Annotated in this window: 225 protein-coding genes, 4 tRNA genes, 3 pseudogenes and 1 riboswitch; of the genes and pseudogenes, 104 read left to right on the forward strand and 128 right to left on the reverse strand. The window is 58.7% G+C overall.

Features of this window, described 5'->3' with window-relative positions; genetic code table 11:
* Positions 1 to 134, reverse strand: a pseudogene (glyA, locus tag AC2FEE_RS00005) (serine hydroxymethyltransferase); the annotation flags it as partial.
* A 167-nt stretch (positions 135 to 301) separates the two neighbouring features.
* Between glyA and AC2FEE_RS00010 the strand changes: the two are divergent.
* Positions 302 to 1,063, forward strand: a complete 762-nt coding sequence (locus AC2FEE_RS00010; RefSeq protein WP_496862257.1) for an NAD kinase — start codon at positions 302 to 304, stop codon at positions 1,061 to 1,063.
* A 255-nt stretch (positions 1,064 to 1,318) separates the two neighbouring features.
* Here AC2FEE_RS00010 and AC2FEE_RS00015 read toward each other — a convergent pair whose 3' ends face one another.
* The 3 genes from AC2FEE_RS00015 to AC2FEE_RS00025 form a co-directional block, all read right to left on the reverse strand.
* A complete protein-coding gene (locus AC2FEE_RS00015; RefSeq protein WP_496862258.1) occupies positions 1,319 to 2,758 on the reverse strand; it encodes an amidase family protein in 1,440 nt (479 codons plus the stop codon).
* A 96-nt stretch (positions 2,759 to 2,854) separates the two neighbouring features.
* A complete protein-coding gene (gene prpE, locus AC2FEE_RS00020; protein WP_496862259.1) occupies positions 2,855 to 4,744 on the reverse strand; it encodes a propionate-CoA ligase PrpE in 1,890 nt (629 codons plus the stop codon).
* 272 nt (positions 4,745 to 5,016) lie between these two features.
* Positions 5,017 to 7,290: an NADP-dependent malic enzyme gene (locus tag AC2FEE_RS00025; protein ID WP_496862260.1), complete on the reverse strand. Its 2,274-nt coding sequence runs from the start codon at positions 7,288 to 7,290 to the stop codon at positions 5,017 to 5,019.
* A gap of 180 nt (positions 7,291 to 7,470) precedes the next feature.
* On the opposite strand from AC2FEE_RS00025, the gene AC2FEE_RS00030 reads away from it, so the two are divergent.
* The 7 genes from AC2FEE_RS00030 to upp all read left to right on the forward strand — a co-directional run bounded on the left by AC2FEE_RS00030 (position 7,471) and on the right by upp (position 13,840).
* Complete coding sequence (locus AC2FEE_RS00030; RefSeq protein ID WP_496862261.1) at positions 7,471 to 8,160, forward strand: hypothetical protein; 690 nt, start codon at positions 7,471 to 7,473, stop codon at positions 8,158 to 8,160.
* Positions 8,129 to 9,226 (forward strand): cupin domain-containing protein, encoded by a 1,098-nt coding sequence (locus tag AC2FEE_RS00035; protein ID WP_496862262.1) that lies wholly within the window; start codon positions 8,129 to 8,131, stop codon positions 9,224 to 9,226. Before AC2FEE_RS00030 ends, AC2FEE_RS00035 begins: the two co-directional genes overlap by 32 nt.
* An 89-nt stretch (positions 9,227 to 9,315) precedes the next feature.
* Entirely contained in the window at positions 9,316 to 9,708 is a 393-nt protein-coding gene (locus AC2FEE_RS00040) for a cytidine deaminase (protein WP_496862263.1), read from the forward strand.
* A gap of 4 nt (positions 9,709 to 9,712) precedes the next feature.
* Positions 9,713 to 11,020, forward strand: coding sequence for a thymidine phosphorylase (locus tag AC2FEE_RS00045; RefSeq protein ID WP_496862264.1), 1,308 nt, complete (start codon positions 9,713 to 9,715; stop codon positions 11,018 to 11,020).
* Entirely contained in the window at positions 11,017 to 12,228 is a 1,212-nt protein-coding gene (locus tag AC2FEE_RS00050; protein ID WP_496862265.1) for a phosphopentomutase, read from the forward strand. Before AC2FEE_RS00045 ends, AC2FEE_RS00050 begins: the two co-directional genes overlap by 4 nt.
* Entirely contained in the window at positions 12,225 to 13,211 is a 987-nt protein-coding gene (locus AC2FEE_RS00055) for an adenosine deaminase (protein WP_496862266.1), read from the forward strand. The genes AC2FEE_RS00050 and AC2FEE_RS00055 overlap by 4 nt, the downstream gene beginning before the upstream one ends.
* A complete protein-coding gene (upp, locus tag AC2FEE_RS00060; RefSeq protein ID WP_058274218.1) occupies positions 13,208 to 13,840 on the forward strand; it encodes a uracil phosphoribosyltransferase in 633 nt (210 codons plus the stop codon). Before AC2FEE_RS00055 ends, upp begins: the two co-directional genes overlap by 4 nt.
* A gap of 6 nt (positions 13,841 to 13,846) precedes the next feature.
* On the opposite strand, the gene AC2FEE_RS00065 is transcribed toward upp, so the two are convergent.
* The gene (locus tag AC2FEE_RS00065; RefSeq protein ID WP_496862267.1) at positions 13,847 to 14,863 is read right to left on the reverse strand and encodes a hypothetical protein; all 1,017 of its coding nucleotides are present in this window, start codon (positions 14,861 to 14,863) and stop codon (positions 13,847 to 13,849) included.
* Between the two features lie 150 nt (positions 14,864 to 15,013).
* Here AC2FEE_RS00065 and AC2FEE_RS00070 point away from each other — a divergent pair, with 150 nt between their 5' ends.
* The 3 genes from AC2FEE_RS00070 to AC2FEE_RS00080 all read left to right on the forward strand — a co-directional run bounded on the left by AC2FEE_RS00070 (position 15,014) and on the right by AC2FEE_RS00080 (position 17,530).
* Positions 15,014 to 15,940 (forward strand): DMT family transporter, encoded by a 927-nt coding sequence (locus AC2FEE_RS00070; protein WP_496862268.1) that lies wholly within the window; start codon positions 15,014 to 15,016, stop codon positions 15,938 to 15,940.
* Entirely contained in the window at positions 15,937 to 16,599 is a 663-nt protein-coding gene (locus tag AC2FEE_RS00075; RefSeq protein ID WP_496862269.1) for a sulfotransferase family 2 domain-containing protein, read from the forward strand. The genes AC2FEE_RS00070 and AC2FEE_RS00075 overlap by 4 nt, the downstream gene beginning before the upstream one ends.
* A gap of 172 nt (positions 16,600 to 16,771) precedes the next feature.
* Positions 16,772 to 17,530 carry a Hint domain-containing protein gene (locus tag AC2FEE_RS00080; RefSeq protein WP_496862270.1) on the forward strand — a complete coding sequence of 253 codons (759 nt, stop codon included), beginning with the start codon at positions 16,772 to 16,774 and terminating at the stop codon, positions 17,528 to 17,530.
* Positions 17,531 to 17,594: 64 nt separating this feature from the next.
* On the opposite strand, the gene AC2FEE_RS00085 is transcribed toward AC2FEE_RS00080, so the two are convergent.
* The 8 genes from AC2FEE_RS00085 to AC2FEE_RS00120 all read right to left on the reverse strand — a co-directional run bounded on the left by AC2FEE_RS00085 (position 17,595) and on the right by AC2FEE_RS00120 (position 25,424).
* Positions 17,595 to 19,796: a 3-hydroxyacyl-CoA dehydrogenase NAD-binding domain-containing protein gene (locus AC2FEE_RS00085; RefSeq protein ID WP_496862271.1), complete on the reverse strand. Its 2,202-nt coding sequence runs from the start codon at positions 19,794 to 19,796 to the stop codon at positions 17,595 to 17,597.
* Positions 19,789 to 20,277, reverse strand: coding sequence for a cupin domain-containing protein (locus AC2FEE_RS00090; RefSeq protein WP_496862272.1), 489 nt, complete (start codon positions 20,275 to 20,277; stop codon positions 19,789 to 19,791). Before AC2FEE_RS00090 ends, AC2FEE_RS00085 begins: the two co-directional genes overlap by 8 nt.
* Positions 20,277 to 21,488, reverse strand: a complete 1,212-nt coding sequence (locus tag AC2FEE_RS00095) for an acetyl-CoA C-acetyltransferase (protein ID WP_496862273.1) — start codon at positions 21,486 to 21,488, stop codon at positions 20,277 to 20,279. The genes AC2FEE_RS00090 and AC2FEE_RS00095 overlap by 1 nt, the downstream gene beginning before the upstream one ends.
* Positions 21,489 to 21,499: 11 nt before the next feature.
* A complete protein-coding gene (locus AC2FEE_RS00100) occupies positions 21,500 to 22,138 on the reverse strand; it encodes a glutathione S-transferase family protein (RefSeq protein ID WP_496862274.1) in 639 nt (212 codons plus the stop codon).
* Positions 22,139 to 22,273: 135 nt separating this feature from the next.
* Positions 22,274 to 22,486 carry a hypothetical protein gene (locus AC2FEE_RS00105; protein ID WP_496862275.1) on the reverse strand — a complete coding sequence of 71 codons (213 nt, stop codon included), beginning with the start codon at positions 22,484 to 22,486 and terminating at the stop codon, positions 22,274 to 22,276.
* A gap of 54 nt (positions 22,487 to 22,540) precedes the next feature.
* Positions 22,541 to 24,322 carry an acyl-CoA dehydrogenase C-terminal domain-containing protein gene (locus AC2FEE_RS00110; RefSeq protein ID WP_496862276.1) on the reverse strand — a complete coding sequence of 594 codons (1,782 nt, stop codon included), beginning with the start codon at positions 24,320 to 24,322 and terminating at the stop codon, positions 22,541 to 22,543.
* A 46-nt stretch (positions 24,323 to 24,368) separates the two neighbouring features.
* Positions 24,369 to 24,770 (reverse strand): MerR family transcriptional regulator, encoded by a 402-nt coding sequence (locus AC2FEE_RS00115; RefSeq protein WP_496862277.1) that lies wholly within the window; start codon positions 24,768 to 24,770, stop codon positions 24,369 to 24,371.
* Positions 24,771 to 25,055: 285 nt separating this feature from the next.
* A complete protein-coding gene (locus AC2FEE_RS00120) occupies positions 25,056 to 25,424 on the reverse strand; it encodes a MerR family transcriptional regulator (protein ID WP_170325474.1) in 369 nt (122 codons plus the stop codon).
* A gap of 112 nt (positions 25,425 to 25,536) precedes the next feature.
* Here AC2FEE_RS00120 and AC2FEE_RS00125 point away from each other — a divergent pair, with 112 nt between their 5' ends.
* From AC2FEE_RS00125 to AC2FEE_RS00135, 3 genes are read left to right on the forward strand one after another with little or no spacing between them, the layout of a single operon-like run.
* Positions 25,537 to 25,956: a PaaI family thioesterase gene (locus AC2FEE_RS00125; RefSeq protein ID WP_496862278.1), complete on the forward strand. Its 420-nt coding sequence runs from the start codon at positions 25,537 to 25,539 to the stop codon at positions 25,954 to 25,956.
* Positions 25,956 to 26,474: a PaaI family thioesterase gene (locus AC2FEE_RS00130; protein ID WP_496862279.1), complete on the forward strand. Its 519-nt coding sequence runs from the start codon at positions 25,956 to 25,958 to the stop codon at positions 26,472 to 26,474. Before AC2FEE_RS00125 ends, AC2FEE_RS00130 begins: the two co-directional genes overlap by 1 nt.
* Positions 26,475 to 26,480: 6 nt before the next feature.
* Positions 26,481 to 27,797 carry an MATE family efflux transporter gene (locus tag AC2FEE_RS00135; protein ID WP_496862280.1) on the forward strand — a complete coding sequence of 439 codons (1,317 nt, stop codon included), beginning with the start codon at positions 26,481 to 26,483 and terminating at the stop codon, positions 27,795 to 27,797.
* Here AC2FEE_RS00135 and arsC read toward each other — a convergent pair.
* Genes arsC through AC2FEE_RS00155 form a run of 4 tightly spaced genes read right to left on the reverse strand, consistent with a single transcriptional unit; the run spans position 27,794 to position 29,953 of the window.
* Positions 27,794 to 28,135, reverse strand: coding sequence for an arsenate reductase (glutaredoxin) (gene arsC, locus AC2FEE_RS00140; RefSeq protein WP_496862281.1), 342 nt, complete (start codon positions 28,133 to 28,135; stop codon positions 27,794 to 27,796). The genes AC2FEE_RS00135 and arsC overlap by 4 nt on opposite strands.
* Positions 28,132 to 29,190, reverse strand: a complete 1,059-nt coding sequence (locus AC2FEE_RS00145; RefSeq protein ID WP_496862282.1) for a quinone-dependent dihydroorotate dehydrogenase — start codon at positions 29,188 to 29,190, stop codon at positions 28,132 to 28,134. The genes arsC and AC2FEE_RS00145 overlap by 4 nt, the downstream gene beginning before the upstream one ends.
* Complete coding sequence (locus tag AC2FEE_RS00150) at positions 29,187 to 29,618, reverse strand: DUF1330 domain-containing protein (RefSeq protein ID WP_496862283.1); 432 nt, start codon at positions 29,616 to 29,618, stop codon at positions 29,187 to 29,189. Before AC2FEE_RS00150 ends, AC2FEE_RS00145 begins: the two co-directional genes overlap by 4 nt.
* Positions 29,615 to 29,953, reverse strand: a complete 339-nt coding sequence (locus AC2FEE_RS00155) for a DUF952 domain-containing protein (protein ID WP_496862284.1) — start codon at positions 29,951 to 29,953, stop codon at positions 29,615 to 29,617. Before AC2FEE_RS00155 ends, AC2FEE_RS00150 begins: the two co-directional genes overlap by 4 nt.
* 108 nt (positions 29,954 to 30,061) lie before the next feature.
* On the opposite strand from AC2FEE_RS00155, the gene AC2FEE_RS00160 reads away from it, so the two are divergent.
* A complete protein-coding gene (locus tag AC2FEE_RS00160; protein WP_496862285.1) occupies positions 30,062 to 31,639 on the forward strand; it encodes a bifunctional metallophosphatase/5'-nucleotidase in 1,578 nt (525 codons plus the stop codon).
* 64 nt (positions 31,640 to 31,703) lie between these two features.
* On the opposite strand, the gene AC2FEE_RS00165 is transcribed toward AC2FEE_RS00160, so the two are convergent.
* Positions 31,704 to 33,356, reverse strand: coding sequence for a tetratricopeptide repeat-containing sulfotransferase family protein (locus AC2FEE_RS00165; protein WP_496862286.1), 1,653 nt, complete (start codon positions 33,354 to 33,356; stop codon positions 31,704 to 31,706).
* A gap of 55 nt (positions 33,357 to 33,411) precedes the next feature.
* Between AC2FEE_RS00165 and AC2FEE_RS00170 the strand changes: the two genes are divergently transcribed.
* Complete coding sequence (locus AC2FEE_RS00170) at positions 33,412 to 34,077, forward strand: SOS response-associated peptidase (protein WP_496862618.1); 666 nt, start codon at positions 33,412 to 33,414, stop codon at positions 34,075 to 34,077.
* A gap of 44 nt (positions 34,078 to 34,121) precedes the next feature.
* Positions 34,122 to 35,174: a tRNA 2-selenouridine(34) synthase MnmH gene (gene mnmH / locus AC2FEE_RS00175; protein ID WP_496862287.1), complete on the forward strand. Its 1,053-nt coding sequence runs from the start codon at positions 34,122 to 34,124 to the stop codon at positions 35,172 to 35,174.
* Here mnmH and selD read toward each other — a convergent pair.
* From selD to AC2FEE_RS00210, 7 genes are read right to left on the reverse strand one after another with little or no spacing between them, the layout of a single operon-like run.
* Positions 35,165 to 37,324 (reverse strand): selenide, water dikinase SelD, encoded by a 2,160-nt coding sequence (gene selD, locus AC2FEE_RS00180; protein ID WP_496862288.1) that lies wholly within the window; start codon positions 37,322 to 37,324, stop codon positions 35,165 to 35,167. The two genes, mnmH and selD, sit on opposite strands and share 10 nt — an antisense overlap.
* Before the next feature lie 5 nt (positions 37,325 to 37,329).
* Positions 37,330 to 37,716 carry a Na+/H+ antiporter subunit G gene (locus AC2FEE_RS00185; protein ID WP_496862289.1) on the reverse strand — a complete coding sequence of 129 codons (387 nt, stop codon included), beginning with the start codon at positions 37,714 to 37,716 and terminating at the stop codon, positions 37,330 to 37,332.
* Positions 37,717 to 37,723: 7 nt separating this feature from the next.
* Positions 37,724 to 37,993 (reverse strand): K+/H+ antiporter subunit F, encoded by a 270-nt coding sequence (locus AC2FEE_RS00190; RefSeq protein ID WP_496862290.1) that lies wholly within the window; start codon positions 37,991 to 37,993, stop codon positions 37,724 to 37,726.
* Entirely contained in the window at positions 37,990 to 38,487 is a 498-nt protein-coding gene (locus AC2FEE_RS00195) for a Na+/H+ antiporter subunit E (protein WP_480640765.1), read from the reverse strand. Before AC2FEE_RS00195 ends, AC2FEE_RS00190 begins: the two co-directional genes overlap by 4 nt.
* Entirely contained in the window at positions 38,487 to 40,028 is a 1,542-nt protein-coding gene (locus tag AC2FEE_RS00200; protein WP_496862291.1) for a monovalent cation/H+ antiporter subunit D, read from the reverse strand. The genes AC2FEE_RS00195 and AC2FEE_RS00200 overlap by 1 nt, the downstream gene beginning before the upstream one ends.
* Positions 40,025 to 40,384 carry a Na+/H+ antiporter subunit C gene (locus AC2FEE_RS00205; protein WP_170329401.1) on the reverse strand — a complete coding sequence of 120 codons (360 nt, stop codon included), beginning with the start codon at positions 40,382 to 40,384 and terminating at the stop codon, positions 40,025 to 40,027. Before AC2FEE_RS00205 ends, AC2FEE_RS00200 begins: the two co-directional genes overlap by 4 nt.
* Complete coding sequence (locus tag AC2FEE_RS00210) at positions 40,384 to 43,254, reverse strand: monovalent cation/H+ antiporter subunit A (protein ID WP_496862292.1); 2,871 nt, start codon at positions 43,252 to 43,254, stop codon at positions 40,384 to 40,386. Before AC2FEE_RS00210 ends, AC2FEE_RS00205 begins: the two co-directional genes overlap by 1 nt.
* A gap of 225 nt (positions 43,255 to 43,479) precedes the next feature.
* Here AC2FEE_RS00210 and AC2FEE_RS00215 point away from each other — a divergent pair, with 225 nt between their 5' ends.
* The gene (locus AC2FEE_RS00215) at positions 43,480 to 43,953 is read left to right on the forward strand and encodes a rhodanese-like domain-containing protein (protein ID WP_496862293.1); all 474 of its coding nucleotides are present in this window, start codon (positions 43,480 to 43,482) and stop codon (positions 43,951 to 43,953) included.
* Complete coding sequence (locus AC2FEE_RS00220) at positions 43,950 to 44,765, forward strand: CE1 family esterase (protein WP_496862294.1); 816 nt, start codon at positions 43,950 to 43,952, stop codon at positions 44,763 to 44,765. Before AC2FEE_RS00215 ends, AC2FEE_RS00220 begins: the two co-directional genes overlap by 4 nt.
* A gap of 99 nt (positions 44,766 to 44,864) precedes the next feature.
* Here AC2FEE_RS00220 and mdoH read toward each other — a convergent pair whose 3' ends face one another.
* The 13 genes from mdoH to cbiE form a co-directional block, all read right to left on the reverse strand.
* Complete coding sequence (gene mdoH / locus AC2FEE_RS00225) at positions 44,865 to 46,733, reverse strand: glucans biosynthesis glucosyltransferase MdoH (protein WP_496862295.1); 1,869 nt, start codon at positions 46,731 to 46,733, stop codon at positions 44,865 to 44,867.
* The gene (locus tag AC2FEE_RS00230) at positions 46,730 to 48,229 is read right to left on the reverse strand and encodes an OpgD/OpgG family glucan biosynthesis protein (RefSeq protein ID WP_496862296.1); all 1,500 of its coding nucleotides are present in this window, start codon (positions 48,227 to 48,229) and stop codon (positions 46,730 to 46,732) included. The genes mdoH and AC2FEE_RS00230 overlap by 4 nt, the downstream gene beginning before the upstream one ends.
* The gene (locus AC2FEE_RS00235; RefSeq protein WP_496862297.1) at positions 48,226 to 49,443 is read right to left on the reverse strand and encodes an OpgC family protein; all 1,218 of its coding nucleotides are present in this window, start codon (positions 49,441 to 49,443) and stop codon (positions 48,226 to 48,228) included. Before AC2FEE_RS00235 ends, AC2FEE_RS00230 begins: the two co-directional genes overlap by 4 nt.
* Positions 49,444 to 49,478: 35 nt before the next feature.
* Positions 49,479 to 50,849 carry a tetratricopeptide repeat protein gene (locus tag AC2FEE_RS00240; protein WP_496862298.1) on the reverse strand — a complete coding sequence of 457 codons (1,371 nt, stop codon included), beginning with the start codon at positions 50,847 to 50,849 and terminating at the stop codon, positions 49,479 to 49,481.
* Positions 50,850 to 51,029: 180 nt separating this feature from the next.
* Entirely contained in the window at positions 51,030 to 52,214 is a 1,185-nt protein-coding gene (locus AC2FEE_RS00245) for a CaiB/BaiF CoA transferase family protein (RefSeq protein WP_496862299.1), read from the reverse strand.
* Positions 52,201 to 53,820 carry a thiamine pyrophosphate-binding protein gene (locus AC2FEE_RS00250; protein WP_496862300.1) on the reverse strand — a complete coding sequence of 540 codons (1,620 nt, stop codon included), beginning with the start codon at positions 53,818 to 53,820 and terminating at the stop codon, positions 52,201 to 52,203. The genes AC2FEE_RS00245 and AC2FEE_RS00250 overlap by 14 nt, the downstream gene beginning before the upstream one ends.
* Before the next feature lie 79 nt (positions 53,821 to 53,899).
* Positions 53,900 to 54,358 carry a DUF302 domain-containing protein gene (locus tag AC2FEE_RS00255; protein WP_496862301.1) on the reverse strand — a complete coding sequence of 153 codons (459 nt, stop codon included), beginning with the start codon at positions 54,356 to 54,358 and terminating at the stop codon, positions 53,900 to 53,902.
* A gap of 61 nt (positions 54,359 to 54,419) precedes the next feature.
* Positions 54,420 to 55,166: a precorrin-6A synthase (deacetylating) gene (gene cobF / locus AC2FEE_RS00260; protein ID WP_496862619.1), complete on the reverse strand. Its 747-nt coding sequence runs from the start codon at positions 55,164 to 55,166 to the stop codon at positions 54,420 to 54,422.
* Positions 55,159 to 55,887 carry a uroporphyrinogen-III C-methyltransferase gene (cobA, locus tag AC2FEE_RS00265; protein ID WP_496862302.1) on the reverse strand — a complete coding sequence of 243 codons (729 nt, stop codon included), beginning with the start codon at positions 55,885 to 55,887 and terminating at the stop codon, positions 55,159 to 55,161. Before cobA ends, cobF begins: the two co-directional genes overlap by 8 nt.
* Positions 55,884 to 57,206: a cobyrinic acid a,c-diamide synthase CobB gene (locus AC2FEE_RS00270; protein WP_496862303.1), complete on the reverse strand. Its 1,323-nt coding sequence runs from the start codon at positions 57,204 to 57,206 to the stop codon at positions 55,884 to 55,886. The genes cobA and AC2FEE_RS00270 overlap by 4 nt, the downstream gene beginning before the upstream one ends.
* Complete coding sequence (gene cobM, locus AC2FEE_RS00275) at positions 57,193 to 57,987, reverse strand: precorrin-4 C(11)-methyltransferase (protein WP_496862304.1); 795 nt, start codon at positions 57,985 to 57,987, stop codon at positions 57,193 to 57,195. The genes AC2FEE_RS00270 and cobM overlap by 14 nt, the downstream gene beginning before the upstream one ends.
* Positions 57,984 to 58,352, reverse strand: coding sequence for a cobalamin biosynthesis protein (locus tag AC2FEE_RS00280; protein WP_496862620.1), 369 nt, complete (start codon positions 58,350 to 58,352; stop codon positions 57,984 to 57,986). Before AC2FEE_RS00280 ends, cobM begins: the two co-directional genes overlap by 4 nt.
* Complete coding sequence (gene cbiE, locus AC2FEE_RS00285) at positions 58,349 to 59,548, reverse strand: precorrin-6y C5,15-methyltransferase (decarboxylating) subunit CbiE (RefSeq protein WP_496862305.1); 1,200 nt, start codon at positions 59,546 to 59,548, stop codon at positions 58,349 to 58,351. The genes AC2FEE_RS00280 and cbiE overlap by 4 nt, the downstream gene beginning before the upstream one ends.
* Here cbiE and AC2FEE_RS00290 point away from each other — a divergent pair.
* Entirely contained in the window at positions 59,547 to 60,296 is a 750-nt protein-coding gene (locus tag AC2FEE_RS00290) for a cobalt-precorrin-6A reductase (protein ID WP_496862306.1), read from the forward strand. The genes cbiE and AC2FEE_RS00290 overlap by 2 nt on opposite strands.
* Here the strand turns inward: AC2FEE_RS00290 and cobJ are convergent.
* From cobJ to AC2FEE_RS00330, 8 genes are all read right to left on the reverse strand, one after another.
* The gene (gene cobJ, locus AC2FEE_RS00295; RefSeq protein WP_496862307.1) at positions 60,269 to 61,021 is read right to left on the reverse strand and encodes a precorrin-3B C(17)-methyltransferase; all 753 of its coding nucleotides are present in this window, start codon (positions 61,019 to 61,021) and stop codon (positions 60,269 to 60,271) included. The genes AC2FEE_RS00290 and cobJ overlap by 28 nt on opposite strands.
* Entirely contained in the window at positions 61,018 to 61,746 is a 729-nt protein-coding gene (locus AC2FEE_RS00300) for a precorrin-2 C(20)-methyltransferase (RefSeq protein WP_496862308.1), read from the reverse strand. Before AC2FEE_RS00300 ends, cobJ begins: the two co-directional genes overlap by 4 nt.
* The gene (locus tag AC2FEE_RS00305) at positions 61,743 to 62,372 is read right to left on the reverse strand and encodes a precorrin-8X methylmutase (protein ID WP_496862309.1); all 630 of its coding nucleotides are present in this window, start codon (positions 62,370 to 62,372) and stop codon (positions 61,743 to 61,745) included. Before AC2FEE_RS00305 ends, AC2FEE_RS00300 begins: the two co-directional genes overlap by 4 nt.
* Complete coding sequence (locus AC2FEE_RS00310) at positions 62,372 to 63,499, reverse strand: ferredoxin-like domain-containing protein (protein WP_496862310.1); 1,128 nt, start codon at positions 63,497 to 63,499, stop codon at positions 62,372 to 62,374. The genes AC2FEE_RS00305 and AC2FEE_RS00310 overlap by 1 nt, the downstream gene beginning before the upstream one ends.
* Positions 63,496 to 66,789, reverse strand: coding sequence for a cobaltochelatase subunit CobN (gene cobN / locus AC2FEE_RS00315; protein ID WP_496862311.1), 3,294 nt, complete (start codon positions 66,787 to 66,789; stop codon positions 63,496 to 63,498). Before cobN ends, AC2FEE_RS00310 begins: the two co-directional genes overlap by 4 nt.
* Before the next feature lie 6 nt (positions 66,790 to 66,795).
* Positions 66,796 to 67,851: a cobalamin biosynthesis protein CobW gene (cobW, locus tag AC2FEE_RS00320; RefSeq protein ID WP_496862312.1), complete on the reverse strand. Its 1,056-nt coding sequence runs from the start codon at positions 67,849 to 67,851 to the stop codon at positions 66,796 to 66,798.
* The gene (locus tag AC2FEE_RS00325; protein WP_496862313.1) at positions 67,848 to 68,228 is read right to left on the reverse strand and encodes a DUF1636 family protein; all 381 of its coding nucleotides are present in this window, start codon (positions 68,226 to 68,228) and stop codon (positions 67,848 to 67,850) included. Before AC2FEE_RS00325 ends, cobW begins: the two co-directional genes overlap by 4 nt.
* 94 nt (positions 68,229 to 68,322) lie before the next feature.
* A riboswitch (cobalamin riboswitch) is annotated at positions 68,323 to 68,531 on the reverse strand.
* 72 nt (positions 68,532 to 68,603) lie between these two features.
* Complete coding sequence (locus AC2FEE_RS00330) at positions 68,604 to 69,488, reverse strand: LysR substrate-binding domain-containing protein (RefSeq protein ID WP_496862314.1); 885 nt, start codon at positions 69,486 to 69,488, stop codon at positions 68,604 to 68,606.
* Between the two features lie 103 nt (positions 69,489 to 69,591).
* On the opposite strand from AC2FEE_RS00330, the gene AC2FEE_RS00335 reads away from it, so the two are divergent.
* Positions 69,592 to 70,548: an NAD(P)-dependent oxidoreductase gene (locus tag AC2FEE_RS00335; RefSeq protein ID WP_496862315.1), complete on the forward strand. Its 957-nt coding sequence runs from the start codon at positions 69,592 to 69,594 to the stop codon at positions 70,546 to 70,548.
* 43 nt (positions 70,549 to 70,591) lie between these two features.
* Here AC2FEE_RS00335 and AC2FEE_RS00340 read toward each other — a convergent pair.
* A tRNA-Cys gene (locus AC2FEE_RS00340) sits at positions 70,592 to 70,665 on the reverse strand.
* A 228-nt stretch (positions 70,666 to 70,893) separates the two neighbouring features.
* On the opposite strand from AC2FEE_RS00340, the gene AC2FEE_RS00345 reads away from it, so the two are divergent.
* The 3 genes from AC2FEE_RS00345 (at position 70,894) to AC2FEE_RS00355 (ending at position 73,868) form a co-directional block, all read left to right on the forward strand.
* Positions 70,894 to 71,547: a protein-L-isoaspartate O-methyltransferase family protein gene (locus tag AC2FEE_RS00345; protein WP_496862316.1), complete on the forward strand. Its 654-nt coding sequence runs from the start codon at positions 70,894 to 70,896 to the stop codon at positions 71,545 to 71,547.
* Positions 71,548 to 71,643: 96 nt separating this feature from the next.
* Complete coding sequence (locus tag AC2FEE_RS00350) at positions 71,644 to 73,062, forward strand: TolC family outer membrane protein (RefSeq protein ID WP_496862317.1); 1,419 nt, start codon at positions 71,644 to 71,646, stop codon at positions 73,060 to 73,062.
* Positions 73,063 to 73,136: 74 nt separating this feature from the next.
* Positions 73,137 to 73,868, forward strand: a complete 732-nt coding sequence (locus tag AC2FEE_RS00355) for a hypothetical protein (protein WP_496862318.1) — start codon at positions 73,137 to 73,139, stop codon at positions 73,866 to 73,868.
* Positions 73,869 to 73,871: 3 nt separating this feature from the next.
* Here the strand turns inward: AC2FEE_RS00355 and AC2FEE_RS00360 are convergent, their stop codons facing one another.
* Complete coding sequence (locus AC2FEE_RS00360) at positions 73,872 to 75,329, reverse strand: cobyric acid synthase (protein WP_496862319.1); 1,458 nt, start codon at positions 75,327 to 75,329, stop codon at positions 73,872 to 73,874.
* A gap of 60 nt (positions 75,330 to 75,389) precedes the next feature.
* On the opposite strand from AC2FEE_RS00360, the gene AC2FEE_RS00365 reads away from it, so the two are divergent.
* A complete protein-coding gene (locus tag AC2FEE_RS00365; protein WP_496862320.1) occupies positions 75,390 to 75,953 on the forward strand; it encodes a cobalamin biosynthesis protein CobQ in 564 nt (187 codons plus the stop codon).
* A gap of 65 nt (positions 75,954 to 76,018) precedes the next feature.
* On the opposite strand, the gene AC2FEE_RS00370 is transcribed toward AC2FEE_RS00365, so the two are convergent.
* On the reverse strand, positions 76,019 to 76,339 hold the full coding sequence (locus AC2FEE_RS00370) for a DUF6280 family protein (RefSeq protein ID WP_037310273.1): 321 nt from the start codon (positions 76,337 to 76,339) through the stop codon (positions 76,019 to 76,021).
* 218 nt (positions 76,340 to 76,557) lie between these two features.
* Here AC2FEE_RS00370 and efp point away from each other — a divergent pair, with 218 nt between their 5' ends.
* The gene (gene efp, locus AC2FEE_RS00375; RefSeq protein WP_496862321.1) at positions 76,558 to 77,121 is read left to right on the forward strand and encodes an elongation factor P; all 564 of its coding nucleotides are present in this window, start codon (positions 76,558 to 76,560) and stop codon (positions 77,119 to 77,121) included.
* Between the two features lie 59 nt (positions 77,122 to 77,180).
* Here the strand turns inward: efp and AC2FEE_RS00380 are convergent, their stop codons facing one another.
* Both AC2FEE_RS00380 and ygfZ read right to left on the reverse strand, forming a co-directional pair.
* Positions 77,181 to 78,125 (reverse strand): ABC transporter transmembrane domain-containing protein, encoded by a 945-nt coding sequence (locus AC2FEE_RS00380; RefSeq protein ID WP_496862322.1) that lies wholly within the window; start codon positions 78,123 to 78,125, stop codon positions 77,181 to 77,183.
* Between the two features lie 106 nt (positions 78,126 to 78,231).
* The gene (gene ygfZ / locus AC2FEE_RS00385) at positions 78,232 to 78,969 is read right to left on the reverse strand and encodes a CAF17-like 4Fe-4S cluster assembly/insertion protein YgfZ (protein ID WP_496862621.1); all 738 of its coding nucleotides are present in this window, start codon (positions 78,967 to 78,969) and stop codon (positions 78,232 to 78,234) included.
* Positions 78,970 to 79,042: 73 nt separating this feature from the next.
* On the opposite strand from ygfZ, the gene AC2FEE_RS00390 reads away from it, so the two are divergent.
* On the forward strand, positions 79,043 to 79,717 hold the full coding sequence (locus AC2FEE_RS00390) for a TIGR04283 family arsenosugar biosynthesis glycosyltransferase (protein ID WP_496862323.1): 675 nt from the start codon (positions 79,043 to 79,045) through the stop codon (positions 79,715 to 79,717).
* Between the two features lie 7 nt (positions 79,718 to 79,724).
* Here AC2FEE_RS00390 and AC2FEE_RS00395 read toward each other — a convergent pair.
* Positions 79,725 to 80,471: pseudogene (locus AC2FEE_RS00395) on the reverse strand (hypothetical protein); the annotation flags it as partial.
* 66 nt (positions 80,472 to 80,537) lie between these two features.
* Positions 80,538 to 81,407: a MurR/RpiR family transcriptional regulator gene (locus AC2FEE_RS00400; RefSeq protein WP_496862324.1), complete on the reverse strand. Its 870-nt coding sequence runs from the start codon at positions 81,405 to 81,407 to the stop codon at positions 80,538 to 80,540.
* Positions 81,408 to 81,504: 97 nt separating this feature from the next.
* On the opposite strand from AC2FEE_RS00400, the gene AC2FEE_RS00405 reads away from it, so the two are divergent.
* From AC2FEE_RS00405 to AC2FEE_RS00445, 9 genes are all read left to right on the forward strand, one after another.
* Entirely contained in the window at positions 81,505 to 82,317 is an 813-nt protein-coding gene (locus AC2FEE_RS00405; RefSeq protein ID WP_496862325.1) for an N-formylglutamate amidohydrolase, read from the forward strand.
* An 8-nt stretch (positions 82,318 to 82,325) separates the two neighbouring features.
* Positions 82,326 to 82,898, forward strand: a complete 573-nt coding sequence (locus AC2FEE_RS00410; RefSeq protein ID WP_496862326.1) for a TRAP transporter small permease subunit — start codon at positions 82,326 to 82,328, stop codon at positions 82,896 to 82,898.
* The gene (locus tag AC2FEE_RS00415) at positions 82,895 to 84,214 is read left to right on the forward strand and encodes a TRAP transporter large permease (RefSeq protein WP_496862327.1); all 1,320 of its coding nucleotides are present in this window, start codon (positions 82,895 to 82,897) and stop codon (positions 84,212 to 84,214) included. The genes AC2FEE_RS00410 and AC2FEE_RS00415 overlap by 4 nt, the downstream gene beginning before the upstream one ends.
* 51 nt (positions 84,215 to 84,265) lie before the next feature.
* Complete coding sequence (locus AC2FEE_RS00420) at positions 84,266 to 85,300, forward strand: TRAP transporter substrate-binding protein (RefSeq protein ID WP_480593256.1); 1,035 nt, start codon at positions 84,266 to 84,268, stop codon at positions 85,298 to 85,300.
* Positions 85,301 to 85,446: 146 nt separating this feature from the next.
* Complete coding sequence (locus tag AC2FEE_RS00425) at positions 85,447 to 87,132, forward strand: Na/Pi cotransporter family protein (protein ID WP_496862328.1); 1,686 nt, start codon at positions 85,447 to 85,449, stop codon at positions 87,130 to 87,132.
* 57 nt (positions 87,133 to 87,189) lie between these two features.
* The gene (locus AC2FEE_RS00430; RefSeq protein WP_496862329.1) at positions 87,190 to 88,551 is read left to right on the forward strand and encodes a glutamine synthetase family protein; all 1,362 of its coding nucleotides are present in this window, start codon (positions 87,190 to 87,192) and stop codon (positions 88,549 to 88,551) included.
* Positions 88,552 to 88,638: 87 nt separating this feature from the next.
* Positions 88,639 to 90,021 (forward strand): aldehyde dehydrogenase family protein, encoded by a 1,383-nt coding sequence (locus AC2FEE_RS00435; RefSeq protein WP_496862330.1) that lies wholly within the window; start codon positions 88,639 to 88,641, stop codon positions 90,019 to 90,021.
* Positions 90,018 to 91,163 carry an iron-containing alcohol dehydrogenase gene (locus AC2FEE_RS00440; protein WP_496862331.1) on the forward strand — a complete coding sequence of 382 codons (1,146 nt, stop codon included), beginning with the start codon at positions 90,018 to 90,020 and terminating at the stop codon, positions 91,161 to 91,163. The genes AC2FEE_RS00435 and AC2FEE_RS00440 overlap by 4 nt, the downstream gene beginning before the upstream one ends.
* A 58-nt stretch (positions 91,164 to 91,221) precedes the next feature.
* The gene (locus AC2FEE_RS00445) at positions 91,222 to 91,992 is read left to right on the forward strand and encodes an alpha/beta hydrolase (protein ID WP_496862332.1); all 771 of its coding nucleotides are present in this window, start codon (positions 91,222 to 91,224) and stop codon (positions 91,990 to 91,992) included.
* An 18-nt stretch (positions 91,993 to 92,010) separates the two neighbouring features.
* Here AC2FEE_RS00445 and AC2FEE_RS00450 read toward each other — a convergent pair whose 3' ends face one another.
* The 5 genes from AC2FEE_RS00450 to AC2FEE_RS00470 form a co-directional block, all read right to left on the reverse strand.
* The gene (locus AC2FEE_RS00450) at positions 92,011 to 92,292 is read right to left on the reverse strand and encodes a hypothetical protein (protein WP_480681106.1); all 282 of its coding nucleotides are present in this window, start codon (positions 92,290 to 92,292) and stop codon (positions 92,011 to 92,013) included.
* A 229-nt stretch (positions 92,293 to 92,521) separates the two neighbouring features.
* Positions 92,522 to 93,166: a hypothetical protein gene (locus AC2FEE_RS00455; RefSeq protein ID WP_496862333.1), complete on the reverse strand. Its 645-nt coding sequence runs from the start codon at positions 93,164 to 93,166 to the stop codon at positions 92,522 to 92,524.
* Positions 93,163 to 93,564, reverse strand: a complete 402-nt coding sequence (locus tag AC2FEE_RS00460; RefSeq protein WP_496862334.1) for a RusA family crossover junction endodeoxyribonuclease — start codon at positions 93,562 to 93,564, stop codon at positions 93,163 to 93,165. Before AC2FEE_RS00460 ends, AC2FEE_RS00455 begins: the two co-directional genes overlap by 4 nt.
* 27 nt (positions 93,565 to 93,591) lie before the next feature.
* Positions 93,592 to 95,550 (reverse strand): DNA topoisomerase IV subunit B, encoded by a 1,959-nt coding sequence (gene parE, locus AC2FEE_RS00465; protein ID WP_496862335.1) that lies wholly within the window; start codon positions 95,548 to 95,550, stop codon positions 93,592 to 93,594.
* Positions 95,551 to 95,711: 161 nt separating this feature from the next.
* Entirely contained in the window at positions 95,712 to 96,551 is an 840-nt protein-coding gene (locus tag AC2FEE_RS00470; RefSeq protein ID WP_496862336.1) for a class I SAM-dependent methyltransferase, read from the reverse strand.
* A gap of 122 nt (positions 96,552 to 96,673) precedes the next feature.
* Here AC2FEE_RS00470 and AC2FEE_RS00475 point away from each other — a divergent pair, with 122 nt between their 5' ends.
* Positions 96,674 to 97,282 (forward strand): carboxymuconolactone decarboxylase family protein, encoded by a 609-nt coding sequence (locus AC2FEE_RS00475; protein WP_496862337.1) that lies wholly within the window; start codon positions 96,674 to 96,676, stop codon positions 97,280 to 97,282.
* A gap of 4 nt (positions 97,283 to 97,286) precedes the next feature.
* On the opposite strand, the gene AC2FEE_RS00480 is transcribed toward AC2FEE_RS00475, so the two are convergent.
* A complete protein-coding gene (locus AC2FEE_RS00480) occupies positions 97,287 to 98,162 on the reverse strand; it encodes an alpha/beta fold hydrolase (protein WP_496862338.1) in 876 nt (291 codons plus the stop codon).
* A 123-nt stretch (positions 98,163 to 98,285) separates the two neighbouring features.
* Between AC2FEE_RS00480 and ppk2 the strand changes: the two genes are divergently transcribed.
* Together ppk2 and AC2FEE_RS00490 are read left to right on the forward strand one after the other, a co-directional pair.
* The gene (gene ppk2 / locus AC2FEE_RS00485; protein WP_496862339.1) at positions 98,286 to 99,209 is read left to right on the forward strand and encodes a polyphosphate kinase 2; all 924 of its coding nucleotides are present in this window, start codon (positions 98,286 to 98,288) and stop codon (positions 99,207 to 99,209) included.
* Positions 99,210 to 99,317: 108 nt separating this feature from the next.
* Positions 99,318 to 100,670, forward strand: coding sequence for an MATE family efflux transporter (locus AC2FEE_RS00490; protein ID WP_496862340.1), 1,353 nt, complete (start codon positions 99,318 to 99,320; stop codon positions 100,668 to 100,670).
* Positions 100,671 to 100,678: 8 nt separating this feature from the next.
* Here the strand turns inward: AC2FEE_RS00490 and AC2FEE_RS00495 are convergent, their stop codons facing one another.
* Both AC2FEE_RS00495 and AC2FEE_RS00500 read right to left on the reverse strand, forming a co-directional pair.
* The gene (locus AC2FEE_RS00495; protein ID WP_496862341.1) at positions 100,679 to 101,080 is read right to left on the reverse strand and encodes a hypothetical protein; all 402 of its coding nucleotides are present in this window, start codon (positions 101,078 to 101,080) and stop codon (positions 100,679 to 100,681) included.
* Between the two features lie 13 nt (positions 101,081 to 101,093).
* On the reverse strand, positions 101,094 to 102,296 hold the full coding sequence (locus AC2FEE_RS00500; RefSeq protein WP_496862342.1) for a pyridoxal phosphate-dependent aminotransferase: 1,203 nt from the start codon (positions 102,294 to 102,296) through the stop codon (positions 101,094 to 101,096).
* A 91-nt stretch (positions 102,297 to 102,387) separates the two neighbouring features.
* Between AC2FEE_RS00500 and AC2FEE_RS00505 the strand changes: the two genes are divergently transcribed.
* The 3 genes from AC2FEE_RS00505 to AC2FEE_RS00515 all read left to right on the forward strand — a co-directional run bounded on the left by AC2FEE_RS00505 (position 102,388) and on the right by AC2FEE_RS00515 (position 103,609).
* The gene (locus AC2FEE_RS00505) at positions 102,388 to 102,780 is read left to right on the forward strand and encodes a helix-turn-helix domain-containing protein (protein WP_496862343.1); all 393 of its coding nucleotides are present in this window, start codon (positions 102,388 to 102,390) and stop codon (positions 102,778 to 102,780) included.
* Positions 102,777 to 103,034, forward strand: coding sequence for a succinate dehydrogenase assembly factor 2 (locus AC2FEE_RS00510; RefSeq protein WP_480595575.1), 258 nt, complete (start codon positions 102,777 to 102,779; stop codon positions 103,032 to 103,034). The genes AC2FEE_RS00505 and AC2FEE_RS00510 overlap by 4 nt, the downstream gene beginning before the upstream one ends.
* A gap of 77 nt (positions 103,035 to 103,111) precedes the next feature.
* Positions 103,112 to 103,609, forward strand: coding sequence for a MarR family winged helix-turn-helix transcriptional regulator (locus tag AC2FEE_RS00515; RefSeq protein ID WP_496862344.1), 498 nt, complete (start codon positions 103,112 to 103,114; stop codon positions 103,607 to 103,609).
* On the opposite strand, the gene AC2FEE_RS00520 is transcribed toward AC2FEE_RS00515, so the two are convergent.
* Both AC2FEE_RS00520 and AC2FEE_RS00525 read right to left on the reverse strand, forming a co-directional pair.
* Positions 103,610 to 104,359, reverse strand: a complete 750-nt coding sequence (locus AC2FEE_RS00520; protein WP_496862345.1) for a DUF1194 domain-containing protein — start codon at positions 104,357 to 104,359, stop codon at positions 103,610 to 103,612.
* Positions 104,356 to 104,784 carry a VOC family protein gene (locus AC2FEE_RS00525; RefSeq protein ID WP_496862346.1) on the reverse strand — a complete coding sequence of 143 codons (429 nt, stop codon included), beginning with the start codon at positions 104,782 to 104,784 and terminating at the stop codon, positions 104,356 to 104,358. Before AC2FEE_RS00525 ends, AC2FEE_RS00520 begins: the two co-directional genes overlap by 4 nt.
* Positions 104,785 to 104,960: 176 nt before the next feature.
* Between AC2FEE_RS00525 and thyX the strand changes: the two genes are divergently transcribed.
* Positions 104,961 to 105,872 (forward strand): FAD-dependent thymidylate synthase, encoded by a 912-nt coding sequence (gene thyX / locus AC2FEE_RS00530; RefSeq protein ID WP_496862347.1) that lies wholly within the window; start codon positions 104,961 to 104,963, stop codon positions 105,870 to 105,872.
* A gap of 442 nt (positions 105,873 to 106,314) precedes the next feature.
* Here the strand turns inward: thyX and AC2FEE_RS00535 are convergent, their stop codons facing one another.
* Positions 106,315 to 106,521 carry a cold-shock protein gene (locus tag AC2FEE_RS00535; RefSeq protein ID WP_496862348.1) on the reverse strand — a complete coding sequence of 69 codons (207 nt, stop codon included), beginning with the start codon at positions 106,519 to 106,521 and terminating at the stop codon, positions 106,315 to 106,317.
* A 51-nt stretch (positions 106,522 to 106,572) separates the two neighbouring features.
* On the opposite strand from AC2FEE_RS00535, the gene AC2FEE_RS00540 reads away from it, so the two are divergent.
* The 3 genes from AC2FEE_RS00540 to AC2FEE_RS00550 are packed head-to-tail and all read left to right on the forward strand — an operon-like array spanning position 106,573 to position 107,465.
* A complete protein-coding gene (locus AC2FEE_RS00540; protein ID WP_496862349.1) occupies positions 106,573 to 106,713 on the forward strand; it encodes a hypothetical protein in 141 nt (46 codons plus the stop codon).
* Between the two features lie 24 nt (positions 106,714 to 106,737).
* The gene (locus AC2FEE_RS00545; RefSeq protein WP_496862350.1) at positions 106,738 to 107,055 is read left to right on the forward strand and encodes an ArsC/Spx/MgsR family protein; all 318 of its coding nucleotides are present in this window, start codon (positions 106,738 to 106,740) and stop codon (positions 107,053 to 107,055) included.
* A 41-nt stretch (positions 107,056 to 107,096) separates the two neighbouring features.
* A complete protein-coding gene (locus AC2FEE_RS00550; RefSeq protein ID WP_496862351.1) occupies positions 107,097 to 107,465 on the forward strand; it encodes a hypothetical protein in 369 nt (122 codons plus the stop codon).
* A 1-nt stretch (position 107,466) separates the two neighbouring features.
* Here the strand turns inward: AC2FEE_RS00550 and AC2FEE_RS00555 are convergent, their stop codons facing one another.
* The 5 genes from AC2FEE_RS00555 to thrS form a co-directional block, all read right to left on the reverse strand.
* Positions 107,467 to 107,994 (reverse strand): DoxX family protein, encoded by a 528-nt coding sequence (locus AC2FEE_RS00555; protein WP_496862352.1) that lies wholly within the window; start codon positions 107,992 to 107,994, stop codon positions 107,467 to 107,469.
* Positions 107,991 to 108,752 carry an HvfC/BufC family peptide modification chaperone gene (locus AC2FEE_RS00560; protein ID WP_496862353.1) on the reverse strand — a complete coding sequence of 254 codons (762 nt, stop codon included), beginning with the start codon at positions 108,750 to 108,752 and terminating at the stop codon, positions 107,991 to 107,993. Before AC2FEE_RS00560 ends, AC2FEE_RS00555 begins: the two co-directional genes overlap by 4 nt.
* Positions 108,749 to 109,606 (reverse strand): MNIO family bufferin maturase, encoded by an 858-nt coding sequence (gene bufB / locus AC2FEE_RS00565; RefSeq protein WP_496862354.1) that lies wholly within the window; start codon positions 109,604 to 109,606, stop codon positions 108,749 to 108,751. The genes AC2FEE_RS00560 and bufB overlap by 4 nt, the downstream gene beginning before the upstream one ends.
* A 71-nt stretch (positions 109,607 to 109,677) precedes the next feature.
* A complete protein-coding gene (locus AC2FEE_RS00570) occupies positions 109,678 to 109,965 on the reverse strand; it encodes a BufA1 family periplasmic bufferin-type metallophore (RefSeq protein ID WP_170325388.1) in 288 nt (95 codons plus the stop codon).
* Positions 109,966 to 110,187: 222 nt separating this feature from the next.
* A complete protein-coding gene (gene thrS / locus AC2FEE_RS00575) occupies positions 110,188 to 112,146 on the reverse strand; it encodes a threonine--tRNA ligase (RefSeq protein WP_496862355.1) in 1,959 nt (652 codons plus the stop codon).
* Between the two features lie 194 nt (positions 112,147 to 112,340).
* On the opposite strand from thrS, the gene AC2FEE_RS00580 reads away from it, so the two are divergent.
* The 4 genes from AC2FEE_RS00580 to AC2FEE_RS00595 all read left to right on the forward strand — a co-directional run bounded on the left by AC2FEE_RS00580 (position 112,341) and on the right by AC2FEE_RS00595 (position 115,519).
* Positions 112,341 to 113,090: an alpha/beta fold hydrolase gene (locus AC2FEE_RS00580; RefSeq protein ID WP_496862622.1), complete on the forward strand. Its 750-nt coding sequence runs from the start codon at positions 112,341 to 112,343 to the stop codon at positions 113,088 to 113,090.
* The gene (locus AC2FEE_RS00585) at positions 113,090 to 114,082 is read left to right on the forward strand and encodes an alpha/beta hydrolase (RefSeq protein WP_496862356.1); all 993 of its coding nucleotides are present in this window, start codon (positions 113,090 to 113,092) and stop codon (positions 114,080 to 114,082) included. The genes AC2FEE_RS00580 and AC2FEE_RS00585 overlap by 1 nt, the downstream gene beginning before the upstream one ends.
* Positions 114,083 to 114,102: 20 nt before the next feature.
* Positions 114,103 to 114,717, forward strand: a complete 615-nt coding sequence (locus tag AC2FEE_RS00590; protein ID WP_496862624.1) for a hypothetical protein — start codon at positions 114,103 to 114,105, stop codon at positions 114,715 to 114,717.
* An 85-nt stretch (positions 114,718 to 114,802) separates the two neighbouring features.
* Positions 114,803 to 115,519, forward strand: a complete 717-nt coding sequence (locus AC2FEE_RS00595; protein WP_496862357.1) for an alpha/beta fold hydrolase — start codon at positions 114,803 to 114,805, stop codon at positions 115,517 to 115,519.
* Here the strand turns inward: AC2FEE_RS00595 and AC2FEE_RS00600 are convergent.
* Positions 115,510 to 116,094 (reverse strand): DUF6151 family protein, encoded by a 585-nt coding sequence (locus tag AC2FEE_RS00600; protein ID WP_496862358.1) that lies wholly within the window; start codon positions 116,092 to 116,094, stop codon positions 115,510 to 115,512. The genes AC2FEE_RS00595 and AC2FEE_RS00600 overlap by 10 nt on opposite strands.
* Before the next feature lie 5 nt (positions 116,095 to 116,099).
* Complete coding sequence (phaZ, locus tag AC2FEE_RS00605; protein ID WP_496862359.1) at positions 116,100 to 117,371, reverse strand: polyhydroxyalkanoate depolymerase; 1,272 nt, start codon at positions 117,369 to 117,371, stop codon at positions 116,100 to 116,102.
* Positions 117,372 to 117,485: 114 nt separating this feature from the next.
* Between phaZ and AC2FEE_RS00610 the strand changes: the two genes are divergently transcribed.
* The 4 genes from AC2FEE_RS00610 to AC2FEE_RS00625 all read left to right on the forward strand — a co-directional run bounded on the left by AC2FEE_RS00610 (position 117,486) and on the right by AC2FEE_RS00625 (position 121,328).
* A complete protein-coding gene (locus tag AC2FEE_RS00610) occupies positions 117,486 to 119,288 on the forward strand; it encodes a PHA/PHB synthase family protein (protein ID WP_496862360.1) in 1,803 nt (600 codons plus the stop codon).
* A 131-nt stretch (positions 119,289 to 119,419) separates the two neighbouring features.
* Positions 119,420 to 119,866 carry a phasin family protein gene (locus AC2FEE_RS00615; RefSeq protein WP_480557286.1) on the forward strand — a complete coding sequence of 149 codons (447 nt, stop codon included), beginning with the start codon at positions 119,420 to 119,422 and terminating at the stop codon, positions 119,864 to 119,866.
* Positions 119,867 to 120,000: 134 nt separating this feature from the next.
* Positions 120,001 to 120,555 carry a polyhydroxyalkanoate synthesis repressor PhaR gene (gene phaR, locus AC2FEE_RS00620; protein WP_496862361.1) on the forward strand — a complete coding sequence of 185 codons (555 nt, stop codon included), beginning with the start codon at positions 120,001 to 120,003 and terminating at the stop codon, positions 120,553 to 120,555.
* 11 nt (positions 120,556 to 120,566) lie between these two features.
* Complete coding sequence (locus tag AC2FEE_RS00625; RefSeq protein WP_496862362.1) at positions 120,567 to 121,328, forward strand: trypsin-like serine peptidase; 762 nt, start codon at positions 120,567 to 120,569, stop codon at positions 121,326 to 121,328.
* Positions 121,329 to 121,331: 3 nt separating this feature from the next.
* On the opposite strand, the gene AC2FEE_RS00630 is transcribed toward AC2FEE_RS00625, so the two are convergent.
* The 7 genes from AC2FEE_RS00630 to AC2FEE_RS00660 all read right to left on the reverse strand — a co-directional run bounded on the left by AC2FEE_RS00630 (position 121,332) and on the right by AC2FEE_RS00660 (position 130,182).
* Positions 121,332 to 122,546, reverse strand: coding sequence for a DegT/DnrJ/EryC1/StrS family aminotransferase (locus AC2FEE_RS00630; protein ID WP_496862363.1), 1,215 nt, complete (start codon positions 122,544 to 122,546; stop codon positions 121,332 to 121,334).
* Between the two features lie 113 nt (positions 122,547 to 122,659).
* Complete coding sequence (locus AC2FEE_RS00635; protein ID WP_496862364.1) at positions 122,660 to 123,964, reverse strand: NAD(P)/FAD-dependent oxidoreductase; 1,305 nt, start codon at positions 123,962 to 123,964, stop codon at positions 122,660 to 122,662.
* 9 nt (positions 123,965 to 123,973) lie between these two features.
* Positions 123,974 to 125,332, reverse strand: a complete 1,359-nt coding sequence (locus AC2FEE_RS00640) for a glutamine synthetase family protein (protein WP_496862366.1) — start codon at positions 125,330 to 125,332, stop codon at positions 123,974 to 123,976.
* The gene (locus tag AC2FEE_RS00645; RefSeq protein ID WP_496862367.1) at positions 125,332 to 126,012 is read right to left on the reverse strand and encodes a type 1 glutamine amidotransferase; all 681 of its coding nucleotides are present in this window, start codon (positions 126,010 to 126,012) and stop codon (positions 125,332 to 125,334) included. Before AC2FEE_RS00645 ends, AC2FEE_RS00640 begins: the two co-directional genes overlap by 1 nt.
* 58 nt (positions 126,013 to 126,070) lie before the next feature.
* Positions 126,071 to 127,390 carry a glutamine synthetase family protein gene (locus tag AC2FEE_RS00650; RefSeq protein ID WP_496862369.1) on the reverse strand — a complete coding sequence of 440 codons (1,320 nt, stop codon included), beginning with the start codon at positions 127,388 to 127,390 and terminating at the stop codon, positions 126,071 to 126,073.
* Between the two features lie 137 nt (positions 127,391 to 127,527).
* Complete coding sequence (locus tag AC2FEE_RS00655) at positions 127,528 to 129,714, reverse strand: xanthine dehydrogenase family protein molybdopterin-binding subunit (protein ID WP_496862370.1); 2,187 nt, start codon at positions 129,712 to 129,714, stop codon at positions 127,528 to 127,530.
* A gap of 3 nt (positions 129,715 to 129,717) precedes the next feature.
* Positions 129,718 to 130,182, reverse strand: a complete 465-nt coding sequence (locus AC2FEE_RS00660) for a (2Fe-2S)-binding protein (RefSeq protein ID WP_496862372.1) — start codon at positions 130,180 to 130,182, stop codon at positions 129,718 to 129,720.
* A gap of 140 nt (positions 130,183 to 130,322) precedes the next feature.
* On the opposite strand from AC2FEE_RS00660, the gene AC2FEE_RS00665 reads away from it, so the two are divergent.
* The 3 genes from AC2FEE_RS00665 to AC2FEE_RS00675 all read left to right on the forward strand — a co-directional run bounded on the left by AC2FEE_RS00665 (position 130,323) and on the right by AC2FEE_RS00675 (position 131,766).
* Entirely contained in the window at positions 130,323 to 130,937 is a 615-nt protein-coding gene (locus AC2FEE_RS00665; protein ID WP_496862373.1) for a TetR/AcrR family transcriptional regulator, read from the forward strand.
* Positions 130,938 to 131,212: 275 nt separating this feature from the next.
* Positions 131,213 to 131,431: a hypothetical protein gene (locus AC2FEE_RS00670; RefSeq protein ID WP_496862374.1), complete on the forward strand. Its 219-nt coding sequence runs from the start codon at positions 131,213 to 131,215 to the stop codon at positions 131,429 to 131,431.
* Positions 131,432 to 131,535: 104 nt separating this feature from the next.
* Positions 131,536 to 131,766: a hypothetical protein gene (locus tag AC2FEE_RS00675; protein WP_496862375.1), complete on the forward strand. Its 231-nt coding sequence runs from the start codon at positions 131,536 to 131,538 to the stop codon at positions 131,764 to 131,766.
* Positions 131,767 to 131,873: 107 nt separating this feature from the next.
* On the opposite strand, the gene AC2FEE_RS00680 is transcribed toward AC2FEE_RS00675, so the two are convergent.
* The 10 genes from AC2FEE_RS00680 to AC2FEE_RS00725 form a co-directional block, all read right to left on the reverse strand.
* The gene (locus tag AC2FEE_RS00680) at positions 131,874 to 132,146 is read right to left on the reverse strand and encodes a hypothetical protein (RefSeq protein WP_496862377.1); all 273 of its coding nucleotides are present in this window, start codon (positions 132,144 to 132,146) and stop codon (positions 131,874 to 131,876) included.
* A 205-nt stretch (positions 132,147 to 132,351) separates the two neighbouring features.
* Entirely contained in the window at positions 132,352 to 132,489 is a 138-nt protein-coding gene (locus AC2FEE_RS00685) for a hypothetical protein (protein ID WP_496862378.1), read from the reverse strand.
* Positions 132,490 to 132,912 carry a hypothetical protein gene (locus tag AC2FEE_RS00690; protein ID WP_496862379.1) on the reverse strand — a complete coding sequence of 141 codons (423 nt, stop codon included), beginning with the start codon at positions 132,910 to 132,912 and terminating at the stop codon, positions 132,490 to 132,492.
* Positions 132,909 to 133,304 (reverse strand): hypothetical protein, encoded by a 396-nt coding sequence (locus AC2FEE_RS00695; protein ID WP_496862380.1) that lies wholly within the window; start codon positions 133,302 to 133,304, stop codon positions 132,909 to 132,911. Before AC2FEE_RS00695 ends, AC2FEE_RS00690 begins: the two co-directional genes overlap by 4 nt.
* Positions 133,301 to 134,746 (reverse strand): COG3904 family protein, encoded by a 1,446-nt coding sequence (locus AC2FEE_RS00700; RefSeq protein ID WP_496862381.1) that lies wholly within the window; start codon positions 134,744 to 134,746, stop codon positions 133,301 to 133,303. The genes AC2FEE_RS00695 and AC2FEE_RS00700 overlap by 4 nt, the downstream gene beginning before the upstream one ends.
* A gap of 715 nt (positions 134,747 to 135,461) precedes the next feature.
* The gene (locus tag AC2FEE_RS00705) at positions 135,462 to 136,979 is read right to left on the reverse strand and encodes a class I adenylate-forming enzyme family protein (protein ID WP_496862382.1); all 1,518 of its coding nucleotides are present in this window, start codon (positions 136,977 to 136,979) and stop codon (positions 135,462 to 135,464) included.
* Entirely contained in the window at positions 136,976 to 138,397 is a 1,422-nt protein-coding gene (gene sauS, locus AC2FEE_RS00710) for an acylating sulfoacetaldehyde dehydrogenase (protein WP_496862384.1), read from the reverse strand. The genes AC2FEE_RS00705 and sauS overlap by 4 nt, the downstream gene beginning before the upstream one ends.
* A gap of 57 nt (positions 138,398 to 138,454) precedes the next feature.
* Positions 138,455 to 139,414, reverse strand: coding sequence for a Bug family tripartite tricarboxylate transporter substrate binding protein (locus tag AC2FEE_RS00715; protein ID WP_496862386.1), 960 nt, complete (start codon positions 139,412 to 139,414; stop codon positions 138,455 to 138,457).
* 42 nt (positions 139,415 to 139,456) lie between these two features.
* Positions 139,457 to 139,912: a tripartite tricarboxylate transporter TctB family protein gene (locus AC2FEE_RS00720; RefSeq protein WP_496862387.1), complete on the reverse strand. Its 456-nt coding sequence runs from the start codon at positions 139,910 to 139,912 to the stop codon at positions 139,457 to 139,459.
* Complete coding sequence (locus AC2FEE_RS00725) at positions 139,909 to 141,420, reverse strand: tripartite tricarboxylate transporter permease (protein ID WP_496862388.1); 1,512 nt, start codon at positions 141,418 to 141,420, stop codon at positions 139,909 to 139,911. Before AC2FEE_RS00725 ends, AC2FEE_RS00720 begins: the two co-directional genes overlap by 4 nt.
* Before the next feature lie 113 nt (positions 141,421 to 141,533).
* On the opposite strand from AC2FEE_RS00725, the gene AC2FEE_RS00730 reads away from it, so the two are divergent.
* The 3 genes and pseudogenes from AC2FEE_RS00730 (at position 141,534) to AC2FEE_RS00740 (ending at position 144,987) form a co-directional block, all read left to right on the forward strand.
* Positions 141,534 to 142,565, forward strand: coding sequence for a LacI family DNA-binding transcriptional regulator (locus AC2FEE_RS00730; RefSeq protein WP_496862389.1), 1,032 nt, complete (start codon positions 141,534 to 141,536; stop codon positions 142,563 to 142,565).
* 522 nt (positions 142,566 to 143,087) lie between these two features.
* Positions 143,088 to 143,264 (forward strand): annotated as a pseudogene (locus AC2FEE_RS00735) (IS3 family transposase); the annotation flags it as partial.
* A 310-nt stretch (positions 143,265 to 143,574) separates the two neighbouring features.
* On the forward strand, positions 143,575 to 144,987 hold the full coding sequence (locus AC2FEE_RS00740) for a radical SAM/SPASM domain-containing protein (protein WP_496862391.1): 1,413 nt from the start codon (positions 143,575 to 143,577) through the stop codon (positions 144,985 to 144,987).
* A 286-nt stretch (positions 144,988 to 145,273) separates the two neighbouring features.
* Here AC2FEE_RS00740 and AC2FEE_RS00745 read toward each other — a convergent pair whose 3' ends face one another.
* Both AC2FEE_RS00745 and AC2FEE_RS00750 read right to left on the reverse strand, forming a co-directional pair.
* On the reverse strand, positions 145,274 to 145,513 hold the full coding sequence (locus tag AC2FEE_RS00745) for a hypothetical protein (protein ID WP_496862392.1): 240 nt from the start codon (positions 145,511 to 145,513) through the stop codon (positions 145,274 to 145,276).
* A gap of 77 nt (positions 145,514 to 145,590) precedes the next feature.
* Entirely contained in the window at positions 145,591 to 145,764 is a 174-nt protein-coding gene (locus AC2FEE_RS00750; RefSeq protein WP_496862394.1) for a hypothetical protein, read from the reverse strand.
* Positions 145,765 to 146,288: 524 nt separating this feature from the next.
* On the opposite strand from AC2FEE_RS00750, the gene AC2FEE_RS00755 reads away from it, so the two are divergent.
* From AC2FEE_RS00755 to AC2FEE_RS00780, 6 genes are all read left to right on the forward strand, one after another.
* On the forward strand, positions 146,289 to 148,106 hold the full coding sequence (locus tag AC2FEE_RS00755) for a hypothetical protein (RefSeq protein WP_496862396.1): 1,818 nt from the start codon (positions 146,289 to 146,291) through the stop codon (positions 148,104 to 148,106).
* A gap of 81 nt (positions 148,107 to 148,187) precedes the next feature.
* Complete coding sequence (locus AC2FEE_RS00760; RefSeq protein ID WP_496862398.1) at positions 148,188 to 148,511, forward strand: hypothetical protein; 324 nt, start codon at positions 148,188 to 148,190, stop codon at positions 148,509 to 148,511.
* 5 nt (positions 148,512 to 148,516) lie between these two features.
* On the forward strand, positions 148,517 to 149,599 hold the full coding sequence (locus tag AC2FEE_RS00765) for a glycosyltransferase (protein WP_496862399.1): 1,083 nt from the start codon (positions 148,517 to 148,519) through the stop codon (positions 149,597 to 149,599).
* Positions 149,596 to 151,659: a glycosyltransferase gene (locus AC2FEE_RS00770; RefSeq protein WP_496862401.1), complete on the forward strand. Its 2,064-nt coding sequence runs from the start codon at positions 149,596 to 149,598 to the stop codon at positions 151,657 to 151,659. Before AC2FEE_RS00765 ends, AC2FEE_RS00770 begins: the two co-directional genes overlap by 4 nt.
* Positions 151,656 to 152,108, forward strand: coding sequence for a hypothetical protein (locus tag AC2FEE_RS00775; RefSeq protein WP_496862402.1), 453 nt, complete (start codon positions 151,656 to 151,658; stop codon positions 152,106 to 152,108). The genes AC2FEE_RS00770 and AC2FEE_RS00775 overlap by 4 nt, the downstream gene beginning before the upstream one ends.
* 238 nt (positions 152,109 to 152,346) lie before the next feature.
* Complete coding sequence (locus AC2FEE_RS00780; protein ID WP_496862403.1) at positions 152,347 to 152,790, forward strand: hypothetical protein; 444 nt, start codon at positions 152,347 to 152,349, stop codon at positions 152,788 to 152,790.
* Between the two features lie 147 nt (positions 152,791 to 152,937).
* Here the strand turns inward: AC2FEE_RS00780 and AC2FEE_RS00785 are convergent, their stop codons facing one another.
* On the reverse strand, positions 152,938 to 153,408 hold the full coding sequence (locus AC2FEE_RS00785; RefSeq protein WP_496862404.1) for a putative molybdenum carrier protein: 471 nt from the start codon (positions 153,406 to 153,408) through the stop codon (positions 152,938 to 152,940).
* A gap of 248 nt (positions 153,409 to 153,656) precedes the next feature.
* Here AC2FEE_RS00785 and AC2FEE_RS00790 point away from each other — a divergent pair, with 248 nt between their 5' ends.
* Genes AC2FEE_RS00790 through AC2FEE_RS00810 form a run of 5 tightly spaced genes read left to right on the forward strand, consistent with a single transcriptional unit; the run spans position 153,657 to position 158,710 of the window.
* Positions 153,657 to 154,580: a hypothetical protein gene (locus AC2FEE_RS00790; protein ID WP_496862406.1), complete on the forward strand. Its 924-nt coding sequence runs from the start codon at positions 153,657 to 153,659 to the stop codon at positions 154,578 to 154,580.
* Positions 154,577 to 155,452: a HesA/MoeB/ThiF family protein gene (locus AC2FEE_RS00795; RefSeq protein WP_496862408.1), complete on the forward strand. Its 876-nt coding sequence runs from the start codon at positions 154,577 to 154,579 to the stop codon at positions 155,450 to 155,452. The genes AC2FEE_RS00790 and AC2FEE_RS00795 overlap by 4 nt, the downstream gene beginning before the upstream one ends.
* Positions 155,437 to 156,633: a hypothetical protein gene (locus tag AC2FEE_RS00800; protein WP_496862410.1), complete on the forward strand. Its 1,197-nt coding sequence runs from the start codon at positions 155,437 to 155,439 to the stop codon at positions 156,631 to 156,633. Before AC2FEE_RS00795 ends, AC2FEE_RS00800 begins: the two co-directional genes overlap by 16 nt.
* On the forward strand, positions 156,630 to 157,736 hold the full coding sequence (locus tag AC2FEE_RS00805) for a hypothetical protein (RefSeq protein ID WP_496862411.1): 1,107 nt from the start codon (positions 156,630 to 156,632) through the stop codon (positions 157,734 to 157,736). The genes AC2FEE_RS00800 and AC2FEE_RS00805 overlap by 4 nt, the downstream gene beginning before the upstream one ends.
* Positions 157,736 to 158,710: a hypothetical protein gene (locus AC2FEE_RS00810; RefSeq protein ID WP_496862413.1), complete on the forward strand. Its 975-nt coding sequence runs from the start codon at positions 157,736 to 157,738 to the stop codon at positions 158,708 to 158,710. The genes AC2FEE_RS00805 and AC2FEE_RS00810 overlap by 1 nt, the downstream gene beginning before the upstream one ends.
* Here the strand turns inward: AC2FEE_RS00810 and AC2FEE_RS00815 are convergent.
* Both AC2FEE_RS00815 and AC2FEE_RS00820 read right to left on the reverse strand, forming a co-directional pair.
* A complete protein-coding gene (locus tag AC2FEE_RS00815) occupies positions 158,707 to 158,997 on the reverse strand; it encodes a YiaA/YiaB family inner membrane protein (protein ID WP_496862414.1) in 291 nt (96 codons plus the stop codon). The genes AC2FEE_RS00810 and AC2FEE_RS00815 overlap by 4 nt on opposite strands.
* Before the next feature lie 48 nt (positions 158,998 to 159,045).
* Positions 159,046 to 159,747, reverse strand: coding sequence for a PspA/IM30 family protein (locus tag AC2FEE_RS00820; RefSeq protein ID WP_496862415.1), 702 nt, complete (start codon positions 159,745 to 159,747; stop codon positions 159,046 to 159,048).
* A 114-nt stretch (positions 159,748 to 159,861) separates the two neighbouring features.
* On the opposite strand from AC2FEE_RS00820, the gene AC2FEE_RS00825 reads away from it, so the two are divergent.
* Both AC2FEE_RS00825 and AC2FEE_RS00830 read left to right on the forward strand, forming a co-directional pair.
* Positions 159,862 to 160,464 carry a TetR/AcrR family transcriptional regulator gene (locus AC2FEE_RS00825; RefSeq protein ID WP_496862417.1) on the forward strand — a complete coding sequence of 201 codons (603 nt, stop codon included), beginning with the start codon at positions 159,862 to 159,864 and terminating at the stop codon, positions 160,462 to 160,464.
* 97 nt (positions 160,465 to 160,561) lie between these two features.
* Positions 160,562 to 161,965: an MATE family efflux transporter gene (locus tag AC2FEE_RS00830; protein ID WP_496862418.1), complete on the forward strand. Its 1,404-nt coding sequence runs from the start codon at positions 160,562 to 160,564 to the stop codon at positions 161,963 to 161,965.
* Between the two features lie 3 nt (positions 161,966 to 161,968).
* On the opposite strand, the gene AC2FEE_RS00835 is transcribed toward AC2FEE_RS00830, so the two are convergent.
* The 8 genes from AC2FEE_RS00835 to AC2FEE_RS00870 all read right to left on the reverse strand — a co-directional run bounded on the left by AC2FEE_RS00835 (position 161,969) and on the right by AC2FEE_RS00870 (position 169,532).
* Entirely contained in the window at positions 161,969 to 163,066 is a 1,098-nt protein-coding gene (locus AC2FEE_RS00835; protein ID WP_496862419.1) for a M56 family metallopeptidase, read from the reverse strand.
* Positions 163,053 to 163,448: a BlaI/MecI/CopY family transcriptional regulator gene (locus AC2FEE_RS00840; protein ID WP_496862420.1), complete on the reverse strand. Its 396-nt coding sequence runs from the start codon at positions 163,446 to 163,448 to the stop codon at positions 163,053 to 163,055. Before AC2FEE_RS00840 ends, AC2FEE_RS00835 begins: the two co-directional genes overlap by 14 nt.
* Before the next feature lie 66 nt (positions 163,449 to 163,514).
* On the reverse strand, positions 163,515 to 163,919 hold the full coding sequence (locus AC2FEE_RS00845) for a DUF2160 domain-containing protein (RefSeq protein WP_496862422.1): 405 nt from the start codon (positions 163,917 to 163,919) through the stop codon (positions 163,515 to 163,517).
* Between the two features lie 8 nt (positions 163,920 to 163,927).
* Positions 163,928 to 164,725 carry a carbohydrate ABC transporter permease gene (locus AC2FEE_RS00850; protein WP_058280831.1) on the reverse strand — a complete coding sequence of 266 codons (798 nt, stop codon included), beginning with the start codon at positions 164,723 to 164,725 and terminating at the stop codon, positions 163,928 to 163,930.
* Positions 164,722 to 165,585, reverse strand: coding sequence for a carbohydrate ABC transporter permease (locus tag AC2FEE_RS00855; protein ID WP_496862423.1), 864 nt, complete (start codon positions 165,583 to 165,585; stop codon positions 164,722 to 164,724). Before AC2FEE_RS00855 ends, AC2FEE_RS00850 begins: the two co-directional genes overlap by 4 nt.
* Positions 165,582 to 166,658, reverse strand: coding sequence for an ABC transporter ATP-binding protein (locus AC2FEE_RS00860; RefSeq protein WP_496862424.1), 1,077 nt, complete (start codon positions 166,656 to 166,658; stop codon positions 165,582 to 165,584). Before AC2FEE_RS00860 ends, AC2FEE_RS00855 begins: the two co-directional genes overlap by 4 nt.
* Position 166,659: 1 nt before the next feature.
* Complete coding sequence (locus AC2FEE_RS00865) at positions 166,660 to 167,709, reverse strand: ABC transporter ATP-binding protein (protein WP_496862425.1); 1,050 nt, start codon at positions 167,707 to 167,709, stop codon at positions 166,660 to 166,662.
* An 83-nt stretch (positions 167,710 to 167,792) separates the two neighbouring features.
* The gene (locus tag AC2FEE_RS00870) at positions 167,793 to 169,532 is read right to left on the reverse strand and encodes an ABC transporter substrate-binding protein (protein WP_496862426.1); all 1,740 of its coding nucleotides are present in this window, start codon (positions 169,530 to 169,532) and stop codon (positions 167,793 to 167,795) included.
* Between the two features lie 243 nt (positions 169,533 to 169,775).
* Between AC2FEE_RS00870 and AC2FEE_RS00875 the strand changes: the two genes are divergently transcribed.
* The 7 genes from AC2FEE_RS00875 to AC2FEE_RS00905 are packed head-to-tail and all read left to right on the forward strand — an operon-like array spanning position 169,776 to position 177,162.
* The gene (locus AC2FEE_RS00875; RefSeq protein WP_496862427.1) at positions 169,776 to 171,137 is read left to right on the forward strand and encodes a V-type ATP synthase subunit B; all 1,362 of its coding nucleotides are present in this window, start codon (positions 169,776 to 169,778) and stop codon (positions 171,135 to 171,137) included.
* Positions 171,115 to 171,720: a V-type ATP synthase subunit D gene (locus tag AC2FEE_RS00880; RefSeq protein ID WP_496862429.1), complete on the forward strand. Its 606-nt coding sequence runs from the start codon at positions 171,115 to 171,117 to the stop codon at positions 171,718 to 171,720. The genes AC2FEE_RS00875 and AC2FEE_RS00880 overlap by 23 nt, the downstream gene beginning before the upstream one ends.
* Complete coding sequence (locus AC2FEE_RS00885) at positions 171,717 to 173,513, forward strand: V-type ATP synthase subunit I (protein ID WP_496862431.1); 1,797 nt, start codon at positions 171,717 to 171,719, stop codon at positions 173,511 to 173,513. The genes AC2FEE_RS00880 and AC2FEE_RS00885 overlap by 4 nt, the downstream gene beginning before the upstream one ends.
* Positions 173,510 to 173,953, forward strand: a complete 444-nt coding sequence (locus AC2FEE_RS00890) for an ATP synthase subunit C (RefSeq protein ID WP_170441555.1) — start codon at positions 173,510 to 173,512, stop codon at positions 173,951 to 173,953. Before AC2FEE_RS00885 ends, AC2FEE_RS00890 begins: the two co-directional genes overlap by 4 nt.
* Positions 173,953 to 174,630: a hypothetical protein gene (locus AC2FEE_RS00895; protein ID WP_496862432.1), complete on the forward strand. Its 678-nt coding sequence runs from the start codon at positions 173,953 to 173,955 to the stop codon at positions 174,628 to 174,630. Before AC2FEE_RS00890 ends, AC2FEE_RS00895 begins: the two co-directional genes overlap by 1 nt.
* Before the next feature lies 1 nt (position 174,631).
* Positions 174,632 to 175,324, forward strand: a complete 693-nt coding sequence (locus AC2FEE_RS00900; protein WP_496862433.1) for a hypothetical protein — start codon at positions 174,632 to 174,634, stop codon at positions 175,322 to 175,324.
* Positions 175,321 to 177,162, forward strand: coding sequence for a V-type ATP synthase subunit A (locus AC2FEE_RS00905; RefSeq protein ID WP_496862434.1), 1,842 nt, complete (start codon positions 175,321 to 175,323; stop codon positions 177,160 to 177,162). Before AC2FEE_RS00900 ends, AC2FEE_RS00905 begins: the two co-directional genes overlap by 4 nt.
* 894 nt (positions 177,163 to 178,056) lie before the next feature.
* Here AC2FEE_RS00905 and AC2FEE_RS00910 read toward each other — a convergent pair.
* The 6 genes from AC2FEE_RS00910 to AC2FEE_RS00935 form a co-directional block, all read right to left on the reverse strand.
* Positions 178,057 to 178,131, reverse strand: a tRNA-Glu gene (locus tag AC2FEE_RS00910).
* 24 nt (positions 178,132 to 178,155) lie between these two features.
* Positions 178,156 to 178,230 (reverse strand) — tRNA-Glu (locus AC2FEE_RS00915).
* A 98-nt stretch (positions 178,231 to 178,328) separates the two neighbouring features.
* On the reverse strand, positions 178,329 to 180,071 hold the full coding sequence (recJ, locus tag AC2FEE_RS00920; protein WP_496862435.1) for a single-stranded-DNA-specific exonuclease RecJ: 1,743 nt from the start codon (positions 180,069 to 180,071) through the stop codon (positions 178,329 to 178,331).
* A gap of 91 nt (positions 180,072 to 180,162) precedes the next feature.
* A complete protein-coding gene (gene glpX / locus AC2FEE_RS00925) occupies positions 180,163 to 181,146 on the reverse strand; it encodes a class II fructose-bisphosphatase (RefSeq protein ID WP_496862437.1) in 984 nt (327 codons plus the stop codon).
* 69 nt (positions 181,147 to 181,215) lie between these two features.
* Complete coding sequence (locus AC2FEE_RS00930) at positions 181,216 to 182,502, reverse strand: homoserine dehydrogenase (RefSeq protein WP_496862438.1); 1,287 nt, start codon at positions 182,500 to 182,502, stop codon at positions 181,216 to 181,218.
* Between the two features lie 128 nt (positions 182,503 to 182,630).
* Positions 182,631 to 182,879 carry a hypothetical protein gene (locus tag AC2FEE_RS00935; protein WP_496862439.1) on the reverse strand — a complete coding sequence of 83 codons (249 nt, stop codon included), beginning with the start codon at positions 182,877 to 182,879 and terminating at the stop codon, positions 182,631 to 182,633.
* 99 nt (positions 182,880 to 182,978) lie between these two features.
* Between AC2FEE_RS00935 and AC2FEE_RS00940 the strand changes: the two genes are divergently transcribed.
* Complete coding sequence (locus AC2FEE_RS00940) at positions 182,979 to 183,566, forward strand: TetR/AcrR family transcriptional regulator (RefSeq protein ID WP_496862441.1); 588 nt, start codon at positions 182,979 to 182,981, stop codon at positions 183,564 to 183,566.
* A gap of 5 nt (positions 183,567 to 183,571) precedes the next feature.
* Here the strand turns inward: AC2FEE_RS00940 and AC2FEE_RS00945 are convergent, their stop codons facing one another.
* Entirely contained in the window at positions 183,572 to 184,483 is a 912-nt protein-coding gene (locus AC2FEE_RS00945) for a pirin family protein (RefSeq protein WP_496862442.1), read from the reverse strand.
* A 156-nt stretch (positions 184,484 to 184,639) separates the two neighbouring features.
* Here AC2FEE_RS00945 and AC2FEE_RS00950 point away from each other — a divergent pair, with 156 nt between their 5' ends.
* Positions 184,640 to 185,164, forward strand: coding sequence for a hypothetical protein (locus AC2FEE_RS00950; RefSeq protein ID WP_496862444.1), 525 nt, complete (start codon positions 184,640 to 184,642; stop codon positions 185,162 to 185,164).
* On the opposite strand, the gene AC2FEE_RS00955 is transcribed toward AC2FEE_RS00950, so the two are convergent.
* Genes AC2FEE_RS00955 through AC2FEE_RS00965 form a run of 3 tightly spaced genes read right to left on the reverse strand, consistent with a single transcriptional unit; the run spans position 185,082 to position 187,961 of the window.
* Positions 185,082 to 185,711, reverse strand: a complete 630-nt coding sequence (locus AC2FEE_RS00955; protein ID WP_496862446.1) for a TadE/TadG family type IV pilus assembly protein — start codon at positions 185,709 to 185,711, stop codon at positions 185,082 to 185,084. The two genes, AC2FEE_RS00950 and AC2FEE_RS00955, sit on opposite strands and share 83 nt — an antisense overlap.
* A 1-nt stretch (position 185,712) precedes the next feature.
* On the reverse strand, positions 185,713 to 186,243 hold the full coding sequence (locus AC2FEE_RS00960) for a TadE/TadG family type IV pilus assembly protein (protein ID WP_496862448.1): 531 nt from the start codon (positions 186,241 to 186,243) through the stop codon (positions 185,713 to 185,715).
* A complete protein-coding gene (locus tag AC2FEE_RS00965) occupies positions 186,240 to 187,961 on the reverse strand; it encodes a Tad domain-containing protein (RefSeq protein ID WP_496862450.1) in 1,722 nt (573 codons plus the stop codon). The genes AC2FEE_RS00960 and AC2FEE_RS00965 overlap by 4 nt, the downstream gene beginning before the upstream one ends.
* 331 nt (positions 187,962 to 188,292) lie before the next feature.
* Between AC2FEE_RS00965 and AC2FEE_RS00970 the strand changes: the two genes are divergently transcribed.
* The 4 genes from AC2FEE_RS00970 (at position 188,293) to rpoD (ending at position 194,285) form a co-directional block, all read left to right on the forward strand.
* A complete protein-coding gene (locus tag AC2FEE_RS00970) occupies positions 188,293 to 189,723 on the forward strand; it encodes a Glu/Leu/Phe/Val family dehydrogenase (protein WP_496862451.1) in 1,431 nt (476 codons plus the stop codon).
* A 132-nt stretch (positions 189,724 to 189,855) separates the two neighbouring features.
* The gene (locus AC2FEE_RS00975) at positions 189,856 to 190,152 is read left to right on the forward strand and encodes a hypothetical protein (protein ID WP_496862453.1); all 297 of its coding nucleotides are present in this window, start codon (positions 189,856 to 189,858) and stop codon (positions 190,150 to 190,152) included.
* Positions 190,153 to 190,232: 80 nt separating this feature from the next.
* A complete protein-coding gene (dnaG, locus tag AC2FEE_RS00980) occupies positions 190,233 to 192,182 on the forward strand; it encodes a DNA primase (RefSeq protein ID WP_496862454.1) in 1,950 nt (649 codons plus the stop codon).
* A 114-nt stretch (positions 192,183 to 192,296) separates the two neighbouring features.
* Complete coding sequence (gene rpoD / locus AC2FEE_RS00985) at positions 192,297 to 194,285, forward strand: RNA polymerase sigma factor RpoD (RefSeq protein WP_496862455.1); 1,989 nt, start codon at positions 192,297 to 192,299, stop codon at positions 194,283 to 194,285.
* A 185-nt stretch (positions 194,286 to 194,470) separates the two neighbouring features.
* Here the strand turns inward: rpoD and AC2FEE_RS00990 are convergent, their stop codons facing one another.
* A complete protein-coding gene (locus tag AC2FEE_RS00990) occupies positions 194,471 to 195,490 on the reverse strand; it encodes a helix-turn-helix domain-containing protein (RefSeq protein ID WP_496862456.1) in 1,020 nt (339 codons plus the stop codon).
* 322 nt (positions 195,491 to 195,812) lie between these two features.
* On the opposite strand from AC2FEE_RS00990, the gene AC2FEE_RS00995 reads away from it, so the two are divergent.
* The 6 genes from AC2FEE_RS00995 (at position 195,813) to ribD (ending at position 199,400) form a co-directional block, all read left to right on the forward strand.
* Positions 195,813 to 196,250, forward strand: coding sequence for a thiol-disulfide oxidoreductase DCC family protein (locus AC2FEE_RS00995; RefSeq protein ID WP_496862457.1), 438 nt, complete (start codon positions 195,813 to 195,815; stop codon positions 196,248 to 196,250).
* Positions 196,251 to 196,295: 45 nt separating this feature from the next.
* Positions 196,296 to 196,799 carry a DUF4166 domain-containing protein gene (locus AC2FEE_RS01000; protein ID WP_496862458.1) on the forward strand — a complete coding sequence of 168 codons (504 nt, stop codon included), beginning with the start codon at positions 196,296 to 196,298 and terminating at the stop codon, positions 196,797 to 196,799.
* A gap of 78 nt (positions 196,800 to 196,877) precedes the next feature.
* Positions 196,878 to 197,279: a hypothetical protein gene (locus AC2FEE_RS01005; RefSeq protein WP_496862460.1), complete on the forward strand. Its 402-nt coding sequence runs from the start codon at positions 196,878 to 196,880 to the stop codon at positions 197,277 to 197,279.
* Between the two features lie 18 nt (positions 197,280 to 197,297).
* Positions 197,298 to 197,711 (forward strand): secondary thiamine-phosphate synthase enzyme YjbQ, encoded by a 414-nt coding sequence (locus AC2FEE_RS01010; RefSeq protein ID WP_496862461.1) that lies wholly within the window; start codon positions 197,298 to 197,300, stop codon positions 197,709 to 197,711.
* A 121-nt stretch (positions 197,712 to 197,832) separates the two neighbouring features.
* Positions 197,833 to 198,303 (forward strand): transcriptional regulator NrdR, encoded by a 471-nt coding sequence (gene nrdR / locus AC2FEE_RS01015; RefSeq protein WP_170324479.1) that lies wholly within the window; start codon positions 197,833 to 197,835, stop codon positions 198,301 to 198,303.
* Complete coding sequence (ribD, locus tag AC2FEE_RS01020) at positions 198,300 to 199,400, forward strand: bifunctional diaminohydroxyphosphoribosylaminopyrimidine deaminase/5-amino-6-(5-phosphoribosylamino)uracil reductase RibD (RefSeq protein ID WP_496862462.1); 1,101 nt, start codon at positions 198,300 to 198,302, stop codon at positions 199,398 to 199,400. Before nrdR ends, ribD begins: the two co-directional genes overlap by 4 nt.
* Here ribD and AC2FEE_RS01025 read toward each other — a convergent pair.
* The 3 genes from AC2FEE_RS01025 to AC2FEE_RS01035 all read right to left on the reverse strand — a co-directional run bounded on the left by AC2FEE_RS01025 (position 199,397) and on the right by AC2FEE_RS01035 (position 203,917).
* Positions 199,397 to 201,397, reverse strand: a complete 2,001-nt coding sequence (locus AC2FEE_RS01025; RefSeq protein WP_496862464.1) for a capsule polysaccharide biogenesis protein — start codon at positions 201,395 to 201,397, stop codon at positions 199,397 to 199,399. The genes ribD and AC2FEE_RS01025 overlap by 4 nt on opposite strands.
* Complete coding sequence (locus AC2FEE_RS01030) at positions 201,397 to 202,494, reverse strand: polysaccharide biosynthesis/export family protein (protein ID WP_496862465.1); 1,098 nt, start codon at positions 202,492 to 202,494, stop codon at positions 201,397 to 201,399. Before AC2FEE_RS01030 ends, AC2FEE_RS01025 begins: the two co-directional genes overlap by 1 nt.
* Before the next feature lie 124 nt (positions 202,495 to 202,618).
* A complete protein-coding gene (locus tag AC2FEE_RS01035) occupies positions 202,619 to 203,917 on the reverse strand; it encodes a capsule polysaccharide biogenesis protein (protein ID WP_496862466.1) in 1,299 nt (432 codons plus the stop codon).
* Between the two features lie 137 nt (positions 203,918 to 204,054).
* On the opposite strand from AC2FEE_RS01035, the gene AC2FEE_RS01040 reads away from it, so the two are divergent.
* The 6 genes from AC2FEE_RS01040 (at position 204,055) to AC2FEE_RS01065 (ending at position 208,790) form a co-directional block, all read left to right on the forward strand.
* Positions 204,055 to 204,642: a riboflavin synthase gene (locus tag AC2FEE_RS01040; RefSeq protein WP_496862467.1), complete on the forward strand. Its 588-nt coding sequence runs from the start codon at positions 204,055 to 204,057 to the stop codon at positions 204,640 to 204,642.
* 109 nt (positions 204,643 to 204,751) lie between these two features.
* Entirely contained in the window at positions 204,752 to 205,873 is a 1,122-nt protein-coding gene (gene ribB, locus AC2FEE_RS01045; RefSeq protein ID WP_496862468.1) for a 3,4-dihydroxy-2-butanone-4-phosphate synthase, read from the forward strand.
* Between the two features lie 2 nt (positions 205,874 to 205,875).
* Entirely contained in the window at positions 205,876 to 206,427 is a 552-nt protein-coding gene (locus AC2FEE_RS01050; RefSeq protein ID WP_496862469.1) for a 6,7-dimethyl-8-ribityllumazine synthase, read from the forward strand.
* On the forward strand, positions 206,424 to 206,906 hold the full coding sequence (gene nusB / locus AC2FEE_RS01055) for a transcription antitermination factor NusB (protein WP_496862471.1): 483 nt from the start codon (positions 206,424 to 206,426) through the stop codon (positions 206,904 to 206,906). The genes AC2FEE_RS01050 and nusB overlap by 4 nt, the downstream gene beginning before the upstream one ends.
* Before the next feature lie 59 nt (positions 206,907 to 206,965).
* The gene (locus AC2FEE_RS01060) at positions 206,966 to 207,262 is read left to right on the forward strand and encodes a hypothetical protein (protein WP_496862472.1); all 297 of its coding nucleotides are present in this window, start codon (positions 206,966 to 206,968) and stop codon (positions 207,260 to 207,262) included.
* Between the two features lie 145 nt (positions 207,263 to 207,407).
* Entirely contained in the window at positions 207,408 to 208,790 is a 1,383-nt protein-coding gene (locus AC2FEE_RS01065; protein WP_496862473.1) for a PIG-L family deacetylase, read from the forward strand.
* A gap of 207 nt (positions 208,791 to 208,997) precedes the next feature.
* Here the strand turns inward: AC2FEE_RS01065 and AC2FEE_RS01070 are convergent, their stop codons facing one another.
* Positions 208,998 to 209,423, reverse strand: a complete 426-nt coding sequence (locus tag AC2FEE_RS01070) for an SRPBCC family protein (RefSeq protein WP_496862475.1) — start codon at positions 209,421 to 209,423, stop codon at positions 208,998 to 209,000.
* Positions 209,420 to 209,740 carry an ArsR/SmtB family transcription factor gene (locus AC2FEE_RS01075; RefSeq protein ID WP_170397647.1) on the reverse strand — a complete coding sequence of 107 codons (321 nt, stop codon included), beginning with the start codon at positions 209,738 to 209,740 and terminating at the stop codon, positions 209,420 to 209,422. The genes AC2FEE_RS01070 and AC2FEE_RS01075 overlap by 4 nt, the downstream gene beginning before the upstream one ends.
* 114 nt (positions 209,741 to 209,854) lie before the next feature.
* Between AC2FEE_RS01075 and AC2FEE_RS01080 the strand changes: the two genes are divergently transcribed.
* Positions 209,855 to 210,286 (forward strand): MmcB family DNA repair protein, encoded by a 432-nt coding sequence (locus AC2FEE_RS01080; RefSeq protein ID WP_496862476.1) that lies wholly within the window; start codon positions 209,855 to 209,857, stop codon positions 210,284 to 210,286.
* A gap of 4 nt (positions 210,287 to 210,290) precedes the next feature.
* On the opposite strand, the gene AC2FEE_RS01085 is transcribed toward AC2FEE_RS01080, so the two are convergent.
* On the reverse strand, positions 210,291 to 210,479 hold the full coding sequence (locus AC2FEE_RS01085) for a DUF6324 family protein (protein ID WP_496862477.1): 189 nt from the start codon (positions 210,477 to 210,479) through the stop codon (positions 210,291 to 210,293).
* 77 nt (positions 210,480 to 210,556) lie between these two features.
* On the opposite strand from AC2FEE_RS01085, the gene AC2FEE_RS01090 reads away from it, so the two are divergent.
* A complete protein-coding gene (locus AC2FEE_RS01090) occupies positions 210,557 to 211,039 on the forward strand; it encodes a GNAT family N-acetyltransferase (protein WP_496862478.1) in 483 nt (160 codons plus the stop codon).
* A 47-nt stretch (positions 211,040 to 211,086) separates the two neighbouring features.
* Positions 211,087 to 211,163 (forward strand) — tRNA-His (locus tag AC2FEE_RS01095).
* Positions 211,164 to 211,264: 101 nt separating this feature from the next.
* Here the strand turns inward: AC2FEE_RS01095 and AC2FEE_RS01100 are convergent.
* From AC2FEE_RS01100 to secG, 10 genes are all read right to left on the reverse strand, one after another.
* Entirely contained in the window at positions 211,265 to 212,071 is an 807-nt protein-coding gene (locus tag AC2FEE_RS01100; protein WP_496862479.1) for an ABC transporter permease, read from the reverse strand.
* A complete protein-coding gene (locus tag AC2FEE_RS01105; RefSeq protein WP_496862625.1) occupies positions 212,068 to 212,955 on the reverse strand; it encodes an ABC transporter permease in 888 nt (295 codons plus the stop codon). Before AC2FEE_RS01105 ends, AC2FEE_RS01100 begins: the two co-directional genes overlap by 4 nt.
* Before the next feature lie 68 nt (positions 212,956 to 213,023).
* Complete coding sequence (locus AC2FEE_RS01110) at positions 213,024 to 213,737, reverse strand: transporter substrate-binding domain-containing protein (protein ID WP_496862480.1); 714 nt, start codon at positions 213,735 to 213,737, stop codon at positions 213,024 to 213,026.
* 33 nt (positions 213,738 to 213,770) lie between these two features.
* Positions 213,771 to 214,547, reverse strand: coding sequence for an ABC transporter ATP-binding protein (locus AC2FEE_RS01115; RefSeq protein WP_496862481.1), 777 nt, complete (start codon positions 214,545 to 214,547; stop codon positions 213,771 to 213,773).
* A 146-nt stretch (positions 214,548 to 214,693) separates the two neighbouring features.
* A complete protein-coding gene (locus AC2FEE_RS01120) occupies positions 214,694 to 215,416 on the reverse strand; it encodes a phosphate/phosphite/phosphonate ABC transporter substrate-binding protein (RefSeq protein WP_496862626.1) in 723 nt (240 codons plus the stop codon).
* 5 nt (positions 215,417 to 215,421) lie between these two features.
* Positions 215,422 to 215,859, reverse strand: coding sequence for a tellurite resistance TerB family protein (locus tag AC2FEE_RS01125; protein WP_496862483.1), 438 nt, complete (start codon positions 215,857 to 215,859; stop codon positions 215,422 to 215,424).
* Positions 215,860 to 215,879: 20 nt separating this feature from the next.
* Positions 215,880 to 216,329 carry a tellurite resistance TerB family protein gene (locus tag AC2FEE_RS01130; protein WP_496862484.1) on the reverse strand — a complete coding sequence of 150 codons (450 nt, stop codon included), beginning with the start codon at positions 216,327 to 216,329 and terminating at the stop codon, positions 215,880 to 215,882.
* A 122-nt stretch (positions 216,330 to 216,451) separates the two neighbouring features.
* Positions 216,452 to 217,225 carry an isocitrate lyase/PEP mutase family protein gene (locus AC2FEE_RS01135; protein WP_496862486.1) on the reverse strand — a complete coding sequence of 258 codons (774 nt, stop codon included), beginning with the start codon at positions 217,223 to 217,225 and terminating at the stop codon, positions 216,452 to 216,454.
* 103 nt (positions 217,226 to 217,328) lie between these two features.
* Entirely contained in the window at positions 217,329 to 218,972 is a 1,644-nt protein-coding gene (pyrG, locus tag AC2FEE_RS01140) for a CTP synthase (RefSeq protein ID WP_496862487.1), read from the reverse strand.
* A gap of 159 nt (positions 218,973 to 219,131) precedes the next feature.
* A complete protein-coding gene (gene secG, locus AC2FEE_RS01145) occupies positions 219,132 to 219,497 on the reverse strand; it encodes a preprotein translocase subunit SecG (RefSeq protein WP_496862488.1) in 366 nt (121 codons plus the stop codon).
* A gap of 151 nt (positions 219,498 to 219,648) precedes the next feature.
* Between secG and nthA the strand changes: the two genes are divergently transcribed.
* Genes nthA through AC2FEE_RS01160 form a run of 3 tightly spaced genes read left to right on the forward strand, consistent with a single transcriptional unit; the run spans position 219,649 to position 221,272 of the window.
* A complete protein-coding gene (nthA, locus tag AC2FEE_RS01150; RefSeq protein WP_496862490.1) occupies positions 219,649 to 220,263 on the forward strand; it encodes a nitrile hydratase subunit alpha in 615 nt (204 codons plus the stop codon).
* A complete protein-coding gene (gene nthB / locus AC2FEE_RS01155; RefSeq protein ID WP_496862491.1) occupies positions 220,260 to 220,937 on the forward strand; it encodes a nitrile hydratase subunit beta in 678 nt (225 codons plus the stop codon). The genes nthA and nthB overlap by 4 nt, the downstream gene beginning before the upstream one ends.
* The gene (locus tag AC2FEE_RS01160) at positions 220,934 to 221,272 is read left to right on the forward strand and encodes a nitrile hydratase accessory protein (RefSeq protein ID WP_496862493.1); all 339 of its coding nucleotides are present in this window, start codon (positions 220,934 to 220,936) and stop codon (positions 221,270 to 221,272) included. Before nthB ends, AC2FEE_RS01160 begins: the two co-directional genes overlap by 4 nt.
* The last annotated feature ends 70 nt before the right edge of the window (positions 221,273 to 221,342 follow it).

Consider the following 221,342-nt stretch of genomic DNA (forward strand, 5'->3'; position numbering starts at 1 on the left):
ATGTTCTCGGACGCGATCAGCTCGATCTCGTCGCGCTGACGGCCAAGCTCGGATGTGATCGAGCCAAACAGCTCAGGGTCACGGTCGGCGAGGGACTGGGTGAAAAAACCGGTATCACGAAGATTGGCGTTCATGGGGGCTCCAGATTGCTGGGGTAAATCTTGCGGATTTCCTATCGGAAACGGTGCATATCCAAAAGCTGTAAAGCGACGATTTGGCCCGCTGTGGCGTCAAGACTGGCCTATCGGGGAAAGGTATGTTTGTTTCGGAACCAAATGTGTAAGACCGGAAACCGGAAAAGATGACAAAGAGAATCGCCTTTCTCGCCAGTGACGCCAAAGTGGCGCAAACCGCGCGGGACGGCCTTGTGAAACTGTATGGCAATGCGGCCCCCCGGGATGCGGATGTGGTCGTTGCCTTGGGTGGCGACGGGTTCATGTTGCACACGCTGCACAACATGCAGCATCTTGATACGCCCGTATATGGTATGAACCGGGGCACCATCGGGTTCCTGATGAATGAATTCCACGAAGCCGACCTGATGGAGCGCCTGGCTGATGCGGAAGAAGAGGTCATCAACCCTCTGGCAATGCGAGCCATGGATCAGTCCGGCAAACTGCATGAGGCGTTGGCCATCAACGAGGTGTCGCTGCTGCGGGCTGGCCCTCAAGCTGCGCGGCTGAAGATCAGCGTCGATGGGCGGGTGCGGATGTCTGAGCTTGTCTGTGACGGTGCTTTGCTGTCTACGCCTGCCGGATCAACGGCTTATAACTATTCGGCACACGGGCCGATTCTGCCAATCGGGTCCGATGTGCTGGCTTTGACAGCGATTGCCGCGTTCCGTCCCCGACGGTGGCGCGGGGCGCTTTTACCCAAAATCGCAAAGGTTCGATTTGACGTGCTGGATGCCGACAAGCGCCCGGTCATGGCTGATGCGGATTCGGTTTCATTCGCAGATATCGATTGGGTTGAGATTCGTTCAGAACCCTCTATCCAGCATCGCATCTTGTTCGACCCGGGGCATGGGCTGGAAGAGCGCCTGATCTCGGAACAGTTCACCTGACCTGTCGGAATCTGGGCTTTTAGCGGCTTATGTGACCCAGTTCACAGGCGTTTGATTCATCTTTTGCTAACCTAAACATGCCCAGAGAACACGCCTAGGTGGGAGTGAGTGGCCACCAAGCGGCGTTGTCGAATGATTGCGCAGTTTTCGCGCCGGCGAGGGTAGGTGGTGCTACGCTCGTTGACCGATCTCTGGGTTTATTTAAGCAAGAGGACCCCGGGCACAAAAACCCGGGGTCTATTTTGTTGGTTCGGCCTATTTGGCCGCTTCCATCTTATCCCACAGCGGCAGGCACATTTGACCCACGCGCGCCTCGATCGCAGCGGCGGCGTCCACTGCCATGTCCTCGCGCCAGCGTTGGGCGGCGATTTGGACGTTAATCGGCTGAGGTCCTTGCGGCAGATCGGCCAGGCGTGCGGGAACGCTGGCGGCCGGCAAGCCCAGAAAGTTCATCGCATAGGAATACACGGCGCAGCCCAGAACCTCGTGTACGCCTTCGACGCCTTCGGTATCTCGGTCGGGTTTGAAAAATGGTTGCGGCAGGAAAGGAGACAGGATCAAAGGATAGTCCTGCATGAATAGAGACCACTCCCGCGCATAGTGTGTGCGTTTAGCCAGCATCCGAACCAGATCGGTGCCGATGATAGGCGGGAATTCCTGGAAATAGACGTCGAAGATATCGCGAATGGTCTGGGAGCCCGCAGCCTCGATATCGCCTTTCAACATGGACAGAACCTCGCCCATCAGCGTGCGGTATCCCGTTCGGCCACAATCGAACACATCGGGTGCGCTGATCTCTTCGACTTGATAGCCCGCATCGATCAGAGCATCGCGCGCCATGTCCAATGCCTTGTCGACCTCGGGGTGCAAGACATAGCCAAAGGTCTCCTTGGTAAAGGCGACCTTGATGGGGCCGTCCGGCATTTCTCCGCGCCAAGGCATCGGCACGTGGAACGGATCGCGCGGGTCGGCTGCGATCAGGCTGGGCATCGACAGGTGAAGATCGGCGGCGCAGCGTGTGATTAGTCCTTGCACGGACATAGATTGCGCCAGAATTCCGCGCTCGGCCTGTTGGCTGGGATTCCAAGCTGGTACGCGACCAAGACCGGGCTTTACCGTGACTGCACCGTTGGCGGCCGCCGGAAAGCGCAGGCTGCCACCAATATCATTGCCATGCGCCAGTGCGCCAATCCCGGCCATTACGGCTGCACCGGCACCGCCCGAAGAGCCGCCGGGTGAGATATGCCGCCCCCACGGATTGTGCGTGCGCCCGTGCAGCGGGTTGTCGGTGTCGGCGCGAAACGAAAACTCGGGCGTATTGGTTCGCCCGATCACCACCGCCCCGGCGTTTTGCAAGTTTCGCACGACCGGAGCGTCATCGGGGGCAATCACGTCTTTCAAGGCCACGACACCGTTCGACGTTGCATGCCCCTTTTGATCGACGTTGATCTTTATAGTCACCGGCACGCCATGCAGCGGTCCGGTTGGTGTTCCCTTCGCCCGTGCCTGATCAAGCCCGCGCGCCCGCTCCAGCGCCTCTGTGCTCAGATCGTCGACCACTGCGTTCAGGTCCGGGTTGAACTGATGCATTCGATCAATGGACGCGCGCACTGCGTCTTCGGCGCTCAGGTCACCGTTGCGGGTGAGGGTGCTCAGCTCGGTGGCACTCAATCGCCAGATATCGGAATGTGTCATGCGGCCTCATTGTCTTGGTCAGACAGTAGAGGCCTAGGTCCCGGTTGCAAGGGAAAGGCGCGAGGCGCGGGCGGCCAGAGACCGCCCGCAGCATGTTTACTGGGCGTAACCGATGGATTTCAGCGCTACGGTGATTTCATCCAGAATGGCCGGATCGTCGATGGTGGCGGGCATCTTGTAGTCCTGATTGTCCGCAATCGATACCATCGTCCCGCGCAGGATTTTGCCCGACCGGGTCTTGGGCAGGCGGTCCACCACGACGGCCTTCTTGAAAGCTGCAACCGGGCCGATCTTATCGCGGACCAGCTTGACCACGTCCTGCACGACCTCACCATGTTCGCGATCGCAGCCCGCGTTCAGGCACAGGAAGCCAACGGGCATCTGCCCTTTGAGCTGATCGGTCACGCCGATCACCGCACATTCGGCCACGTCGGGGTGGGCGGCCAGAACTTCTTCCATCCCGCCAGTGGACAGGCGATGGCCCGCGACGTTGATCACGTCATCGGTGCGCGCCATGATGTAGAGGTATCCGTCCTCGTCAATCATCCCCGCATCGCCGGTTTCGTAGTAACCGGGGAAGTGGTTCAGGTACGAGCTCTGGAATCGCTCTTCCGCATTCCACAGCGTAGGCAGGGTACCCGGCGGCAGCGGCAGTTTGACCGCGATCGCACCCAGCTCACCGGGCTTCATCGGGTGGCCGCCTTCGTCGAGGATCTGCACATCATAACCCGGCATCGGCTTGGCCGGAGAGCCCAGCTTGATCGGCAGTTCCTCGATCCCCAGCGGGTTGCCCGCAATGGCCCAGCCGGTTTCGGTCTGCCACCAGTGGTCGATCACCGGCACATTCAGCGCGTCTTGGGCCCATTCGATTGTATCAGGGTCGGCACGTTCGCCCGCCAGGAACAGGGCACGCAGGCTGGACAGATCGTATTTTGCCAGCATCTCGCCCTTCGGATCTTCGCGCTTTACGGCGCGGATGGCGGTGGGGGCGGTGAAGAAGCTTTTGACCTTGTGTTCGGAAATCACCCGCCAGAACGTGCCCGCATCGGGGGTGCCGACCGGCTTGCCTTCAAAGACAATGGTGGTGTTGCCGTGGATCAGCGGGGCATAGCAGATGTAGGAATGCCCCACGACCCAGCCCACATCCGACGCCGCCCAGAACACATCGCCGGGATCGACATCATAGATGTTCTTCATCGTCCAGTTCAGCGCCACCAGATGGCCCGCGGTCGGACGCACGACACCCTTAGGCGCGCCAGTGGTGCCCGAGGTGTACAGGATGTAAGCTGGATCATTGCCGTCTACCGGGACACATTCTGCCGGTTCAACACCGTATTGGAAACCGTGCCAGTTATAGTCACGCCCCTCGACCAGATGCGCCACTTCCTGTTCACGCTGGAAGATCACGCAGAAATCGGGCTTGTGGCTGGCCATCTCGATGGCACCGTCCAGCAGGGGCTTGTAATGCACCACGCGGCCCGGTTCCATCCCGCACGATGCGGCGATGATCGCCTTGGGCTTGGCGTCGTCAATGCGGACGGCCAGTTCGTTACTGGCAAACCCGCCGAATACAACCGAATGAACGGCACCAAGACGGGCGCAGGCCAGCATCGCCTCAAGCGCTTCGGGGATCATCGGCATATAGATGATGACCCGATCACCCTTTTCTATGCCCTTGGCCCGTAGCGCCCCTGCCAGATTTGCGACACGGTTGCGCAGTTCGACATAGGAAATCTCGCGCTTGGTGTGGGTGATTGGGCTGTCATAGATGATGGCCGTCTGCTCTCCGCGGCCGTTTTCGACGTGGCGGTCCACCGCGTTCCAGCAGGTGTTGACCTTGGCGTCGCAGAACCATTCATACAGCGGGGCGTTGTCGTCAAACAGTGCCCTGGTCGGAGGTTGAACCCAATCTATCCCTTTTGCGGCCTCCATCCAGAATGCCTCTGGATCGGAATTCCAGCTTTCGTAAACGTCCTGATATGCCACGATGGTCTCCTCCTTAAATCCCTTGTGCAGTGTGTAAGGTGGGCAGGGGTACGCGCACAAGCGAGGGGGGTAACGGGGCGTCACTTTACCGCAAAATATTTGCAGAATGCTCTAAAAACGCCTGCAAAGTTTTGCAAAGTAATTTGATAGAGCAAAGTTGCGCGTAACAAGTGAGGGTTTTTGCAAACCTGCAAATCTATACGTGCAAAGAATCACTGGCACTCAGCTTGTGCTCGGATGCCGCCGCGGGCACCCGAGCATCTGTTCGGGCGTTAGCCGTAATGTGCCACCGGGGTTCCGGCAATGGCGGCCATGTTCAGCAATCCGCGGGCCGTGATAGATGGTGTCACGATATGTGCCTTGTTGCCCATCCCCATCAGGATCGGCCCAACCTCCAGACCGTCGGCCTTCATCTTCAGGATATTGCGTACGCCGCTGGCCGCATCCGCATGGGCAAAGATCAGAACATTCGCTGTGCCGGTCAGGCGCGAGTTCGGGAAAATCCGCGACCGTAGTTCCGGGTCCAATGCCAGATCGAGGTTCATCTCACCTTCATAAACAAAGTCGCGCAGTTCGGAATCGAGTATCTCCAGCGCAGCGCGCAGACGTTTGCCCGACCCTTCGGCCTGATTGCCGAATTGCGATTGCGAGCAGAACGCTATCTTGGGTTCGATCCCGAAACGGCGCACGTGGCGCGCGGCTCCGATTGTGGATTCGGCCAGTTCTTCGGGCGTCGGCAATTGCCGCACGTGGGTGTCGGCGATGAACAGGGGGCCATCTTCCAGGATCATCAGGGACAGCGCGCCATGGGGGCGCAGGTCGCCATCGGCCAGAACCTGTTGCACGTAGTTCAGATGCCAACGGTACTCACCGAATGTGCCGCAGATCATACTGTCCGCCTCTCCCCGATGCACCATGATGGCGGCAATCGCGGTATTGTTCGTGCGCATGATCGCCTTGGCCAGATCGGGCGTCACGCCTCGGCGCTGCATGATCTCGTGGTACGAGTTCCAATAGTCATAATACCGGGGGTCGTCCTGCGGGTTCACGATCTGAAAATCCTCGCCAGGGCGGACCGTCAGGCCCAGCCGCTCGCAGCGAGCGTTGATGACATCAGGACGGCCGATCAGGATGGGCGTTTCCGTGGTTTCCTCCAGAATAGCCTGGGCGGCGCGAAGGACACGTTCATCTTCGCCCTCGGCAAAGACGATCCGGCGCGAGGCGACTGCAGCGGCCTCGAATACCGGGCGCATCAGCAGAGCGGATTTGAACACAGTCTGATTCAGGCGTTCCTTGTAAGCCTCGATATCGTCGATCGGGCGCTTGGCGACGCCGCTATCCATCGCCGCCTTGGCTACGGAAGAGGACACGACGCCCACCAGCCGCGGGTCAAAGGGTTTCGGGATCAGGTAATCCGGACCGAAGGTCAGTTGTTCGCCTTTGTAGGCCGCGGCGGCTTCGGCGCTGGTGGTGGCGCGGGCCATCTCGGCGATGCCGTCCACACAAGCGATCTGCATTTCGTCGTTGATTTCGGTCGCCCCCACATCCAGTGCACCCCGGAAGATAAAGGGGAAGCACAGCACGTTGTTGACCTGATTGGGAAAGTCGCTGCGTCCAGTGGCGATGATCGCGTCCGGCGCAACCTCACGCGCCGCATCCGGCATGATTTCAGGCGACGGGTTGGCCAGCGCGAAAATGATCGGGCGCTTGGCCATTTTCTCGACCATCTCGGGTTTGAGCACATTAGGACCGCTGAGGCCAAGGAACAGGTCGGCATCGCCAATCACGTCATCCAGTGTCCTCAGGTCGGATTTCTGCGCGAACTGATCCTTGTGCGGGTTCATATCCTCGGCGCGACCCTCGTAGACCAGCCCGTGAATGTCGCACAGCCAGATGTTCTCGCGCTTGACGCCCAGTTTTACCAGCATGCTCAAGCAGGCGATTCCCGCCGCGCCGCCACCAGTTGAGACGACCTTGATGTCCTCAAACTTCTTTCCGGCCACGTGCAGCGCGTTCTTGGCGGCCGCGCCCACCACGATGGCGGTACCGTGCTGATCATCGTGAAAGACCGGAATATTCATCCGCTCTCGACACAGCTTTTCGACGATAAAGCAGTCGGGGGCCTTGATGTCTTCCAGGTTGATCGCGCCAAAGGTCGGTTCCAGCGCGCAGACGATATCGGCCAGCTTTTCCGGATCGGGCTGATCGACCTCGATATCGAAACAGTCGATGCCAGCGAATTTCTTGAACAGAACCGCCTTGCCCTCCATCACCGGTTTCGAGGCAAGTGCGCCAATGTCGCCCAGCCCCAGAACCGCCGTCCCGTTCGAAACAACCGCCACCAAATTGCCGCGCGCGGTATAGCGTTCCGCATTTGATGCATCCGCTTTGATCTCAAGGCTGGCCTCGGCGACACCCGGTGAATAAGCACGCGCCAGATCACGACCGTTTGCCATCGGCTTGGTCGCCTTGATTTCCAGCTTCCCGGGCTTCGGATGGGCGTGATATTCAAGTGAGGCCTGCCGCAAATTGGGTGTATCCGACATCGAGATTCAACTCCCTTTTGAAATTTGATTTAGCCTTAAACTAATTTTTCCGGATTGGCTACGCTGCGTCACTTAAGAACTCGGAGCGGGCTGTTTTGCCGCTGTGCTTGATTTCTGCTGCAAAACATTTAAGTTCCCGCAACTTTCGAACCCACCCCCAATTGCATCGAGAAAACCGGCATGAGCTATCAGAAAGACGTCGAGACGGCTGTGGCCCTCTCGTCGAAAAAAGGCAGATTTGGTACTACGTTCAGCGCAGCCATTGTACTGGGTATTGTGATCCTGTGTGCCATCTCGCTGTGGCCGATGCAGGCGGCGGTGTTCAACCAAGAGGGCGGTCTGATCGAAACCGGCTCGGCTGCGGCTTTGCTTGCCGCCGGATTGATAGCGCTCTACCGGTATCGCGGGATAAGCCGCCTGTATATCGGCGTGGTTTTGCTGTTGCTGGCGGAACGAGAGCTTGAGGCCGATATTTACGCCGTGGACAGCACGCCCTATTTTATTCTGCACGGTCTGGATGTCCTGCTGGATATAACGGTGGTGCGAGTGGTGCTGGCGGTAATCGTGCTGGGCGGGGTCGTCTGGCATGGGGTGCCGAACGCTTGGCGGGCGTTGAAGGAACGGGCGCCGTTTCTACTGGTGTTCTTTCTGGCCGGTATGTGTGCCGTTATTGCGCAGGGGTTGGAAGAGGTCAGCAGTGCCATCGGCACCGAAATGACGACCGTCATGGCGACCCGTCTGTTCGTGCTGGAAGAAACGCTTGAGATGTTCTTTTCGATTGGCATTTTGGCTGCTGTTCTGATCGGATGGCCGAAAGCCAAGGCCGATGAGACCACAAATGACCAAACCGCACAGTCAGACCCAAGCTGAAATCCGCCTGTCAACGCAGGAATTGCGCGACGATATCCCGTTTTATACCAGGGTTCTGGGGATGCGGATGGATATGATCTATCCCGCTGATGATCCGCGGATTGCTGTGTTCTCTGGTCACGGTTTGCGCCTGCGGGTCGAGAAGGATGCGCCCGAACCACCCGGAACGCTGCGTATTCTGACGGACAGCCCCGACGACTTCGCCGGTGGTCAGCGCAGTCTTGTGGCCCCTAACGGTACCCGAGTAGAGATTGACGATTTGAACCCGCCTCTGATCATGCCGGAAACGGTCCATTCTTTCGTAGTGCGCAGGCTCAAGGATCAGGCGCCTTGGATCATTGGTCGGGCCGGGATGCACTACCGCGATCTGGTGCCGGATCGGCTGGGTGGGTCGATCATCGCCAGCCATATTCGTATTCCCGACGGTGGCCCTGTTCCCGATATGGTGCATTTCCACAAAGTCGGGTTTCAGCTGATCTTCTGCATCCATGGCTGGGTCGACGTGGTTTACGAAGACCAGGGCGAAAAGATGCGCCTGATGGCGGGCGACTGCTTTATCCAGCCGCCGGAGATCCGCCACCGTGTGCTCGAAGCATCCGACAATGTGCAGGTGATTGAGATCGGCGTTCCGGCCGAACATGTCACCGAGATCGATCATGAGATGGAACTTCCCACACCTCAGTACCGCCCCGATCGGGAGTGGCAGGGCCAGCGGTTCGTTTTCAATCAGGCCGAAGGGGCCGAGTGGGTTCCGTTCCGCTTGCCGGGCTATAAGTGCCGCGACACGACGATTGCAGAGAATACCAAGGGCGTTGCAGGGGTGCAGGTCGTGCGCAAAGGGCAGGGCGATCCGGTCTGGGCTACCCATGACACGGATATCCACTTTACGTTCGTCATGAATGGGGAAGTCACGCTGGAAGGCGAAGGCCGCGATCCCTTTCGGCTTGAACAGGGGGATGCTTTTGTCATCCCGCCCGGTATGCCAACTCGGTTGGCTGCCCCCTCGGACGATATTGAACTGCTCGAGGTCACGCTGCCGGGTCAGTTCAATACCGCTTTGGGATAAGGAATCTTCTATCCGGGGCTTCAACTCCCCGGGCGGTTTCATTTAGGGTATGCCTTTCTGACCAGATGATCAAAAATTGGGGAATCGCCATGACTTTGAAAGACGCCGCACTGTCCGTCCGGGAAAAGGCATACGCACCCTATTCCAACTTCAAAGTCGGCGCGGCGATCCGGTCGACTTCAGGCGCTGTTTATTTCGGCTGCAACGTTGAAAACGTGGCCTATCCTGAAGGCACCTGCGCGGAGGCCGGGGCCATCGCCGCCATGGTTGCCGCAGGAGAGCAGACATTGACCGAAGTTTACGTGGTCGCGTCTTCCCAGCAACCAGTGCCGCCCTGCGGAGGATGCCGTCAGAAACTGGCTGAATTTGGCAAGCGTGACGTCAAGGTGACGTTGGCCACCGTCGGCGGGGCTGAGCTCGAAACCACGATTGGAGACCTTCTACCGGGGGCGTTCGACGCTTCGCATATGGAGGACGTCTGAGGCCATGGACGCCCGTTCGATCATCGCAAAGCTGCGCCGGGGGCAGGTGCCCACCGGTGAGGAGCTGATATGGTTCGCGCAAGGTCTGGCCGATGGCGGCGTCAGCGATGCGCAGGCCGGGGCCTTTGCCATGGCCGTTTGTATGGGCGGGCTGGGTGCGCGGGGGCGTGCTGACCTGACGGTGGCCATGCGCGACAGCGGCGATGTACTCAGTTGGGATTTTGATGGCCCGGTGATCGACAAACACTCGACCGGAGGCGTCGGTGACAGCGTTTCACTGGTACTGGCTCCCGCGTTGGCTGAACTAGGTGCCTATGTTCCGATGATCTCGGGCCGTGGGTTGGGTCACACCGGCGGCACGCTGGACAAACTGGAATCCATTCCGGGCGTCAGTACTCAGATTGGGCGGGAACGTCTGACCCAGATATTGCGCGACACTGGAGCGGCTATTGTCGGCGCGACAGGACAGATTGCCCCCGCGGACAAGCGGCTTTATGCGATCCGCGATGTGACGGCGACGGTGGAAAGCCTGGATCTGATCACCGCGTCGATCTTGTCCAAGAAACTGGCCGCCAGCCCCGATGCGCTGGTGCTGGACGTCAAGGTTGGCTCTGGCGCGTTCATGAAGACCTTGGAGGATGCCCGAAGTTTGGCGCAGGCCCTGACGGAAACGGCCAACGCAGCGGGGTGCCGAACATCGGCGGTGATCACCGATATGCATCAACCTCTTGCCCCGGCGTTGGGCAACGCGCTGGAAGTGGCCGAGGTGATGAACGTTCTGACCAAGGCGCATTACGAACCACTGGCCGAAATCTCGGCCGAATTGGGCGGGATGCTGCTGGCCGATGCGGGTATGTTCGCAACCGCTGATGAAGGGCGTGACAAGATCACCGACATCATCCGCGATGGCCGCGCGGCCGAGCGGTTTGGCCGCATGATGGCTGCCGTGGGCGGGCCGTTGCAGTTTGTTGATAATTGGTCTCGCTATCTACCCGAAGCCAGTGTGATCCTTGAGGTTCCCGCCGAAACCAGCGGCTATATCACTGCAATGGATGGCGAGGCGCTGGGCCTGGCTGTGGTCGCGCTGGGCGGTGGTCGGCAGGTCGAGGATGACGTGATCGACCCGGCGGTTGGCCTGTCGGGCATTGTCCGGTTGGGTGACCGGATCGAAAAGGGCGCGCCATTGGCGGTGGTCCACGCTTCCCGTGAAGACGCCGCCCGGCAAGCGGCTGATGCAGTGAGAAACGCCATAACGATAGGCCCGGACGCAGGGGCGATGTTGACGCTTGTTCACGAAAGGATCACACCGTGACCCGCGCTTTTCTTGTGGTGATGGATTCTGTCGGCATCGGCGGTGCGCCGGATGCGGGCAGTTTCTTTAATGGCGAAACGCCCGATACCGGCGCCAATACTCTGGCCCATATAGCGCAGGCCTGCGCTGAGGGGCGCGCCGAGGATGGGCGTTCGGGGCTATTGCATTTGCCCTATCTGGATGCGCTGGGTCTGGGCGCTGCCACACGTTTGGCCTCGGGCGCGAAAACACCGGGGTTGAAGGCCGCGCCAACGGGCATCTGGGGTTGCGCGCGCGAGCATTCGCGGGGCAAGGACACGCCTTCGGGCCATTGGGAACTGGCGGGTTTGCCGGTGCCGTGGGACTGGCACTATTTCCCGGACACCACGCCATCTTTTCCCCCTGACCTAAGCCGAGCTGCCGCTGAGGCTGCCGGGACCGAGGGTATTCTGGGCGACTGCCACGCCTCGGGCACCGCCATCATCGCCGAACTGGGGGCCGAACATATGCGGACCGATTGGCCGATTTGCTACACCTCGGCTGACAGCGTGTTCCAGATCGCCGCGCATGAAGAGAGCTTTGGTCTCGCCCGTCTACTGGACATGTGCAAGGCGCTGGCGCCGCGTCTGCATGAGATGAAGGTGGGGCGGGTCATTGCGCGGCCCTTTGTGGGCTCGCCAGAACAGGGCTTCACCCGCACCACTAATCGCAAGGACTTTGCCATCTTGCCGCCTGCGCCGGTCCTGACCAACTGGGTGCAGGATGCCGGACGGCGTGTTCATGCGGTAGGCAAGATTGGCGACATCTTCTCGATGCAGGGGATCGATACGCTGCGCAAGGGTTCGGATGCCGAACTGATGGGTCACCTGTCCGATCTGGTGGATGAGGCCGAAGAGGGCAGCCTGACCTTCGCCAATTTCGTCGAGTTCGACAGCCTCTACGGCCATCGCCGTGACATCAGCGGATACGCCCGCGCGCTGGAGTGGTTCGACCATGAGATCGGTGCGATCCTGTCGCGCTTGCGTCCCGGTGACCTGATGCTGCTGACTGCCGATCACGGCAATGATCCCAGCTGGATCGGCACCGACCACACGCGCGAACAAGTGCCGGTGCTGATCGCCGGACGCGGCACTGGGCAGATCGGCGCGGTCGAATTCGCCGACGTCGCCGCCAGCATCGCGCACTATCTGGACATTCCGGCGCAAGGACCGGGGAAGAGCTTTCTATGACCGTCGCTGACCTGCCTAAAATCGAGTTGCACCTGCACCACGAAGGCGCGGCCCCGCCCGCCTTTATCCGTCAGTTGGCGCACGAAAAGCGCATCGACCTGAGCGGGATTTTCAAGCCAGACGGTAGCTATGACTTCCGCGATTTTGCCCATTTCCTAAGCGTCTACGAGGCCGCCTGCGAGGTGCTGAAATCGCCCGAGGATTTCCGTCGCCTGACGTTAGCGATCCTCGAGGAAAGCGCCGCCAATGGTGTGGTTTACTCTGAGACTTTCCTAAGCCCTGATTTCTGTGGCGGCGGAGACCTGCAAGCCTGGCGCGACTATCTGAACGCCATTCAGGACGCGGCGGATGAGGCCGAGCGCAAGTTTGATATCACCCTTCGCGGCGTTGTGACCTGTGTCCGCCATTTCGGACCGGAACGGGCAAAACACAGCGCCCATTGTGCCGCCGAGACGGCCGGAGACTGGATCACCGGCTTCGGTATGGGGGGCAACGAATCCGTCGGAGTGCAAGGTGACTACAAATGGGCCTTCGACTGCGCCCGCGAGGCCGGGTTGTGCCTGACCACCCATGCCGGTGAATTCGGCGGGCCGGAAAGCGTGCGCGACGCGGTGCGCGATCTGGGTGTGGAACGTGTGGGCCATGGCGTCCGCGCCATCGAAGATCCTGACCTGGTCCGCGAACTGGTCGATCGTGAAATCACGCTCGAGGTGTGTCCGGGCTCTAATGTGGTTCTGGGTCTGTTTCCCGATTTCGCGGCGCACCCGATTGCACGGTTGCGCGACCACAGGGTCGCCGTCACAATCTCAACCGACGACCCGCCGTTTTTCCACACCACCATGCGGCGCGAATATGAAATGTTGAGTCAAGCCTTCGGCTGGGATGTCGAAGATTTTGCTGCTCTGAACGATACGGCCCTGAACGCGGCCTTCTGCGATGAAAATACCCGAGCGCGGGTCAAGAAAAGACTGGAGAGAACATGAGCGAACACCTGACCGTCGTTGACCATCCGCTGGTCCAGCACAAACTGACGCTCATGCGGGACAAGGGCACCTCGACCGCTGTCTTTCGGCAGTTGCTGCGTGAAATCACGTTGCTGCTGGCATATGAGGTCACGCGTGAATTGAAGCTGACAACCCGCCACATCGAAACCCCGATGGAGGAGATGGACGCCCCCATTCTGGCTGGCAAGAAATTGGCGCTGGTGTCGATCTTACGTGCTGGAAACGGCATGCTGGACGGAGTGCTGGAGTTGGTCCCATCCGCACGCGTTGGGTTTGTTGGCTTGTATCGCGATGAAGAGACCCTGAAGCCGGTGCAGTACTACTTTAAAGCGCCTGAGGGGCTGAAGGACCGCCTGGTCATTGCTGTCGATCCGATGTTGGCCACCGGCAACAGCTCGGCTGCGGCAATCGATCTGCTGAAAGAGGCCGGAGCCACCGATATCCGTTTCCTCTGCCTGCTGGCCGCGCCCGAAGGTGTCGCGCGTATGAAAGAAGCACATCCGGATGTGAATATCGTCACCGCGTCACTGGACCGCGAGCTGAATTCGAAGGGCTACATCATGCCCGGTCTGGGCGACGCGGGCGACCGGATGTTCGGCACCAAGTAAGGTCACTTATTCTCCGCAGATATTCTGAAGCCGGACCCAATCACGGTCCGGCAGAACCTGTTGCAGGGGGCGACCCGCCATCGGGTCGGCCTCGATCAGGCCCAGCACCGTCTCACCGGTGACGTCAATCGCATAGGCATAAGGTGTCGACGGAAGCGCGGCCTGCGCGAACACGGCCAGAAGATCGTCATCCGGCAGGGTCGGACGAGGATCGGCCAGCACCTGTTCGGTGTAATCGTCGACGATCTCGGGCGTCAGTTCACCGCTCGTCAGCAGGCGAAAGGCGGTTGTAACACCGGTACGGTCCAGCAACTCGTCCAGAGGGTCGTGAGCTTGGCCCCGGGCGCGTTCCGCTATGATATAGCCTGCAGCGACCGATGGGTCTTCGTGGTCCTCGACCAGAGCCCGGTTCAGCAGAATGATGCCGCCCGGCAGGCTGAGGCTGGTTTGCACCCCGGCGGGCAGAATGATGACCTTTCGAACCCCGGTTCGCGCGGCCAACTGATCCAGCGCAGCCTCTGCGTCCTCAGACGTGCAGGCCCGCCCTGACACCCGCTCGATCCGTTGTAGAATCGCGTTGCCGATATCCTGACGTTTGATCTCGGGCACGACCGCGACGACGTGGTTTTGCAAAGCCGACGGCATCCACAACAGCAACAGCGCAGTCACGGCGGCCAGCACTCCCGCCACGCTAAGCCAGCGCAAGCGTCCCGGATGGGGTCGCGCCCGGTCGATGGCCCGTTGCAAGCGATCAATGGCCTCGATCATCGTGGTTTCGGATTCTGCCAGTTCCAGCGTTTCGTCCCGGTCGCCATCGGGGTTGAATATCGCGGGGAACACACCCGGATTCTGCCGTTCCAACGCGGCCAGAGACCAATGCGTCAGAGCTTGTTCATTGAAATCCGAGATGGTCAGCGTGGCCTCACCCAGTGACACCACAACCTCTCGCCGTTGCACATCGGGCGAGGGACGCCACAGACCGGTGGCTTCGATCCGCTGGTACTGTTTTAGTGCCGTCTTCAAGGTGAGATATGCTCGTGATTATTTTGACTTAGCTTAGCATGATAAAATCCAGGGGCGCAAACCTGTTGCGCGCGGATTGTGAAATGTGCTGGATAGCATGATGCACGGCAAACCACGCCGCTGCACAACACTTTGTAACCGGGGCTATGAATGCAGGCGGACAGTCAGACCTCACCAGTTTTGGCCTCGGCCCTGATGGTTGGCGCCATGTCGATCATCGGAGTGATCGACAACGTGGTGATCCTGTTGGCTGAAACGATTGGCCTGTGGCAGTTCCACCTGAGCCGCGCCCTTCTGATGTTGCCGCTGATCGGTGGACTGTCGCTGTTAGGATTGGGCAGTCTGCGCCCGCGACGGCTGGGGCCGGTTATCTTGCGCAGCGTTCTGATTACGCTGGCGATGTTGTTTTATTTTGCATCGCTGGCGCTGATGCCGATAGCGCAGGCGTTGGCTGGGTTGTTCACCTCGCCGATTTTCGTGCTGCTGATTACGGCACTTGCGATGGGGCAGAGGATAGGCCCGTGGCGCATTCTGGCTGTTGTAATCGGGTTTGCCGGCATCTTGTGTGTGCTGCAGCCCAACCCCTATGAGTTTGACGCGCAAACCCTGTTGCCGGTGGCCGGAGGGTTTTTCTATGCACTCAGCTCCATAATCACGCGCAGCCATTGCGCGCAGGAAAGTACTGTGGCGCTGCTGGCAGCGATGATCGCCACCCTTGGGCTAGCCGGGGCGATTGGGCTGACCGTGTTCTCGACCCTGCCACATTCCTTTGCTGACGGTTTCGTGACGCGGGGCATGGTGTGGGAGATGCAACCGGCGCTGCCGTGGATCGCCGTGCAGGCGGTTGGGTCCACGATTGCAGTCTTCATGCTGATCAAATCCTATCAGATTGGTGAGACCTCCTATGTCGCGGTGTTCGAATACTCGGTGATGATCTTCGGCCCTTTATTCGCCTGGGTCGCGCTGGGTCAGGTGATCGGCGTCATGCAGATCGCCGGAATCGGGTTGATCGCGCTTGCTGGGGCACTGCTGGGTTGGCGGTCACGGCGTGCCGCCGCGTTGGGAGAGACGGCATGATCATCTCACGCGGGCGCCGCTATGTATTCGTTCACATCCCAAAAACAGGCGGTACATCACTGGCGCAAACGTTAGAGCAGCGGGCGATGAAGGATGACATCCTGTTCGGAGACACGCCCAAGGCCATCAAGCGCCGCAGACGCACCAAGGCTCTGACGGGCGGTGGGCGTTTGTGGAAACATTCCACGCTGGCGGATATCGACGGGGTTCTGTCGATTGAAGAACTGCAGGCGCTGACTGTGTTCACTCTGGTGCGCAATCCGTGGGACCGGATCGTCAGTTACTATCATTGGCTACGCGAGCAGAGTTTTGATCACGCAGCGGTCTCGCTGGCAAAGTCGTTGTCCTTCGATGGGTTTGTGCAACATCCCGATATTGGGCAATCTTTCCGTCTGAACCCTGCCCGCCGTTACATGACTCGCGCCGATGGGGTCGAGCAGTGCCGTTTTTTTATCCGACTGGAGCATTTCGAACAGGACTCGGCCGCCTTGGTTGACCATCTTGGATTCCATGTGACGTTGCCCCGTCTCAACCGGTCAGGGCGGCGCGCAGATTACCGCAGCTACTATACTGACCATACGGCCGCGGCGGTTGCCGAAGCCTGTGCCGAGGACATCGCCAGATTCGGGTATGCATTTGATCCGGCCAATGGCAGATAGTTTCCAGATTGATTCCAATAACATCCGAATTTTATTTGTTGTTTATTCTTAAATTGCTTGATGGGCCTGAAATGACCCAAATTGGGCCACAATATGTCAAAAATAAGTCACGCCACCTAATCCTGTGGTACTCATAATACTTAGTTTTTGTGTGTAATAGGTGGGTGGGTTCTTGTTGAAGGTACAGAGTGTAATAGATTTTGTTGAAGGGTCCGAATACCAGGGGAGCGCTGAGCCGCAAGTTGCGCTGAACGCGCGCCGGGGTGGGCTGGTACACGGTACAAAGGTTGCGACAAAGGGTGGGTGGAAGCTGGTCGAAGAGTTGCGGGCCGGTGACTTTGTTCGAACTTTGGATAATGGGTTCCAGCCGATAAGTCGCGTTGCGTCGGATTGCATCACGGTGCCACCCGGAGAAGCCAACGCGGAAAACATGCCGGTCAGAGTGCCGTCAAACGCGGCCTATAATGGGCGACCGGTCTGGCTGATGCCCGAACAGGGCGTCGCATTGGACAACACCAAGCTGGGTCATGATCCGATAACACTGCCCATTAGCCTGCCGGTCGTTTCAGCCAGACTGCTGAGCGGCATGTTCCGGATAACCTCGGATGTGCCTGCGACTTATTTCGACATCAGCACCCTGTTCTTCGATCGGGATGAAGTGATCTATATCGAAGGTGGATTTCGGGCTTTTTGTCCCGCGGGTCGCTTTGGATCGATCAACCTTGCCGGTGGTGCTTCGTATGAGGTCGTCGCGGGCGAGGCCGCTGCGGATTTGATTTATCTGACGACAAGACGTGGTGACATTAGCGTTCTGGCAAATTCTCTGGGCTCGGTTCCCGCGCCGGTTTTTGATCATCCGATTGTGCCGGTGAGGCCGGCCAGGGGGGCGCGTCGGCCCGGGCGGCCGGGTCGGCCTGTGATGATGATCTGAACGGGAAGCTATCTGAGACGGAAAAGTGACGCTGGCGCATTGGGGGATGCGCCAGCGTTTTAGTTTAGGCGGCTTCGGCTTCCGGGGCGAACCGACCATAGAAGCTTTGGCCCTTTTGGGCCATCTCACGCAGCAGCGGCGGGCAAGCAAAGCGTTCGCCATAAGCCTCGGTAAGCTGATCGCAGCGCTCGGCCGCGTAGGGCGTACCGATGATGTCCAGCCAGCTGAGCGGGCCGCCCGACCAAGGCGCAAAGCCCCAGCCAAGGATCGCGCCAACGTCGCCTTCGCGGATGTCTTCCAGAACGCCTTCTTCCAGCGCGCGGACCGCTTCCAGAACCTGTGCGAACATCAGACGTTCCTGCACTTCGATCAGGTCGGGCTGGTCCTCGGAATGCGGGTATTTCTCCTGCAGGCCTTTCCAGTATTCGGTACGCTTGCCCTTATCGTCATAGTCGAAGAAGCCGGCATTTGCCTTGCGGCCCAGACGGCCCTGTTCCTCCATCCAGAAGATCAGATCGTCCGAGGGGCTTTCAGGGTAAGCATCGCCCATAGCCGCTTTGGTCGCGCGGGCAATCTTGGCCCCCAGATCAATCGAGGTTTCATCGGTCAACTGGATCGGACCGACGGGGAAGCCCAGTTGACGTGCGGCATTGTCGATCAGAACGGGGTTCACACCCTCGGCGATCATCCGCACACCTTCATTGATATAGGGGATGATGCAGCGATTGGCGTAGAAGAACCGTGCATCGTTGACCACGATTGGCGTCTTCTTGATCTGGCGGACATAGTCCAGCGCCTTGGCGACCGCGCGATCCCCGGTTTCCTTGCCCTTGATGATCTCGACCAGGAACATCTTCTCCACCGGCGAGAAAAAGTGGATGCCGATGAACTGTTCGGGCCGAGCCGAGGCTTTGGCCAGATCGGTGATTGGCAAGGTCGAGGTGTTCGAGGCAAAGATGCAGTCCTCGGGGATGATCGCCTCGACCTTTTGGGTCATCTCTGCCTTCACGCCCGGATCTTCGAACACGGCTTCGATGATCAGATCGCAGCCCTTCAGATGGTCCAGGTCCGGGGTTGCGGTGATGCGGGCCAGCATGGCCTCTTTCTTCTCGGCCGTGACCTTGCCGCGCTTCATACCCTTGTCCAGATAGGTTTCGGTATAGGCTTTGCCTTTGTCAGCGGCTTCCTGATCACGGTCGACCAGAACCACTTCCATTCCGGCCTGCGCCGAAACCAGCGCGATACCGGCCCCCATCATGCCTGCACCCAGTACGCCAACCTTTTTGACGCGCTGATCGGGCACATCCTTGGGACGGACAGCACCTTTTTCCAGCGCTTCTTTGTTCAGGAACAACGAGCGGATCATCGCCGACGAAGAAGGATTCATCAGAATATTGGTGAACCAGCGCGCTTCGATCCGCAGGGCGGTGTCGAAATCGACCAATGCACCTTCGTAAATCGAGCTTAGCAGGGCTTTGGCCGCCGGGAAGGCACCTTGGGTTTTGCCGTTTACCATCGCGTTGGCGCCAACAAAAGTCATGAAGCCAGCGGGGTGGTAGGGTGCGCCGCCGGGCATCTTATAGCCTTTGGCATCCCAAGGCTTGACCAGATCGGCATCCTTGGCGTTCAGAACCCACTCTTTCGCTGCAGCCACCGGATCATCCGCGACGGCGTCGATCAGTTGCGTGCCTTTGGCCTTGGCCGGGTCCATCATCTTGCCTTCCAGCAGGACAGGGGCTGCCGCCATTGCGCCCACCATACGGCTAAACCGGGTGGTGCCGCCGCCGCCGGGGAAGATGCCCAGCATGATCTCGGGCAGGCCGATCTTGGCCTTAGGGTTCGAGGTCATGACGCGGTGGTGACAGGCCAGCGCAATCTCGGTCCCGATCCCAGCGCAAGTGCCGTTGATGGCGCAGGCCACCGGCTTACCGCCTTTCTTGGTTTTGGGGTCCATGCCCGCCAATTCCAGCTTACGCAGGATGTGGTGCCCACCCATGACGAAGTCGAACAGCGCCTGTGCTGGCTCATCACCTGCTTCTTGCCGAATGGTGGCCAGTGTGTTCAGGTCCATGCCGCCAGCGAAGGAGCCTTCCTTGCCACTGGTGATGACGACACCCTTGATCTCGTCATCTTCCAACGCCTGGTCGACCAGCGCACTGACCAGTTCGAACGCTTCGCGGGTCATTACGTTCATGGATTTGCCCTGGGCGTCCCAGGTAACGAAGGCGACGCCGTCCGCGTCTTTGCTCAGAGTGAAATCAGTCATTGTCATCTCCAATCTGGTCAGCCGTCAGCGGGCTGCCGTCTTTCCGGGTGAAGGAGAATCCGCTCTCATCGTCCTTCACCATCATGTCTATGTCGCTGTAATAGCCGGTCTCGGTCGGGGTCCGCGTGCCCACCACCAAAAAGGTCGCAGGCGCATCGGTTTTGTTCACAAGGTGATGGCCATTGGCTTCACCTGCAGGCCAAGCGGCGCAATCGCCGGGCTGCATCTCATGTTCTCCATCGTCATCGATCAACGTACAGGTGCCGCTGAGCATGATGGCAAATTCGTCCTGTTCCATGTGATAGTGGCGCAGCGAAGACATGCCCTGCGGTTCAAGCCGTACGATGTTGACCCCGTATTGGGTCAGCCCGCCCGCATCGCCCACGCGCTGAACGAAACGACCCACGGTCGCCTCGGCCAATTTGCCGGGATAGGCCGAGCCCCCCTTGAACGGGATCTGAGAGAGATCCAGCTTGGGCATCAGACCCGCTCGATAATGGTCGCCGCACCCATACCGGATGCAATGCAGAGCGTGGCCAGACCGGTTTCCTTGTCCTGACGCTCAAGCTCATCCAGCAGCGTTCCGATGATCATCGCACCGGTTGCGCCCAGTGGGTGACCCATCGCGATCGAGCCGCCGTTGGGATTGACCAGTGCCGGATCGACATCGAACGCCTGCTGGAAGCGCAGAACGACCGAGGCGAAAGCTTCGTTCACTTCGAACAGGTCTAGATCGCTGATCTTCATGCCGTTGTCGGCGAGGATCTTCTCGGTCACCGGAACCGGACCGGTCAGCATGATAGTCGGGTCAGTGCCGATCTTGGCGGTCGCCTTGATGCGCGCGCGCGGCTTCAGGCCATGTTTTTCACCGAATTCCTTATTACCGATCAACACAGCCGCGGCCCCATCCACGATGCCCGAGCTGTTGCCCGCATGGTGGATGTGGTTGATCCGCTCAAGATGCGGGTATTTCAGCATCGCCACCTTGTCGAAGCCGGGCATCTGCTCACCCATCATCGCGAAGGACGGGTTCAGCGAGCCGAGGCTTTGCATATCGGTACCGGGGCGCATGTATTCGTCACGGTCCAGAATGGTCAGATCGTTCTGGTCCTTGATGGTGATGACCGATTTTTTGAACCGGTTGTCTTCCCAAGCCTCCGCTGCGCGTCTCTGGGATTCCACCGCCAGTGCGTCGGCGTCATCCCGGCTGAAGCCATACTCGGTTGCGATAATGTCGGCCGAGATGCCCTGCGGCACGAAATAGGTGTCCATCGCAAGCGTGGGATCGACGGCAATCGCTGCACCGTCGCTGCCCATGGCCACGCGGCCCATCATTTCGACACCACCGGCGATATAGGCTTCGCCTGCGCCGCCTTTGACCTGGTTCGCCGCCAGGTTCACGGCTTCCATGCCCGAGGCACAGAACCGGTTGATCGCCAGGCCAGGGATCGACTGGTCGAGGTCGGAGGCTAGAACAGCCGAGCGTGCCAGACAGCCGCCTTGCTCCATCACCTGCGTAACGTTGCCCCAGATCACGTCCTCGACGGCGTGGCCTTCGAGGTTGTTGCGCTCTTTCATCGCGTTCAGGGTCAGGGCGGACAGGCGCACCGAGGTTACCTCGTGCAGGCTGCCATCCTTGCGGCCCTTTCCGCGCGGGGTGCGCACGGCATCATAAATGTAAGCTTCGGTCATGGGTCTTCTCCTTAAGCTCGATCCGACGGTTTGCCGGGCATCAGGTCATATGGGTGTTTCCAGCCGGACTGTTCGCTGAGGCGAGACAGCCAAGCGTCGATATGGGGCCAGTCGGCGCGGTCAAAGCCGAATGGTTCTGGGTAGTAGAGGTAGCCGCAGCAGCTGAGATCGGCGTTAGTCACGCCGTCTCCGATGATCCAATCGCGGCCTTCAAGGTGGTTGTTCAGAGTTTCATAGGCCGCCTTCAATCGCCCTTGATTGAAGGCGATGACATCCGGGTTGCGGTGCTTTTCGGGCAAGAAATTGATCAGGAACCGGGTCAACCCTGCCACCGAGCTGAGCTTGTGATTGTCCCACAGCACCCAGCGGAAAATATCGTAATTCTCGTCCCGGTCCTTGCCGCCGAACTTGCCCGATTTCTCGGTTACATAGGCTTGGATCGCCCCGGATTGTGTGGTGCGAAAATCGCCGTCGATCATGACAGGGGCTTCACCCATCTCGTTGACCTCGGCGCGGTATTCGGGCGTGCGGGTTTCACCGTTGAAGAAATCGACAAAAACGGGCTCCCAATCCAGCCCGGACATCTCCAGCGCCAGTGCGGCTTTGTACGAGTTCCCGCTCTCTCCGAAACAGTGAAGTTTTATGGTCATGCGATCGCCCCTCCCAAGGCGCATGTTGCAGTGCCGCAATCAGCGTATTTCGAGAAAGCCGAACCGATCTGGTCGACATGCGGTTCGTCTTTCTGAAAACACGCACGCCCAAAAAAGCATGTGCGAATGAAGCAGTCAGCGCTTGCGCGCCTCAAGCTCGGTATTGAATTCTCGTAGATGGCGCGTCAGGTTCTCCTCATTTATGACGCTGTTGAAGTTCTCGAACAGAAACGACAGTGCTTCACCTTCGTCCAGCCCGGCGTCGCGGGCAAAAGCCCTGAGCCTGCGGTAACCGTCCTCGGTCATGGCGACCGGAATGCGACGGGTCAGGCGAAAGCGTTTTGGCATAGTGTCTCCTCCGAAAAGCCGGCTCCGGGGCGGGGTCCCGGAGCCGGAGATTGATCAGAAGTTCGCGGCCTCCAGAGCCATGACCGTGTCCGCTCCGGTCTGGATGCGGGCCAGGTGCATTGCCGTGGCGGGCAGGCGGCGTGCCATGTAGAATCGGCCAGTATTGATCTTGGTTTCGTAGAACTCTTTGTCCGACGCACCACCGTCCAGCGAGTCCTGCGCGGCCTTGGCCATCTGTGCCCACATCAGGCCAAGGCAGACGTGGCCGAACATGTGCATGAAGTCATAAGAGCCGGACAGTGCGTTGTTCGGGTTCTTCATACCTTCCTGCATGAAGTACATTCCAGCTGCCTGCAGATCCTTGGACGCGGCTTTCAGCGGTTCGATGAAGGCCTTGTCATAGGCTTCGTCCTTGCCGCTGTTTTCCTTGCAGAACGTTTTGACCATGTCGAAGAAGGCCATGACGTGTTTGCCGCCATCCTGTGCCAGTTTCCGGCCCACGAGGTCCAGCGCCTGCACTCCATTCGCCCCTTCGTAGATCATCGCGATACGGGCGTCGCGGGTGTATTGCGACATGCCCCATTCCTCGATGTAGCCGTGGCCGCCGTAGATCTGTTGCGCCTGAACGGTCATGTCATAACCCTGATCAGTCAGGAAGCCCTTGATGACCGGGGTCAGCAGCGAGATCAGCCCGTCTGCGTCCTTGTCACCCGAGCGGTGTGCCTTGTCGATCATGGTCGCGCCCCACAGGATGAACGCACGTGCGCCTTCGGTGAAGCTTTTCTGGTCCATCAGATTGCGGCGGATGTCCGGGTGCACGATGAGCGGATCGGCAGGGCCGTCGGGGTTCTTCACACCTGTTACATCACGGCCCTGCAGACGGTCCTTGGCGTATTCCAGAGCGTTCTGGAATGCGGCCTCGGCCTGCGACAAGCCCTGCATCCCTACACCCAGACGCGCTTCGTTCATCATGGTGAACATGGCGCGCATGCCTTTGTGCTCTTCGCCCAACAGCCAGCCGGTGGCCTCGTCATAGTTCATGACGCAGGTCGAGTTGCCGTGAATGCCCATCTTCTCTTCGATCTTGCCGACCGAAACGCCGTTGCGTTCGCCAAGCGAGCCGTCTTCGTTCACGATAAACTTGGGTACGATGAACAGTGACACGCCTTTGATGCCCTCGGGGCCGCCGGGAATTTTGGCCAGAACCAGATGGATGATGTTGTCGGCCATGTCGTGGTCGCCGGACGAGATAAAGATCTTCTGACCGGAAATCTTGAAGCTGCCGTCTCCCTGGGGTTCCGCCTTGGTGCGCATCAGGCCCAGATCGGTGCCGCAATGCGGTTCCGTCAGATTCATGGTGCCGGTCCATTCACAGCTGACCATGTTAGGCAGATAGGTGTTCTTCTGCTCTTCGGTGCCATGTGCCAGAATGGCCGAGGCCGCGCCGTGGGTCAGGCCCTGATACATTACAAACGCCTGGTTCGCGCCCGAGAACATCTCGCCTACGGCGGTGCCCAGCACGTACGGCATGTTCTGGCCGCCATACTCTTCCGGCATGTCGAGGCCAGTCCAGCCGCCTTCCTTCATCTGCTCGAAGGCATCCTTGAACCCAGTGGGGGTGTAGACGATGCCGTTTTCCAGCCGGCATCCTTCGGTGTCGCCGACCGCGTTCAGCGGATGCAGTACGTTTGTGGCAACCTTGCCGGCTTCTTCCAGAACCGCGCCGGTAAACTCGGCCTCCAGTTCGCTATAGCCTGGAATATCGGATTCCGAGACTTTCAGTACATTGTGCAGAATGAACTGAGTGTCTTTGGTAGGCGCGTTGTAGACGGGCATTTGAAGCTCCCTTAAATTCAGATGTCCGGGGATTGAGCCGCAGGGGTTACTCGGCGGCTTTTTTCTCGTTGTTTATCGAGGCGATGACTTTCTCGCCCCAGCGCAGCTGTTCTTTCAGATCGTCAATGGCTTGTGTCAGCTCTTCGCGGCGGGCCTCCATGTCCGACAGACGTTCACGTGCGATTTCAATCGTACGGATCATCTGGGTCATTTGTTGATCACCCACATGGTACAGATCCAGCAATTGCCGGATCTCTTCCAGGCTGAAGCCGAAACGCTTGCCGCGCAGGATTAGTTTCAGGCGCGCCCGGTCCCGTTTGGTGAACAGGCGTTTCTGGCCCTCGCGGATCGGGAACAAAAGTTCCTTTGCCTCGTAAAAACGCAATGTGCGCGGCGTGACATCGTAGGTCTCGCACATTTCACGGATGGTCATCAGGTCTTCGGTCATGGTTTCAGCACTCTCGTCACTGGCGTCTATTAAAGTCAGGTGCGCAGTCGATGCGCACGTTACAACACGTAGATGACGTTCACGTAATGCAAACGCTACGTCACATTGAAAGTTGACGTAGCATCCTTTCGCGTCAAGGTGCCTGATGCGCGGGTTTTTGAAATTGACGTAACGGAATTTCAACTGGAAGAGGGCGTTGGGTATCTGATGCGAAACCACAACCGATCTGCCCAAGGCTACAATGCTCAAGCTTCATGTGTCAGCTAAGGAGCAGGGGGAGTAAGCTCAGCGCAGGGACTTGGCGGTCTGGTCGCGCAGGCGCTGGAGTTCATCCATCGCCTCATCCAGTTGCTGCCGTTGTTTTTGCAGCTCCGGCATCTGCCGGTCTGCCAGCTTCACGAACTCGGCCATCTGGGCCTGGTTTCCCTGATCTTCGTAGATCAGCAACCACTGGCGAATCTCTTCCAGTGAGAATCCAAACAGGCGACCGCGCATGATCAGCTTCATCCGGGCGCATTCGCGGGGACCGTAATACCGGCTGCGGCCTTCGCGTTCCGGTTGCAAAAGCTCAATATACTCGTAGTAACGCAAGGTGCGCTTGGTTACGTCGAACTCTTCGCACATCTCGTTTAATGACAAACGGTTGTCGGTCATTTTCGATCTCCTTGGCTGCAAACTAGGCCGTCGTGGCGGCAAGCGCAACAGGCGGTCTTGCTCTTTTGCAAGGCACAGGCTCATAAAGAAAGAAATCAAGGGGGCACCACGCATGGTCGACAAAGTAGAAATTGCGCGCCGGTTCATCGAGGCGATTCCGCACGCCAAAGCGCTTGGGCTCAAGCTGACCACAATCAGCGATGGTGAGGCCGCGATTTCCATGCCGTATAACGCCGATCTGGTCGGAGACCCGAGAACCGGCGTCATCCATGGTGGCGCAGTGTTTGCCGCGTTGGATACCTGCTGCGGTGCGGCCGTCATGTGTCACCCATCGGCCCCCGGCGGAACCGCGACAATTGATTTGAGGATCGACTACATGCGCGCCGCCACGCCGGGACAGAGCATCACGGCTCATGCCACTTGCTATCACATCACTCGCAACGTTGCCTTTGTCCGGGCTACGGCGATGGACGAGAATCCGGACTTGCCGGTCGCAACCGCCGCCGGTTCCTTTACAGTGGAGGGTCTGTGATGGCGCGTCCTCGTCCCGAACCCATGCAGGTGGTCAAGCAACGCCGCGACGCAGCCTTGAACGCAATTGTTGAAGGGGTGCCGTATATCCGCTTTCTGAACATCACCTTCGACCGGCGCGGCGACGAACTGACCGGAGTGCTGAATTTCGACGACAAGCTGATCGGCAACCCTCTGCTGCCCGCGCTGCATGGCGGGGTCACGGCTGCATTCCTTGAAGTTACGGCCGTTATCACGCTGAGTTGGGAGTTTTTCTTTCCCAAGATCGAAAGTGGTGAGATCGAAGCGGAAGAGCTGTTCAAGGCCGACTCGGTGCGTTTTCCCAAGACCGTTGATTTCACGGTGGACTACCTGCGATCGGGCCTGCCGCGCGATGCCTATGCACGCGCCTTTGTCAGCCGCTCTGGTCGTCGTTACGCCTCGGTTCGGGTCGAGGCATGGCAGGATAACCACGCGCGTCCGATTGCGCAGGCGACGGGGCATTTCCTGATGCCACAATCCAAACCGGTCGCCGGATAGATCACCGTGCAAACCGCCTCGCCGCCACTCACCCATAAACGGGTGTTGAAGATCGCGGTTCCGATCGTGCTGTCCAATGCCACGGTGCCCATTCTGGGTGCTGTCGATACCGGTGTGGTTGGACAGATGGGGCAGGCGGCCCCCATCGGCGCTGTTGGCATGGGTGCGGTTATTCTGGCGACAATCTACTGGATATTCGGCTTCCTGCGCATGGGCACCACCGGCCTTGCCGCGCAGGCGCGCGGGGCCGGGGACACTGCTGAGACCGGCGCCTTGCTGATGCGCGGTCTGCTGCTGGGCGGTGCGGCGGGGCTATTTTTCATAGTCACGCAGATTTGGGTGTTCTGGGGCGCATTCGCCCTGTCACCCGCCAGCCCCGAGGTCGAGGCGTTAACGCAGGACTACTTGCAAATACGCATCTGGGGCGCACCGGCGACAATTGCCCTCTATGCGGTGACAGGCTGGTTGATCGCGGTCGAGCGAACGCGCGGTGTGTTCATCCTGCAGGTCTGGATGAATGGGCTGAACATCTTGCTGGATCTGTGGTTCGTGCTTGGTCTTGGCTGGGGCGTTGAAGGTGTCGCCATCGCCACTTTGATCGCCGAATGGACCGGGTTGGCTCTGGGTCTGTGGCTATGCCGTGATGCGTTTCAGGGCAACCAGTGGCGCGACTGGCCGCGGATATTCGATGCAGCCCGGCTACGGCGGATGATGCGGGTGAACACGGACATCATGATCCGCTCGGTCCTGCTGACCGGAGCGTTCACCACCTTTCTGTTTGTCGGCTCCGATCTGGGCGATGTGAACCTTGCGGCCAATCAGGTGTTGTTGCAGTTTCTTGAAATCACGGCCTTTGCTTTGGACGGCTTTGCATTCTCGGCCGAGGCTCTGGTCGGCAGCGCCGTGGGCGCGCGCGACCGGTATCAGGTCCGCCGTGCGTCGATCATGGCGTCGCAATGGGGCGTTGGCGGAGCTTTTGCTCTGGGTACTGTATTCTACCTGACCGGACCGACTCTGATCGACCTGATGACTACTTCGCCCGAAGTGCGTGACGCCGCACGGGATTACCTGATCTGGGCCGCTCTGGCCCCGGCGATCGGAGTGGCGAGCTGGATGTTCGACGGCATCTATATCGGGGCCACATGGACCCGCGCCATGCGCAACGCGATGCTTCAGTCGGTCGTGATCTATGTCGGCGCGCTGTTCATTCTTGTGCCGACGCTGGGCAATCATGGGCTTTGGGCCGCGTTGATGGTTCTGAATATCGCGCGCGGCATCACGCTGGGCTGGCGCTATCCTCGGTTGGAGGCGCAGGTGGCTTAAAGCAGCGTAAGCAGGTTCTCGGGCGGGCGCCCGATGGCCGCCTTGTCGCCTGCAATGGCCAGAGGGCGTTCGATCAGGATCGGGTTTTCGGCCATGGCGGTGATCAGGTCATCTGCAGGCGTGCCCTTGGTCAAACCCAGCTCTTTGAACCGCTTTTCGCCCGTCCGCATCATGTCGATGGCATCAATGCCCAACTGATCCAGCACGACGCGAAGCTCGCCCGCCGAAGGCGCGTCCTCAAGGTATTTGCGAATCTCGACTTGTGCGCCGTTCTCTTCCAACAACGCCAGCCCGGCGCGGGATTTCGAACAGCGCGGGTTGTGCCAATATGAGATCACAGCCAGTCCTCTCGTTTGCTTCCAACGGCTTGCGTGACAGAGTTGAACCCGTCACGCGCCAACAATTCGTCCAACCCCTGCGCAATCTCAGCGGCCAGAGATATCCCGCCATAGACAAGCGCCGTATAAAACTGCACGGCCGAGGCCCCGGCGCAAATCTTGGCGTAGGCCTGTTCCGCATTGCTGATGCCGCCCACGCCGATCAAAGGGATATTCCCCTCGGTCAGTTGGCTGAGCCGGGCCAGAACCCGCGTCGATTTCTCGAACAAGGGTGCGCCTGACAACCCGCCAGCTTCCCCCTTGTGGCCGCTGCGCAACCCGTCGCGGGACAAGGTGGTGTTGGTTGCGATCACCGCGTCCACGCCGGTTTCCGAGGCGACTTCCGCGATGTCCCGCAATTCCGCTTCGGTCAGGTCGGGCGCGATCTTCAGGAAAATCGGGATCGGGCGCGGCAGTGTATTGCGCGTTTGGATCACGCCGCCCAGCAGCGCGCCAAGCGCCGCCTTGCCCTGCAAATCCCGCAGCTTTTCGGTGTTGGGCGACGAGACATTGACCGTGGCAAAATCCAGATGCGCCGCGCAATGGGCCAGAACCTTGGCAAAGTCGCCGGGCCGGTCGTCACTGTCCTTGTTCGCGCCAAGGTTCAGCCCGATCACTGCGTCCTTGGGGCGTTTCGCTAGACGGCTTGCCATGACCTCCATGCCTTCGTTGTTGAAGCCAAAGCGGTTGATGGCAGCCTTGTCTTCGGACAGGCGGAACAGACGGGGCTTCGGGTTGCCGGGCTGCGGGCGCGGTGTGACTGCGCCGACTTCAATGAAACCAAAACCAGTGCGAGAGAGAGCGGTTAGAACCTCTCCGTTCTTGTCAAAGCCGGCGGCCAGACCAACCGGGTTGGGCAGTTCAAGGCCGACCACCTGGGTTTTCAGCCGGGGCGAGGTCACCGGTCCCGGCATTGGGGCCAGACCGGCCCGCAAAGCCTTGATCGACATGCCATGGGCGGCTTCTGGATCCAACTTGTGCAGGACGGCAAGCCCCAGTTTCTCTGTCAGTTTCATCCGAAAGTCTCTCCGCCTTTTGCCGGTGCGCATCGGATCAGGCGCGAGGTTTCAACCGCCGCTTGTCGATGTATGACCGCCGCTTGGTAAACCGGGTCCGTCACCATTTTAAGGAACGCGTGTGCCGTTGGATATCGGGCGATGAACACTTCATCCCATATCTCATCTTGCGGACCGATCAGAGTGGTCTGATACGCGCCGCGCCACAGGATCGACGCACCTATCCGTGCAATGATCGGAGCGGTCTCGGCCCCATAGTTGCGATAGGCCTGCGCACCGGTCAGCCCGGCCTCTGCCAGTTCGTGCCCGGCGGGGTAGGTCGCCTGCGCGCGGAATTTCACAAGGTTCAACATCTCGATCGGATGATTGCGGTCCAATGCCTTGAACGCCTCGAACTGGGCCCGGTCGGGGTCGATGAACGCGGTCATACCATCTCTGCCGGGAACTGGTGCGCCTGCCCGTCAAAGGGTAGGGCGCGCGACCAGACCACATCCGTCATGCGAATCTGGCGGTAGAGATGCGGAAATAGGGCACCGCCGCGCGACACCTCCCATTTCAGGTCTTCGCCCATCGCATCCGCGTCGCAGGCTAGCAAAGTCAGACCCTCGTCATTGGTAAAATGTTTGGCTGCGGTCTCGGCGGCTTGTTCGGCGGTCGAGAAATGGACGTACCCATCGGACGCATCAATTGGCGCACCGTCCGAGGCCCCCTGATCCTGTAAATTGGCCCATTCATCGGCCCTGAATATCTTGTAAATCAGCATGAGGTGGTGATGCCCCGCGTGACGGGTAGAATCAAGCCGGTTTTCCCCCTTTGACTCTTCCACTCGGCGCGCGCACCATCACGTCAATGAAATACAAGGAGTATGAAGATGTTCACTCGCTTTTTGGCATCTGCTGCGGTTCTGGGCCTGACTGCAGGCATGGCCGTCGCCGATTATAAACTGACGATTCTGCATACTAACGATTTCCACGCGCGTTTTGAGCCGATCAACAAATATGACAGCGCCTGCGACAAGGAAGATCAGGCAGAAGGCAAGTGTTTCGGCGGCTCGGCCCGGTTGGTAACTGCAGTGAATGATGCGCGCGCGCGGGCCGAAAACTCGATTCTTGTCGATGGCGGGGACCAATTTCAGGGTTCGTTGTTCTACACCTATTACAAGGGCAAAGTCGCGGCCGAGTTCATGAACAAGCTGGGTTATAACGCGATGACTGTGGGCAACCACGAATTCGACGACGGCCCCGAAGTTCTGCGTGGTTTCATTGATACAGTGGGTTTTCCGGTATTGATGTCGAACGCGGATATTGCAGACGAAGAGCTGCTGACCGGCAAGATCAAGAAATCCACCATCATCGAAGTAGGCGGGGAAAAGATCGGCCTGATTGGCCTGACGCCGGAAGACACACATGATCTCGCCTCGCCGGGTCCCAACATCACCTTTTCCGACCCGGTTCCAGCCGTGCAGGCCGAGGTAGACAGGTTGACCAGCGAAGGCGTGAACAAGATCGTCGTGCTTAGCCATTCGGGTTTTGGTGTGGATCAACGCGTTGCACAGGAAACCACAGGAGTGGACGTGATCGTGGGCGGCCATTCGAATACCTATCTGTCGAACGTGTCCGACAAGGCTGCAGGCCCATACCCGACCGTGGTCAATGGCGTTCAGATCGTACAGGCCTATGCCTACGGTAAATTCCTGGGCGAGCTGAACGTAACTTTCGACGATGACGGTAAAGTGGTCGAAGCGGTAGGCGAGCCGCTGATCATGGACAACACAGTAACCGAGGACCAAGCGTCACTGGACCGTATCGCTGAACTGGCCGTGCCGCTGGACGAAATCCGCAACAAAGTGGTGGCAAATGCGTCAGACGCCATCGAGGGCGACCGAGCGGTCTGCCGCGTGCAGGAATGTGAGATGGGCAATCTGGTCGCCGACGCCATGTTGGCACGGGTTGCCGATCAGGGCGCGCAGATCGCAATTGCAAATTCGGGCGGGTTGCGGTCCTCGATCGACCCCGGCGAGGTGACCATGGGTGAGGTGCTGACTGTTCTGCCCTTCCAGAACACGCTTTCAACCTTTGAGATCAGTGGTCAGACGGTCATCGACGCGCTGGAAAACGGCGTCAGTCAAGTCGAAGAGGTCAAGGGTCGCTTCCCGCAGGTTGCAGGCCTGACCTTTACCTGGGACCCGTCGGTTGCGCCGAACGAAGGGCGGATCACCGAGGTGATGGTCGCCGAGGGGGATGGTTTCGTTCCGATTGATCCCGCCGCCACCTATCTGGTGGTCACTAACAACTATGTCCGCAACGGCGGTGACGGCTATTCAATGTTCGAAGGTAATGACAAGAACGCCTATGACTATGGGCCTGACCTGGCAGATGTGACGGCGGAATACCTGGCCGAAAACGCGCCGTATCAGCCTTATCTGGATGGCCGTATCAAGCAGAAGTAAACCTGTGCCTCAGCAATGAAAAAAGGCCGCATCATCCGATGCGGCCTTTGTTTTTCCTGCTGGCTCAGCCGAGGTCATATTCCGGCCAGAGCGCAGCGTCGATACCATCCAGCATCGGGCTCAGATGCTTGGACACGCTTTGCCAGCCGCCAACCGATTTGGTCGAGATCTTGCTGCGGACCTGATCGATACTGGCCGTTCTGACCTGCTTGGTGTTTTCCTCGGGGCGCATCATGGTCTCGTTCCACTCAATTTCACAGAATGCAGCGACCTGCTGGCTGTAGTCTTTCGGGTCGGTCACCAGTTTTTCGTAAGGAACGGTCAGAATGCGGTCTCCGAACACGGCATCCCAATGGGCCATATATCGGCGGTACAGATTCGCCGAATGCGCAATGGCTGCAAGATTTGAGGCATAGCGCATTCCACCTGCCGGGAATCGCCTGATCCATTTGGACAGCCCGACGTCGCGGGGGTCTCGCAGCATGTTGATGATTTTTGCTTTGGGGAAAGCGGACAACAGGAACCCAACATTCTGATAGTTGTGTGGTAACTTGTCGACAAAGGCGACAGTTTCGTCAGGGATCGGCGGCATCAGTTGACGGAACTGACGGGCTATTTCGACAGCGTTTGTTGTGTCAAGACTCTGACCGCTTTTCTCGAATTCACGCGAAAGATCGGCTCCAAGCGTCAGTTCCCCGCACCCTGCGATATCGGGGGCCGAACTCAGCATCATTTCCATCAATGTGGTGCCCGAACGGGGTTGCCCTACTACAAAGATCGGAATTGGCGTCTCGCTCATCCCAGAGTCAGGTATCTCGACGCCGACGGGGAACAGGTCGGTGATCCGCTCCAGTTTTTTCTCTTCCGCGGCCGCGTCATAGGGATTGCTGTCATGCTGTATCGCGTTGGCCCTCAGAAACTGCGGCATGGCCGCGTCCAGCCCATCGATCTTTGAGATCAGGTGCGCCTTGGCGAATTCAAGCTCCAAATGTTCACTGTCGCTGTTGCTGATGGCGGTTTCGACGGCCCCAAGCAATTCCGGAGCCTCCTCTTTGGTGGCCATTGTGGAAAGCTGCAACAACGCCGAAATATGTTCTGGGTTCGTGTCCAGAATGCACAGCAGGATGTCGCGGGCCCCCTTTTTGTCACCGCTCTGGTGCAGGTTCACGGATTTGTCGAATGCAATTCTGGCGTTGTTCGGATCCAGCTCGTAGGCACGGGAAATGTCACGCGAGTTGTCATCGACAAACCCGATCTTCGCGTAGGCCCGGGCCCTCTTGGCCAGCAGCTTTACATCGTCAGGCTCGCTTGCCAGCTTCTTGCTCGCATGTTCGATGATCATGCGCCAGTTGCTGCCCTTGAGGTGGATCTCATCGAGGACGCGGTTCAGCTCTTTGTTGTTCGGGAACTGTTCCAGTTTTTGCTCTGTATATTCCAGCGCCTTGGGGATCTGACCCGTCTGCATCAGAGCATTGGCCAGATTTTCCACGAATTGCGGATCGTCCGGTTTCATTCGGGACGCTTCAACGAAATGCGGGATGGATTTCTTGTACTGTTCCATCTCGGTCAACACAAAGCCAGAGATGGCGTGGAAATCCGAATCCCTCGGAAATTTTTTGACGCCCAACTGAGCTTTTTTCAGCGCCTGTTGCAGCTTGCCTGCCTCCAGTGCGGCCACTGCCTTGCCTTTGAGGGTTTTCGCTGTTTGATTTTGCATGAGACCCCGGGACACCCTGTGCCTGTATGAAACGACTAATGATGGTTCATTACCCATGTGCGGACGGTTTGCAATAACCCTTCCCAATGACGCAATGGCGCAGCTGTTTTCTGCACGGCCGGCGAACACGCTGCCAGCGGTGCCGAATTTCAACGTCTGTCCGACCAATCAGGTACACGTAGTCCGTGCCGGAGAGAGCGGGCGCAGGCTGGACCCGCTGCGCTGGGGGTTTCTGCCACATTGGTACAAGACCGAAACCGCCGGTCCCTTGCTGATCAATGCGCGGGCCGAGACGTTGGCAGAAAAACCCGCGTTTCGTGCGGCTTGCCGCGAACGGCGGTGCCTGATCGTGGCGACCGGGTTCTACGAATGGACAAAGACCGAGCAGGGCACGCGCCTGCCTTGGTATATTCACCGCAAGGATGGCGCGCCGATCGCCTTTGCCGGGGTCTGGCAGGACTGGGGACAGGAAGAGAACCAGCAAGGCACCTGTGCCATCGTGACGACACCCGCCAACAACCATCTCAGTGCCATCCACCACCGGATGCCATTGATCCTTGAGCCCGACGGCTGGCCGCTCTGGCTGGGTGAGGCCGGGAAGGGGGCCGCGCGTCTGATGCGCCCCGGTGCCGAGGACGTTTTGGACTATTACCGCGTTGATCCAGCGGTTAATTCGAACCGCGCCAGCGGGTCCGAACTGATTGAACGGGTCCCGGCATGACGGCGCGCCTTTTCAATGCGGCCTTTGCGGGATAGATCCTTGATATGGCTTTGAGCTTCATTGACTTGCCCAACCTTTATACGCACGGCTTCGATACGGTGATCGATGTGCGCAGCCCGGCGGAATTTGCCGAGGATCATCTGCCCGGTGCCATTAACTTGCCGGTTCTGGACGATGAAGAACGCGCGCAAGTGGGCACGATCTATGTACAGGAAAGCCCCTTTCTAGCCCGCAAACTGGGCGCGGCGCTGGTGTTCCGCAACGCGGCCAACCACATCGAACACAGCCTGTCACACCACGAAGGTGGCTGGAAACCTCTGGTCTATTGCTGGCGGGGCGGGCAGCGGTCGGGTTCTTTCACCTGGATGCTGCAACAGATCGGCTGGCGGGCCGAGGTGGTCGAGGGCGGGTATCGCACCTATCGGCGTCTGGTGAACCGGTTTCTGTATCAGGACCCCTTACCCCATCGTCTGATCGCTTTGGACGGTTACACGGGCACGGCCAAGACCAGCCTTCTGGCGCGTCTGAAAGCACGCGGTGTTCAGGTTCTGGACCTTGAAGGGCTGGCCAATCATCGCGGCTCTTTGCTTGGCGAGATGCCCGGCGGGCAACCCAGTCAAAAGGCCTTCGAATCCGCTCTGGCCGCAGCGCTGTGCGGGCTCGATACAGCGCGCCCGGTTGTGGTTGAAGCAGAGTCGTCCAAGATCGGAACCCTGATCCTGCCGCCCAGCCTGTGGACCGCTTTGCGCAACGCATCACGTATTCAGGTCCGGGCCTCGATCGAGGCCCGCACAACCTATCTGGTCAGCGCCTATGACGACATTCTGTCGGACGCGGACCGGTTGCGCGACCGGCTCTCTCCGTTGCGGTTCCACCGGGGGCACGACGTTGTGGATGGCTGGTTCGCCCTGATCGACGCCGATGACAAACAGGCACTGACACGGGCGTTGATGGAGCAGCACTATGACCCGTCCTACGCCAAATCCAGCCGCGCCCGCAGGGCCGAGATTGTCGCCCGGGTTGACGCCGCCGCACTTGACGATGCGGGTTTGAACGGTACGGCCGCGCGGATCGAACGGATTCTGGATCAGCTTTGAAGGCGCAGGCCTGGTGTGTCGGACATGTGCCCGATGATGACCGCCGGATATCCAGCGTGCCTCAGCTTTTCGCACAGCCCTTGCGCCTGATCGGCCGCGACGGCGGCCAGCAACCCTCCGGCGGTTTGCGGGTCGAACAACAAGTCGGCTTTGCCGCCAAACGGCAAATCCGGAGCGATGGACCGATTGTCATTGAAAATCGTTGACCGGATGCCGTGCGCGCTCAACTCCAGTGCGCCAGTCATCAACGGAATTGCGTCCAGATCGAGTGTCGCGCCGCAGTTCGAGGCCTCGCACATGCCCAACAAATGCCCGGCCAGACCAAAGCCTGTCACGTCGGTCATAGCTTTGGCACCTGCCAGAATGCGTGAAGCTTCGCCCTGCGGCTGAATCATTTGCCGGAAAGCATCAACGATCCATTCGCCCCGGGCCTTGCCGGCCATTTCAGCGGCCATTAGCACGCCGCTGCCCAGCGGTTTGGTCAGGATCAACGCGTTACCGGCCCCGGCCCCTGACAACACAATCGGGTCATTCTCACACAAGCCAGTCAGAGTGAAACCTATGGTCAGTTCATCCCCCATCGAGCTGTGGCCGCCCACGATCTCGGCCCCGGCGTCGCGTATGACCTCGGTGGCGGTGGTCATGATCTCGGCCATGGTTCGGTGCTGCAATTCGGGGGACATGCGGGGCAAGATGATCGTAGCGGTTGCCGCTTGCGGGTTGGCGCCCATTGCCCAGATATCCCCAAGCGCGTGAACGGCGGCGATGCGGGTCATCAGCGCCGGGTCATTGGTGAAACCGCGCAAATGGTCCGAGGTCATCACCTGCCGCGCCCCACCAATCGTCAGCAATGCGGCGTCGTCCCCGGGCAGCGGGATAACATCGGCGCGCTCTGGCGCGGGCAGATTGCGCAGTGCAGCCTGTAGCGCGCCGCGCCCAACTTTAGCGCCGCAACCGCCGCACATGGGTTTTTCACCCAGTGCCTCTTGCAGACCAGCTGTGTGAAGACGCGGCATTGAAGGGCGCGGCATTTCGGGCAGATCGCGGAATCTGTTCATGAAGGTCTGGTCGATATGGTTCTTCCAGCGCCACATCAATGGCCCGCTGAATGAGGTGCCCAGCCGCTCGGCCAGTGCGGATTTTCCGCCCAGTGAGATCAGCTTCAGGTAATCTCTCTGTGGCGTGTACCGCCGCATCCGTCCCGCGCCCAATGCTGCGTGCAGATTAGTGAACAGGACCGGAGCCTCTCGCACCGCATACACTCCTGCCTTTGGGCGCGGGTTTTCCGACAAGTGAGCGCAATCTCCGGCGGCAAAGATCACTGGGTCGCTGGATTGCAGGTAACCGTTCACACGGATGTAGCCGTCCTGCAGATCAAGACCCGTTTGGGCGATCCATTCGTAGGGACGGGCACCGGCGGCACCGGTCACGAAAGCTGCCGGAATTTCACGACCATCATCCAGAATTAAATGATCGGCTTCGATGCGAGAAATGGTCGTATTCTCAATCAGGTCAACGTCCAGAGCAGCCATTGCCTTGCGAATTGTTGCACCCGCCTTTGGTACAGTCGCGGTCAGAGCTTGGGCGCTGTCGATCAGTGTCACTCGTGCCGCGCGACCTTTGGCGCGCAGGGCGTGGGCCATGGCCATTGTCAGCTCAACCCCCGCGACCCCGCCTCCAATCACCGCGACCGAGGCAGGGCCGGTGCCCTGCAGATACGTGGCCCACTGGGCCGCGAAAGGCCCCAGAGGTTTGGCCGGGACCGCGTGGGCGGAAAATCCGGGCAGGGCGGGCATGTCCGAGGTGATCCCCACATTGATCGAAGCCACATCGAACGCCACCGGAGGGCGGCCGGGTGCATGGACCAGACCCCGATCAATGTCGATCCCTTCGACCGGGGCAAGGACGACGCGCGCACCGGCGAAACGAGCCAGGCGCACCAGATCTATATCCAGTTCCCGGCGGTCATAGTGTCCGGCGACATAGCCGGGCAGCATACCGGAATAAGGCGCAGTGGGACCGGGGTTAATTACCGTTACCCGCGCGCCGGGCAGCGGGTTCATCCCCCATTTGCGCAGCACCAGCGCATGGGTATGCCCGCCGCCAATCAGAACCAGATCACGGGTCAGGGGCAGCGGAGGGTGATGCATGAGATTTAATTCGCAGTGTGGTCAGGGACGTCCTCGACCTGCTCGACCGCGTGGGTGGCCCATAGCTCATCCTCGCCCGCGTCCGGCAGATCGTTAGGCTTTTCATGGCGGTGAATGTGCCATTTGGCAATGAACAGTGCCGTGATCGGCGCGGTCAGAAACAGGAAAAGTGTGATCAGCAGTTCGTGCAGCGACAGGTGCTGCTCGATCAGGACTGAGTGGCAAATCGACGCCAGCAACACACCGCCCACGCCCAGCGTCGTTGCCTTGGTGGGCGCGTGCAGGCGAGACATCGGGTCTTTCAGCTTGATCATCCCGAACGATCCGACAAAGCCGAAGATGCCCGAGATGACCAGAAAGAACGCGATCAGAACTTCGAAAAGGAACTCCATATCGCCCTCACTCGATGATATTGCCGCGCAGCATGAAGCGCGCATAGGCCACGGTCGAAACAAAGCCGAGCATGGCGATGATCATGGCGGCCTCGAAGAAAATCTCGGTTCCCAGCTTCAGACCGTAAAGGATCATCAACGCGATGGTGTTGATCACCATCGTATCCAGCGCCAGAACCCGGGTGCCAACGCCCTCGGCCGAGATGATCCGATACAGGCACAGCATTATGGCCGTTCCAAAACAGGCGAAGGCAAACCAGATCGCAACCTCGATCATTCGAAAATCTCCTTCAGTCGACGTTCATAGCGCTGTTTAATCTGATCCCGCACAGCATCCGGGTCGGGTGCATCCAGGCAGTGAACCAGCAGGTTATGCCCTTGTGCCGACAGGTCCGAGCTGACCGTGCCCGGAGTCATGGTGATGGTTCCCGCCAAAACCGTGATCGCCTCGGGCGTGCGCAGTTCCAGCGGGACGCAAATCCAGTTGGGTTGTCGGTCGGCATCGCGTTTGAACAGGATGATCTTTGCCACCGTGATATTGGCAATCACGATATCCCACAGCACCACCAGCATATATTCCACCACCATCGGCCAGTTGCGCAGCTTGGGGCGGTCAGGCCAATAGGGCTGGGTTACGAACGGGATGATAATCCCAAGGATCAGGCCGAAGACAAGCGAGTTTAGCGAGGGTTTGTTGGCCAGCAGAACCCACACAATCGTCAGCAGAAAGGTCAGGTGGGGGTGCGGGAAAATCCGGTGCAGAAGCCTCATCATTCCTCTCCTCCCAGTACGGCCGAGATGTAGTGTTCGGGTGTAAACAGCTGTTCGGCTGTTTTACCAGCGTAGGTCAAGGCAGGGCCCGCGAACAGGGTTAGCATGACGAGACCCAGAACCAGCCCAAAGACGGCGGTGAAGGCCAGTCCGGCGTTTGGTTCGGGCGCAGGCAGGGCGGGGGCTTCTTCGTCTTCCTCCTGCAACGCCGAGTTGCGCTGAACGTCGTGGCTCTTCCAGAAAATCAGTGAACCCGCGCGCGCCAGCCCCACAATGGTGACGAAGGACCCGATCAGGACCACGGCCCAGATCGCGTTGGCATCAGGCGCATCCCGGGATGCGTCCAACACCAGCAGTTTGCCGATGAAGCCCGACAAAGGCGGCATCCCGGCCAGCGCGATGGCACCGACAAAAAACAGGGCCGAGATCAAACCGTTTTGCGGCATCGGTGCCTTGGGTTCGATGGACCCGCCCCTGCGCTCCATCACCAGATCGGCCACAAGGAACAGCAGCGCTGTGGCAAGGGTCGAGTGATAGATGTAGTACAGCGCAGCAGCCGCGGCAGTTTCGGTGAACAGCGAGATCGCAATCAACAGCGTTCCCATCGACGCGATAGCGCAAAAGGCGACCATCCTCGCGATGTGCTGCGTGCCGAGAATGCCGACGGTGCCAACGGCCAGCGTCACCAAGGCTGCGGGTTGCAGCCATGCGCCGACCAGTCCCTGTGTTGCCTCAACCTCGGGGCCGAAGCCCAGCGTGTACATACGCAGGATCGAATAAGCCCCGACCTTGGTCATGATCGCAAAAAGGGCGGCCACAGGCAGGGGCGCATTGGCATAGCTGGCGGGCAGCCAGAAATGCAGCGGCAGAACGGCGGCCTTGATACAGAACACCAGCAGCAACAGAACGGCCCCGACACGCAGCAGCGCCGTGTCATCAGCCGGAAGCTCGGCCACGCGCAGCGCCATGTCCGCCATATTCAGCGTGCCGGTCACGCCATAAAGCGTCCCCAGCGCAAACAGGAACAGGGTCGAGCCCAGCAGGTTATAGGCCACATATTGCACACCTGCTTTTAGGCGCACCGCACCACCACCGTGTGTCATCAGACCGTAGGACGCGATCAGCAGGACCTCGAAGAACACGAACAGGTTGAACGCGTCACCGGTCAGGAACGCACCGCAGACACCCATGAGCTGGAAATGAAACAGCGCGTGGAAGTGTTTACCCCTGTCATCCCAACCTGATGCGATGGCATAAAGCACGATGGGCAAGGCCAGCAGGGCGGTCAGCAGAACCATCATGGCGGACAGCCGATCCAGTACCATCACGATACCGAACGGCGCAGGCCAGTCACCTAGTTCATAGACCTGAATATCGCCGCCAGACGCCTGAGCGGTGATCGTCAGGGCGATCCCTAGCAAGGCGACAACACCAGCGACCGAGAAGATGCGCTGCAGGTCCAGGTGATATCGCAGGACCATGATGATGAACGGGGCCAGAATCGCGGGCAGGACGATCGGCGCTACGATCCAGTGGTTCATGCGTCTTCCCCCGGCGCGTCCACGCTGTCCTGCGCGGTCATGTCGATATGGTCATCTTTCGAGGACAGATAGGCAGACAGCGCGATCATCACGATCACCGCTGTCATCCCGAACGAAATCACGATGGCCGTCAGCACCAGCGCCTGTGGCAAAGGATCGGTATAAGGGACGTCTTCATATTTGTTCAGAACGGCAGGTGCATCCAGCGCAAGCCTTCCGGTTGCGAACAGAAACACGTTCACCGCATATGTGATAAGGGAAAGGCCCAGGATCACGGGGAAAGTACGGCGGCGCAGGATCAGGAATATCCCGGCAGCGGTCATGATGCCTACGGCAGAGGCTACGAGCGCTTCCATCAGGCCGGCTCCTTCTCTTGTTCTTCTTCCGGCGGATCGTCCCGCAGCGGGTTGATATCCATCGGGAATTCCTGCGCCATCCCCGGCTGCCACGCGAAACGCGACAGGCTGTCCAGCGCCAGCATCACCGCGCCCAGAACCGCGAGGAACACGCCGGTGTCAAACAGGATGGCGGTGGCCCATTCGAACTCTTCCAGCGGCGGCCAGTGGATGTAACCGAAATCGCTGGTCAGGAAGGGGCGGTCGTTGAACCACGCACCCAGTCCGGTCGCGGCGGCGATCAGAACACCCCAGCCGATTGTGCCGTGGTAATAAAAGCGCTGCCGCTCGATGGCCCATGTATAACCACTGGCCATGTATTGCATCAGGTACGCAATGGCCACGATCAGACCGGCGATGAACCCGCCGCCTGGCTGGTTATGTCCCCGGAAAAAGATATAGGCACCAACCATCAGCGCGATGGGCATCATCACGCGGGTCGCCACCACCATCATCAGCGGATGGGAATCCCCCGATTGTGGCCAATGCGGTTTGCGATTCAGCAGATAGGCGCGGACGTTCGAGCCCAGAACGGCCTCGGTAAGGGCAAAGATGATCAGAGCTGCAATGCCCAGAACGATGATCTCGCCAAAGGTATCAAAGCCCCGGAAGTCCACCAGGATCACGTTGACCACGTTGGTGCCGCCACCGCCTTTGTATGAGTTTGCCAAATGGAACTCAGAGATCGTCGGGAAGGCAAAGTCCCGCAGCATCAGCGCGTAGATCAAGCCGCCGGTGCCAAGACCTGCCACGACCGAGATCGCCGCATCACGCCAGCGCCGTGCGGCGCTGCTGTCCCACGGTGTATCTGTGGGCAGGAAGTTCAGCGACAGCAGCAACAGGATCATCGTCACCACCTCGACCGAGATCTGCGTCAGCGCCAGATCCGGGGCCGAGAGATAGTTGAAGGCCATCGAAACGATCAGGCCGACCACACCGATCAGCACCAGCGACAGCAAGCGATTGCGGTGGAACCACATGATAGCCAGCGTTGCACCAACCAAACAGATCCAGCCGATGAAGGGAATGATCTGTATCGGCAAGGGCTCGCGCGTTTCCGGGCCAATCACACCGGTCGTGTAGGCGTAATAGCCAAGCCCGACAGTAAAGGCGATTAGGATGATCGCATAGCGGCTGATGACGCCGTTATGCAGCGTGTCGGTGATCCATCGGCTGAGCGCCGTCAGGGCACCGATCACGGCGTCAAAGATCGTCTTGGCCTCGGGACGGGGCAGGGAATTCCACAGCGCTTCTCCCCGCCGGTACAGCGCCAGCAGGAACAGACCGCCCAGTGTGGCCACGGCCGACATGTAAAGCGCAGGCGTGAATCCATGCCACAGCTTCAGCGAATAGTAGGGCAGTTTCTCTCCGCCAATCACGGCGCTGGACACAACCGCAACCAAAGGCCCGACGATAGCCGCCGAATACAGCCCGATCAGAACGACAAGCACTACGAGGAATGCCGGGGCCAGCCACAGCCCGACAGGCGGGTCGTGGGGATGATGCGGATAGTCAGTGCGCTGCGGGCCAAGGAAGACATGGCTGACAAAGCGGAAGGAATAGGCTGCCGAGAACAGTGCCGCCAGCAGCGCCAGCCCCGGCACCAGATAGTGCGAGTGCAGCCATGTGGTGTGGACTGTCTCCTCAAGCATCATTTCCTTGGACAGGAAGCCATTCAGCGGCGGCAAACCGGCCATCGACAGAGCAGCAATCGTGCCGATGGTAAAGGTGATCGGCATTAGCTGACGCAACCCGCCCAATCGCTTGATATCCCGCGTTCCGGTTTCGTGATCCACAATCCCGGCGGTCATGAACAGCGCACATTTGAAAGTCGCGTGATTGATGATGTGGAAGATAGCAGCCACGGCGGCAATCTTGGTGCCGAACCCCAGTAGCATCGTCACCAGACCCAGATGCGATACTGTCGAAAACGCCAACAGCGCCTTTAGGTCGTCCTTGAACAGCGCAATGCAGGCGCCAATCAGCATCGTGACCAGCCCCGTGGTTGCGACGATATAGAACCACGCATCGGTGCCCGCCAAAACCGGCCACATCCGCGCCATCAGGAACAGCCCGGCCTTCACCATCGTGGCCGAGTGCAGATAGGCCGAAACGGGGGTCGGCGCCGCCATCGCGTGCGGCAGCCAGAAGTGGAACGGGAATTGCGCCGATTTGGTGAAACAGCCTAGCAGGATCAGGATCAGCGCGGGCAGGTAATAGGGGGAGGCCTGGATCAGCTCTTTGTTTTGTAGGATAACGCTGAGGTCATAAGAACCGACAATGTTGCCCAGAATCAGCATCCCCGCGATCATCGCCAGCCCGCCGGATCCGGTCACGGCCAGCGCCATCCTCGCACCCTGTCGACCCTCGGGCAGGTGTTTCCAATACCCGATCAACAGGAAGGAACTAAGCGATGTAAGCTCCCAGAATATAAGCAGAAGAAGGACGTTGTCAGACAGGACAATCCCGACCATCGCGCCCTGAAACAGCAGCAGATAGGTATAGAACTGCCCCATCGGATCCTCGCGCGACAGATAGAATCGCGCATAGAGGATGATCAGCAACCCGATCCCCAGGATCAGCAGGGCAAACAGGAACCCCAGACCGTCCAGCATGAAATTCGCATTCAGACCCAGCGCCGGTATCCAGTCGAACCGTGCTGTCACAACGTCTCCGCGCATGACCGAGGGGATGTGGATCAACAGGCCCATAAGTGCCAGAAAAGTGGTCAAGCCCGCCGCCGAAGCTGCTGCGTTTCGTCCTGCCCGGATCAGAAGGGCTGGAAATACAGCTCCGAGGAAGGGAAGGGCCGCGATGAGGAATAGGGACAAGTGCGATACTCCGGTCTGAGCGGTCAAAAGTAATCCTGATTTTGTAAGGATAATTTTCTGACTGTCCAGCTATTGCAGGTTTTTAGCTGCATTCTAGGGGCGCGGAACTGATAGTGTTTTAAAAGGCGCGATAATGACGCGAACTTGATCTGCGGCCCGAATTTCACCACAGCGCCAACCCGGCGATTGTGATAAAACCGGCCTGTCTGCGCAGGAGGGGGCTGTATGGCAGAAATGGTGAACAGGACCCGAAGATGGGTGTTACTGGGCGGAGGCGCGACCCTTGCCGCCGGATTCGCCATCCGGCAATACCGCCTGATCCCCCCGGATTATGCGGGTGATAAACTGAGCGTTGCAGACGCGTATGAGCAGGCGTTGTCGGGAGAAGTCCTGTTGGTGGATATCCGAACCCCCCGCGAGTGGAAGGCCACGGGCATTGCTGAAGGCGCGTACCCGCTGGATATGCGCCGGGATGATTTTGAGCGGGCGCTGGCGCAGCTCACAGGTGGAGACCGCAATACTCGGGTCGCGCTGATTTGCGCCCGCGGGGTGCGGTCTGCCCGTCTGAGCAACCGGTTGACTGAGGCCGGGTTCACAAATGTCATGGATGTCCCAGAGGGCATGTTGGGGTCGGCTGCAGGGCCGGGATGGGTGCGCGTCGGGTTACCCGTGCAGCGCAATACAGGAGAGACAGGATGATCCGGGAAATGACGCTGGCAATTGGGCTGGTGCTGGCAGGTCAGACAGGCCTTGCCGCTTGTGCCGATCAGGAAGGCATGTGTGAAACCGCATCGGGCGGCTATCACATCGAACTGCCCGAGGCGGAAAATCCGCCGCTGTTGGTGTTTCTGCACGGCTATGGCGGTACCGCCACGGGAACCCTGAAGAATCGCAGCATGGTCGAGCCTCTGCTGGACCGGGGGTATGCGGTGATGGCGCCGGAAGGGTCCCAGCGGAATGGCCGCCAAAGCTGGAACTTCTTTCCCGGATGGGAGGGGCGCGATGAAACGGCTTTTCTGACCGAGGCTGTTCAGGATGCCGCGGACAGGTTCGGGGTGGATGCTGACCGGGTGGTGCTGGGTGGATTCTCTGCGGGCGCCTTCATGGTCTATTACCTTGCCTGCGCCGCGCCGGATACGTTTTCGGCCTATGTGCCTGTCTCGGGCGGTTTCTGGCGCCCACAACCCTTAGCCTGCGACGGCCCGGCGCGCTTGTTTCACACTCACGGCTGGACCGACAACGTCGTGCCGCTGGAGGGGCGACTATTGAGTGGTGGCCGGTTCCATCAGGGCGACATATTTGCCGGTCTGGAAATCTGGCGCGTAGCAAACGAATGCACCGACACCAAACCCAGCGGGTTTTCCACCACCGGCCAATTCATGCGCCGCTATTGGACCGGATGCGCCGAGGGCAGCGCGTTGGAATTCGCGCTGTTCCCCGGCGGTCACGGAGTGCCCAAGGGATGGGCGGACATTATGGTCGATTGGTACGAAGGTCTGCCGGGTGGTTGATCCAGGCGCTTTGCGTTCAGTTGGAAACAACACGCGCTGCCTCTCCTGTTGAACGAACGCGCTTTTTGTTGCTGATGCTCGCGTGAAACGCAAAGCGCTTTACTCGGCAGGGGCCATGACGCCTTTGCCCTCGATCAGACGCTTCAGTTCGTTCCGGTGACGTCGCGCCGAGCGGGTGATCGCAGGTTCACGGAAATCCTCCCTCATCCCGACCATACGCCGCGCGGCCCCGGCCGAGACACCGCTGAGCGCGGACAGAGGAACCGCCAGCGCAAGGCTGATCGCGATCGGCGCCAGCCAGACCGATACAAGACCGGACAGGATGCCAACGCTTAGCGCGACGCCGCTGATGGTTTCCAGCGTGTGGCACAGGATCAGAGTGCGCAGGCTGTAAGTGCCACCATCGCGTGCCTGCGGCGACCAACCCTTTTGAAGGCCAAGCGCTGTGCGGAAGACCGCGATCATCTGCTGCACCATCAGGATCGGGGCATAGAGGATCGACAGGATCACCTCAGCCAGGAAGGATGTCAGGAACTTGGACCCGCCGCCGAATTCCGCATAGCGCACCCCGCTCAGGGGCAAGGCCAGAACGCCCAGCACCTTAGGGGCCAGCAACATGGCATACATCACCAGAATGATCAGCACGTGGCGGGTTTCAGACATCTCGGGCCATTGCGGGAACATCGGGTTGTCGGGGCTGAAATAATGCAGGACCGAGGCATCCTCACCCTGCCCAATCAGCGCCCACATCACCAACAGGGCAAACCACAGCGGCGACATCAGATAGCCGACCGCGCCGTGGAACATATGGAAGCGGGACACGGCTCGGAACCCGGTTGAGCCCAACAGTTTCAGGTGCTGCAGGTTGCCCTGGCACCAGCGACGATCCCGCAGGGCGTGGTCGATCAGCGTGGGCGGGGTTTCCTCATACGAGCCCCGTATGCGCGGCAGGAACCGCACCCCCCAACCAGCGCGGCGCAGCAAACCGGCTTCGACGAAGTCGTGGCTCATGATCAGCTTTTCCTGACCATTATAGGCCCGCAATTTCGGGAGGCCTGCGCTTGTGGCAAAAGCCTGAGTACGGATGATGGCGTTGTGGCCCCAATAGTTACCTTCTTGCCCGCACCAGCGTGCCAGACCTTCGGCAAAGGCGATGCCGTAGACACCATTGGCGAACTGCTGCATCCGGGCAAAGACCGACTGAGCGCCGATCAGCTGCGGATAGCTCTGGACCAGACCCGCACCCGGGTCACGCGCCAGCGAGTCCGTCAGCCGCAGTATGGCACGTCCGGTCATCAGGCTGTCTGCGTCCAGTACCAGCATCGCATCCCAATCGGCACCCCAGCGGCTGACCCAATCGGCGATGTTGCCGACCTTGCGGTCGGTGTTTTGTTCACGACGCCGGTAGTAGAGCTCCAGACCGGGGGCGAGGGTGGTGCGCAGCGCCTCGACACTGGCCTGCTCCTGCGCCGCGATCTCGGGGTCGCGGGTGTCGGACAGGATGAACATGGCATAGTGGTGCTGACCACCCCGCGCGCGCAGGTCCTCCAGCATCGTGCGGGCGTTCCCAAGCACGTTCCACGGCACTTCGTTGTAGACGGGCGTCAGAAGCGCGACGCGGAGGGGCTGCGAACGGGTCTCGCGTTTCGGTGGTTCCTGCCGCGACAGGGACACCATGCCCAGCAGCACGGTGCAGACCGTAAAGGAAATCCAAAAGAAGTTGAACGAAATCAGCGCCAGCAAGACGCCTTCGATCAGATTGATGCCTTCAGCCCCGAACCAATCACTCATGACCCACAGCAGGCCCATCGTGGCTGCCATGGCCGGAGAGAACGCCAATGCGCGCCAGAACCCGGCTGAGGGGCGCTGGCCCCCGGGTACCTGCGCATCCCGGAAGTCCACGCTGAAGTCCTGCGCGGGCATGGCCAGAGGCGCCTCGGGGGGCATGATGTGCAGATCCTGGGTCATGCGGTCCAACGATAAAGCCAGACCTCAGAGGCCGGTTGTTTGTCTTTCAGCAACTGCGCGCGCAGTTCCACGTGGCTGCGGTCGCCCGGCTGAAACGAAAATGCCAGCCGCAGGCCGCCGGTATCGGGGTTGCGTTGCAGCACGCCTTCGGAGGTCTCGGCATGGGGCGAGTCGACAAAGATCGTCATCGCCTCGGGATCGCCGAACAAATCGCTTTCCTCAAAGTCGATGACGGCCAGACGCCCTTCGCCAAAGGTGTTTTCACCCATCGCGGTATTGATTACGCGCGGCATCGGCGTGCGCTGCGGTTCCTCTCCCCAGATCAGGCGATAGGACAGATCGATCTGACTACCCGCCGCATAGGGCTCCATCGGGCGCCAATAGGCAACGATGTTGTCATAGATTTCCTGATCGGCCGGAATTTCGACCAACGTGACAGCCCCTTTGCCCCAATCGCCATTGGGTTCGACCCACAAGCCCGGACGTTTGTGGTAATTCGCCTCAAGGTCCGCGTAATCCGAGAACTTACGCTTGCGCTGCATCAGGCCAAACCCGCGCGGGTTCATATCGACAAAGGACGAAAACTGCAGGCGCGTGGGGTTGGACAGCGGCCGCCACAGCACCTCTCCGGCCCCATTGCGAATCAGCAGCCCGTCGCTGTCATGGACAGCGGGGCGGAAATCGTCGAACCGACTGTGGTTGGTCTGGTCGAACAGGAACATCGAGGTGCCGGGCGCAATGCCGACATGGGTCAGCTCTTCGCGGGGGAACAGGGTGGCCTCAATATCCATGATGCAATCTGCGCCAGCGGAGACGTTGAACCGATAGGCTCCGGTCACGCTGGGGCTGTCCATCAGCGCATGTACAACCATGTCACGTTGGCCGGGTTTGGGGCGTTCCAGCCAGAAACGGATGAACTCGGGGAATTCTTCGCCGTCCGGATCGCCTGTTTTCAACGCCAGTCCACGGGCCGACAGCCCATAGACTTCATGCAGTCCGATGGCACGGAAATAGCTGGCGCCCTGCCAGACGCAGAACTCATCGGTTTTGCCAGGGCGGTGCATTTCGGTGCGCAGGCGCAGACCCGAGAACCCCAGCGTGTCGTCGATCGGCAACTCCGGCACGTCCTCGGACTTGTCGAACATGCTCAGATCGAAGGCGACCGGAGTGGCCATTCCACCCTCGACCGTCGACACCTTAACGGTGCGCGGGAAGTACAGCCCGGGCGTAAAGAAATCGACGTTGAAGGGTGTCTCGGTTTCATACCACAGCGCGCGATCCAGGCGGAACCGGATCGAGCGGTATTGCTGATACGTCAGGTCCTGCCATTCCTGCGGCACCATCTCGCGTTCAGCATAGGGGCGGCTGGCCAGATCCCGGGCCATCGCGATGACGTCATTGCGGTCAAAGGGGGTTTCCCCGCCGGTGGCAAATGTGGCCGGCGCGAAGGCAAGCGCCGAAGTCGAGGCCAGAAATGCGCGACGTGTAAAATTCATTTCTTTGACTTCCAGGGTTGTGATTTGAACCAAGCGGCCATGTAAGCCACGCCGATGATCATCGCAAAGCCAATCATGTTAGCGATGAACACACTGGCAGAATCCCGCCCACTCAGGTCGAGTCCGACGCCGATAAGTCGTGCTGCCGCCATGGAAAAAACGAATACTGCCAACGATTGCTGCCCGACCTTGGAGATCACGGTCAGCAGAAATTGCCAGACTTTGGCAGCGGCTCCGTGCCCGGTTGCGATCAGGCGGTGACCGTGCTCACCGGCTACAACCCAGCCCAGATAGGCCAACGACAGGAAGTGCAGGTACCGGAACAGGCCAAAGTCTGTCTTGTCGCGTAATTCCTTGGTGACCGGCCAGACCTTGCGGATTTCGTCAGCCAGATCAGGGGCCGCCGCGTTGATCCATGTGAAAACCTTCCACGAGCCAAAAGGCATCGAGAAAACAAGGAACAGGGCTGCCGCCCAGATCAGTGTTTTCGACACCGGAGGGGCCGGCAGCCAACCGCGCATAAAGGCGAAGCCGGTGAAGAACAGCAACTGCCAACCGAATGGATTGAAGAACCACTGACGGTCGGACCACGGTTCGGCCGGCAGGTCCAGAACGTCGGTCTGGGCGATCAGCCACAGCGTGACCGAGGCCAAGGCAACCGCCCAGAATCCGATCCGAGACAGGCCCATGACCAGCGGCATCATCGCCAGAACCACCAGATACATCGGCAGGATGTCGAAATAGTTCGGCACATAGGTCAGGGTGAACATCCCGACAATCTGCGGCGCCGGGTCGTTGAAGAAATGCTGCAGGTTCAGCGACGAGATATAGTCTTTCTCGAACAGCCCGCTCTGATTCAACGCCGCCATGGTCATGGCGACAAAGAAGAACAGCGCGATATGCGCCCAGTAGACCTGCCAGATGCGGAAAGCCACACGGGCCGTGCCCATCCACCAGCCTTTGCGCAGGAACGCCCCGCCGAACGCAATGGCCGAGGCCATGCCCGAACAGAACACGAAAATTTCAGTCGCGTCCGAGAACCCAAACCGGGCTGGAATCCAGTTGGCCCATGGGTCATTGGGAACATGCGCGATCAGGATGATGAACATCGCGATGCCGCGATAGAAATCCAGCCGCGGGTCGCGCGTGCGTGCAGGTGCGGCCGTTGAGGCCACCACGGGCGCGAAATCAGAAGCGGGCGATGCTGTCGCCATACGTATTCTGTCCTTCTTAGTCTTTTTTTGTTTTGTTATTCAGCCGGGACGCTCTGTGCGTCTTGGTCATCGCGGGCCGCGTCGATCAATGCGCGGCGCGCCAGGGCGTAATTGTCTTCCCCTCCGGCGCGTTTGGCGCGGCGATCGTCCAGGATGCGCTCGACTGCATCCAGACGGCCCGCGCGCAGACCGGAATCGATTGCGATGCGCTCGAATACATCACGTTGGGCGTGGCTACCCCCTGCCAGTTGCATACCACTGCGCGCGCTTGATAAAAAGTCGAATGCGGCACCGTAAAGGCCATCGCCGAAGGCCTCAAGGCCTTTGGCGGCTGCAATACCTGGATCGGACATGCGGATCGGGGTGTCGCCCTGATTGCGCTGCGCGTCCTTCTGAATGCGCTGCAACATCTTGTTCGTCGCATCGCTGCGGTTGTCGCCGGTCAAGGCCAGAAGATAGTGCAAATCGGCAAAGATCAGGCAGCCATCCTCGGTCCGGGCGGCGCTCAGATCAGCCAGCTCTTCCCAGCGGTTGCCGACATCGATGCCCTCCAACTCCATTCGCGACAGCAGCGATGTTGCGTTCGAAATATCGCGGTAATCGTCGGTTTTGTCCTGACGGATATAGTTGTCATACAACTCCATCACCTGATCAACCTGACCCAGGTCCAGATGCATCAGCGCCTTGTGCCACCAGACGTGATAGCGGAAGTTGTTGCAGTGCGTCCACGCATCCTCGCGCCCGGCCAGCCAATCCAGACCCAACTGCGCGTTACCTGTCATTTCATGCACATGGGCCACCGCGTGCAGCCCCCAGGCGTCGTCGGATACCATCCACAGCGCCTGACGTCCTGCGATCTCGGCCTTTTCATAGGCGCCCGTTTCTTCCAGCGCGAAGGAATGACAGCCCAGCAGATAGCCACGTCCGGCATGGTCGGGTTCATAGGCGGGCATTACCCGTTCAATCGAACGGCGCATTCCGGCCGAGTCGCCCAGAACAAACCGCGTTGCGTGGCTGAGCTTCATCGCCAGCGTATCCTGGGGATGGGCGCATAGAATCTCTTCGAACTTCTTTACGGCCTGTGAGGGCAGGTCGGCCAGGTACAGACCCAGCGCCTCGATATACAACCGCTCGCGCGCGGAGACCGGCTGCCGTTCCATCGCCGCATTCGCAGCTGTCAGAGCCTCAACCGCGACCGCCGTCATCTCACGCCGACCCAGCAAAACCATGAACAGACCTTTGATCGCGTGACCCAAGGCAAAGTCGGGCTCAAGCTCAAGCACTTTGCCCAGATGTAGCGGCGTGCTGGCCGAATGCGCCATGAAGCCAAGCAGAACACCATTCCACGCCTCGACGCTTGCGGGCTGGCTCAGGGTGTTCATCTGTCCGAAAACATCTTGTTTCATGCGTGTGATCCGATCCAATTATAAATTTCTACATATTCGATGTAGCAGAGACTTCGGCGGCGTCGTATCAGTATCGCCGCTGCTCTCGAATTGGTGAAATGCCGTGTGTGGAAAACGTGAAAAAAACCGCCGATTCAACGGCATGTTTCAGCAACATGCCGCCGAAATGGGCGCTGTGTTTCAATCTTCGAATGGATTTTCGGCGTTCAATACAGCCTGAGTGTCTGCCCCAAACACGGGCGGAGCACTGCGATATGTTACAGGCGTGCGAGACAGTTTCAGCGGGTTCCCGATCAATTTCACCTCGCCCGGGGCGGCCTGCATGGCGATCTGCATCTCCCGTGCAGCGACCTGTTTTGTGGCAAATACCTGATCCAGCGTCTGCACCGGGCCAACGGGCACTTTTCGCGTTTCAAGCTCGGCAATGACGGTGGCGGTGTCGTGGCCCTGCACCGCCGGGCGCAGCACCGAATTCAGGGCGTCACGGTTTTCCAGCCGCGCCGGGTTGGTGGCAAAGCGCGGGTCTTCCGCCAGTTCCGGATGGTCGATGAACTCGCAAAAGCGGCGGAACTGGCCATCATTCCCTACCGCCAGAATGACGTGACCATCGGCGGTTTCATAGACGTCGTACGGCACGATATTGGGATGCCCATTGCCACGCCGTTGGGGCACATCACCCGAAGTCAGATAGTTCACGCCCTCATTGATCAACCAGGAAACCTGCGTATCGACTAGCGCTAAGTCCACCTGCTGGCCTTCACCGGTCTGATCGCGGTGGCGTAGCGCGGCCAGAATACCGACAGTGGCGTACATTCCGCACATCACGTCGGAGATGCCCACGCCAACCTTCATGGGGGCGCCTTCGGGATCACCGGTCAGCGACATGATCCCGCCATAGCCCTGCGCCATCAGGTCGTAGCCGGGTTTGGATGCGTTCGGCCCGGTCTGGCCGTAGCCCGAGATCGAACAATAAACGAGGCTGGGAAACTCTCCCGACAGGCACGCGTAGTCCAGCCCGTATTTTGCAAGCCCGCCGGGTTTGAAATTCTCGATCAGGATATCCGCGTGCGAGGCCAGCCGTTTGATCTGCGCCTGACCCTCAGCCGTGGTGATGTCGATCGCAACTGACTTTTTGTTGCGGTTGGTCGACATGAAATATGCACTCAGGTCCGAGCGGTTGCCGTCTGCATCCACGACATACGGAGGGCCCCATTGCCGCGTGTCGTCGCCACCTGTCGCCGGGTTTTCGATCTTGATAACGCTGGCGCCCAAATCGCCCAGCAATTGCGTGCAGGTCGGCCCGGCCAGAATGCGGGATAGGTCCAGTACTTTAACGCCCTTCAGCGGTCCCTCAGATACGGCCATCATACCCTCCACGGTCAATCTCGGCGGCGATCACGGTGAAAGTGTCGGCCTTGACGGCCGCGATCAGCGCGGCGCGCAGTTCCGCCCTATTGCGGACGGTATGGCCGTTGCCACCAAAGGCCCGACCTAGGGCGGCAAAGTCGTGGCGATCGAAATCGACGCCCATGTTGCCCATCTGGCGCTGCCGCTGTTTCAATTCGATCAGCGCAAGGCTGGCATCGACAAAGACCAGAAAGATCGGGTTGCCGCCCATTTCGGCGGCGGTCGACAGCTCTCCGGCCACCATCAGGAACCCGGCGTCGCCCGAAAAGCTGATGACCGGACGATCCGGTTCGGCCAGTTTCAGGCCAATCGCCATCGGCACCGCGCAGCCCATGGTGCACAACGCCGAGGATTGGATCAGCCCGCGTTCTTCGTGGCAGTCCCACATCTGGCTCAGCAGGATGCGATGAGCGCCGCTATCGGCGGTTGCCAGTGTTTCGGGGGGCAGAGTGGCACGGGTCTCGGCGATCACCGCGGCAGGCCCCCAGTTGTCATCAGTGGGGAAGGCCCGCGCCAAGGCGGCTTTGACCTGCGCGGGCTCACCACCGGGCCATGTCGCGCGGGCAGGGTTGCCTTTGGCGATGGCCTCCAGCGTGGCGCCGGTATGGGCCACCAGATTCAATTCGGCATGATGCATGTAGTGGTCATTGACCACGGCAGAGATATCGATGACCCGCTTTTCGTCGGGGTCCCAGATCTCGCGCCAGCCCGGTCGCATTTCGATGGGGTCGTAGCCAAGACACAGAACCAGATCGGACTGTTCAACAAGCGGCACCAGATGTTTGTCGGCCAACGGTGACAGGCCCACGCCACCGAGACAAAGAGGATGATCCTCGGGGACCACACCCTTGGCCTTGTAGGTGGTAACGAAGGGAATGCTGAAATGCTCGAGAAACGCCTGCACCACGTTGCGTGAGTCGTCATAGAGCACGTCCAGACCCACAATAGCGATGGGTCGTGCAGCTTCGGCCAGCCAGCGGCGGGCCTTTTCAACACAGTTTCCTTCGGGCGCGACGGCGGCGTGTTTTGTGAGGCGCCGACGTTTAATGCCGGACACACGCGTATCCGCAACCGAGATCGGCACATCGATATGAACGGGGCCGGGGCGTGGTTGGTTAGCCAATGACACGGCCTTATCGGCCACAATGTCCGCGCCTTGCGCGGTCAGGGTAAATGTCCCTTTGGTGATCGAACGATAGACCTGCGCATGATCCATGACCTGATGTGTATAGGTCAGCGCCTCATCCGCATCAACACAGCCGGTCAGAACGATCATCGGCACCCGATCCTGCAGCGCGTTAGCCACCACGTTGATCCCGTTCATCGCGCCGGGACCGAGGGTGGCCACCAGAATCGCAGGCGCACCGTCGCGGTGATGCACGGCCTCTGCCATGAACCCGGCAGCGTTTTCGTGCTTGGCTAGGTGAAAGGTGATCCCCGCTTGCTCCAGCGCATCCACCAGCGTCAGAACTTCTCCACCGGGCATGCCAAAGGCGTGGCGGCACCCGGCCTCGTAAAGACGTTGGGCTAAAAGGTCAGCTGCGCGGGGGGATACGTCCTGCATCAGTAAAGCTCCGAAGATCGTGTTTCACAGGAGATTGCGGAGGACGCGCCCGGACGCAAGCAGGTTCACGTCAGTGTGACTATTTGACTGCGGCTCCCGCCACTGCCTGAAATTTTGTGTCAAGCTCGGCGGCAATGTTGCTCAAGGGCTCACCACCCTCATAGACATAGGGCGCAAACACAAAGCTGGGCGTTTTGTAAGACAGGGTGGCGGTACCATCCTCGTTTTCGGTGACGTAGAACCGGATCGGGGCTTCGATCATCGCCTGGACCGAGGTCTCCAGAACACGCACCGCGTAGTCGTTGTTGAAAGCCCCGATCACCAGATTGCCGGGAATGACGATGCCGCGCGCGGCCGCAGCCTTGGTCGGCCCGGCCTGAGTGACCACGATCAGCCCGTTTTCTTTCACCGCAGCCTTTGTGTCGGCCACGAGTTCCTCATAACTCTTGTCAGTCGGGTAAACCGCCCAGCCGGACAGGGGTTCTTCGGCCCAGGCAGGCATGACCAGACAGCAAAGCGAAGCCCAAAGAACGCGCATTCGTGACACCTCCAGCACCATGACTGGCTCTATTGATGACAGAGAACAGGGGGCGGCGCACTCACAATCCCGTGCGATCTTGCAGCAGATAGATATCCATGATCCAGCCATGATCGGCGCGTGCGCGTGCGCGAGTTTCCAGAATCTGTTGTGCCACGTCGACCAGAGGCCCCTTGATCAGGAGTTCTTCTTTCATGCCTACATAGGCGCCCCACCAGATGTCATAATCCTGCATCTCAAGGCTCTGGAACGAGCATTCGCCGTCCAGCATAACCGCCACTTTCGAGGTATTTACAGGCCAGCCTTCATCCCGGATGCGCCGGCCGGTGGTGACAACATAAGGCGCGCCCAGATCGTTGATAGGAATCGCATGGGCTGCCGTCAACGCTTGCAGCGCCGTAATGCCCGGTATCACTCGTGTCTCCGGCTGTGGATCCAGCCGTGAAGCGATCCGCAACGAACTGTCATAGAGCGACGGGTCGCCCCAAATCAGCAAGGCCACATGTTGCGCCTCTGGGTGCACTGAGATCGCCTCATGCCAGCACAGGGCAATCGCGTCATGCCATTCGTCCACGCCGCGTAGGTAGCCGTCGTCCGAGCGACGTTTGGGGATGTCGAAATAAGCGATCTGAGGCGGCGTGTCGGTCACAGCTGCGATGATATCTTCGCGCAACCCCGCTAGATCGGCCTTGTTATCACCTTTGCGAGGGATCAGGATCAGGTCTGCATCGCGGATGGCCTGCGCGCCCTGAAAGGTCACGTGATGCGGGTTGCCGGTGCCGATGCCAATCAGGGTCAGGTCATACATCGTCAAGCTCTGCCAGCGGCCCATAAAGGATCAATGCCGGGGCGCTGCCAATCTCGTTTGCCAGTTGTGCCGACAACGCGCCGATGGTCGCCCGCTGCAATTTCTGATCTGGCGTCGAAACCGACTCGGCCATCAAGGCAGGTGTGTCCAGCGGCAGGCCGTGGTCGTGGAGTGTTTTGACCAGCAAGGGAAAGGTTCGCTTGCCCATGAACACAACGGTTGTGGCGTCCGGGTCCGCCAGTGCGGGCAGATTCAAGTCCTCGGGCAATTGGCCGCTGACATCATGGCCGGTGACGAATTGCACCCGACGGGCGGTCAGTCGCCGCGTCAACGGAATACCGGCTGCCGCTGCGGCAGCCACCGCCGAGGGAATGCCGGGGATGATCTCGTATTCAATTCCGGCTTCACGCAGGGCGACCAGTTCTTCCTCGAGCCGTCCGAACAACCCACCATCGCCTGATTTCAACCGCACCACGCGGGCACCGGTCTTGGCATAATCCACCAGCAGGCGGCTGACATGATCTTGTTTTGGCGACGGCCGCCCGGCGCGTTTGCCAACGCCAACCAAATCAGCGCCCTCGTGCGCGTGGCTCAGAATCGGACCGCTGCTCAGGTCGTCAAACAGCACCGCGTTGGCCTTCTGCATCCGGTCGACCGCTTTCAGCGTCAGAAGTTCCGGGTCGCCGGGACCAGAGCCGATAAAGGAAACGAAGCCGCTCATGCCGTAGCCTCCGCAATCAGGTGAAAGAATGTGCCGGTCACGTTGCCTCGCACCGATCCGGTCTGCGGACCCTCGGCCCCCTCAGCGTCGAAAACCCGTGCCAGCGGCGCATCCGGTTGCTCGACAATTGACGAGTAGTGGAACTCATGCCCGCGCAAAGCAGTGCCGGATGCATAGCCTGGCATCGGCGCCAAGAGTTCCGCTTTGCGATAGCCCAGATTGAACTTGCGCTTCTCATACGAGGTCACCAGCCCCAGCAGACCGGCCATCTTGTGCTGAACACCTTCCTTGTCGATCAGCGCCTGACCCAACGCCATGTACCCACCGCATTCCCCGTGAACGGGTTTGGTTTCGGCGTGTTTGCGCAACCCGGTCAGGAAAGTCTCTGCCGCGGCCAGCGTTCCGGCGTGCAATTCGGGGTATCCGCCGGGCAGCCAAACCAGATCGGCATCCGCTGCAGGGGCTTCATCTGCCAGTGGCGAAAACGACAGAATTTCGGCCCCTGCTGCTCGCCAGCCTTCCAACAGATGCGGATAGGTAAAGGAAAACGCGGCATCCCTGGCCAGCGCAATCCGTTGCGCTGGAGGGCGCGGCAGCGCGGCTGACGATGGCCCATCCGGGCCTGAGGAAGCCGCCGCCTTGATGGCCTCCAGATCCACGTGCTCGCGCAGAAACGCCGCATAACCGGCGATCGCGCTTTCCAGATCGGGGTGCTCGACGGCCTGGATCAGGCCCAGATGGCGTTCGGGCAGGGTCAGGTCTCCGCGACGCGGCAACACGCCAAGAACCGGCAGGCCCGCGCGCTCCATCCCCAATCGCGTTAGCCGCTCATGTCGAGGGCTGGCGCAGCGGTTAAGGATCACACCTGCAAACGGCAAGTCAGGGTTATACATACGGAACCCCAGAGCGGTGGCCGCGGCCGACTGCGCCTGACCTCCGACATCCAGTACCAGCACTACAGGCCAGCCCATCCGCAGTGCGGTTTCAGCGCTGGACCCATGCCCCAGTTCGCCCGGTTTCGCTACGCCGTCAAACAGTCCCATCGAGCCTTCGGCGACCACGATATCAGCCCCCTCGGCCTGCGCCGAGATGGCGCTCAGCAGCGGATCGCCCATCGCCCAGCTATCCAAGTTGAACGAGGCTCGCCCCGCCGCCGCCTGATGGAAGGCCGGGTCAATGTAGTCCGGGCCGCTCTTGAACGGCTGAACATTCAACCCATCCTCTGCCAATGCTCGCAACAGTCCCAGCATGACGGTGGTCTTGCCGGTCCCCGAGGACGGCGCGGAAATCAGAAGACCCGGAGGGTTAGTCATCGCCATGGCTCCAGCTCGACCACGGGCTGTCGGCGCTCTGCGGGCGGTAACGGCGGTCGTAGTCCTTGGAATAAAGGCAGCTTTCGTCAAAGCCTTCACCGGCCAGCGCAGGCCCGACCATGATCAAAGCGGTACGCGAAATGTTCTCGTCCAGCGCTTCTTTCAGCGTGGCCAAAGTGGCGCGGATGATCCGCTCATCCGGCCAGCTGGCGCGGTACACGACGGCGACCGGGCAGTCGGCCCCGTAGGCCGGAGTCAGGTCGGCGATCACCTTGTCCAGATTGCCGATCGACAGGTGAATGGCAAGGGTTGCCCCGGTACGGGCGAAGTTTTCCAGCGTCTCACCCTCTGGCATCGACGACGCGCGTCCGGGCGTCCGCGTCAGAACCACCGACTGCGCCAATCCGGGGAGGGTCAACTCAGTGCCCAGTGACGCCGCTGCTGCAGCGAATGACGGTACGCCGGGGGTCACGCTGACCGGGATTCCCATCTCCTTCAGGCGGCGGATTTGTTCTCCCATCGCCGACCAGACCGACAGGTCGCCGGAATGCAGCCGCGCCACATCCTGCCCGGCTTTATGGGCCGCCTCGATCTCGGCCATGATCTGATCCAGATCCATCGGCGCCGTGTTGATGATCTTTGCGTCCTCGGGGCAGTGGCCCAGGATTTCCTCGGGCACCAGCGATCCGGCATAAAGGCACACTTGGCATGAGGCGATGATATCGCGCCCACGCAGGGTCAGCAGGTCGGCAGCGCCCGGTCCGGCGCCGATGAAATGAACGGTCATGTTTGTCCTCCGATGGCGACGGCGCAGGTGGCAAGCCGGTCGTCCGAGATGTGTCTGGGTGAGGTCAGTCGCGCACCGGGGCCGGCGGCGGCAAGGGCGGATGCTTCGGCCACGCTGCCGGTACCATAGCTGGCGCGGCTGCGGTTCGAGCAGGTAAGGGTGCGCTGCCCGGCCAGATCGGCGGGCGCGATGAAATGCAGCGGCAGGGAAGTGGATGCCGCAAATTCGGTCAGCGCGGCATGACCTTCTTTGTCGACCACTGTGGCAAGTGCTTCGACCTGCCAGTCGGCACTGGCCCGGTCGAAGGCCGCGCGCAAGCTGTCCACCGAAGCCGTCGATGAAAATCCCAAACCCGCGACGATCATAGGGTAACGCTCCATTGCACTACGGGGTAAGCGGATTTCCAGCCGCGCCGGGGGCCAAGGGCCGAGGCCTGCGCCAACTCGACCCGCAACAATTCACCGCCCAGTTCCTCGTGCCATTGCGCCAACAACGCCTCGCTTTCCAGTGTCACCGCATTGGCGACCAGCCGGGTGCCCGCGGGTAGGGCATCATGTATCCACTGCAGCAATTCGCTGCTCAACCCGCCGCCAATGAATACGACATCGGGCGGAGTAAGCTCGGTCAACGCATCCGGTGCAATACCGTGCACCACATTCAGACGATCCTGTCCCAGCGCATCGGCATTGCGCCGGATACGTTCTGCGCGATCTGCACGCGGTTCGATCGTGGTGGCTGTCAGAGTCGGGTCGCACATCAGCCATTCAATGCTGATCGAACCGGTGCCGCCGCCGATATCCCACAAATGCTCGTTCCGCTGCGGTGCCAGTGCCGACAGCGTCAGCGCGCGCACCGGGCGTTTGGTGATCTGGCCATCGGTTTCGAAAATCTCGTCCGGCTTGCCCGAGGCCTTCGGGAAAGCGCGCCCTTCGCCCGCGACCTCAAGCCCGACACAGACGGGGTGGTCAAAGCTGCCGAGCAGAGCCTCGGTCAGCGACACGGTCCGCGCACGTTCGCGGGGGCCACCGAGGGCCTCCATCACGTGCAAGGCGCTGTCTGCAAATCCGGTCTCGGTCAGATAGGTCGCCAGCTCCGCCACTGCCGCGCCGTTGCGTAGCAACAGGATGGCGCGCAGGCCGGGGGACAGATGCGGTCGAAGCCGGGTCAGCGGGGCCGCGTGCAGGCCAAAGGTCAGCGTGTTTTCCAACGGCCAGCCCAGCCGTGCCGCGGCAAGAGAAAAGGTTGATTGGCCGGGTAGGGCTGCCCATTCCCCGGCCTCGAAATTACGCGCGATGACCGAGCCTGCGCCGAACCAGAACGGATCGCCAGAGGCCAGAACAACGGTTGGCCGCCCCCGAAATTTGGTCAGGATCGGCAGACCATCTGCGAACGGTACAGGCCATTCGATCCGTTGCGCCGAGGTTTCGGGAACCAGCGACAGATGGCGTGGCGGGCCCATGATGATTTCGGCGCGTTCCAACACTTGACGACTTGCGGGCGGCAGGCCATCCAGTCCATCTTCGCCCAAGCCCAGAACGGTCAGCCACGGAGCTTCATGCATGACACATCTCCTGATCCTTGGTGGCACGACCGAGGCCAACGCACTGGCTAAATCCGTGGCAGAGCAGGGCATTCCTGCAACCTATTCCTACGCTGGGCGCGTTGAAAACCCGCGTCCGCAAGCTTTGCCGGTGCGTGTTGGCGGGTTTGGCGGCAGTGTCGGCTTGGCGGGTTACCTGCGGGACCACGCGGTTACCCATGTGATCGACGCCACCCATCCCTTTGCCGCGCAGATGAGCGGCAACGCTGTCGCGGCGTGTCATGAGACCGGAGCACCTCTGGTCGCGCTGACCCGCCCAGCATGGGAGGCGCAGGAGGGCGACCGGTGGCACCACGTCGCGGATATCGATGACGCAGTCGCCGCGCTGTCCGGTACGCCGCAACGCGTCTTTCTGGCCGTCGGTCGGATGCATCTTGAGGATTTCGCCGTTCAGCCCCAGCACCACTACCTGCTGCGGTTGGTTGATGAACCGGGTAAGCTGCCCCTGCCGAGCTGCGACGTGGTTGTCTCGCGCGGGCCGTTCACCGTTGAGGATGATCGGGTGCTTATGCAGCAGCATGGCACTGAATTGGTGGTGTCCAAGAACGCGGGCGGCACCGGCGCGCGCGCCAAGCTGGACGCCGCGCGGGCGCTGGGCGTGCCGGTGCTGATGATTGACCGTCCGGTCCTGCCGCAGCGGACCGAATTGTCGAATGTCGCACAGGTTCTGGACTGGCTGGCTCATTCCGGCGTGAACCTCGGGGTGTAGACGATCGGGGTGCTGCCCCGTTCTATCACACGCGTCAGCGAGGAGCCGACAATGACCACCGTCTGCATGTCGGCCATATCCGGCGTCGCCTCGGCAAGGGTCGAAATCCGGATGGCTTCATCCGGGCGTGATACGGCGCGGGCGAACAGGATCAGACGCTCGGGCTCACATTCCTGACGCAGGATTTCCAGCGTCTTCACAAAGCCTTCGGGGCGGGATTTGGAGCGCGGGTTATAGAACGCCATCGCGAAATCACCCTGCGCGGCAAGACGCAGGCGTTTTTCGATCAAGGACCACGGTTTCAGGTTGTCGCTGAGATTTATGGTACAAAAGTCATGCCCTAACGGCGCGCCAGCACGGGCTGAGGCCGCCAGCATTGCGGTAATCCCGGGAAGCACATCGATCGGAATGTCGCGCCACTCGGCGGGACCATTCTCCAATGCCTCGAACACTGCGGCTGCCATCGCAAACACGCCAGGATCGCCCGAGGAGACGACGACTACGCGCTTGCCTTCGGAGGCCATCTGTAATGCGTGCTGCGAGCGGTCAATCTCGACCCGATTGTCGCTGGCGTGCAGCGTTAGGCCCGGGCGCTCGGCTAGGCGTGCGACGTAGGGGATATAGCCAACAATATCCGTGGCCTCGGCCAGCGCGGCGGACACTTCGGGTGTCACCAATTCTTCGTTACCCGGCCCAAGGCCCGCAATCTTGACCCAGCCGCTCATGGACGCCGCCCCTGGCCATGCACGATGATGATCGAGAAATAAGGGGTGACCTTGTCACAGGCCTCGGACAGTTTCGTCACTGTCTGGTTCGGCATCTGGGCGAATTCGACGATCCATGCGCGGTCATACAACCCGGCGGTCTTCAGCGCCCGTATCACCTTGTCGATATTGCGCCCGATCTTCATCACGACCAGCGCGTCAGTCTGCGCCATACGCTGCGCCAGATCGTCCTCGGGCAGGGTGCCGACCAGTATGGTCAGCACGTCGTCGCCCCAAGTGATCGGGTCTCCGGTTGCCGTCCATGCGCCGGACATGCCGGTGATGGCGGGCACGACTTCGACATCAGTCTCGTCTCGCAAGCGGCTGTAAAGATGCATGAAAGAGCCGTAAAAGAACGGATCGCCCTCACAAAGAACCACGACGTCTTCACCCTGATCCGACAGGGTTTTCAGATGCGCGGCGCAGTCTTTGTAAAAGGCCGAAAGCAATTCGTTATAGCGTGGGTCGGTCACGGGGATTTCGGTGGTGACCGGGTACTCCATCGGAAACTCCACCGCGTCGCCGGGGATCATGCCATTGACGATCTTGCGCGCCTGACCGCTGCGGCCCGGTTTGCGAAAGAATGCCACGTGGCGCGCATTGCGCAGCAGGCGGTCGGCCCGGACGCTCATCAGGTCAGGATCGCCGGGGCCGAGGCCCACGCCGTATATCTTGCCCGCGTTCATTCGGCGCGGCTCGCGATGGCGTTGACGGCGGCCACTGTGATGGCGCTGCCGCCCAAACGGCCTTTGACGATGCAGGACGGCACTGGTTGCGCTTCCCACAGGGCGTCTTTGGACTCAACCGCGCCGACAAAGCCCACAGGGCAGCCGATGATGGCGGCGGGGCGCGGGCAATTAGGATCTTCCAGCATATTCAGCAGGTGGAACAGGGCGGTGGGTGCGTTACCGATGGCAACCAGAGCGCCTTCCAGATGCGGGCGCCACAACTCCAGTGCGGCGGCGGAGCGGGTGTTGCTCATCTCGGCGGCCAGAGGGCGTACACGTTCGTCATGCAACGTACAGATCACCTCGTTATCGGCGGGCAGGCGAAAACGGGTCACACCTTCGCTGACCATGCGCGCGTCGCACAGGATCGACGCGCCGTTTTCCAATGCGGCGCGAGCGGTCGAGACAAAACCCGGCGAGAAATGAACGAACTTTTCCAGCCCGACCATCCCGGCGGCGTGGATCATGCGAACGGCAACCGGCTCTTCGTCGGCGTCGAAGCGGGCCAAGTCGGCCTCGGACCGGATGGTGGCGAAGCTTTCCTTATAGATCGCCGCGCCGTCGGTTTCGTATTCATAGGGCATCAGGTGAAGTCCATGGTCATAAGTGTTTCTTCGGTCAGGCCGTGCTGGCAGGGCTCATCCCCCGCGCGGCCTTGTTTGACAAGATCAAATCGTCCGTTGTGGCCGACTAAAGTGACATCCGCCGCGCCCATCCGGGCGCACCCCTTGGAGCAGCCCGAGACATGCAGGCTACCGCTGACACGCGGCGCCAATGCGCGGGCGATGTCACGTGTTTCAGCCTGCGCCTGCGGGCAGAACGGCGCGCCGGGGCAGGCGTCGGTGGTCATCAGCGGGTCGGCGCCATCTGTTACAAAGGCCGATGCGGGAATAACCGTCCCGCCTTCCAGCAGGATCAGCCGCCACGGGGTGACCCGAAGAGCGGATGCGCCGGTGTCTTCAATCAGGTTGAACAGGCGTCGCGCGGGCAGTTGACCAAAGGCCGCGCCATAGAGCGCGCCCAAAGCACAGGCACCGGGTTGCAATGGCGCGCAGATGGTCGCTGGTGCGCTACCCTGCCAGTCCTGCGGCAAACCCTGCGCCGCAACCACCCGCGCCATGCGGCGTGTGTCTGGTGTGAAACGCTCGGCGAACCACTCGGCCAGAGCGATCACTCGGTCGATGGCGTCCGCTTCCGACACGCAGCACCCGGTTTCACACCCGTCGGCACGCAGGATCAAACCCTCGGCACTGGTCTCAAGTCGGACATCCGCCGAGTCACCGGCAAGCAGGCGTTCAGGACCGGTATCAATGGCGAAGCCGAATTTCGCGGGCAGGGCAGGAAGTTCCGCCAGCCGGTTGATCAGTTCTTGGGTCAGTCGCGCGGTCAGATCACCTGTGTCATACAAGGGTGACACGAGGATATTGCGACGTACTTCGATGCCAGGTTCGGAATCCAGCAGGTCCAGCGCTGCAAGCTTCGCAAGCAGCGGCTGATGGTCGGACTCTTTCACCCCTCGCAACTGGAGGTTGGCGCGATTGGTCAGGTCAATGGTACCATTGCCGAACCGTTCCGCCAGTTCGCATAGCCCAAGCGCCTGCACGACGCTCAACCGGGCCAGCCGGGGCCGTACCCGTATAACCAGCCCATCGCCGGACATCATCGGGCGATGGGCGCCGGGACACCAGCCTTGGACGATTGGCGCGCTCATTCCAGGCCCTCCAGGTTGGCCCGGATAGAATTCCGGCGAGTGTTCCAAAGCCCTGCCTCCAGCAGCGCAAGGAACCTGTCTTTCATGGCCTGATGTGCCTGCGGGTTGGCCTCTTGCAGGAAGGAATCGACCTCGGCATCACCCAACGTGGCATCGTGGTAGAGGTCGAACAGATGTGGCGCGACTGTGTCCGACAGGTGCGCAAACGAGGCCATGTGATCCAGCGTTGCTGCGATCTCGGCAGCGCCCCGAAACCCGTGACGTTGCATTCCCGAAATCCAGCCAGGATTGGCGGCGCGGGCGTGGATGACGCGGCTGATCTCTTCGGGCAGGGTCCGCGCACGCGGGTTTTCCGGATTGGTATTGTCCAGATGGTAAAGCTGCGCAGTGCCGCCGGTGATCTTCTTAGCGGCGGCAAATCCGGCCTCGTGCGTGGCATAGTCATTGGCCAGCAGCAGGTCGGTTTCGGTCAGGTCCTGCAGGTGCACGAAGCTGTCAGCATTGGCGACACGCTGGGTGATGCCGTCTTTGTCCGGCGCGATATGCTCACCTTCCAGCGCGAAGGAACTGGCCTCCAGCCACGCTTCGCCCGCTTTGGCGCGAGCTTCGTCCGTATAGGTCTCGGACAGGTGGGTCATGTTCAGGCCATAGCTGCCGGGGGCCGGACCATAGACGCGGGCTGCGGGTTCCTGACCGGCATACGGATTCCAGTCCGAGGCCTCATCGCGTTCTGACAGCGCCCTTACAGCCTGACCGAACAGCGCCGAGAGCGTTGGGAACACATCGCGAAACAGACCCGAGACGCGCAATGTCACGTCCAGACGCGGGCGGCTGAGGTCGGTGATCGGCAGCACCTCGATGCCCGAGACCCGCTCGGAACCCTTATCCCAGACCGGCTTCACGCCCAGCAGGTGCAGCGCCATGGCGAATTCCTCGCCCGCCGTGCGCATGGTGGCCGAGCCCCATAGATCGACGATCAGGCCTCGCGGATAATCGCCTTCCTCCTGTAGGTGTCGCCGGACGAGTTCTTCGGCCAGTTTCACGCCTTGGGCATAGGCGGCGCGGGTGGGCACCGAGCGCGGGTCGGTGGTATAGAGGTTTCGCCCAGTAGGCAGCACGTCTGACCGCCCCCGATAAGGAGAGCCTGACGGGCCAGCCTCGATCCGTTTGCCGGCCAGTGCGTCGATCAGAGCGCTGCGCTCGGCATGGGCCGAGGGCGCGGGGTCGAAATTGCTGGTCACCTCGGGCACGCGGCCAAAGATGTGCAGACCGTCGCCAAACTGGCTTTCCTTGATGTCACAGACAAAACGATCGATGCGGGTGATTGCCTCGGCGGTGCAGGTGGCCTGGTCAAGGCCGAGGTCATTTTCCAGCCCGATGGCTTGTGCTTCGTTGCGGATGTGCTCCTGCAGGCGATCACGGCGCTTGGGGTCCAGACCGTCGGCATTCGAGAATTCATCCAGCAGCGATTCAAGCCGCACCATCCGATCCGGCGTGCCGCTTTCTTTCATTGGGGGCGGGATGTGGCCCAGCGTGACCGCTCCGATCCGGCGTTTGGCCTGTGCGGCCTCGCCGGGGTCGTTAACGATGAAAGGATAGATCACCGGCAGATCGCGGATCAGAACCTCGGGCCAGCAGTCGGCGGACAAGGCGACCGATTTGCCCGGCAGCCATTCCAGTGTTCCATGGGCGCCGATATGAATCAGAGCATCTGCGCGCAGGCCTTTGCGGAGCCACAGGTAGAAGGCCACATAGCTGTGGCGTGGAGTGCGTGAGAGGTCATGATAGTCATCATCGCGCAATTCGGGCGTGCCACGTTCCGGTTGCAGCGCGACCAGCGCCTTGCCTCGGTGCAGAGCAGTGAAGTGGAACGCACCATCCGCGAAGGTCGGGTCGTCCTCGGGGTTCCCCCAGACCGTTTTCAGGTCTGTGCGCAGTTGTTCCGGTAGGTCCGCGAGTGCGGTTTGGTAGTCGTCCAGTGGCCACGAAATACGAGCGTCCAGCAAGGTCTCGGCAATCGGCTCCGCCGGTCCGGTATCATAACCTTCTCCCTGCAGGTCGGACAGCATTGCCTCGGCCGAAGCCAATGCGTCAAGGCCAACCGCATGGGCCATCTGCCAGTCCTTGCCGGGGTAGGTGGACAGCACCAGCGCCGGGGTCTGATCCGCCTTGAGTTTGTCGCGCAGGTTCAACCAGCCGGTAACCCGGTCGATAATTGCTTCGATCCGCTCAGGTTCAGCCCGGTGGGCGAAACGGGAATACTCAAGATACGGGTCGCGCCTGCCCGGTTCCTTGAAAGACGCAATGCCCGCCGAAATGCGACCGTCCACCTCGGGCAGTACCACATGCATGGCAAGGTCAGCGGGGGAAAGGCCTCGCTCCGCTTCGGACCATGCCTTGCGGCGTGAGGTGGCAAGGGCGACTTGAAACACGGGCACATTCGTTTCGTCCAGTGGTGAGGTGCCTGACGCACCTTTGCCCGAGAACGAGGTAGCGTTGATGATTGCCGACGGCGATAGCGCCACGACCTGTTCACGCAGCCACCCGGCTGCGGCAGGGGCCTTCAGCGAAGGAGCGAACAGGCCAACCGCATCCAGTCCCCGGTCTCGCAGGCTGCGGATCAGGGCGGTGATCGGCGCTGTGTCGGCCGAAGTCAAATAAGCGCGGTAGAAGGTGACGAGGATACGTCTCGCATCGATTGTGAACGCTGTATCCACCGGGATCACGCCGCGGTCCGGGCACCAGACGCCGCAGTCGGGTAAGGTCTTTGCGCCCATCACCGGGCCGGCATAGAGACCTGCCGCCAGCGCCATCTGCGCCAGCGCAGCCTGTGCTGCAACCTCGCCGCCAGTGTCACACAGATGCGCCAAGCGGCGCAGGGTCGAGACCGGTAGGGTGGAGAAATCATCCAGCCGCGTGTCCTCACGCCCATCCGCAGGCAGAACGGCCAGCGCGATGCCTTTGGCCTGCGCCAGCGCCAGAACCTGCTGCAAGCCGTAAGACCAGTAAGGCACGCCGCCGATCAAACGGATCAGGATGCCTTTCGCACCCTCCAATGTCTGTTCGACATAGGTATCGACGGAAAGGGGGTGCTTCAGCGCCGCCAAGTTGGCCAGACGCATCGTCGGCATCCGCCCCTCGGGGCCTCCACCACGATGCCAGCCCGCCGCGAAAGCGCCTAGGTCGCTGTCCGAAAAGGACAGCACCACCAGATCCGCCGGGCTCTGGCCCAGATCGGTCGCGGTCTCGGTTTCCTCTAACCCGTGACTTTCGCGGAAGACGACGTGCATGTGTGGTTACTCGGCGGGCTCAGAAACACCGACGAGGATATCGCGGATCGCGGCCTCGTTGATGTCGTCATGCTCGGCAATCACCACCAGACGCGAGCGGCGCTCTTCACCCGGTTCCCATGGGCGGTCGAATTGGTGACGGACGCGCGTGCCGACGGCCTGCACCAACAGGCGCATGGGTTTACCTGATACTGCTGCATAGCCTTTGACCCGCAGGATGTTCAGTTCCGTGGCCAGACGTTCGATCTTGGCAACCAGATCAACAGCATCGCTCTGTTCCGGCAACTCAACGATGATGCTTTCGAAGTCGTCATGCTCGTGATCGTGGTGGCCGTCGTGATGCGATGGACGGGCTTCCATGTCATCCTCGGCTGCTGCTTCCAGACCCAGCACAACGCGGACATCCACTACACCTTCGGCTACTTCGACGACGGGCAGGGGGCGTGGAGCCTCGGTCGCGATCACCTCTTTGGCCTTGGCTACGCCTTCGGGGCCAGCCAGATCAGGCTTGGTCAGCAAGATGATGTCAGCGCAGGAGACCTGATCCTCGAACACTTCGGACAGGGGCGTTTCGTGATCGATCGAGTCATCGGCCAGGCGCTGGGCATCCACGGCCTCGACATTCGGGGCAAAACGACCGGCGGCAACAGCCTCGGCATCGGCCAGAGCGATCACCCCGTCGACGGTGATCTTCGACCGGATATCCGGCCAGTCGAACGCCTTCAACAGCGGCTTGGGCAGGGCCAGACCGCTGGTTTCGATCAGGATGTGATCGGGGCGCGGCTCCAGCGCCATCAGGGCCTCGATGGTCGGAATGAAATCATCAGCCACGGTGCAGCAGATGCAACCGTTCGCCAGTTCCATGATGTTCTCTGCCGGGCAATCCGGGATGGCGCAGGATTTCAGAATATCGCCATCTACGCCCACATCACCAAACTCGTTGACCACAACGGCCAGACGCTTGCCCTGCGGGTTCTGCATCAGGTGCTTGACCAGCGTAGTCTTGCCCGAGCCCAAAAAGCCGGTGATCACAGTGACGGGAAGTTTTTCGAGGTTGCTCATTTCAGGGCTCCAATCGGGGGAATACGGGCCGCACAGTTTTTGCGGAAATGTTCAGGGCGTTCGCGCCATTTGACCAAACCATCTTCGGCGGCAAGGTACTTGGTGGCACCATCGACGATGACATCAACATGGTCGGTTTCGTTCAAATGCTCATACACAAAGGTCCAGCGATCCGGCCCGCCGCGCAGCACGATGGAGCAGCCCTGATCGCAATTTGACAGGCATTCGACGGCTTTCAGGGTCACGCCCTCAGGCAGTTCGGCCTCTTCCAGTGCTTTGTGAAGCAAGGCGCCGGGTCGTTGCGCGTCGTCCTCAACGGGCAAGCCGCGGCGGCACGTGGTACAGACCAGCAGCTCGACTGGTGCGGTCTCGGTCATGTCTCTCATCCCCCCAAATCCTCATTGCGGGGGACGGGGTTTCATGCGGGCCACGTGTCGCAACATGGACCCGACACCGGAACACCCCGCCCGGTTTCATCTTCGCGTGCTGGCAGGTCTCCCGGCTTGCGGATGTCAGAGGCGGGCCTCTGTCGGATGTCCCGCCTTCCCGGCCAATTCGGCCAGTGGCTTTGGGCACCCTCTCCGGTCACGGTCGCGGGGGCGGCTGCGTTTGACGGATCACCGTTGACGCATTCCCTTTTCATCCATCCGTGGATGGACACCAACGCAAGCGACATGCGGCACGGGCAGGGGCCTTGTCAAGCGCGAGACAGGGGTAGAAACCCCATAGAACAGAAAAGCGACCAGCTTGTGTCAATCCGCGGCATCCGCCACCAGCCGTTCCTGCAACCACGCGCAAAACAAACCCGCCGCTGCCGTGGATTGCACGGCCCGTTGAGCGCTGACCAGATAATGCGACTGGGCAAAGGGAATCGCCGGACCCGCAATCGCAATCGGTGCGCCTTGCCGAATTGCGTTGTTTGCGAACCGTTCCAGGATCGTGGCATATCCTGCACCAGCCATCACTAGTTGCAGCGCCGCCACCGTGGTGTCCACAGAATGCCGGGGCGGCTGGTGGGGCGGCGCTATGCCGTTGGCCTGAAGATACCGCGCCCAGTTGTCCTCGTATCCAAGGATGTGAATCAGCGGCCCGTGCGGCAGGGAGATCAGCTTTGCTGAGTCGTCCCCAGCCCGACAGACCGGGACCAGCTTTTCGTCGGTGAGTTTTTCGGATCGCACCCCCGGCCAGTCACCGTAACCCAAGCGGATTTCCACATCCACATCGCCGGGTGTCCCGCTGTCATTCCAGATATGCGACACCAGACGGACAGGGATGTCCGGATGCCGTTCGGTGAAGTCGGGCAGTTCGGCGGCGATCCAGTAGGTGGCAGTCGATATAGCGGCGCGGATCGTAAGTGTCTGACGCGAGGCCGGGCCAAACAGGCTGTTGGTGGACAGTGTGATATCGGCCAGAGCGCGCCGCACTGTCAGCGAATAAGACTGCCCAAGCTCGGTCAGTTCCAGCCGCCGCGCATTTCGTGTGAACAGCTTTTGACCCAGCTCGGCTTCGAGGGACCGAATGTGCAGTGAAACGGCTGTTTGCGTCAGGCCAAGTTCCCGCGCGGTTGTGGTGAAATTCAGATGGCGCGCGGCGGATTCGAAGCTGCGCAGCCAAGCGGGATTTGGAAGGCGATCCATCTATCACCAAAAATTTTTACCTATATCACGTGTTATTATTCATTTTTGTTTCCGGCAGGCAATAGGGATACTCAGCACAAACGACGACCTTCGGGAGGGTGAAATGAAAGTCGGATTCATCGGTTTGGGTAATGTCGGCGGCAAGCTGTCCGGCTCGCTGCTGCGCAACGGAATTGACTTGACGGTCCATGACCTCGCCCCCGATCTGGTGGCCGAATACGTGGCCAAAGGCGCCAAAGCTGCCGAAAGTCCGGCGCAGATGATGCGGGATTGTGATGCAGTCATCACTTGTCTGCCGTCCCCGGCCGCCTCGGACGCCGTGATGAAAGAGATGCTGCCCGAGGTCGCTCCGGGCAAAATCTGGATGGAGATGTCGACCACCGATGAGACTGAGGTTATGCGTCTCGGCGCGATGGTGGTCGAACGCGGAGGCGCCGCGGTCGATTGCCCGGTGTCCGGCGGGTGCCACCGGGCGGCGACCGGCAACATTTCGATCTTCGCAGGGTGCGACCGCGAAACATTCGAGCGGATTTTGCCGTTTCTAACCACGATGGGACGGCGAGTTCTGCACACCGGAGATTTAGGTTCGGCCTCGGTCCTGAAGGTGCTGACGAACTATCTGGCCACCGCCAACCTGATCACCTGTGCCGAGGCGCTGGTGACTGCCAAGGCTGCCGGGATGGACCTCAACACCACCTATGAGGCGATCAAGATTTCCTCCGGTACTTCCTTCGTGCATGAAACCGAAAGCCAGGTCATCCTGAACGGATCGCGTGATATCTCTTTCACGATGGACCTTGTTAAAAAGGATATCGGGTTGTTCCAGGACGTGGCCGACCGGGCCGGAGTGCCGCTGGAAATCAACCCGGTGATGATCCGCATCTTCGAAGATGGCATCGCCCGTTACGGCGACCGTGAACTGTCTCCGAACATTATCAAGCGGTTAGAAGAGGCCACCGGCCTGGACATCACAGCCCCCGGCTTTCCGCCCGAAATGCTGGATGACGAACCGGAAGAACCGGGCTACGAAGTCATCCCGCAGGGCCGAAGGGCGGAATGACGCACCACGCGGCGCAATACGGCCAGTTGTCAATGTAGAGAAGTGGAGGCGAGTACCGGAATCGAACCGGTGTACACGGATTTGCAATCCGCTGCGTCACCACTCCGCCAACTCGCCTTTTCAAGCAAAATCAAATACTTGCTGTGGTGTGGCAGGCGTTTTAACACCTTTCGTCAGGGGCGTCCAGTGGGTTGATTGTAAAAATCCGTTCCCATGTGCCGCGACTTGGCGCAGTGCGACACCAAGTTCCTGTGATCCGGCCAAACTTTCAACGCGACAGCCGTTGCCGGTTTCGTCTGGATATGGCACAAGCCGGGAATACCTGGGACTAACATGAGCGATCCAATGACAGATTTCGCAACTCGGCGCCGTACGATGGTTGATACACAAGTCCGACCCTCTGATGTCACGAAATTCCCTATCATTGACGCCATGTTGACCGTCCAGAGAGAGAACTTTGTACCGGATGCCCAGCGCGAGGCCGCCTATGCCGAAGGTGTGATCGATCTGGGGAACGGGCGTTGCCTGCTGGAGCCGCGGACGCTGGCCAAGATGCTGGACGTGCTGAACATTGCGAATGACGAGGTCGTTTTGGATATCGCCCCCGCAATGGGATATTCCACCGCCGTCGCTTCGCGCATGTCGCAACTGGTCGTGGCCGTGGAAGAGGACGAAGCCCTCGCCGCAGAGACGCAGACGATCCTGATGGAGGCGGAGGCCGACAACGCGATCGTACATGTCGGCCCGCTGGAGCAGGGCGCGACCGAGCATGGCCCGTATGACGTGATTATGATCCAGGGTGGCGTCGAGCAGGTGCCCGAAACGCTGATCGCACAACTCAAGGATCACGGGCGTATTGCTTGCCTGTTCGTGGACGGAGAGCTTGGCACCGTTCGGATCGGGCACAAATCCGGTGGGCGAGTGACCTGGCGTCATGCCTTCAATGCCAACGCCCCAGTTTTACAGGCCTTTTGCGCGGAGTGTGCATTTTCGCTATAATTCCTTCCCATATTTTTCTGTTGCCTTGATTAGTTGAAAACAAACGCGCAAACTACGCTCAGGGCAGCGTAATTTTGATTTGAGAAGGATTTCGTTATGCGTGCAAGGACGGGGACGAAGTTTGTGAAGGCTTTGGCATTAACGGCGGGTATAGCGCTGAGTGTCATTCCAGGACGTGCGGTTTGGGCGGATAATTTGACCGACGCCTTTATCGGGGCTTATAACACCAGCGGTTTGCTGGAGCAGAACCGCGCGTTGTTGCGTGCGGCCGATGAAGATGTCGCTATCGCACTGTCGGCGCTGCGCCCGATCATCAACTGGGCAGTGGAAGTCAGTCAGGACTATACGCGCAATTCTACAGATCTGGGCGTGGTCAGGAATGAACCGGCTAACTTTTTTACCGGACTCACGCTGAGCCAATTGATCTATGATGGCGGCTTCTCAATCTTGGGTAAGCAATCGGCGCAGGAAACGGTTTTGGCAACACGTCAGACTCTGTTGGACGTCGAACAGCAGGTCCTGTTCCGCGGTGTGAACGCCTATTTGGGCGTGTTGCTGCAGGAAGAAACCGTGCAAATCCGTCTGAACAACGTCGATGTGTCGGCCGAGGAATTGCGGGCCTCGCAGGACCGCTTTGATGTGGGTGAGGTGACCCGTACGGACGTCGCGCTGTCCCAGGCGCAGCTGGCCAGCTCGCAAGCGGACCTTGCGGTCGCGCGTGGTAACCTGAGCATTGCGCAGGCGGAATATGTCAACGCGGTAGGTAAAGCTCCCGGGCGCACAGCCGGTCAGCCGAGCTTGCCTAATCTGCCGCGATCCGAGGGTGAAGCTGTCAGCCTAGCGCAGCGTAATCATCCGGCCATTCAGGCAGCTCAGCACCAGGTGCGTGCTCTTGACCTGGTCGTGCAGCAGCAGCGTGCCAATCTTGGTCCGAATGTCAGGCTGAACGCCGATGCGGGTATTCGCGAAAGCTATGACAACGATGACAGCCTCGAAGATGCAACTATCGCGCTGCGCCTCGAACAGCCGATCTATGCTGGTGGCCGACTGGCTGCCACGGTCCGCCGGGCAATGGCGACACGGGACGCTTCGCGCGCCAACCTTCTGAACGTGCAAAAGGACATCACTCAAGGGGTTGCTGACGCCTATGCTGCTTTTCAGGCCGCGACTGCCAGCCTGAGAGCATCGACCGAACGGGTCCGCGCCTCGCAGGTTGCGTTTGACGGTATCCGGGAAGAGGCGACATTGGGTGCGCGGACAACTCTTGACGTGCTGAACGCTCAGCAGGATCTGCTGGATGCACAATTGGCCGAGGTCGCATCGCGCACCGAACGGTCCCGTGCGGCGTACCAGTTGCTGCAGGCGCAGGGTCTACTGACGGCGGAACGTCTGGGTCTGGCTGTGCAAATTTATGATCCGACACTCTATTACAACCTGGTGAAGAAGGCTCCGGCGCAGGTCAGCCGGCAGAGCAGGGATCTGGATCGGGTCCTCAAAGCGTTGCGTCGCGACTAAGGGCCAATACTACCTGTTGTGAGGTCCGGTTTGTTTAGCTACACTCGATCCTGAGGATAGAGCGGTAGAGAACAATGACGGATAAAGTCGTAAAAGCGGGAATCGAGGACGTCCTGTCCTCGATTAAGCGTCTGGTCACCGAAGAAGACCGAAAAACGCCGGGAGTACTGGCGTCGTCCCTTTCCAGAAAACCTGGAAGACTGGTTTTGACCGACGCGTTGCGGGTCAATGAACCGATGACGATTGAGCAGCCACAACCCGAACAAAAGGAATCGGCCTACAAGGCGGAAGATTCCGTTAAGCCGATGCTTCTGCGGGCGTGCGATATTGTCAAACACGCCGAACCTGCCGTCGAACAGCAAGCAAACACCGAGGTCGAGGATGGCCTTGCCGGCAGTCTGAGTGCGAAGATCGAAGCGCTGGAAGCCGCGATTGCCCGGACCGAGGATCAGTGGGAGCCGGACGGCGAAAGCGACGACGCCTATTCCGGCACACCAAACAAGCCGCTTGCCTGGAGCGCCCGGGCTGAGACCAATGAGGCTGGGAATGGCGGTGCCAAAGCTGAGGAGGTCGCGCCGACGGCAACCTTTATCCGAGATCCGAAAACTGCAGCCTCTGCCAAGCCGCAAGCACCCGAGGTGCAGCCGGACTCATTGACGATGGACGCAGATGCGCTTCGGGCGCTGATTGCTCAGGTTGTTCGGGAAGAGCTGCAAGGCGTTCTGGGTCAGCGCATCACCCGAAATGTCCGCAAGATGGTGCGGCGCGAGATTTACCGGGCGCTGGCCGAGCGGGAACTGGACTAGGCTTCAGGGCCTTTTGGGAGCCTGGGCCATGTCCAGCAGACGGTCCAGATCCATGTGACGCTCCAGATGGTCCGCCAGCGCATTCAGCGTATCCTCGACCCCATCCTCATATAACAAGTCCGAGGTCGCGCCCAACTGTTGAAGAAAACGGGCGCGAAACGGGTCGGACGAGAAAATACCGTGCAGATAGCTGCCCCGAATGCGGCCGGTCTTGTCGACGGCGCCCTCTGGCCGGCTATCGATCTCAAGCCAGGCGCGGTCGCAATCGGGTCCTTCGGTCCGTCCCATGTGAATCTCGTAGCCGGTGACCGGTTCGTTCTCTGGAACGGTACGCGCGGTGCGCAGGGTGACCTGTTTTTCACCTGCCATGGTGGTTGCCACATCCAACAGCCCCAGCCCCTCGACAGTGCCCGGGCGGCCGTCCACGCCATCGGGATCGGCGATGGTCTTGCCCAGCATCTGATAGCCGCCACACAGGCCCAACACCTGGCCGCCCCGGCGGACATGGGCATAGAGGTCGATATCCCAGCCTTGCGTCCGGAAATAGGTTAGATCGCCTATGGTGGACTTGCTGCCCGGCAGCAGCACAAGATCGGCATCGCCGGGCAAGGGGCGTCCGGCCGGGATGATTTCGACCGTGACGCCAGGTTCGGCTGACAGCGGATCGAGATCGTCGAAATTGGCCATCCTCTCCATTTGCGGAACCACGACCTTGCAGGCGCCGCCGCTGTGGGACCGGATGTCCATCATGTCCTCGGCGGGCAGTTTCCAGGCGTCATGAAACCAGGGCACAACGCCCAGACACGGCCAGCCTGTGCGCGTGGCAATGTCATCGCGCCCTTCGTCGAACAACGAGACATCGCCCTTGAACCGGTTGACGGCAAAGCCGCGGATCATTTCCAGATCGCCTGTGTCCAGAACCGCTTGCGTGCCCACGATCTGAGCGATCACACCGCCGCGGTGGATATCTCCCACCAGAACAACCGGCACCTCTGCGGCACAGGCAAAGCCCATGTTGGCGATGTCGCCCTTGCGCAAGTTGGTCTCGGCCGGGCTGCCCGCGCCCTCGATCAGCACCAGATCGGCGTCGTCGCACAGCCGGTCAAAGCTCTCCAGCGCGGCACCTAGCAGTTTGGACTTGTCCTTGCGATAGTCCCCCGCTTTCATTGTGCCGGAGCGCTGGCCCTGAACGATGATCTGGGCACCAGTATCGGTTTCCGGCTTTAGCAGGATTGGGTTCATGTCAGTGTGGGTCGGTCGCATCGCGGCGCGTGCCTGCAGGGCCTGCGCACGGCCAATCTCGCCCCCGTTTTCCGTCACAGCGGCATTATTTGACATGTTCTGCGGCTTGAATGGAGCTACTTTCAGCCCCCGCCGCGTATAGGCGCGCGCCAGCCCGGCAACCAAAACCGATTTTCCGACATTGCTGCCGGTACCCTGAATCATGATGGCGCGAACCATAGCTGTCTCCTATACGTTGGCGCGCAGATGACCTGATTTGAGCCCAAAGGGAAAGCCCGGATGAACACGCCCGCGCATCTTTTGATCGGTGCCGCCGCGTTCGCGCGACCTGCGCGGGGACGCATCCTTTGGGCTGCGGTGTTGGGGTCCTTACTGCCTGATCTGTCGCTCTATGTAATGGCGAGCGTGTCATTGTTCGTTCTGGGTATTCCCGAGCAGGTGGTGTTCGATCAGCTTTACTTTTCACCTGCCTGGCAGACGGTATTTGCCGTCGACAACTCGTTTTTCCTATGGGGGCTGGTGCTTGGTCTTTGGCGCGGTTGGTGGGTTTTGACTGTGGACGCGTCTGCTGGTCTTTTGCACCTGGCGATGGATTTCCTGCTGCACGCAGGTGACGGGCGGCCTCAGTTCTGGCCGCTGAGCGATTGGGTCTTTAACAGCCCGGTCAGCTATTGGGACAGCACCCACCATGCCCTTTGGGTTGCACCGGTCTCGGTGATGGTTTGCGCAGGGGCCTATGCTGTGCTGTGGAACAGGGGGCTGTCCCTGTCCGCGAACCTGTTTTTTGCCGCCCTGTTGGCGGTCGAAATCTGGGTGGCCCGCCAGTGGCTGCTGTTCTTTTGACTGGGAAAAGAAAAACGCGCCCCGGAAGTCCGGAAGCGCGTTTTTTCCCTCAGAAGTCGCCTGATTTATGCGGCTTCTGCCTGCTGAGCGGCGTTACGGCGCTCGCTTTCTTCACGCGACAGTGCGACCGAGGTGCGCACGCCACGACCAACGAACTCCATCAGTCCGCTGACAACCCGTTCGTTCGGGTCAATACCCGCGCAGGACAGCACTTCGCGACCATCGCGCGAGCGCGCCCAGCGGGCGATTTGTTCCGGGCCATTGCCGTATTTCTTGTCATCGGCGATAGCGTCATCAAGTGCAGCCAACACAACGGCCGCGAAAAGTTTGCGTGCACGATTGCCTTGCTCATTGTTAAAGGCAGTGCCGTCAACGAAATCTCTCATCTCGTTTTCCTTGTTGTTCTTGCTCTTGCATTTTCGGCGTGACGGTTCTTATGACCTATTCGGCGTGATTCGGATACAGCTAAAATGCATAGTTGCGTTGCGTCATGTGCATGGCTCGCTGCAAGTGCAGCACTAGGTCTCGTTGTCTTGTCAGGTGGTGTCCTGCCAGATATAGGGACGGGAACTGACGCATCAACCGTTTGTGAAGGAATTATGTAATGCCCAAGATAAATGGGAACGAAATTCGCCCCGGCAATGTGCTTGAGCATAACGACGGGCTGTGGGCCGCAGTTAAAGTTGACCATGTAAAGCCCGGCAAAGGCGGCGCTTTTGCGCAGGTCGAACTGCGTAACCTGCGCAACGGCTCGAAGCTGAACGAACGCTTCCGCTCGGCGGACAAGGTCGAACGAGTGCGCCTTGAGCAGAAGGATCAGCAGTTCCTGTACGAATCTGACGGCATGCTGGTGTTCATGGATTCCGAGACCTATGAACAGATCGAACTGCCCGCCGAACTGCTGGGCGAACGCCGCCCGTTTCTGCAGGACGGCATGACTATTGTGGTCGAGTTTTATGAAAGTGAGGCGCTGAACGCCACGTTGCCGCAAAAAGTGACCTGCAAAATCGTCGAGACCGAGCCGGTCGTCAAAGGCCAGACCGCTGCGAACTCGTTCAAACCGGCCGTTCTGGACAACGGCGTCAAAGTAATGGTGCCGCCGTTCATCGGTCAGGACGAGATGATCATAGTAAATACCGAGACCATGGAATATTCGGAGCGCGCGTAACTCCGCGTCTGTTCGAAACAGGAAGAGACCGCGCAGGCGCCGGCCGCGTGGTCTTTTTTTTAATGCAGTCTCCTGGGGCGGCGATAGCGCTCCGGGTGGGGTCCGAAGAGTTCTAACATCAACTCATATTTTATGCGGTTGGCGCTGACCTGCCGGTAGAAGGCGATCAAAAAGGCGGTGGGCCCCTGAATGCGGCTGAGGCCGCTGGTGGCCGCAACCACAGTACCGACATCCGTTCGCCCCTGCAGAACTAAATAGCCACCCAGTATCAGGACACCGACCGTGCCCGCACCGTTGATGACACTCAGCAGGAATTTGGCCGACAGTTTCCACAGGAACATGCGGCGGCGGGTTTCAAATATGTCGTCGAACTGGGCATCGATATCGCGCGCAACATCGTTGATATCTTCGATCGTCAGCTTGTCGGTGGCTTTGCGCAGAATGCGGACACGCTCGGCCACGAAGATGTTCACCTTACGTTGTGAGATCAGCACGATGACGATCTGCGGCACGATCATGGAAAAGGCGATCATGCCCAGTCCGGGCTGGGTTGATGAGATATAGCCGATCACGCTGATCAGCGTGCCGATCTGCACTACCGGGTCCGAGAACGCGCCTCCGGCGAACTTGCCCAGTTCTTCGGCCTCGGCCGAGATGGCAGTGGTCATCGTGCCCTTGCGCACTGTCTCGCCGCTTTCGCCCAAGTCCGAGGCTCGCACCAGGAGCCGCTGGCGGATCATGCGGATCATATCCTCGCCGAGCGTACCGGCGCGATAGCCCAGCAACCATTTCAGGGCGAGGCTCAGCAGGATGACCGACATCATGCCGGTGCCCAGATAGATCAACCGTTCGGTAGCGATATCGTCTGTCGTAAGGTGGTTGATAATGTCACGCTGAAATTCCAGCGGGACCGCCGCCAGACCCGCGATGGCGACGGACAGGATAATAAGGATAATCTGCCGCCCGGCGCTGGCGCGCCAGATCGCTCGGTACAACTTGAACATATGCGCATCCGGATCTTTGAACTCGCACCAGTGTGGCAGCGCCAATGGCCTTGTTCAAACTGTGCCGAGCCGCTTGGCAGTTCAGCCGTGCCGGTTTGGCAACATGTTACGTCGTCAAAGTGACCGTGGCCCCGTCGGCCTGCATGTCTCCGGTCGCGCGATCAAAGCGCAGATATGCGATCCCATGACCATTCGATTGGGTGAACAATGTGCCCGCCGGTTTGCCGCCGGACGTGATATCCGTCCCAACAGGGGCCGAGCCCTCAACCCGGACACGACGCAGCCCTTTGCGCAGTTCGGTCTTGTGCTTCATCCGGGCAGTAACTTCCTGCCCGACATAGCAGCCCTTTTTGAAATCCACTCCGTTAAGGGCATCGAACCCGGACTCGAGGATATAGCTGTCGGGGGTCAGTTCAATGCCCGTTTCCGGAATGCAGTGCCGCACGCGGATTGCATCCCAATCGGTGTCGTCATCGCTTTCTGCGTCTGCCGTGTAGGCCCGCCAACCCATATCCGGGTTGCGCGGGTCGGGCAGGGCACTTTCAGGCGCGGGACCGGTTCCGCGCTGCAGCTTCAGGCCGCTGCTCTCAATCGCAACATCGGCGCGCAGCTTGTACATGCTCAGGCGTTTGACAAAGCCATCGGCGATGCCTTCAGAGACGTCCAACAACACCCCATCTCCGTCGCGTTTCAGAAAGAAATCGGCCAGATACTTGCCCTGAGGGGTCAGCAACGCCGCATAGACCAGCCCAGCGTCCAGTCCGGCAATGTCATTGGTTACCAACCCTTGCAGGAAGCTGTCGGTGTCCGAACCGCTAAGGCGCAGAATACGGCGATTGGGCATCAGGTGGTCCTCGTCATTTCCCTCGGCCCCGTGATATAGGAGTTCCCGCCGCCATGACCAGAGGATATCCGCCTTGCCAGCACCGATCAGCATCGTCATCCCGACCCTGAACGCGGGTGAGGCACTGTCGGACGCCTTACCGGCGCTGATGGAGGGCCTGCACACCGGTCTGATCCGCGAGTTGATCGTCACCGATGGTGGATCGACCGACCCGACCATTGAAATCGCTGATGAGGCCGGGGCCGAAATTGTCACCGGTGCTCCGTCACGCGGCGGGCAATTGCGGCGAGGCTGCGCGGCGGCCAAGGGGGATTGGCTGTTGGTTCTGCACGCCGACACAGTGCTGCAGGAGGGGTGGAGTACAGAGGTGGGCGAACACCTTGCCAGCGGTAAACCGGCGGCTTTTCGTTTGGCCTTCGGAGCAAAAGGGTTTTGGCCCGCATGGGTCGCGGGTTGGGCCAATCTGCGCAGCCAGGTGTTTGGTCTGCCGTATGGCGATCAGGGGCTTCTGCTGCCGCGTCGTATGTACGAGAAGGCCGGAGGCTACCCCGATCAGCCGCTAATGGAGGACGTGGCATTGGTGCGCGCCGCGCCCCGCATTACTTTGTTGACGACACGCGCGGTTACGAGTGCGGACCGCTATGCACAGGTGGGGTGGCTGCGTCGGGGGGCGCGGAATCTGTGGACTCTGACCCGGTATTTTCTTGGGGCCGATCCGGAGCAACTGGCTCAGGCGTATCGGCGGTAAGGGTCGTGCGAAGCTCGACAATAGATTTGCCCAAGCGGAAGGGTGCGGCAAAGCTGACCAGACATAGCGCGATGATCTGCAACACCAGAATATGCGCGTTGGCCTGCAGGTACTCCCATTCGTCCTTTAGCTTGCCGACCTGTTCGACCAGATCATCATAACTTTGGGCCAGGATCAGGTAGTCCCCGGCAATCGCGGGCACCTTGCGGCGCATATTGTCGATGGCGGTCTGAGTTTTGTCGTCCAGCGTGCTGAAGACCAAAAACTGGTCGATATTGAACGCGTCTGCCTTGGCTGCCATCTGGTCCATCTCGTCCTTTTCCTGTCGCCCGAACAGGAAATGCAGCCCTTGCAACGGGGCGACTTCATTGGTCACGGCGATGAACAGGGGCAGGTCGGCATTGCTGGCGGTTGAGGCGGACAGGAACTCGACCCTGTCACACAGTACGGCGGTGTCCGGATCATAGGCCGGGTCGCAGAACCGCAACCTGAAACGCGCAGCGTCGCGGTCAAAAGCCAGCGTGGCCGCATAGGCCACGTCGATCTGCCGGTCCAATCGCGAGCTGTCCGAGGTATAAAGCCCGGCCAGAACCGCCACCAGCGCCCCGATACCACCCAGAACGACCCAGACCAGATCCGCCAGTTTCCACGCCCGGTGCCCTGCCGGTTTGCGAAACAGACATGCGGTGCCAATCGATCCGACCAGAAAGAACAGGATCAGCAGCGGCAACTGGTTTTCGGTTACAAAAGTCATGACCCCAAAGTGACCACCTGCCAGCGTGCTGGCAACACTCCTCACGCGCAGTTGTTCCGTTTCTGCTTAAGAGCCTGAGCTTTGACCGAATTTCCGGAACAGCTTGGTGCGGTCAAAGGCTTGTTCAAGCTCGGCGGTGCGGTCCTTAACCGAATTCCACAGGCGTTCCTGTACCTCGGCGATCACGCATTCCATCAGGACCATGAGCGCCGCCATCGAATCCCACGCCGAGGGAACTGCGATGCGTGCGGCAAAGGTATGCTTGGCCAGTCTGTGAATGGGGGAACGCCATTGATCGGTGAACAGAACGATCTCGGCCTCACGCTCCTGACAGAGTTGCCCGATCAGCATAGTCGAGTTCTCATAGCGCCGCACATCCAGCGCGATCAGTACGTCATCCTTGCGAACATCCAGCAAGTCATGGGTCCACGATGCCGCAAAGGGCAGCATCCGGACATCGGGGCGGATCATCTGCATGTGCAGATAGAGGTACTGGGCCAGCGCGCCGGTGATGCGGCCTCCGGTAATGAAAATACGCCGTTTGGGATCACAGAGCAGAGTACAGAAGCTGTCGAACTCTGCCGGGTCGACCTCATCAATAGTGCGTTTCTGGTTGGCCAACGCCTGCTGAGAATAGCGGTTCAGGATATGCTCCTCGGGCAGATCGTTCTGCCAGACATCGCGCTTGGCTGCGGGTCCCGAGATCATCTCCTTGACCTCACCCCGCAGGGCTGCCTGAAACTGTGGATAGCCACCAAATCCGGTCTTTTGCAGCATCCGAGCGACGGTTGTGGTCGAGACCGAGGCTGCGCTGGCCAGTTCGGTAATGCTGCCAAGACCTGCCATAGGGTAGTCATCCAGCAGGACGCTGATCAGTTGCCTTTCAGACGGGGTCATCTTGTCTCGATGGGCCAGAAGCCTGTCTGTTACCCGCACCTGTGGGTCCTCCTGCGTCAGATATGGCGGTTCGTGCAGAATTTTTCAGCACAATCTGCTCTGTTCAAATTTGTACAGGAAAAATATTGACAGGTGAATGCATCGTGTGGAAATTTTTCCACAAACTACTTTCACGGAATCGCAGGGCAGCACATTGGACTTCGGAACAGTTGTTCATACAGACGCAGCGGATGACGCACCTTCGGTGTTGCTGGTGTGCGAGCACGCCTCGAACCGTATACCAGCGTTTCTGGGGGACATGGGTCTGACGGCTGAGGCACGGGAAAGCCACATCGCTTGGGACCCCGGCGCTTTGGCTGTCGCGAAGCAGATGGCGGGTTTGATGTCCGCGCCGTTGGTTCGCGGCGGCGTCTCCCGTCTGGTCTACGACTGTAACCGCCCGCCCGAAGCCGTGGGTGCCATGCCGGTTAAAAGTGAACAATATGACATTCCCGCAAATGCCCGGATGACGCCGAAGGAACGTCAGGCACGGGTCGAGAATGTCTATATTCCCTTCACGCAGGCTGTGTCGGGTCAAATCGCGCAACACCACCCGTCGTTGAAGCTGATGGTGACGGTGCACAGTTTCACCCCCGTCTACCATGGCCTCCAACGTTCGGTTGAGCTGGGCATCCTGCATGGCCGCGACGACCGCTTTGCCTTGGCGATGATGGGGGCGGTTCCCGCGCAGCCATCCTTTGAGACGCGTCTGAACGAACCGTATTCCGCCGTTGACGGGGTGGCGCACACGCTGGATGTGCAGGCTTATCCAAATGGATTGCTGAACGTCATGATCGAGATCCGAAACGATCTGATCGCTGCGCCACAGCAGCAGCAGGCCATGGCTGAACATCTGGTGCCGTGGATCGAACGCACCCTTGCCGGCTTTGGCGAAGGGGGTGCTGTGTGATCAGGGCGATGGCGTCATATGTACGGGTGGTTGATGCAATCAACTACCGGATTGGCCGGGTGATGATGTGGGGGCTATTCGTGATGATGGGGATTCTGTTGTGGTCCTCAATCTCGAAAACGTTCTTTTTGCCATCGCGTTGGACGCTGGAAATGGCACAGTTTGCGATGGTGACCTATTACATCGTGGGCGGGCCATATTCGATTCAGCTGGGCTCGAACGTGCGGATGGACCTGTTCTATCACAACTGGAGCCCGCTTAAGAAAGCCTGGTTCGATGCCTTCACTGTTCTTTTACTGATCCTGTATCTGGGTGTGCTGCTCTACGGTGGGCTGGGCTCGACAGCTTATAGCCTTGGCTATTGGGGAGATGAGCCGGTCTCGTACTTCGCAGGTCTTGTGACCGGCAGCGAGGAGATCGGACGGCTGGAACGTTCGTCCACTGCTTGGCGCCCCTATATCTGGCCGGTCAAAGCGATCATGGTTTTCGGGTTTTTCCTGATGCTGCTGCAGGCAGTTTCGGAATTCTTCAAAGACATAGCCCGGATCAACGGGCAGGAAATCGGGGTGCCGCGGGCATGAGCCAGGAATTTATCGCCATCTTCATGTTTGCGCTGATGATGCTGATGCTGTTCACCGGTCAGCGCGTCTTTGGCGCGATCGGTGCGGTTGCCACTATAGCTGCGCTGGCGCTGTGGGGTACCGGCGGGCAGGACATCACTTTTTCCGCTGCGATGAAGCTGATGAAGTGGTACCCGCTGCTGACGCTGCCGATGTTCATCTTCATGGGTTATGTACTGTCCGAGAGCCGTCTGGCGGATGACCTTTATCGCATGTTCCACGTGTGGATGGGACCGGTGAATGGTGGCTTGGCGATTGGAACCATCGGGTTGATGGTGCTGGTCTCTGCCATGAACGGCCTGAGCGTTGCCGGGATGGCCATCGGTGCAACCATCGCGCTGCCGGAACTTCTGCGGCGTGGTTATGACAAGACGATGGTGACCGGGGTCATTCAGGCGGGATCAAGTCTCGGCATTCTCGTGCCCCCGTCTGTGGTGCTTGTGCTTTATGCGATGATCGCGCGGCAGCCGGTCGGGCAGTTGTGGTTGGCAGGTATCTTGCCGGGTCTGCTGATGGCAGGTCTCTTTATCCTTTATATCTGGATTCGCTGTCGTATTCAGCCGGAACTCGGCCCTGCAATGGAAGACGCCCATGAAGTGCCGTGGTCCGAGAAAATCCGGTTGCTGGGGGCCGGGGCGCTGCCGCTGATCATCTTTGCTGCCATGATGGTGCCGTTTGTGAACGGTTGGACCTCGTTAGTGGAAAGCTCGGCCATCGGGGCGCTGACCGCATTGGTCGTCTCAGTGCTCAAACGCCGGATGACGTGGAAGATATTCGAGGATTGCACCAAGCAGACGCTGGCGATCTCCTGCATGTTCATGTGGATCATCCTCGCTGCTTTGGGCTTTGGGGCGGTGTTCGACGGGCTGGGCGCGGTGAAGGCCATCGAGAACCTGTTCACCGAACAACTTGGCCTGTCGCCCTGGATGATCCTGGTCCTGATGCAGCTCAGCTTTATCGTCATGGGCACGTTTCTGGATGACACCGCGATGCTGGTGATCGTGGCGCCGCTTTATGTACCGCTGGTGGGTGCGCTGGGTTTTGACCTGATCTGGTACGGGGTGCTGTATACGATCACCACGCAGATCGCCTATATGACGCCGCCTTTCGGTTATAACCTGTTCCTGATGCGCGCGATGGCGCCGCCCGAGATCGGGCTGAAGGACATCTACCGGTCGATCATTCCGTTTGTCGGTGTGATGGTGCTGGCCCTGATTATTATAATGGCATTCCCGGAAATCGCGTTGTGGCTGCCCGGTTATGTCTATGGGAATTAACAAGAATGCCCTGCGAATGGGCACGCAAACTTCAACGGAGAGGAAATTGACATGACGACAAGACGTAAGTTTCTGAAGACCGCCGGGGTGGGCGTTGCCGCCGCACCGCTGGCCACGCCCGCGCTGGCGCAAGGCACGATAACATGGCGGATGCAGACCTATGCAGGGCCCGCGCTGGCCGAACACGTAATCGATCCGGCGATCAAGATGTTCAACCAGATCGCTGGCGACCGGATGCAGATCGAGCTGTTCTATTCCGACCAGCTGGTCCCGACCGGAGAGCTCTTCCGCGCCATGCAGAAAGGCACCATTGATGCTGTACAGTCGGACGATGACTCGATGGCCTCGCCCACCGAAGTTACCGTGTTCGGTGGTTACTTCCCCTTTGCCTCGCGCTATTCGCTGGACGTGCCGGTCCTGTTCAATCAGTGGGGCCTGAACGAGATCTGGGACGAGGAATACTCGAAGGTCGGCGTGAAACACATCAGCGCCGGTGCTTGGGACCCATGCCACTTTGCCACCAAGGACCCGATCAACAGCCTCGCGGACCTGCAGGGTAAGCGCGTCTTTACCTTCCCGACGGCGGGCCGGTTCCTGTCGCAATTCGGCGTTGTGCCAGTCACCCTGCCGTGGGAAGACATCGAGGTCGCGGTGCAAACGGGCGAGTTGGACGGTATCGCATGGTCGGGCATCACCGAGGATTACACCGTTGGGTGGGCCGATGTGACAAATTATTTCCTGACCAACAACATCTCGGGTGCCTGGGCAGGTCACTTCTTTGCCAATATGGACCGCTGGAACGAGTTGCCCGAGGACCTGCAGACCCTGTTCAAGGTATGCTGTGATCAGTCGCACTACTATCGTCAGTGGTGGTATTGGGGCGGAGAAGCCAATCTGCGTGTGAACGGTACCAAAATGCAGTTGACCACCATCCCGGACGAGGAATGGGCAACGGTCGAGGAAGCAGCGGTCAAGTTCTGGGATGAAATCGCCGCCGAGTCCGAAACTAAGGCGAAGGTTGTGGATATCTTCAAGCGCTATAATGCCGAAATGCTCAAGGCCGGACGGCCCTATCGCTATAGCTAAATGACGCAATTCCGGCGCGTTAGCGGTACCACGCGCCGGAATTGGACCACAGGAAACAATACTGCAAATGTTAGCATCCGTTCAGAAGCAGAAAATAAAACTCCGGGCGCCCGACTGTGCGACCCGGGCCAGCGGAGTGTGAACAGATGGCTATCGCAGGGTTCTTGATCGAGATTTTCGCAGCAACGATGTTGCTGCTGTTTGCCGTGCGATTGGTGCGCACGGGGATCGAGCGGCGTTTTGGTGCGCTGTTTCAGTCGATCTTGACGCGCCACTCGAACACTTTTGTTGCAGGCGGGGCCGGTATGGTCCTGGCCACGATCCTGCAAAGCTCGGCCGCAGTAACGGTTCTGTTGACCGGATTTGCCGCGGCGGGGATGGTGAGCTTTGGCCTTGCGCTGGCCGGGGTGCTGGGCGCCGATCTGGGTGCGGCTCTTGTCATTCAGGTGCTGTCCTACGATCTGGGGTGGCTGCAACCGGTGTTGCTGGCGCTGGGCGGGTGGCTCTACCTCAAGTCCGACCGGGCCAATGTGCGGCTGATCGGGCGGATCGTTCTGGGCATCGCCTTCATTCTGGTTTCACTGCAGTTTCTGCGCGATGCGGTCGATCCGATCCGGGAAAGCGCCTTTTTGCCAGCCATCGCAGGGTATCTGGAAAGCGATTATTTCAGCGCCTTCATCGTGGGTGCGGTCCTGGCTTTTGTCATGCACAGCTCGGTCGCGACGATCCTGATGTGCGTGACGTTGGTCCAGATCGGGGCCATCCCTTTTGCCGCCGGGCTCTCGCTGGTGCTGGGCGCTAACCTGGGTTCGGCCTTTATTCCGATCTGGCTGACGCGTGACATGACCATCACGGCTCGGCGCATCCCGTGGGCCAACCTGCTTCTGCGGGGCAGCGCGGCGTTGCTGATGCTGATAGCGGTCAATGTCAGCGGCGCGCATGAGGCGTTGATGGTTGCCGGGGCAGGGCAGTCGCTGATCCTGGCTCATATCGGGTTCAACCTGACTGTATTTGTGCTGGCCACCGGTTTTGTGAACTGGATGGAGCGCCCGATGGCCTTGCTGCTGCCGGAACCGACGGTTGAGGCAAACGCGTTGGATCAGTTTACGGACGCGCTCAGCCCGCTGGGTGATCCCAGCGCATCCCGTGCGAGTGTCGCCATGTCTTCGGTCCGGCACGAACTGTTGCAGATGGTCACGCAGGTCGAACGTATGTTTCGCCCAGTGTTGGATATCTATGAACAGGACGACAGCGACGCCATCTCGGCCCTGTGGCAGCAGGATGAGAGGGTGAACGCGCAACTCACCGAAATCCGCCGCTTTGTCGCGCGCATGCCGCGCCAGAACATGAGCAAGGCGCAGATCAAGGCGGCGCGCGGTCTGGTGGAATACGCGATCCGGCTTGAAGCGGCAGGTGATGTGGTTTCGAACCGCATGACCCGCACGGCTCAAATTAAACACACCGAGCGTACCGAGTTTTCGACGCAGGGCTGGAAGGAACTTAAGGATCTGCACGCGGCCATTCTGGAGAGCTTCTCTCTGGCCCGTCACGTGCTGCTGGTCGATGACATGGACTGCGCCCGCCGGTTGGTACTGGACAAGGCCGAGATCAAGCGGATGTCGCGCCAAAGCCGCAAGGCACATCTGAAACGGCTGGAACGGGGGCAGACCGAGAGCTTCCAGTCCAGCGATCTGCATCTTGAGACGCTGCGCGCCATGCGCGAGCTGCACGGCCATGTTGCCGCGGTCGCCTATCCGATCCTCTACAAGAGCGGGCAGGTTCTGGAGACGCGCCTGGTGATGGAAATGGAAAAGGACGCGGCCGACGATTAAGGGCCGCGAAAGGGAGCACGAGACCGAGGTCTCGGAGGGTGACAAAGGATGAACGGGATGGGCAATGAAGGGCGTTTGGACGACCTGAAAGTCAAGGTTGACGCGGGCGAAGTGGATACCGTGCTGGTCTGCATGGTCGACATGCAGGGACGTTTGATGGGCAAACGGTTCCATGCCGGACATTTCGTGGCGGGCGCTTGGCAGGAAACCCATTGCTGCAACTACCTGCTGGCCACCGATCTTGAGATGGCAACCCCTGATGGCTATGCAGCCACAAGCTGGGAACGGGGCTATGGCGACTATGTGATGAAGCCGGACCTCAGCACTCTGCGCCCGGTGCCTTGGCTGGAAGGCACCGTAATGGTGATGTGTGATGTGCTGGACCACCACACGCACGAGGAAGTGCCCCATGCGCCGCGCTCGATCCTGAAGAAGCAAGTCAGCCGCCTGAAATCCATGGGCTATGACGCTATGTGCGCCACCGAGCTGGAGTTCTTTCTGTTCGAAAAAAGCTTTGACCAGATCCGCAAGGAAGGCTTCCGCGATCTGGAGCCGATCTCGGGCTACAACGAAGATTATCACATCCTCCAGACCACCAAGGAAGAGTATGTGATGCGCCCGATCCGCAATCATCTTTGGAATGCGGGTATTCCGGTTGAGAATTCAAAGGGTGAGGCCGAAACCGGGCAGGAAGAGCTAAACATAAAATACGCCGGTGCGATGGAGACGGCCGAGTATCACTCGATCGCCAAGAATGCCGTGAAAGAGATCGCCTGGCAGCACGGCCATGCCGCGACCTTCCTGCCGAAATGGCATCACGACAAGGTTGGCAGCTCTTCGCATGTGCATCAGTCGCTCTGGGCTGATGGCAAGCCTGCCTTCTATGATGCGGCGGATGAACTGGGCATGTCGGCGCTGATGAAAAGCTACATGGCGGGTCTGCTGAAATACGCCCCCGATTATACCTATTTCATGGCGCCCTACATCAACAGCTACAAGCGCTTCATGAAGGGCACCTTTGCACCAACACGGATTATCTGGTCGGTGGATAACCGCACTGCCGGGTTCCGTCTGTGCGGCGACGGTACCAAATCGGTGCGGGTCGAGTGCCGGATTCCCGGATCGGACATGAACCCCTATTTGGCGATGGCCGGGATGCTGGCTGCAGGGATTGCCGGTATGGAAGAGGGGCTGGATTTGCAGCCACCAACCACGGGTGATGTCTATCAGGGCGACACGGGCATGATCCCCGGCAATCTGCGCGAAGCGCGGGAGGCATTGCGTGGCTCGGTCATGCTGCGCGCGGCATTGGGGGACGAGGTGGTCGATCACTACGCACGGGCGGCTGAAGTTGAGATCGAGGAGTTCGAGCGCGTGGTAACTGACTGGGAAGTCGCCCGCGGGTTTGAGCGGGCTTGACCAACGGCGTGATGGGCATTTCTTAACTCGCGGGAAACAATGAAAGAGGAAGCAGGGCGCAAACGCCCTCTATGTGGAGTTGATGGCATGGGCCAGACACTGAAATGCATCTCACCGATTGATGGGTCGGTTTATGCGGAGCGCGAAACACTGTCGCGGGACGCGGCCTTCGAGGCCGCGCGTCGGGCCCGGACGGCTCAGGCAGATTGGGCAGCTAAACCGCTGCAAGAACGTATCGATCTTGTGATGGCTGGTGTCGCTGCGGTCGGTGCCATGAATAATGAGATCGTGCCGGAACTGGCGCATATGATGGGCCGCCCGATACGCTATGGTGGTGAGTTTGGCGGGTTCACCGAACGCGCCAGCCATATGGCCGGGATTGCCGAGACGTCTCTGGCTGAAATCGCAGTGGGTGAGGATGAGACGTTCAAACGCTATATCAAGCGTATTCCGCATGGTGTGGTTTTCGTGGTGGCGCCTTGGAATTACCCATACATGACTGCAATCAACACAGTTGCCCCGGCGCTGATTGCAGGGAACACCGTGATTTTAAAACACGCCACGCAAACCCTGTTGGTAGGTGAGCGGATGGCGCAGGCCTTCCATTCAGCAGGTGTACCCGAAGATGTGTTCCAGAATGTGTTCCTGAGCCATGACGTGACCAATGACCTGATCGCAGGCAATGTGTTCGACTTCGTTAATTTCACCGGTTCGGTCGGTGGCGGTCAGGCGATGGAGCGCGCCGCGGCAGGTACATTTACTGGCGTCGGAACCGAACTGGGCGGCAAGGACCCGGGTTATGTCATGGACGACGCCGATCTGGACGCTGCCGTGGATACGTTGATCGACGGTGCCATGTTCAACGCAGGCCAGTGCTGCTGCGGAATCGAGCGGATTTATGTGCACGAAAACCTTTATGACGATTTCGTCGCGAAGGCGGTTGAGATCTTGAAAGGTTATAAGCTGGGTGATCCACTGGATGCCGAAACGACAATTGGCCCGATGGCCAATGTGCGGTTCGCCGACGAAGTTCGCGTACAGATTGCCGAGGCTGTCGCAGCCGGGGCTGTCGCTCATATCGACACCATGGCGCAGGACGATGGCGGGGCCTATCTGACACCGCAGATCCTGACAAATGTCACACACGACATGCGCGTCATGCGGGACGAAAGCTTTGGTCCTGTGGTGGGCATCATGAAAGTGTCCTCGGATGAAGAGGCCATCGCGCTGATGAATGACAGCGAGTTTGGCCTTACCGCCAGCCTTTGGACCCGCGATGTGGATCGTGCGGCACGGGTCGGCGACCAGATCGAAACCGGCACCGTGTTCATGAACAGGGCCGACTACCTGGACCCGGGCCTGTGCTGGACCGGCTGCAAGAATACCGGGCGTGGGGGTGGTCTATCGGTCATCGGCTATCACAATCTAACCCGCCCTAAATCCTACCATCTGAAAAAGGTGACATCATGAGCCTTGTTGGAAACTGGTCCTACCCGACCGCGATCAAGTTCGGCGCTGGCCGTATCAAGGAATTGCCCGAGGCCTGCGCCGCAGCCGGGATGAAGCGCCCACTGCTGGTGACTGACAAAGGCTTGGCTGATCTGCCGATCACCACGGCAACGCTTGATATCATGGAAGCCGCAGGTCTGGGGCGCGGTTTGTTCAGCGATGTGGACCCGAACCCGAATGAAAAGAACCTTGATGCGGGTGTAGCGGCCTACAAGGCAGGCGGCCACGATGGGGTGATCGCGTTTGGTGGCGGCTCGGGTCTGGATTTGGGCAAGATGGTCGCCTTCATGGCCGGTCAGACGCGCCCGATATGGGAATTTGAAGACATCGGCGACTGGTGGACGCGCGCCGACGCAGATGCCATCGCGCCGATCATCGCGGTGCCAACCACCGCTGGAACCGGGTCCGAGGTTGGCCGCGCCAGTGTCATCACCAATTCCGAAACGCATGCAAAGAAGATCATATTCCACCCCAAGGTGTTGCCGACCGTGGTGATTTGCGATCCGGAACTGACGGTGGGGATGCCCAAATTCATTACCGCGGGTACTGGTCTGGATGCGTTCGCGCACTGTGTCGAGGCGTTCTCCAGCCCGCATTACCACCCGATGAGCCAGGGTATTGCGCTCGAGGGGATGCGGCTGGTCATGGAGTACCTGCCGCGCGCTTATGCAGACGGTTCCGATATCGAAGCGCGCGCCCAGATGATGAGCGCGGCAGCGATGGGGGCCACCGCCTTCCAGAAGGGTCTCGGCGCCATCCATGCCATGAGCCATCCCGTTGGCGCGGTTTTCAACACCCATCACGGCACAACGAACGCGGTCTGTATGCCCGCAGTGCTGGATTTCAACGCCCCTGCCATCGCCGACCGGTTTCAGTCCGCGGCCGCATATCTGAACATCAACGGAGGCTTCGACGGCTTCCGCGCCTTTGTGCAGGAGTTCAACGACACGCTGGGTATCCCGCGCAAACTGTCCGATCTGGGCGTGACCGAGGCGTCGATTCCCGAACTGGTCAAAGGTGCGATCATCGACCCGTCCTGCGGCGGCAATCCGATTGAACTGACCGAGGGCAACCTGACCACGCTGTTCAAGGCTGCGCTGTAGCAGGCTTGCCGAACGCCTCCCTCACCTCTCATACTGATCAGAGGTGAGGGAGATTTTGATGATCAAAGAGATTGTTCTGATCCACGGAGCCTTCGCCGGCCCGTGGTGCATGGAAGATTACGCGGGCTTCTTCCGCGACCGGGGCTGGACGGTGCACACACCGGCGCTGCGCTATCATGGCGGAGATCCCATGGCCGAACCCGATCCCGGCCTGACCGATACCAGCGTCATGGATTACGCCAATGACATTGCCGAGTTCGTACGGGGACTGGAAAGTAAACCGGTGCTGCTGGGCCACGCGATCGCGGGGGTGGTGGCGCAACAGGTGGCCTCACGTGGGCTGGCCAGCGCCATTGTTCTCATCAATCCGAACGCTCCGTGGGGCACCTTGCCCGAAACCGACGACGAACGCGCCATCCCACGCGCGTTAATGGAGGGTGGGGCGTTCTGGAAACAGCCTATGCGGGTCGAGTTCGACCTGATGGCCCCCTTCGCGCTCAACAAGATGCCCGAGGCGCAGCAGCACGCGGTGTTCGACCAATTGGGCGCCGAAAGCGGGCGGGTGATGTTCGAGATGTTCTTCTGGATGTTCGACGACCACCACGCGATGAAGGTGGATATCGACAAGGTCGACTGCCCGGTATTGGTAGTCTCAGGAACTGAGGACCGCGCCGTGAACCCCAACACCTGCCGCGCACTGGCCGACCTGTACGGAGATCGCGCGACATTCATGTCCGTCGCAGACCACGCGCATTTCCTGTTCATGGAACCCGGCTGGGAAAAACCCGCCGCGCAGATCGCGGACTGGCTGGAGGATAAGATGGGCTAGACCGCCCACCCCAAGCGATCAGTTGTTGGTCGAAAACGTGCTCTGCGGTTTCCATTTCAGGGTGCCGTCACTGTCGCGATGACAGCGCAGCAGGCGTTCTTGCACCGTGCTGACCGTGCTGGTGACGGTGTTGTCGCCGACCAGCAGAACAAAGGCGTCCTCGGAATAGGTCAGGCCCTTGTAGTAACAGAACCGGGACTCGGCACCGTCAGGTATCGGTGATGCAAGGCTGAGCGTCTGCTGCGCAGGGGCTTGCGTGGCCAGCAGGGCAAAGGCCAGCCCGAGGGTTAGTGTTTTCATGTCGTCCTCCCGTTCGAATATCTGTTTTTCAAATTGGGTCTTGGACGCCCGGAACCTCAAATGTCGTTCTTGAATGACGGTTTGAGAGTAAGTGTGAACGAGATCAACGGGTTAGGCAAGGGGCGTGTTTGGGGGCAACCTGTGGGCAAATTCGATTCCAGCTAGTACGTATATAATGATTGTAAGAGCTACTTAGTCTAATTGGTTTACTAAAATCGCCGTTTATTGCTTACGCCGGATCGTTTAGGCCCAGCGTTTCTTTTATTGACGATACCAACAAGGCAATGTCATTTTGGCTGACTTCGGCATCGAGTCCACCGTGAATTAACCAATTGCGTTTAGTCACCAAGTTTCGAAGTTGGTTGGCTTGACTAATGGAAAGCGGTCCTCGTTCGGCGAGAACGGTAATGATTCTGCCGGGAGATTGAGGTTTGGAAAATATCTTGCTGTGTCGGTAGCGCGCAGCGGCCTCGAAAGCGGCCCATAGCCCTAGAAGCGCTTCGCGTTTAAATCCTTCTTTTGCCAGCTTTTGGCCATTTTCTACAGCAAGTAGAATATCCCGCTTATTTTGCACTTTTGGACCGGATGATAACTTTTGTTCGTCACCGTAAATTACTTCGAGTTTCCAATGGTCATTTAAATCAAATAAGCGCTTTAGTTTTAACAACTGGCTATGAATTGAAGGGTGACGAGAGCTTTTGACTTCGAAAGCAATATACTCATCTCCCTTTTTTGCAACAAAATCAGGAATGTATCCCTTGATGTTTTTTGGCAAAATTGAAGGAGAAACATCTAGGAATATTTCATATCCACTTCGTTCCAATTCTGGACGCAGTTGGTCTAATACGGCTTTCTCAAGTTCTGAAGCGATCATTGTGCTTCTTCCATCGGTTTGTCTGAGATTGAAAGATATACAAAGGGTGGATCGTTAACCAATGCCTCAGCCACAAGGTTTGGTAGCGGTTCCAAATTTTGGTAGTCTTTGGGTAGAAACCTTTGAGCTGTGACCCTCTTAACTTGCTTGTCATCTTCGTAAACGATGCCATTCATGGCATCTTGAATCCGTTTTATTATGTTGTCTACGTCGCCTTGTGGTTCTTCCTGAGGAAAGTCGTAAATTGTCAAGGAAAGCTCGCATTTTGTTGGTTTCCAGTCTTCTGGCAGGACATGATGTGCCGCAGCTTGCACTGCTTCAACCCAAGGTTTCCTGGCCTTTGTTGATTTTGGGCCAACCGGGGTGCCATGAACTGCAAAATTAATTGGAAAGGGCAAAAGTTAGCTTCTCACTTTTGGGGATAGTCAAACATCCAACTCTTCCACAAACCGCGCGTTCTCCTGAATGTATTGGAACCGCAGTTCGGGTTTTTTGCCCATCAGACGCTCGACCAGGTCGCCGGTCTCGCCGGGTTCGTCCTCGTCGATGGTGACGCGGATCAATTTCCGGGATGCCGGGTCCATCGTGGTCTCTTTCAGGTCCTTGGCGTCCATCTCACCCAGACCCTTGAAGCGCGAGACGTCGATCTTGCCCTTGCCGCCCAGACCTTTCTCAAGCCACTCGTCGCGCTCGGCCTCGTCCAGGCAATAGACGCGTTTGGCACCTTGGGTCAGGCGGTATAGCGGCGGGCAGGCGAGGTAGAGGTGGCCCGCGTCGATCATCGGGCGCATCTGGGTAAAGAAGAACGTCATTAGCAGCGAGGCGATATGCGCCCCGTCCACATCCGCGTCGGTCATGATGATGATCTTGTCATAGCGCAGGTCGTCGACATTGAACTTGGTGCCAAGGCCCACGCCCAGAGCTTGGGTCAGGTCGTTGATTTCGGCATTGGTGCCCAGTTTCGAACTGGCCGCGCCCAGCACGTTCAGGATCTTGCCGCGCAGGGGCAGCAGGGCCTGCGTTTTGCGGTCGCGGCCCATTTTGGCGGAGCCGCCGGCCGAGTCGCCCTCGACGATGAATAACTCGGTGCCGTCGCGTGTTGAACTAGAGCAGTCCACCAGCTTGCCGGGGAGACGAAGTTTCTTAGTGGCGGACTTGCGTTGTGTTTCCTTCTCGGCCCGCCGGCGCAGGCGTTCCTCGGACCTCAGGATGAGGAAGTCGAGGATCGCACCGGCGGATTTCGTGTCCGCGGCCAGCCAGTTGTCAAAATGGTCTCGGACCGAGTTTTCCACCAACCGTTGGGCCTCGACCGTGGCCAGACGGTCCTTGGTTTGACCGACGAATTCCGGTTCGCTGATAAAACAGCTGACCAGTGCGCAGCCTCCGGTGATCAGGTCGTCACGGGTGATCTGACCGGCCTTTTTGTTGTTGATCAGTTCTCCGTACGCTTTGATCCCCTTGAGGACCGCGGCCCAGAAGCCCGCCACATGAGTGCCGCCTTCGGGCGTGGGGACGGTGTTACAGTAGGACTGGATGAACCCGTCGCGCGATGGAGTCCAGTTGATCGCCCATTCGACCTTGCCGGGTGTGCCGAACTTTTCCCGAAAGTCCACGGTGCCAGCGAATGGTTGCTCGGCATAGGTGGAAGAGCCGTTCATCGTCTCTTTCAGGTAGTCGGACAGGCCGCCGGGGAAGTGGAAGCTAGCTTCGGTCGGCGTCTCACCGTCGTCGATGTGGGACTTCCAGCGGATTTCTACACCCGAGAACAGGTAAGCCTTGGAGCGGATAGACTTGAACAGCCGCGCCGGTTTGAAACGGTGATGGCCAAAGATCTCCTCATCCGCGTGGAAAGTAACAGTGGTGCCGCGCCGGTTGGGCGCCGCGCCGACCTTTTCCACCGGACCCAGCGGGATACCACGCGAGAATCGTTGTTCGAACAGCTGCTTGTCGCGTGCCACCTGCACGACCATCGAATCTGACAGAGCATTCACAACGGATGCACCGACGCCGTGCAGACCGCCCGAAGTCTGGTAGGCTTTGCCCGAGAATTTGCCGCCCGCGTGCAGGGTGCACAGGATGACCTCAAGCGCGGATTTGTCAGGGAACTTCGGATGGGGGTCGATCGGAATGCCGCGCCCGTTGTCGCGCACGGTCAGCGCGTAGTCGGCGTGCAGCTCAACCTCGATCCGGTTGGCATGGCCTGCGACGGCCTCGTCCATCGAGTTGTCGAGGATTTCGGCCACCATATGGTGCAGCGCACGCTCATCGGTGCCGCCGATGTACATACCGGGGCGTTTTCGGACCGGTTCCAGCCCTTCAAGCACCTCAATCGAGGAGGCGTCATAGGTGGAGGTCGCGCTGGGCGTCAACAGATCGTCGGGCATCGGTGCTGCTCTTGTTTTTAGGTTGGAGCCCATTATGGCAGGTGATGTGGTCCGGGGGAAGAGGGGCGCGAGGTGTTGTGGGCATTTGGCCGTGCTGAACGCGTGATACATACCGTCCCGTGTCTGTGATCACGGGAGCAATGGTGCTGATCTGCGTGGGCTTATTGAGGTTTTTCAGCGGTCAGGCGCACGCCGCCGATGCGCCGCTGCTGCACGTCGGTGACAAATTTCGCGTACATCATCAGGAACTCCCCCCCCTTAGAAGGGTTGCCCGCGCGTTCGGCCTCGGCATCCAGAGTTTGATACATGCTGAGCCGCCGCGCCAGAATATCTCCCCACGGCCCGGTAATGTCGTCGGCTGACACAATCTCGAATCCAGCCTGCCGGAGCTGGGATTCGTATTCGGGAATGCTCAGCAGCGACTGGCAAGCAAAGCGCTGGCGGTATTGTTCCATCTCATCTTCCGGCAAAGGCGTATGCATCACCCAATCGGTAAAGGCAAAACGGCCGCCGGGGCGCAGAACACGAAACACCTCGTGTAGGGCTTTTTGTTTGTCGGGGATGTGCAAGAAAGATTCCTGACTGACTGCAGCGTCGAACTGCGCATCGTCAAAGGGCATATCCATCGCACTGGCCAGAACAGGGTGAATCCGATCCTGCAGCCCGACCAGCGTATTCAGCTCTTGCGCGCCTTCGACACGGTTAGGGCTGATGTCGACACCAGTCACCTGAACGCCGCGCTCGGACGTGTACCAGCGCGCGGGGCCGCACAGCCCGGCGCAGACATCCAGAACACTGTCCCCGGCGTTCATCCGGGCCTTGTCAGCCAGCCGGGCGTTCGCCTCAAGCCCGTCATAATGATCCTGATCATAGGGGTAGAGTTCCTTGGGGTTCATACCATCCAGCGAACCGCGGATGTCCTTCAGCTTTGTCAGAATATGCGGTGCAGAAATCGGGTGATTGGCATACCAGTCCGCGACCGTTTTTTCCGCCATTTCCATCGGATACTCCCCCTTGCCTTACATCAGCTTAGCCTGACATGGTTGACCAATCCAGTTTCGTCTTGTCGATGGTCGGGGCGTCACCGGAGTGGGGATGGAGCGACAACAGGAAGGGAAACCGTATGAGCTGGATCAAGACTGTTCCGTTCGACCAGGCCAACGGCAAGCTGCGGAAGCTTTACGAACGGGTCACGGGGCCGGGCAACAACGTCGATAACATAATGATGGCACATTCCCTGCGGCCGCATTCGATGGAAGGCCATATGGGGCTGTACAAAAGCGTGCTGCATCATTCGGCCAATAAGGTTCCCAAGTGGTTTCTTGAGGTACTGGGGGTCTGGGTCAGTTCGTTGAACCAGTGCGGGTATTGTGTTGAGCATCATTTCAGCGGTCTGCAACGGCTGTTGAAAGATCCGGATCGGGGTCATGCCATCCGCACCGCGATTGAGGCGGGGACGCTGAGCGCCGCTCCGTTGGATGAGGCGCAGATCGCGGCGATGAACTATGCACGCAAGCTTACCGAAGCTCCGGCGGAAATGGTTCAGACGGATGTTCAGGCCCTGCGGGATGCCGGCTGGGATGACGGTGAGATTCTCGAGATAAATCAGGTCTGTGCGTACTTCGCCTATGCGAACCGAACGGTTCTGGGATTGGGCTGTTCGACTGACGGAGACATTCTGGGCTTGTCGCCGAGTAACTCGGACGACCCCGAGGATTGGGGGCATAGCTAAGCGGTTAATCTGCGAACCAGTCCAGAACGGCCTGTGCGACAGCCTCCGGTTTCTGATGATGCAGCCAGTGGTCAGTGCCTGGGATTTCGACGCGGGTCAGGTCGGGTACGAACTCTTTCAACCCTGCGGTGGCCTCGGGCAGCAGAGCTTTGTCGTCGGGCCCCCAAATCAGCAGGTGCGGACTACGGACCATCAGGCGGTCTGGCGATAACTCGGGCAGATCGGTACGGGGTTCTCCGGGTTTGGCGACGACCAGAGGCGAGGCGCGGTACCAGTTCAGCATCGCTTCAAGCCGACCGGGCCGGGCCCATTCGGTGCGATAGTCCTGCATACGTTCCTCTGACAGCCAATCGACGCCCATGCCGAAGCGAAAGAACTGTTCGAGCCTCGCGAAACTATCAGCCGAAAGGTGTGACGCAGCATCTGGCGCGCGAAGGGCGTTGATATATTGCGACGCCTCTGATTGCGCGCCACCGGCTGCCATTGCGCGTTGAAACGGCCCCGGGTGGACGCCGTTTGCGATGATCAGGCGGCTGACCAGATCGGGGCGGAACATGGCCAGCCCATAGGCCACTGAGGCACCCCAATCGTGCCCCATGATGCAGATCGGTGCATCGAACTGTTCAATCAACGCCGACATGTCCGAGACCAGTCGGGACAGTGCATAATGGCCAACCCCGTCCGGACACCAGCTTTGCCCATAGCCGCGCTGGTCCGGTGCGATGCAGTGGAAATGGTTGGCCAGATGTGGGGCCAGATCGCTCCATGCCCCGCCATATTCAGGAAAGCCGTGCAACATCAGCAGGGGCGGCAAGTCGGGTTCGCCCCAGCTCCGCAGAAAGAAGGACTGGCCGTTCAGGTCGATGATGTCTGTGTTCATTGCAACCTTCCTCTTTCTCCTCGAATTGATGGGTTTTTCGCGCATCAATTTGACGCCAATCAAAGCGAGAAACAGCGTCTTCTGCTAGCCGTGTCCGCGGATAGTGAAAAAAGGATGAACTGAATGGAAGCTGTTGTAAAAATCGAAGAAACACAATCCCCCGCCAATATCTCCCCAACAACGAAAACCGCGCCGTCTCAGCCCAGCCCCGAGAAAATTCGGCAGGCGTTTGAAAGTGGCAAATACCCCTATGGCCGCAAGATGGCGCGCAAATCCTATGAGGCGCAAAAAGCCGAACTGCAGGCCGAATTGCTGAAAGTTCAGTTGTGGGCGCAGGAAACCGGTCAGCGTTTTGTGCTGCTGTTCGAAGGCCGTGACGCGGCTGGCAAAGGCGGCACGATCAAACGGTTCATGGAGCACCTGAACCCGCGTCAGGCGCGCGTCGTGGCATTGAACAAGCCGACCTGGGAAGAAAAGGGCCAGTGGTACTATCAGCGCTATGTTCAGGAACTTCCGACGGTTGGCGAAATGGTGTTCTATGACCGGTCCTGGTACAACCGTGCAGGAGTTGAGCGCGTCATGGGGTTCTGCTCGCCAAACGAATACCTTGAGTTCATGCGTCAGACACCGGATCTTGAGCGGATGCTGGTCCGGTCGGGCATTCAGCTTTACAAATACTGGTTCTCTGTCACGCAGTCCGAGCAACAGCGCCGGTTCAAAAGCCGTGAGACAGATCCGCTGAAACAGTGGAAGCTGTCGCCGATCGACAAGGCCAGCCTCGACAAATGGGATGATTACACCGAGGCGAAAGAGGCGATGTTCTTCTACACGGACACTGCGGATGCGCCCTGGACTATCGTAAAATCGAACGACAAGAAACGCGCTCGTCTGAATTGTATGCGCCATTTCCTGTCGACGCTGGACTACCCGGACAAGGATGACGGTATTGTGGGGCAACCTGATCCTCTGATCGTGGGGCAGGCGCATCACGTGATCCATCGGTCCGAGCATATTCTGGGCAATACCCTGCACCCGGAAACGCAGTGACCGGTTAGGCCAACTGGTAGCGCGCCGATAGTCTCAACCTGAAATATGCCTTATCACCTCTTGTCCCGGCCTTTGGCCGGGCATAAGGCTGATGGGATGAACAAGGTGATGACATATCGCGGCCATTTCCGGGCCATTGCTGTTCTGGGTCTGCCGCTGATCGGCGGACATCTGGCGCAGTTTGCCATCGGCCTGACCGACACAATCATGCTGGGCTGGTACGGGGTCGAGGCGCTGGCCGCCGTGACCCTGGCCAGCAGCTACTACTTCGTGCTGTTCCTGTTCGGGGCCGGGTTTGGCTGGGCTGTGATGCCTATGGTGGCGACGGCGGACGCCGAAGAGGATGAGACCAGCATTCGCCGATCGACCCGCATGGGGCTGTGGTTGTCTCTGATTTATGCGACGTTGATGATGCCACTCTTGTGGTGGTCCCAACCCATACTGATCGCCCTGAAGCAAGACCCGCAAGTCGCTGAAACCGCGTCAGAATACTTGCGTGTTGCGGGTTGGGGCTTGTTCCCGGCGCTGTTGGTGATGGTGCTGAAATCCTATCTGGCTGCGCTTGAACGAACGCAAATCGTGCTGTGGATCACTGTCATTGCCGCGGTGGTAAATGCGGTCACGAACTATGCCCTGATTTTTGGTAATTGGGGCGCGCCCGAATTGGGTGTGATGGGGGCGGCCATCGCCTCGGTCGTGACGCAGATCGTGTCGCTGGTCTTTGTCGTCATTTACGCAGTACGCGTGCTGCCCGAGCACAGCCTGTTCCAACGCTTCTGGCGCCCGGATTGGGAGTTCTTTTTCAGCGTCCTGCGCCTTGGCGTACCTATCGGCCTGACGACGCTGGCCGAGGTCAGTCTGTTTGCCATGTCGGCCATCATGATGGGTTGGCTGGGGCAGGTGCCGCTGGCGGCACATGGTATCGCGCTGAACCTGGCCTCGGCCACGTTTATGGTGCATTTGGGGCTATCCAATGCGGCAACGATCCGCGCAGGCAATGCCTTGGGTCGCAAAGACCGCCCCCATCTAGAAAAGGGTGCGATCGCGGTGACGGGCATGTCTCTGGTGGTATCCGTATTCACGGTTATCCTGTTCCTGACCTGTGCCGAGCCGCTGATTTCATTGTTCATGGAATCAGACGATCCGCAGCGCCCGCAAATCCTGGCCATCGGCACCGGCCTGCTGGCCATGGCCGCTCTGTTCCAGCTGGTGGACGGGGCGCAGGTGATTGCGCTGGGCCTGTTGCGCGGATTGCAGGACGCCAAGATACCGATGGTGATGGCCGGGCTCAGCTATTGGGTCGTGGGGATACCGGCGTCGTATTACTTTGGCTTCGTGCGGGGCATGGACGGGATCGGCATTTGGCTTGGCCTCGTTCTGGGCCTTGCCTGCGCCGCCGTTCTGCTGATGGCACGGTTCTGGATGCGCTCGGTCCGTGAAGTTGGCGTTCCGGCCGAATAGTTGCCCGGTCAGCCCTTGGTCAGCCGATCCGCCTTTTTACGCACCAGTACCGTGCGCAGATCGTGCATAGCCAGCAACAACCGGTCGGTGACGTCTTCAAGTTGGTCACCGGTTGCCTTGGACTGCGCCCATTGCGTCGTCAGGTTCATGTAGTCGACCGCGCGATGAATGTCGTCGATATCGCGCTGCGCCAGCAGGGCTTTGCGTTCCTCCATCCAGCGCGCGATTTCGGCCTGATCGGCTTCGGTCAGGGTGCGCTGGCCTTGCGGTTTCACCTCGCCGTTGCGGATGTTGATGACCGCGATCTGATCCATCTCGATCCGCCGCTGGCGATTTTCAGTGTCGATCCTGAAAACAACCGCGCCGTTTTCACGGATTCGGAAATAGTATTCTGGCAGTTCTGCGGTCATCGGGGCCTCCGGCTCAGGTCAGGGACGCGCAGAAGCGCTGGATGCGGGTACAGGCTTCAGACAGGGCCTCGTCCGAGGTTGCATAGCTGACGCGGAAGTTCGGTGACAAACCGAAGGCCGCGCCGAACACGACGGCCACGTCTGCCTCCTCCAGCAGGGCGGTAGCGAAGGCCTCATCCGAGTCGATCACCGTGCCCGCCGGTGTGGTCTTACCGATCAGCCCGGCGATCGATGGGTAGACATAGAAAGCGCCTTCGGGGGTGGGGCAGGTGATGCCGTCGATTTCGTTCAACATCCGTACGACCAAATCGCGGCGACGTTTGAAGGTCTCGTTGTTCGGGGCCAGAAAAGCCTGCGTACCATTCAGCGCCTCGACCGCCGCCCATTGGCTGACCGAGCAGGGGTTCGATGTGGACTGTGACTGGATCTTGCGCATCGCGGCAATGATCTCAACCGGACCGGCGGCATACCCAATTCTCCACCCGGTCATGGCATAGGCTTTCGAGACCCCGTTGCAGGTCAGCGTGCGGTCATAGAGGCCGGGCTCGACTTCGGACGGGGTGCAGAATTCGAACCCGTCGTAGGCCAGGTGCTCGTACATGTCGTCGGACATAATCCAGACATGCGGATGGCGCATTAGTACGTCGGTCAGCGCCTTCAACTCGTCACTGCTGTACCCCGCGCCGGTCGGGTTGGACGGCGAGTTGAAGATGAACCATTTTGTCTTGGGCGTGATTGCGGCCTCAAGCTGTTCGGCAGTCAGCTTAAAGCTGTTTTCCAAGGTCGTTTCGACTATGACCGGAGTTCCCCCGGCCAACAGCACCATATCCGGATAACTGACCCAATAGGGTGCGGGGATAATGACCTCATCGCCGTCATTCATTGTCGCCATTAGGGCGTTGTACAGGGTCTGCTTGCCTCCGGTCCCAACCGAGATCTGCGCAGGCGTGTAATCCAACCCATGGTCGCGTTTCATCTTGGCACAGGCGGCTTGTTTCAGCTCGGGGATGCCGTCTGGCGCGGTGTATTTGGTCTTACCCGCTGCGATCGCCGCCACTGCCGCGTCCTTTATGTTCTGCGGAGTGTCAAAATCCGGCTCGCCCGCGCTCAGGCCGATCACGTCGCGACCGGCGGCTTTCAGCTCAGCCGCTTTTGCTGTCATTGCAATGGTCGGAGAGGGTTTTACGCGTGACAGTGTCGCAGACAGGAAACTCATGGTCGACCTCGGTTTGTATGTTCAACCTGTCTGTCATAGGGTGCGCCCGAATGACGATCAAGCCGTATGAATAATGAATTAGGAGACCCCGATGAGCGACGAAACTGACTGGTATGGAGCAGATGCAGCGACTTTCGGGGACAGGCTGGCGGGCGCGCGTGAGGCCGCAGGGATGACACAGTCCCAGCTGGCGCGGCGCCTGGGGGTCAAGAAGGCAACGATCGCGGCCTGGGAAAACGATCTGTCCGAACCGCGCGCCAACCGTTTGTCGATGATGGCTGGTATGATCAACGTCTCGATCATGTGGCTGCTGACTGGCGAGGGTGAGGGTATGGAAGCCCCGGTCGAAGAGGCCGAGGGCGATCTGGAACTGGTGGACGCAGTGGCAGAACTGCGCGCCATCCGTGGCGAGATGCGCGCCAGCGCTGAGCGTGCCGCGCGGCTGGAAAAGCGACTGCGGTTGATGTTGGAGCCGGCCCAGTGACCGAAACGCGCGAAGTCCGGATCAAGCGTATGCAGATGCGCTCAATGCGGCGCGGTATCAAGGAGATGGACCTGATCCTTTCAGCCTATGCCGAACGCAATCTGGATAAGATGGATACTGCTGGTCTGGACCTGTACGATGCCATGCTGCATGAAAACGATCAGGACCTCTATCAGTGGGTCACGGGTCAGGTTCAACCGCCCGGTGTTTTTGCCGACCTCATCGCGGATATCGCGCAGACCTTTCAAAAATAAAGAAAACCCGGCTTAACCGATTTTTCGGGATTTCGATTCATGCTGCCTGAAACAGCGCGAGTGAATCGGAGGATCGGATGAGTATGGAAATGCAGGTCTCCGCGCCGGAAACCAAGGGGTTTATGACCAGCTATCTCGAGGCGCTCGCTTTGGTCGAGCGTCTGCACCGCCTGCTGCTGGACGTCATCAAGGATGAGTTCGAGCGTGTCGGGGTGTTGGAGATCAACGCCGTTCAGGCTTTATTGCTATTCAATATCGGTGACCATGAGGTGACGGCAGGCGAACTTAAAAGCCGTGGTTATTATCAAGGCAGCAATGTCAGCTACAACCTCAAGAAGCTGGTCGAAATGGGCTATATGCACCACCAGCGCTGCGAGATCGACAGGCGCTCGGTCCGGGTTCGATTGACCCCGCGAGGGCGGGAAATCCGCGATATCGTGTGCAAGCTGTTTTCGCGCCATGCCGAAGGGTTGCAGACCCGTGGCGTGCTGGGGCTGGAAGGGATCGACGACATCACCACGTCTCTGCGTCGGGTCGAGCGGTATTGGACCGACCAGATCCGGTACATTTACTGATCAGGGGCGCGGGATGGGATTTGCGTTGGACAGGGCCTGTCCCCGCATCCTTTTCGCGGGGTTCTTTAAAGCGCCGATTTGCAGCCCCTTCAGTTCCCGCTCCAGTTTGCGCCGCATCGCGCGTTCGAAATCCTCGAACCCCTGCGCAATTTCCAGAAATGCGCCGGGTCCGTGCAAGACGTTGTTTTCAAAAAATGGGATCAGGTACAGCTCGCCCTCGAAATCGGCGGCATTGATAACCAACCCGTTGACCACCGTGTTCTGAAAGGGAAAGTGCCGATAGGCCGAGTCCGGGCCGTAGCCATCATTGTTCGACCCGTCACCCGACAGATCGATGGTCTGAAACAAACAGGGCGGGGCCTGCTGCATCAGAGTTGCACCGAAGGCCAGCGCATACCCCATCGCCGTGGCCGAGCCACTATCCGAGCGGACCGATTGCTGCACGGTCGCCGCCGCGGCTAAAAGGTCGACCTGCGTGTTGATCATCGTCCAGTTCAGAATGACGCGCTGCGTGGATCGACCGCTCCATTCATACACGGCCAGCGCAACCGGCATAGGCGAGGAAAAGAACGCCTCGGTAACCTCGGGCGCGACAAGCGCGGCGGCCAGGCCCTGCCGCTGCAGGGCGTCTTCGTTTGCGTCTACCGAGGTGGAGATGTCCATGGCCAAAGCCAGGGCCAGACGGCAGGTTTCGGCCCGAAGCGGGCTGGCCAGAACGGCTAGCCCCAGTGCTGTCAGCCAGCGGATCACCAGTGGCCGGTGCTTTCCATGCTGGCCCAGGGTTCCGCGGGTTCCAGCGCGTCGCCGTTCTGCAGAAGTTCGACGGAAATGTTGTCGGGTGACCGCACAAACGCCATACGTCCATCGCGCGGCGGGCGATTGATCACGACGCCACTGTCCTGCAGGTGCTGACAGACTTCGTAGATGTTATCGACACCATAGGCCAAGTGTCCGAAATGGCGGCTGTCGCTGGGCAGAGCGTCGTCGCCATCCCAGTTATAAGTCAGTTCGATAGGCCGATCCTCTTGCCCCGGAGGCGCCATGAAGATCAGCGAAAACCGTCCGGCCTCGCTGTCATAACGGCGGGTTTCCTTCAGGCCCAGCAGTTCATAAAACGCCATCGACTTTTCCAGATCCTTCACGCGGACCATGGTGTGAAGATATGTCAGCCCCATCTGCGGCTTCCTTTCTGTTCAGGTGATGTGCAGCAGCTTAGCGCGCAGGCTTTGCGTGTCGAGGGGCAGCAAGGACACATTTTGGATTTTGCAGAAATGACCGCACATATCGCGGTTCCGGTCGAGGAATTGCCGAGATATAGTGGCGGGCGACTCATTGCTGGAAAGGAAATTTCATGCCGCTGTCCTCTGACCAACTGGCCGAGATCGAAGCGCAACGGGCGCAATCGCATCAAACACGCCGCGTTGTGGCTGCGGGAATGGAAGAGCATCTTTATACCGCGCATCAGGTGCTGGACCATGGTTTTGTACGCGTGATCGACTATATGGGCGACGACGCGGCGATCTGTCAGGCGGCGCGGGTGTCCTATGGTAAAGGCACCAAATCGGTTCAGAATGATGAGGGCCTGATCCGCTATTTGATGCGCCACTGGCACTCGACCCCGTTCGAGATGTGCGAGATCAAACTGCACGTCAAACTACCCGTCTTCGTGGCCCGGCAATGGATTCGTCACCGCACGGCAAACGTGAATGAATACTCCGCGCGCTATTCGATTCTCGACCGTGAGTTCTACATCCCAGCGCCCGATCATGTCGCGGCGCAGTCCGAGGTGAACAATCAGGGCCGAGGCGATGCGCTGCAGGGGGAAGAGGCCGTGCGTGTTCTGGAAATGCTCAAGGCCGACAGCGCACGGTGCTACGACAACTATGAGGCGATGATTAGCCAGGATGGTCAGCAGGGGCTGGCCCGCGAACTGGCGCGGATGAATTTGCCCGCAAATATCTATACACAGTGGTACTGGAAGGTCGATCTGCACAACCTGTTCCATTTCCTGCGCTTGCGTGCTGACCCGCATGCTCAATACGAAATCCGGGTCTATGCCGAGACCATGTGCAAGATTGTCGCTGACTGGGTGCCCTTCGCCTACAGAGCGTTCGAGGATTACCGCCTGGGTGCGGTGAACCTGTCGGCGCAGATGGTCGACAGCCTGCGCAGAATGCTGGCGGGGGAGACGGTCACGCAAGAAAACTCGGGCATGACTGCACGGGAATGGCGTGAGTTCGAAGCTGTCATCCGCGAAGGCTAATCACGCGTATCGCTTTTTTATACAGGGTGTCATGAAGCTGTATGGTTCAATTCATGACGGTTTCTGTCGAAATCCGAGCTATTTGCCTGTGCCTTGTGCTGACACCCGAAGCACAGGCCAAGTCTTCGATTGCCGAGGTGATTTGCGAGCCAGCCGACCGTATGCACGAAAAGCTTGAACGTCAGTGCGGTTCGGAACGCGCGGCGACCGGCATTCACCGACCTGAACAATTAATGGAGGTCCGGCCAGCAAATCCGGTGACGGGACCATGTTGGCCGCCTATGCCACCGGAATATCCTGCATCGTGGCAATGAGACAATACTGAAACACTCATGCCAAAGTCGATCCGGCGCGAGGGTAAGGTTCTCTAACCTTTGAAAAATGGTCAACGGCCGGTAATTGGCCGTTGGCCTGTTTTGATAACCCGCAGAACGCGGTTGTTTTACAGTGGCTTCAAATCAGCTGCCATTTGGCGGCCGTCACGTCCGTCTTCCAACTCATACGAGACTTTCTGATTGTCAGCGAGTCCGGTCAGGCCGGACCGTTCAACGGCCGAGATATGAACAAATACGTCCTTGCCGCCTTCATCGGGGGCAATAAACCCATAGCCTTTCGTGGTATTAAACCATTTCACGGTGCCAGTTGGCATTTCCCGTGTCTCCTTCTACTTTCACGTTGTCCCACAAAATTGGTGGGGGTAGTGGTTGACGCCGCCGCAACACGTCACCGTATCGCCCACACGATACAGCCCGAATTGCGTGTTTCGCCTTTTTCAACATTGCACGGTGAAGTAAAAAATCAAGAATTACCGAAACGATCCGGCGAAATTGCTGAAAATTGAACCAGATACAGGAGACCCCCGCAGATGCGCCTCTTTGGCCTGAAGACTTGTGATACGTGCCGCAAGGCTTTGAAATCATTACCGGATGCTCAGTTTGTTGACGTTCGGGTCGACGGTGTACCGGATTCGGTGCTTGCGCGGGCTTTTGACGCCTTCGGCGAGGCTTTGCTCAACACCCGCTCCACAACCTGGCGGGGATTGGGTGATGCGGATCGCGCGCGGCCTCCGCTGGACCTGCTGACGGATCACCCGACTCTGATGAAGCGTCCCCTGGTCGAGCAGAACGGTACGTTGTATCTGGGTTGGACGGCTGAAACGAAGGCAGGGCTTGGCGTTGCGTGACCGGGTAACTATGTGAATTGACGCAAGTTAGAGGGTTTTGAATGCGCAACGCAGCTATGATTTTGGGCGTCATTGCCGGTCTGATCGGTATGATTGTGGGCTTTTTTGGCTATGGCCGTATCGAACTGATCGAGCATATTGGAGAGATCGACGGGCTACTGGAGCAGTCGGAAAACCCGGGGCTTATTCAGGCTGTGTCGATCTTGGCGCCTCTTCTGGCCATCGCAGGTGGTGCGATGGCTCATGCACGAGCCTTGGTCGGAGGCGTGTTGTTGTTGGTTTCGGCAACGGGGATGTATTACGCCTTTGGTTTCAACGTGTTCACCATGTTTCCGGTGGCGTTTGCGGCCGTGGCGGGCTTCCTTGGGCTGGCCGCAGGTAAACCGGACGAGCCCAAGGCACATTTCTAAGTCACTTGATGCGCAGAACGCGGTCTAGCGACAGTGGGCCTGCGCCGTTGATCACGATCACCAGCAGTACGAAAGTCCACAGTGTCCGATCGTCCAGCAAGCTCACGGCGTTGGTAAAGTAGCTGCCCAGTTCGGTGCCATGCCCGTTGACGTCCACAATGGTCTGAACCCAGACAAACACGATCATGCCCAGGGCTGCGAACCGCGACAACAGGCCAATCACGATCAGCGCGGGCAGCAGGAATTCGGCCCATGTGCCAGCAACAGCGATTGCCCAGTGGAAGACACCCAGTTGCGAGCTGTCATAGCCGACGGCTTCCATCGCCTTGGGGAAGATCTGTACGTAGGCACCGTCCGACGGGGACAGGAAGCCAAAGAAGCCGCTGCCCAATTTGGTTTTCGCCGAATTCCAGTAGTACACCAGCAAAGTTGCTGCAAAGACCAGCCGGGCCAGGGTTGGTGTCAACCAGCCGGCGGTCATTTCCAACCGTCCCAGGGTGTTGTTATGCAATGAGATCAGGGCAGTCATGTTGCCAGCCTTTCGATAGTCACAGAGGTTATTGCGCCGCCCTGCAAAAGCAGCGCCAGAGTGGCCCCAAGGTCAAAATCGGGGAATTTGGCCGCCGTTTCTTCAAACGCGTCGCCAATTGTTTGCCCGGCCTGAAGTCCTGCAATCCAATATGCGCCGCCCGCCGGCAGCAGCTGAGGAGCCGGATCATAGTCGAGCCGGGTGATCAGAACAGACTCGGGGCCGGGTTCGGGTTTGGGCGCGGCTTCTTCAGTATTGAAGCGCCAGATCGAGAAGACCGGCCAGTGCGAGTTCAGAACCTGCATCGACGGGGCAAACCCCAGCCGTGCCCGCATGATATCTTCCGGCGGCACTGCCAGCGCATCTTCCGGGACGGGTGTGCTGTCCGCCGCATGGTAGGATCGTCGCAAGGCCAGTTCCAACCGCGCCACGTCGGGCAGATAGCCCAGATGCGAAAGCTGTTCCATTCCGGTGAGGAAATCCGGAAACGCCTCGCCATAGAACATCATCAGGGGCGAAGAGGGGGGATGTTTTCGCAGGAATATTCCCGACAGACCATCCATGTTCTGTGTTCCCAAAAGCTTGGTGATCACCGGAAAGGCCTGATGCATCGCCTCTGTCAGGGACACAGCCACGTTGTTCCGGTAGACGCTGAACCGGCGTCCGGCGGGTTGAGCGGCAGCGTCCAGCAGCCCTTCGGGTATGGCTGCCGACGGGTCCAGCAGCGCGGTATGGAAGGTTGTTTGCGAAACACTCATGCCGGGATGCGGTCCAAAGCCGCCTGCGCGCGGTCTGCCTCGGCCCGCAGAACGGGCCAGTCGGGGACGTCCGTGTCCCATTCGATCAGCACCGGTTTCGGGCCCGAGCGTTCCAGTACGTAATCCAGCAAGGCCCAGACCGGATCGACTACTTCGCGCCCGTGGCTGTCGATCAGCAGCGGGTGGCCGTGGTCGTCTTCATCCTCATCATGCCCGCCAAGGTGAATCTCGCCAACCTTGTCCAGCGGATAGGCTTCGATATAGCCTTGCGGTGAGAAATCCAGATTGGTGGCCGAGACAAAGACGTTGTTCACATCAAGCAATAGACCGCAGCCCGTGCGACGCGCAATCTCGCGCAGAAAGTCCGGCTCGGACCATGTGCTTTCCTCAAACGCCAGATAGCTGGAGGGGTTTTCCAGCAGCATCTGCCGCCCCACGGTTTCCTGCACTTGATTGATATGGTCGCAAACGCGCTCCAGTGTTTCATCGGTATAGGGCAGGGGCAGCAGGTCATTCAGGAAATGGTTGTCATGGGTGGACCAGGCCAAATGCTCGGAAAAACTGGCGGGGTTCAGCCAGCCGACAAGGTGTTTCAGGCGCGCAAGATGGTCAGGGTCCAAAGGTCCTTCGCCGCCGATTGACAGGCCGACGCCATGGACGGAAATTGGGAACTGCTCTGAAAGGTGCCGCAGCTGCGCAATTGGGCGACCGCCATCGCCCATGTAGTTTTCGGCATGAATCTCAAGCCAGGCGACGGGATTTGCGTGATCGAGAATCTGCGCAAAGTGCTGGGGTTTATAGCCAACGCCCGGTGCGGCCGGCAGCTTGTTTGGTCTGGTCGAATTGTCCAACATGTGCACGCTCTCCAATCACGAAAAAGAGGCGGGCGATATGGCCCGCCCCTTCGGTTCTTGAAAGCCTAGGCTTATGCCGGCAGGTCGCGGTCCAGCGGTTCCAGCGAACCCTTGCGGTTGTCCGGCAGTTCGATATCGGCGCAGGTGCCCGCGTCGACCAGAGTCCAGGCGTTGCCCTGATAATCCACGGTCGAGGTGCCCGCGCAGGTGGTGCCGGGGCCAGCTGCGCAGTCGTTTTGACCGGCCAGCGATACGCCATAGCATTTCTCTTTGGCTTGTGCGGTGGCAGTGGTTGCTGCGCCCGAAACGGCGGCTGCGACTGCGCTTGCGATAACCAGTGTTTTTGCGGTGTTCGACATCTCGGAAATCCCTTTTGATGACTGCGTATGTCTGCTTGTGACAATGACAAAGGTAGTGCTTGCGAGGCTGCAGTTGAATTCACGAGCCCGTGTCTCACAACCCCGTCAGGACATGACATGCCCCCTTGAAGGTTAACAAACTGTTTTTGAAATGAAAAATGATAAATGTTTCAATCCGGCCCCAAACCCGGGGCCGGATTTCCGGCAATTTGATGCCGAATGTTACAGCAGGTCGGGCGGGGTTGCCGCCTGGGAAAGCTCATTTGTTACAACGTCAAGCGGTTGAACCTGCGTCTGTTTTTCGCCCAAACGGCGGACACTGACGGTGCGCTCCTCAACTTCACGGTGGCCAACGGCCAGAATGACCGGCACTTTGCCGACCGAGTGCTCGCGGACCTTGTAGTTGATCTTTTCGTTGCGGATATCCGCCTCGGCGCGCACGCCGGCGGCCTTAAGTGTTTCGACCACTTCCAGCACATAATCATCGGCCTCTGAGGTGATCGAGGCCACAACGACCTGACGCGGGGCCAGCCAAAAAGGCAATTTACCGGCGTGTTCTTCAATCAGGATGCCGATAAAGCGTTCGAAAGAACCCAGCGTTGCCCGGTGCAGCATAAACGGACGGTGCTTGGCACCATCTGCACCGATAAAGCTGGCGTCCAGACGCTCGGGCAGGTTGGGGTCGACCTGCAAGGTTCCGCACTGCCACGTCCGACCGATCGCGTCGGTCAGAGTGAATTCCAGCTTGGGTCCGTAGAACGCGCCTTCGCCTTCAAGGACCTCATAGTCATAACCGGCTGCCTTACAGGCATCACCCAGCGCCTTTTCAACCAGATCCCAGCTTTCATCCGATCCGATCCGCTTTTCCGGGCGGGTGGACAGTTTGATCGTCCAGTCGTGGAAGCCCAGATCGGCATAGACCTTGGACAGAAAAGCGATGAACTTGGCGGTCTCGGATTCGATCTGATCCTCGGCACAGAAGATGTGACCATCATCCTGCGTGAACCCGCGTACCCGCATGATTCCATGCAGCGCCCCCGACGGTTCGTACCGCGCGCAGGATCCGAACTCGGCCATACGCAAAGGCAGGTCGCGATAGGATTTCAGACCCTGATTGAACACCTGCACGTGGCAGGGACAATTCATCGGCTTCAGCGCGTTGATCGCCTTTTCTCGGGCGTGTTCCTCATCGACTTCGACGATGAACATGTTTTCCTGGTACTTGTCCCAGTGGCCCGATGCTTCCCACAGCTTGCGGTCAACGACCTGCGGAGTGTTCACCTCGACATAGCCGTCGCGCTCCTGCATCCTCCGCATGTAGTCCTGCAGCGTAGTGTAAATTCTCCAGCCGTTCGGATGCCAGAAGATCTGGCCGGGGGCCTCTTCCTGCATGTGGAAAAGGTTCATCTCGCGACCCAGCTTGCGGTGGTCGCGCTTTGCGGCCTCTTCCAACATATGAAGGTGGGCTTTCAGCTTTTCCTTACCGGTAAAAGCCACCCCATAGATACGCTGCAGCATCGCGCGGTCGCTGTCGCCACGCCAATAGGCGCCAGCGATGGACATCAACTTGAAAGCGTCGCCAGGCAATTGGCCGGTGTGCTGCAGGTGCGGACCACGGCACAGGTCTTGCCAGTGGCCATGCCAGTACATGCGAAGCGGCTCGTCACCCGGAATGGACTCGATCAACTCGACCTTATAGGGCTCGTTATTGGCCGTGTAGAACTCGATCGCGCGCTGACGATCCCAAACCTCGGTGGTGACTGGGTCACGCTTGTTGATGATCTCTTTCATCTTTTTCTCGATGAGGCCGAGATCCTCGGGCGTGAACGGTTCCTCGCGGTCAAAGTCATAGTACCAGCCGTTCTCGATGACCGGGCCAATGGTGACCTTGGTTGCGGGCCAGATTTCCTGAACCGCACGGGCCATGACATGGGCGAGATCGTGGCGGATCAGCTCATTGGCCTGCTCTTCATCCTTCATGGTGTGGATGGCGATGTCGGCATCGGCTTCGATGGGCCACTGCAGGTCCCAGTGCTGGCCATTCACCGTGGCTGAGATTGCTTTTTTCGCCAGCGAGGTTGAGATATCGGCAGCCACCTGCGCTGGCGTGACGCCTGCGTCAAAGGAACGTGCATTGCCATCGGGAAAAGTCAGAGAGACGGATTTTGAATCCAGGGCCATATCGGCTCTCCTCGTCGGTTTGGCGCCCACTGAACGCCCGGTTGCGGGTTATGTGTGTCGGGCTGATTTGGCAGGTGCAGCATAACCTGTCAAGAGCGGAAGGGCCGGGCACTAACGTAGCGGGACAGCTGAATTCGGGAATTGCGACCACTGGGCTGCCGTGCATGATGTCACTTAAAGAGGAAGAGGGATTTATGGCAGCCACGGATTTTCTGAAAACATCGCAGGGACGGCGATTGGCCTATCACAAGAGCGAAGGCACTGGTCCGACCATCATTTTCCTGGGTGGTCTCAAGTCGGATATGGAAGGCACCAAGGCCGTACATCTTGAGGCTTGGGCGCAGGCTCGGGGACAAGCGTTCTTGCGCTTCGATTATTCCGGTCATGGCGAAAGCTCAGGGACGTTTGAAGAAGGTAGTATCGGTGACTGGCATCAGGACACGGTGGCGGCCGTTTCAGAACTGACTAAGGGACCGCTGATTCCAGTCGGATCCTCGATGGGCGGGTGGCAGGCGCTGTTGCTGGCCAAGGCGATGCCCGCGCGGATTGCGGGGATGGTGACTATTGCAGCCGCGCCGGACTTTACCGAAGATGGCTATTGGGCGTCGTTCAGTGACGCGCAAAAGGCGGCTCTGGACACCGTCGGTCATGTGGAACTGCCCTCGGACTATATGGAGCCCTACATCATCACCAAGCGGATGATCGAGGACGGTCGGCAGCAGCTGGTTTTGCGAGACGCGCTGGAGCTGCCATTCCCGGTCCGGTTCCTACAGGGCACGGCAGATACAGCAGTAACCACCGAAACGGCTGTGCGCTTGCTGGACCACGCCAGCGGGGAAGACATGCGTCTGTTGCTGGTTAAGGATGCCGACCATCGCTTTTCAGACGGCCCTTGTCTTGGGTTGATCGAAAACGCGGTGCTTGAGGTGATGGGGAGCGCCTGATGCAGCGTTTTGGATGGATACTTGGCCGTCTTCTGGTGGGGCTGCTTGTCCTCGGCGGGTTGATCTACTGGTTCGGGCCGCGCGAGGAGGTTGACCTGCACCCGCGCTTTGATCCGCGCAAATTCGGGGAGGGGGTTCAGGTCTATTTCGAAAGCACCGAGTCCGGTTTTGACGACATCGTTCCGGGTGTTGAGAAACGGGTGGTTTGGCAGGACGGTTTCAAAGAACAACGTACGCCGATCTCGGTCCTTTATGTGCACGGCTTTTCGGCATCGTCCGAGGAAATTCGGCCCGTGCCTGACTTGGTGGCTGACGCTCTGGGGGCCAATCTGGTTTACACTAGGTTGCAGGGTCACGGGCGTGATGGTGCTGCGATGGCCGGGGCAACGGCGTCAGGTTGGATGCAGGACATGGCTGAAGGGCTGGCCGCGGCGCGGGCCGTAGGGGACAAGGTCGTTGTCATGTCCACCTCGACCGGTGGCACGCTGACTGCAGCCGCCGCCTTGGATTCAGAGCTCAGCCAGGACGTTGCGGCAATGATTTTTGTCTCGCCAAATTTCGGAGTGAACACACCCGGCGCGTGGCTTCCCGGTTTGCCCTGGGCGCGTTCCTGGTTGCCGTTAGTTATGGGAGCGGAGCGCGATGTTTCCAGCCCGGATCCCGAGAAGAACACCTATTGGACGTCGGTCTACCCATGGGAGGCCGTGGTGCCGATGACCGTGTTGGTTGAAACCGTTTATGCGCTGGACTTTTCCGGCGCACAGGTGCCAGCGTTGTTCTGGTTCTCGGATGACGATCAGGTCGTGCAGCCGGATCGGACGCACAAGGTGGCTGAAAGCTGGGGCGGACCCTCAACGGTCAATGTCGTGACGATGGGGCCGGGGGACGATCCCTCGTCGCATGTGATTGCCGGGCGGTTGATGTCACCGGGACAGACAGAAGCAACTGTGGCGGGCATTCTGGACTGGCTCAAAGGCATAGGTGTGGAGTAGCGATGCGCAAGCCGGGCAGCATGTGGAGCCTTGAAACGCTCGGTCGCGTGCGCCTGTCCCGGCATTTCTTCATGCGGGATTTCCTGTATTCCGAGATCGGGAATTTCCATGAAAAACAGAACCTTCCCGACAACCCCGATCTGGCCATCGAAACCGGTCGCGCGTTTTGCCAGACACTGCTGGACCCGCTTGAGGAAACCTTTGGACGCGTTGCGGTCCGGTCCGGGTATCGCTCGCCTTCGCTGAACCGGTTTGGGAATGAGAACCGTCTGAATTGCGCCCGAAACGACAACCCTCTGGAATGTCACATCTGGGATCGGGGGGAGGGCGACGCCCGGATTGCCGGCGCCTCGATCGTCATTCCGTGGTTCGCTGATCAGTTTGAGGCCGGGCGGGATTGGCGGGATCTGGCGTGGTGGTTGCACGACCATCTGGACTATTCTGAAATCTGGTTCTTCCCCAAGCTCTGCGCGTTCAATCTGGTTTGGAGGCCCAACCCCCTGCAACGCATCGACAGCTATATCGTGCCGCGCGGCTGTTTGCTGCGTCCGGGGGCCGAGCCGGACGAGGATCTGCGGACGCGTTCTCGGAGATACGCGGATTTTCCAACGTTCCGGGGCATTAATTACCCCTGAAGTTTAACTTGCCCGAAGCAACAAAACGTCTCATCCTGTTAGCAATGAGTACAGGCCGAAAAGGTCGAATATTACGAGGCCCCGCGTGATCGAGCCGCTGGTTTTATTGCCCGAAATGATGTGCGACGCACGGATTTTTGAACATCAGATCAATAGTCTGTCGCGTCAGCGCGCGGTGATGGTTGCGCCGGTTTCACTGGGGGAGCGGATAGAAGAGATCGCCTCGACCCTGCTGGATCAGTTGCCGCATCGCTTTGCGCTGGGCGGGCTGGGAATGGGTGGTGTGGTGGCACTTGAGCTTATTCGCCGCGCGCCGGACCGGGTGTCGCGCCTGTGCCTGATGGCGGTGGATGCTCAGGCCGATACACCTCAACTGGCAGCCGCGCGCGAGGAACTTCTCGTCGGGGCTAAGGCGGGGCGGCTCGAGGACGTGATGCGGCGGATCATCGGGTCAGATACGCTGGCCCCCGGGCCAATGCGCATTCCCATTCTGAACGGTCTGATTGAAATGGCGCTGGATCTGGGGCCTGCGGTGTTCGAACGTCAGATACGTGCCTTGCAACGGCGCCCGGATCAGCAGGGCGAACTGCGACGCATCACGGTGCCGACACTGGTATTGTGCGGCGCGCATGACACGCTGACACCGCAGCGAAAACACGCATTCATGGCGAACCTGATCCCCGGTGCTGAGCTGAAAGTCGTCGAGGGGGCTGGACATCTGCCGACGCTGGAAGCGCCCCATGTTGTGAATGACTCGCTGGCCCAATGGTTGAGAGCGCCCGCGCGGGCGGCCTATGTGTAAAACTTCGCGCGTTCAACCTTGCTGAGGATCGTTGGCGTCGCCACGGGTTCACCCTTGTCGATGTTGAAGAACGGCGTGTTTCTCCAACTGCCAGACACCCATGATTTCGTCAGGCGTGTCAGCAGTCCAAACACCGCGTAGCGCAGTTTTTCGTGTGATTGTTTGCCGTCCGGCTGCGGAACAAAGCCAAGAGTGGTGATCGGGCCAAGCGCGCCGGGATCAGGGATACGTTTGACGATGAATCCGGCGAAGGGGAATTTTGCGGTACGTGACGTCGTCGCTATCGGTGCGTTGCAGCAATCCGCGTACCATCGCAGCATCCCCCTGGGGCTAAGCTGCATCAGCGCAAGATGTTCCGCCCCACTGTCGATGCGGATGTCTTCCGGGTTCATTTGCAAGACATTTACGGGGCCTGGGGCTGGATCGGGTTGTCCGAAATACAGCTGAGCCGCGCGGCAGTCGTGGCAGTAGCAAACGACGTGGGTGCCAGCTTTAACACCGGCAGCCGTGATATGCCCGCTCAGGGTGCCGCAAATGCAGGAGAAGGGCATTTCCTCTGCCGTTCTCTTGCGCATGGAGGTCAGGCCACCTTGTTGCGGTTGGCGGCGCGGCGCGACGACTTGCGCGAATTGACGTTCATGAAGTCGATCACCAGCGGTCGGATATTGTCGCGCCAGCTGCGCCCGGCAAAGATGCCATAGTGACCGGCGCCGGGTTCAACATGGCTGGCCTTTTTCGAATCCGGCAAACCGGTGCACAAGTCCAGTGCCGCGATGCACTGGCCCGGGGCCGAGATGTCATCATTGGCGCCTTCGACCGTTTTGACAGCGACATCGGTAATCTTGCCGATATCGACCTTGTGGCCGGCAACCACAAATTCATTCTTCGCGATCTCACGGTTCTTGAAGATACGCTCGACCGTAGACAGGTAAAACTCGGCGGTCATATCCATGACGGCCAGATATTCGTCGTAGAACCTGTTATGGGCATCGTGATCCGAGGCCTCGTCGCGCATCACGCGCTGGATCTGGTCCGAGAACGCCTTGGAGTGGCGATCCGCATTCATCGACATGAACGACGCCAGTTGCAGAAGGCCGGGATAGACCATGCGGCCAACTCCCTTGTATTTAAAGCCAACGCGCTGGATCATGGTTTCTTCTAACTGGCCCATGGTGACACGGCGGCCAAAGTCGGTCACGTCTGTCGGGGTGGCGTCAGGATCGACCGGGCCACCGACCAGGGTCAGGGTGCTGGGCTGCGCCTTGGGCTCCAACTCGGCCAGATAGGCGGTCGCGGCCAATGTCAGCGGAACCGGTTGGCAGACGGCCACAACATGGGTGTCCGGGCCAAGCTCTTTCATAAAATCGACAAGGTAGAGAGTATAATCCTCAACATCGAACTTGCCTTCGGACACGGGGATGTCGCGCGCGTTATGCCAGTCGGTTATGTAAACCTCGCAGTTGACCAGCAGGCTTTTCACGGTCGACCGCAGCAGCGTTGCATAGTGGCCCGACATCGGCGCAACCAGCAGAACCTTGCGGGGCTGTTCTTCGCGACCGTTCACCCGGAAATGGACCAGGTCACCAAAGGGGCGTTCAACGACTGTGGTGACGTCGACCAGGTGATCCTTGCCGTCTTCGCAGGTGAATGTGCGAATGCCCCAATCGGGTTTGACGACCATGCGTTGGAATGTCCGCTCGGTCACCTCACCCCAGGCAGCCATCATGCTAAATGCGGGGTTGGGCACCATGGAGAACATAGGATAAGATGCAATGGCGCTGGCAGTTGCGCCCATCCATTGGTTGGTGTTGCGCATCGTTTCCATCAAGTCGTAAGTCATCATGTAGCGCATGAAAAAGGGGCCTCCTGCGTGTCAGCCTTTAATATTCGGACTATTCGCCGCTTTGCCCCCCGAGACACACGACGTTATTCTGCATAGCAGCGAGGTTAGGGGGGAATTGTTAAAATGACAACAAGTGAAGACCAGGTGCCAGAATTGACTGAAGAAAACATTGAACGCCTTAAAGAAAACATGGAAAAGGTCGAGGAACTCTCCAAACGGTTGATCGACGTCATGGCGGTGAAAACGCCGCATACCCCTGCTTTGGACGGCCCGAATCAGGAACTTTTTGCAAGGGCAGCATCGGCCTATTGGACTGAAGCGTGGCAAAACCCCGCCAAACTACTAGAGCAGCAGATAGAATACTGGGGGAAATCGGTACTGAATTTTGCCGAAGCGCAACAGGCGTTGACCAAAGGTGAGGTCGAAGACGAAGAGTCCAAACCTGATGACAAACGGTTTTCCAACCCCCTTTGGGAAACCAATCCCTATTTCCGCCTGATCCGCCAGCAATACCAAACCAATTCCGAAGCCATCGCCCAGGCCGTCGCCTCGGTCGAGGATATGGATTCAAAAGACAGGCAACGCCTGCAGTATTTCTCGCAGCAGATTGTAGATATGATGGCGCCCACGAACTTTCTGGCGACAAACCCGGACGCGCTGCAAAAGGCCGTCGAAACCGAAGGCCAGTCGTTGATCAAGGGGCTTGAGAACCTTGTCACGGACCTTGAAGCCAACGATGGTGAACTGGTGGTGAAACTGGCGGACGAAAACGCGTTCGAAGTGGGTGGCAATCTGGCGACGTCGCCGGGTGACGTGGTTTTCCGCAACCGCATGATGGAACTGATCCAGTACAAGCCCGCGACCGAAACGGTACATGAAACGCCGATCGTTCTGTTCCCGCCCTGGATCAACAAGTTCTACATTCTCGACCTGAAGGCGCAGAACAGCCTGATCAAATGGGTGACCGAGCAAGGCTATACCCTGTTCGTCGTCAGTTGGATCAACCCGGATGAAAGCTATGCGGACACGGGGATGGAGGACTATATTCAGGACGGATTCCTGACCGCGATCGAAGAGGTCAAGAAGATCTGCAAGGTCAAGCAGGTCAATGCGATCGGATATTGCATCGCCGGCACCACACTGAGCCTGACGCTGGCTCTGCTGAAAAAGCGCGGTGACAAATCGGTCAAGTCGGCCACATTATTTACCGCGCTGACGGATTTTTCCGAACAAGGCGAATTCACACCCTTCCTTCAGAACGACTTTATCGACGGGATCGAGGAAGAGGTGAACAAAGTTGGCGTGCTGCGGTCGTGGATCATGGCGCGCACCATGTCCTTCCTGCGCTCGCGCGACCTGGTCTATGGTCCGGCGATCCGCAGCTATATGCTGGGTGAGGTGCCACCGGCCTTTGATCTGCTGTTCTGGAATGGCGACGGGGCCAACCTTCCTGCCAGGATGACGGTCGAGTATCTGCGCGGCCTTTGCCAGCGCAACGAATTCGCTACTGATGGGATTGAGCTGTTCGGACACAAGTTGAAACTCAGCGACGTGGATGTGCCACTGATGGCGATCACCTGCGAGACGGACCATATTGCGGCGTGGAAAGACTGTTACCGCGGTGTCCAGAAGATGGGGTCGCGAAACAAGACTTTCGTAGTTTCGGAATCCGGCCATATCGCGGGCATCATCAATCCGCCCAGCAAGAAAAAATATGGTCACTACACAAACCCGGATTTGAAGTCGGATGCCGACACCTGGCTGAAAGAGGCTGATTTCCACGAAGGCTCGTGGTGGCCCCTGTGGGAGTCGTGGCTGAAGAAGCGTTCAGGCAAGCAGGTGCCCGCCCGCGATACCGGTGATTCGGACCATCCTCGTTTGGCCCCGGCACCTGGCACCTATGTTATAGCCAATCCAAACGGCTGATTTCATTTTGAAACTTAAGAAATTCTGCGGCGCAGCAAGAAAAAACTTGAAATGCTGCGGCGCAGCATTCATATTGTCCTCAAGCTGATGAAAGCCGGGGTGGGCCCGGTTCGGCAAAAAGGATTAATACAATGGCAAAGACTCAAGACTTTACCGCGACCATGAAAGAAATGATGGGCGCGTTCCCCGTTGACACGACCGCTCTGGAAGGTGCGTTCAAGTCGACCGCTTCGCTGAACGAAAAGCTGTCGGGCGTTGCTCTGGAAGCTGCTGAAAAGTCGGCTGAAATCTCGAACAAATGGACCAAGGACACCCTGTCCAAACTGACCGAGATGTCGAAAGCAAAGGCCGAGCCGGCTGACTACGCAAAAGCCGCAACCGATTTCGCAAGCGCTTCGGCCGAAGTTGCTGCCGAAAACATGGCTGCTTTCGCTGAAATCGCGAAAAAACTGCAGACTGAAACCGTCGAGCTGCTGATGGCTGCAGGCAAAGAAGCTGCTGAAGACGCAACCGCTGCCGTCAAGAAAGCAACCAACGACGTGACAGCTGCTGCCAAGAAAGCTGCAACTGCTAAGTAAGCAAGGCCGCGAGGCGCACCCGTTCCTCCCATCTGGTGCAATCGCGTTGGGCAGGTCTTTTGACCTGCCCTTTCTTTTTGTTCTGCACTCGCATAATCTCTGCTGCAACGCATCATCCTTGGGGAGGGCAAACGGTGTCACAACAAGAAAAGCCACTGTTGATCAAACGCTATGCAAGCCGTCGGCTGTACAACACCGAGACCAGCGACTATGTCACGCTGGAAGATATCGCGGCCTTTATCCGCGACGGGCGCGAGGTGCAGATCATCGATCTGAAAACCGGGGACGATCTGACCCGGCAATACCTGCTACAGATCATTGCCGAACATGAAAGCCGGGGCGAGAATGTGCTGCCGGTGAATGTGCTGAACGATCTGGTGCGCAGCTACATGATCCCGGGCGGTGGGATGATGCCGCAATTCCTGCAAAGCTCATTCGAGATGCTGCGGGAAAGCCAAAGTAAGATGATGGAAAACATGAGCGCCATGAATCCCATGTCGCAGATGCCGGGGTTCGAAGCGATGCAGGCGCAGCAGCAGGCGTTTCTGAAGGCGATGACCGGTGGTTTGTCGGGCAACTGGTCCGGGCCGGCCAAGGAAGGCGAAGACAAACCCGAGTCAAAAGAAGATCTGGACGACATCAAGAAGCAGCTCGCCGAGCTGCAGAAGAAACTCTCCAAGTTGAACTGACCGCGTCAAAGATGCGCTGGCTGGTTCTGAGTATCGCGTTACTTTGGATGCAGCCCGCGCTGTCGCAGGGTGTCTATTCGGAAAACTGGTCTCCGGTCTGCAGGCTGGGTACCCAGTCCGGGGCGGGGTGTGACGCTATTCGCAGCCGCGAGATTCTGGATGCGGATCAAGCCCCGTGGCGCGCCATCGGGCGGATCAACTTTGCCAGCCGGGATCAGAGGTCCCATTGCACCGGTGTTCTGGTGTCGGATCGGCTGGTTCTGACTGCTGCTCATTGCCTGTATAACACCCCACGACAGCGGTGGATTCCGCCCTCGAGCATCCGGTTCGCCGCCGGATATCAGCGCGGATCAGCCGCCGCAGTGTCCGATATAGCGGGGTATCGGTTGCATCCCGAGCAGGGCATTGACGGGGCGTTCGACGATCGTGCTGATCTGGATTGGGCCGTTCTGGAACTCAGCGAGCCGATAGGTCAGCAGGTCGGGTTTCTACCGCTTGCGAAAGCTGAGGATAATTCGGCCTTTGTCTCAGGGTATCCTGGGGTGCGGCCACATATACTCAGTAGAACCGAAGCCTGTCCGCCGCGCCGATATCAGGGCGGCGTTATGTTGGCGATCTGCCCTGTGATGATGGGGGACTCCGGTGCGCCGCTTTTAGTGGAAACGCCCACCGGTTTGCAGGTGGCTGCAATCCTGTCCCGAGTTGCCGCAACCCCCGATGGGGTCACGGCGTTTTTCCTATCGACGGAACTGTTCGATCTAGGCTCGCAATAGCCGTCAGGTGCCGTAGACCGGGACCGGGCCGGTCACTTCACCCACCGAGGCCAGCAGGATATCGGCGATCACATCCAGTTCTGCGCGTGTCAGGCGAACCGGCAGGCGCACATCACAGGCCTTCATCAGCATGTCACGTGTCTGCGGCAGTTCGTATTTCTCGGGCAGGAATTGCCAGTTCCAGAAGGCGCGGGCGTTGTCCTCGCTCAGGCCAAAGACCTGAACCTTTACACCGCGTGTTTCAGAGGCCGCGGCAAAGGCGCGGATCTCGGCCTCATCCATTCCAACCAAATTGAACTGGATCGAATCCGGAGCGCGGCGCTCAGGCGTCAGAGGAGCAGGGACGTCGATGTAACCCGATGCGTTCAGGCGTTCCGCCACATAGTCGTGGTTTGCCAACCCGTCACGCACGCGGCGTGTCAGTTCCGGGATCTGCGGACGGATCACGGCGGCGCTCAGGTTGCTCATGCGCAGGTTGTAAAGCGGCAACTGGTTCTGCCAGCGGGCAAAGGCCTCCTCCAACTCGGCCGAGTTGTCGCCGTGCGGGCCCTTGTGCTTTTTCCAGTTGTGCTCATAGGCGCCGGACATGATCACGGCGCGGGCCACCAGATCGGCGTCATCGGTGATCAGGATGCCACCTTCGCCAGCGTTGATCATTTTGTAGGACTGGAACGAGAAACAGCCGACCTTGCCGATGGTACCAATGTTGCGACCGTGCCAGGTGGTGCCCAGCGAATGGGCCGCGTCTTCGATCACCGGAATGTCGCGCTTGTTGCACAGGGCCATGATTGCGTCCATGTCGGATGTATGGCCGCGCATGTGGCTGATGATCACCGCCTGCACGTCGTCAAGTTTGGCGGCGAAATCCTCCATGTCGATGCGATAGTTCTCAGCCACTTCGCACAGCACCGGAATGCAATCTGCGTGCACGATCGACGAAGGCACGGCGGCAAAGGTGAAGCCGGGGATCAGCACCCGGGCGTCTCGTGGCAGGCCGAGCGCCTTCAGCGACAGGAACAAAGCGGCCGAGCAGGAAGAAACAGCCAGGGCGTATTTCGTGCCCAGAAGAGCTGCGAATTCGCTTTCGAGCAAAGCGACAGGAGCATCCTGCGGCGCGGTATAACGGAACAGGTCCCCCGACTGCATCAGGGCGTCGATGGCTTCGCGGGCGGCTGCGGGGATGGGTTCGGCGTCATGCACGTTTGGAGGAAGTGTCATATTTGGTTTTCCCGAATTCTATCTTTGGGAAAGATAAAGGTAATTGTTGGGCAATAAAACCCCTCAGTCGCCTTATGGGCGAAATTTCACCAATCTGTCGCTAATTCTTTAGGTTAGATCCCGAAGCGATCCCGCAGTGCAAACCACGTCATCGCCAGCACCAGCAGCGGGCTGCGCAGCGCAGGGCCGCCGGGGAAAGGCAAGGCGGGGACGCGGGCCATGGTGTCGAACCCTTCTGCCTGACCCTGTATGGCCAGTGCCATCAGTTGACCGGCATGGGTGGCTGTGCCGACACCGTGGCCGGAATAGCCCGAGGCCGACAGGATATTTGGTGCAACACGTACCAGATAGGGCATACGTCGCATTGTGATGGCCAAAGTGCCCCCCCAGGCGTAGTCGATTTTCACGTCGCGCAGATGCGGGAAAATCTCGATCATCGGTTTGCGGACCTTGGCGGCGATGTCAGAGGGGAAGCGATAACCATAGCTCTCACCCCCACCGAACAGCAGTCGGTTGTCGGCGCTGAGACGGAAATAGTTCACCACGAACTTGGTGTCAGCGACCGCAACATCGCGGGTCAGAACCCGGGCGGCATCTGCCCCCAGCGGCTCGGTCGCGGCGATGAAATTGTTGATCGGCATGACGCGTGATGCCACTTTGCCGTTCAGATCGCCAAGATACCCGTTGCAGGCCAGAATGACGTGGTTGGCGGTCACCTTGCCTTGTGCGGCCTGCACGATGGCTGGGGAGGTCTCCTCAACGCCTGTGACCTCAGTTTTTTCATGGATACGCACGCCGGCCTTCATTGCAGCTTGTGCCAGTCCCAGCGCAAAATTCAACGGGTGCAGATGCGCGGCTCCCATGTCCAAATAACCGCCGCGATAGGCGGGCGAGGGGCACAGAGCCTGGCCTGCACCTTCATCCAGCAACTCCATTTGGTCATAACCGTATCGGTCATTTAGATGCGCCGCATGGTTGTGCAACTCTTGCTGTTCGCCAGAGCTGAGACCCAGAACCGCCACGCCGGGTTTCAGGTCGCAATCGATCTGATTTTTGGAGATCAGCGATTTGACCAGATCCTTGGCGTCCTCGGCCAGATCCCAAAGCCTTGCCGCGTCATCATGCCCGACCAGCCGCTCGAGGTCTTCCTGATCCATCCGTTGGGCGCTGCCCAGTTGACCGCCATTGCGGCCAGACGCACCAAACCCCACCCGGTGCGCCTCGAGCAGAACCACATCGAAACCGGCCTCTGCCAGGTGCAGCGCGGCCGACAGGCCGGTGTAGCCGCCGCCCACCACGCAGACATCCGCCGTCACATCCCCCGACAGCGCGGGAAACCGATCCATCGAATTTGCCGTCGTGGCATACCAGCTAGCCGGATATTCGGCCTTGCGGTCATTGGCATGGAGCAGGTTCATCGGCACGCCTCAGACGTTCAGCAGCAGATGCTCACGCTCCCACGGAGAGATGACCTGCAGGAATTCCTCATACTCGGCGCGTTTGACGATGCCGTAGACGCGGGCAAAATCGGGACCAAGCACCTCGTGCAGCGCGGTGGCCTCGTCGAACAGGTCCAGCGCATTGCCCATGACCTGCGGGATATCTCCGTCGCCTTCGTAAGCGTCGCCATAGAACTGGCGGCGCGGGCGTTCCTGCTGGGTCAGACCCAGATAGCCACAGGCCAGCGACAATGCGATGCCCAGGTAGGGGTTGCAATCCATTCCGGCGATCCGGTTTTCGACCCGGCGCGCTTCGGGGCCGGAGAGGGGTACGCGAATGCCGGTGGTGCGGTTATCGCGCGCCCATTCCAGATTGATCGGCGCGGCGTGGTCTTTCACATAACGCCGGTACGAGTTCACATACGGCGCCATCACCGCCAGACCTGCGGGCAGGTGGTTCTGTAGCCCGGCAATGAAGTGATAAAATGCGTCCGTCTCACCGCCCTGAGGCCCGGAAAAGATGTTCTGCCCGGTTTCCATGTCGATGATCGAGTGATGGATGTGCATGGCCGAACCCGGTTCATCTTCGATCGGTTTCGCCATAAAGGTGGCAAAGCAGTTGTGCCGCAGGGCGGCTTCTCGGATCAGGCGTTTAAAGTAGAAAACCTCGTCGGCCAGCTTGACCGGGTTGCCATGGCGCAGGTTGATCTCCAACTGGCCCGCACCGCCTTCCTGGGTGATACCGTCGATTTCGAAACCCTGATGTTCGGCGAAGTCATAAATGTCGTCGATCACCGGGCCAAATTCGTCCACTGCGGTCATCGAATAGGCCTGACGCGCAGCCGCCGGACGGCCCGAGCGGCCCATCATCGGCTTGATGCCTTGCGCCGGGTCGACATTGGGCGCGACCAGAAAGAACTCCATCTCGGGCGCAACAACCGGTTTCCAGCCCTTGTCGTGATACAGCTGTACAACGCGTTTCAATACGTTGCGCGGGCTAAAAGGGATCGGGTTTTCGTCCCGGTCATAAGCGTCGTGGATCACCTGCAGCGTCCAGTCACCAGTCCAAGGTGCGGCGGAGGCGGTCGTGAAGTCGGGTTTGAGGATCATGTCCCGTTCGATGAACCCGTCCTCGCCCGCAGCCTCACCCCAATCGCCGGTGATGGTCTGGTAAAAGATGCTGTCGGGCAGGTGGAAATAGGTCTGTTTTGCAAATTTTGACGCAGGCACCGCCTTCCCGCGCGCGATGCCGGGCAGGTCCGAGATAATACACTCGACCTCGTCCAGTCTCTGGCCTTCAATATAGGTCCGGGCTGCCTGTGGCAGCTGATCTTTCCAGTCGGCCATCAGACCCTCTCTTTCTTCAGAAACTTTGCCATGTGTTGCCCGATCTTGGGGTTGTCATCCTTGGCGGGCAGGCGGTTGGTTGCGGCCTGCATCAGGTCATCGGGTACTACGCCTTTGCCGCGTGTGTCCATCAGGCCCTTGATAAAGCTGTCACCGTATTCCGGGTGCGCCTGAACGGTCCAGATCGTGTCGCCATAGGCCACCATGGCATTTCGGCAGAAGGCGTTCGAACCGGTCACCTCGGCACCTTGGGGTAATTCGACGACCTGATCCTGATGCCAAGCGTTCAGGGAAACGGTCTGCCCTTCATAGTCATAATCCGTCCGCCCGACGGCCCACCCGCCCGAGAACTTTTCGACTTTGCCGCCAAGTGCCTGCGCAATGATCTGATGGCCGAAGCAGACGCCGATCAGGGGCCGCCCGCCTTTCTGGATTTCGCGAATAAGCTTTTCAAGCCGAGGAATCCACGCGTGGTCCTCATAGGCTCCGTGACGTGAGCCGGTGATGATCCAGCCATCTGCCTGATCCGCGCTTATGGGGAATTGGTTATCCACGACCGCAAAGGTCTCGAACTCAAAGCAGTTGCCGTCCAGAAGCGTGCGAAACATCGCGTCATAGGCGCCGAACTGGTCGCGCAAATCGTCAGGCGGGTGGCCGGTCACTAGGATGCCGATTTTCATGGGTCACCAAATTTGATCAAATTTATTCTAGCCCACCGAATTAAGGCGGGCAAGGGGGTCAAACCGCTTCGAGATAGCTGAGCCAGTGCTCATCCGACGGGCGCTTATCAAAGCGACGGATTTCCTGCCTTTTGGTCATAGCGAAAAAGCGGATCAGGTCGGCGTGAAAGATGCGCGCGACCTGCGGGTCACTCTCGAAGGCGGTAACCGCCGAGGCCCAGTCGCCGGCCAGTTGCGGCAGGTTGCCGATTTCATAAGCGTTGCCCGAGATCGGGGCGGGCGGTTCGGTCTCGTTCTCGATCCCAATCATCGCGGCACCCAGCACGGCCGCCAGCATCAGGTAGGGGTTAATGTCGCCCCCCGCTACGCGATGCTCGATCCGTCGCGCGGCTGGCGCACCTCCGGGAATGCGCAGGGCAGCGGTGCGGTTTTCATAGGCCCAGCTTGCGCCGGTAGGGGCGTGCGCGCCGGGCACGAGACGCGTGTAGGAATTGCCGTGTGGCGCAAAAATCAACGTGCAACCCGGCATCGCCGCCAGACATCCGGCAACGGCCCAACGCAGCAGATCGGTGCCCTCAGGGCCGCCATTGTCAAACACGTTGCGGCCGCGATTGTCCACGACCGAAAAATGCACATGCATTCCATTGCCCGCATCATCTGCATAAGGTTTGGACATGAACGTGGCCGTAAACCCGTGCTTGCGGGCAAGACCGCGCGTCAAGGTCTTGAAAAGCCATGTATCATCGGCGCAGCGCATGGCGTCCTGATGGTTCAGGTTGATCTCGAACTGACCAATGCCGCTTTCGGAAATGGCAGTTTGGGCGGGGATGCCCATTGCAGCGCAACCATCATAAAGCTCAGTGAAAAAGACGTCGAACGCGTCCATTTCGGCCATGGACAGGACGGATTCATCCGCCAACCTCCGTCCGGTCACCGGGTTGATCGGGGGCTGCGGTTGCGCGCCCGAAGCATCGAGCAGGGTGAATTCCAACTCGGTCGCTGCGATGACGGACCAGCCGCGCCGGGCGTAGCGCTCCAACACCGTGGCCAGAGCGTGCCGGGGGTCTCCGGCAAAAGGCGCACCCGCGTCATCGTGCAGACACATCGGAACCAACGCAGTGTCCGCCGCCAGCCACGGCATCGGTACTGGTCCGCGATCCGTCGGCAGCAACATTCCATCCGCATCGCCGGATTCGAAAACCAGAGGACTGCCGTCGATATCTGCCCCCCACAGGTCGACGTTCAGCGCGGAAAATGGCATTCGCACCGTCCCTTTGCTAAGCTTGTCGGCGTAAGAGGGCGGCACACGCTTGCCGCGCATCTGACCGTTGAGGTCACAGGCGGCGACGCGAAAACTGTGCAGGGCGCTCAGGTCCATTGTGGTCTCCATCACTCGGGATGTCCGAGATGTAATCGAGACCGCGCGCCTTGTCACGAAATTTGATCAAATTATTCGATCGCATGATTCAGACGATATGCTCCGCGCCAGAGGGGGTGGCGCGGAGCGAGAGGGCGTCAGACGAAGTTGACGCCGCTATCCGCCATCGGCAACGAACTGACCTTCACGCCAGAAAGCGCCCGGATCGCGTTGGCAAGAGCCGGGGCCGAGGGGGGCGTTCCGGGTTCGCCAACACCGGTCGGCGCTTCGGCGGACGGCACGATATGGACGTCGATCTCCGCAATGTCACCGATGCGCAGAGGCTCGTAGTCAGGGAAGTTGAACTGGTCCACGGCCCCTCCGGTCAGGGTGATCTGATTGCGCATGACGTGACCGATACCGTAGCCGATGCCGCCTTCCATCTGCGCCCGCACCACGTCGGGGTTGACGGCGATTCCGCAATCCACGGCACAGGTGACTTTTTCGATCTTGATACCGCTTTCAGGATCGCCCGAAACTTCGACAACCTGCGCGGCATAGGACCCAAAGGACTTGTGCACGGCAATGCCCTGTGCGCGACCAGCCGGAGGGTTGCCCCATCCCGCCTTTTCAGCGACCAGTTTCAACACACCCGCTTTGCGTTGCTGATCCGCGTTACTGGTGTCTGCCAGATGCGCCAGACGGAACTCGACCGGGTCGCGGCCTGTGGCTTCGGCGACCAGATCCATCATGGTTTCCATCGTATAGCCGGTGTGGGTATGGCCAACCGAGCGCCACCATAGAACCGTCGTGGCTTTGGGTGTATCGGTCAGCCCCAGCGCCATGCCGGGGATCTTGTACGGACTGTCGGCAATCCCTTCGATCGAACTGTGATCGATGCCGTCATGCACCAGCGCTGCCTCGAACGGTGTACCTTTGATGACCGATTGCCCGGCGACTTGGTGTTGCCATCCGACGATATTGCCCTCGGCATCCAGACCAACGCGGACCTTGTGGCCGAAAGCAGGGCGGTAATAGCCGCTGCGGATGTCATCCTCGCGTGTCCAGACCAGCTTCACCGGGCGCGAACGGTCGGTGACCGTAAAGGCCAGCGCGGCCTCGACCTGGTAATCCGCGTCCGGGGTTGCGCGACGTCCGAACGAGCCACCGGCCATCATCGTCTTGATGTGGATTTTCTCGGGTGGCAGCTGGAAAATCTGCTGATAGGCCATATGCGGCCCGGTCGGCATCTGAGCGCCATCATGCAGGACAATATCACCGTCGGCGGTTTGTTCGATGGTGCAGTTCAGCGGCTCCATCGGCGCGTGGGCCAGCAGCGGGAAGTAGAAGGTCTTTTCAACGATTTTGTCCGCCCCATCGATAGCCGCCGATACCGCTGCCATATCCGCATTGTTCACGTTATAGGTGGGATCGGCGTCCAGTGCGGCCATGATCTCGGCTTTGATCTGGTCCGAGTCGCGGGTTTCGGCGCCGGACATGTCCCATTCGACTTCAATCGCATCGCGTGCCTGAATCGCGGCCCAGGTATTTTCGGCATAGACCGCGACGCCTGCCTGATTGGGTAGAACGGCTGCGTTGATATAGCCTTTGATCTCTTTTGATGCGCTGTCGTTAAAGCCCTTGGCGATGCCACCCTTCGACTCCGGTCGCTTGATCATGGCAACCATCTGGTTCGGCAGGTGAACGTCCATGGCGTAAATCGCCTGACCGTTCCCCTTGATCGCCGAGTCTTTGCGGCGGACGGCTTCATTGCCAATCAGACGGAACTCGGACGGGTCTTTCAGGCGCGGCTCAGTAGGGGCTACCAGTCGTGCAGCTGCGGCCACGAAATCCGCAATCGGGGCCGACTTGTCGCCCGCCTTGACGATGCCTTCCTCGATAGTGATGCCAGATGCATCCACGCTCCAGCTTTGGGCGGCGGCGTTGATCAGCATCTCGCGTGCGGCCGCACCAGCCTGGCGGTATTGCAGCCACGAATTCGCCATCGCGGTCGAGCCACCGGTGCCTTGGAAGGGGCCAAACAGCAGGTTGTTGTAAACGCTCGGATCAGAGGGCGCGAACTCGTATTCGATCTGATCCATGGTCAGGCCGATTTCCTCGGCAATCAATGTCGGCAGGCCGGTCGCAGGGCCCTGACCCTTTTCAAAGTGTTTGACGATGGCGGTGACGGTGCCATCGGCATCTATCTTCACGAATGGGTTGAACTGAGCAGTCTCGGATGAGGCCGCCGCAAGAACCCCATCGGGACGCGTGCCAACCAGCAGAACGGCACCGGCAGCAGCGGCACCTTTCAGAAATCCACGGCGGGAGGTGTTGATGGTCATGGATCAGGCCTCCAGGATTTCAGATGCGCGCTGGATACCGGCGCGAATGCGTTGATAGGTGGCACAGCGGCAGGCGTTGCCGGACATGTATTCGTCAATCTCTTCGGTTGATGGCTTCGGGTTTTCGGACAGCAGTCCGACCGCCGACATCACCTGACCCGACTGGCAATAACCGCACTGAACCACGTCCAGTTCGACCCAGGCCTGCTGGACGGCCGCACCAATCTTGTCGTCACCGACCGCTTCGATCGTGGTAATCTCGGCATCTTCGAAGTCTTCGATAAAAGTTTGGCACGAGCGCACAGGCTCACCATTCAGATGCACGGTGCAGGCGCCGCAGGATGCAACGCCGCAACCGAATTTGGTTCCGGTCAGCTTAAGCTCATCCCGGATCACCCACAGCAGGGGTGTGCCGGGTTCGGCATCGACCGTGTGGGTCGCGCCGTTCAGTTTCAAGGTCAAAGCCATGAGGGGACTCTCCGTGTTGGGCTGGTTACCTGAGTCGGTAAACTCGCGGGTTTACCGTATGCGGCGTTTTCGCCTTTGTAAACCCGTGGGTTTACCTAGTGTTTGACGTTGCTCTGTCAATGGGTCTATAGCTTTGAAACATGAGCGATTGCTGCGCACCAAACGCGTCCAAACAGGCCCAGATCATCGAAGCTGCCGTGGCTGAATTCCAGGAAAAGGGATTCGCAGCCGCCAGCATGGACCGCATTTCCGCCCGCGCCGAGGTATCCAAGCGCACGCTGTACAAGTATTTCGAAAGCAAGGAAAATCTGTTTCGTTCGATCGTGATCGAGCTGTCCAATCGGTTCGCTGCCGTACGCGATATCAGGTACAAGCCAGGCCGTGATATCCGCGAGCAATTGACCGAGCTTGCCTGGGCCGAGGGGCGGATACTGATGATGCCCGAAGTTATCGCCATGGCGCGGATGGTGATCAGCGAAACTTTGCGCAACCCCGAGATGGCGGCAGTAGCTCAGGGCAAGCTGGACAAGACACGGATCTTTGTCACCATGCTGAAAGATGCCGCAGATGACGGGCAGCTGCAGATCGAAGACCCGGAACGAGCCGGGCAGGAATTCATTGGCCTGATCAAAGCCAAGGCATTCTGGCCGATGATGTTCACCGGTGACGTGCTGAGCGAATCGGAAATGACCGCCACCATTGAAAGCAGCATCGACATGATCCTCAGCCGCTATGGTTCGCAGGTGTCAGAGTAGGTGCAGGGTAATCGGCCCAACCCTGCCATGCTCCGAAACCTGTCCGTCTCAACGTTAAAGAGCAGGTAACCTTGCTGCGGTTACATGACGAGATCTACTCGTCAGCTCCGTTGCTGAACAGCGAAGACGCCGCGGATATGTCGGCGGCGGCGTTGATGTCGGTCTGCTGCTTTCAGGCCGATCCAGGCTGAACGCCCGAGGATGTGTTGGGCGAGCATCATGTACTGCAGAACCTGCATCCCAAGCCGCATCGAATACAGAAAAGACGCAACAGAATGCTGCGGGATATCACCTTCAACTTGCATGGCATCATCTTCAAACTTGCGGGAACTTGGTCCGGCTGGTGCTGGTTCGAAAACCGAATGTCATCTTTATCACCATCAACCCGCAAACAAGTCGAGAAAGTCGCGCAATCCGTACTTGGGCTGCTGCAGGAGCTAATGCTGATCGAATACTTGCCGCAATTCTCGGACCCCAACCTGTGCGCAGTGTAGGTTTCTGATCATCAGGTGAGGTTCTCACCGCATGAGATCAGGAGACACGGCAACGAAAAAACTGCCCCTGGAACCTCCGCGCTGCAAAGGGCTCCATCGCCGCAGTGGCGCAGGTTGAAACCCGCGCGGTAACACTCGAAAGCGAAGATGCAACGCTGTCGGGTATGCTCTTCCTGTCCGAAGAGTATGGGGGGCGGAAACTGCCGGTCGTTGTCGTGACCGTAGTCTGGACCATCCGCGGCGCCGCGACCGCCGTTGGTCAGATCATCCAGGCAGCCGGTCCCGAAGGTGCCGAATGTAACAAAGCCACCGTGCGCGCCTTTCTAAAGGCGTAGGAAGCTGAAGATGCCGCTCTGTTCGCCGATAGGAGCGTACGTATCAACGCCTATCACTGCGGTGTCTTTCCAACCGGCGCCAAAGGTCGATTTGCGATTTAGACCTATTAGTCGCGGGCCTTGCCGGACTTTGACGGCATGATCTTCCCGGTCCACGATCTCTGCGCGATGGATGACGGGCAGGGGCGTTCGTTCGCTACACCGGTCGGATCAAGCTGAAGAATGACGCGGGTTGGTACGGCAATAACTAGTATTCGACCTTCAAATTCAACAAATCCGGTGAGATCATGGAATACGTTGAAGTTTTCAATCCGGTGGTAGGCGCGCTGGAGTTTCGTCTGATGGACCAGTTGGTCGCGCAAGGCTGATTGCTTATTCACTTCGATTTCGGCGAGGGGCAAGCCGGTTCAAACGCGGTGAAGAAATCCCGAGTTGAATACCTATTTCTTGAAGTGCGAATGACGACGGGAGGTGCGGTGCCCTGCACAGGTGCCCGCCGTCCGCTCCTGGCAGATACCGGAGTGCATCACGTTTTTCTCAGGGGAGAACGAGCAACGAAGCGCAGCATTCGATTGCTGCGCTGTGTCATTTCGAAGGTTTCCCGATTGTCGAGGCACAATGTGCTCCAAAGTCAGACAAGTCATCGCCCAAGTCGCTGTCACCGGTCTCGGCAGCCATTCGGTCGAAGAAAGGAACGTAGGCCACCGCTTCGGATCGCGCCACCTAGCAGAAGAAATCACTCAGAATAGTTGCGTCGCAAAGCTCGGTTCTGTGACAGAAAGTCACCTGGCTGTAGAAGTTGTCTAACAGGACAAGCGCTTCGCGTATCTGATGGTCGGCCTCGTGCCGGAAAACTTCCTGGCTGAGAGCGGCCCGGTAAGCCCTCTCTGAAATTCTTCCATTTGTCAGCAACCGGACCAGTTCCGGACGCTGGGACCAAAAGTCATGTAGGGTCAGACGGGCCGCCACATATCTCTCGCTGCCATACTCTTCAATATAGGACAGAGATCTGCTTTGGGCCTCTTTATGCGCGATCTCGCTGCGTTCCTGAAAATAGCGCAATCCGCCAAAGCAGATCGCTATGATGCTGAAAACCTTGAAGCTGATGTCCGCGATCTTGTCAAAACTGGCGAGTTGTGTCCTCATGGTGCCCTAACCACCACGCGGCAGCCATCGGGGTAAAAGGCGACGAGGCTTGCAACAGCTGGCAAGGTTTGACCCGCAATACAGGCCAGATCTTCGCGGGTCAGAACAACGACTTCGTCGGGAATATCCTGCTCTTCAACGATCCTGATGTCTGGCGCGGCATTCAACGTCATCTCCATGAAGCTAATAGTCTCGCCGGTTCGCTCGGATCCGCAGTCACCGGGCCTGATGAACAAAGTGTCCTCAGGGGAAGACAGGTAGCGGTCCGCATTTTTGGCAAGGCAATCGATTTGAGCGCCAGACATGAGGAAGAATGCGTCGTCCTGTGCGGCGGCAAGGCCCGGCACTAGGGTTGTGGCGCTCAGCAGTAGAATCCTGATAGTTGAAGTCATTCTGTAAACTCTTCCATGGACTTGAATCCGGCCACGCTGAAGCTGCCGATGCAAAACATGCGCTCCGTTGCGCTGCTTAGCCAACAGTCTTTGTTGAGCCAGCCATCTTCAGGAGCGGTCAGGGTCTGGGCCGCATCGTTGATCGCCATGCTTGCTTCTTCCGGCAGGTCCCAGCTCTCGATTTTTTGCGCCGGGGATCCGTTCAACGTGTCGGCCTGACTTGTCCCGGATATCGCTTTTTCCACAACGGTCTGGCTGCCCGATGGCCAATGGAACCGCCAGACGTTTTCTACGGACAAATCAGCGTGCCTGGTCTTCACGGCTTCCCAACGGCAAGGTTCCTGATCGTTCAACCTGCCATCGGTGAACGTCAGGCAAACAGCCTCGGCATCAATGCTTTTTTCAATTCTCGCAATTCGGGCAGGTGGCTTACCATCGGGGTTGTAAAGCGCAGTGATCGGCGTTTGCGGGTCGTACATTTGGTAAGGATAGACCCCTTCATACTCGGTGATCGAGTGGATGGCGCGATGTGTCAGAGGACCATAGCGATCATATTCCGAGACTGCTGACTGGAAGATTTGGCAAGGCATCGCTCGCTCTCCGCGAAAACCGTCGGGCAGCGTGCCGGTCGTCGCCGAGCCTTCGCTTTTGATCGCCACGTCTTCTGCTTTGGCAAAAATTGGCAACAGGTTGTCCTGGAGAAAAAACTCATGGTTGTAGCAGGCATTGATCACCGAGACCGCATCAAGCTCGTCTTGCGGCGCGACAGGGGCGATGGCAATACCCCAACGTGAGGCTTCACCAACGGTACTCACATGAAGCATTTCGTCGCTGGGCGTATTCAGCATGCGCAAGACGAGACTGCGCTGAATGTTCATCTGATCTCCTCGTTCCAAGAGGAAGCCAATGTTTGCCAGCGCCACTTCAAATGCCTGCTGAACAATCTGTGCCGAGTACTCGCGCTCAGGGACCTCGATAAAAGGTGCGTGGAAGCCCAAGCTGCCAAGTGGATGCATTTGGCGGAAGGGAATTAGGCCCCCATCACCTTTAGTATCATTTGTTCCACCCATAAACGCCACCGCACAGGCCGAAAGGCATTGGGCATCTTTTGGAACGGCACTTCCGATCTGCTCGCCCAACAAATACTGGGCGATCTTGACACCTTCTGAGAAACTCCCCCCGGGGCTATCGAAACAGACTTTCTTCCAGCTATTCATCGAATTGGGGTAGTAAAGGTTTGCCTCTTCGGGGTGGTCGGCAGAAAAACTTGCCATGGCTTCGCGAATTCTGTCAGCGTCTCCTGCTTCGATCGGACCTTGAACCGACAGATAGCAACGCATTTCCTCGTTCGGGATTTTGGTTACTTCTGCGGCGTGAACGGTGGCAAGTGGGAACCATGTTGACAAAAAAAGAGCGGTCGTAAGATAGAGGCGATTGGTCACAGAAGGGTTCTCTTATTTGTGGCATTCCTTTGCTTCTAAACGCGAAATCCGAATGCAATCAACCATGCATTGCAATGTCAGTGAGGTAATCATCCTTTTCGTGAGGTTATGAACTTGCTTCTACTGTGCCGCGCCAGTGGCTCTCCACTATCGCTAACCTACGCATGGTGTTTTCATCCATTGTGTCACGCGTTGCGGTCTCCCTCACGAGGCACCGGATATTCAGGCTGAAACTTTTGGTTGGTTCTTTGCGGGGCAGGGTGTTTCTGCGGGAGGCGTGACATAGTCCCGCAAAACCATCGTGCTGCCAAACCCCGCCAACTGCACTTGTGTTTTCAGTGGGAAATTGAACTGAACACTGACCAGCAACATCGGTTTGGCGGCCACGGGTACCATTGATGATCCCTAAGTACTTGGAGTTGAGCCATTGCCGGTGGGGGCAATCAATCTCTGCATCGACACGGAAATGCAAATTCAGGACTAACTGAAACCGGGGCCAAGGGCGCACGTTTCTCAGAGCGCCCTCACTTACCCTTAGCAATTGCAGCAGCCTTTTCCCAACCTGTTCTCCGATTGTTTGCGGCAGGTGTCTAAAACTTAGATTTTCTGTCCGTCACCAAAGGTTTAGCGAACGACCAGCCCGTGCGCATCCTACTATGAGTTTCACTGCCAAACCCTGCTCAACAGGACGTGGTCAACTGAATAGTCGTTGGGCCTAAGTCTTCTGGTTTTCAGCTTTCTCACTAACGATCTCGAGTATCCTGTTTCTTTGAATTTTTCCCGAGGGGCCTTTCGGAAGATCAGACAAGATATGAACTTCATCGGGGGACTTGAAGCGACCCAGTTGAGCTTCGCAAATTCTCGACAGGCTATTCGGCGTCAGTTCAGAACCCTCTCGAATTTTTACAGCGGCTTCGACAGTTTCACCGTAGCTGTCGCAGGGGCGTGCAAAAGCTGCTGCTTCAACAACATCCGGATGAGAATAAAGTGCCTCGTCTATTTCACGCGGCGCAATATTTTCACCGCCCTTGATGATCAGCTCTTTCAGCCGACCAGTGACAAAAACGTAGCCGTCCTCGTCCATGCGTGCGAGATCACCGGTTCGCAACCAACCATCAGAACTAAACGTGCCTGCAGTTGCATCGGGGTCGTTGAGGTACTCCAGCATCACATTTGGTCCACGAATGACCAATTCACCTTCCGTGCCGTGAGGAACAGGTTGAAGGTTTGTGTCGAACACTGCTGCCTCGTTGCCAAATGCGATACCCGGAGAACCAATTTTGCGAACGCCCGGTGGCAGAGGATTGGACAGGATCTGCGCGGCGGTTTCCGTCAACCCCATAGTTTCCACAATTGGGATTTCGAAACGGTCTTCAAAGGCCCGCTGAACATCCGGTGCCAATGCGGATGAAGCAGAACGACCGAAACGCACACGTTCGCGGGTTTGCGCATCCGGTTTTGTATCCGAGTGCAGCAAGTGAGAAATGATGGTCGGCACGACCGAAAACCACGTTGCTTCAACCTTACCTAAATTGTCCCAGAACCTGCTGGCCGAAAACCGTTCGCACATGGCCAAAGACCCGCCTGACACAAGCGTTCCCATGATTGTCACGCATAGCCCGTTGATGTGGTAGATCGGCAATACACAAAATCCGCGATCAACCTCGGTCAACTTGTGAGCAACTGCTGTTGTCCAGCCCCCTGCCAGCAGGCTGGAATGAGTGTGAACCACACCCTTGGGGCGCCCGGTTGTTCCGGATGTGTACATCAACAGGGCATGACTATTGGACGAGATACTGTGCAGGTTACCACCGTCATCGGTAGCGGCAGCGCCTGTAACGTGCAACTGAGTGATACTGGAGGGGTCTGCTGTCCGTTCGAACAATTCCGCTTGTCCGGTATGCACGAAACCATAACGTGCACCACTATGTTCCAGCGCATAGGCTACAGCGCTGTCGCCCGCGACAAGGTTAATCATCGTTGCCCGGAATCCGCCGTAGAGAACGCCGAACAAGACCTCCAGCGCTTCGCGGCAATTAGGGTAGAGGATCGCAACGCTTTCACCTTTTGCCACACCCGACCCGGTCAACATGACCGCTATTCGGCGGGCCGACTCGCGCAATTCACCCCAGCTCAAATCCGGTGCCCCATCGGGGAAAACAAAACCGGTTCCTCCCTGAGTTGCTCTGTAGTCCAGCCAATCGCGGATGGTTCCTTTCGGCGGTTCCATCATTGGCCGACCTCCGACCAATAGTCGCCGAATATCTCTTCCGGATTGGGTTCACGCGGAGGTGTTTCACGCACGACCTTGGTAGTTTGGACAAAATGCCGCCAATGCAGGTTGGTATCGATGGAATTCCCGCCCCAACTGCCGCAGCCCATCGAAAGCGAAAACGGCATGCCATTGGTGAAACTGCCACCTGTGGCAAAGGTGTGCGCCTGGTTTACGATAACCCGACAGGTGGGCAAATCACGTCCCAACCCGACAGCGCGGGTGTCGTCATCAGTATGGATGCCGACCGAATGTCCTGCCCCCTGATGTTCCAGAATGCGAGCGGCAATTGCCTTGGCCTCTTCGAAATCTGCCGCGCGATAGAGAGCCAAAACCCGACTGAGTTTTTCGCCGGACAGAGGATGATCTGGGCCTATCCCGTCCGTCTCCACGGCCAGATACTTGGTCCCTTCAGGCACTTTTCCCGCCATCCCCAAGGCTTCGAGCATTTTGTCGGCATCCTGCGCTATGGCAGAACGGTTGAGATGACCATCGGGCCAAAGCCGGGCCACGATGTCACGTGCTTCGGAGGACGGCACCAAGGCACCGCCTTCGCTGGCCATTGCGGCAACGAACGCGTCATAGATCGCATCAACAACGACCACGGCATTTTCAGAAGAACAGGACGTCGCGTTATCAAAACACTTTGAGGCCGTAATCTTGGCCGCGGCTGCCTGCAAGTCAGCAGTCTCGTCTACAATCACTGTCACGTTGCCAGCGCCAACTGCCACAGCTGGCGTACCGCAGGATTGTGCGCGGTGAACATTGTTCTGGCTTCCGGTGCAGATCACCCGATCAACAGTTTCCATCAACCGTTGCGTCTTAGTCTTGGATCCGGGCGCGGGGATCATCTGAACTAGATTGCGATCCAACCCCAGCTTGTCGAATTCAGAATGGATGTAGTCAATCAACATCTCGCAAGACGCCACGCCCTTGGGTGACGGTGCCACCACGATGGAGTTGCCGCTTTTGAGCGCATTGATGATATTGTTCGCGGGTGTTGCCGCGGGGTTAGTCGATGGCACAACCGCGCCGACCACGCCGATAGGACGCGCAATCTCGGTAATGCCGGTTTTCGGGTCGTCGCTGATGATGCCGTGGGTTTTTACCTCAGCGATATCTCGCAAAAGCCCCAATGTCTTACGGTGGTTTTTTGTAATCTTGTCGAGAACATTCCCCAGTCCGGTGGTTTTAACGGCGGTCTCGGCCAACGTCCGGTTGCGTTCTGGCTCCATAATGGCCCACCCCACTGCGAGAGCTGCTTTGTCATAAAGCGCCTGGCTACCATGAGCTTCAAAGGCCTCTTGGGCCGCACGAGCTTGCGTTACGATACGATCTATTTCAGCGATTTCTGGGGAAATCTCGTCCTGAGCGTTCATCTTGGTCCTCGATTTTTGTTCGGGGCGGATCTGCTCCGCCCCGTTTTGATCACCGGATCAGAGACCGGCCAGCAATTCGTTTAGCGTTTGTTGGCGCTTTGCCCACATCTCGATCACTTCTTCACGCGTCATGATGTGCATGGGGGACCCACCGGCCTCCATTTTTTTAGCCACACGGTCGTTGGCAAACATCTCCGGGACCGTTGCCGCCAGTTTATCGATCACCTCGGGCGGTGTACCTTTTGGCACCATCACGCCCCGGAAATTGACCGATGAATTGTCGACCTCCAGCCCCTGTTCCATCATCGTCGGAACGTCCGGCAGGAACGCGTTGCGTTCAAGATCTGCGACGCCAAGGATTTTGACGTTGCCCGCCTCTTGCGCGCGGTACGCATCCGACAGGTTGTTGATGCCGCCCATGACTTCATCCGCGATCACCGCTTTCATGGCTGCGGCCCCGCCGCCTTTGGTCGGAATGTATGCCATCTTGGTTCCTGCTGCTTTGTCGATCTGCAGGGCTGCAATGTGGTGGCCCACAAACAGGCCCGCTCCGGATACCGTCAGCTTGCCGGGGTTTTCCTTGGCGTATGCGACCACATCTTCCATCGAGTTGAACTCGCTGTCGGCACCCACCACGAAGACCGCCGGGTCGGCGCCCCAGTTTGCAATGGGCTCAAAGCTGTCGGTTGAATACTCCACACCGCCTTTTATCGACTGGGCGATGAAATGCGGGACGTTATAGGCCGCCAGCGTATAGCCATCCGGGTCGGCCTGAGTTGCAAACCAGTTCCAACCCACGCGCCCGCCTGCCCCAGGTTTATTGATGATTGCGATGGGCATTCCCAAAGCGTCCTCGTTCCCAGACGTCATGGTGACAATCCGCGCCTGAAAATCTGTAGCACCTCCTGCGCCATAGCTAACCATCATCATGATCGGTCGTTCGGGGTATTCCTCGGCTACAGACGCGCCCGTCAGGCTTATTAGGGCCAATGCGACCCCTGCAAGTATGTGTTTCATTTGCGTTTCCTCCCTAATTTAGCTCACCCGCATCCTGTGCGGTCAGAACAGAATTTCCCTTGGCGTGTAAACGTTCAGAAGCATGGCGAAGAGCCCGTACATCACCGCTACAAAGACTGCAGTTATGACGCCGCGCTTGACCCAGGTTTTGGCTTCGGAATGCGGGGCTGGATCATAGATTGACAGTAGAATGAAAAACGCGATGGTCGTCGCGGTGTAGAAACCCAGCGACTTTGCCGCCCAGAAAACGTAGATCAACGTTACGACCAGCCCCGGCAGCATGTTTATGAACATCGTACGCGTCACGCCGTTCCCGACCTTGGACAATCCCAACACTGCTTTGCCAAAAGTCCAGCCAGCCAGAACCACAAAAACCGATGCAATGAGACGCGGGAACAGGAACGCCTCAGCGGGTTGCTGTGTGTAGCTGACCCAAGTCACCCAAAGGCCAACAGCAAAGACCAGACCGGACCCAATCATATGTTGCGAGCGGTTCATGCCTGTGCCTCCTCTTTGGTGGTGTAGCGACGGTGGCGCAGTTCCATCCAAACCGAGTAGGCGATTGAGGCCAGCACCACCGCGATCAGCAACAGGTTCAATCCACCGGTCAGGAAATACGAAGCTTTGCCCACGGTCGCGTCAGCGATCATCCCGCCTTGAATGAAGTTGGCTTCAGCGATGGGTCCAAGGATCAGCCCCAACACCAGTGGTGCCGCTGAAAAACCGAAACGCTCAAGGAAGAACATGCCGATACCAAGGCAGGCCATGACATAGACATCACCCATCGAGCCCTGCACCGAGTAGGCCCCGAAGACCGACAGCGCCAGAACGATGGCTGCCATAACCGACTGAGGAACCTGCGCAACGCGGGCGGCCAGACCGGCGACATAGAGGCCAAAGATGCACATCAGGACTTGGCCGATCAGCATGGAATTGATGAAGGTCCAGGCCACGTCAGGGTGGTTGTCGAACAGGTCCGAGCCCGGGAAGATTCCATGGATCAGCAATCCGCCCAGCAGAACGGCGGCAGTTGGGCTACCCGGGATCGACAAGGTTAGCAGCGGCACCAAAGACGGGCCGACCATCGCGTTATTTGCGGATTCCGCAGCGATCACGCCTTCGGAATGGCCTGTACCGAACTTGTCTTTCTCAGCTGAGAATTTCTTGGTCTGATCATAGGCGACCAACCCGGCGATCTGTCCACCAACGCCCGGGATCAGGCCGATGATGGAACCTGTCAATGTGCCGATGCTCAGGGCTCGGGTACGGCTGAACAGCTCGCGAAACGCCGCCATGATCGAATGGCTCTGCACTTCGATGACTTCGGCACCCGTGTTACGGCGACCCTTTGCAAACATCGTCAACACCTGGGGGATCGCGAACAGACCGATCAGCGCGGCTATGATGTTGATGCCTCCGCCCAAAGCAGGGTGAAAGATGAAGCGTTGCGCCCCCATGATGTCGTCAAACCCAATGGTGGCCAGCCACAACCCGATACAGCCCGAAAGCAAACCTTTGACCACCGAGGAGGAATCCAGCGTCCCGATCACCGTTACACCAAGAATAGCTAGCCAGAACAGGTGAGAGGGACCGAATGCCAGCGCCCATTTGGCCAAAACCGGGGTTAGAAAGATCAAAAGGAGCACACCAAAGATGCCACCCACCGCCGATGCCAGAAACGACAGTTGCAGCGCCCGTGCACCCTGACCCTGTTTGGCCATGGTATGTCCGTCCAACGTCGTTGCTATGTTGGCCGGCGCGCCGGGGATCTTGAGCAAAATGGCACTAACCGCACCGCCAGCAACGGTTGAGGTGTAGGCGGCGCCCAAAAGGATTAGCCCCTGTGCCGCCTCAAGTTGGAAGGTAAAGGGGATCAGAAGCGCGACGGCCATCGTAGGTGACAAACCTGGCGTCGCACCCAGGATCAGCCCCCCAATCGTGCCGCCCAACAGCAGCAAAAACGACAGCGGCGTGAATACGTCTCCGAAGTAATAAATGAATTCCATTCAGGGCCTCCCAACCCGTCGGTTCACACTTTTACTTTTGTTGACAAATCAGGGTAGGCGATGAAAATAGTATTGCAAATGTTTTCATAAATTCGACCGGGCGGGAGAATATTATGTCTAATGTTCAGAAGGGTAAGGTGGATATTGTAGCGGTTGCAAAGGCCGCAAAAGTATCGCCATCCACAGTTTCTCGTACCTTCAATCACCCTAACTTGGTCAGCCCCGCGACTCGAAAAAAGATCAACCGAGCGGTGCAAAGGCTGGGGTATATCCGCAATCGGGCTGCGCAAACGATGCATGGCAAACGATCAGGCACTGTCGGTCTCGTCGTTCCTACGATCAACCACGCCATTTTCGCCGAGGTCATTCAGGCCTTTTCAGATTCGATCGATAAAGCCGGGTTCAGCCTGTTGCTGGCGTCGCATGGATATGACCTCGATCGGGAATACGCGATGGTTCGCAAGCTTCTGGAGCATCGTGTGGACGGAGTGGCTCTTGTCGGATTGGAGCATTCCGAGCCTACCGCGCGGCTGATCGAACAACAGAAAATACCGGCTCTTGCCATTTGGAACTATTCGGAGAATTCCGAGCTTCCCTGCGTTGGAGCTGATAATCGGCTGGCGGGGCGTCTGGCGGCTGAGCATCTGCTGGACTTGGGGCATCGCGATATTGGGCTGATCTTTCCCAAAACCTCGGGTAATGACCGAGCTCAACATCGGTTATCTGCCGTCCATGATGCGCTCAGCGAAATGGGTATTTCCGTTCCGAGTGAACATGAGTCGGAGGCCCCATACAGTGTATCTCAGGCCAAGCAGGCAGCTTTGTCCCTTTTGTCTGAACGCTCTCGCCCTACGGCTCTGCTGTGTGGGAATGACGTAATTGCGCAAGGTGCACTGTTTGCGGCCCAGAGCCTCGGTTTGATGGTTCCTGATGACCTGTCAATAATCGGTATTGGTGATTTCAAAGGATCTGCGGATGTTGAACCGGGGCTCACGACCATTCGCATCCCTGCAGAAGCCATCGGAAAGCTGGCTGGCGAAAGGTTCACCGACTACATTACCTCTGACGATCCAGAGCCATTTAGAATTTGCTGCGAATTGGAGCGCGTCGTAAGAGGAACATCTGGTCCGGTGGTGGTTTGTTAATAGTCTTAGGCAAGCCAATTTCCCCGTAGAACATACAAGTATTAAGTGCTTGGCTAAAAACAACGAACAATCGACTTGGTATGATAGATTGACAGGAAACCTATTGAATTAAATTTCGTTTTTATTGTCGAGCGAAGTCATGTCACACTTGCAGCAAATGTCAGGTTCCCGCCCTGCGGTGACGAGTTTGCATGTCGGCTTTGGCGTGGGAACAACCCTATCCATGGGCAGGAAAACAGACACTTTGTTGCGCGATGTGTAAGTTTGTTAGGCATCTCACCTCGTGGGGAGATAATGGCGGCAAAGTGGGCGGAGACCGCAGAATCTGGGTTGGCTAATGAACGTCGGCTCTGGGCCGACTTAAACCTGACTTCAAAACTGGAGTGCCCTATTTGATTTGGACCACCGTTATTTTTGAGAAACAGAGGACCGAGAATGGCGAACAAGAAAAACAAGCCGGAAGAAATAGTTCAATAGCTGCGGCAAGTTGATATGCTTGTCGGCCATTGTCGCACCGACTAAGGCAAAGCGTTCCGAACGTTAAACATCCTCGACGAGTTCAACCGGGAGTGCCTGAGTATTCGGGTGCAGCGCAGGCTGAACTCGACCCATGTGATCTACGCTTTGGCCAACACGTTCAACCTGAGAGGGCCACCGGCATGTGTACGAAGTGGTAGCGGACCGAAGTTCGTTGACCAGATGTTGGTCGGGGGGCATGGGGTACTCCGCAATAGGAGGGCTGGCGCCTCACCGCCCGGATCGGAGTAACCTGGACAGTACACGCAGCATGTCAGTTGCGGTTTGCTCGGATGAGGCCGGGTTCTGATCGGTGATCAAAGTAACACTCGGAACCACGTGGGCGCCGTGACGGCAGAGGTTGTTTGGGCGGTGCTCCTGATGCAAGCCAAGCACAGAGTCCCAGTTCGCTTTTTTCATTTCCTTGCCGATATTTGTGTCGTCCAAACGCTTACTTGATTTGATGTCGCGGTCTGTCACTATATCAGCCGCAATGCCTACAACGCGCAACAACACTAAACTGCTTTACGACACAGGCGATGTCGACTGTGCAGAAATCATCGAGTCGCTTTGCGAAAAAAACGCGACTTACCTCAGGCGGCGTAGACTTCTCGAGGGTCCCGGTGCTCATGCAAAAGACTTGGTGATCGAATGCGCAGAATCCATAAAGAAAGACAACGATCAGGATTTGTTGGATCGGTTTGTCGCACAGGTTTTGAACAACGCAACAAAGCATGAGATTTTGACTCTGTTGGTCGCCGGGTGGCTCGAGCTTCAGAAGGGGCAATGGCAGGCAACCGAAACGCTTGGGCGCGAGGTTGTAAGCCGCGATCACCACGACCTCATGGCGCAGCGGCTCATTGATGCTGCCCGCGAGACGTCGACGGATCTGGAAACCGAAACCGACCGCTGGCTTCGGACGCGCACCTGCCCGGCGCCTTTTCGAGAAATGGAAACGCGGACTAACGGTGAAGTGCATTTTTGTTGTTCGGCATGGCAACCGGTTCCGATCGGTCGCCTTGAAACGGCGGACGAGGGCGGCTTCTGGAATTCCGACCGGGCACGTGAAATCAGGCGATCCGTACGTGACGGTGATTTCTCGCATTGCAGCCGGTGGCATTGTCCACAGATTGCCGGTCGCAGGCTCCAGGCTCGCACCCCGGAAACGCAAAACTTGAAACTGGAGCTGGAGCAAGGTCCCGATCGGGTCATCCTGTCTCATGACAGGTCCTGCAACATCTCTTGCCCCAGTTGCCGAACGCAGCTGATCAACCTGCCGCACAAAGACACGGAACGTTTGAATCGTGTCTTTGAAGACCACCTTCTGCCGCTGGTCAGCAAGGCCACGAAAATCAAGGTGACTGGATCTGGTGATCCATTTGGCAGCAGGCACTTTCGCCATCTCCTGGGGCGGCTGACTCAGTCAGGTCCACCAGGGCGGCGCATTCAACTACACACCAACGGATTGCTGGCCAATGAAAGGGCATGGGACGATCTTGGACTATGGGACAAAGTTTCGTCTGTGTGGGTGTCGATCGATGCGGCGCAGGCCGACACGTATAGCGTGCTGCGCCGCGGTGGCGATTTCTCGATACTGAGAAGGAACCTGCACTTCCTGGGCGACCTGAACGCGCGTGGTGATATTGATACGTTGCGTTTGGACTTTGTCGTGCAGACCGCGAATTACAGGGAAATGCCTGCGTTCGTCGATCTTGCCCATGAAATGAAAGCTGATGGCGTCTACTTCCTGAGGCTGCGCAATTGGGGACATGTCACTCCGCAGGAATTCAAAACCCAGGATGTGTGTTCATCCGACCATCCTGAACATAAAAACCTGCTTGAGGTACTGGCCGACCCGCGCATGGCCTGGAGCGGTGTCGACCTCGGCAGCCTTAACTCCATCTGATCGGTTGTCTCTCTTAGGCGGGGCGATTCAAAGCTCTTTTTGAATCAGGATGTCGGCCAGACATGAAAAGAAGTCCTTTGTACATCGGATCGGCTTGCGGAGCAGGTCAATTTCTTCGCTCGGATGGCCGATACCCTCTCAGACACCTCAATGGACTTCGCCATTCCCTCTGACCCGGAGGGTTTCCAACCCGGCATTGCAATTGCAACCGCGCCAGCGGTTCATGCCTTAAGAATGAACTCATTTGGGTTGACGCCTTGCACTGTCCGGACCGCGTGGTCGCGCATCAGATCGCACGGCTTTTCACCGACCGGATCGTACTTCGAAGGCAGTCCTTTCGAAAGACCCGCATCTGATCATCGGTGTAATCGTACAGCTTTGCCCCGAACTCCTGCCGTAACGGTTTTAACCAGATCGAAGCCGCCGGCAGCGCCGCGCGCATTTCCTGGGCTTCTTCAAAAGTCTGGGCAAAGCGGTCCGGGTGCATCGTGACGTTGATATGGACACTGATGTGGTCCACCTTCATTTTCGCCACCTGGATGAAGTGGGTCAGTTCCGGGAGCTCGGCGTGATAGGTCAGGATGATGCTGTTCAGACACCCGCTTATCCTTTACCAGAACCGGGTTTCCGCGACGCATTGCTGATCAAGCTGGCTTTGAAATCAATTGCTGACGCCTGGCGCAGCAGATCGATGATGCGGGGATGCATTGTGGGTTCGCTGCCCGTGAACTGGAGCCAGACAGTCTGGTCTCGCTCGTCCACATGCTGACGTTTCATCTGATGAAGTTAATGCAAAACGTCCTTGGCCTTTTGCCATCTGACCGAGCCGTCATGCAAAGACTTGGACAATAGTTGCACGCGTTCCCCAGCATCCTATCCACCACCAGCACTTTGGCATGAACGGGATCGAAGTGATCGTTTAGAGTAAATGCGTCCAGTTCGTTCCGAATAGGGGCCATTACACCGAAGTGTTTTTAAGTTAGTTGCCCAAACAACTACCAAAAAACGCCGCAACAGCGTTCATATGGCTTTTACCAATCACCTCAGCCCAGCTTGAAATTGTTGAAAGACAAAAAAATTTCGCTGAAATTGGGGGCTGGCGGGGCAAGGTTCAGCAATCCTGACCTTGACCGGGTGTGTTCACATTCTGTCTGGCGGCACCGGTTGACTTGTCAGAGAGTGGTCAATTTTTTATACTCTACACCATATTTTTTAGCATTTTTGACGCGCCGGCCTGTGCTCGGGTTTGCCGGGCTACAACAGTTTAGAGCTTATTTCGCCGGCCAGTCGGGGGGTAATTCATGACGAAGGCGAGCGGCCAAGGGACTCGACCAGAAGTTGCCAAGAAACGCGCTGCTCAGGCGCCGGGCACCTATGATTTCGTTCAATCCCCTGAATGGCAGAAGGTGCTTGAAAAAGCTCGGATAGAGCGAGAGAAAATCCTTTCGGCGCGCGGTCAGAAAAGTACGGAGACGCAAGCCCCCAAACCGGATCAAAGCAATGATGCACAATCAACCACAGGTGAGCCATCTCCGGTCGGGCAGAAAGCGCGGTCAACTCAGCTTGAAGAAGCCAGGAAGAAAAGAATTGCGGCGATCGCCGGGCGCAGGGGTGAGTCGGAAGAGCTCGGATCCAATGTGCCTAATGGTGATCGAAAGACCAACTCTGGTGAAAAAGCCGGCGGAACTTTCATATCCCGGAGAGGCAGTTATAGCTCGGCTGACCCCGATCAGACAGATGCAGGGCTGAGTTTAAGGCTTTCTAATGAAGAGATTGACTTTCGCCTGTCCAAAAAGATTCTTCAAAAATTGGAAGTTCAACAACGCGCGCGCCGAAAGGTCAGATTGAGTTTAATCGCGCTTGGCTGCGCAATTGGTGCGGTGGTTTCTTCTTCGGTATTTTGGGTTCTTTCCGGACCAAGCCCACGAGAGGCAGCTGGATCAGTAGCTGCAGATGTTGAGATAAGGTCTTCGTTGCAAGGTGTGGACGACGTTCCGTTGCAACCTGATATGTCGGCGTCCGCGCAAGGTGAAATCGTCATTTCTACCGATGTGGTCAGCACTTCGGCCCGATCAGCTTCGCCCGATAGCAGTTTGGCCGAGGCCGAAGACCTGAACAGTATTGCTTTGCTGACACCCCCTGTTTCGGGTTTGGCCGAGACGGCAGAGACTTCCGAATTGACAACACCAAATGTTGCTCCAAACGTACTAGCTTATGTTCCTGCGCTTGAGCAGCCGTTTTTGCCCGTGAGTGGCTCGGGTTACCTGCCAACACGAGAGGTGAACCCAAGTTTTCTGCCCTATGAAAACGCACCTGAGTTTTTTGGCCCGGCGGTCGCGCTGGCTGCTGTAGCTGCAGAAGGATTTGTTGATCCCATGGAAATAGCAGCAGATGCGTTCACTCCACCGGTAAGATCGCCTGAACTTGCGACTCAGCCCGTCTTGTTCAGACAACCTGCGCTTCTGTCGCCCGCCGCAGAGCCTCGGTCGCTGTCGGAACAGATTCAGGCCGCCCAGCCGGATTTGCCCCTATCAATCGATCCGACAGAAAACGCATTGACGACCGTGGCATTGGACCCATCGGCGCAGATTGAAGACCCCGGAGTTGGCCCGGAGGCGCTGCAAACGCCCATTCAGACGCCGCGAGCTGAGCCCTCGGTTTCAGTGGAACTTGTGGCGCTGCCAGGCGCTGATGTCGAGCCACCGGAAGCGAGCTCCGTCGCAACGGGAGCGGCGTTCAGACTGTATGCACCTAACAAGCTACCGCAGGATGCCGTAGACTCGGTTATCACCGATCTAACAACGACAGGCCATGAGTTGAATGGGACGGCGCGCGTCGGGTACCGGGTGTCGCAGTCCAACGTTCGGTTCTATCACAGGCAGGATGCCGCCAAAGCCGCGGCCCTTGCAGAAGATGCCGGCGCGTTATTGCGCGACTTCACCAATTCGAAAACCAAAACTACTAGCGGAGTGGTGGAGTTATATCTGGCCGGGAACGGCTATAGCAGTTCTCCGATCAAGCGAACAACCAAACGAAGCAGTCAAAGCGCTACGGCAAACAACCCGGTCAACCAGCTCAGAAGCCAGGTTCTGAAAAAACTTCGGGCAACATCGAACTAACAAGGGTATTCTTGTTCTTGAGTGTCAAAGACTGAAACAGATGGTGAATGTAGTTAACAAGTATTGATAAGGTTCTTTTAAATGACTGATAGCAGACTCGTCGGCATTGTAACTGCGCTACTTATTTTAGCGACGACAGGGGGTGCGCGTGCTGAGATCACGCTTGAGCACCTGATCGCTATTGATCAGCTGTTGTCAACCAATGACACGAGGGCGCTGCGATCCTACCTTGAGAGAAACCCGGAGTTGCTGACGGGCGATGATGAGCTATCCCGGGAACTGCGCGATTTTTATGGCGCCGCGTCCGCCGGCAGTTTGGATTTCGGCTATCCCTCCAATGTGCCGGCCAATCCGTTTGACGCCCCGACGGGAACATCCTCGCGCGCAAGTTCGCTGCAGCACTAGGCCCCATGCCCGTGTTTGCCACCATCAGCTGTCCCTCGCGCCCGAAAATCGCCTACATCATTGAACCACGGTTTTCCGGCGGTACGTCAGCGGCTGTCGCTGCCGAGCTTCGAGTGGCCATTGAGTTCGGAGAGTTGGAGGTTCACGCGGTAACCTCAAGGACGTTTGGAGAGGACCAGTGCATAGCGCCGGTGCTGCGTCGTGTACTTGATGAGTTGCGCATTCCGCTGATTTGGGATGCGCCTCGCGTCAGCGCGGATTTTGTGATCTTGCACAATCCGGCATTTCTGAAGTTTCAGGACGCGTTGAGCACAAGAATTTTTGCGCGGGACCTGATCGTGGTAACGCACGAGAATTTTTTGCGTCCGGGCGGAGAAGAAGGGTTCGACGTTTCATCCTGCCTGAACCAGATTGAGGCGGCGGCTCTTGCGCTCAGAAAAACGCTTGCACCGATTTCGCCGCATAATCGGAAAACCATAACCGATTGGTTGGTCAGGTCCCGTGTGGCCCGGCAATGGGAGGTTCTGGGTGCGGACTGGTTCAACATCTGCGAAACCGAGATTGAGCCCCCGTGCGACGTGCCCGAAGACCGCCGCGGGAGGCATTCACGCCCCGGGTTTGAGAAGTTTCCGACTCTGGCCGATCTCGACAGGTGTTTTCCCGAACATGCGCAGAGCAACGTTATCCTGGGTGCGGACGCATTGCTGGATGCCAGTGTTCTGCGCCCGCATTGGACCTTGCTACCTTTCAACGCCATTCAGGTGGATGAGTTTTTTGAAATGATTGACTTTTTCGTTTATTTCACCGCGCCGACTTGGCAGGAGAGCTTTGGCCGCGTAATTGCCGAAGCTCTGACCGCTGGCAAAGTGGTTCTTACCCATTCGGAGATAGGGGTCACGTTTGGCGACGCAGTGCTCAGTTGTCGCCCAACGGAAGTAGACGGGATTATTTCCGGACTTATCGCGCAGCCGCATCGGTATCACGAACAGGTTCGCAAATCGCAATCGGCGCTTGCGCGCTACTCCGCCGACAATTTCAGGGCGCAACTGTCCAAATTCATTTCCGCTGATAGCGGGGTCCTGAGATGATTTTCGTTGAGGCCGGTTCGCGTTCCTTACGATCCTTCGATGCGCAGTTGATTTTTGCCGAGCAACTTGCCGCTCGCGGTTTCACCTGCTGTATCGATGCCGAGTATCTGCCGGGAAACGCAGGACGCGGCAGAGTTTACGAGGCGGCCAGATTTCTTGTCGATCCGGCAGAGCACGAGGCCGAATCTGTCTTTGTGCTTGGTGCCGAGGATATCGATGATCTGCTTCCTTCGTCCCTTCGACAAAAGCAGCTTGGTGCCGACGTGCCGGTGATCGCTACGGGTCGTTTTCTGAGCCAGCAAAGCTACATCGGTGCAAAAGCGCGTCTGGCCTATGCGCTTGGGCGCGAGGCAACAGTGATCGACCTTACGGATTTTCAGCCGCGTTCGGTGATGCCCTCGGCGATCAGCCCTTTGGTTGCGGACGTTCGGCCAACGCCCCGGCCCGCGCGTGAGATGCCGAATGTGACGGTTGTTTTGGGCTCAATGGAACTGGACAACCCCGAGACTCTGTCCTGCTTTTCCCGAATGAGTAACCGGGGGGGATACAATCTGCGACTGGTCGTAAGCGGAGCGCAGAACGAGGCGATCAATGCGTCGCCGTTCCATGATTTGCCGACCAACCTGTATACCGACCTTTCGTCGCTTACGCTGGCAAATTCGACGGATATTCTTGTGATGTTTGGCCACGGAATCGCCGGCGTTCGTATGGCGGCGTTTGCAGTCGAATTGATGGCTGCTGGGGGTGTTGCGATAGATTGCACGGATGACGAGGCTCTGGTGTCCTCCGGCGCGCCCGCGTTGCTTGGGCCCAAGACGCCGTTTTCTCTGGATGGGTATCTGACAGGGAAAATACTTGGCAACACGTCGCAAATCGAAGAACAGGCGAGAAAGTCTCAGTGGCTTCATACGGTGGACATTTCCCGTCTGGAAAGCGCTGCAGGTCTTACACCCAAAACACGCGAACCGGTTCGGACCGCACAGAGAACTTTGTTCTTTCCGACAAATGGCGTGGGATTGGGGCACGCTCAGCGGTGCGCTGTGATCGCGAATGCATTGCCGGACAACATGCCGTCGGTATTTGCGGCCTTTCCCAGTTGCGTGCCGCTTGTCCGCCGCGAGGGCATTGATTGCATTCCGCTGGTTTCGCGGATCGATATGTCGGACAATCCTGACGGCAACGATATCCTAACATATCGTCGACTTGGTGCCGCGTTACAGGAAAACGACAGCCTGATCTTTGACGGCGGCCATGTCTTCGATTCCGTCTACCGCGTAATTCTCGAACGCAACCTGTCGGCAGTTTGGATTAGACGAGGTCTGTGGCCGGATGGGCGGCCCCGACAAAAGATGCTCCGACGAGAGGGTGTGTTCGATCGGGTCATCGTGCCTTCCGAAGCCTTCGACGAACTGAACGATGCCTACAGCTATGGTGACCACGTCCACTATGTCGGTCCGATCTTTCGCAAGGTGGTTCAGTCCGAAGACGAAGGCGACGGGCTTAGGGCACGGCTTGCAGAACGGTTCGGACGAGAGTTCAAACAGTTGGTCGTCAGCATGCTGGGCGGCGGTGTGGCGTCTGACCGATCGGCGCAGCTGCAGGCTATATCCGGGATGCTGGAGGATCGGACGGACTGTCTGCATCTTGTCGTGACCTGGCCCGGCAGCAAGGTCCAGCCCGCCACGTTCGGCTGGACAAATACACGCGTGGTTCAGACTTTTGAGGCCACATCCCTGTGTCTGGCAGCAGACCTGGTTATTTCGGCGGCAGGGTACAATTCCGTCCTCGAAATTCTTTATCACAAAATCCCCGCGATCCTGATCCCGCAATCGGCCCCCTATCTGGACAATCAGGAGCGGCGTGCCAGAGCTTTGGCTGATCGCGATCTTTGCGCGATCATTACTGAAAAAGACCTCATGAAGCTGGAGAGGACAGTCTCGGAATGTCTGGATCACGATGAAGTGGAACGCTATCGGTCTGCGTTGAACAGGATTGAACTACCCGAGGCGGGGGCGTCGAGAGCAGCTGAAATTCTAGCAGAGGTCAGGCGCGAGAAATGACAGACATCTCTTGGTTCGAAATTCTTGGCAGGACTTCGCCAAAGCGGCCGGTTCAACTGGATGCATTGATCGCGGACAATCGCAAATCCAAGCCGTACGGGAAAGTTGTGTTCCCCAAGATGGACCTAATACCATCCATAGCCCTTTGGGAGCATGACAAGGGCGGCCCTACATATATTGGTATTCGGGTCGTGAAACCTCTTGAGTCCGCACATAATGTCGCAAGACTTCTGGCCGCCGCGGCACTGGAACGAGAGGTCTTCCCGGTCATTCTAAGCCGTGTCGAGTACAGCGGGTTCGAGCAGTTTGGGTTCCGTGTCGAACGCGTCCCGGATGAACCGACCGCGGCGTTGGCCGCCGAAGCGGAAATCAGAAAGTTCTGGGATCTTGCGATCATTATCGACGGAGACGAAATCGGTTTTTGGTCGGGCCAGAAAAACGAGACCTGATGCGGATAGGGGCCCTGTTTGTGTCCCGACATGACCAGCTTCCCTTTCAAGGACTTCAAACACAAGTCTTGGATTCATCTGCTGTATGGTAGTGCTGTGATTCGTGAGACGTTGGGAATAACCCAAACCCCAAACGACACCAAGAACGCGTGCAAAGGCACTACATATTCTGGATAATTACTAAATCGGACCTGCCCGAAACGCTTCGGTTCTTGAGATTTGGGGGTATACGGATCGCATGACCTATGCCCCGGCAAACCGCCCGGGTGCGCAGACCTTTGGGGTCAACGGGCTGACAGGGGGTTATGCCGGTCTGGAGAGCTGCGTCAGGCAGGGCTGCGGGGGCTGTAAGGTGTATCGGCCCGGCCATTGGGCGCTGGCGGGTACTCAGTTGGGAGCAACCTCCCGCATATTCGGGTACGAAGCCGATGGGGTGGGTTACCGGATGGAGGACAGTCTTCCCTTTGCCAACGGAGCGGATGGGGCTGATCCAACACTTGATTTTGTGGCGATGGCTTTGGCAACCAATATTGAGCCGGCGCGCGGTGTTTGGGGCGAGACCGCCGATGTCGCGGATGTGGATGCGACGCTCAAAGCCCGCGCCCTGTTCGGAGAAATCATACCCGTGACTTTGGATCGCAGTAGTCGCGGCAACGGCGCGATTGTGCATTGGCACCGATGAGAGGACGAGGTCTTTACCGCAGGCACTTACCAATGGGTGATGGGTTTTATCCGGCGGGACTGGCAGGGCGAACAAGTCACGCACAACGTACTTGTAAGGTTTGGCGGGGCGGAAAGGTCTGCGCCCTAAACGGGCTGGTGAACACGGTCAAAGTTCACGCTCAAGCAGGTCCAGATTTTGGTCCAGTATCGCGCGAACCTGTGCGCCGATCAGCGGTGCTTCGGATGCTCGGGGGCCCGCAATGTTCAGGACCGAAGCAGGAGTCGAATGCAGCCATTCCCGCACCTGCTGCGCGCAGACTGACGCCTCATCCCTGACATCTACAACCAGATGCGGTTTCCCGGCCTCTTCGGCGAACGCGACGGTCTGCTGCGTTCCGGGGCTTGCCGACCCATCGACAAATATCAGCGTGGCATCGCTTGAAACAACGTTGGCGAAGGTTCTTTCGACAACCTTCTCGGATTCCGTCTCGGTCAAGCTGGTGAAATGCTCTGGAATGCTGCCCGCTTCATTCGTGCGGCCCTTGGGAACCCATCCACCATAAGCTAGGCCGTTTTGCCGCGCGAATTCCAGTGCCGCCATATCCACGCCGGTTTGCCCGCCAGAGACGATTTTCATAATGCATGCCTTTGTCCTGAGATGAGCTTAACCGGTTGAAGCAACATGAGGAACTGGTGGAATTCAGGACTTGTGCCGTGGAGCTAAAATCCGGTTCATGGGTTCAGGATTGGCACGAGGCAGCGACGCGAAGTAGCACGTCCCAGACCTTAGTTTCGTCATAATAAAATTCGTATCTGGCAAAGAGCAGAAATAAACGGGAACAGGAATTGTTAAGCGCCATTATCAGCGCCGCTTCGCAGCGCTACATGGATGTACGTCTGAACGCCTCGGGCGGGTATCGGGTTCGCATTGTCGAACGCCCGGGCCTGTGGATGTCTCCTTCCGAATTGGATGAGCTGGTTGCAGACTTACGTCAGGTGGCGTCCAAAACGCTGCCCGCCGGAGAGTTGAACTATGGGGTCTTTACCGGCGATCGCGACAGGCTGGGGCAGTCGGTGATCACGCTGGTATCGCGCCGCGACGATCAAACGCCGGTAGCCTTCAATGCTCTGGCCTTGATGGAGGTCGATCTGGGGCACCGGTACGAGGAAGTGCTGCATTTGGGGTTAGTCATGGTCGATCCCGATCTGCGTAGTCAGGGTCTCAGTTGGGTGTTGTACGGGCTGACCTGCGTGTTGATGCTGTTCCGCAATGGGATGCGGCCGCTTTGGATTTCGAATGTAACGCAGGTGCCAGCGGTCGTGGGGCTGGTTGGCAGCGGGTTCGCACGTGTTTTTCCGGCGCCGGAGGGTGGGGCGCAAAACCGACGCAGCCTTCTGCATCTGTTGCTGGCCCGGGAAATCATGCGTCACCACCGCCATGTCTTTGGTGTCGGCCCCGAGGCCGGTTTTGACGAAGACCATTTCGTGATCTCCAGCGCTTATACGGGTGGTTCGGACCATTTGAAAAAGACCTTTGCCGACGCCCCCAAGCACCGGGATCAGGTAGTGAATTACTATTGCCAGGATCAACTGGACTACGACCGGGGTGATGACGTTCTGCAACTGGGTCAGATGGATACGCCAACCGCGCTGTCCTATGTCGGGCGCGAGGTTCCGCGCGGCTCATTCGCCGCTGTCGCGCTGGCCGTTTTTGCGGCTGTATTGCAGCGTCTGGCGATGCCGTTGTGGCAATGGGCCGACACACACCGGGATTTCGGCATTTTACGCGCCAGGGAACAGAGTAAATGAGCACGTTTTCATATCAGGAGTTCACCACGCGCAATCTCGATTTTGTCTCACAGGCCGAGCAGGATGCGTTGCGCAACGCCTGCGTTTTTGTCTGCGGCACCGGCGGGATGGGTGGCAGTGCAATCATGACCCTGATCCGTGCCGGGGTCGGGCGCTTGATCCTTGCTGATCAGGACAGTTTTGAGGTTTCGAACCTGAACCGGCAATTGTTTGCAACGTTGGGAACGATCGACCAAGACAAGGCGATTGCGACCCGGGATCAGTGTTTGAAAATCAACCCCGATGCCGAAATCGAAGTGCTGGGCGCGGATTGGCCGGAACACGTGGACCGGTTGGTACAAAGTGCGGATGTAGTCATCAACGGTACAGATGATCTTAGCGCCAGCCTGCTGTTGTATCGCACGGCGCGGATCAGTAGGCGGGTGGTGATCGACGCCTATGCCTCGCCCTTGCCATCGGTTTACGTCACAGGCTCAGGTGATCCGATGCCGGAAGAACGTCTGGACTACCCCACGCAAGGCACCCTCTGGAACGCGCTGACGTCAGAGATGCGCGATGCGGCCGTTGCCGCCGAGGCTGAATATGTGCTGACCCATTCTTCGTCCCGGCACCATGTGGATCTTGCCCTGGCTGGCGAAGTCATCGCCGGCACCCGCAGCCGGATGTCCTTTGCGCCCATGGTAATCATGGCAGGGACGCTGATGGCCGGCGAGGCGCTGCAGGCCGTACTGGGGCGCCCGCATGGCGCGGACTATCGCGGCTGGTTCCTGAACCCCCATATTGGCAAGGTCGAGCGTCCGTTGCCGGGCTTTCTGGCCGCCCTGATGCGACCGTTGGTTCGACGGCAGATGAACAGATGGTTGACCTCATGACCGATACGGCGGCCTTTCTGGCGGACACGTGGGTGTCGATCTGCGCCGCGATGGGCGCAGTGGTTGTATTGCTGCATCTGGACGATCTCGTGCAAAGGCCGAAAATTGCCAGACGGTTTCGGTTCTGCCTTTGGGTGCTGGTCGTACTGATGCTGTCGCGGATTGGGCACTGGGGTGGGTTGGGTTGGCTTTTCTCTGCTGTTGCAGCCTGTTGCGCGGCGTTGTTGCCCCTGGCTGCTTTGGTTCTTGCCGAGGGATTGCTGCGTCGCCACGCACCTCCAATCCTGAAACAGACCTGCGTCTGGGGGGCGGCTGTCCTTGGCCTGCTGGGGTTGCTGCAGTTCAGCAGTCTTGAGGTCTTACGACTGACTGGATTGCTTTTGTTCCAACTGATCGGGCTGGGTGGCGTGGCAGTGTTCGTGTCGCAACGCGACAGGGACAGCCTGTCTCCGACCGAGAACAGAACCGTCAACAGAATGAGTCTGTCTTTCCTGTTGATCCTGCCTTTTCTGGCAACGGATTACATGCGCGAAGCAGTGGTCGATGCCCCGGTCAGGCTGGGTGGTGTGGCCGTTTTAGTGCTGTGCTGGCTGTCGATAGGGATGAACCGCTCGGGGTTGCGGGCCGCAGATATTCTGCGCAGCTTCGGAATCGTGTTTCTGGTGACCGGACTGTTGACCCTGACCCTGTCCGGGCTTGTCTCGCTAGACTTGCGGGCCGGTATACAGGTCATGGCGATCGTTGTATCTGCGCTAATCTTGCTGGCGATATGGCAAGCCGCGATTGCCCTGCGAATCGAGGACCGCCAACTGGTTGCCCTGCGCGAGATCGCCGAGGCCAGGGGGCTGGGGCCGCAGGCAGGCCTAACCTTGTTGCGCCGCGCTGCCGGGGCTCCGGACGCGGTGCAGGTGGAAGAGGTCGATTTGAAGGGTATGAATCTGGGAGACCTGCGGTCCCGGTTCAGCGAAATGCCTGTTCAACAGGTGGGCGCTACGGATGATGAACAGGTAAACTGGCTGTTCTCCCGTTTTGAGGCGACCCATGCCGTGTTGCTTTCGACCGAACCGTTGAGGGTAGTGATGCTCAACTGCCCGGACTTAGCGACGCTGGACAGCACCGGAGCCGCCCTGCGCGCTGTGCAGCGGATGGCGGGATTTCTGGTGGCCGAGGCGCAGGGATGATTGAACTTCTGGAACGAGACTTCCCAAGCTTCTTTTCCGCTCCGTTCCACGCCTATGGGCCGGATACCCTTTACGTGTCACCGATGAAGGCGGATTTGAAGCGGTTCCTTTCCGTCGGAAATCCGCTGTTCTCTGAGGCGTCGGACTTTACCTACTTCTCTGCTCTACGGCAGGGTAAACCGGTTGGCCGGATCACGGCGCATCTGCACCGGGCCTCAAACGATCTGCATCATGAGGCCCGGGGGTGTTTCGGGTTCTTCGATTGCGCCGACGATACTGAGACTGCCACCGCCCTGTTGCAGGCTGCGGAAAACTGGGTCGGCAAAAAAGGCATGACGCGGCTGACCGGCAATTTCAACCTGACAGCGATGCAGCAGGCCGGCGTCATGACTGGCGGGTTCGATCAGGCACCCTTCACAGACCAGATCTGGGGACCGCCTCACCTGCCGGGGTTATTAATGTCGAACGGGTATAAGCCGCATTTTCACATGACAACTTTTGAGCGCCGTCTGAATGTGGCGCCCGCCCCGCAGGTCTTGCACGACACTCAGCGTGCGCACTTGCTGGATCAGGGGTTTTCCTTTGCCCCCGTTACTCGCGCGACCATTGCCGAGCGGCTTGAGGACGCGCGAACCATCCTGAACCGCAGTTTCAAAGACAATCCAATGTTCGTTCCAGTCACGGCCGAAGAGTTCCACTTTCAAGCCAAAGACATGAAATGGATCATGGACCCGCGCATATCCAAAGTGGTGCACTATCAGGGCAAACCTGCCGGAGCAGTGATAGCGATCCCCGATCTCAACCCGCTGTTACGCCGGGTTGGCTCCCGGATGCGCCTGTCTCTTCCGTGGCATTTTCTGCGTTACAAGGCCCGCAGAAATCGCGCCGTGGTGATTTTTCAGGGCGTGATGCCAGAGTTTCAGGGCCGTTCGGTCAATCCCCTGATGCTCAGCGAAATGACACGTGACATGATCGCTGCGGGGTATGAAACGGTTGGTGGCACCTGGATTGCAGACGAAAACACGGCCAGTCTGCGGCAAACCGAAAAGGCCGGGGCGATGCCGTTGCATCGGCTGCACCTGTTTTCCAAGGAGTTGACATAATGGACCGGGTGGAATTCGAAGCCGTTGTGGCGCAGGCGATGCTGGCCCCTTCGGCGCACAATACGCAGCCAGCGCGCTGGGCGTTGCGCGATGGCGGCATCGACGTTCTCGCTGAGCTGTCCCGGCGTCTGCCTGTGGGTGATCCGACGGATCGTGACTTGGAGGTCTCATGCGGTGCGGCAGTTGAAGGTACGGTTCTGGCTCTTGCCGCGCGCGGGGTAGGGGCCAAAGTGGTGCTGTCCGAAGGGGCAGGGGATACCGGTTTGAGGTCCATTGCTCGGGTTGTGCCTGAAGGCACCGCGGTCCCGGAAGATACTGCTTTGGCGGCAGAGATGCCCAAGCGTCTGACGCATCGGGCAGGGTTTTCACCTGCGCCAATCACCGCCTTCGAAAAATGGGTGAGCGCGGAAATGACGCTGGTAACGGAGCCGGCGCAGATCGACTGTCTGGCTGGCCAGATCGACATCGCTTCGGCGCGGATCATGCGGCCAAAACCCTTCCGTACTGAGTTGCTGCAATGGATGCGGTTGCGTAAGGATGATCCGAAATATGATTTCGACGGCCTGAACCGGGACGTTCTGGCCATGGACGCGTTCACCGCAAAACTGGTGCCGACGGTTCTAGCCAGCGGGGTCTACGACCTGTTGTCAACGCTGGGCCTTGGTCCGCAGCTTTCGGGTGAAGCCGCGCGCAGCAGGGCCGCAAGCGCGATTGCATTGTTTCACTGGCCCGCAGGTGGGTTGATGATCAACGCTGGACGGGCGTTTTACCGATCCTGGTTGCAGGCCACGGCCCGAGGGTTGGTGGGTTGGCCTGCAGCAGCGCTGGCGGATGATCCAGCCACGCGCGCGGCTATTTCGGATCGGTTCAATGTTCCCGGCGACCAGGTGCTCTTCAACGCATTGCGGTTGGGGGTCGCCAACGGAGCCACCCCCAGCCGCGCGCGCCTTTCCCTGCGCGACGTGATCGTTTAGGCGGCGATATTGTCGCCCACTTCTTTCAGCAGTTTCTCGGTCTTTGCATTTTCGATCCGATTGTGCAGACGCCGGGATTCTTCGCGGTCACGCAGCGTTTTGGTGATCGAGACGGTGGTGTGTACCAGCATCAGCGCGGACATCGAGTAGAACCCTTTCGCCGCAAAGCTGGCCTCGAGGAAATATATACCGCCTGCCATCATCGCAGCCGCGACAATGAATGAGGCGATGGTGAACATGTTCCACGCGTTCGACTGGGGCAGGTTCGGGGTTTCTTCGGTATTCATTGGTTTAATCCTTTCAGTTTATCAGTACGTTGAATTTGGTTTCTGATGTCAGTTCGACTTCGACTTGCCAGATTTTTGGGCCTTCTTTTTCAAGCGTTCGAGAACCTCGTCCGCATTGGAGCGCAAGGGCTTGCCGCAGCCGGCTTGGGCCAGACGGTCGCGGATATTCTCGGCTGATCCGGTGATCTCCAACTCGGTCATGACGCGGGCGGTGGCATCCATTTTGCTTTGCCGCTCCTGCAGTCGTTGCAGGGTGTCCTCGGCCTCGCGCAATGTGGTCAGGCCACTGTCAGGGGCCACCTGCTGCAGACGCTGCGTTTTGTCCGTCGCCGTGGCCAAGCGTTGACCGCGCTGCAATTGTCGCAGCCGGGTTTCAGCTTCGCGCAGAACGGTGCGAAGCCGGGCGATTTCCGCGTTGAACCGGACCTGCGCCTGGGTGGAGACGTCGCGTTCGGCCTCGAGATGTGCGATGGCGTCGGCCGCGTCACGGGCCAGATCCTCGCGGTTCTGTTGCAGGGCATCCAGCGTACGGGCCTCAAGGTCAGCGATCTGCTGGGTCAACCGCTCATGCTGTTTCTTCTCTTGCTCGTTCTGGGCCATCGCAACGGCGACGGCCTTGCGGGACATCTGAACAGCATGGGCGCAATCCCGGATTTGCTGCCGCAAAATGGGTAGGGCATGGCGGTCCGTTACTACGGTTGCCGCCTCATAGGCCCGGCCTCGTAACAAAGTGGCAAACTGTTTGAACATCTTTGGCTCCTCGTTTATGAACATTGTTCATGACGTGACTATGCGTTGATTCTGAACGTTGTTCAACATTAAAAATGAACACCGTTCATAAAATTGAATGTTGAGGAGATTTAAGTGGCGAAAAACAAAAGAGAAATTCTGAAGGAAAATCTACTGAGCGCAGCCGAGGATAGGATGAAGTCGCACGGATTGGCGGCTTTGCGGGCCCGAGATATCACCAAAGATGCGGGATGCGCGCTGGGTAGCCTGTATAACGCCTACGAGGATCTGGACCTTTTGATTATGGCGGTGAATTCCCGCACGCTGGCGCGCTTGCATGCGACATTACAAAGCGCATCAGCCTCAAAGGAAGACCCCGAAGACAAACTGTTGGCGCTTGCATTGGCCTACCTTGATTTCGGGACCGAGAACCCGAACCTTTGGGCCGCCCTGTTTGACCACAGGATGCCACCGGGCGTGCCAGTGCCCGAATGGCACCTGGAAGAACACGCAGTTCTGATTGCCGAGGTCATGGCTCCGTTGTCGCAATTAAGTCCGGGGCTGGATGAGGCCACTCTGGCTTTGCGTTCGCGCACCGTGTTCTCGGCCGTCCATGGCATCGTCAAGCTTTCGCTTGAAGGCCGGTTTGTCGCGTTGGACACTGATGCCGTGCGGTCAGAGTTGTCGAGGTTCGTCCTGCAGTTCCTGCGCGGGTATCAGGCAGACCAATTAGAATAATGGGTTAACCACGGCTGAAAACTCGCCCCGAGATTGCCGTTGCATCATCGAAGCAAACGCGGGCAAATTGGCCAGAGGGGCAGGGGCTGAGCTACACATGGCAACACAATCCGAAGGTAGAGCGGTCTTTCTGACGGGTAGCCTGATGGGCCACGTTACCCGTATGTCGCTGACCACCAGCATTGGCCTGATGGCGATTTTCGCGGTGGATTTCGTCGACATGATCTTCATTTCGATGCTGGGTAACGATGCGTTGGCCGCTGCGGTCGGCTATGCCGGAACGCTTTTGTTCTTCACCAATTCAATCAATGTCGGTCTGTCGATTGCCGCTGGCGCCTTAGTGGCGCGGGAGTTGGGAGCCGGTCGGCATGAACAAGCGCGTCAATTCGGCACCAGCGTTGCGGTTCTGGGTGCTCTGGTCGGGTTGGTCATCTCAGTGACCGTCCTGTTCAACCTGACATTTTGCCTGTCTCTGCTGGGCGCAGAGGGCGAAGTGCTACGACTGGCCACCCGCTATGTTTCGATCATCCTGCCGACCATGTGGGTGATGGCGGTTGCCATGACTGGGATGGCGGTGTTGCGCGCGTATGGGGATGCGCGGCGCTCGATGCAGGCCACGATTTACGGCGGGGTGGCAAACGCGGTGCTGGACCCGATCCTGATCTTTGCCGTTGGGTTGGGGCTGGACGGGGCGGCCATCGCCTCGGTCATTGCGCGAGTTTGCATGTTGATTGCGGCAGTCAGACCGGCAGTGCGCGTGCATCGTGGTTTTGGGCGACCATCGCTGCGGAAGTTGGGGGAGGATGTCAAACCTGTCCGAGCAATTGCCGTGCCCGCCGTCCTGACCAATATCGCCACGCCTATCGGCAACGCCATTGTAATCCGCGAGATCGCGCAGTTCGGAACCGACGCTGTGGCCGGAATGGCGGTAATCGGGCGGCTGATGCCGGTGGCGTTTTCGGTTGTTTTTGCCCTGTCCGGGGCCATCGGCCCAATTGTGGGGCAGAACTTTGGGGCAGGGCAGTATGACCGGGTGAAAGCGACCTTCTTGGCGGGTGTTAAATTCACTGCTGTGTATGTCTGCCTGATGGCGGCAACCCTGTTCCTGCTGCGCGCACCGATTGCCGACCTGTTTCTGGCGCAGGGGCAGACACGGGCGCTGATTTATCTGTTCTGCGGACCGCTGGCCTTGGCCTCATTCTTCAACGGGGTGATCTTTGTCGCGAATGCCAGCTTTAACAATCTGGGTCACCCGATTTATTCGACCTGGGTGAATTGGGGGCGGCACACGCTGGGCACCTGGCCCTTCGCAGTTGCCGGGGCCTATATCGCGGGCGCACCCGGCGTGTTGCTGGGGCAGGCGCTGGGAGGAGTCATCTTTGCCGTGATCTGCTGGATGCTGGTCCGGCGGGTTGTTGCGAACCTGGCCGCGCCACAACCTGCCGACCCTTTTGCAGGGCAGACCCGCTTGCAGGCCCTTTTTGGTCGCCGTGGCTGGTAAGTGTCAGTTGCCCTGATTGCGCGCTTCGAGCCGTTCAAGGTTAACCACCGTCGACAACATCAAACGGTCATGGCTCCAATCTTCGGTCTGACGGACCGACGCGGCGGCCAGCCCCAGGACGAGTGCGAACAGGATGGTCAGGCCGAGGAACATGAACGGCATCGACGTTTGAACCGCAGGCGCATCCGCCAATGCGATCACCCGTTGACGTAGTACATGTCTCGCCTTGCCACCGGTGACCAGCGCCACGTTGAGAACGCGCGGACTGCCACGCTCAACGGTGCGGGCACAATAGTCCAGCAGGCAATTGGTATAATCGCGCGCGTTGATGTTTTTGCGTGCCACGACCGACTGATCGCAGGCCAATTCACGCAGGCGGTCGAACTGATACTTCAACACCAGATAGGCGGGGTTCCAGAATAGCAGAGGACGCAGAAGTTCGAACCCCAACTCCCATTCGACATCCCCGGCGCGCACGTGCTGAAGCTCATGCGCAAGTGCAAAGCGCAGCTCGCGCGGGGTGTCCAGCAGGTGGCTGGGCAACACGACATGACGCCGACGCAAGCCCCGGACCGCGAAAGGAACGGAAATGCGGTCGGAAAGGCGAATGTCCACCGTTGCCGAGCGGCGCCACAAGAAGCTGGTGTTGACCGTCTCGCGGATCGCCAGCCCGTCGCGGATCACGCGCAGGGTATAGATCAGCGACGCAAGCGCCATCAGCACAAGGGTCACGGATACAATCGGGTAGTCTCCGCTAAACAATACCTCAACCCAACGTTGGCGCGTGTTCAGTAACGCCTCAAACTGAGTGGCGGGCATCGCGATGTCGCCACGCAGATAGGCCGCCACGGCAATGTCGCCGATTGCAACGGTGCCTTTGGCCTGCGTGTGCGTCGCCAGCGCAGATACGCCCAGGGCCAGCAATGGGCTTACGACGATACACAAACAAAGCGCCTTAAGCGCACGCAGCTGCACCACAAACCCGTAGCTGAGTGAGGTTCGGGACAGAAGCCCCCGAGCGACCAGCCAGAGAATTGCGGCAAGGCCGAGGACAAGATTCCATTCAAGATACGCGTCGAGAACCGGTCTAACCGCTGTCATTTTGCAGTCTCCTCTCTACCAGTGCCCGAATTTCCTCCAGATCGGCTTCGCTAAGGCCCGCATCATCAACCAGACGTGCGACCAGCGTGGCAGGTGTGTCGTCGAACAGGGTTCGCGACAGGTTCTGCAGCGACCGTGCCTGATACCTGCCTTTTTCCAGAAGCGGCGTATAGATCAGCGTCTTCCCGTCCTTGTGGCTTTCGACAAAACCTTTGTCGTCCAGAATCCTCAGGATGGTTGCGCCGGACGTATAAGCCAGGTTGCGTTCTGGCGGCAGGCGATCCAGCACGTCACGGACCGAGCCCCGACCGAGCGCCCAGAGCTCATTCATGAACTCTAGTTCCACTTCGGTCAGCAGGTTTGTTGTTTTTTTCTTTCGCATCGGTCTTTCGTGTCGCATTTTTTAGTATGCCTGACAGACAAGCATCCTTTCGCTGTTTCGCAAAGCTTAAACTTTCCAGAAGACGAAGATGCCCCAGCCGATCGACAAGAAAAGGGGTATCCAGACGGGCTGACCCACCAGCCCGAGCCAAGCCAGGAAGATATAGGCCGAACCCAGCAGGGTGATGAACAGCCGATCACCCAGCGTAGTCGTCAGGCCCAGCACACCGCGCCGCTCAATCCCGTCGCGGTATTTGAAACCTTCGAGCACGCCAATCAAGGCGATGGCCGAGAAGATGCCCACGAACAATGCCAGAGTCGCCGGGGTCCAGGCCATCCAGAAGTCTGGCCACAGAGGGTCGGTCCACGAGAACCCCTTTTCCTCTTGCTGGCCGACATTGCCCCATCCGGTCTGTGCCTGGGCAAAGGCCGTCGAGGGTAGGAAGGGAAGGGTGAGAAGTAGTTTACGCATATCGAACCTCACACGCGTCCCATCGCGAAACCACGCGCGATGTAGTTGCGGACAAACCAGATGACGATGGCGCCGGGGATGATGGTCAGGGTTCCCGCAGCGGCCAGCAGGCCGAGTTCATACCCGGCGCTGGAGGCCGTCCGGGTCATCACGGCAGCGATGGGCTTGGCCTCGACCGCCGTCAGGGTTTTGGCCAGCAGCATTTCGACCCACGAGAACATAAAGCAGAAGAATGCCGCGACGCCCACGCCCGCCTTGATGTTGGGCAGGAAGATCGTCACGAAGAAGCGCGGGAAAGAGTAGCCGTCTACATAGGCCGTTTCATCCAGCTCTTTCGGGATGCCGCGCATGAAGCCTTCCAGAATCCAAACCGCCAATGGCACGTTGAACAACGTATGCGCCAGCGCCACGGCCAGATACGTGTCAAACAGATGGATTGATGAGTAAAGCTGGAAGAAGGGCAACGCGAACACCGCCGCTGGGGCCATCCGGTTGGTCAGCAGCCAGAAGAACAACTGCTTGTCCCCCAGGAACCGATAGCGCGAGAACGCGTAGGCCGCAGGCAGGGCCACACAGACCGAAAGCACTGTGTTGATCGTCACATAGATGATCGAGTTGATGTAGCCCCAGTACCACGTCGGATCGGTAAAGATGGTGATATAGTTTTCCAACGTAAAGGTCTGTGGAAACAGGGAAAAGCCTGACAGAATCTCGTTCGTGGTCTTGAAGGACATCGCCACCAGCCAATAGATCGGCAGCATCAGGAACGCGATATAGAGGATCGGGATAAGGGACCGCTTCTTCATTGCGCGTCATCCTTTGTCATCAGAGTGTAGAAGACCCAGCTGACCAGCAGCGTGATTGCGAAATAGATCAGGCTCATCGCGGCCGCAGGGCCAAGGTCGAACTGTCCCAACGCAATCTTCACAAGGTCAATCGATAGCAGGGTGGTTGAGTTGCCGGGGCCGCCGCCGGTCAGAACGAAGGGCTCGGTATAGATGTTGAAACTGTCCATAAACCGCAGCAGAACGGCAATTGTCAGGACGGTTTTCATCTTAGGCAGCTGGATATAGCGGAACACCGACCACGGGCTGGCGCCGTCGATCTTGGCGGCTTGGTAATAGGCATCGGGGATCGACACGAGACCGGCATAGCACAGCAAAACCACCAGCGAGGTCCAGTGCCAGACATCCATGACAACGACCGTGATCCAGGCCGAGATCGGCTGTTGGGTCATGTCATAATTGATGCCCAGAACGTCATTCAGGAAGTACCCCATCAGGCCGATCTTGGGCAGGGTGAAGATGTTCCACATCGAGCCGACCACGTTCCACGGGATCAGCATCGGCAGTGCCATCAGGACCAAACAGACCGGCACCCAGAAGCCTTTGCGGGGCATTGATAGGGCGACGATGATGCCCAGGGGAACTTCGATCAGCAGGATCAGGAAGGTGAACAGGAATTGTCGACCCAATGCAGCCTGAAACCGGTCGGATCGCAGGATCTGCTCGAACCAGCCCAGACCTTCCCAGAAGAACTGGTTGTTGCCGAAGGTTTCCTGAACCGAGTAGTTGACCACCGTCATCATCGGCACCAGTGCGTTGAAAGCAACCAGTGCAAGCACCGGCAGGACAAAGAACCACGCTTTTTGGTTTTCCGTTCTCATTGCGCCCGCTCCTCGGTTGCGATCCAGCCGTCGCGATAGACGCGGGATTGTTCAGGATTGAATTGCAGGAATACCTGCGAGCCCGGCTCGGGTGCGCTGTGTTCGGTCACAGCTTTTAGCGCGGTGTTGCCCACCATCGCGCTGACCACGTAGTGGCGGCCAATGTCGGAAACCTTGGTCACCTGCGCCGGGATGCCGGTATCACCGAAGCCCACATATTCCGGGCGGATACCCAGGTCAGTGCGGCCTCCGTCGCCATGGGTAGGCCCTTCCAGCATCACTTCGTGGCCTTCGAACATGGCGCGGTCGCCTTTCGCCTCACAGGGCAAGACATTCATACCGGGCGAGCCAATGAAATGGCCGACGAATGTGTGCTGGGGACGTTCAAACAGTTCGACCGGGGTGCCGATCTGAACTACTTCGCCTTCCTGCATCACCACAACTTCGTCCGCGAAGGTCAGCGCCTCGGTTTGGTCGTGGGTCACATAGATCATGGTGGCTTTGACCCGCTGATGCAGTTCTTTCAGTTTGGACCGCAGCTTCCATTTCAGGTGCGGGTCGATCACAGTCAGCGGTTCATCGAACATCACCGCGTTCACGTCGTCACGCACCAGACCGCGTCCCATCGAGATCTTCTGCTTGTTGTCCGGGCTGAGGCCCGAGGCTTTGGTGCCCAGCATATCGGTGACATCCAGCATCTCGGCAATCTCGTCAACGCGGCGCTTGATCGTTGCGGGGTCGACACCCCGGTTCTTCAGCGGAAAGGCCAGGTTTTCGCCCACGGTCATGGTGTCGTAGATGACCGGGAACTGGAATACCTGCGCGATGTTGCGCTGATCGGGGGGCAGGGCGGTTACGTCCTGACCGTCGAAAAGAATTTGCCCTTCGGAGGGCGTCAGCAAGCCAGAGATGATGTTGAGCAAGGTGGACTTGCCGCAGCCAGACGGGCCAAGCAGCGCATAGGCACCGCCATCGCGCCAGGTCACGTCGATTTCCTTCAGCGCATAATCCTCCGGGCCCTTCGGCGACGGCATGTAGCTATGGCGGAGGTTTGAAAGCTTGATTTGTGCCATGTCAGGCCACCCTTTTGCCGTCTTGGCCGAAATACCGACAATGAGCCGGGTTCATGTAGAAACTGTGATCTTCACCGACCTGATAGGGGTGCACACCTGCGGCGAGAGAAACCCACGCGTCATCGCCATGCTGGAAATGCGCGCTGGAGTCTGAGCCCGACAGTTCGGTCACGATCACGCGGCCCGTCAGTTCCACATCCGCGTCAGACGTGCGGAAGGGTGTCACCCGGTGCGGGCGCACGGCGACCATGTAGTCTCCATCCGCCATATTCGTGACGGACCAGCCGCCTCCACCAGCCAGTTGTGCCTGAGCACCAGAGACGGTGATTCGGCCCAAATTAATCGGCGGGTCTGAGAACACGCGTGCGGCGGCGATGTTCTCGGGGTTGCGATAGATGTCGGCGGTCGGGCCGAATTGGGTCACGCGACCGTCTTCCATCAACGCGGTGTAACCGCCCAACAGCAGCGCCTCTTCGGGTTCCGAGGTGGCATAGACCACCACGGCCCCACGTCCGGCAAATAGATCAGGCAGCTGTTCGCGCAGTTCCTCGCGCAGTTTGTAGTCGAGGTTTGCCAACGGCTCATCCAGAAACACCGCGCGGCTCTCCTTGGCAATCGCACGGGCCAAAGCGGTACGCTGTTGTTGCCCCCCCGACAGCTCATGCGGGCGACGGTGCAGCATCGGGCGCAGTTGTAGCAGATCGGCGGCCTCTTCAACGCGACCTTCAATCTCGGACTTCGCCATGCCGGCCACGCGCAGCGGCGAGGCGATGTTGTCAAAAACACTCATATGTGGGTAGTTCACGAAGAACTGGTGCACGAGGCTGATCTGACGCTTCTGCGTGTTCAGCCGTGTCACGTCCTGCCCATCCATCAGGACCTTGCCTTGGGCGATCGGGTCCAGCCCGGCCATCATCTTAATCAGAGAGGTCTTGCCCGAGCCGGTCGCGCCCAGCAGCACATTGAAATGGCCGGTCTGAAGCGTCAGGTTCGTGGGCTTGATATGGATAACATTGCCAACGCGTTTGGTGGCGTCTTGTAATTCGATCATGTCCGTGGGTTCCGGTCGTTCAGTGCAATGCACTGGTCTTTGGGGTGGGGATGCCTGAACCGGCACCCCCGGGTTTCAATGGTTCACTGAGACTGCCAGCGCTGAACCAGTTCGTCATAGTTGACGGTCTGACCCTGCGGCTTTTCGTTCTCAAGCTTGGCTTTCGGCGAACCGGCTTTTTCCAGCCAGAACTCCGGGTCCTGCGGTTCGTTCAGACGGGGGCCACAACCACCGTAGACACCGGCGCTTTCATCCGCGGCCTGCATACGGGCCATGGTGATGTCCATCTCTTCGGCCAGACGGTCCATCGCCTCTTGCGGGGTAAACGCGCCCGAGTTCACATCACCGATCTGCTGCCACCAGATCTGGGCCAGCTTCGGATAGTCCGGCACGTTGATGCCAGTGGGCGACCATGCCACACGGTCAGGAGAGCGGTAAAACTCGACCAGACCACCCAGCTTGGGTGCGCGTTCGGTGAACGACTCGTGGTTGACCGAACTATCGCGGATGAAGGTCAGACCCACGTGGGACTTCTTCACATCGACAGTCTTGGAGGTCACGAACTGAGCGTACAGCCAGGCCGCCTGAGCGCGATCCGCTGGGGTCGACTTCAGGAAAGTCCAGGAACCCACGTCCTGATACCCAACCTTCTGGCCTTCTTCCCAGTAGGGGCCGTGCGGGCTGGGCGCCATCCGCCACAGCGGCGTGCCCTCGTCATCCACGGTGTTGTTGCCTTCGGATTTCGGCTTCACCATGTCGGCAGTAAAGGCGGTGTACCAGAAGATCTGCTGGGCGACGTTGCCTTGGCTAAGTGCTGGTAGCGACTGGTAGAAGTCATAGGACGCCGCACCCGGAGGCGCATAGGCACGCAGCCACTCATCCCATTTGCGGATCGCGTAGACCGCAGCGGGACCGTTTGCAGCACCACCGCGGGACACGGATGCACCAACAGGGTTACAGGTGCCCGCTTCCATGCGGATGCCCCACTCATCAACCGGAATGCCGTTCGGCTCGCCGACATCACCGGCACCGGCCATTGACAGCCAAGCATCGGTCATACGCCAACCAAGGTCAGGTGCGCGCTTGCCGTAGTCCATGTGGCCGTAGATCGCCACACCGTCGACTTCTTTCACGTCATTGGTGAAGAACTCGGCGATGTCCTCATAGGCCGACCAGTTGACCGGTACGCCCAAATCATAGCCGTACTTTTCTTTGAACGCGGCTTTGTTGTCCTCATCATCGAACCAGTCTTTCCGGAACCAGTAGAGGTTCGCAAACTGCTGATCGGGCAACTGGTAAAGCTTGCCGTCAGGGCCAGTGGTGAACTGAATGCCCATAAAGTCATCCAGGTCCAGCGTCGGCGATGTGGTCGCCGCCCAGTCGCCTTCCATCATGTCAGTCAGCGGGTAGGCCAACTGCAGGCGCGAGTGGGTGCCGATCAAGTCACTGTCGTTGACGTAGCCGTCATAAAGGTTTCGGCCGGTTTGCAGCTGCGTCTGTACAGCCTGAACCACTTCACCTTCGCCAAGGATCTGGTGGTTGACCTTGATGCCGGTGATTTCCTCGAATGCCTTGGTCAGAACCTCGGATTCGTAAGAGTGGGTCGGAATGCCTTCGGACAGGACGTTAATTTCCATTCCAGCGTAAGGTTGTGCAGCTTCGATGAACCACTGCATTTCCGACATCTGTTCGTCTTTCGACAGGGTCGATGGCTGGAATTCGTCGTCGATCCAACGTTGTGCTGCGGCTTCGTCGGCCCAAGCAGGACCGTGCCCCGCAATGACGGCAGCCGCCGCCACTGCGGAAAGTAGATGTCTCCGCATCTGTTTCCTCCCAAAAATTTATGGTTTCCGGCGCAAACCGGATGGCGAACAGCATCAGCGATTTCTTGCGTATGTGTCAAACTAAATTTTTAGTAATTGATGAAATTGAGGGTAGCGCAACGACAACGCATCCTCGGTTGTCAATTTTTGAATTCGTTGTAAGCTGCACCCGCGATTACAAAAAATGCCGCTGACGAACGTGTCGCTGATTGGCAAAATCACTAGGACGTATGAGGATAGGCAATGTCCCAGAGTCTGTTGAAATACACGCGTGTACTGGAAATTGTGGGGGATACGATCAAGGTCAGGGTGCCGTTGGACGGGTCCGCAGAAGCTGCGGTTCGGTTCAATGACCTAGCGGTGATCGAGACGGTCGATGGGCATAAAACCTTGGCGCAGGTGATTTTCATCGACCACGATGTGGTGACGCTACAGGTGTTTTCCGGCACCAAAGGGATCTCGACCGAAGCAACCGCGACCTTCCTTGGTCACCCGATGCAGACGCCGTACTCGGCCAATATTCTGGGTCGTGTGTTTGATGGGGCAGGGGTGGCGATTGATGGCGGGCCGGACCTGTCGGCTGAGCCTCGAATCGAAATCGGAGGGCCGACTGTAAACCCGGCTGAAAGAGCGGTCCCGAATAAGATGATCCGCACGGATGTGCCGATGATCGACGTGTTCAATACGCTGGTCGAAAGCCAGAAAATCCCGATCTTTTCAGTGTCGGGCGAGCCGTTCAATGCGTTTCTGAGCCGAATCGGTATTCAGGCCGACGCCGATATCGTGGTGTTCGGCGGGTTGGGTTTGATCTTTGACGATTATCACACATTTCGGACGTCGTTCGAAGACGCGGGCGTGTTCTCGCGCACGGTGATGTTCGTCAATCAGGCGATGGACCCTCTGGTCGAACGCCTGTTGGTGCCCGACATGGCGCTGGCCGTGGCCGAGAAATTCGCGGTGGAGGAGGGCAAGCGTGTTCTGGTCCTGTTGACGGACATGACCGCCTTTGCCGATGCTATGAAAGAAGTCGGGATCAGTCAGGAACGGGTGCCCTCACAACGTGGCTATATGGGCGATCTCTATTCGCAACTGGCGCGGAGGTACGAGAAGGCCTGCGACTATGCCAAGGGCGGATCGGTGACGGTGCTGACCGTGACGACGATGCCCGGCAATGACGTGACCCACCCGGTGCCGGACAATACGGGTTACATCACCGAAGGGCAGATCTATCTGCATTCCGGCGTGATCGACCCTTTCGGCAGCCTCTCGCGCCTCAAGCAGAACGTGATTGGCAAGACCACTCGCGAAGATCACGGCCAGATCATGAATACGATGATCCGGTTCTATTCCGAAAGTCGCGATGCTGCGCAGAAGCAGGCGATGGCGTTTGATCTGTCGGACTACGATCGCCAGTTGCTTAAATTTGGTGCGTTGTTCCGGTCGCGCTTCATGGACATCAACGTGTCGATCCCGCTGGAAGAGGCACTGGATCTGGGGTGGAAGACGCTGGCCGAGTGTTTTGCACCGGAACAGTTGCTGATGAAACAGGCTTTGGTCGACAAATATTTCCCGAAGGATGCCGATGGCGCGGTTGCAGCTGAATAAATCGTCGCTGGCCCGCCAGCAGACGCAGCTAAAAAGCTATGAGCGGTTCCTGCCGTCGCTGGACCTGAAGCGCCAGCAGTTGATGGCGGAACGCGCCAAAGCGCGCGAGGATGTGCGACGCCTGGAAGAAGAAGTGCAGGAACTGGCCCAACAGGTCGGGGCAAAGCTGCCAATGCTGGCGCAACAGGGTATCGATCTGGACGGTTTGGTTGAACTGAAGGACTACAAAGTCAAAGAGGTCAACGTTGTCGGCGTCAAGATGCCCGCTCTCGACCGCATCGAGGTTGCTGTGCGGCCTTATTCTTTGTTGGCCAAACCCCATTGGGTCGATGCGGCTGCGCAGTTGCTGCACGACATGATCGAAGCGCGCTTGCGGGTCAAAGTGGCAGAGGAACGGGTCAAGATTTTTGACAAGGCCGTCGCCACAGTCACCCAGCGCGTCAACCTGTTCGAAAAGGTTCTGATTCCACGCGCCAAGGCCAATATCAAGAAAATCCGCATCTATCTGAGCGATGAGCAGATGCAGGCCGTCGTGCGCTCGAAAATCTCGAAACGCAAACACGCGCAGGAGGCGGTGTCATGAGTGTCGCGCGCCTCAAGAAGCTGTCGCTGGTTGGGCGCGCCGAGCAGAAAACTGAAACGCTTGAGGCGTTGCAGGAACTGGGATGTATGCATGTCCTGCCGCTGGCACCACCGCCGGCCGAGCCTGAAAAGATCAGTGAGCGCGGCGCACGGGACGCCTACAAGGCGCTGCGTTTTCTGAATGATGTGCCCGAGCCGCGCCGCCAGATACAGCGTGACCCTAGTTTTGACATGGACCGGTTCGTCAAGGACGTGCTGGACTTGATGCAGCGCACGCGTGACACGACCGACCGGCGGGACTTTTTGGCCCACCGGATTACCCAAGTGCGGCCTTGGGGAGATTTGGACTTCCCGCCCGATGACGTGCTGGCAGGCAACCGGCTGTGGTTCTACCAATTACCGGTGAAACACCGCGATGCACTGTCTGAACTGTCGCTGCCCTGGGCCATACTGGAGCAGGACCATCGTTTCATTTACGCAGTCCTGATCGCGCCTGACGAACCCGCCGACGACATCCTGCCGGTTGCGCGCACCCATACCGGGTCGCTGCCTATTCGTGAATTGGAAGCGCAGCTGGAAGAGGCCGAGATCGCCATCGAAGCGCTTGAGGCTGAGCGGGTTGCACAGACACGGTATCTGACGCTGATGCGGCGGAACCTGTCCGTGGCGGAAAGCGCGGCGGAACTGGCTCATGCAACCCAGAAAGTGCGCGACGAACAGGTGATGTTTGCTCTGCAAGGCTGGGTGCCCGAGGATCGCATCGATGCGGTTTTGAACATGGCCGAGGCCAAGCATGCCGCTGTTCTGATCGAGGAGCCAGCACCAGGCGACGTGCCGCCCACACTTCTGGAGCAACCGGAAAAACGCAGTGCTGCAGTAGACTTGGCGCTGTTTTATCAAGTGCCCGGCTACAAGGACTGGGACCCCAGTGTCATCGTCGCCGCCTCGTTTGCGTTCTTTTTCGCGATGATCGTGGCCGATGCGGGATACGGAGCCGTCATCTTGCTGGGCCTGCTGCTGTTTTGGAAGCGGATGGGAGGGACCGTCGGGCAGAGATCGTGGCGGCTTTACGGGCTGATCCTGTCGGGCGCCACGATTGTGTACGGTATTCTGGTCGGAAGCTATTTCGGAGTGTCGCCGCCGGATGGGTCTATCTGGGCCAAACTCAAGCTGCTGGATATGAACAATTTCGGGGCCATGATGATGGTGTCGATTGTAGTCGGTGTTTTGCATCTGGTTCTGGCCAATGCTCTGGCCGCTTGGGCGGCGTGGGGGCAGAGGAAGGCCATCGCCAATCTGGGGTGGATTGCGGCGCTAATTGGCGGGTTCGTTCTGTGGCTCAGCTACATGAAGGGAAACTCCCCGGCACCGGGCACAGCGATACTGATCGTGGGGGCTCTGGCGATCCTGCTCTTCTCCAGTGAGCGGGTGATCAAGAAGCCCACCGACTGGGCATGGCGTCTGATCGATGGTGTGCAAGGCCTTGCCGGAGCTATGGGCGCGTTTGGAGATGTGCTCAGCTATATGCGCCTGTTTGCGCTGGGACTGGCTTCGGCCTCGCTGGCGATCACCTTTAACGATCTGGCGATGTCAGTGATTCACGCGCTGAAAGGGCCGGGCATTCTGTTCGGTCTGCTGATCCTGATCATCGGTCACATCCTGAACTTCGCCCTCGCGCTGATGAGTGGCGTCGTCCACGGATTACGTCTCAATTACATCGAATTCTTTAAATGGGGTCTGCCGGACGAAGGCATCGTCTTTCGCCCGTTCGCCCGCAAGGAGGTTCAGGAATGAATGAGCTTGTTTTGACATTGGGTTGGCTGGGAATCTATGCGCCCATGGCGCTGGGTGCGGCGGCAAGCGCCATTGGCTGTTCAATTGCGGGGATGGCCAGCATAGGTGCCATGACTGAAACCGAGGGCGGTTATGGCCGGTTCGTTGGTGTCTCGGCTTTCCCCTCGACCATGGTGATCTACGGCATCGTCATCATGTTTACGCTGAACCGCGACGTGACGCCGGATAACGCCGGCGGGCTGTTCGGGATCGGTATCCTTTCGGGTATCGCTTTGATGTACTGCGGCATCTGGCAGGGCCGGGCCTGTGCCGCGGCGATAAACGCAACCAAAGAGAAACCCGAAATCTTCGGTCTGTCGCTGGCTCCCGCCGCGATTATCGAAGGTTTTGGCGTCTTCGCCTTCGTCTTTGCGCTGGTCATCAGTGCGGGGATCAGCTGATGGCACAGGATGGGATGATCTCGCATGGTGTCGACGCTCTGATTGACAAGCTGCGCAATGATGGGGTGGCGGCCGGGCAGGCGGATGCGGAAAAACTGCGCGCGGATGCCAAGGCAGAGGCTGCGAAAATACTGGCCGACGCCAAGCACGAAGCGGATGCGTATCAGAAAAAGGCCCGCAGCGAGTCCGACAATTATCGCGCGGCAGGCGAAGAGGCACTGAACACCGCCATGCGCGACGCGGTCTTGACCATGAAGGCAGGCCTGACGGACCGGTTCCGCGAAGATGTCGAACGTCTGGTCACCAAGGAAATGGGTGATCCGGATCTTCTGAAACAGATGATCCTCGAAGTCGTGGGCCGTGCCGCCGCTGAAGCTAAACTGGACGGCAAGGTGCAGGTCATCCTACCCGCCAAAGTCGCAACGCAAGAGGATATCAAGCAGAACGCCGACGACATTCAGTCAGGCAAGCTGACCAAATACGTGCTTGGTCTGACCGCCAAGATGTTACGCGAGCAGGTCGAGCTGCACGCTTCGGACGATGCGCAGGACGGTATCCGCGTCCGGGCCGAGGACCAGGGCGTGGTACTGGACCTGACCGACAAGGCCGTCGCCTCGCTGCTGATGGAACACCTGCAACCCCGCTTCCGCGCGGTGTTGGAAGGGGTGATCCGGTAACATGTCGGACCCCGACGCCTATATCGCGCTGGTCAGCAGTCTTCCGGGCTCGGAACGTTTGTTTGTTGCCAAACAGCCGCCCTTGTCACGGTTGCGGCTGGATCGGCGTCTGACGGCGCTGGCGCCTGAGGATGCGCGTGTTTTGAAGCTGTTAGAGCACGCGTTGAACTGGAGCGACTATAATATGGACGTCACCGATGCTCAGGCCATCGAGCGCTGTAAGGAGGCGTTGCGCGACATCCCGCAGCCGAGCCTGCGCGCGTTGTTTCTTGAGCGGATGGACCTGCGCACGACAGTCGCCGCGTTGCGTCTACGCAAGCAAGGCGGCAACCCGGCAACCGGAACGTTTGGCATGGGGCGCTGGGCCCGGCACATCCCAGCCAACTGGACCGACCCGAGTTTCCGTCTGGAAGGCCCTATGCCTTGGATCAAAGAGGCCAATCAGTTGCTGGATAAAGAAGACCCGCTGGGACTGGAGCGTTTGCTCTTGTCGGTCAGCCACAAACAACTGAAAAAGCATGCTGCCCGCCACCTTTTCGATTTTGAGGCCGTGGCGATCTACGTGCTGATCTGGAACATTTTTGACCGCTGGGCGCAAAGCAATGCGCAGGACGCGGCCACGAGATTTGAAAATCTGGCACAGCAGGCCATGGCCGGTGTCGCCGAGATTGATTTTGATGGAGCAAGCGCATGACAGCCCCAACCCCCACCAGGCAGACCACCACCGCCCGCGTCGTCTCGGTGCAGGAGGGGCTGGTTCAGATTCAGGCCAATCACGATGCTTCGGGGCGGCCCGGGCAACTGGTCAAGAACGAGGTCGTGTTCATTCTGCCCACACGGCCCGGTCCAAGTGGGCGGCAGGAACGCTTGAAGGCCGAGGTGCTGCGCGTGCGTGTCGATATAGCAGATGTGCAGGTGTACGAAAGCACCGACGGGGTGGCCGTGGGCGATCCGGTTGAGCAATCGGGGCAGTTGCTGTCCGTTGAACTCGGTCCGGGTCTGCTGGGGCAGGTGTTTGATGGCTTGCAATCGCCGCTGCCCAAGGTGGCTGCCGAATTCGGTACCTTCCTGCCGCGCGGAGCGGATGTAGCCCCGCTGGACACGCAGGCCAAGTGGTCGTTCACGCCGTCGGTCAAGGTTGGCGACACGGTCACAGCGGGCGACAGCATCGGGACCGTGCCCGAGGGCCATTTCAACCACAAGATCATGCTGCCGTTCAACTGGGTGGGCGATTACAAGGTGGTCTGGGTGCAAAAGGGCGCTGCCACAATCCACGACATCGTCGCACGCCTTGAGGACGAGCAGGGGGGCGAGCACACACTGACCCTCTCGCAGAAATGGCCTGTGCGGCGTCCGTTGCCGGAAAGCATCCTGAAACGCGCATTGTCCGAGCGGCTTTATCCGACCGAGCCGGTTCTGACGTCTCAACGTCTGATCGACACGTTCTTTCCCATCGCGCGCGGCGGTACGGCCTGTATTCCGGGGCCATTCGGGGCGGGCAAGACGGTGCTGCAGAACCTGATCGCGCGAAATGCCAAGGTGGATATTGTGATCGTTGTCGCCTGCGGTGAGCGGGCGGGCGAGGTGGTCGAAACGATTCACGAATTTCCCAAGATGACCGACCCGACGACAGGCGGCAGCCTGATGGATCGCACGATCATCATCTGTAACACGTCCTCCATGCCGGTTGCCGCACGCGAAGCATCGATCTTCACCGGCATCACCCTTGGCGAGTATTACCGCCAGATGGGCTATGACGTGCTGTTGATCGCAGACAGTACCAGCCGTTGGGCACAGGCGATGCGCGAAACGTCGGGCAAGCTTGAGGAGATACCGGGTGAGGAGGGTTTTCCCGCCTATCTGGAAAGCTCGATCAAGGGCCTGTACGAGCGCGCTGGTGCGATGAAGACCAACGATGGCGATCTGGGAAGCCTGACCCTGATCGGCACGGTGTCACCTGCGGGCGGGAACTTTGATGAGCCGGTCACGCAATCGACGCTATCCACGGTGAAATGCTTCCTTGGCCTGTCCTCCGAGCGCGCCTACAAACGGTTCTACCCTGCGGTCGACCCAATGCTCAGCTGGTCACGCTATACCGATCAGCTGTCGGACTGGTACGACAAAAACGCTGAACCGGGCTGGACCGGCAAGGTGCGCGATCTGATCGAGCTGATAGAAAAAGGCGAGCAGGTCGACCAGATGATGCAGGTGACGGGCGAAGAGGGGGTCACCATCGAGGACTTTGTCACCCAGCAAAAAGCACTGTTTGTGGATATGGTCTATCTGCAGCAGGATGCGTTCGACAAGGTGGACGCTACCGTTCCGCTTGAGCGTCAGAAGATGACCTTCAAGCTGGTCTATGACGTGACCCAATCGACGGCAGAGTTCGCGGATAAGGCAGAGGTGCGGCAGGTGTTCACGCAACTGACTGGTCTGATGAAGAACTTTCACTACGCGGCAGAAAACACACCGGAATTCAAATCAATCTGGGGACAGATTCAGGATTTGTGCCGCGACAAGTTCGGCACTTGAAAAAGAGCATTTTTCAGAAGCTGCGAGCTTCGAGGTTTTCATTTTTTGCAGCTAGTTCATCCCGTTCTGTTGTAGGTTCGGGAGTTCGACTTCGCGAGCAAATACGGCGTTGCAATACCAGATACCATTCAGAACCTGCTTGGTTTTATTCACCCTGCGGGCGGGTTCTATAATGTCAGACCGCCGGTAAATGAACGAATGCAAGAAATGAATAAACCGTTCCAGATGAGCGTGAAACCGGTTGTCCAGGTTTGTTGAACACTAAACCTGCAAATAGGCAATCCGGCCATTTCGCAACATATCAGAAAAACCCAGAAGAACATCCAGGTCGTAGGCTTCAGCGTCGCCTTTTAACTAGTCGATTGCTTCAATGCCCATGCTCTCGCAGATGGGGCGCCAGTTTCGGCTTCGACTTCAATCTCATCTTTTGAAAGTTGCTCTCCTTCGGGAATCTTGTGTTTTCCTGTGTTGAGGTCGGCAGTGAACCGTACGTGTCCAACCTGCGAGGCTAGGCGCATTTGGTAGGCGAAAACTAACCTGTCGCCACTCACGACCTATTCCAATCGAGAGAACGTTTTTGGAACCGGCTCGAAGCAGTGGATTTCAGCTTCTGGAAGCAATATCCGAAACAACAGAAAAGACTGACCAACGTTTGCGCCTACATCGAAATCAGTCAGCTTTCCAAAATCATTTGTTGCTGATTTGGCTCTGGAAAGAATCTCCGTAAATGGTCGGTTATCCATTACGTACACTCCCGTGAGGAACACTTATTGTTTTTGCGGCTTTATTGAGTGCAGTTCTTTTGGTTCGAGCTAATCAGAACTGAAAGGACCTGTCAGAACAGCAGTTATTCGCTTATGAATGTTCAGTTTTTTGGATAGTTGGATATGACAATGGTAGCCCGTAGGGGAATCGAACCCCTCTTTCCAGGTTGAAAACCTGGCGTCCTAACCGATAGACGAACGGGCCATTTGTCAATGGCACAAGCGCAAGTGGTAGCCCGTAGGGGAATCGAACCCCTCTTTCCAGGTTGAAAACCTGGCGTCCTAACCGATAGACGAACGGGCCACGCTGGCTTGTGGAGGGCCTTTTACGGTTTCACCGTGACCCCCGCAAGCCGAAAAACGCAGGGATGTGAAAGTTTTTTCACGAGTCTGAAATTGGGCTCAATTTGCCTCAGCAGCGTCCTCAAGCCTCAGTTGCACGCTCTGCCGACCGCCCCATGTGTTCACCTCGAGCCGCCCGGCGAAATGGAACCGCGCCCCACCATGATTGGACAGCTTTTCGCCCATTGGCCCGTCAAATGCCCCAAAGGCGATGGCGTCCAGACCACCGCCAACACCGTCGGCCAAGGACAGTTTCAGATGAGATTCGCCGACACGCTTGGCAAACCGTACCTGCAGGTCGGGCAGGGCGTATCGTGGGGCAGGAGCGCTGGCCCCGAACGGGCCCGCCTTTTCGATCTGTTCGATCAGGTCGATCGTCGCCGCGCCCGGCATCAGGGTTCCGTCCAGTTTCAGATCGGCCGGTCCGCCTTCGCCCGCGCCCTGTTTGGCCAGCAACGCGGAAAGCCGCTCCATCGCGGGCTCCAACTGATCGCGCATCACGGTCAGGCCAGCCGCCATCTTATGACCGCCACCTTTGACCAGAAGCCCCTCGGCCGCCAAGCGCTGGATTGAGGCACCTAAATCAACACCTGACACTGAGCGGCCCGAGCCCTTGCCCTCATCCCCATCAAAGCCAATGACAATCGCCGGGCGGTTCGAGCTTTCCTTAAGACGTGATGCTACGATGCCTACTACGCCAGGATGCCAACCCTCTCCCGCCGCCCAGACCAGGGGCGCGTCCAGACCACGTTCCTCGGCCTGTTCCAACGCGGCCGCGCGTACGGCGTTTTCGATATCGCGACGCTCGGTGTTCAATTCGTCCAGCCGCTGCGACAGCGCCTCGGCCTCGTGCATCGAATCCGTGCTGAGCAGCCGCGCACCAAGATCGGCCTGCCCGATTCTCCCACCCGCATTTACGCGCGGACCAAGCAGAAATCCCAGATGATAGCTGTTGGGCGCCGTGTCCATGCGCGCCACGTCGGACAGGGCCACCAGACCCGGCCTTTGCCGTTGGGCCATGACCTTCAATCCCTGGCGAACCAATGCCCGGTTCGCGCCGATCAGCGGGGCGACGTCCGCAACCGTTGCCAGCGCCACAAGGTCCAGCAGTGAAATCAGATCGGGGCCTTTGACTTCGGCCTCGCGCAGTTGTCGCCCGGCCTCGACCAGCATCAGAAACACAACGCCAGCCGCGCAGAGATACCCCAGATCGCCGCTTTCATCCTGCCGGTTCGGGTTCACCACGGCGACGCAATCGGGCAGGGTTTCACCGCCCAAGTGGTGGTCCAGCACGATGACGTCCGCTCCGGTGGCAGCCGCGATAGGCTCGTGGCTGAGCGTTCCGCAATCCACACAGATGATCAGGTGGTGGTTGGCAGCCAGTTCCTGCATGGCAGGGACATTGGGGCCATAGCCTTCGTCAATCCGGTCGGGGACATAAAGCGTCGCTTGCAGGCCCATCTGACGCAGCCAGACCAGCAGAAGGGCGGCTGAGCTGCCCCCGTCCACATCATAGTCCGCAAAGACCGCGATCCGTTGCTTATTCCGAACCGCCGACAGAAACCGAGTCGCCGCGGTTTCCATGTCTTTCATTGATCGCGGGTCGGGCAACAGCTCCTTTAGCCTGGGTTCCAGGAACCCTTCGGCTTCCATCGCCGGAACGCCGCGTCGTGCCAGAACCTGACACACGGCGCGGGGCAGGCCGGCCTGTTGTACCAGCATCTCAGTCGCGCGTTCCACTTCAGGCGTTGGCCCGACCCAACGCCGCTCGGTTAATGATTGTTCAACCCCTAGAAAGCTCATGACCCGCCCCTGATGTGCTAAGGCCGGACCCTCTCGGACCCGGCCTCATTGTCTTAATGGATAGCCTTGCGCGCGGTTCAGGCGCAAGCGGTTAGGCGTTGTCGTGCGGCCACGTCGGTGTGCGATAGCTCATACGCCTTACCGAACCGGTTTTCGACCGCATCAGCAGAGTGGTGGTTTCGACCCAACCCGGCTCGCGCTTGATGCGCGGCAGCAAAGAGCCACCGGTTACTCCGGTTGCGGCAAAGATTACGTCCGCGGTTACCATCTCGTCCCGATTATAGACGCGGTCCAGATCAGTGATGCCCGCCTTGGCGGCGCGGCCACGTTCGTCATCGTTGCGGAACAACAAGCGGCCAAAGATCTGTCCACCCATACATTTCAGCGCAGCCGCGGCCAGAACACCCTCGGGCGCGCCACCCTGGCCCATATACATGTCGATGCCGGTCTCTTCGCTTTCGGCGCAGTGCATGACACCGGCCACGTCACCATCGGTGATCAGGCGGATCGAGGCACCGGTTTCGCGCACTTCGGCGATCATCGCTTCATGACGAGGGCGCTCCAAAATGCAAACGGTGATGTCTGCGGGTTTGCACCCTTTGGCGTTGGCCAGCGCCTCAACACGCTCGCGCGGGCTCATGTCCAGGTTGACGACACCCTCGGGGAAACCCGGACCGATGGCCAGCTTGTCCATATAGACGTCAGGAGCATGCAGCATCGATCCGCGAGGCCCCATGGCGATCACGGTCAGCGCGTTGGGCATGTCCTTGGCGGTCAGGGTCGTGCCTTCCAGCGGGTCAAGTGCGATGTCCACACCCGGGCCGTTTCCGGTTCCCACTTCTTCACCGATATACAGCATCGGTGCTTCGTCGCGCTCGCCTTCACCGATGACAACCACACCTGCGATGTCCAGCAGGTTCAGCTGTTCGCGCATGGCGTTCACGGCTGCCTGATCGGCGGCTTTTTCGTCGCCGCGACCGACCAGCGAGGCCGAGGCCAGAGCAGCCTGTTCCGCAACCCGCGCAAGGCCCAGAGACAGCAGGCGGTCGTTGAAATCTACTTTGGCAGCACTCATGTTCTGTATCCTCAGGTCAGTAAAGGCGTTTTGTCCGGCATAGCCTGCGTTTCATGCAGGCCGCAAGGGTCAAACCTCTTCAATTCGCAAAGCAACGGGTTCACCGGCCACCACGTCGGTGTCGCGAAGCCCGTCGAGGGCAACGTCCAGCGTTGCGCGTGTGGTCTTGTGGGTGACGATCAGGACCGGTGCGGTGCTTTCCGAATGCCCGTACTGGCGCATCCGGTCGATCGAAACGCCCGCATCGCCCAGAATCGCGGCGACTTTGGCCAGAGCACCCGGTTTGTCGAATAGCGCGAGGCGCAGATAGTAAGGGGCGGGCAGGCCGGTCACGGCAGGCTGCGCGTCCTGTAGAGAGGTAGCGGGTCGGCCAAAGGTCGGGATCTGCAGCCCGCGCGCCAGATCACAGACATCGCCCATCACGGCACTGGCCGTGGGGCCTTCGCCGGCGCCGGGACCGCGCAGGACAACCTGCTCGACCGCATCGCCTTCAATCACCACCATGTTGGTGCCGCCTTCCAGTTGCCCCAGAGGCGAGCTGCTGGGCACCAGGCACGGCTGCATCCGCTGTTCCAGACCACGCGCCGAGCGCTGCGCAACGCCCAGCAGCTTGATGCGATAGCCCATGTCGTCGGCCTGATGGATGTCATCCAAGCTGATCTGCTGAATGCCTTCGATCTGGATGCCGTCGAAATTCGGTTTGGTCCCAAATGCGATTGAGGACAGCAGCGCCAGTTTATGCGCCGCATCAATGCCGCCGACGTCGAGGTTAGGGTCAGCCTCAAGATATCCAAGCTGTGCACATTCTTCAAACAGGGCGTTATAGCCCAGTTCCTGAGATTGCATCCGGGTCAGGATGTAGTTGCAGGTGCCGTTCATTACCCCCATGACGCGGGTAATCTCGTTCCCGGCAAGCCCTTCGGTCAGCGACTTGATAACCGGGATACCACCGGCTACGGCGGCCTCAAACCGGATTACGCGACCGGCGGCCTCGGCCTTTTCGGCCAGTTCCTGACCGTGAATCGCCAGCAGCGCCTTGTTTGCAGTGACAACGTCCTTGCCGGTGGCAAGTGCCGCCTCAACCGAGGCTTTGGCGGGACCGTTCTCACCGCCGATCAGCTCAACGAAAACGTCGATATCATCGCGTTTCGCCAGCGCCACCGGGTCCGTTTCCCAAGCATAATCGGAAAGGTTCACGCCCCGGTCTTTGCCGGCATCGCGCGCTGATACGGCGACGATTTCAACAGACCGGCCCGTACGCGCCTGCAACAGGTCCGCGTGGCGGCGGATGATCCTCACGACACCCACGCCAACCGTCCCCAAGCCCGCAATTCCCAGCCGCAGCGCCTGTGTCATCCCGTGGGTTCCTTTCCGCTCGAAAACTTCGTCGTACCGGGCTTGTCACCCGTTCAGCGCTGCCTTAGCGGGTTCGGCGCTAGGGTGCAATGCGTCGCGACCCGGCACGGGTCCTGAATCGCAAAGGGTCAGTTGATTTCCGCAGCCTGAAGTTCTTCTGCCTTTTTCTCCAGCGCTTCGCGCCGGGCAATAAGGTCTTCTTCGACCTCTGCGGCCTCGGTTGCGGGTTCAACCGGCGGGCCGAGGTTTTCCTGAATGGGAATGAGCTCTGGATAGCGGGCTGATTTGACGCTCGGCTGTTCACGCCCTTCCAGTTCCGGAAAATCGGTGCATCCGGTGCAGGCGAGCGTCAGGATCAGCATAGGCAGGGGCTTCATTCAGATCCCTTTCACGGTGGATTGCAAACGTGATGCAACTTTTATGGCGTTGGTTCAAGCGGGGTTCTATCTGAACAAACGTTCAGATACGGTGCGGGAATGGCACGTACTCAAGGTTCACATTCCGATATCACCGGCCCACGCATCCGCAAGGCGGCGCTGGCTTTGTTCGCCCGCCACGGCTATGCCGCCGTATCCATGCGTCAGATTGCGGGTGAGGTCGGGGTGCAGGCGGGGGCGCTGTATAACTACACGCCCGACAAGCAGAGCCTGCTGTTTCGTCTGATGCACGAACACATGCAGGACTTGTTGTCGGCCTATGACGATCTTGATCAATCGGCGGATGCGTCCGAAGCCTTACGCCAGTTTGTCGGGTTTCACATCCGTTTTCACCTTAAACGCCCGGATGAGGTGTTCATTGCCTATATGGAATTGCGCAACCTGACGCCCGGGAATTTTGCAGAGATTGAAACGTTACGCCGCCACTACGAAGACGCGCTTGAGGCGATCCTGCGCAGGGGGCAGGCGGCCGGAGTGTTTGATATCGCCGACACCAAAATCGCGACTTTGGCTGTAATCGCCATGCTCAATGGTGTCATGACATGGTACCGAGCCGGCGGGCGCCTGTCGCTGGATGAGGTCGAACAGGTTTATTGGGACATGGTCCGCCGGTCGGTTTCGGCCTGAGCGACCTAGTGTGCTGGGCGAATGAAGGTGCCGTTGCGAAGGTCCCGGAAGGCTTGCTCCAGCTCTGTCTTCGTATTCATGACGATGGGGCCGTGCCAGGCGACAGGTTCGTCAATCGGTGCGCCCGAGATCAGCAGGAACCGGACACCTTCAGGCCCGGCCTGAACAGTGATTTCATCCCCGGTACCAAACCGGACCAGCGTCCGGTCACCGGACATGTCGCGGATATTCACCTCTTGTCCGGCGACTTCTTTTTCCAGCAGGATGCCGGAAGGTTGCGAGGCGTCGGCAAAGGCAGCCTTACCGTCGAACACATAGGCAAAGGCGCGGCGGTAGGTATCGATTTTGAGCGTCTTTTTGACCCCTGCCGGGACATGGACATCCAGATATTGCGGATCGGCAGCGATCCCGTCGACCGGGCCGGTCTTGCCCCAGAATTCACCCACAATTACACGCACCTTGGTGCCATCATCATCAGTGATTTCCGGGATGTCCTTGCTTTGGACGTCCTGATAACGCGGCGCGTTCATTTTCTGCGCCGAGGGCAGATTCCCCCACAACTGAAATCCATGCATCTGGCCTGACGGATTTCCAGTCGGCATCTCCTGATGCAGAATCCCGGAACCGGCGGTCATCCATTGAACGTCTCCAGCGCCAAGTGTGCCGCTGTTGCCCAGCGAATCCGAGTGCTCAACCGAACCGGTCAGAACGTAGGTGATCGTCTCGATCCCGCGATGGGGGTGCCAGGGAAATCCGGCCTGATAATCCTGTGGACGCTCGTTCCGGAAGTCATCAAACAGCAGAAACGGGTCAAGCTCGGACGGGTCCTGAAAACCGAACGCGCGGTGCAGCTTGACGCCTGCACCTTCCATTGTGGTGATGGCTTTCCGGGTTTCCAGAACGGGTCTTAGCGACATGATGGCCTCCTGCAGCTCTGGTCACCATGTATTTTAGGCTGGGACAGCGTCAATCGGCAGAAAAGAACGGCAAATGTGCAAAAATCAGCAGTTGCAGCCCCCCTGTTTTTTCCCACCAGAAGTCGCTAAACCCACGGGAAGACAACAGGGGTTCACATGCAACAAGAAATTCTAGCCACGATTAAGCCGTCACCTGCCAGACGTTGGCTTGGCGTTGGGATGCTGAGCATCGTTGGCGCTTTGGTTCTGTCTGTAGCACTGGCGCAACCGCCCGAACCCCTGTGGTTGGTCTTTCTGCTTGCGGTTGGCGGCGCGGCGTTCTGGCTGGCGTATCGAATGTGGCACGCGACGAACGACTGGATCGAGCTGACGTCTTCCGAACTCAGAACCGGGGGAGGGCAACTTATCGCCAAAGTAGAGGATATCGAGGCCGTCGACCGGGGAGTATTCGCGTTCAAACCTTCGAACGGGTTTCTGCTGAAAACACGTGTTGCTGGGGAAAACAGCTGGGCGCCCGGGCTATGGTGGCGTGTGGGGCGCCGGGTGGGCGTCGGCGGAATGACTGCCGCCGCCGAAACCAAATTCATGACTGATGTGCTTAGCTCGTTGGTGCTACAGGCACATCCAGTTCATTTTGCTGACAACCCTGCACGGAAACTTCCCCGGGGATCAGATCAGTGAAACGCGGGCGCGTGAAGACAAAGTTTTCGAACTTGCGCTTACCGTTCAGCCAACCGTTCAGCAATGGCGGTTTGAACACAGGATCATAGTCGTTTGTGGTTTCGACGATGATCAGCGTGTCCAGGTCAGACATCGGCGGAAGCCTGTCGCGAATTAGGTGAATGTTGTCATTTCGCCACTCGAATCCAAAACCGCAATCTGACGACCAGTCGACATAATGGCGATCGTCTTCCTCTTTGAACATTATGAAAGTCATGCGCATTTTCAGCGGTGCCTGGTTACCAACCATTTGGCGCAGCATGACATACATCGACGACACATACGGGTCAGTGATGGTATTAGTCTCACGCGAAACTAGGTCGCCCACTGTGTAAGAAGCTTTGAGGTTAGCAGTGCTCTGGCGGAAAGCGTCATAAAGCGAAAAGGTTACCGTGACGGTCCAAACAAGCATAGGGAACAAAACAATAGCTTCTAAGGACAGAGTGCCATTCTCGCGACGTACAAAGTCGCGGATAAATCGCTGTATGCGTGTAAGTAATAGCGTCATATCAAGGCTCCTGAACAAAGGCTGTCGTCGCCGTCAGCGTAACCAGGCCATCATCAGTCGTTAGCGCTCGCCCAAAGGTGGTTGTGGCGAGAATCGGATTAACCTTTGCGCAGGCACGTAGAACCATCAGCTCGTTCGATCCGCCGTTTGAGAATTCTCGTACAGGTTTGGCCGGTTCCGCCCTGTCAACACAATCCACTGTCGGGTCGATATTGATACCAACGTAGGGGTCCTGGACCACCATCTCCAATCGCAAATTGGCAGAGCAGTTGTTGATAATGCTTGATCTGCTGCAGATCGCATCTTTGATCGAGTCATGCGTAGGCCCTGAGCCGGTTCCAAGGCGAATATCGCGCACCACTAGATCTACCGATCGTTCCAACATCGATTGCTGGATCGAGACCATGGCGTACTCAATGGCTCCCAAGATGAAGAACATGTACAGGGGGAAAAGGATAACGAATTCAACGGTTAACGACCCGTCTTCAACCTGTTTGAAACGCGCTATTTTTTGTAGTGCTTTGCGTATCATTGCGTCAGCCTCAGGCGCTTGATCGACGAAGCGATGGACTCGAACGCTTGCTCAAGCGTCAGGTTTTCCCCAAGGTTACCTTCATCGTTGACCTCGTAGACGAAAGCAGGACCACTGGCGCAGTTTTGGATCGTAGTGAGACCGCTTGTCGGTGCTTCGAAGGCGATGCCGTAGATTTTGACTTTTTTGCTTTCTTTTATCTTTGAGCAGATAGAGGTTGTGCGGGTATTTTTTGTGCCTGAGTAAATGTTGCTGTACGCGTTTGCGTACCATTCGTTATAGTGGTCGGAGTCCCACTCATAATTGTTTACGGCATTCCAATAAAGCGACGCCTGGTTGAACAATTCTGGATAGGTCAGCCGTGTCGCTGTACCTGGTTCGTCCTCCAAGTCACCATAGCGGTGATCATTGCCGTCCAGTTCCTGTCGTGTCCAGTAGTACTCTTGCGGGCTTTCCGACGAGAGGACGCTGTATTCGTCACCAGTGACGGTTCTGGTTTCCCACCTCCCACGCCTTCTATTATAGTACTCCTCCGTCCACTCAGTGGCGGGGTTGTACCAGACATCTGACATTCCATCACGCAGGTCTGATCTTAGTACTGCTTGGGAAGTATTCTGACCATCGGTCATGACGATGATGATTTTCTGAACATCTGCATCGTAGTCCATGGGGCGATTGTCAAACGTTTTAGGTACAACCGTTTTTGCATCCAATTCAGTCGAAGTGGGGTCCACTTTCTGGCGGGTTAACTGTTGGATGATGGGCCGAATTTCAGGGTCAACCAATGCGGCGCCCCATTTCATACCGATTTCAATGGACGTGTTTCCCGATGCAGTAAGAGCGTCAATCTGATCGTTCAGGTCCGAAATAACATTGGTGACCGGGGTGATGTCACTTCCGGCCCTTGTTGGACAAACCGTTCTGAGGTTGCTTCCTGATCGACTAGTATAGGGGTCGAAATGAGCCGCTCTGATCAAGCTGGTCGAAGGGCTCAACCCTTTTTCCGAATACTGGGCTGTGGTGAAGTTCACGCAATGCGAATAGCTATGTTCAGTTGTTGCATTCACGAATTTCCCCAGGATGTTTTCCCCGGCATTCACCTGTGTTGCATAAGGAACAATCGAAATTGATATCTTGTCCGGGTTTTCCTTTGCGTACATTGCCGCAACGAATTTCTTGGCCGCTTCACGCAGAACCTGGATTTTGGTTTTACCCGCCTCAGCAGACGGGTCACCCATTGAGCCCGACATATCCAGAACCAACGAAATCTCGATTGACCCAACGGACTCTTCCGCTGTGCTGCTGACCACAGAATGCAACTTGGGAATGCCAGCAAGATACATAAATGCAGTGTGGACGGTCACTTCAGCGTCTGCTGTCACACGCCTTGAACCGATACCAGCGACAACTTCGGGTTCTTTCGTCAGCTTGCCCCTCACTCCGGACTTCTCAAAGTATTCTTTAACAACTTCCGCCGGGGGAAGCTCCTGATCAAGGTCAGCGGCAGCGAGAACCGCGCGGTCCAGCGTGGCCTGAAGATTTGCCCGGTCGCGCTCGAAGTGCATCATATCGACGCCCATGCCGGTCAAACAGATGATTATTAGAAAGCCCGACACTACAAGTATTGTGAACACGCCACCATCTTCGTCCCGAGCGAAACGACGAGCCGAACAGGTGAAGCTCTTAATTTTCTTAGAGCCGCTTCTAAAAACGCGCATTATCATATTGATGACCTCGCTGAGCAGACATCCAAACTGCCAAGGAAATATTAACTTTCAAAAATTAACGCCGAATCGTGGCGGGATTTAGGCGAAAAAGCCGCCGTCTTGACCGGTTTGCGGGAAAAAGTGGGATAATTTGAGGGCGTTAGGTGTTTCTGTTGTCGTATACGCGACAATTCCGACTGGGTAGTCAGGCTCGGGCGACTCAGGGGTTCGAAAAATTATCTTCGGGTTTTGTCGGTTTTATTTTCGCTTAAATATTGATCGTTTACGTATTGGGTGCGACAAAACGTCAGAACGTAAGTCGTTCGCTGGCACGGAGGATTAAATGACGGCCATCAAAGAACCCAGCTTTCGCGAGAGTGTGGACCTCATGTTCAACAGGGCGGCGTCCCTGATGGACCTGCCTCCGGGGCTGGAGGAAAAGATCCGGGTCTGTAACGCCACCTACACGGTGCGGTTCGGTGTACGACTGCGTGGTGAAATTCACACCTTCACCGGGTATCGCTCGGTTCATTCCGAACATATGGAACCGGTCAAGGGTGGTATCCGCTACGCCTTGGCAGTGAACCAGGATGAGGTCGAGGCGCTGGCGGCGCTGATGACTTACAAATGTGCTCTGGTCGAAACGCCGTTTGGTGGCTCAAAAGGGGGATTGTGCATTGATCCCCGGCAATATGAAGAGCATGAGCTGGAGCAGATCACCCGGCGCTTTGCCTATGAACTGGCCAAACGCGACCTGATCAACCCGTCTCAGAACGTGCCCGCGCCTGATATGGGCACGGGTGAGCGTGAGATGGCTTGGATGGCCGACCAATATGCTCGCATGAACACCACCGACATCAATGCGCGCGCCAGTGTGACCGGCAAGCCGCTGAATGCCGGGGGTATCTCGGGGCGGGTGGAGGCGACCGGACGGGGCATTCAATACGCCTTGCGCGAATTTTTCCGTCACCCTGAGGACGTGCAGAAGGCGGGGCTGTCGGGCAAGCTGGATGGCAAGCGCATCGTCGTACAGGGACTGGGCAATGTGGGATACCACGCCGCAAAGTTCCTGAGCGAAGAGGATGGCTCGCGGATCGTTGGTATCATCGAATGGGATGGTGCGCTGTATAATCCCGACGGAATTGACGTCGAGTCCGTGCGACAGTGGATCGTGAAGCACGGCGGGGTCAGCAATTACCCGGATGCCACGCATTCGGCTGAGGGGTCCGAGGTTCTTGAAGCGGAATGCGATATCCTCGTCCCGGCTGCGCTTGAGGGTGTGATCAACCTGAACAACGCCGAGCGGATCAAGGCGCCTCTGATCATCGAGGCGGCAAATGGTCCTGTAACGGCCGGCGCGGATGAAATCCTGCGCAAAAAAGGCACGGTTATCATTCCCGACATGTATGCAAACGCAGGCGGTGTGACGGTTTCCTATTTTGAGTGGGTCAAGAACCTCAGCCATATTCGTTTTGGCCGGATGCAACGCCGTCAGGAAGAGGCGCGCCACGAGTTGATCGTCAGCGAGTTGGAGCGGTTGGACCGCTATCTGGGTGACGCATGGTCGATGACCCCGGATTTCAAGACCAAGTATCTTCGCGGCGCAGATGAGCTGGAGCTGGTGCGTTCCGGCCTCGATGACACCATGCGCATTGCCTACCAGTCCATGCGTGAGGTGTGGCACAGCCGTGACGATGTCGAGGATCTGCGGACTGCGGCTTATATCGTGGCCATTGACCGCGTTTCGAAAAGCTACCGCGCCAAAGGGCTTTAAGTTCCGGCTGGGGCGGACGGGTTCGATCGGTCGCCCCAGTGCAACACGATGGTGAGTGGTGCAAAACGACAATGGCGGGCAAGCCCCGCCGAGGGTAAACTGCCGCGAATGAAACGATTCCGGGAGACCCCCATGTTGCGTACCGCCTTTGCGGCCCTTTTGCTTGCCACACCTCTGGCTGCCCAAGAAACCAAAGAACAAAGCTGCCAGTATCAGGCCGATGTCGTTGCGGCGATCCAGGAAGCGCGACTGGATAGGGTCAAGGAACGCGACGTGCCGCAGGCGGTAGCTGACAGCAGTCCGACCTGGCCCGAAAGCTACAATAACGCCATCCCACTGATCACGCCTTGGGTCTATGAGCAGAAGATGCGCGATGTCCGCAAAAAGGACCTTGGCGCGGCGTGGCTGGAGCTGTGCCTGCAGCAATAATCCACAGGCCTACCATTTCTCTGTGGACAACCGCGCGCCTTCCCCTTGGCGCGCGTTTTCATTTCTGTCAGGTTTGACCCATGTCACTGCCCCCCGGTTTTCTTGATGAACTGCGCACCCGGCTGAGCCTGTCTCAGGTCGTCGGGCGCAAAGTCATGTGGGATCAGCGCAAGTCCAATCAAGGCAAGGGCGACATGTGGGCGCCATGTCCTTTCCATCACGAAAAGACCGCATCCTTCCATGTCGATGACCAGAAGGGGTTCTATTACTGCTTTGGCTGCCACGCCAAGGGGGACGCGATTAGTTTCGTGAAAGAGACGGAAAATGTTTCGTTCATCGAAGCGGTGGAGATTCTAGCGCGTGAAGCCGGAATGCCTATGCCTGCCCGTGATCCCAAAGCGCAAGAGAAACAGGATCGTCGCGCGCAGTTGGCCGAAGTGATGGAACAGGCGGTGCAGTTCTTCCGCCTGCAGCTCAAGACCGGAGCCGGCGGAGCCGCGCGCGACTACCTGACCCGTCGGGGGCTGGACGCTCAGGCGTTGGAGCGGTGGGAAATCGGATTTGCTCCGGACGGCTGGCAGGCGTTGTGGGATCATCTGCGGGGCAAGAATGTCGCCGAGGGCCTGATCCTTGGGGCAGGTTTGGCCAAGCCGTCAAACAAGGGCAAGAATCCCTATGACACCTTTCGCAATCGGATCATGTTCCCGATCCGTGACCCGCGCGGGCGGTGTATCGCTTTTGGTGGTCGGGCGATGGACCCAAGTGACAACGCCAAGTATCTGAATTCGCCCGAAACCGAATTGTTCGACAAGGGTCGCAGTCTTTATAACCACGGCCCCGCACGTCAGGCGGCGGGGAAGGGTCAACCGCTGATCGTGGCCGAAGGGTATATGGACGTGATCGCTCTGGCCGAGGCCGGATTCGGCGCGTCGGTCGCACCGTTGGGCACGGCGATCACGGAACACCAGCTGCAACTGCTGTGGCGCATTGCGAATGAACCGATCGTCGCGCTGGATGGTGACACGGCCGGTTTGCGCGCCGCGATGCGCGCTGTTGATCTGGCGCTGCCTCTGCTTGAGGCCGGAAAATCTCTGCGCTTTGCCCTGATGCCCGAAGGTAAGGACCCGGATGACCTGCTGCGGGCCGAAGGGGCAGGGGCCATGCAATCCGTGCTGGATGGGGCCATCCCGATGGTCAAATTGCTTTGGCAACGCGAAACCGAAGGCAGGGTGTTCGACAGCCCGGAACGTAAGGCAGCGTTGGACAAGGTGCTGCGCGACAAAATCAAGCTGATCCGCGATCCCTCGATCCGGTCGCATTATGGGCAAGAGATCAAGGACCTGCGCTGGCAGCTTTTCCGTCCGCAGCGGCAGCCGCAGAACCGCCAGTGGCAACCACGCGGCAAGTGGCAACCGCAGAAACAGCCAGCAACACCCGGTGCGCGGTCCTCTTTCCTGGCCTCATCCGAGGGGGCGGATATCCAGCTGCGTGAAGCGGCCATACTGGCCATCGCAGCGCTAAACCCACAGGTCGTCGTGCAATTCGAGCACCAGTTGGAAGAGATGGAGTGCCGCGATCCCGACTATGCGGCTCTGCGCCAAGCAATTCTGCGTCACGCGATTGATGATCCGGATCATCTGCAGGACCACATTGCTGAAACTTTGGGGCCTGAAGCCCTTGAAAACCTGCTGGCCCTTCGCCATGTCGCAGTAATCCCCTGTGTGTACAAACCAGGCGACGTTGAAAAGGCCGAGATGACGCTGGCCGAGGAACTCGCAAAGATCAAAGCGCTCCAGGGGTTGGATGCTGAGATTGCCGAAGCTGCAGAGGAATTGTCCGATTTGGCCGATGAGGCGCTGACATATCGGCTGGCGCAAGCCGCTGAAGAGCGCAACCGCACGAGCCGCAGCCAGAACGAGGATAGGGCCGTATTCGACATCGCCGACAACGGCGCGAGAATCAACCGCGACGAGAAAGACGCGTTCAAGGCAATCATGTCCGGGATCAATTTCGAACGGAAACGCCGCTAAACTGGTGTTTTCGTAAGGCACTTGAAAAGAAAAACAGGTAAACGGGTGGCCGAATCACTTCTACGCGCTAATGATTCGGTACAAACGAATCACCCATCCCTGCAGGAGCATTGAATGGCCGCCAAAGACACGACCGAAGATCGCAAATCCGACGAGCAGGAACAGGAAATCTCGCTGGACATGAGCCAGGCCCAGGTCAAGAAGATGATCGCCGAGGCCCGCGAGAAAGGCTACATCACCTACGACCAGCTCAATCAGGTGCTGCCGCCGGATCAGGTCAGCTCGGAACAGATCGAAGACGTTATGTCGATGCTGTCCGAGATGGGCATCAACATCATCGAAGATGAAGAGGCCGAAGAGGAAGAGAATAAAGGCTCGACCGAACTGACCACCACCGAAAGCAACCGTGAGGTTGCGCTGTCCGGAGCTGCAACCGAGAAACTGGATCGCACCGATGACCCGGTTCGCATGTATCTGCGCGAGATGGGTTCGGTTGAACTGCTGAGCCGCGAAGGCGAGATCGCCATCGCCAAGCGGATCGAAGCCGGTCGCAACACCATGATTCTCGGTCTGTGCGAAAGCCCACTGACCTTCCAAGCGATCACCATCTGGCACGACGAATTGCTAAGCGAAGACATCTTGCTGCGTGACGTCATCGATCTGGAGGCCACATTTGGCAACCAGTTGGACGAAGACGGCGATGTGGAGGAACCAGTCGTTGATACCTCGGCTGTTCAGGCCGCCAAGCCAGCCAAGGACACTGGGCCGGAACTCGACGCTGATGGCAACCCGATTGCCAATGACGACGACGATGACGACGACGATCAAGCCAACATGTCGCTGGCCGCGATGGAAGCGGCCCTGAAGGATCAGGTTCTGACCACACTGGAGCGCATCTCGACCGACTTCTCGATGCTGTCGGAAATGCAGGATAGCCGGATCTCGGCCACCCTGAACGAGGACGGATCGTTCAGCGAAAAGGACGAAGAGACCTACCAGAAGCTGCGCGCCGAGATTGTCGAACTGGTAAACGGGCTGCACCTGCACAACAACCGGATCGAAGCACTGATCGACCAGCTTTATGGCATCAACCGCCGGATCATGTCGCTGGACAGCTCGATGGTGAAACTGGCCGATCAGGCTCGTATCAACCGTCGTGAGTTCATTGACGCCTATCGGGGCCGCGAACTGGACCCGAATTGGCTGACGGACATGGCAGAAAAGCCGGGCCGAGGCTGGCAGATGTTCATCGAACGCTCGACCGCGAAGGTCGAGGAACTGCGCAACGATATGGCTCAGGTCGGTCAGTATGTCGGTCTCGACATTCCTGAATTCCGCCGCATCGTGCAGCAGGTTCAGAAGGGCGAGAAAGAGGCGCGACAGGCCAAGAAGGAAATGGTCGAAGCCAACCTGCGTCTGGTGATCTCGATCGCCAAGAAATACACGAACCGTGGCCTGCAATTCCTTGATCTTATTCAGGAAGGCAACATCGGCCTGATGAAAGCGGTGGACAAGTTCGAATACCGCCGCGGCTATAAGTTCTCGACTTACGCCACGTGGTGGATTCGTCAGGCGATCACGCGCTCAATCGCGGATCAGGCGCGCACCATTCGTATTCCGGTCCACATGATCGAGACGATCAACAAACTGGTCCGGACCGGCCGTCAGATGTTGCATGAGATCGGTCGCGAGCCGACGCCGGAAGAACTGGCCGAAAAGCTGCAGATGCCGCTCGAGAAGGTTCGCAAGGTGATGAAGATCGCCAAGGAGCCGATCAGCCTTGAGACGCCGATCGGCGACGAGGAAGACAGCCAGCTGGGCGATTTCATTGAGGACAAGAATGCCGTGCTGCCATTGGACAGCGCCATTCAGGAGAACCTCAAGGAAACGACCACACGGGTTCTGGCCTCGCTCACCCCGCGTGAGGAACGGGTTCTGCGGATGCGCTTTGGCATCGGCATGAACACCGACCATACCTTGGAAGAGGTCGGCCAGCAGTTCAGTGTGACCCGTGAGCGTATTCGCCAGATCGAGGCGAAAGCGCTGCGCAAGCTCAAACACCCCAGCCGGTCGCGAAAGTTGCGGTCTTTCCTGGATCAGTAAAGTCAAAGGCGCCTCGATCGAGGCGCCTTTTTTCTGGCAGCCGAAACCTTCACGTTGACCGGTTCAACGATCAATTTGGCGGCAACTCACAAGTCCCACCCCCTATACGTCTATATATCTTTGGCGTCCACTCATGGGACAGGCCGGGGCGAGGTGGCAATGCCGATGACCCCCGGCCACCCGGCTCAGGGGCTTTCCGGAAGATTCAAGCGGCTGCGGAAGGTGCTGGGTGCCTGCCCGGTCCAGCGTTTGAAGGCGGTCGAAAATGCAGGTTGATCTGAATAGCCCAGGGAAAAGGCGATCTCTGACAGGGGCATTCCGTTGGTAATGAAGGTTTGAGCCAAATCGCAGCGAAGGTCATCGACGATATCGCGATAGCTGACGCCCTCATCCTTGAGCCGCCTGGCAAAGGTGCGCGGGCTCATCCCCAGACTGGCGGCGGCTTCGTCGGCATTGATTACCGTGCCGGGCATTGACCGGGTGATCAGCCCTTCGACCTGCGCGCGTAGTTTTTGTTTGGGCGAGCGCCGCTCGGCAAGAACGCGTTCACCGTATTCCAGAAGATGCGCCCTTAGGTTCGGGTCATAGGTCGGAACAGGCATATCCAGAGCCGAAGGCGCAACGACGATCTCAAGCCGTTCCGAGCCGAATACAACAGGACACCCGGCAAGTTTTTGAAAACTCTTCTGGTTTTCGCCAATCTCGTGCTGAAATCTGATTTCTATGGGAAAGAAATTCGTTTGCGTCAGCGCTCGCATCCGGGCCAAACCACTGAACATCAGGAACTCGGTCCTGCGATGGTAGCGGGCAAAGCTGGCGTCTTTCCAATCGGCTTCGATGGTGGCGAAGTTTCCGGCATGGCGCAGGCTAAACATCAGCGCGGGGTCAATGATCCTGTGAAACCGGGACGTATTCTCCATGACCTGCCGAAGGTCTCGTGAGTATTTGCTGATATAGGCGGTGAGGCTAGAGGCGGATTTGAACTGCAGCCCGGCCTGAGCCGCAAATGTGATGTCCCCCAGCGCGTCGCAGGCATAGCGTACGAACAACGCTTCTTGATGGGCTGTGCAGCTGGTTTCCGGTATTGCAAGGGTTTCCCGGGTCAGATCGCATTTTTCAAGGATGTGGTCTGACACTTTGGTTCCGTTCGTTCGTTGATCAAGCGCTCGGGTCAGCAACTGGATGCGGGCGATATCAACTTCCATGGCAATTCCCACTGTATTTTCAATGTGCTTGCACGCAAAGCGACAGGATGTGCAGTTCCTGCCCAAAGTAAATGTATGTTGTCTGGAATTCGAATGGTTTTGGCGCATAAACACAAGACCTGAGCGTAGGTATTCATTATTTTTCGCCCGTTGTCGGGTCAGCGCCTTGCCGGGGATGGGGGCAGAGCCCTGGAAACCGCACCTATCCGGTGGCTCCCCGGCACGTTTCAACGCTGTGATTGGCCGGATGTCCTCTTGTCGCATTGCCGGGTCGGGACCGGGATGAAAGGGTTGAAGTCGAGATTTAGCGAACCCGAAAGATATGCCGATCCTTGTTTCCACCGACTTCAAGGACATCCAGGATACCATTGTATTTGATGGGGAATGTGTCCTGTGTTCGGGGTTCTTTCACTTCATGTTGACGCGGGACAAAGCGCGACGCTTTAAGTTTGCAACGGCTCAATCCCCGCTAGGGCAACGGCTGTACCGCGATCTTGGCCTGCCAACGCGGGATTTCGAAACCAATCTGGTCATTGTGAATGGCAGAGTGCATCAGCGCCTTGATGCTTTTGCCGCTGCAATGAAAAGCCTGCCGGGATTCTGGCCAACTCTGTCCCTGTGCCGGTTCCTACCGGGATGGATCAAGGACCCGCTCTACCACTTGATTGCGCGCAACAGGTACAAGATCTTCGGGCGCACGCAGACCTGCTTGATCCCGGGTTCCGCGCTACGGAGCCGTTTTCTGCCCGAGGGGTTCTGAGTGCGACCCGATCCCTTTTTGCAATCCCTGCCTTTGAGGGCTGATGTGCCCGCGGCTGTTCGGCGCTTTCACGATGCTCCGGGTCTCTATGCCGGACGGTGCAGTGTTGTCGAGGGCAGGGGGTGGCTGATCGCTCTGGCCTTGCGTCTTGGGCGTTTCCCCCGGGGTGCCGAAGATATTCCGGTGCAGATCAGGATCGACCGTGATGGAAAGGAATGGCGATGGGTGCGGGATTTTGACGGTCACACCACGCGGTCTCGGCTGACTTTTGATCACGGTGCCGAATGTGTTCGTGAGAAACTGGGCTGGCTGTCCATTTGGCTGATGCCTGAGATCTCTGACGGCCGTCTGCTGATCCACATACGACGCCTCAGTGCTTTGGGACTGCGCTGCCCCGCTTTTCTGTTGCCGCGTTCTTCAACCGTGGAATGGCAGGACGAAACAGGGCATTTCTGTTTTGACGTGTCGGCTGATATGCCCGTACTTGGACTGCTGATCCGGTATCGCGGATGGCTGGAGCCCGTTCACGACCTGCAGCGTCCGGGCTGAAAACATCGTGAAGCGGCTTTGTCTGTTTTTAAAGTAAACTAAGTCAATACTTACCTCGAAACAGGAAAGAGTTTGATTATGAAAAAAGTTATGACTTACTTAGCGTTTGCTGCGATTGTGTTGGGCTCTACGGCGTCGGCTTCGTTCGCTCGATTTGGGTATCAGACCGTTGCTTTGAACCAAACAGAATTTGAAGTGATTCCAAGAGGGCGTACAGATGTGGATGGGTACTGGTGTGCGGCGTCTGACTTTGCGCGCAGAACGCTGGGGGCGAGCTGGCAGCAGCGTATCTACGTCAAGCGCGGCTACGGCCCCAGTGAGGCGACGGGCCGCAAAACGGCCGTGCAGTTCTCGCTTACGGCGCCAGAAGGGGTCCCGCAGCAAAGCAGTGGTGTTTTCTCGGCAGGGTTTCAGCCGGGTTTCAGCATGTCCGTTTCAGCCGCCAATGGTCGGTGCAACATCCGCCCCTTCTTTGACTGATACAAGGCTGCCCGCCTGATGCAGACCGAGCTTACAATCTCGACGCAGGGTCCGGGGCTTTATGAATTCACCCCGGATTTGCGTCACTGGCTGAAATCGGCCGGGGGTGATGGCGTGCTGACACTATTCGTGCGGCACACCTCCTGCTCGCTGGTTATTCAGGAAAACGCGGACCCCGAAGTGCAGACGGACTTGCGCGCATTTTTTGATCGGCTTGTGCCGCCGTCGGATCACCCGGCGATGGCGTATTTGCGGCACACATATGAAGGACCGGATGATATACCTGCTCATATCAAGGCCGCGCTTTTACCTGTGTCGCTGTCGATCCCCGTTGTGTTCGGACAGCCGGTTCTGGGTACGTGGCAAGGTGTCTACCTGTTCGAGCACCGCACCGCGCCGCATCACCGAATGATTGCGGCGCATTTCGCGTAGATTCACGATATAGCGGTGAAAAATTCCGACTACCCAAATCCTAGCGGCTACCCTATAGTTGTGGATAAGTAAGCGGCATAGCTTACAAAAAGAGGCCGAACCAGGGACGAGGAGACGGTGGATGCGCTGCCCGTTTTGCGGAAATATCGACACTCAGGTCAAAGATTCACGCCCGGCAGAGGATCACGTTGCGATTCGCAGGCGCCGGTTTTGTCCCGCATGTGGGGGGCGGTTCACTACTTATGAACGCGTACAGCTGCGCGATCTGGTGGTGATCAAGACCAATGGAAAACGCGAAGATTTCGACCGGGACAAGCTGGAACGCTCGATCCGGATTTCGATGCAGAAACGCCCGATAGAACCGGATCGGATCGACCAGATGATTTCCGGCATCGTCCGCCGTCTGGAAAGCATGGGCGAGACCGACATCCCCTCCAGCAAGATCGGCGAGATCGTCATGGAAGCTCTGGCGCGGATCGATACCGTGGCCTATGTTCGCTTTGCGAGTGTGTACAAGAATTTCCAGGCGGCCGATGATTTCGAGGAGTTTGTCCACGAACTGCGCCCGCCGCAGCCTTCGACGGACGAGTGAGCGAAACTGATAAGCGATATATGGCGCTGGCTTTGTCTTTGGGTCAGCGCGGTCAGGGAACGTGTTGGCCCAACCCGGCCGTGGGTTGCGTGATTGTGCGTGACGGCCGGATCATCGGGCGCGGCTGGACTCAACCCGGTGGCCGTCCGCATGCCGAACCACAGGCATTGGCACAGGCCGGAGAGGCCGCGCGTGGGGCGACCGCTTATGTCTCTCTGGAGCCGTGTTCTCATTATGGTAAAACGCCGCCTTGTGCCGAGGCGCTGATCAAGGCGGGTATATCGCGCGTGGTTTCTGCGATCGAAGACAACGATCCGCGGGTGGCGGGGCAGGGCTTTGCCATGCTGCGCGAGGCGGGGATCGAGGTCACCTCCGGCGTTCTGGCGGAACAGGCCGCGCGGGACCACGCCGGGTTCTTTCTGAAGATGGAACAGGGGCGTCCGTTCGTGACGCTCAAGCTGGCCAGTAGTTTCGATGGGCGTATCGCTACGTCCAGCGGTCACAGCAAATGGATCACCGGGCCAAAGGCGAGACGTGCCGTACATGCGATGCGCGCGCGCCATGATGCGGTTATGGTTGGGGCTGGGACGGCCCGGACCGACGATCCGTCGCTGACGGTCCGCGATCTGGGGGTTGAGGCGCAACCGGTGCGGGTTGTCGTCTCGCGCCATCTGGACATCCCGCTGATGGGACAATTGGCCCGCACTGCGTCGCAGATACCGGTTTGGCTATGCCATGGTCCGTCCCCGGATCCGGAGCGTGCCCGTGCATGGGAAGGTTTGGGTGCACGCCTGATCCCCTGCGCCCTGCAGGAGCATCACATCGATGCCGCCGACCTGTTGCAGCAATTGGGACAAGCGGGGCTGACGCGCGTATTTTGCGAAGGTGGATCGGCCTTGGCGGCGTCTATGCTTGCTGATGATCTTGTGGATGAGCTGGTGGGGTTCAGCGCGGGTCTGGCAATCGGGGCTGAGGGGTTGTCAGCCATCGGATCGCTCGGGTTGGAAACGCTGGACGCGGCGCCTCGGTTCGAGTTGATCGAAGCCCGCGCTGTCGGGCCGGATGTTCTGCAACGTTGGGCGCGGTCGCTGCGCTAGCGGCGGCGCCACAAATGCGCGTGCGTGGCAAAGGCGCCCTGCAATTTGGACAGCAAGCGGAGTGACCGACCGCCTTTGCGTTCGTAGCCTTCGGTCAGGCGTTGCACCGCGACCTCGGCAGGGCAGGGGTGACCGGTGACCGGGTCCAGATAGCGTGGATAGTCGATCAGTGCGGCATGCACCAACCCCAGCATCGAAGGTCGTGCCCCCCGTCGTACCGGGACAATTCCCAGATCGTGCGTCAGGCCCCACCCGGCATAGAAGGGCGCGCCAAGCGTGGTGACACGAACCCCGCGCAGCAGGGCCTCAAACCCAAGCAGAGAGGTCATGGTCCAGACCTCCTGCACATGCGACAGCAGGGCAGCCGGATCGGTCTCGGTGGCGATCACGTCGGCTAGAGTTTCGTCTTCGATTTCGCCTTCCCGCAGCCCTGCCTCAACATCGGGATGAGGTTTGTAGATCAGGATCGCATTCGGGTTCGCCTCGCGGGTTGCGCGCAGCAGGTCGGTGTTGGTGCGTACCGTGGTGGTGCCCAACAGGATCGAGGCATCGTCGTGAACCTGACCTGGTACCAGAATACGGTGCCCTTCGGGTAGATCGGGAGCCGTGCCTCCGGTGTTGTATTTGCTGAGTCGACCAGCAAGGATTTGCGCCACCAGACGTTCGGCCCGCATTTCCTGATCCGGGCGCAGGGTTTCACGGTTGGCGATCAGTTCTTCCAACCTGCTGGGATGTGTCGGGTCGTAGTAGATGCCCAGATTATCGGTTGCCAGTGACAGGGGGGGGACAAGACTGGCGCCCAGCCCGCGAGACCGCAGAAACCCATCTTCGATGCGGGTGGCGCCTTCGGCCCCACGGATGTAGCTGGCCCAGACCATATGTGGACGATCAGACACGTCCGGCGGTTCAGACGTGAACCTGATTTTCTTCTCGCGCCCGAACATCTGCTGCAGGTGCTTGCGCTTCCACAGGCGCATTCCCGACGCGGTCCAACCCTTGTGATCCTGCCGCCATGCGCGCGTTTGCGCCTCGAGCGTGTCCAGAATAGTTTCCAGCTCGCAAAGCTGGTCCCCGAATGGGTCGTGCCATGTGGGAAAGAGGATCATTGCTGCCGCAAACAACTGCGCCCGGGTCAGGTTGCGCTGGCGACGTGGAAAGTGTTCCTCATCCTGCGTCAGGCCCCATCCTGCATAGAACGGCTGGCCAAAGACACGCGGTTTGTGCCCGGCCAAGATGGCCTCAAACCCGAATTGCGAGGACAGGGTGTAAACGCCCATCGCGCCTTCCAGCAGGGTCCAGGGGCTGATTGGAGTGTCGATAATCGATACCCTGTCGGACACGTCCTGATCCGAGAAGTATCCATTTCGGTATCCGGCGACGGTTTCCGGATGCGTTTTAATCAGAATGCGAGCACCGGGGTTTTCCTCTTGCGCCATGACCAGCATCTCGCGGAACCGCGCGTGGTCGCCCTTACTGGCGATCACCGAGGCGTCGTCATGGGTCTGATCGACTATCAGAACATAGCCTGGGTCCGGTGGCGCCAAGGTAGGGTCGACAGCCGAGTACTTACTCAGGTGCAATTCGCGCACCCGTTCAATGCCATTTCTGGCCCGGTTCAACAAAGCAGTGTCGTCCAGCGGGTGGGTGGCAAGTAGTGTTTCAAGATCGGATGGCTGTGCCGGATCAAAATGTACCCCGGATCTGTCGAGCAGAAGGCCCATCGGAGGCTCGCCGGCCCGCCCCGGATGCAGCGAACGTAGAAATGCGTCCTCGACCCGCAGGATGGGCGACCCGTGCCGGGCCGCAATAGTCAGACCGCGATGGGCCGTCGGGCTGTTGCCCCAAACGCCGACAACATCCCCGTCGCCGGGAAAGCCTAGACGAATGTCATAGCCGGAGAGGTTCAGGATACGCCGGACGCGGCGTTGGGTCAGGAAACCACCGTTATAGACATACAGCCGGGTACGCTGAGCCCCGGCTGCCGCTTCGGGTAGCATCAGCCGCCCGTCAGAGTGGTGACATTTGCAAGCGGTGTCAGGCCACCCGCGATCAGTGAAATCGACTTGCTCCACTGTGCATAAGGCGCTTCGGTGACATAGATCGTGTCATCATCGCGAATGACGAAATCGCGGGCGATGAACAAACCGTTGGGCGCGGTGAGGTTCAGCAGGTAGATCATGCGCTGATCACCCTGCAAATCCTGGCGCCCCATGACCGAACGGGCAATGTCCTGCCGTTCGTTGCGCAAAACGAAGATGCCAGTCGGGTCAGAGGACAGCGATTGCAACCCGCCCACCTGTGCCAGGGCTTCAAGAGCGGAAAGGTCTTGTGTGTCAAAGGCCACGCGGGATTGGCCCGTTGCGCCCAGTGCGATGTAGGATCTGCTGTCCGCTTCAACCAGAATGCGGTCACCGCCGCGCAACGCAACGTCCAGTCTGGGGTTGCGGAACAGGTCGTCGTACCAGACGGTGCCGCGGTCCTTTCCACGGATCAGGGTCACAAGTGCGATGTCCGATCCAACAGCGACGCCGCCGGCCTGCGACAGCATTCCAAGCAAGGTTCTGCTGGGCCGTTCGATCGGATACACGCCGGGCGCACCAATTTCTCCGGTCAGCGAGACGGTCGATCCGTTCCCTGCAGTGCGGCGCACTTCGACTTGTGGGTCGGGTGTCTGATCCTGCAGTTTGCTGGTGATCAGCTGGCGCAGTTGCTCGGGCGTGTTGCCGGCGGCGCGAATACGTCCGGCGTAAGGCACAAAGATGAAACCGTCGCTGTCCACCTGTACCTGCTCCAGCGCAGTGGCCGCGCTGAGTTCGCCGGACAGCAGACCATCATCGACGTTTTCCCAGATCGTCAGCCCCAGAATGTCGCCAGCGCGCACCGTGTCCGCAGTCAGGTTCGGCGCACTGCTGAAGGCGGCTGAGAACCCGTATTTCGGGATGGCAGACGTCGCCCGTGAAACCCGGTCATCGACCTCGACCACGAAGGCATTGCCGCCATTCGCCGTAGAGCCCGACAGAATCTCGGATTTGTTGGGGCCCGCTTTGGGAAGCTGGCACGCGGCCAACAGGCCAATTGCGGCCACAAGGGACATCCCCCGTATCCATCGGATTGGAAAACGCTGCACTGCCGGTTATCCTCAGTCGTCTTTGTGTGGTCTTTTGTTTGGCGCAGGCTATCCGGTTCGCGCGATAACTTCTAGCGCCAACCGGTTTAATTCACTCAACCAGTTTCAACTGTGGCGCCAGCGCCTCTTTGTGGGACAGGACCGATTGATAGGGGTCCTTGGTATCCAGCATCATGTCCGCCACGCCCCGAAGCAATTGCCGCCGACCTCTGTGTGAATAGAATCCACCGGGCAGTTGGCTGGTTTTCAGCAAGAACCGGCGATAGCTTTGATAGGCCTCCCGGTCCGGGGGCATCGGATCAGCGAAGAACGCGGCCAGAGGCTGGCGCGACACGAATTCGGGCTTGTCATAAACCGACCTGCCGAAAATACGCAGCGGGATGCCACGCCACAGAACCTGCTGCCCAGCGGTCGAGTTGATTGTGACGGCCGAATGGGCCCCATCCAGCAGTTTCGCGAGTTTTCCGCCGGGCACGTAACGCACACGATCTGCGATACCATGCACCTTTGCCAACTGACGCACGCGGCGGCGTAGGGGCTCGCGATGGTTTTCCAGCGGATGCTCCTTGACCACCAGCCGGTGATGCGCCGGGGCGCCGTCAGCGAAGCCCTGAAAAACGTCCTCTAGAAAGTCCGACATGCAGGCATAATCCGAATGCGCCTGAACCGAACTGTCATGCCCCAGCTGCAACAAAACCAGATGGTAGGGATGACCGTTGCCCAGCACCCGCGCTGTCGCCCAACGACGTTGAATTCGATGAAATGGCATCAGGGCCAAGCGTTTGAAATACAGCCTGAATTCCTTTGCGACGGTAAGATCCCTGTGCCGCCGAAAGTTGCGGTAGCGCTGGTTCAGGAACAGCACGAACCAGTGATACAACGCGCCGTAGAATATGTGCTGCCGCATATCTCCCCAATGTGACGGCGGCGGTGGTACCTGCAGAACCGACTGATCCAGCGCGCGCTGCATCCGCCCGACATCCAGGGACATCAGGTGTGAGTTTCCGTTTGAGCCAAACCGCTCGTAGGTTATCCACCAAGGGCGCAAATAACCTTCTTCGAAGACATGGACAATGACGCCCTTGGCCTGCGCAACCTTCACTGCGCTGGCATGAACTGGACGCGTGTCGCCATAGAGAACGATATCCGTGATGCTCCGTTCGTCGATCAGGTCTGACAGCTTGTCCGGCCATAGCTCGGGTGCGTCGCGAAAAGGGATGTAAGATGACTTGTCAAACCAGAAGACCTGATCGCCCGCGTTGAAGCCAGTGCGCCAGACCTCGGCTCCTGTGGAACGCAACATCCGCCCAAGCCCGTTGAAGAACGGACCATGCGGCCCCTGCAGAAACAGAAAGACACGGCTTTTCAGGTCTGTTGTGGGGGATGACATCAATTCTGCTCTTGCCGTTTGTTGATGAAATTATGCCCGTTTCAGGTTTTCTCGGCAAGGTTGGGCTTGCTCGTAAGGCTGGTTGGGCTTACCTCGGCTTGGAACACTGGACCAGGTCAGGAATAAGGGTTAGCGGAATGTTTACAGGGATCGTCACCGATATCGGCACCGTCACCGAGTTGGATCAACAGGGCGATCTGCGGGCCCGGATCAAGACGGATTATGATACGGCGGGCATAGATATCGGCGCTTCAATTGCCAGCGATGGTGTCTGCCTGACCGTGATCGCGCTGGGCGATGACTGGTACGACGTTCAGATCAGCGCCGAGACGGTTTCGAAGACCAATCTGGACAGTTGGCTGGTCGGCAAGCGTGTTAATCTGGAGCGCGCCCTGAAGGTTGGTGACGAATTGGGCGGGCATATCGTGTCGGGGCACGTGGATGGCGTGGCCGAAGTTGTCGCTGTGCAGGACGAGGGCGACAGCACCCGCGTCACCTTACGCGCACCCAAGGATTTGGCGCGGTTCATCGCTCCCAAGGGCTCGGTTGCGTTGAATGGAACCTCGCTGACCGTCAATGATGTGAATGGCTGTGACTTCGGGATCAATTTCATCCCGCATACCAAAGAGGTCACGACCTGGGGGGAAGTTTCGGTCGGCGACAAGGTAAACCTCGAGATCGACACGCTGGCCCGCTATGTCGCGCGACTGGCCGAGATGTCCTGAGTTGAACTGCAACGTCGCGTCCTGACCTGACCTTGCCGTCTGCGGGCTGGCCTTTGGGCGCGCCGTGGTCTATCCACCCGTTCAAACATGCTCTGCGAAAGGCTGCCTCATGAGCTTTGAAACCCCCGGACCCGTCGAAGCGCAATTGCGCGACGCGATCAGCCCGATCGAAGACATTATTGAAGAGGCGCGCAAAGGCCGGATGTACATTCTGGTTGACCACGAAGATCGGGAGAATGAGGGCGATCTGGTGATAGCCGCCGAATTCGCGAATGCCGAGGCGATCAACTTCATGGCCACCCACGGGCGCGGGCTGATCTGCCTGCCGATGACGGCCGAACGTATAGACGCCTTGGACCTGCCGATGATGGCGGTGAACAACTCGTCCCGCCATGAAACCGCGTTCACCGTGTCGATTGAGGCGCGCGAGGGTGTGTCGACTGGTATTTCTGCTGCTGACCGGGCGCTGACCGTGGCGACCGCGATCAACGAACAGAACACAATGGCCCATATCGCGACCCCTGGTCATATCTTCCCCCTGCGCGCCAAGCGGGGCGGGGTGCTGGTGCGCGCGGGCCATACCGAGGCCGCCGTCGACATCTCACGCCTTGCCGGATTGAACCCGTCGGGCGTGATTTGTGAGATCATGAAAGCCGATGGTTCCATGGCGCGTCTGCCTGATCTGGTGGAATTCGCCAAAGAACACGACATGAAGATCGGTACGATCAGCGATCTGATCGCGTACCGCTCGCGCAATGACAATCTGGTGGTCGAGACCTCGCGCGAAACCGTGACGTCGGAATATGGCGGCGAATGGGAAATGCGTCTGTTCACCGATCAGACCCACGGCATTGAACATGTGGTCATGGTCAAGGGTGACATCACCACACCCGAACCTGTGCTTACCCGTACACACGCTTTGCACGAAGCGCCGGACATTCTGGGCCTCGGTCCCAAATCGTCGCGTGAACTGCCCCGCGCGATGGAAAAGATCGCCGAAGAGGGCCGCGGTGTGGTCTGCCTGTTCCGCCAACCGCGCAATTCGCTGTATGCGGCCGAGGACGAAGGCCCTCGTACCATCAAGCAAACCGGTCTAGGAGCGCAGATCCTATCCAAGATGGGCATTCAGGAACTTGTGCTGCTGACGGACTCGCCGGAAACCGTATATCTGGGGCTCGACGCGTTTGGCCTGTCCATCGTCGGCACCCGCTTCATTCTCAAGGAAGACTGATCGTGGCTGAACAAGACAAACACGGCGTTCTGCCGACCCCGACCTTCGACAAGCCAGTGAAATTGCTGATCGTGGTGGCACCGTTCTACCGAGCCATTGCCGACAATCTGGTGGCCGGTGCCAAGGCCGAGATCGAGGGGGCAGGGGGCACCTGCGAGGTGATCGAGGTCCCCGGTGCGTTGGAAATCCCGACCGCAATCGCCATGGCCGACCGTCAGTGCAATTTCGACGGCTACATCGCGCTGGGCTGTGTCATTCGCGGTGAGACCACGCACTACGAGACGGTTTGCAACGACTCGAGCCGCGCGATTCAACTGATGGGTCTGCAGGGCCTGCTGATCGGCAACGGCATCCTGACCGTCGAAAATGACGATCAGGCCGAAGTCCGCGCAAACCCCAAGAAGATGAATAAAGGTGGCGGAGCAGCCGCTGCGGCCTTGCATCTGATCGCGCTCAGCCGTAAGTGGGGCGCTTCGAAAAAGGGCGTCGGCTTCAAGCCCCCGTCCGAGTCCATCCTTGTGGCGGGCGACAGCAACGGATCCACGACAGCATGACCCAGACAGACGCGCCGAAACCGGCCAACCAGAAACGCCTGATGAAATCCGCCGCTCGGCTCTATGCCGTGCAGGCGCTGTTCCAGATGGAGCAGTCGGGCCAAACGACCGAGCAGGTTGTGAACGAGTTTCTGGACCACCGGTTTGGCGCTGTCTACGAGGGCGAGGAAATGCTGGACGGCGATACCGGTGTTTTTCGCAAGCTGGTTGAGGACGCTGTGAACTATCAGGCGCCGATTGACCAGATGACCGACCGTGCGCTGGTCGCCAAATGGCCCATCGCGCGCATCGACCCGACCCTGCGCGCCACCTTTCGCGCTGCTGGTGCCGAACTAACCCAAAGCGACACGCCCCCCAAAGTGGTGATCACCGAATTCGTAGACGTGGCCCGCGCCTTTTTCCCCGAAGGCAAGGAACCGAAATTCGTCAACGCCGTTCTGGATCACATGGCGCGCGAGGCTCAGCCCGAGGCGTTCTGACGCCTTTACCTCGGACTTATATGCGCTAAACTGAATGTCATAGCGCAAGGAGAGTCGCCATGCCCAAACTGATCCGGTTGTATATCACTCAGGTTGCCTGGGGATTTGTGATTTCGGCAGTATTTGTCGGTGTTCTTCTGGCCCTGAACGTCGCCAACCTGCGCTATCTGATCACAAGCTCGGAAATTGGTCTGATCGCGCTTGGCATGATCTGGTTCATGAACGGGATTGTTTTCGCCGGGGTGCAATTCGCCTATGCGATCATGAGCATGGCCGAGAAACCGCAGGGTCCGCGCCGCGGAACGCCGGTGGCCGTAAAATTCGAGCCCGTGGCGGTCAAGGCAGAAAGCAACTGATACCCGATTCAGGGCAGGCGGTCTGACGACCTGTTCGCACTGCCGACCTTTTCGCGCTGATCGGGTGCAAATCGCTTGAATGTAAGAACATGTTGCCATCTGATGTCGGTCAAATAACCCACCCGGCAGCGAAAGAGCATATCCTGTGAACATCAGCACTTACGAGGAGGTCGTCGCATCTCGGGCCTTTCGCGCGGATCTTGAAGACCTGAACCTTGCCATTGCAGATGGGCTGAAGCGGGCAGGTGAACCTGTCGCCATCAATGGAAATGTTTGCTACGGCCATATGCAGCGGGACTTCCATCTGAGTAATCTGGAACCCGGGATGGAACCCAAGCGGCGCGCTCTGCACTTGTTGGCTCAGGACAGTTCCTGTTTTGTCGAGGTCGGCGTTGCCGGGGGACATGCAGCCTTGCTGGCGCTGCACTCCAATCCTGCGCTCACGTTTATCGGAATTGATCTTGGGCAACGGTTAAGGGCGTCCTGGCCGCCAGTCGATATCTATGTTCCAATTGTCTTCAAGTGGTTGGAAGACAGGTTTCCGGGGCGGGTAAAGCTATACATGTCGGATGCCATTGACGGGTTGCGTCAGGTAGCGGCAGAACAACCATTTGGTCCGATTGACTTGTTGCACCTGGATGCCTTGAAGAAAACCAGAGTTCAAGAAGTCGAGGCTGTATGGCCTGGATTGGCCGGACGGTGCTATCTGCTGCAGGGCGACAATAAGAACGGCCATGTTCAGGCCAGCTCGGAAAGAATGATTGCAGAGGGGCGCGCGCGCCGGATTACCTCTTCAATTTTTGAGGATATTCAAAGTGCCACCTATGATGTGTTGACGATCGGTCCCGATGTTATCGCGGGTGAGGTCAGTCTCGAAAACCTTATGGGCCAACGGATATTGCTTTGTGTGTGCCATCAGGATGACGAGACGTTGTTTTGTGGCTCGACTCTGTCACGCTTGAAGGACAAGGCGGATGTGACGGTCGCCAGCTTCTTCCGACCAGCACCCAACCGCCGTGACACGAATACGCGCGAGGCGGCCATGCAGCGTGTGTGTGATGCGGTCGGGGCCCGAAGAATACAGTTTCCCTTTGCTGTCGAAGACGACCACAGGAGGTTGCGGCGTTTTATCCAGATGCCGTCCGAGCCTGCGAATAATCCTCCTGAACTGCTGCGGCCCTTGCGCCGCCACCCTCTGTTTGAGTTGCTGAGCGGATCGGCCTTCGCCCTTATGCAGCAAGTCAGGCCATCGACCATCATCACTCACAACCACGTGGGGGAATACGGTCACATCGAACATGTCTTTTTGCATCATGCGGTTCTTCAGGCGGCACGACGGTATCACGGCGCAAGTGTCCTGAGCTTTGGTGTTGGGTTGCCCGATGTGGATCTCGTCGTGCCGTCCTGGCCCGAGCGTAAGAACCAGCTTTTCGATGAATACATGCCGCAGTGGAAAGGGCGCAAACTCTATGATTTCGCGCTGTCGGACGAGGGATTTACCAAACAGGACCTTTCGGACGACGGTTAGGGGGGGATGTGGCGGGACCACCAGTCAACCGTGCGGTGTGATTCCCGAGGACCTGTATGTACAGGTGGGCGCCAGGTAATCAGGCCAGGACCTGAACAGAGCCAGCCCCCTCGGAATTGCTTAAGGCCACCAGAATGCTACCAGACACAAGAAGGGCAGAACCCGCCACGCGCCTAAGTAGGGGCTGCGGCGGGTTTGCACAAGGGGTCAGGCATCAACTGTTTCGTGCAAGACGGTGCGCATTTTGCCGAAATGCTCATCCCAGCCGTTATCGAGCGACAGGATCAGGCCAAAGGCCTCGGCCCCCTGTGGCAGGCCTTCGTGGCGCAACGCTAGCCGTGTGCCGCCCGGTACGGGCTCGAGTGTCCATTTGACCACGCTGACTGCATCTCCCATGGGTTTGACCGTGAATGTGTATTCAAGATACTCCGGCGGGCGGGCAACGCGCACTTCGCCCCAGATCAACAAGTCGCCACTGGTCGTTCCGAACATCTCAAGCTTTTGACCGGCAGCTAGGGGGCGTTCGGGTTTGTGAAACCACTCGGCCAGCCGGTCGGGATCGGTCAGGTAAGTCCAGACAGTTTCCGGTTCAGCTCGTAGAAAGATCGTTTTTTGCAGAACGGCGTGGGTCATCTGTCTTTCCTTTCAATGGCTTCTTTCAGGTTGTTCAGGCGTTCGTCCCAGAACTGGTCGAAATAGCTGAGCCAGTCCAGAACAGGGGCCATGCCCTGCGGTTCCAGTCGGTTTATACGTTCCCGCCCGCGCGTCTCGACCGTGATCAGACCGCCATCCGACAAGACGGTCAGGTGCTTTTTGACGGCGGCGCGGGTCATGTCGAACCGTTGTGTCAGTTGTGCGATGGTCATTTCCTGCACAGCGAGCATCTGCACGATGTCCCTGCGGGTTGGGTCGGCCAGCGCACGAAATGCGTTTTGGGTTTGAGACTGCATTTGCGTCACCATTAGCGATACCTTTTGGTATCATATTTATGGAGTACCAAATGGTATCATGTCAAGTGTGAAGTGGTTCTTGATTTTTGTTCATGAATTGTTCACATTTCTCAGATGACCCTTGATCTGCAACCCGGACAGAAACTGGCCCGTGGCGTAGCACGCCATTTATGGGCACATGGTTTTGTTTCTGTTGAGGAATTCGTGCCAACCCGCGGCCTGCGCGTCGATGTCATGGGGTTGGGTCCCAAGGGTGAGCTTTGGGTCGTCGAATGCAAATCCAGCCGCGCGGATTATCAGTCGGATTCCAAGTGGCAGGGATATCTTGAGTGGTGCGATCGGTTTTTCTGGGCCGTCGATACCGATTTCCCGACCGACTTGTTGCCGTCCGAAACCGGACTGATTATTGCTGACGCCTATGATGCCGAGATCGTGCGCATGGCACCGGAAGATAAGCTTGCACCGGCCCGGCGAAAGAAGATGATCCAGAAATTTGCAGGTGATGCCGCCCGCCGGTTGCAGGCGCTGCGTGATCCCCGGATCTGAAGGCTCAGTCTTTTACTGCGCGAGCCGCCTGCGCCGCTGCTCGGATTTCGTCGGCGATTTCCTCAGCCTCTTCGGGATCGAAATCCATTGGAATCTCGATGCCATCGGCCTCGATGAACAGCCGTATCATGCCTTGATCGGTGGGGCCGATCTGCAGGTTCGCCTGAATTTCGCGTTCGGTGTTGATGCCCATGTTCGCCTCCGGGACTGAGCGTTCGTGCTAGCGCGCAAAGGGTTGAGAATCAAGCTGCCTTTGCGGTCAGATACATCATGGAGAACGTCCGGATCAGACCCTTTCGCGCCACAGACACGCCCTGGCTGGTAGAGCAGCACCACAGGCTTTACACGCGGGACGAGGGGTTTGATGCCTCGTTTGGTGCTCTGGTCCGGCGCATTCTGGACGACTTTACCACCGATCACGATTCGACGCGCGAGCGCGGCTGGATCGCGGAGAATGCAGGGCAAAGGTTGGGCAGCATCTTCTGTGTCGCGCTGGATGATCAAACTGCAAAACTGCGGCTCTTTCTGCTGCTGCCAGAGGTCCGGGGGCAGGGGTTGGGGAAGCGGATGCTGGACACCTGCACGAGGTTTGCACGCAGTGCCGGGTATACGGAAATGCGGCTGTGGACCCATGAAAGCCATCGGGCCGCTTGTGCGCTGTATCGGGCGAACGGTTGGCAGTTGCTGGACAGCAAACCGGTGCATTCCTTTGGGGTCGATCTTGTCGAACAAAGCTGGAAAATTCGGCTTTAATCCTCTTGCATTCCCCCGACGCGTTCGGTACATCGCCCCTCACGAGTGCCGCCTTAGCTCAGTTGGTTAGAGCGCTGGATTGTGGATCCAGAGGTCCCCTGTTCAAGCCAGGGAGGCGGTACCATCTCCCTCCAGCAGCACTTGATACAGCGCGAATGACACGCTTGCGTTTGCTGTTTCGTTTTCAAATTGTTCTGGTCCAAGAGACCGGTTGCGCCCCCGTTATCAGCGCGCCAGGTTCAGTCTCAGCTTCATTTTGGTTCGTTTGGCCGCAGGCAGGTGCTGGTTCAAACGCTTATTGACCACTCCAAACCCCCAGATGACCACGAGGGTCAGCAGGATGAAGTAGAAAGCCAGAATCGGGTAAGGGATGAACGGGTTAAACGTTTTGTCCGCGAAATAGCCCGCGTAATACAACGCATCACCTCGTTGTTGCCACACCGGGAAGGCCGAAAAGAACACCAGCGTGGTGGCGTGGAACAGGAAGATCGCCTCGTTCGTATAGGCAGGCCAGGCCAGTCGCAGCATGGTCGGCCAGATGATGCGACGGAACCGGGACCAGCCGGTCATGCCATAGGCATCTGCGGCTTCGATATCGCCCTTGGGGATCGACCGGAGCGCGCCATAGAAGATCTCACCCGAATAGGCTGCGGTATTGAAGAACAGCACGATCAGCGCACCCAGCCAGGCTGAGGTCAGCGCGTCGAAGAACGGAAAGCTCTGTTTCAGCGACAGGAAGAGGAAGTAGGCAAAGAAGAACTGGATAAACAACGGCGAGCCCCGGAACAGGAAGATGAACCATTCCGACGGTTTGCGCAGCCATTTGTTCGTGGATGCCTTGCCAAGGGCGAGGGCGGTGGCCAGAAAGAAGCCCGTCGCCAGCGCCATGATCCCGAAATAGATGTTCCAGATCATGCCTGAACCGATCAGGGTGAACTGCTCACACAGGGTGAAATCGTTTCGGGGCAGCAGTCGTTCCCCGATTCCGATCGAACGCAGCCCATAGTCTTGGATCGTTTGCAAGCAGCTCATGCGGTGGTCTCCTTGCGCAACAGTTCTCCGCCCGAGGTCGCCTGACCGTGAGACAGGCGGCGCATCAGCCGTTCAAGACCAATCTCCGACACGCGGGTCATGCCCAGGTAGAACACAAGCAGGGCGAGGAAATACCACATGCGCCAGTCGCCATGCGGGTATTGGGTGAATTTCGGGTTCTTGTAGCCCCCCAGCTCGCGCGCCCAATAGACGATATCTTCGATGCCGAGCAGGAACAGCAGCGGCGTGGCCTTGATCAGCACCATCCACAGGTTCGACAGGCCGGGCAGGGCATAGACCCACATCTGTGGCACCAGAATGCGCCAGAAGGTCTGGCGGCGGGTCATACCGTAGGCCTCGGCCGTTTCCAACTGGGCGTGCGGGACGGCGCGCATACCACCAAACAGGACGTTGGCGGCGAAGGCGCCGAAAACAATTGAAAAGGTAATAACAGCGAGAAAGAAACCGTAGGTTTCGTGCACCCATTCAGGCGCGGTGCCCAGCGGCAGCTTGGCGGCCTGACAGACGATAAAGTCATTGCCCTGCCGGATAGGGTCAGTCCATTCCGGGCACAAAACCTTGTGACGGGTCCATTCGAACGCCTGATCCAGTGCGATCACGAAGAACATGAAGAAGGCGATATCCGGCACGCCACGAACGATCGCGATATAGCCCTTGCCCAAAAAGCTGAGCGGCGGAAAATGCGACCGGGCTGCCATGGCCCCCAAAAAACCAAAGCCCAATGCGACCGGCGCGGTGATCGCAAGCAACAGCAAGACCTTGAAGAAGGACAGGTAGAACACCCAATGCACTCCGTTGGTCAGATAACACGAAAACCAACGAAACGTGCCGAGTGTATCGGGATCAGTGCAGAACGAGAAAATGGCGGGCCTCTTTGACTGGCAAGGGCTCAGAGGCGGCGCGCCCTAGGTGAGGCGCGCCGCAGAGTAAATCAGAAGGTCGAGGACACTTCCCACTTGGTGATCAGCTCGTTCAGGCTGCCGTCGTCCTTCATGGACTGGATAGCTGCGTTGAACTTCTCTTTCAGTTCACCGTCGGATTCACGAATACCCATGCCGACGCCGCCGCCCAATGGAACTTCTTCACCCACAAAGAGCAGGCCCGAACCATCTTCGGTGAAGGGCATTAGGAAGGATTTGTCGGCCAGAACCGCATCTGCTTCACCGTTGCGCACGGCTGCGAGGGTTTCCTCAGGGTTTGCGAACTCGACCAGAGTTGCTCCGGACTCTGCAACATAACCTGCCTGAATGGTGCCTGTTTGTGCTGCGATCACGCCACCGGCAAGGTCTACGTCTTCGGACATCGCCAGATAGGCCGACGGATCCGGCGGAGTGTAGTTGTGGGTAAAGTCGATGACTTCATCACGCTCGTCGGTGATCGACATGCCCGCGATGATCGCATCGTAGTTGCCCGACACTAGGTTCGGAATGATCGAATCCCAGTCGTTCTTGACCCATTCGCATTCCAGGTTGGCGCGCTTGCAGAGCTCGTCGCCCAGCTCACGCTCGAACCCGTCGATTTCACCGGCGTCGTTGACGAAGTTCCATGGCGCATAGGCACCTTCAGTGCCCAGACGGATGGTGTCCGCCATAGCCATGCCAGCGCCAAGCGCCAGAGCCGCTGTCGTCAGAATCAGTTTTTTCATTGGATACTCCCCAGTTTGTTTTCTGTCCTGAAGTTAAGCCGCCTTGGTGGCGGATAGAAAGCCCCGAAGCCGTTCGGATTCGGGGGACGTAAAGATATCTTCCGGCAGACCCTCTTCTTCGATCAGGCCCTGATGCAGGAACACAACATGGCTTGAGATGTCAGCGGCCATTTTCATGTCATGGGTCACGATGATCATGGTGCGGCCTTCGGCGGCCAGATCCTTGATCACCTTGATGACTTCCTGCTCAAGTTCCGGGTCCAGCGCCGAGGTGGGTTCGTCGAACAAAAGCGCCTCTGGCTCCATACACAGGCCGCGGGCGATGGCAGCACGCTGTTGCTGACCGCCAGAGAGTTGAGCCGGGTAGACGTCGCATTTGTCGCCGATACCTACTTTTTCCAGATACTTGCGTGCGCTGTCCTCAACCTCTTTCGGGTCGCGCCCCAGCACGGTGACGGGGGCCTCCATCACGTTTTGCAGGATGGTCATATGGGACCACAGGTTGAACTGCTGAAACACCATCGACAGGTTTGTGCGGATGCGCATCACCTGTTTCGAGTCAGCGGGACGGCGGTTATGCGCGTTGCCGGACCAGCGCACCGGCTCGCCCTTGAACAGAATCTCGCCCTGCTGGCTGTCTTCCAGAAGGTTGCAGCACCGCAGCAGGGTGGATTTGCCTGAACCGGACGACCCGATCAGCGAAACAACATCCCCGCGTCTTGCTGTGATATCGACGCCCTTCAGCACTTCCAGATTGCCGAAACTCTTGTGGAGATTGTTGATTTCGATGACGGGAGTGGAATCTGTCACAGGCGGTCCATGTATTGTCGGTGTTGGTGCGGTAATAGGGCGCAAAAATCGGGGCAATGCAATGCGCAATTGACATCATAGGGGGCTGAAACGGTCAAATTGACCATAGGTATTGGCCAAATCGGTCAGTGAATAAGTCCGGTTGTCTAAACCTGAGACGGATTGGAGACCGACAGATACTCTCCCGCCGGGATGTCGATCAGGCCGCGAAGGTGCAATAATTCGCGATCCGAGCGCGGGAGATCGTCTATCGCGGCGCGAACAGCGCGGGCGACTTCTGCGGCGTCCTGGCCCTTGGCGGTAATATAGGGCAAGGCTGGCGTCGGGGTTGTGGTTCCAGCTTCGCGCAACACCGCGCCAAGGTCGGTATGCGCTTTGAGCAGTTCCCATGTCAGCGCGTCCAAGGCCGCGAAACCGGCCCCGCCATCTGCGACTACGGTGGCCGACTGCGCGTGGCTACCGGTGGCCACGAAGCTGCCGGGGCGGTGTCCACGCTGTTCCAGATGAACCATCGGCGCCGCCCAGCCAGATTGCGACAGCGTTTCATTATAGGCAAACGTGTCCTTCGCAAGCTGCTCCAGATCGCGCGGATCATCCTGACGGGCGATGAAAGTGGATCGATAATAGCCGGGCGGGCAGCCCGCTAGACCGTAGTCAGGTGTTCCCACCAGTTGAACCTTACCGTGAAGGCGGGTGCGATAAGGCATTCCGCAGGTTTGGGCAAAGGTCAACTCGGGGTTCAGCCAGACCTCCCAGACATCCGTATCTCGGGTTAGACGATCGGGGCCGTGTCCAAGGTGGTTTCGAATCAACGTCCAGAACCGATCATTCGCCGGTTGCAGCGCGGGCATGTCATACATGCCCAGCATCGCGATCACGATTTGGCGGCCTTTTGGCGGGCCAGAGCGGAATCAACGTCGCTGACGCCGAGCAAGCTAACAACCAGCCGCAACAGCGAATCCTCCTCGCCAGTGCGGTGCCCGTCGGCCAGTGCAACCGACCACATGGCCTGCACCACGGCTAGCCGGTGGTCATAGGCAATGGCTTCCTTAATCGCGCGGGTAAAGCGGACTGTGTCGGGGGCTTCGGCCTCAAGATCCTCGGCCCGGGCGCGCAGGGCGGCGGCCTCGAACGGAGACAGACCATAGCGTTCGGCGGAAATCTTGTCGATTCGGGCCATTTCGGTATCGGCATAGTCGTTGTCGGACCGCGCAATGCGCACCAGCAGGGCCGTCAAAGCAAGGCGGGCGTCATCATCGGCAAGCGGGTCGGGGGCGGGCTGTGACAGCCGGGCCAGAAAATCACTGAACATGAATTAGATATAGAGGGGGACTAACGCTCTTCCAAGCGCCTTTGCACCCGTTCACGCGCGGTCTGGCTGTCGTTATAGCTCAGCCCCATGGCGACGCGCGCCTCTTCCACGATCTTCATTTCGCCTTCGTCGGAATTGCCATCGGCCAGAACGACCTCCCACAAGGCGTCCAGCGCGGCCAGACGTTCGTGCAGATCAGTGGTTTCACGGATCAGCTTGCCGAACGTGTCGGTGTCGGGTGCTGCGGCGTGCAACTTTTCACAGGTGGCGCGGACCTTGGCGGCCTCGATCGCATTATGCTGATACAGCCGAGCAAGGATACGGTCGATCAGGCTGATTTCCTCAAGCTTGTAATCTCGATCCGCCTGCGCCACGCGCACCATTAGCGCCCCCAGCGCCAGTTCGGCATCGGGGTCGGGCAGAGTGTCGTGCTGCGGCGGGCGAAATGCCTGCAAGAACTTCTTCAACATGCCGTGAGGATATTCCATATTTTGTAGCCCGCCAAGCGCGGACTACCTGTCATAGCAGCAAATTAGGGGCGGGTTTCTCAAAGCGGCAAAAACACGCTGAGCACGATCCATGGGCGATTGGATCAACCGGCCTGAATGGCCTGTTTCGCCTGCTCCAGTAGCCATCCCAGCATCTGTCGATACGGGACTGGGCCATAGCTGATCCGTGCCACGCCCAACCCGGCCAAAGTGGCTGTATCGGGCGTGCCGGGCAGGGCGATTATGTTGACCGGCAGGGTGGTCGATTCGCACAGCCGGGCGATCATTGCCTCGTCCTTCAGTCCCGGCGCAAAGAAACCGCCGGCACCGGCATCGGCATAGGCTTTGGCCCGGGCAATCGCCTCGTCTAACATGGCGTCGGAGTGGGTTTCCGGCTTGGCCTTCAGGAAGATGTCCGTGCGGGCGTTAATAAAGGCCGGAATACCGGCGGTATCGCAGCCTTCGCGCATGGCCCGGACGCGGGCTTCCTGCGTTTCAATGTCATAGAGGTCGCTGGTGCCAACAATCTGATCTTCGAAGTTGAAGCCGATCACGCCGGTCTCCAGCGCGCGCTGAACATTTGCGGCCACGCCCAGCACATCCTCGGTATAGGCCCCTTCGAAATCCAGTGTCACCGGCAGGTCAACCGCGGCGACGATCCGGCGCGCGTTGTCCAGCGCGGCGTCCATTGGGATATTCTGGCCATCGCCGAACCCCTGCGCCATCGCGACCGGAGCGCTGCCAGTTGCAATCGCCTTGGCCCCGGCATCCCGCACGGCACCGGCACTGCCGGCATCCCAGATGTTGTAAAGAATGACCGGCTCGCCCTTTTTGTGCAGGGCTGCAAATGTCTCCGCTTGGGTGATCTGACTGGTCATGGACGGCCTCCTGTCGCTGGGTTGCGGACAGTTAACCGTGGAAAGGACGGGCGCGTATAGGTTTTTTTGCACCCGCCGTCACAATGCGGTGAGTAGGCCGCGATCAGACCAGTCGCGAGCTGTCCTTCGCAGCGCGCACGAAGTCGCGGAACAGGGGGTGCGGATCGAACGGTTTGGACTTGAGTTCCGGGTGGTATTGCACACCGATGAACCACGGATGATCCGACCATTCGACAATTTCCGGCAGACGTCCGTCCGGCGACATGCCCGAAAAGTTCAGGCCCGCCTTTTCCAGCTTTTCGCGGTACTTGATGTCTACTTCATAGCGGTGACGGTGGCGTTCTTCGATCTGAGTGCCGCCATAGACCTCGGCTACTTTCGAACCTTCGGTCAGCACCGCATTGTAGGCACCCAGACGCATGGTGCCGCCTTTGTCGTCGCCCACTTTGCGCTCGACCTTGTGGCTGCCCTGCACCCATTCCTTGAGGTGATAGACGACAGGCTCGAAGCGTTTCTTGCCGGCTTCGTGGTCGAATTCCTCGGACCCCGCTTCGGCAATGCCTGCGGCGTTCCGTGCGGCTTCGATCACCGCCATCTGCATGCCAAGACAAATGCCAAGGTAAGGCACCTTGTGCTCGCGGGCGTATTGCGCAGCTTTGATTTTACCCTCGGTGCCGCGCTCGCCAAACCCACCGGGCACCAAGATAGCGTGGAAACCTTCCAGATGCGGGGCTGCGTCTTCGGTGTCGAAGACCTCGGCGTCGACCCACTCGACCTTTACCTTGACCCGGTTAGCCATGCCGCCATGAGTCAGAGCTTCGGCAATCGACTTATAGGCGTCTTCAAGCTGCGTGTATTTGCCGACGATGGCCACCTTCACTTCGCCTTCGGCGTTGTGGATACGATCGCTGACGTCTTCCCATTTGGCCAGGTCCGGCTTGGGGGCCGGGCTGATCTGAAACGCGTCCAGAACCGCCTGATCCAGACCTTCGCGATGATAGGCCAGCGGGGCGTCGTAGATGGTGGAAAGGTCCTGCGCCGCAATCACACTGTCGGGGCGGACGTTACAGAACAGCGCCAGCTTATCGCGCTCTTTCTTCGGGATCGCACCTTCGGATCGGCAAACCAGAATATCGGGAGCCAGTCCGATCGAACGCAGCTCTTTTACCGAGTGCTGGGTGGGTTTGGTTTTCAGTTCTCCGGACGCCTTGATGTAGGGCAGCAGCGTCAGGTGCATGAAAATACACTGGCCGCGCGGTTTGTCCTGACTGAACTGTCGGATGGCTTCAAAGAAGGGCAGGCCTTCGATATCGCCCACGGTGCCGCCGATCTCGCAGAGCATGAAATCGACCTCATCTTCACCAATGGCGATGAAATCCTTGATCTCGTTTGTGACGTGCGGGATCACCTGAATGGTCTTGCCGAGGTAGTCGCCGCGGCGTTCCTTCTCGAGCACATTGGAATAAATCCGCCCTGAGCTGACCGAGTCAGTCTTGCGTGCGGCCACCCCGGTGAAACGCTCATAGTGGCCTAGGTCCAGATCGGTCTCGGCACCATCGTCGGTGACGAACACCTCGCCGTGTTCAAACGGCGACATCGTACCCGGATCGACGTTCAGATAGGGGTCCAGCTTGCGCAGCCGCACCGAATATCCCCGGGCCTGCAACAGCGCGCCCAAAGCCGCCGAAGCCAGTCCTTTACCCAAGGACGAAACCACACCACCAGTGATGAAAATAAAACGCGCCATGTTTTTCGGCTGCTCCCGTGAGACGTCAAAATCAGCTGCCCGACGGTTCCGAAAAACCGCTGCATCACGGGACTTCACGTATAAAGGATTCGCGCGCACAGCGCAAGAGAACCGCAAGATGCTGTTGCAGCTCTCATTTAGATTTCTAAGTGTAGTGGATCAGTCGGCCTGCGGGATCAGCGGCGCGTTGTCGCCCTGAGTCGGAGGCAGAAGATCATCCGCCGATGGGGTTGCCGGTGTGCTTTCCTCGGTCGCGGCCGGGGCAGGAACACCCAGACGATCAATCACCGAGCTGCCCGAGGATTTCTGCGCTGCCAGAATGGTCAGCGTGATTGAGGTGACGATAAAGCAGGCCGCCAGGATCCACGTGACTTTACCCAGCGCGGTTGCTGCCGCGCGGCCTGTCATGGCGCCACCGCCGCCACCGCCCATACCCAGGCCACCGCCTTCGGACCGCTGCATCAGGACAACGGCAATCAGGCCCAGAGCCAAGAGAAGGTGGATGATGAGAACGACGTTTTCCATGGTGGTCCTGTACAGCGTGGCGTGTATCGCGTGGTACTTATGCAAGTTTGATCTCGGGGGCAAGGGATGAGTTGTCTTCACGACCCGTGATATGCGGTATCACATCAAAGAGACTGGACAGGCAGGCAAAAGGTGACGCAGGCTGCGATCCATGCCGCATGACGATCCCGATCACCCGCACGCCTTGTTGCCGCCTGACCCCGCGCTGCGCGTCAAAGCCCTTGAGACGATTCTGACCCGCAAGGGGTTGATCGACCCGGCCGCTTTAGATGAGATCGTCGATACCTATCAGAACAGGATTGGCCCCCAGAACGGCGCGCGTGTGGTTGCAAAAGCGTGGATCGATCCGGACTTCAGGAAAGCTCTGCTAGCAGACGCAACGCCGGTTGTCGCGGATCTCGGGTTTTATGGGCGTCAGGGCGAACATATCGTTGCCGTGGAAAACACGCCCGACCTGCACAACATGGTCGTCTGCACCCTGTGCAGTTGCTACCCTTGGCCTTTGCTGGGTATCCCGCCGGGGTGGTACAAGTCCGACGCATATCGGGCTCGCGCTGTGCGAGAGCCGCGCAAGGTTCTGGCCGAATTTGGGGTCACGCTGCCGCCCGAGACGGCTGTTCGCGTCTGGGATTCAACCGCCGAAATTCGTTATCTGGTGCTGCCCATGCGCCCCGAAGGCACCGATGGGCTGGGCGAGGATGATCTGGCTGCTCTCGTTACCCGTGACAGCATGATCGGCACGGGCCTGCCCGGGGTTCCCTTGTGACTCGTGTGCACGATATGGGCGGCCGCTTTGGCGATGGCGCGGTAAAGCCCGAAGCCGAGGATGCACCGGTTTTTGCCGAGGACTGGCACGAACGCGCGCTGGCGGTGACGCTGGCCGCCGGGTTTCTGGGACAATGGAATATCGACGTCTCGCGCCATGTGCGCGAAAGATTGTCACCCAAGGACTACACGCGGTTTTCTTATTATGAAAAGTGGATATCGGGCCTTGCTGATCTGCTTGTGGAATCCGGCGTTCTGACTGTGGATGATTTGTCCGGGGCAAGTTCGGACGATGCCCACCCATTGTCGCCCCGCGTTCTGAAAGCCGAATCTGTTGCTGCGGCCCTTGCCAAGGGCGGGCCTGCAGATCGGCCGTCAGTTGTACCTGCACAGTTCGAGATTGGGCAAATTGTACGCACCTTGCACCCGGCCGCTAATCGACTGGTTGATGGCGGTCACACGCGCCTGCCGATTTACGCATCTGGTGCGACGGGGAAGATCATGCGGCTGCACGGCACGCATGTGCTGCCGGACTCTAATGCGCACGGGTTTGGCGAGGCACCAGAGCCGCTTTATGCGGTAGTTTTTCCTGCTTCGGAATTGTGGGCGGACCCGGAAAACTCAAAGGACGAAGTCGTACTGGACCTCTGGCAAAGCTATCTGGAGTCTGCATGAACGATTGCGCCAATTATTCCGCACCTGAACCTGTTTTTGCCGAACCCTGGCACGCCCAGGCGTTCGCGGTAACCGTGGCCCTGAACGAGGCTGGGCGCTTCGATTGGCCCGACTGGGCCGCACGGTTTTCGCAGACGCTAAAGCGCCACGGGCTGGATCGGGACCTGGACGGGGGCAACGACTATTTCCATGCGTGGCTGGAAACTCTCGAGCAATTGCTGGACGAACTGGGCGCAGCAGTTCCGGAGGAAGTCGTCCATTATAGAAACGCGTGGGAAGAAGCTTACCTAAAAACACCTCATGGGAAGCCAGTGCGTTTGGCCACAGGCAGTTAGGGGCGCTGCCAAGTCGTCGATTGCACTTTTGGTTGGCACCACGTCGCACTTGCCAATTGTGGCCAAATGC

The organism is Ruegeria sp. YTSC199 (assembly GCF_059609725.1).

What these genes read in the sequence shown, in the direction of transcription:
- AC2FEE_RS00010 (WP_496862257.1), top strand. Translation starts at nt 302, where the DNA reads ATGACAAAGAGAATCGCCTTTCTCGCCAGTGACGCCAAAGTGGCGCAA.
- AC2FEE_RS00015 (WP_496862258.1), bottom strand. Translation starts at nt 2,758, where the DNA reads ATGACACATTCCGATATCTGGCGATTGAGTGCCACCGAGCTGAGCACC.
- AC2FEE_RS00025 (WP_496862260.1), bottom strand. Translation starts at nt 7,290, where the DNA reads ATGTCGGATACACCCAATTTGCGGCAGGCCTCACTTGAATATCACGCC.
- AC2FEE_RS00030 (WP_496862261.1), top strand. Translation starts at nt 7,471, where the DNA reads ATGAGCTATCAGAAAGACGTCGAGACGGCTGTGGCCCTCTCGTCGAAA.
- AC2FEE_RS00035 (WP_496862262.1), top strand. Translation starts at nt 8,129, where the DNA reads ATGACCAAACCGCACAGTCAGACCCAAGCTGAAATCCGCCTGTCAACG.
- AC2FEE_RS00040 (WP_496862263.1), top strand. Translation starts at nt 9,316, where the DNA reads ATGACTTTGAAAGACGCCGCACTGTCCGTCCGGGAAAAGGCATACGCA.
- AC2FEE_RS00045 (WP_496862264.1), top strand. Translation starts at nt 9,713, where the DNA reads ATGGACGCCCGTTCGATCATCGCAAAGCTGCGCCGGGGGCAGGTGCCC.
- AC2FEE_RS00055 (WP_496862266.1), top strand. Translation starts at nt 12,225, where the DNA reads ATGACCGTCGCTGACCTGCCTAAAATCGAGTTGCACCTGCACCACGAA.
- upp (WP_058274218.1), top strand. Translation starts at nt 13,208, where the DNA reads ATGAGCGAACACCTGACCGTCGTTGACCATCCGCTGGTCCAGCACAAA.
- AC2FEE_RS00070 (WP_496862268.1), top strand. Translation starts at nt 15,014, where the DNA reads ATGCAGGCGGACAGTCAGACCTCACCAGTTTTGGCCTCGGCCCTGATG.
- AC2FEE_RS00075 (WP_496862269.1), top strand. Translation starts at nt 15,937, where the DNA reads ATGATCATCTCACGCGGGCGCCGCTATGTATTCGTTCACATCCCAAAA.
- AC2FEE_RS00085 (WP_496862271.1), bottom strand. Translation starts at nt 19,796, where the DNA reads ATGACTGATTTCACTCTGAGCAAAGACGCGGACGGCGTCGCCTTCGTT.
- AC2FEE_RS00090 (WP_496862272.1), bottom strand. Translation starts at nt 20,277, where the DNA reads ATGCCCAAGCTGGATCTCTCTCAGATCCCGTTCAAGGGGGGCTCGGCC.
- AC2FEE_RS00095 (WP_496862273.1), bottom strand. Translation starts at nt 21,488, where the DNA reads ATGACCGAAGCTTACATTTATGATGCCGTGCGCACCCCGCGCGGAAAG.
- AC2FEE_RS00100 (WP_496862274.1), bottom strand. Translation starts at nt 22,138, where the DNA reads ATGACCATAAAACTTCACTGTTTCGGAGAGAGCGGGAACTCGTACAAA.
- AC2FEE_RS00105 (WP_496862275.1), bottom strand. Translation starts at nt 22,486, where the DNA reads ATGCCAAAACGCTTTCGCCTGACCCGTCGCATTCCGGTCGCCATGACC.
- AC2FEE_RS00110 (WP_496862276.1), bottom strand. Translation starts at nt 24,322, where the DNA reads ATGCCCGTCTACAACGCGCCTACCAAAGACACTCAGTTCATTCTGCAC.
- AC2FEE_RS00115 (WP_496862277.1), bottom strand. Translation starts at nt 24,770, where the DNA reads ATGACCGAAGACCTGATGACCATCCGTGAAATGTGCGAGACCTACGAT.
- AC2FEE_RS00120 (WP_170325474.1), bottom strand. Translation starts at nt 25,424, where the DNA reads ATGACCGACAACCGTTTGTCATTAAACGAGATGTGCGAAGAGTTCGAC.
- AC2FEE_RS00125 (WP_496862278.1), top strand. Translation starts at nt 25,537, where the DNA reads ATGGTCGACAAAGTAGAAATTGCGCGCCGGTTCATCGAGGCGATTCCG.
- AC2FEE_RS00130 (WP_496862279.1), top strand. Translation starts at nt 25,956, where the DNA reads ATGGCGCGTCCTCGTCCCGAACCCATGCAGGTGGTCAAGCAACGCCGC.
- AC2FEE_RS00145 (WP_496862282.1), bottom strand. Translation starts at nt 29,190, where the DNA reads ATGAAACTGACAGAGAAACTGGGGCTTGCCGTCCTGCACAAGTTGGAT.
- AC2FEE_RS00150 (WP_496862283.1), bottom strand. Translation starts at nt 29,618, where the DNA reads ATGACCGCGTTCATCGACCCCGACCGGGCCCAGTTCGAGGCGTTCAAG.
- AC2FEE_RS00155 (WP_496862284.1), bottom strand. Translation starts at nt 29,953, where the DNA reads ATGCTGATTTACAAGATATTCAGGGCCGATGAATGGGCCAATTTACAG.
- AC2FEE_RS00160 (WP_496862285.1), top strand. Translation starts at nt 30,062, where the DNA reads ATGTTCACTCGCTTTTTGGCATCTGCTGCGGTTCTGGGCCTGACTGCA.
- AC2FEE_RS00165 (WP_496862286.1), bottom strand. Translation starts at nt 33,356, where the DNA reads ATGCAAAATCAAACAGCGAAAACCCTCAAAGGCAAGGCAGTGGCCGCA.
- AC2FEE_RS00170 (WP_496862618.1), top strand. Translation starts at nt 33,412, where the DNA reads ATGTGCGGACGGTTTGCAATAACCCTTCCCAATGACGCAATGGCGCAG.
- mnmH (WP_496862287.1), top strand. Translation starts at nt 34,122, where the DNA reads ATGGCTTTGAGCTTCATTGACTTGCCCAACCTTTATACGCACGGCTTC.
- selD (WP_496862288.1), bottom strand. Translation starts at nt 37,324, where the DNA reads ATGCATCACCCTCCGCTGCCCCTGACCCGTGATCTGGTTCTGATTGGC.
- AC2FEE_RS00185 (WP_496862289.1), bottom strand. Translation starts at nt 37,716, where the DNA reads ATGGAGTTCCTTTTCGAAGTTCTGATCGCGTTCTTTCTGGTCATCTCG.
- AC2FEE_RS00190 (WP_496862290.1), bottom strand. Translation starts at nt 37,993, where the DNA reads ATGATCGAGGTTGCGATCTGGTTTGCCTTCGCCTGTTTTGGAACGGCC.
- AC2FEE_RS00195 (WP_480640765.1), bottom strand. Translation starts at nt 38,487, where the DNA reads ATGAGGCTTCTGCACCGGATTTTCCCGCACCCCCACCTGACCTTTCTG.
- AC2FEE_RS00200 (WP_496862291.1), bottom strand. Translation starts at nt 40,028, where the DNA reads ATGAACCACTGGATCGTAGCGCCGATCGTCCTGCCCGCGATTCTGGCC.
- AC2FEE_RS00205 (WP_170329401.1), bottom strand. Translation starts at nt 40,384, where the DNA reads ATGGAAGCGCTCGTAGCCTCTGCCGTAGGCATCATGACCGCTGCCGGG.
- AC2FEE_RS00215 (WP_496862293.1), top strand. Translation starts at nt 43,480, where the DNA reads ATGGCAGAAATGGTGAACAGGACCCGAAGATGGGTGTTACTGGGCGGA.
- AC2FEE_RS00220 (WP_496862294.1), top strand. Translation starts at nt 43,950, where the DNA reads ATGATCCGGGAAATGACGCTGGCAATTGGGCTGGTGCTGGCAGGTCAG.
- mdoH (WP_496862295.1), bottom strand. Translation starts at nt 46,733, where the DNA reads ATGACCCAGGATCTGCACATCATGCCCCCCGAGGCGCCTCTGGCCATG.
- AC2FEE_RS00230 (WP_496862296.1), bottom strand. Translation starts at nt 48,229, where the DNA reads ATGAATTTTACACGTCGCGCATTTCTGGCCTCGACTTCGGCGCTTGCC.
- AC2FEE_RS00235 (WP_496862297.1), bottom strand. Translation starts at nt 49,443, where the DNA reads ATGGCGACAGCATCGCCCGCTTCTGATTTCGCGCCCGTGGTGGCCTCA.
- AC2FEE_RS00240 (WP_496862298.1), bottom strand. Translation starts at nt 50,849, where the DNA reads ATGAAACAAGATGTTTTCGGACAGATGAACACCCTGAGCCAGCCCGCA.
- AC2FEE_RS00245 (WP_496862299.1), bottom strand. Translation starts at nt 52,214, where the DNA reads ATGGCCGTATCTGAGGGACCGCTGAAGGGCGTTAAAGTACTGGACCTA.
- AC2FEE_RS00250 (WP_496862300.1), bottom strand. Translation starts at nt 53,820, where the DNA reads ATGCAGGACGTATCCCCCCGCGCAGCTGACCTTTTAGCCCAACGTCTT.
- AC2FEE_RS00255 (WP_496862301.1), bottom strand. Translation starts at nt 54,358, where the DNA reads ATGCGCGTTCTTTGGGCTTCGCTTTGCTGTCTGGTCATGCCTGCCTGG.
- cobF (WP_496862619.1), bottom strand. Translation starts at nt 55,166, where the DNA reads ATGTATGACCTGACCCTGATTGGCATCGGCACCGGCAACCCGCATCAC.
- cobA (WP_496862302.1), bottom strand. Translation starts at nt 55,887, where the DNA reads ATGAGCGGCTTCGTTTCCTTTATCGGCTCTGGTCCCGGCGACCCGGAA.
- AC2FEE_RS00270 (WP_496862303.1), bottom strand. Translation starts at nt 57,206, where the DNA reads ATGGCGATGACTAACCCTCCGGGTCTTCTGATTTCCGCGCCGTCCTCG.
- cobM (WP_496862304.1), bottom strand. Translation starts at nt 57,987, where the DNA reads ATGACCGTTCATTTCATCGGCGCCGGACCGGGCGCTGCCGACCTGCTG.
- AC2FEE_RS00280 (WP_496862620.1), bottom strand. Translation starts at nt 58,352, where the DNA reads ATGATCGTCGCGGGTTTGGGATTTTCATCGACGGCTTCGGTGGACAGC.
- AC2FEE_RS00290 (WP_496862306.1), top strand. Translation starts at nt 59,547, where the DNA reads ATGACACATCTCCTGATCCTTGGTGGCACGACCGAGGCCAACGCACTG.
- cbiE (WP_496862305.1), bottom strand. Translation starts at nt 59,548, where the DNA reads ATGCATGAAGCTCCGTGGCTGACCGTTCTGGGCTTGGGCGAAGATGGA.
- cobJ (WP_496862307.1), bottom strand. Translation starts at nt 61,021, where the DNA reads ATGAGCGGCTGGGTCAAGATTGCGGGCCTTGGGCCGGGTAACGAAGAA.
- AC2FEE_RS00300 (WP_496862308.1), bottom strand. Translation starts at nt 61,746, where the DNA reads ATGAACGCGGGCAAGATATACGGCGTGGGCCTCGGCCCCGGCGATCCT.
- AC2FEE_RS00305 (WP_496862309.1), bottom strand. Translation starts at nt 62,372, where the DNA reads ATGCCCTATGAATACGAAACCGACGGCGCGGCGATCTATAAGGAAAGC.
- AC2FEE_RS00310 (WP_496862310.1), bottom strand. Translation starts at nt 63,499, where the DNA reads ATGAGCGCGCCAATCGTCCAAGGCTGGTGTCCCGGCGCCCATCGCCCG.
- cobN (WP_496862311.1), bottom strand. Translation starts at nt 66,789, where the DNA reads ATGCACGTCGTCTTCCGCGAAAGTCACGGGTTAGAGGAAACCGAGACC.
- cobW (WP_496862312.1), bottom strand. Translation starts at nt 67,851, where the DNA reads ATGAGCAACCTCGAAAAACTTCCCGTCACTGTGATCACCGGCTTTTTG.
- AC2FEE_RS00325 (WP_496862313.1), bottom strand. Translation starts at nt 68,228, where the DNA reads ATGACCGAGACCGCACCAGTCGAGCTGCTGGTCTGTACCACGTGCCGC.
- AC2FEE_RS00330 (WP_496862314.1), bottom strand. Translation starts at nt 69,488, where the DNA reads ATGGATCGCCTTCCAAATCCCGCTTGGCTGCGCAGCTTCGAATCCGCC.
- AC2FEE_RS00335 (WP_496862315.1), top strand. Translation starts at nt 69,592, where the DNA reads ATGAAAGTCGGATTCATCGGTTTGGGTAATGTCGGCGGCAAGCTGTCC.
- AC2FEE_RS00345 (WP_496862316.1), top strand. Translation starts at nt 70,894, where the DNA reads ATGACAGATTTCGCAACTCGGCGCCGTACGATGGTTGATACACAAGTC.
- AC2FEE_RS00350 (WP_496862317.1), top strand. Translation starts at nt 71,644, where the DNA reads ATGCGTGCAAGGACGGGGACGAAGTTTGTGAAGGCTTTGGCATTAACG.
- AC2FEE_RS00355 (WP_496862318.1), top strand. Translation starts at nt 73,137, where the DNA reads ATGACGGATAAAGTCGTAAAAGCGGGAATCGAGGACGTCCTGTCCTCG.
- AC2FEE_RS00360 (WP_496862319.1), bottom strand. Translation starts at nt 75,329, where the DNA reads ATGGTTCGCGCCATCATGATTCAGGGTACCGGCAGCAATGTCGGAAAA.
- AC2FEE_RS00365 (WP_496862320.1), top strand. Translation starts at nt 75,390, where the DNA reads ATGAACACGCCCGCGCATCTTTTGATCGGTGCCGCCGCGTTCGCGCGA.
- AC2FEE_RS00370 (WP_037310273.1), bottom strand. Translation starts at nt 76,339, where the DNA reads ATGAGAGATTTCGTTGACGGCACTGCCTTTAACAATGAGCAAGGCAAT.
- efp (WP_496862321.1), top strand. Translation starts at nt 76,558, where the DNA reads ATGCCCAAGATAAATGGGAACGAAATTCGCCCCGGCAATGTGCTTGAG.
- AC2FEE_RS00380 (WP_496862322.1), bottom strand. Translation starts at nt 78,125, where the DNA reads ATGTTCAAGTTGTACCGAGCGATCTGGCGCGCCAGCGCCGGGCGGCAG.
- ygfZ (WP_496862621.1), bottom strand. Translation starts at nt 78,969, where the DNA reads ATGCCCAATCGCCGTATTCTGCGCCTTAGCGGTTCGGACACCGACAGC.
- AC2FEE_RS00405 (WP_496862325.1), top strand. Translation starts at nt 81,505, where the DNA reads ATGCATCGTGTGGAAATTTTTCCACAAACTACTTTCACGGAATCGCAG.
- AC2FEE_RS00410 (WP_496862326.1), top strand. Translation starts at nt 82,326, where the DNA reads ATGGCGTCATATGTACGGGTGGTTGATGCAATCAACTACCGGATTGGC.
- AC2FEE_RS00415 (WP_496862327.1), top strand. Translation starts at nt 82,895, where the DNA reads ATGAGCCAGGAATTTATCGCCATCTTCATGTTTGCGCTGATGATGCTG.
- AC2FEE_RS00420 (WP_480593256.1), top strand. Translation starts at nt 84,266, where the DNA reads ATGACGACAAGACGTAAGTTTCTGAAGACCGCCGGGGTGGGCGTTGCC.
- AC2FEE_RS00425 (WP_496862328.1), top strand. Translation starts at nt 85,447, where the DNA reads ATGGCTATCGCAGGGTTCTTGATCGAGATTTTCGCAGCAACGATGTTG.
- AC2FEE_RS00430 (WP_496862329.1), top strand. Translation starts at nt 87,190, where the DNA reads ATGGGCAATGAAGGGCGTTTGGACGACCTGAAAGTCAAGGTTGACGCG.
- AC2FEE_RS00435 (WP_496862330.1), top strand. Translation starts at nt 88,639, where the DNA reads ATGGGCCAGACACTGAAATGCATCTCACCGATTGATGGGTCGGTTTAT.
- AC2FEE_RS00440 (WP_496862331.1), top strand. Translation starts at nt 90,018, where the DNA reads ATGAGCCTTGTTGGAAACTGGTCCTACCCGACCGCGATCAAGTTCGGC.
- AC2FEE_RS00445 (WP_496862332.1), top strand. Translation starts at nt 91,222, where the DNA reads ATGATCAAAGAGATTGTTCTGATCCACGGAGCCTTCGCCGGCCCGTGG.
- AC2FEE_RS00450 (WP_480681106.1), bottom strand. Translation starts at nt 92,292, where the DNA reads ATGAAAACACTAACCCTCGGGCTGGCCTTTGCCCTGCTGGCCACGCAA.
- AC2FEE_RS00455 (WP_496862333.1), bottom strand. Translation starts at nt 93,166, where the DNA reads ATGATCGCTTCAGAACTTGAGAAAGCCGTATTAGACCAACTGCGTCCA.
- parE (WP_496862335.1), bottom strand. Translation starts at nt 95,550, where the DNA reads ATGCCCGACGATCTGTTGACGCCCAGCGCGACCTCCACCTATGACGCC.
- AC2FEE_RS00470 (WP_496862336.1), bottom strand. Translation starts at nt 96,551, where the DNA reads ATGGAAATGGCGGAAAAAACGGTCGCGGACTGGTATGCCAATCACCCG.
- AC2FEE_RS00475 (WP_496862337.1), top strand. Translation starts at nt 96,674, where the DNA reads ATGAGCTGGATCAAGACTGTTCCGTTCGACCAGGCCAACGGCAAGCTG.
- AC2FEE_RS00480 (WP_496862338.1), bottom strand. Translation starts at nt 98,162, where the DNA reads ATGAACACAGACATCATCGACCTGAACGGCCAGTCCTTCTTTCTGCGG.
- ppk2 (WP_496862339.1), top strand. Translation starts at nt 98,286, where the DNA reads ATGGAAGCTGTTGTAAAAATCGAAGAAACACAATCCCCCGCCAATATC.
- AC2FEE_RS00490 (WP_496862340.1), top strand. Translation starts at nt 99,318, where the DNA reads ATGACATATCGCGGCCATTTCCGGGCCATTGCTGTTCTGGGTCTGCCG.
- AC2FEE_RS00495 (WP_496862341.1), bottom strand. Translation starts at nt 101,080, where the DNA reads ATGACCGCAGAACTGCCAGAATACTATTTCCGAATCCGTGAAAACGGC.
- AC2FEE_RS00500 (WP_496862342.1), bottom strand. Translation starts at nt 102,296, where the DNA reads ATGAGTTTCCTGTCTGCGACACTGTCACGCGTAAAACCCTCTCCGACC.
- AC2FEE_RS00505 (WP_496862343.1), top strand. Translation starts at nt 102,388, where the DNA reads ATGAGCGACGAAACTGACTGGTATGGAGCAGATGCAGCGACTTTCGGG.
- AC2FEE_RS00515 (WP_496862344.1), top strand. Translation starts at nt 103,112, where the DNA reads ATGAGTATGGAAATGCAGGTCTCCGCGCCGGAAACCAAGGGGTTTATG.
- AC2FEE_RS00525 (WP_496862346.1), bottom strand. Translation starts at nt 104,784, where the DNA reads ATGGGGCTGACATATCTTCACACCATGGTCCGCGTGAAGGATCTGGAA.
- thyX (WP_496862347.1), top strand. Translation starts at nt 104,961, where the DNA reads ATGCCGCTGTCCTCTGACCAACTGGCCGAGATCGAAGCGCAACGGGCG.
- AC2FEE_RS00535 (WP_496862348.1), bottom strand. Translation starts at nt 106,521, where the DNA reads ATGCCAACTGGCACCGTGAAATGGTTTAATACCACGAAAGGCTATGGG.
- AC2FEE_RS00545 (WP_496862350.1), top strand. Translation starts at nt 106,738, where the DNA reads ATGCGCCTCTTTGGCCTGAAGACTTGTGATACGTGCCGCAAGGCTTTG.
- AC2FEE_RS00550 (WP_496862351.1), top strand. Translation starts at nt 107,097, where the DNA reads ATGCGCAACGCAGCTATGATTTTGGGCGTCATTGCCGGTCTGATCGGT.
- AC2FEE_RS00555 (WP_496862352.1), bottom strand. Translation starts at nt 107,994, where the DNA reads ATGACTGCCCTGATCTCATTGCATAACAACACCCTGGGACGGTTGGAA.
- AC2FEE_RS00560 (WP_496862353.1), bottom strand. Translation starts at nt 108,752, where the DNA reads ATGAGTGTTTCGCAAACAACCTTCCATACCGCGCTGCTGGACCCGTCG.
- bufB (WP_496862354.1), bottom strand. Translation starts at nt 109,606, where the DNA reads ATGTTGGACAATTCGACCAGACCAAACAAGCTGCCGGCCGCACCGGGC.
- AC2FEE_RS00570 (WP_170325388.1), bottom strand. Translation starts at nt 109,965, where the DNA reads ATGTCGAACACCGCAAAAACACTGGTTATCGCAAGCGCAGTCGCAGCC.
- thrS (WP_496862355.1), bottom strand. Translation starts at nt 112,146, where the DNA reads ATGGCCCTGGATTCAAAATCCGTCTCTCTGACTTTTCCCGATGGCAAT.
- AC2FEE_RS00580 (WP_496862622.1), top strand. Translation starts at nt 112,341, where the DNA reads ATGGCAGCCACGGATTTTCTGAAAACATCGCAGGGACGGCGATTGGCC.
- AC2FEE_RS00585 (WP_496862356.1), top strand. Translation starts at nt 113,090, where the DNA reads ATGCAGCGTTTTGGATGGATACTTGGCCGTCTTCTGGTGGGGCTGCTT.
- AC2FEE_RS00590 (WP_496862624.1), top strand. Translation starts at nt 114,103, where the DNA reads ATGTGGAGCCTTGAAACGCTCGGTCGCGTGCGCCTGTCCCGGCATTTC.
- AC2FEE_RS00600 (WP_496862358.1), bottom strand. Translation starts at nt 116,094, where the DNA reads ATGCGCAAGAGAACGGCAGAGGAAATGCCCTTCTCCTGCATTTGCGGC.
- phaZ (WP_496862359.1), bottom strand. Translation starts at nt 117,371, where the DNA reads ATGCGCTACATGATGACTTACGACTTGATGGAAACGATGCGCAACACC.
- AC2FEE_RS00610 (WP_496862360.1), top strand. Translation starts at nt 117,486, where the DNA reads ATGACAACAAGTGAAGACCAGGTGCCAGAATTGACTGAAGAAAACATT.
- AC2FEE_RS00615 (WP_480557286.1), top strand. Translation starts at nt 119,420, where the DNA reads ATGGCAAAGACTCAAGACTTTACCGCGACCATGAAAGAAATGATGGGC.
- AC2FEE_RS00625 (WP_496862362.1), top strand. Translation starts at nt 120,567, where the DNA reads ATGCGCTGGCTGGTTCTGAGTATCGCGTTACTTTGGATGCAGCCCGCG.
- AC2FEE_RS00630 (WP_496862363.1), bottom strand. Translation starts at nt 122,546, where the DNA reads ATGACACTTCCTCCAAACGTGCATGACGCCGAACCCATCCCCGCAGCC.
- AC2FEE_RS00635 (WP_496862364.1), bottom strand. Translation starts at nt 123,964, where the DNA reads ATGAACCTGCTCCATGCCAATGACCGCAAGGCCGAATATCCGGCTAGC.
- AC2FEE_RS00640 (WP_496862366.1), bottom strand. Translation starts at nt 125,332, where the DNA reads ATGGCCGACTGGAAAGATCAGCTGCCACAGGCAGCCCGGACCTATATT.
- AC2FEE_RS00645 (WP_496862367.1), bottom strand. Translation starts at nt 126,012, where the DNA reads ATGAAAATCGGCATCCTAGTGACCGGCCACCCGCCTGACGATTTGCGC.
- AC2FEE_RS00650 (WP_496862369.1), bottom strand. Translation starts at nt 127,390, where the DNA reads ATGGACCTGAGCGCCCTGCACAGTTTTCGCGTCGCCGCCTGTGACCTC.
- AC2FEE_RS00655 (WP_496862370.1), bottom strand. Translation starts at nt 129,714, where the DNA reads ATGACCATCAACACCTCCCGCCGTGGATTTCTGAAAGGTGCCGCTGCT.
- AC2FEE_RS00660 (WP_496862372.1), bottom strand. Translation starts at nt 130,182, where the DNA reads ATGGCTTTGACCTTGAAACTGAACGGCGCGACCCACACGGTCGATGCC.
- AC2FEE_RS00665 (WP_496862373.1), top strand. Translation starts at nt 130,323, where the DNA reads ATGAGCGATTGCTGCGCACCAAACGCGTCCAAACAGGCCCAGATCATC.
- AC2FEE_RS00670 (WP_496862374.1), top strand. Translation starts at nt 131,213, where the DNA reads ATGCTGCGGGATATCACCTTCAACTTGCATGGCATCATCTTCAAACTT.
- AC2FEE_RS00690 (WP_496862379.1), bottom strand. Translation starts at nt 132,912, where the DNA reads ATGAGGACACAACTCGCCAGTTTTGACAAGATCGCGGACATCAGCTTC.
- AC2FEE_RS00695 (WP_496862380.1), bottom strand. Translation starts at nt 133,304, where the DNA reads ATGACTTCAACTATCAGGATTCTACTGCTGAGCGCCACAACCCTAGTG.
- AC2FEE_RS00705 (WP_496862382.1), bottom strand. Translation starts at nt 136,979, where the DNA reads ATGATGGAACCGCCGAAAGGAACCATCCGCGATTGGCTGGACTACAGA.
- sauS (WP_496862384.1), bottom strand. Translation starts at nt 138,397, where the DNA reads ATGAACGCTCAGGACGAGATTTCCCCAGAAATCGCTGAAATAGATCGT.
- AC2FEE_RS00715 (WP_496862386.1), bottom strand. Translation starts at nt 139,414, where the DNA reads ATGAAACACATACTTGCAGGGGTCGCATTGGCCCTAATAAGCCTGACG.
- AC2FEE_RS00720 (WP_496862387.1), bottom strand. Translation starts at nt 139,912, where the DNA reads ATGAACCGCTCGCAACATATGATTGGGTCCGGTCTGGTCTTTGCTGTT.
- AC2FEE_RS00725 (WP_496862388.1), bottom strand. Translation starts at nt 141,420, where the DNA reads ATGGAATTCATTTATTACTTCGGAGACGTATTCACGCCGCTGTCGTTT.
- AC2FEE_RS00730 (WP_496862389.1), top strand. Translation starts at nt 141,534, where the DNA reads ATGTCTAATGTTCAGAAGGGTAAGGTGGATATTGTAGCGGTTGCAAAG.
- AC2FEE_RS00740 (WP_496862391.1), top strand. Translation starts at nt 143,575, where the DNA reads ATGCCTACAACGCGCAACAACACTAAACTGCTTTACGACACAGGCGAT.
- AC2FEE_RS00745 (WP_496862392.1), bottom strand. Translation starts at nt 145,513, where the DNA reads ATGAAGGTGGACCACATCAGTGTCCATATCAACGTCACGATGCACCCG.
- AC2FEE_RS00750 (WP_496862394.1), bottom strand. Translation starts at nt 145,764, where the DNA reads ATGAAACGTCAGCATGTGGACGAGCGAGACCAGACTGTCTGGCTCCAG.
- AC2FEE_RS00755 (WP_496862396.1), top strand. Translation starts at nt 146,289, where the DNA reads ATGACGAAGGCGAGCGGCCAAGGGACTCGACCAGAAGTTGCCAAGAAA.
- AC2FEE_RS00760 (WP_496862398.1), top strand. Translation starts at nt 148,188, where the DNA reads ATGACTGATAGCAGACTCGTCGGCATTGTAACTGCGCTACTTATTTTA.
- AC2FEE_RS00765 (WP_496862399.1), top strand. Translation starts at nt 148,517, where the DNA reads ATGCCCGTGTTTGCCACCATCAGCTGTCCCTCGCGCCCGAAAATCGCC.
- AC2FEE_RS00770 (WP_496862401.1), top strand. Translation starts at nt 149,596, where the DNA reads ATGATTTTCGTTGAGGCCGGTTCGCGTTCCTTACGATCCTTCGATGCG.
- AC2FEE_RS00775 (WP_496862402.1), top strand. Translation starts at nt 151,656, where the DNA reads ATGACAGACATCTCTTGGTTCGAAATTCTTGGCAGGACTTCGCCAAAG.
- AC2FEE_RS00780 (WP_496862403.1), top strand. Translation starts at nt 152,347, where the DNA reads ATGACCTATGCCCCGGCAAACCGCCCGGGTGCGCAGACCTTTGGGGTC.
- AC2FEE_RS00785 (WP_496862404.1), bottom strand. Translation starts at nt 153,408, where the DNA reads ATGAAAATCGTCTCTGGCGGGCAAACCGGCGTGGATATGGCGGCACTG.
- AC2FEE_RS00790 (WP_496862406.1), top strand. Translation starts at nt 153,657, where the DNA reads ATGGATGTACGTCTGAACGCCTCGGGCGGGTATCGGGTTCGCATTGTC.
- AC2FEE_RS00795 (WP_496862408.1), top strand. Translation starts at nt 154,577, where the DNA reads ATGAGCACGTTTTCATATCAGGAGTTCACCACGCGCAATCTCGATTTT.
- AC2FEE_RS00800 (WP_496862410.1), top strand. Translation starts at nt 155,437, where the DNA reads ATGGTTGACCTCATGACCGATACGGCGGCCTTTCTGGCGGACACGTGG.
- AC2FEE_RS00805 (WP_496862411.1), top strand. Translation starts at nt 156,630, where the DNA reads ATGATTGAACTTCTGGAACGAGACTTCCCAAGCTTCTTTTCCGCTCCG.
- AC2FEE_RS00810 (WP_496862413.1), top strand. Translation starts at nt 157,736, where the DNA reads ATGGACCGGGTGGAATTCGAAGCCGTTGTGGCGCAGGCGATGCTGGCC.
- AC2FEE_RS00815 (WP_496862414.1), bottom strand. Translation starts at nt 158,997, where the DNA reads ATGAATACCGAAGAAACCCCGAACCTGCCCCAGTCGAACGCGTGGAAC.
- AC2FEE_RS00820 (WP_496862415.1), bottom strand. Translation starts at nt 159,747, where the DNA reads ATGTTCAAACAGTTTGCCACTTTGTTACGAGGCCGGGCCTATGAGGCG.
- AC2FEE_RS00830 (WP_496862418.1), top strand. Translation starts at nt 160,562, where the DNA reads ATGGCAACACAATCCGAAGGTAGAGCGGTCTTTCTGACGGGTAGCCTG.
- AC2FEE_RS00835 (WP_496862419.1), bottom strand. Translation starts at nt 163,066, where the DNA reads ATGACAGCGGTTAGACCGGTTCTCGACGCGTATCTTGAATGGAATCTT.
- AC2FEE_RS00840 (WP_496862420.1), bottom strand. Translation starts at nt 163,448, where the DNA reads ATGCGAAAGAAAAAAACAACAAACCTGCTGACCGAAGTGGAACTAGAG.
- AC2FEE_RS00845 (WP_496862422.1), bottom strand. Translation starts at nt 163,919, where the DNA reads ATGCGTAAACTACTTCTCACCCTTCCCTTCCTACCCTCGACGGCCTTT.
- AC2FEE_RS00850 (WP_058280831.1), bottom strand. Translation starts at nt 164,725, where the DNA reads ATGAAGAAGCGGTCCCTTATCCCGATCCTCTATATCGCGTTCCTGATG.
- AC2FEE_RS00855 (WP_496862423.1), bottom strand. Translation starts at nt 165,585, where the DNA reads ATGAGAACGGAAAACCAAAAAGCGTGGTTCTTTGTCCTGCCGGTGCTT.
- AC2FEE_RS00860 (WP_496862424.1), bottom strand. Translation starts at nt 166,658, where the DNA reads ATGGCACAAATCAAGCTTTCAAACCTCCGCCATAGCTACATGCCGTCG.
- AC2FEE_RS00865 (WP_496862425.1), bottom strand. Translation starts at nt 167,709, where the DNA reads ATGATCGAATTACAAGACGCCACCAAACGCGTTGGCAATGTTATCCAT.
- AC2FEE_RS00870 (WP_496862426.1), bottom strand. Translation starts at nt 169,532, where the DNA reads ATGCGGAGACATCTACTTTCCGCAGTGGCGGCGGCTGCCGTCATTGCG.
- AC2FEE_RS00875 (WP_496862427.1), top strand. Translation starts at nt 169,776, where the DNA reads ATGTCCCAGAGTCTGTTGAAATACACGCGTGTACTGGAAATTGTGGGG.
- AC2FEE_RS00880 (WP_496862429.1), top strand. Translation starts at nt 171,115, where the DNA reads ATGGCGCGGTTGCAGCTGAATAAATCGTCGCTGGCCCGCCAGCAGACG.
- AC2FEE_RS00885 (WP_496862431.1), top strand. Translation starts at nt 171,717, where the DNA reads ATGAGTGTCGCGCGCCTCAAGAAGCTGTCGCTGGTTGGGCGCGCCGAG.
- AC2FEE_RS00890 (WP_170441555.1), top strand. Translation starts at nt 173,510, where the DNA reads ATGAATGAGCTTGTTTTGACATTGGGTTGGCTGGGAATCTATGCGCCC.
- AC2FEE_RS00895 (WP_496862432.1), top strand. Translation starts at nt 173,953, where the DNA reads ATGGCACAGGATGGGATGATCTCGCATGGTGTCGACGCTCTGATTGAC.
- AC2FEE_RS00900 (WP_496862433.1), top strand. Translation starts at nt 174,632, where the DNA reads ATGTCGGACCCCGACGCCTATATCGCGCTGGTCAGCAGTCTTCCGGGC.
- AC2FEE_RS00905 (WP_496862434.1), top strand. Translation starts at nt 175,321, where the DNA reads ATGACAGCCCCAACCCCCACCAGGCAGACCACCACCGCCCGCGTCGTC.
- recJ (WP_496862435.1), bottom strand. Translation starts at nt 180,071, where the DNA reads ATGAGCTTTCTAGGGGTTGAACAATCATTAACCGAGCGGCGTTGGGTC.
- glpX (WP_496862437.1), bottom strand. Translation starts at nt 181,146, where the DNA reads ATGAGTGCTGCCAAAGTAGATTTCAACGACCGCCTGCTGTCTCTGGGC.
- AC2FEE_RS00930 (WP_496862438.1), bottom strand. Translation starts at nt 182,502, where the DNA reads ATGACACAGGCGCTGCGGCTGGGAATTGCGGGCTTGGGGACGGTTGGC.
- AC2FEE_RS00935 (WP_496862439.1), bottom strand. Translation starts at nt 182,879, where the DNA reads ATGAAGCCCCTGCCTATGCTGATCCTGACGCTCGCCTGCACCGGATGC.
- AC2FEE_RS00940 (WP_496862441.1), top strand. Translation starts at nt 182,979, where the DNA reads ATGGCACGTACTCAAGGTTCACATTCCGATATCACCGGCCCACGCATC.
- AC2FEE_RS00945 (WP_496862442.1), bottom strand. Translation starts at nt 184,483, where the DNA reads ATGTCGCTAAGACCCGTTCTGGAAACCCGGAAAGCCATCACCACAATG.
- AC2FEE_RS00950 (WP_496862444.1), top strand. Translation starts at nt 184,640, where the DNA reads ATGCAACAAGAAATTCTAGCCACGATTAAGCCGTCACCTGCCAGACGT.
- AC2FEE_RS00955 (WP_496862446.1), bottom strand. Translation starts at nt 185,711, where the DNA reads ATGACGCTATTACTTACACGCATACAGCGATTTATCCGCGACTTTGTA.
- AC2FEE_RS00960 (WP_496862448.1), bottom strand. Translation starts at nt 186,243, where the DNA reads ATGATACGCAAAGCACTACAAAAAATAGCGCGTTTCAAACAGGTTGAA.
- AC2FEE_RS00965 (WP_496862450.1), bottom strand. Translation starts at nt 187,961, where the DNA reads ATGCGCGTTTTTAGAAGCGGCTCTAAGAAAATTAAGAGCTTCACCTGT.
- AC2FEE_RS00970 (WP_496862451.1), top strand. Translation starts at nt 188,293, where the DNA reads ATGACGGCCATCAAAGAACCCAGCTTTCGCGAGAGTGTGGACCTCATG.
- AC2FEE_RS00975 (WP_496862453.1), top strand. Translation starts at nt 189,856, where the DNA reads ATGTTGCGTACCGCCTTTGCGGCCCTTTTGCTTGCCACACCTCTGGCT.
- dnaG (WP_496862454.1), top strand. Translation starts at nt 190,233, where the DNA reads ATGTCACTGCCCCCCGGTTTTCTTGATGAACTGCGCACCCGGCTGAGC.
- rpoD (WP_496862455.1), top strand. Translation starts at nt 192,297, where the DNA reads ATGGCCGCCAAAGACACGACCGAAGATCGCAAATCCGACGAGCAGGAA.
- AC2FEE_RS00990 (WP_496862456.1), bottom strand. Translation starts at nt 195,490, where the DNA reads ATGGAAGTTGATATCGCCCGCATCCAGTTGCTGACCCGAGCGCTTGAT.
- AC2FEE_RS00995 (WP_496862457.1), top strand. Translation starts at nt 195,813, where the DNA reads ATGCCGATCCTTGTTTCCACCGACTTCAAGGACATCCAGGATACCATT.
- AC2FEE_RS01005 (WP_496862460.1), top strand. Translation starts at nt 196,878, where the DNA reads ATGAAAAAAGTTATGACTTACTTAGCGTTTGCTGCGATTGTGTTGGGC.
- AC2FEE_RS01010 (WP_496862461.1), top strand. Translation starts at nt 197,298, where the DNA reads ATGCAGACCGAGCTTACAATCTCGACGCAGGGTCCGGGGCTTTATGAA.
- nrdR (WP_170324479.1), top strand. Translation starts at nt 197,833, where the DNA reads ATGCGCTGCCCGTTTTGCGGAAATATCGACACTCAGGTCAAAGATTCA.
- AC2FEE_RS01025 (WP_496862464.1), bottom strand. Translation starts at nt 201,397, where the DNA reads ATGCTACCCGAAGCGGCAGCCGGGGCTCAGCGTACCCGGCTGTATGTC.
- AC2FEE_RS01030 (WP_496862465.1), bottom strand. Translation starts at nt 202,494, where the DNA reads ATGTCCCTTGTGGCCGCAATTGGCCTGTTGGCCGCGTGCCAGCTTCCC.
- AC2FEE_RS01035 (WP_496862466.1), bottom strand. Translation starts at nt 203,917, where the DNA reads ATGTCATCCCCCACAACAGACCTGAAAAGCCGTGTCTTTCTGTTTCTG.
- AC2FEE_RS01040 (WP_496862467.1), top strand. Translation starts at nt 204,055, where the DNA reads ATGTTTACAGGGATCGTCACCGATATCGGCACCGTCACCGAGTTGGAT.
- ribB (WP_496862468.1), top strand. Translation starts at nt 204,752, where the DNA reads ATGAGCTTTGAAACCCCCGGACCCGTCGAAGCGCAATTGCGCGACGCG.
- nusB (WP_496862471.1), top strand. Translation starts at nt 206,424, where the DNA reads ATGACCCAGACAGACGCGCCGAAACCGGCCAACCAGAAACGCCTGATG.
- AC2FEE_RS01060 (WP_496862472.1), top strand. Translation starts at nt 206,966, where the DNA reads ATGCCCAAACTGATCCGGTTGTATATCACTCAGGTTGCCTGGGGATTT.
- AC2FEE_RS01070 (WP_496862475.1), bottom strand. Translation starts at nt 209,423, where the DNA reads ATGACCCACGCCGTTCTGCAAAAAACGATCTTTCTACGAGCTGAACCG.
- AC2FEE_RS01075 (WP_170397647.1), bottom strand. Translation starts at nt 209,740, where the DNA reads ATGCAGTCTCAAACCCAAAACGCATTTCGTGCGCTGGCCGACCCAACC.
- AC2FEE_RS01080 (WP_496862476.1), top strand. Translation starts at nt 209,855, where the DNA reads ATGACCCTTGATCTGCAACCCGGACAGAAACTGGCCCGTGGCGTAGCA.
- AC2FEE_RS01085 (WP_496862477.1), bottom strand. Translation starts at nt 210,479, where the DNA reads ATGGGCATCAACACCGAACGCGAAATTCAGGCGAACCTGCAGATCGGC.
- AC2FEE_RS01090 (WP_496862478.1), top strand. Translation starts at nt 210,557, where the DNA reads ATGGAGAACGTCCGGATCAGACCCTTTCGCGCCACAGACACGCCCTGG.
- AC2FEE_RS01100 (WP_496862479.1), bottom strand. Translation starts at nt 212,071, where the DNA reads ATGAGCTGCTTGCAAACGATCCAAGACTATGGGCTGCGTTCGATCGGA.
- AC2FEE_RS01110 (WP_496862480.1), bottom strand. Translation starts at nt 213,737, where the DNA reads ATGAAAAAACTGATTCTGACGACAGCGGCTCTGGCGCTTGGCGCTGGC.
- AC2FEE_RS01120 (WP_496862626.1), bottom strand. Translation starts at nt 215,416, where the DNA reads ATGCTGGGCATGTATGACATGCCCGCGCTGCAACCGGCGAATGATCGG.
- AC2FEE_RS01125 (WP_496862483.1), bottom strand. Translation starts at nt 215,859, where the DNA reads ATGTTCAGTGATTTTCTGGCCCGGCTGTCACAGCCCGCCCCCGACCCG.
- AC2FEE_RS01130 (WP_496862484.1), bottom strand. Translation starts at nt 216,329, where the DNA reads ATGTTGAAGAAGTTCTTGCAGGCATTTCGCCCGCCGCAGCACGACACT.
- AC2FEE_RS01135 (WP_496862486.1), bottom strand. Translation starts at nt 217,225, where the DNA reads ATGACCAGTCAGATCACCCAAGCGGAGACATTTGCAGCCCTGCACAAA.
- pyrG (WP_496862487.1), bottom strand. Translation starts at nt 218,972, where the DNA reads ATGGCGCGTTTTATTTTCATCACTGGTGGTGTGGTTTCGTCCTTGGGT.
- secG (WP_496862488.1), bottom strand. Translation starts at nt 219,497, where the DNA reads ATGGAAAACGTCGTTCTCATCATCCACCTTCTCTTGGCTCTGGGCCTG.
- nthA (WP_496862490.1), top strand. Translation starts at nt 219,649, where the DNA reads ATGCCGCATGACGATCCCGATCACCCGCACGCCTTGTTGCCGCCTGAC.
- AC2FEE_RS01160 (WP_496862493.1), top strand. Translation starts at nt 220,934, where the DNA reads ATGAACGATTGCGCCAATTATTCCGCACCTGAACCTGTTTTTGCCGAA.